The organism is Streptomyces sp. NPDC048523, assembly GCF_043199815.1.
Classification (GTDB): Bacteria; Actinomycetota; Actinomycetes; order Streptomycetales; family Streptomycetaceae; genus Streptomyces.
In genome coordinates this window covers 1-178,329 of record NZ_JBICWQ010000012.1, presented here as the reverse complement: position 1 = coordinate 178,329, position 178,329 = coordinate 1, and the positions used below count along the sequence as shown (strand labels likewise).

Annotated in this window: 159 protein-coding genes, 1 tRNA gene and 18 pseudogenes; 92 read left to right on the top strand and 86 right to left on the bottom strand. The window is 69.1% G+C overall.

Annotated elements, in window-relative coordinates:
- Positions 1-284, bottom strand: a pseudogene (locus ACGFWE_RS39555) (hypothetical protein); the annotation flags it as partial.
- A 431-nt stretch (positions 285-715) separates the two neighbouring features.
- Between ACGFWE_RS39555 and ACGFWE_RS39550 the strand changes: the two are divergent.
- The 5 genes from ACGFWE_RS39550 to ACGFWE_RS39530 all read left to right on the top strand — a co-directional run bounded on the left by ACGFWE_RS39550 (position 716) and on the right by ACGFWE_RS39530 (position 9,711).
- Positions 716-4,087 (top strand): ALF repeat-containing protein, encoded by a 3,372-nt coding sequence (locus ACGFWE_RS39550; RefSeq protein ID WP_352391464.1) that lies wholly within the window; start codon positions 716-718, stop codon positions 4,085-4,087.
- Between the two features lie 199 nt (positions 4,088-4,286).
- On the top strand, positions 4,287-6,170 hold the full coding sequence (locus ACGFWE_RS39545; protein ID WP_393605091.1) for a DNA/RNA non-specific endonuclease: 1,884 nt from the start codon (positions 4,287-4,289) through the stop codon (positions 6,168-6,170).
- Positions 6,171-6,201: 31 nt separating this feature from the next.
- Positions 6,202-7,248, top strand: coding sequence for a hypothetical protein (locus ACGFWE_RS39540; RefSeq protein ID WP_393605089.1), 1,047 nt, complete (start codon positions 6,202-6,204; stop codon positions 7,246-7,248).
- A 721-nt stretch (positions 7,249-7,969) separates the two neighbouring features.
- The gene (locus ACGFWE_RS39535; RefSeq protein WP_393605087.1) at positions 7,970-9,550 is read left to right on the top strand and encodes a hypothetical protein; all 1,581 of its coding nucleotides are present in this window, start codon (positions 7,970-7,972) and stop codon (positions 9,548-9,550) included.
- Positions 9,551-9,576: 26 nt separating this feature from the next.
- Positions 9,577-9,711: a hypothetical protein gene (locus tag ACGFWE_RS39530; protein ID WP_393605085.1), complete on the top strand. Its 135-nt coding sequence runs from the start codon at positions 9,577-9,579 to the stop codon at positions 9,709-9,711.
- Positions 9,712-9,950: 239 nt separating this feature from the next.
- Here the strand turns inward: ACGFWE_RS39530 and ACGFWE_RS39525 are convergent, their stop codons facing one another.
- The 3 genes from ACGFWE_RS39525 to ACGFWE_RS39515 form a co-directional block, all read right to left on the bottom strand.
- The gene (locus tag ACGFWE_RS39525) at positions 9,951-10,325 is read right to left on the bottom strand and encodes a hypothetical protein (protein WP_393605083.1); all 375 of its coding nucleotides are present in this window, start codon (positions 10,323-10,325) and stop codon (positions 9,951-9,953) included.
- Between the two features lie 113 nt (positions 10,326-10,438).
- Positions 10,439-11,500 (bottom strand): CU044_5270 family protein, encoded by a 1,062-nt coding sequence (locus ACGFWE_RS39520; protein WP_393605081.1) that lies wholly within the window; start codon positions 11,498-11,500, stop codon positions 10,439-10,441.
- A complete protein-coding gene (locus ACGFWE_RS39515) occupies positions 11,497-12,102 on the bottom strand; it encodes an RNA polymerase sigma factor (RefSeq protein ID WP_352391542.1) in 606 nt (201 codons plus the stop codon). Before ACGFWE_RS39515 ends, ACGFWE_RS39520 begins: the two co-directional genes overlap by 4 nt.
- A gap of 323 nt (positions 12,103-12,425) precedes the next feature.
- On the opposite strand from ACGFWE_RS39515, the gene ACGFWE_RS39510 reads away from it, so the two are divergent.
- Positions 12,426-14,096, top strand: coding sequence for a hypothetical protein (locus ACGFWE_RS39510; protein ID WP_393605079.1), 1,671 nt, complete (start codon positions 12,426-12,428; stop codon positions 14,094-14,096).
- A 210-nt stretch (positions 14,097-14,306) separates the two neighbouring features.
- On the opposite strand, the gene ACGFWE_RS39505 is transcribed toward ACGFWE_RS39510, so the two are convergent.
- The 3 genes and pseudogenes from ACGFWE_RS39505 to ACGFWE_RS39495 form a co-directional block, all read right to left on the bottom strand.
- A complete protein-coding gene (locus tag ACGFWE_RS39505; RefSeq protein ID WP_352391547.1) occupies positions 14,307-14,519 on the bottom strand; it encodes a hypothetical protein in 213 nt (70 codons plus the stop codon).
- A 123-nt stretch (positions 14,520-14,642) separates the two neighbouring features.
- Positions 14,643-14,792 (bottom strand): annotated as a pseudogene (locus ACGFWE_RS39500) (peptidase E); the annotation flags it as partial.
- 122 nt (positions 14,793-14,914) lie between these two features.
- Positions 14,915-15,151: a hypothetical protein gene (locus tag ACGFWE_RS39495; protein WP_352391456.1), complete on the bottom strand. Its 237-nt coding sequence runs from the start codon at positions 15,149-15,151 to the stop codon at positions 14,915-14,917.
- Between the two features lie 215 nt (positions 15,152-15,366).
- Here ACGFWE_RS39495 and ACGFWE_RS39490 point away from each other — a divergent pair, with 215 nt between their 5' ends.
- Positions 15,367-15,537, top strand: coding sequence for a DUF5670 family protein (locus ACGFWE_RS39490; RefSeq protein ID WP_030933194.1), 171 nt, complete (start codon positions 15,367-15,369; stop codon positions 15,535-15,537).
- Positions 15,538-16,007: 470 nt separating this feature from the next.
- Here ACGFWE_RS39490 and ACGFWE_RS39485 read toward each other — a convergent pair whose 3' ends face one another.
- The 5 genes and pseudogenes from ACGFWE_RS39485 to ACGFWE_RS39465 all read right to left on the bottom strand — a co-directional run.
- On the bottom strand, positions 16,008-16,436 hold the full coding sequence (locus tag ACGFWE_RS39485) for a MarR family winged helix-turn-helix transcriptional regulator (RefSeq protein WP_393605077.1): 429 nt from the start codon (positions 16,434-16,436) through the stop codon (positions 16,008-16,010).
- Complete coding sequence (locus ACGFWE_RS39480; protein WP_393605075.1) at positions 16,436-16,852, bottom strand: polyketide cyclase; 417 nt, start codon at positions 16,850-16,852, stop codon at positions 16,436-16,438. Before ACGFWE_RS39480 ends, ACGFWE_RS39485 begins: the two co-directional genes overlap by 1 nt.
- 326 nt (positions 16,853-17,178) lie before the next feature.
- Positions 17,179-17,772 carry an isochorismatase family protein gene (locus tag ACGFWE_RS39475; RefSeq protein WP_393605073.1) on the bottom strand — a complete coding sequence of 198 codons (594 nt, stop codon included), beginning with the start codon at positions 17,770-17,772 and terminating at the stop codon, positions 17,179-17,181.
- Between the two features lie 609 nt (positions 17,773-18,381).
- Entirely contained in the window at positions 18,382-18,951 is a 570-nt protein-coding gene (locus ACGFWE_RS39470) for a hypothetical protein (protein WP_393605071.1), read from the bottom strand.
- A gap of 324 nt (positions 18,952-19,275) precedes the next feature.
- Positions 19,276-19,421: pseudogene (locus ACGFWE_RS39465) on the bottom strand (IS5/IS1182 family transposase); the annotation flags it as partial.
- Positions 19,422-19,595: 174 nt separating this feature from the next.
- On the opposite strand from ACGFWE_RS39465, the gene ACGFWE_RS39460 reads away from it, so the two are divergent.
- The 3 genes and pseudogenes from ACGFWE_RS39460 to ACGFWE_RS39450 form a co-directional block, all read left to right on the top strand.
- Positions 19,596-20,396 (top strand): MerR family transcriptional regulator, encoded by an 801-nt coding sequence (locus tag ACGFWE_RS39460; protein WP_393605069.1) that lies wholly within the window; start codon positions 19,596-19,598, stop codon positions 20,394-20,396.
- The gene (locus tag ACGFWE_RS39455) at positions 20,393-21,607 is read left to right on the top strand and encodes a glycosyltransferase (protein WP_393605067.1); all 1,215 of its coding nucleotides are present in this window, start codon (positions 20,393-20,395) and stop codon (positions 21,605-21,607) included. The genes ACGFWE_RS39460 and ACGFWE_RS39455 overlap by 4 nt, the downstream gene beginning before the upstream one ends.
- Positions 21,608-21,751: 144 nt before the next feature.
- A pseudogene (locus ACGFWE_RS39450) lies at positions 21,752-21,844 on the top strand (IS5/IS1182 family transposase); the annotation flags it as partial.
- A gap of 104 nt (positions 21,845-21,948) precedes the next feature.
- Here the strand turns inward: ACGFWE_RS39450 and ACGFWE_RS39445 are convergent.
- Complete coding sequence (locus ACGFWE_RS39445; protein ID WP_352391449.1) at positions 21,949-22,185, bottom strand: hypothetical protein; 237 nt, start codon at positions 22,183-22,185, stop codon at positions 21,949-21,951.
- 222 nt (positions 22,186-22,407) lie between these two features.
- Between ACGFWE_RS39445 and ACGFWE_RS39440 the strand changes: the two genes are divergently transcribed.
- Entirely contained in the window at positions 22,408-22,611 is a 204-nt protein-coding gene (locus ACGFWE_RS39440; RefSeq protein ID WP_393605065.1) for a hypothetical protein, read from the top strand.
- On the opposite strand, the gene ACGFWE_RS39435 is transcribed toward ACGFWE_RS39440, so the two are convergent.
- Positions 22,580-22,768 carry a hypothetical protein gene (locus ACGFWE_RS39435; protein ID WP_352391448.1) on the bottom strand — a complete coding sequence of 63 codons (189 nt, stop codon included), beginning with the start codon at positions 22,766-22,768 and terminating at the stop codon, positions 22,580-22,582. The genes ACGFWE_RS39440 and ACGFWE_RS39435 overlap by 32 nt on opposite strands.
- A gap of 408 nt (positions 22,769-23,176) precedes the next feature.
- Positions 23,177-23,250: transfer RNA gene (locus tag ACGFWE_RS39430), tRNA-Thr, on the bottom strand.
- 281 nt (positions 23,251-23,531) lie between these two features.
- Between ACGFWE_RS39430 and ACGFWE_RS39425 the strand changes: the two genes are divergently transcribed.
- Positions 23,532-23,915, top strand: coding sequence for a WhiB family transcriptional regulator (locus ACGFWE_RS39425; RefSeq protein WP_352391447.1), 384 nt, complete (start codon positions 23,532-23,534; stop codon positions 23,913-23,915).
- Between the two features lie 195 nt (positions 23,916-24,110).
- On the top strand, positions 24,111-24,608 hold the full coding sequence (locus ACGFWE_RS39420; RefSeq protein ID WP_352391446.1) for a GNAT family N-acetyltransferase: 498 nt from the start codon (positions 24,111-24,113) through the stop codon (positions 24,606-24,608).
- A 4-nt stretch (positions 24,609-24,612) separates the two neighbouring features.
- On the opposite strand, the gene ACGFWE_RS39415 is transcribed toward ACGFWE_RS39420, so the two are convergent.
- Positions 24,613-25,487, bottom strand: a protein-coding gene (locus tag ACGFWE_RS39415) for an IS5 family transposase (RefSeq protein ID WP_393605062.1) whose coding sequence is annotated in 2 segments (ribosomal slippage) — positions 24,613-25,095 and positions 25,098-25,487 — 873 coding nt in all. Because the reading frame shifts where the segments join, the coding sequence is not laid out codon by codon here.
- Between the two features lie 680 nt (positions 25,488-26,167).
- Here ACGFWE_RS39415 and ACGFWE_RS39410 point away from each other — a divergent pair.
- Complete coding sequence (locus ACGFWE_RS39410) at positions 26,168-26,488, top strand: hypothetical protein (RefSeq protein ID WP_393605060.1); 321 nt, start codon at positions 26,168-26,170, stop codon at positions 26,486-26,488.
- A 221-nt stretch (positions 26,489-26,709) separates the two neighbouring features.
- Here ACGFWE_RS39410 and ACGFWE_RS39405 read toward each other — a convergent pair whose 3' ends face one another.
- Positions 26,710-27,141: a spore-associated protein gene (locus ACGFWE_RS39405; protein ID WP_393605058.1), complete on the bottom strand. Its 432-nt coding sequence runs from the start codon at positions 27,139-27,141 to the stop codon at positions 26,710-26,712.
- A 1,155-nt stretch (positions 27,142-28,296) separates the two neighbouring features.
- The gene (ligA, locus tag ACGFWE_RS39400) at positions 28,297-30,381 is read right to left on the bottom strand and encodes an NAD-dependent DNA ligase LigA (protein WP_393605056.1); all 2,085 of its coding nucleotides are present in this window, start codon (positions 30,379-30,381) and stop codon (positions 28,297-28,299) included.
- Positions 30,382-30,540: 159 nt separating this feature from the next.
- Between ligA and ACGFWE_RS39395 the strand changes: the two genes are divergently transcribed.
- Both ACGFWE_RS39395 and ACGFWE_RS39390 read left to right on the top strand, forming a co-directional pair.
- Positions 30,541-31,068 carry a hypothetical protein gene (locus ACGFWE_RS39395; RefSeq protein WP_393605054.1) on the top strand — a complete coding sequence of 176 codons (528 nt, stop codon included), beginning with the start codon at positions 30,541-30,543 and terminating at the stop codon, positions 31,066-31,068.
- A gap of 378 nt (positions 31,069-31,446) precedes the next feature.
- Positions 31,447-32,106 (top strand): hypothetical protein, encoded by a 660-nt coding sequence (locus ACGFWE_RS39390; protein ID WP_393605052.1) that lies wholly within the window; start codon positions 31,447-31,449, stop codon positions 32,104-32,106.
- Between the two features lie 42 nt (positions 32,107-32,148).
- On the opposite strand, the gene ACGFWE_RS39385 is transcribed toward ACGFWE_RS39390, so the two are convergent.
- Entirely contained in the window at positions 32,149-32,829 is a 681-nt protein-coding gene (locus ACGFWE_RS39385) for a polysaccharide lyase family 7 protein (RefSeq protein ID WP_352392216.1), read from the bottom strand.
- A gap of 620 nt (positions 32,830-33,449) precedes the next feature.
- Between ACGFWE_RS39385 and ACGFWE_RS39380 the strand changes: the two genes are divergently transcribed.
- The 6 genes from ACGFWE_RS39380 (at position 33,450) to ACGFWE_RS39355 (ending at position 38,542) form a co-directional block, all read left to right on the top strand.
- Positions 33,450-34,241 (top strand): ArsR/SmtB family transcription factor, encoded by a 792-nt coding sequence (locus ACGFWE_RS39380; protein ID WP_393605099.1) that lies wholly within the window; start codon positions 33,450-33,452, stop codon positions 34,239-34,241.
- A gap of 54 nt (positions 34,242-34,295) precedes the next feature.
- Positions 34,296-34,811, top strand: coding sequence for a hypothetical protein (locus ACGFWE_RS39375; RefSeq protein ID WP_393605050.1), 516 nt, complete (start codon positions 34,296-34,298; stop codon positions 34,809-34,811).
- A 407-nt stretch (positions 34,812-35,218) separates the two neighbouring features.
- Entirely contained in the window at positions 35,219-35,548 is a 330-nt protein-coding gene (locus ACGFWE_RS39370; RefSeq protein ID WP_393605048.1) for a deoxyxylulose-5-phosphate synthase, read from the top strand.
- A gap of 108 nt (positions 35,549-35,656) precedes the next feature.
- Positions 35,657-36,046 carry a VOC family protein gene (locus ACGFWE_RS39365; protein WP_393605046.1) on the top strand — a complete coding sequence of 130 codons (390 nt, stop codon included), beginning with the start codon at positions 35,657-35,659 and terminating at the stop codon, positions 36,044-36,046.
- 282 nt (positions 36,047-36,328) lie between these two features.
- Positions 36,329-37,114 (top strand): sulfite exporter TauE/SafE family protein, encoded by a 786-nt coding sequence (locus tag ACGFWE_RS39360; protein ID WP_393605044.1) that lies wholly within the window; start codon positions 36,329-36,331, stop codon positions 37,112-37,114.
- Between the two features lie 912 nt (positions 37,115-38,026).
- Positions 38,027-38,542 (top strand): putative immunity protein, encoded by a 516-nt coding sequence (locus tag ACGFWE_RS39355; protein ID WP_393605042.1) that lies wholly within the window; start codon positions 38,027-38,029, stop codon positions 38,540-38,542.
- A 216-nt stretch (positions 38,543-38,758) separates the two neighbouring features.
- Here the strand turns inward: ACGFWE_RS39355 and ACGFWE_RS39350 are convergent, their stop codons facing one another.
- Both ACGFWE_RS39350 and ACGFWE_RS39345 read right to left on the bottom strand, forming a co-directional pair.
- Positions 38,759-39,403, bottom strand: a complete 645-nt coding sequence (locus ACGFWE_RS39350) for an NADPH-dependent F420 reductase (RefSeq protein ID WP_393605040.1) — start codon at positions 39,401-39,403, stop codon at positions 38,759-38,761.
- A gap of 58 nt (positions 39,404-39,461) precedes the next feature.
- Positions 39,462-40,274 (bottom strand): inositol monophosphatase family protein, encoded by an 813-nt coding sequence (locus ACGFWE_RS39345; RefSeq protein ID WP_393605038.1) that lies wholly within the window; start codon positions 40,272-40,274, stop codon positions 39,462-39,464.
- A 126-nt stretch (positions 40,275-40,400) separates the two neighbouring features.
- Here ACGFWE_RS39345 and ACGFWE_RS39340 point away from each other — a divergent pair, with 126 nt between their 5' ends.
- Complete coding sequence (locus ACGFWE_RS39340) at positions 40,401-41,306, top strand: LysR family transcriptional regulator (protein ID WP_393605036.1); 906 nt, start codon at positions 40,401-40,403, stop codon at positions 41,304-41,306.
- Positions 41,307-41,575: 269 nt separating this feature from the next.
- On the opposite strand, the pseudogene ACGFWE_RS39335 reads toward ACGFWE_RS39340, so the two are convergent.
- From ACGFWE_RS39335 to ACGFWE_RS39305, 7 genes and pseudogenes are all read right to left on the bottom strand, one after another.
- Positions 41,576-42,714, bottom strand: a pseudogene (locus tag ACGFWE_RS39335) (ABC transporter substrate-binding protein).
- A 273-nt stretch (positions 42,715-42,987) separates the two neighbouring features.
- On the bottom strand, positions 42,988-43,368 hold the full coding sequence (locus ACGFWE_RS39330; RefSeq protein WP_352392206.1) for a nuclear transport factor 2 family protein: 381 nt from the start codon (positions 43,366-43,368) through the stop codon (positions 42,988-42,990).
- A 36-nt stretch (positions 43,369-43,404) separates the two neighbouring features.
- Positions 43,405-43,815, bottom strand: a complete 411-nt coding sequence (locus ACGFWE_RS39325) for a nuclear transport factor 2 family protein (protein ID WP_352392205.1) — start codon at positions 43,813-43,815, stop codon at positions 43,405-43,407.
- A gap of 2 nt (positions 43,816-43,817) precedes the next feature.
- Positions 43,818-44,624 (bottom strand): MBL fold metallo-hydrolase, encoded by an 807-nt coding sequence (locus ACGFWE_RS39320; RefSeq protein WP_352392204.1) that lies wholly within the window; start codon positions 44,622-44,624, stop codon positions 43,818-43,820.
- A 35-nt stretch (positions 44,625-44,659) separates the two neighbouring features.
- Complete coding sequence (locus ACGFWE_RS39315) at positions 44,660-45,271, bottom strand: DsbA family protein (protein WP_352392203.1); 612 nt, start codon at positions 45,269-45,271, stop codon at positions 44,660-44,662.
- A gap of 400 nt (positions 45,272-45,671) precedes the next feature.
- Complete coding sequence (locus tag ACGFWE_RS39310; RefSeq protein ID WP_393605033.1) at positions 45,672-47,726, bottom strand: RICIN domain-containing protein; 2,055 nt, start codon at positions 47,724-47,726, stop codon at positions 45,672-45,674.
- Between the two features lie 224 nt (positions 47,727-47,950).
- Positions 47,951-48,988, bottom strand: coding sequence for a LacI family DNA-binding transcriptional regulator (locus tag ACGFWE_RS39305; RefSeq protein ID WP_352392201.1), 1,038 nt, complete (start codon positions 48,986-48,988; stop codon positions 47,951-47,953).
- Positions 48,989-49,516: 528 nt separating this feature from the next.
- On the opposite strand from ACGFWE_RS39305, the gene ACGFWE_RS39300 reads away from it, so the two are divergent.
- The 5 genes from ACGFWE_RS39300 (at position 49,517) to ACGFWE_RS39280 (ending at position 55,999) form a co-directional block, all read left to right on the top strand.
- A complete protein-coding gene (locus ACGFWE_RS39300; protein WP_393605031.1) occupies positions 49,517-50,827 on the top strand; it encodes an ABC transporter substrate-binding protein in 1,311 nt (436 codons plus the stop codon).
- A gap of 37 nt (positions 50,828-50,864) precedes the next feature.
- Positions 50,865-51,845 carry a carbohydrate ABC transporter permease gene (locus ACGFWE_RS39295; protein WP_393605029.1) on the top strand — a complete coding sequence of 327 codons (981 nt, stop codon included), beginning with the start codon at positions 50,865-50,867 and terminating at the stop codon, positions 51,843-51,845.
- Entirely contained in the window at positions 51,842-52,726 is an 885-nt protein-coding gene (locus ACGFWE_RS39290) for a carbohydrate ABC transporter permease (protein WP_393605027.1), read from the top strand. Before ACGFWE_RS39295 ends, ACGFWE_RS39290 begins: the two co-directional genes overlap by 4 nt.
- Before the next feature lie 57 nt (positions 52,727-52,783).
- Entirely contained in the window at positions 52,784-54,799 is a 2,016-nt protein-coding gene (locus tag ACGFWE_RS39285; protein ID WP_393605025.1) for a beta-galactosidase, read from the top strand.
- 270 nt (positions 54,800-55,069) lie between these two features.
- Positions 55,070-55,999, top strand: coding sequence for a TetR/AcrR family transcriptional regulator (locus ACGFWE_RS39280; RefSeq protein WP_393605097.1), 930 nt, complete (start codon positions 55,070-55,072; stop codon positions 55,997-55,999).
- 159 nt (positions 56,000-56,158) lie between these two features.
- Here the strand turns inward: ACGFWE_RS39280 and ACGFWE_RS39275 are convergent, their stop codons facing one another.
- On the bottom strand, positions 56,159-56,725 hold the full coding sequence (locus ACGFWE_RS39275) for a cysteine hydrolase family protein (RefSeq protein WP_393605023.1): 567 nt from the start codon (positions 56,723-56,725) through the stop codon (positions 56,159-56,161).
- 234 nt (positions 56,726-56,959) lie between these two features.
- Positions 56,960-60,286: a BTAD domain-containing putative transcriptional regulator gene (locus ACGFWE_RS39270; protein WP_393605021.1), complete on the bottom strand. Its 3,327-nt coding sequence runs from the start codon at positions 60,284-60,286 to the stop codon at positions 56,960-56,962.
- A gap of 216 nt (positions 60,287-60,502) precedes the next feature.
- On the opposite strand from ACGFWE_RS39270, the gene ACGFWE_RS39265 reads away from it, so the two are divergent.
- Positions 60,503-60,892 carry a peptidoglycan-binding domain-containing protein gene (locus ACGFWE_RS39265; protein WP_352389573.1) on the top strand — a complete coding sequence of 130 codons (390 nt, stop codon included), beginning with the start codon at positions 60,503-60,505 and terminating at the stop codon, positions 60,890-60,892.
- A gap of 283 nt (positions 60,893-61,175) precedes the next feature.
- Here the strand turns inward: ACGFWE_RS39265 and ACGFWE_RS39260 are convergent, their stop codons facing one another.
- Both ACGFWE_RS39260 and ACGFWE_RS39255 read right to left on the bottom strand, forming a co-directional pair.
- The gene (locus tag ACGFWE_RS39260) at positions 61,176-62,270 is read right to left on the bottom strand and encodes a glutamate--cysteine ligase (RefSeq protein ID WP_352389574.1); all 1,095 of its coding nucleotides are present in this window, start codon (positions 62,268-62,270) and stop codon (positions 61,176-61,178) included.
- Positions 62,271-62,663: 393 nt separating this feature from the next.
- On the bottom strand, positions 62,664-63,104 hold the full coding sequence (locus ACGFWE_RS39255; protein ID WP_393605018.1) for a MarR family winged helix-turn-helix transcriptional regulator: 441 nt from the start codon (positions 63,102-63,104) through the stop codon (positions 62,664-62,666).
- Positions 63,105-63,213: 109 nt separating this feature from the next.
- Between ACGFWE_RS39255 and ACGFWE_RS39250 the strand changes: the two genes are divergently transcribed.
- From ACGFWE_RS39250 to ACGFWE_RS39225, 6 genes and pseudogenes are all read left to right on the top strand, one after another.
- Positions 63,214-64,311: a substrate-binding domain-containing protein gene (locus ACGFWE_RS39250; protein WP_352389576.1), complete on the top strand. Its 1,098-nt coding sequence runs from the start codon at positions 63,214-63,216 to the stop codon at positions 64,309-64,311.
- A 102-nt stretch (positions 64,312-64,413) separates the two neighbouring features.
- Complete coding sequence (locus ACGFWE_RS39245; protein ID WP_352389577.1) at positions 64,414-64,695, top strand: zinc ribbon domain-containing protein; 282 nt, start codon at positions 64,414-64,416, stop codon at positions 64,693-64,695.
- Between the two features lie 59 nt (positions 64,696-64,754).
- The gene (gene fmdA, locus ACGFWE_RS39240; protein WP_393605016.1) at positions 64,755-66,002 is read left to right on the top strand and encodes a formamidase; all 1,248 of its coding nucleotides are present in this window, start codon (positions 64,755-64,757) and stop codon (positions 66,000-66,002) included.
- A 29-nt stretch (positions 66,003-66,031) separates the two neighbouring features.
- On the top strand, positions 66,032-67,066 hold the full coding sequence (locus ACGFWE_RS39235; protein WP_352389579.1) for an alpha/beta fold hydrolase: 1,035 nt from the start codon (positions 66,032-66,034) through the stop codon (positions 67,064-67,066).
- A 2-nt stretch (positions 67,067-67,068) separates the two neighbouring features.
- Complete coding sequence (locus ACGFWE_RS39230) at positions 67,069-67,653, top strand: DUF1097 domain-containing protein (protein ID WP_352389580.1); 585 nt, start codon at positions 67,069-67,071, stop codon at positions 67,651-67,653.
- A gap of 193 nt (positions 67,654-67,846) precedes the next feature.
- Positions 67,847-68,727: pseudogene (locus ACGFWE_RS39225) on the top strand (MBL fold metallo-hydrolase).
- Here ACGFWE_RS39225 and ACGFWE_RS39220 read toward each other — a convergent pair.
- Positions 68,724-69,614 carry an NAD-dependent epimerase gene (locus ACGFWE_RS39220; RefSeq protein WP_393605013.1) on the bottom strand — a complete coding sequence of 297 codons (891 nt, stop codon included), beginning with the start codon at positions 69,612-69,614 and terminating at the stop codon, positions 68,724-68,726. The pseudogene ACGFWE_RS39225 and the gene ACGFWE_RS39220 overlap by 4 nt on opposite strands.
- Positions 69,615-69,685: 71 nt before the next feature.
- On the opposite strand from ACGFWE_RS39220, the gene ACGFWE_RS39215 reads away from it, so the two are divergent.
- A complete protein-coding gene (locus ACGFWE_RS39215; RefSeq protein ID WP_393605011.1) occupies positions 69,686-70,639 on the top strand; it encodes a GlxA family transcriptional regulator in 954 nt (317 codons plus the stop codon).
- An 82-nt stretch (positions 70,640-70,721) separates the two neighbouring features.
- Here ACGFWE_RS39215 and ACGFWE_RS39210 read toward each other — a convergent pair whose 3' ends face one another.
- From ACGFWE_RS39210 to ACGFWE_RS39195, 4 genes are all read right to left on the bottom strand, one after another.
- Entirely contained in the window at positions 70,722-71,546 is an 825-nt protein-coding gene (locus tag ACGFWE_RS39210; protein ID WP_393605009.1) for a hypothetical protein, read from the bottom strand.
- Between the two features lie 291 nt (positions 71,547-71,837).
- Positions 71,838-72,542 carry a DUF4232 domain-containing protein gene (locus ACGFWE_RS39205; RefSeq protein WP_352389585.1) on the bottom strand — a complete coding sequence of 235 codons (705 nt, stop codon included), beginning with the start codon at positions 72,540-72,542 and terminating at the stop codon, positions 71,838-71,840.
- 167 nt (positions 72,543-72,709) lie between these two features.
- Positions 72,710-72,928, bottom strand: a complete 219-nt coding sequence (locus ACGFWE_RS39200; RefSeq protein WP_352389586.1) for a hypothetical protein — start codon at positions 72,926-72,928, stop codon at positions 72,710-72,712.
- Between the two features lie 677 nt (positions 72,929-73,605).
- Positions 73,606-75,087: an MFS transporter gene (locus ACGFWE_RS39195; RefSeq protein ID WP_393605007.1), complete on the bottom strand. Its 1,482-nt coding sequence runs from the start codon at positions 75,085-75,087 to the stop codon at positions 73,606-73,608.
- Between the two features lie 145 nt (positions 75,088-75,232).
- Here ACGFWE_RS39195 and ACGFWE_RS39190 point away from each other — a divergent pair, with 145 nt between their 5' ends.
- From ACGFWE_RS39190 to ACGFWE_RS39175, 4 genes and pseudogenes are all read left to right on the top strand, one after another.
- Positions 75,233-75,862, top strand: coding sequence for a TetR/AcrR family transcriptional regulator (locus tag ACGFWE_RS39190; RefSeq protein WP_352389588.1), 630 nt, complete (start codon positions 75,233-75,235; stop codon positions 75,860-75,862).
- Positions 75,863-76,734: 872 nt separating this feature from the next.
- Positions 76,735-77,838 carry a ferritin-like protein gene (locus tag ACGFWE_RS39185; RefSeq protein ID WP_352389589.1) on the top strand — a complete coding sequence of 368 codons (1,104 nt, stop codon included), beginning with the start codon at positions 76,735-76,737 and terminating at the stop codon, positions 77,836-77,838.
- Positions 77,839-78,086: 248 nt separating this feature from the next.
- The gene (locus ACGFWE_RS39180) at positions 78,087-78,401 is read left to right on the top strand and encodes a hypothetical protein (protein WP_393605004.1); all 315 of its coding nucleotides are present in this window, start codon (positions 78,087-78,089) and stop codon (positions 78,399-78,401) included.
- Positions 78,402-78,554: 153 nt separating this feature from the next.
- A pseudogene (locus tag ACGFWE_RS39175) lies at positions 78,555-79,039 on the top strand (alpha/beta fold hydrolase); the annotation flags it as partial.
- Positions 79,040-79,177: 138 nt separating this feature from the next.
- Here ACGFWE_RS39175 and ACGFWE_RS39170 read toward each other — a convergent pair.
- Entirely contained in the window at positions 79,178-80,245 is a 1,068-nt protein-coding gene (locus tag ACGFWE_RS39170) for a GlxA family transcriptional regulator (protein WP_393605002.1), read from the bottom strand.
- Between the two features lie 594 nt (positions 80,246-80,839).
- Here ACGFWE_RS39170 and ACGFWE_RS39165 point away from each other — a divergent pair.
- From ACGFWE_RS39165 to ACGFWE_RS39145, 5 genes are all read left to right on the top strand, one after another.
- Positions 80,840-81,358, top strand: coding sequence for a DUF1097 domain-containing protein (locus ACGFWE_RS39165; RefSeq protein WP_393605095.1), 519 nt, complete (start codon positions 80,840-80,842; stop codon positions 81,356-81,358).
- A complete protein-coding gene (gene nthB / locus ACGFWE_RS39160; RefSeq protein WP_352389593.1) occupies positions 81,355-82,107 on the top strand; it encodes a nitrile hydratase subunit beta in 753 nt (250 codons plus the stop codon). The genes ACGFWE_RS39165 and nthB overlap by 4 nt, the downstream gene beginning before the upstream one ends.
- On the top strand, positions 82,104-82,727 hold the full coding sequence (gene nthA, locus ACGFWE_RS39155; protein ID WP_352389594.1) for a nitrile hydratase subunit alpha: 624 nt from the start codon (positions 82,104-82,106) through the stop codon (positions 82,725-82,727). The genes nthB and nthA overlap by 4 nt, the downstream gene beginning before the upstream one ends.
- Positions 82,728-82,758: 31 nt before the next feature.
- Positions 82,759-83,085 carry a nitrile hydratase accessory protein gene (locus ACGFWE_RS39150; protein WP_352389595.1) on the top strand — a complete coding sequence of 109 codons (327 nt, stop codon included), beginning with the start codon at positions 82,759-82,761 and terminating at the stop codon, positions 83,083-83,085.
- Between the two features lie 146 nt (positions 83,086-83,231).
- Entirely contained in the window at positions 83,232-84,329 is a 1,098-nt protein-coding gene (locus ACGFWE_RS39145) for a HoxN/HupN/NixA family nickel/cobalt transporter (RefSeq protein ID WP_393604999.1), read from the top strand.
- Between the two features lie 98 nt (positions 84,330-84,427).
- Here the strand turns inward: ACGFWE_RS39145 and ACGFWE_RS39140 are convergent, their stop codons facing one another.
- The 4 genes and pseudogenes from ACGFWE_RS39140 to ACGFWE_RS39125 all read right to left on the bottom strand — a co-directional run bounded on the left by ACGFWE_RS39140 (position 84,428) and on the right by ACGFWE_RS39125 (position 87,052).
- On the bottom strand, positions 84,428-85,630 hold the full coding sequence (locus ACGFWE_RS39140) for a glycoside hydrolase family 64 protein (protein ID WP_393604997.1): 1,203 nt from the start codon (positions 85,628-85,630) through the stop codon (positions 84,428-84,430).
- Between the two features lie 90 nt (positions 85,631-85,720).
- Positions 85,721-85,918, bottom strand: coding sequence for a hypothetical protein (locus ACGFWE_RS39135; RefSeq protein ID WP_352389882.1), 198 nt, complete (start codon positions 85,916-85,918; stop codon positions 85,721-85,723).
- A gap of 158 nt (positions 85,919-86,076) precedes the next feature.
- Positions 86,077-86,268: pseudogene (locus tag ACGFWE_RS39130) on the bottom strand (glycoside hydrolase family 76 protein); the annotation flags it as partial.
- 658 nt (positions 86,269-86,926) lie between these two features.
- On the bottom strand, positions 86,927-87,052 hold the full coding sequence (locus tag ACGFWE_RS39125) for a hypothetical protein (protein WP_393604995.1): 126 nt from the start codon (positions 87,050-87,052) through the stop codon (positions 86,927-86,929).
- Between the two features lie 256 nt (positions 87,053-87,308).
- On the opposite strand from ACGFWE_RS39125, the gene ACGFWE_RS39120 reads away from it, so the two are divergent.
- Both ACGFWE_RS39120 and ACGFWE_RS39115 read left to right on the top strand, forming a co-directional pair.
- Positions 87,309-88,040, top strand: coding sequence for a DUF6250 domain-containing protein (locus ACGFWE_RS39120; RefSeq protein ID WP_352389600.1), 732 nt, complete (start codon positions 87,309-87,311; stop codon positions 88,038-88,040).
- A gap of 1 nt (position 88,041) precedes the next feature.
- Positions 88,042-90,792, top strand: coding sequence for a Tat pathway signal sequence domain protein (locus ACGFWE_RS39115; RefSeq protein WP_393604993.1), 2,751 nt, complete (start codon positions 88,042-88,044; stop codon positions 90,790-90,792).
- Between the two features lie 38 nt (positions 90,793-90,830).
- Here the strand turns inward: ACGFWE_RS39115 and ACGFWE_RS39110 are convergent, their stop codons facing one another.
- The 4 genes and pseudogenes from ACGFWE_RS39110 to ACGFWE_RS39095 form a co-directional block, all read right to left on the bottom strand.
- Positions 90,831-91,436 (bottom strand): zinc-binding dehydrogenase, encoded by a 606-nt coding sequence (locus ACGFWE_RS39110; protein ID WP_393604991.1) that lies wholly within the window; start codon positions 91,434-91,436, stop codon positions 90,831-90,833.
- 32 nt (positions 91,437-91,468) lie between these two features.
- Positions 91,469-91,534, bottom strand: a pseudogene (locus tag ACGFWE_RS39105) (hypothetical protein); the annotation flags it as partial.
- Positions 91,535-91,963: 429 nt separating this feature from the next.
- Positions 91,964-93,088, bottom strand: a complete 1,125-nt coding sequence (locus tag ACGFWE_RS39100) for a hypothetical protein (RefSeq protein ID WP_393604989.1) — start codon at positions 93,086-93,088, stop codon at positions 91,964-91,966.
- 156 nt (positions 93,089-93,244) lie between these two features.
- Positions 93,245-93,414 (bottom strand): annotated as a pseudogene (locus ACGFWE_RS39095) (cupin); the annotation flags it as partial.
- Here ACGFWE_RS39095 and ACGFWE_RS39090 point away from each other — a divergent pair.
- Positions 93,414-93,995 (top strand): annotated as a pseudogene (locus tag ACGFWE_RS39090) (hypothetical protein); the annotation flags it as partial. The pseudogenes ACGFWE_RS39095 and ACGFWE_RS39090 overlap by 1 nt on opposite strands.
- Here ACGFWE_RS39090 and ACGFWE_RS39085 read toward each other — a convergent pair.
- The 3 genes and pseudogenes from ACGFWE_RS39085 to ACGFWE_RS39075 all read right to left on the bottom strand — a co-directional run.
- Positions 93,950-95,224, bottom strand: a complete 1,275-nt coding sequence (locus tag ACGFWE_RS39085) for a sulfite oxidase (RefSeq protein WP_393604987.1) — start codon at positions 95,222-95,224, stop codon at positions 93,950-93,952. The pseudogene ACGFWE_RS39090 and the gene ACGFWE_RS39085 overlap by 46 nt on opposite strands.
- Positions 95,225-95,534: 310 nt before the next feature.
- Entirely contained in the window at positions 95,535-95,885 is a 351-nt protein-coding gene (locus ACGFWE_RS39080; RefSeq protein ID WP_393604985.1) for an iron chaperone, read from the bottom strand.
- Between the two features lie 218 nt (positions 95,886-96,103).
- A pseudogene (locus tag ACGFWE_RS39075) lies at positions 96,104-96,438 on the bottom strand (saccharopine dehydrogenase); the annotation flags it as partial.
- A gap of 2 nt (positions 96,439-96,440) precedes the next feature.
- On the opposite strand from ACGFWE_RS39075, the pseudogene ACGFWE_RS39070 reads away from it, so the two are divergent.
- Positions 96,441-96,698 (top strand): annotated as a pseudogene (locus tag ACGFWE_RS39070) (helix-turn-helix domain-containing protein); the annotation flags it as partial.
- Between the two features lie 81 nt (positions 96,699-96,779).
- On the opposite strand, the gene ACGFWE_RS39065 reads toward ACGFWE_RS39070, so the two are convergent.
- Positions 96,780-98,849, bottom strand: a complete 2,070-nt coding sequence (locus ACGFWE_RS39065; protein ID WP_393604983.1) for a putative Ig domain-containing protein — start codon at positions 98,847-98,849, stop codon at positions 96,780-96,782.
- Between the two features lie 781 nt (positions 98,850-99,630).
- Between ACGFWE_RS39065 and ACGFWE_RS39060 the strand changes: the two are divergent.
- The 11 genes and pseudogenes from ACGFWE_RS39060 to ACGFWE_RS39010 all read left to right on the top strand — a co-directional run.
- Positions 99,631-99,750, top strand: a pseudogene (locus tag ACGFWE_RS39060) (IS110 family transposase); the annotation flags it as partial.
- Positions 99,751-99,908: 158 nt separating this feature from the next.
- On the top strand, positions 99,909-101,891 hold the full coding sequence (locus ACGFWE_RS39055) for an FAD/NAD(P)-binding protein (protein WP_393605093.1): 1,983 nt from the start codon (positions 99,909-99,911) through the stop codon (positions 101,889-101,891).
- On the top strand, positions 101,888-103,291 hold the full coding sequence (locus ACGFWE_RS39050; RefSeq protein ID WP_393604979.1) for a lyase family protein: 1,404 nt from the start codon (positions 101,888-101,890) through the stop codon (positions 103,289-103,291). Before ACGFWE_RS39055 ends, ACGFWE_RS39050 begins: the two co-directional genes overlap by 4 nt.
- A 337-nt stretch (positions 103,292-103,628) precedes the next feature.
- On the top strand, positions 103,629-104,906 hold the full coding sequence (locus tag ACGFWE_RS39045) for a KamA family radical SAM protein (RefSeq protein ID WP_393604977.1): 1,278 nt from the start codon (positions 103,629-103,631) through the stop codon (positions 104,904-104,906).
- Entirely contained in the window at positions 104,903-106,618 is a 1,716-nt protein-coding gene (locus tag ACGFWE_RS39040) for a class I adenylate-forming enzyme family protein (protein WP_393604975.1), read from the top strand. The genes ACGFWE_RS39045 and ACGFWE_RS39040 overlap by 4 nt, the downstream gene beginning before the upstream one ends.
- Before the next feature lie 43 nt (positions 106,619-106,661).
- On the top strand, positions 106,662-107,939 hold the full coding sequence (locus ACGFWE_RS39035) for an MFS transporter (RefSeq protein ID WP_393604973.1): 1,278 nt from the start codon (positions 106,662-106,664) through the stop codon (positions 107,937-107,939).
- Positions 107,940-107,953: 14 nt separating this feature from the next.
- Positions 107,954-109,465 carry an amino acid adenylation domain-containing protein gene (locus tag ACGFWE_RS39030; protein ID WP_352389612.1) on the top strand — a complete coding sequence of 504 codons (1,512 nt, stop codon included), beginning with the start codon at positions 107,954-107,956 and terminating at the stop codon, positions 109,463-109,465.
- Between the two features lie 25 nt (positions 109,466-109,490).
- Positions 109,491-109,730, top strand: a complete 240-nt coding sequence (locus tag ACGFWE_RS39025; RefSeq protein WP_352389613.1) for an acyl carrier protein — start codon at positions 109,491-109,493, stop codon at positions 109,728-109,730.
- Entirely contained in the window at positions 109,727-111,055 is a 1,329-nt protein-coding gene (locus ACGFWE_RS39020) for an FAD-dependent oxidoreductase (protein WP_352389614.1), read from the top strand. The genes ACGFWE_RS39025 and ACGFWE_RS39020 overlap by 4 nt, the downstream gene beginning before the upstream one ends.
- 33 nt (positions 111,056-111,088) lie before the next feature.
- Complete coding sequence (gene paaI, locus ACGFWE_RS39015; RefSeq protein ID WP_352389615.1) at positions 111,089-111,493, top strand: hydroxyphenylacetyl-CoA thioesterase PaaI; 405 nt, start codon at positions 111,089-111,091, stop codon at positions 111,491-111,493.
- 57 nt (positions 111,494-111,550) lie between these two features.
- Entirely contained in the window at positions 111,551-112,150 is a 600-nt protein-coding gene (locus tag ACGFWE_RS39010) for a TIGR03086 family metal-binding protein (RefSeq protein ID WP_393604970.1), read from the top strand.
- Positions 112,151-112,183: 33 nt separating this feature from the next.
- On the opposite strand, the gene ACGFWE_RS39005 is transcribed toward ACGFWE_RS39010, so the two are convergent.
- The 13 genes from ACGFWE_RS39005 to ACGFWE_RS38945 form a co-directional block, all read right to left on the bottom strand.
- Complete coding sequence (locus tag ACGFWE_RS39005; RefSeq protein WP_352389617.1) at positions 112,184-113,110, bottom strand: LysR family transcriptional regulator; 927 nt, start codon at positions 113,108-113,110, stop codon at positions 112,184-112,186.
- A gap of 8 nt (positions 113,111-113,118) precedes the next feature.
- A complete protein-coding gene (locus tag ACGFWE_RS39000) occupies positions 113,119-114,570 on the bottom strand; it encodes a PLP-dependent aminotransferase family protein (RefSeq protein WP_393604968.1) in 1,452 nt (483 codons plus the stop codon).
- Between the two features lie 117 nt (positions 114,571-114,687).
- Positions 114,688-115,455, bottom strand: coding sequence for a B3/4 domain-containing protein (locus ACGFWE_RS38995; RefSeq protein WP_393604966.1), 768 nt, complete (start codon positions 115,453-115,455; stop codon positions 114,688-114,690).
- A 61-nt stretch (positions 115,456-115,516) separates the two neighbouring features.
- Positions 115,517-115,774: an acyl carrier protein gene (locus ACGFWE_RS38990; protein WP_352389620.1), complete on the bottom strand. Its 258-nt coding sequence runs from the start codon at positions 115,772-115,774 to the stop codon at positions 115,517-115,519.
- Positions 115,775-115,800: 26 nt separating this feature from the next.
- Positions 115,801-117,447: an AMP-binding protein gene (locus tag ACGFWE_RS38985; RefSeq protein ID WP_352389621.1), complete on the bottom strand. Its 1,647-nt coding sequence runs from the start codon at positions 117,445-117,447 to the stop codon at positions 115,801-115,803.
- 64 nt (positions 117,448-117,511) lie between these two features.
- On the bottom strand, positions 117,512-118,723 hold the full coding sequence (locus ACGFWE_RS38980; protein ID WP_352389622.1) for an MFS transporter: 1,212 nt from the start codon (positions 118,721-118,723) through the stop codon (positions 117,512-117,514).
- Positions 118,720-119,943: an ATP-grasp domain-containing protein gene (locus ACGFWE_RS38975; RefSeq protein ID WP_352389623.1), complete on the bottom strand. Its 1,224-nt coding sequence runs from the start codon at positions 119,941-119,943 to the stop codon at positions 118,720-118,722. The genes ACGFWE_RS38980 and ACGFWE_RS38975 overlap by 4 nt, the downstream gene beginning before the upstream one ends.
- Before the next feature lie 22 nt (positions 119,944-119,965).
- Complete coding sequence (locus ACGFWE_RS38970) at positions 119,966-120,946, bottom strand: alpha/beta hydrolase (protein ID WP_393604963.1); 981 nt, start codon at positions 120,944-120,946, stop codon at positions 119,966-119,968.
- A 90-nt stretch (positions 120,947-121,036) separates the two neighbouring features.
- Positions 121,037-121,825, bottom strand: a complete 789-nt coding sequence (locus ACGFWE_RS38965; RefSeq protein WP_352389625.1) for a carbon-nitrogen family hydrolase — start codon at positions 121,823-121,825, stop codon at positions 121,037-121,039.
- 20 nt (positions 121,826-121,845) lie between these two features.
- Complete coding sequence (locus ACGFWE_RS38960) at positions 121,846-122,625, bottom strand: hypothetical protein (RefSeq protein WP_393604961.1); 780 nt, start codon at positions 122,623-122,625, stop codon at positions 121,846-121,848.
- Positions 122,626-122,650: 25 nt separating this feature from the next.
- Complete coding sequence (locus ACGFWE_RS38955; RefSeq protein WP_352389627.1) at positions 122,651-123,394, bottom strand: SDR family oxidoreductase; 744 nt, start codon at positions 123,392-123,394, stop codon at positions 122,651-122,653.
- A 5-nt stretch (positions 123,395-123,399) separates the two neighbouring features.
- Positions 123,400-124,734, bottom strand: coding sequence for a hypothetical protein (locus tag ACGFWE_RS38950; protein WP_352389628.1), 1,335 nt, complete (start codon positions 124,732-124,734; stop codon positions 123,400-123,402).
- Between the two features lie 28 nt (positions 124,735-124,762).
- Positions 124,763-125,797 carry a hypothetical protein gene (locus tag ACGFWE_RS38945; protein ID WP_393604958.1) on the bottom strand — a complete coding sequence of 345 codons (1,035 nt, stop codon included), beginning with the start codon at positions 125,795-125,797 and terminating at the stop codon, positions 124,763-124,765.
- Positions 125,798-126,184: 387 nt separating this feature from the next.
- On the opposite strand from ACGFWE_RS38945, the gene ACGFWE_RS38940 reads away from it, so the two are divergent.
- Positions 126,185-127,162 (top strand): alpha/beta hydrolase, encoded by a 978-nt coding sequence (locus tag ACGFWE_RS38940; protein WP_393604956.1) that lies wholly within the window; start codon positions 126,185-126,187, stop codon positions 127,160-127,162.
- A gap of 47 nt (positions 127,163-127,209) precedes the next feature.
- The gene (locus ACGFWE_RS38935; protein ID WP_393604954.1) at positions 127,210-128,535 is read left to right on the top strand and encodes a hypothetical protein; all 1,326 of its coding nucleotides are present in this window, start codon (positions 127,210-127,212) and stop codon (positions 128,533-128,535) included.
- A 262-nt stretch (positions 128,536-128,797) separates the two neighbouring features.
- On the opposite strand, the gene ACGFWE_RS38930 is transcribed toward ACGFWE_RS38935, so the two are convergent.
- The 4 genes from ACGFWE_RS38930 to ACGFWE_RS38915 all read right to left on the bottom strand — a co-directional run bounded on the left by ACGFWE_RS38930 (position 128,798) and on the right by ACGFWE_RS38915 (position 132,225).
- A complete protein-coding gene (locus tag ACGFWE_RS38930; RefSeq protein ID WP_393604953.1) occupies positions 128,798-129,370 on the bottom strand; it encodes a TetR family transcriptional regulator in 573 nt (190 codons plus the stop codon).
- A gap of 109 nt (positions 129,371-129,479) precedes the next feature.
- Positions 129,480-130,142 (bottom strand): HAD family hydrolase, encoded by a 663-nt coding sequence (locus tag ACGFWE_RS38925; RefSeq protein WP_393604951.1) that lies wholly within the window; start codon positions 130,140-130,142, stop codon positions 129,480-129,482.
- Positions 130,139-131,242, bottom strand: coding sequence for an oxidoreductase (locus ACGFWE_RS38920; RefSeq protein WP_393604949.1), 1,104 nt, complete (start codon positions 131,240-131,242; stop codon positions 130,139-130,141). Before ACGFWE_RS38920 ends, ACGFWE_RS38925 begins: the two co-directional genes overlap by 4 nt.
- A complete protein-coding gene (locus ACGFWE_RS38915) occupies positions 131,236-132,225 on the bottom strand; it encodes a ScbA/BarX family gamma-butyrolactone biosynthesis protein (protein WP_393604947.1) in 990 nt (329 codons plus the stop codon). The genes ACGFWE_RS38920 and ACGFWE_RS38915 overlap by 7 nt, the downstream gene beginning before the upstream one ends.
- Before the next feature lie 160 nt (positions 132,226-132,385).
- On the opposite strand from ACGFWE_RS38915, the gene ACGFWE_RS38910 reads away from it, so the two are divergent.
- The 7 genes from ACGFWE_RS38910 to ACGFWE_RS38880 all read left to right on the top strand — a co-directional run bounded on the left by ACGFWE_RS38910 (position 132,386) and on the right by ACGFWE_RS38880 (position 139,411).
- Positions 132,386-133,045, top strand: coding sequence for a ScbR family autoregulator-binding transcription factor (locus ACGFWE_RS38910; protein WP_352389636.1), 660 nt, complete (start codon positions 132,386-132,388; stop codon positions 133,043-133,045).
- A gap of 1,190 nt (positions 133,046-134,235) precedes the next feature.
- Positions 134,236-134,802 (top strand): MFS transporter, encoded by a 567-nt coding sequence (locus ACGFWE_RS38905; RefSeq protein WP_393604945.1) that lies wholly within the window; start codon positions 134,236-134,238, stop codon positions 134,800-134,802.
- Positions 134,803-134,965: 163 nt separating this feature from the next.
- A complete protein-coding gene (locus tag ACGFWE_RS38900) occupies positions 134,966-136,039 on the top strand; it encodes an MBL fold metallo-hydrolase (protein ID WP_393604943.1) in 1,074 nt (357 codons plus the stop codon).
- A gap of 131 nt (positions 136,040-136,170) precedes the next feature.
- Positions 136,171-137,670: an MFS transporter gene (locus ACGFWE_RS38895; RefSeq protein ID WP_393604941.1), complete on the top strand. Its 1,500-nt coding sequence runs from the start codon at positions 136,171-136,173 to the stop codon at positions 137,668-137,670.
- 116 nt (positions 137,671-137,786) lie between these two features.
- Positions 137,787-138,356: a TetR/AcrR family transcriptional regulator gene (locus ACGFWE_RS38890; RefSeq protein ID WP_352389647.1), complete on the top strand. Its 570-nt coding sequence runs from the start codon at positions 137,787-137,789 to the stop codon at positions 138,354-138,356.
- 129 nt (positions 138,357-138,485) lie between these two features.
- A complete protein-coding gene (locus ACGFWE_RS38885) occupies positions 138,486-138,749 on the top strand; it encodes a GlsB/YeaQ/YmgE family stress response membrane protein (RefSeq protein WP_352389648.1) in 264 nt (87 codons plus the stop codon).
- Positions 138,750-139,081: 332 nt separating this feature from the next.
- A complete protein-coding gene (locus ACGFWE_RS38880; protein ID WP_393604939.1) occupies positions 139,082-139,411 on the top strand; it encodes an ATP-binding protein in 330 nt (109 codons plus the stop codon).
- 256 nt (positions 139,412-139,667) lie between these two features.
- Here the strand turns inward: ACGFWE_RS38880 and ACGFWE_RS38875 are convergent, their stop codons facing one another.
- Positions 139,668-139,913, bottom strand: a complete 246-nt coding sequence (locus ACGFWE_RS38875; RefSeq protein ID WP_352389865.1) for a DUF5133 domain-containing protein — start codon at positions 139,911-139,913, stop codon at positions 139,668-139,670.
- A gap of 306 nt (positions 139,914-140,219) precedes the next feature.
- Between ACGFWE_RS38875 and ACGFWE_RS38870 the strand changes: the two genes are divergently transcribed.
- Positions 140,220-140,540 (top strand): hypothetical protein, encoded by a 321-nt coding sequence (locus tag ACGFWE_RS38870; RefSeq protein ID WP_393604937.1) that lies wholly within the window; start codon positions 140,220-140,222, stop codon positions 140,538-140,540.
- A 125-nt stretch (positions 140,541-140,665) separates the two neighbouring features.
- Here the strand turns inward: ACGFWE_RS38870 and ACGFWE_RS38865 are convergent, their stop codons facing one another.
- Both ACGFWE_RS38865 and ACGFWE_RS38860 read right to left on the bottom strand, forming a co-directional pair.
- On the bottom strand, positions 140,666-143,221 hold the full coding sequence (locus tag ACGFWE_RS38865) for a discoidin domain-containing protein (RefSeq protein WP_393604935.1): 2,556 nt from the start codon (positions 143,219-143,221) through the stop codon (positions 140,666-140,668).
- Positions 143,222-143,419: 198 nt separating this feature from the next.
- Complete coding sequence (locus ACGFWE_RS38860) at positions 143,420-144,442, bottom strand: NADP-dependent oxidoreductase (RefSeq protein ID WP_393604933.1); 1,023 nt, start codon at positions 144,440-144,442, stop codon at positions 143,420-143,422.
- 100 nt (positions 144,443-144,542) lie between these two features.
- On the opposite strand from ACGFWE_RS38860, the gene ACGFWE_RS38855 reads away from it, so the two are divergent.
- The gene (locus ACGFWE_RS38855; RefSeq protein ID WP_393604931.1) at positions 144,543-145,460 is read left to right on the top strand and encodes a LysR family transcriptional regulator; all 918 of its coding nucleotides are present in this window, start codon (positions 144,543-144,545) and stop codon (positions 145,458-145,460) included.
- 139 nt (positions 145,461-145,599) lie between these two features.
- Here the strand turns inward: ACGFWE_RS38855 and ACGFWE_RS38850 are convergent, their stop codons facing one another.
- Positions 145,600-146,520 carry an NADP-dependent oxidoreductase gene (locus tag ACGFWE_RS38850; RefSeq protein WP_352389652.1) on the bottom strand — a complete coding sequence of 307 codons (921 nt, stop codon included), beginning with the start codon at positions 146,518-146,520 and terminating at the stop codon, positions 145,600-145,602.
- A gap of 60 nt (positions 146,521-146,580) precedes the next feature.
- Positions 146,581-147,219 carry an HD domain-containing protein gene (locus tag ACGFWE_RS38845; protein WP_393604928.1) on the bottom strand — a complete coding sequence of 213 codons (639 nt, stop codon included), beginning with the start codon at positions 147,217-147,219 and terminating at the stop codon, positions 146,581-146,583.
- 135 nt (positions 147,220-147,354) lie between these two features.
- On the opposite strand from ACGFWE_RS38845, the gene ACGFWE_RS38840 reads away from it, so the two are divergent.
- The gene (locus ACGFWE_RS38840; protein WP_393604926.1) at positions 147,355-148,329 is read left to right on the top strand and encodes a GlxA family transcriptional regulator; all 975 of its coding nucleotides are present in this window, start codon (positions 147,355-147,357) and stop codon (positions 148,327-148,329) included.
- Positions 148,330-148,459: 130 nt separating this feature from the next.
- Here the strand turns inward: ACGFWE_RS38840 and ACGFWE_RS38835 are convergent, their stop codons facing one another.
- A complete protein-coding gene (locus tag ACGFWE_RS38835; RefSeq protein WP_393604924.1) occupies positions 148,460-149,152 on the bottom strand; it encodes a VOC family protein in 693 nt (230 codons plus the stop codon).
- Positions 149,153-149,294: 142 nt separating this feature from the next.
- Here ACGFWE_RS38835 and ACGFWE_RS38830 point away from each other — a divergent pair, with 142 nt between their 5' ends.
- The 3 genes from ACGFWE_RS38830 (at position 149,295) to ACGFWE_RS38820 (ending at position 152,371) form a co-directional block, all read left to right on the top strand.
- Positions 149,295-150,491: an MFS transporter gene (locus ACGFWE_RS38830; protein WP_393604922.1), complete on the top strand. Its 1,197-nt coding sequence runs from the start codon at positions 149,295-149,297 to the stop codon at positions 150,489-150,491.
- Positions 150,492-150,781: 290 nt separating this feature from the next.
- The gene (locus ACGFWE_RS38825; protein WP_393604920.1) at positions 150,782-151,429 is read left to right on the top strand and encodes an HAD family hydrolase; all 648 of its coding nucleotides are present in this window, start codon (positions 150,782-150,784) and stop codon (positions 151,427-151,429) included.
- Between the two features lie 42 nt (positions 151,430-151,471).
- Complete coding sequence (locus ACGFWE_RS38820; RefSeq protein ID WP_393604918.1) at positions 151,472-152,371, top strand: NAD-dependent protein deacetylase; 900 nt, start codon at positions 151,472-151,474, stop codon at positions 152,369-152,371.
- A gap of 119 nt (positions 152,372-152,490) precedes the next feature.
- On the opposite strand, the gene ACGFWE_RS38815 is transcribed toward ACGFWE_RS38820, so the two are convergent.
- Positions 152,491-152,874 carry an MmcQ/YjbR family DNA-binding protein gene (locus tag ACGFWE_RS38815; RefSeq protein ID WP_352389659.1) on the bottom strand — a complete coding sequence of 128 codons (384 nt, stop codon included), beginning with the start codon at positions 152,872-152,874 and terminating at the stop codon, positions 152,491-152,493.
- 614 nt (positions 152,875-153,488) lie between these two features.
- Here ACGFWE_RS38815 and ACGFWE_RS38810 point away from each other — a divergent pair.
- The 8 genes from ACGFWE_RS38810 (at position 153,489) to ACGFWE_RS38775 (ending at position 161,794) form a co-directional block, all read left to right on the top strand.
- Positions 153,489-154,259 (top strand): MBL fold metallo-hydrolase, encoded by a 771-nt coding sequence (locus ACGFWE_RS38810; protein WP_393604916.1) that lies wholly within the window; start codon positions 153,489-153,491, stop codon positions 154,257-154,259.
- A 168-nt stretch (positions 154,260-154,427) separates the two neighbouring features.
- The gene (locus ACGFWE_RS38805) at positions 154,428-155,657 is read left to right on the top strand and encodes a GNAT family N-acetyltransferase (protein ID WP_393604914.1); all 1,230 of its coding nucleotides are present in this window, start codon (positions 154,428-154,430) and stop codon (positions 155,655-155,657) included.
- Between the two features lie 133 nt (positions 155,658-155,790).
- A complete protein-coding gene (locus ACGFWE_RS38800) occupies positions 155,791-156,702 on the top strand; it encodes a LysR family transcriptional regulator (RefSeq protein WP_352389662.1) in 912 nt (303 codons plus the stop codon).
- A gap of 153 nt (positions 156,703-156,855) precedes the next feature.
- Positions 156,856-158,025, top strand: a complete 1,170-nt coding sequence (locus tag ACGFWE_RS38795) for a CaiB/BaiF CoA transferase family protein (RefSeq protein ID WP_393604912.1) — start codon at positions 156,856-156,858, stop codon at positions 158,023-158,025.
- A 47-nt stretch (positions 158,026-158,072) separates the two neighbouring features.
- Positions 158,073-158,849, top strand: a complete 777-nt coding sequence (locus ACGFWE_RS38790) for a crotonase/enoyl-CoA hydratase family protein (RefSeq protein ID WP_393604910.1) — start codon at positions 158,073-158,075, stop codon at positions 158,847-158,849.
- A gap of 5 nt (positions 158,850-158,854) precedes the next feature.
- A complete protein-coding gene (locus ACGFWE_RS38785) occupies positions 158,855-159,604 on the top strand; it encodes an acetoacetate decarboxylase (protein WP_352389665.1) in 750 nt (249 codons plus the stop codon).
- Positions 159,601-160,575 carry a 3-hydroxyacyl-CoA dehydrogenase NAD-binding domain-containing protein gene (locus ACGFWE_RS38780; RefSeq protein ID WP_393604908.1) on the top strand — a complete coding sequence of 325 codons (975 nt, stop codon included), beginning with the start codon at positions 159,601-159,603 and terminating at the stop codon, positions 160,573-160,575. Before ACGFWE_RS38785 ends, ACGFWE_RS38780 begins: the two co-directional genes overlap by 4 nt.
- Before the next feature lies 1 nt (position 160,576).
- Positions 160,577-161,794 carry an acyl-CoA dehydrogenase family protein gene (locus ACGFWE_RS38775; protein WP_393604906.1) on the top strand — a complete coding sequence of 406 codons (1,218 nt, stop codon included), beginning with the start codon at positions 160,577-160,579 and terminating at the stop codon, positions 161,792-161,794.
- Between the two features lie 57 nt (positions 161,795-161,851).
- On the opposite strand, the pseudogene ACGFWE_RS38770 reads toward ACGFWE_RS38775, so the two are convergent.
- Positions 161,852-162,136, bottom strand: a pseudogene (locus ACGFWE_RS38770) (M15 family metallopeptidase); the annotation flags it as partial.
- Positions 162,135-162,557: pseudogene (locus ACGFWE_RS38765) on the bottom strand (peptidoglycan bridge formation glycyltransferase FemA/FemB family protein); the annotation flags it as partial. The pseudogenes ACGFWE_RS38765 and ACGFWE_RS38770, both read right to left, overlap by 2 nt.
- Before the next feature lie 160 nt (positions 162,558-162,717).
- Here ACGFWE_RS38765 and ACGFWE_RS38760 point away from each other — a divergent pair.
- Complete coding sequence (locus ACGFWE_RS38760; RefSeq protein WP_393604904.1) at positions 162,718-163,545, top strand: MarR family transcriptional regulator; 828 nt, start codon at positions 162,718-162,720, stop codon at positions 163,543-163,545.
- A gap of 42 nt (positions 163,546-163,587) precedes the next feature.
- Here ACGFWE_RS38760 and ACGFWE_RS38755 read toward each other — a convergent pair whose 3' ends face one another.
- Both ACGFWE_RS38755 and ACGFWE_RS38750 read right to left on the bottom strand, forming a co-directional pair.
- On the bottom strand, positions 163,588-164,517 hold the full coding sequence (locus ACGFWE_RS38755; RefSeq protein ID WP_393604902.1) for an anti-sigma factor RsbA family regulatory protein: 930 nt from the start codon (positions 164,515-164,517) through the stop codon (positions 163,588-163,590).
- Complete coding sequence (locus ACGFWE_RS38750; protein WP_352389670.1) at positions 164,514-164,810, bottom strand: STAS domain-containing protein; 297 nt, start codon at positions 164,808-164,810, stop codon at positions 164,514-164,516. The genes ACGFWE_RS38755 and ACGFWE_RS38750 overlap by 4 nt, the downstream gene beginning before the upstream one ends.
- A gap of 420 nt (positions 164,811-165,230) precedes the next feature.
- Between ACGFWE_RS38750 and ACGFWE_RS38745 the strand changes: the two genes are divergently transcribed.
- Positions 165,231-165,584, top strand: a complete 354-nt coding sequence (locus ACGFWE_RS38745) for a VOC family protein (RefSeq protein ID WP_352389671.1) — start codon at positions 165,231-165,233, stop codon at positions 165,582-165,584.
- 250 nt (positions 165,585-165,834) lie between these two features.
- Positions 165,835-166,038 carry a cold-shock protein gene (locus tag ACGFWE_RS38740; RefSeq protein WP_007379522.1) on the top strand — a complete coding sequence of 68 codons (204 nt, stop codon included), beginning with the start codon at positions 165,835-165,837 and terminating at the stop codon, positions 166,036-166,038.
- Between the two features lie 485 nt (positions 166,039-166,523).
- Here ACGFWE_RS38740 and ACGFWE_RS38735 read toward each other — a convergent pair whose 3' ends face one another.
- A complete protein-coding gene (locus ACGFWE_RS38735; RefSeq protein ID WP_352389673.1) occupies positions 166,524-167,483 on the bottom strand; it encodes a LysR family transcriptional regulator in 960 nt (319 codons plus the stop codon).
- A 124-nt stretch (positions 167,484-167,607) separates the two neighbouring features.
- Here ACGFWE_RS38735 and ACGFWE_RS38730 point away from each other — a divergent pair, with 124 nt between their 5' ends.
- A complete protein-coding gene (locus ACGFWE_RS38730) occupies positions 167,608-168,618 on the top strand; it encodes a helix-turn-helix domain-containing protein (RefSeq protein WP_393604899.1) in 1,011 nt (336 codons plus the stop codon).
- 204 nt (positions 168,619-168,822) lie between these two features.
- Positions 168,823-169,035 (top strand): hypothetical protein, encoded by a 213-nt coding sequence (locus ACGFWE_RS38725; protein ID WP_393604897.1) that lies wholly within the window; start codon positions 168,823-168,825, stop codon positions 169,033-169,035.
- A 159-nt stretch (positions 169,036-169,194) separates the two neighbouring features.
- Here ACGFWE_RS38725 and ACGFWE_RS38720 read toward each other — a convergent pair whose 3' ends face one another.
- The gene (locus ACGFWE_RS38720; RefSeq protein WP_352389676.1) at positions 169,195-169,350 is read right to left on the bottom strand and encodes a DUF6131 family protein; all 156 of its coding nucleotides are present in this window, start codon (positions 169,348-169,350) and stop codon (positions 169,195-169,197) included.
- Between the two features lie 353 nt (positions 169,351-169,703).
- On the opposite strand from ACGFWE_RS38720, the gene ACGFWE_RS38715 reads away from it, so the two are divergent.
- On the top strand, positions 169,704-170,522 hold the full coding sequence (locus tag ACGFWE_RS38715) for an SAM-dependent methyltransferase (RefSeq protein WP_352389677.1): 819 nt from the start codon (positions 169,704-169,706) through the stop codon (positions 170,520-170,522).
- A gap of 15 nt (positions 170,523-170,537) precedes the next feature.
- On the top strand, positions 170,538-170,918 hold the full coding sequence (locus ACGFWE_RS38710) for a VOC family protein (RefSeq protein ID WP_352389678.1): 381 nt from the start codon (positions 170,538-170,540) through the stop codon (positions 170,916-170,918).
- A 107-nt stretch (positions 170,919-171,025) separates the two neighbouring features.
- Here the strand turns inward: ACGFWE_RS38710 and ACGFWE_RS38705 are convergent, their stop codons facing one another.
- Positions 171,026-171,925, bottom strand: a complete 900-nt coding sequence (locus tag ACGFWE_RS38705) for a hypothetical protein (RefSeq protein WP_393604894.1) — start codon at positions 171,923-171,925, stop codon at positions 171,026-171,028.
- Between the two features lie 714 nt (positions 171,926-172,639).
- A complete protein-coding gene (locus ACGFWE_RS38700; RefSeq protein ID WP_393604892.1) occupies positions 172,640-173,326 on the bottom strand; it encodes a TetR/AcrR family transcriptional regulator in 687 nt (228 codons plus the stop codon).
- Between the two features lie 148 nt (positions 173,327-173,474).
- Here ACGFWE_RS38700 and ACGFWE_RS38695 point away from each other — a divergent pair, with 148 nt between their 5' ends.
- Positions 173,475-174,338: an NAD(P)H-binding protein gene (locus ACGFWE_RS38695; RefSeq protein WP_393604890.1), complete on the top strand. Its 864-nt coding sequence runs from the start codon at positions 173,475-173,477 to the stop codon at positions 174,336-174,338.
- Positions 174,339-174,442: 104 nt separating this feature from the next.
- On the opposite strand, the gene ACGFWE_RS38690 is transcribed toward ACGFWE_RS38695, so the two are convergent.
- Together ACGFWE_RS38690 and ACGFWE_RS38685 are read right to left on the bottom strand one after the other, a co-directional pair.
- Complete coding sequence (locus ACGFWE_RS38690) at positions 174,443-174,895, bottom strand: peptidoglycan-binding domain-containing protein (RefSeq protein WP_352389682.1); 453 nt, start codon at positions 174,893-174,895, stop codon at positions 174,443-174,445.
- A 221-nt stretch (positions 174,896-175,116) separates the two neighbouring features.
- On the bottom strand, positions 175,117-175,809 hold the full coding sequence (locus ACGFWE_RS38685; RefSeq protein WP_393604888.1) for a TetR/AcrR family transcriptional regulator: 693 nt from the start codon (positions 175,807-175,809) through the stop codon (positions 175,117-175,119).
- Positions 175,810-175,862: 53 nt separating this feature from the next.
- Here ACGFWE_RS38685 and ACGFWE_RS38680 point away from each other — a divergent pair, with 53 nt between their 5' ends.
- Positions 175,863-176,984: an FAD-dependent oxidoreductase gene (locus tag ACGFWE_RS38680; protein WP_393604886.1), complete on the top strand. Its 1,122-nt coding sequence runs from the start codon at positions 175,863-175,865 to the stop codon at positions 176,982-176,984.
- 294 nt (positions 176,985-177,278) lie between these two features.
- Here ACGFWE_RS38680 and ACGFWE_RS38675 read toward each other — a convergent pair.
- Both ACGFWE_RS38675 and ACGFWE_RS38670 read right to left on the bottom strand, forming a co-directional pair.
- Positions 177,279-177,457, bottom strand: a pseudogene (locus ACGFWE_RS38675) (dihydrofolate reductase); the annotation flags it as partial.
- Positions 177,458-177,625: 168 nt separating this feature from the next.
- A pseudogene (locus ACGFWE_RS38670) lies at positions 177,626-178,329 on the bottom strand (glycosyltransferase family 2 protein); the annotation flags it as partial.

Genomic DNA, 178,329 nt, shown 5'->3' with positions numbered 1-178,329 from the left:
GCGTAACCGGGGGACTCCCCCGCGACCAGCGCGGCAGGGTTCGCCTCCTGCGACGCCCCGCCAGGGATGCTCGTGGCCGCCGTGATCCATGCCAGAGCGCCGACCGCGGCCGCGCCCAGCGCGCGCAGCGCAATCCGCCTGCGCCGCGGCTTAACGGACATTCTGCTGTATTGCTTCATTGCATCCCCAAGTTCGTCGTTGAAGGCCGGACGTTCGTCACCGGTCTCGATTTTTCGAGTGCCCAGGAATGCTTTATCGGCATCGCTCTGCCGGGTGCGTTCCAACTCCCCCGGGAAGAGATTCCCTTACGCCCCAAAGCCAGAAGCCCCCGCCCCGGTGATCACCATCCTCTTCATCATGCAAACACGAAGCCACCCCCAGGTCGAGCGCAAAAAACCACGCATACTGTGGCAATCCCCACGCTCCAGTCATGACCTCCGTCACACTTCATAAAGGTTGCACGAAGGCTTGTGAAGCTCCTGTAAAGAAGCTTCTGATGATCTATCAAGGTCCTTGCTGAAAGCACGCGTTGAAGAAGATGGCTACTTAATTGACCTCCCTGCGAGGACAGTTGATATGGTCCGGAGCTACAAGTACTCCCGACCGCACACCACTTCGCGTCCGTCGGCATTCCACCTTTTGGGCACACCGGAAACCGCCCTGCCGGTGCGATCCGGCACGTCCTGTCGCCAACTCACACGAGGACAACTCTCCGATGCAGACAATCTTCTGGAGCCGTCGACGCGTGCTCGGCGCGCTCGCCGCCTCCGCCGCCGTGGCCTCCGCACCCTTGACGCTCCTCCCCACGGCCGCCGCCGCTGCAGAAGGCGCGGCATCCGAACCGGTGCCGCTGCCGGACACCGAGCGCGCCAAGGTCGTCAGGGCGTGGCTGACCGGTGGCAAGGGCGTCAAGGCCGCCGCCGCCGCGGCCCTTTACGGGTCGGACGCCGACGTCCAGACCTTCCTCGCCGAGACGCTGCCGAGGCAGACCGTGGAGGACAACCGCGTCGCGATCGTCCGCAGCCTGGACCGTGCGGGCAAGGGCCTGCGAAGAGAGGCCGTCGCTGCTCTCGAGAGCGGCGACGCCGCGATCGCCGAGTTCCTGAAGAACGGCTTCAAACCGGCCATCCTCGAAGATCTCCGGGTCGCCACCACCACTGTGTCGACCACCGGCGACAGGGCGGTGGTGCGCAGCGCCAACACCGCTCTCGACGCCGCCACCGCACCGGCTCTCACCGCCTTCCTCACCGACAAGCAGTACGACGCACGTCTGGAGGACACCCGGGTCCAGGTCAGCGCCATGCTGGTGAACGGTGGCCCGGAAGTGCAGAAGTACGCGAGCCGTGCGCTCGAGGGGACCGCGGCCGATGTGGAGTGGTTCATGGAGACCGGGCAGCACATCGCGCGCGCCCGTGACCAGGAGTCGGCGACCATCGAGGAGCTGGTGGCCCTCGTCGAGCGGGAGGGCAAGCGCGCTCAGAAGGAGACCAACCTTGCCGTGGAGGCCTCGGCACGCGCCGAGACCGCCGCGGGGAAGGCCAAGGAGGCCGCCCAGAAGGCCGCCGCCGAGGCGTCCGCAGCCCAGAACGACGTGCAGAAGTCGGCGGCAGCGGCCCGGAAGGCTGCGAACGCGGCGAAGGGCGCGGCGGACGCCGCACGCAACGCCATCAACGCCTCCAATGCAGCGGTGAACGCATCACGCCGTGCCTCCTGGGCGGCCACCGGTGCCGCTCAGGCCGCCTCGAACGCGGGCAGCGCCGCGTCCCGTGCCTACCGGGCTGCGATAGCCGCCTCCAAGGACGCGAGCAAGACGCAGGAGGCCAAGGACGCCGCGGTCGCCGCCAAGAACGCCGCGGCCAAGGCCCGTAGTGCCGCCGCAGCTGCCGACAAGGCCGCCATCGCCGGCGATGCGGCCGCGTCCGCCGGCACGGCCGCCGCCTCCGCCGCACGCAATTCGGCCGCCGCCGCCACGGCCGCCGCCCAGGCCGCCGCCTCCGCAGGTGTCGCCCAGGCGGAGGCCGCCGAGGCCAAGCGCCAGGCCGCCATCGCCACCAGTGCAGCCAACCGTGCCACCAACGCTGCCTCCGCCGCCCAGGCGCTGGCCAGCGCCGCCGCCGCCGCGGCCCGCACCGCCCGCGACGCCGCCAATTCCGCCGCCGCCCACGCCGACAAGGCGGCAGCCGCCGCCGAGGAGGCCGTGAAGTACGCGGGCCAGGCCATTGACTACGCCAACAAGTCGACCGCGCACGCCGACGAGGCCGTGAAGGCCGCCAACGTCGCCACCAAGGCCGTCGCCGACGCCATCGAGGTGGAGAAGAACGCCCGCGCCGCCGAGGCCCAGACGCTGGAGCAGGACAAGCAGAAGGCGATCGAGGAAGCGCAGCTGCTCGCCTCCGCCGAGGCGAGCGATCTGTCCGACGTCCGCGACAAGCGCCTTCTCGCGGAGCGCACCGCCCAGGAGATCAAGGACCTCACCACCAGAGCTGAACAGGCCCTGTACTCCGGCGACATGGCACTCGCCGCGACCCTGGGGCGCAAGGCCGCGATCGGCCTGATCGAGTCCCGGGGCGCCTGGACCCGGCAGGCCGCCCAGCACGCCCTGGCAGGCTCCGACGACGACGTCTTCGCCTGGATCGACCTCGATCGGGCCCTCGCCCAGGGCCAGGACGACCGCGAGACCACCCTCCATGTGGCGACGATCGCCGCGCCGAAGATCGCCGAGGCCGCCCAGCTCGCTCTGGAGAGTTCCAGCTCCAAGGCCATCGGTGACTTCCTCACCATCGGCATCAAGAAAGCCTCCGACGAGGAGCTGCGCGTCGCGATCGGCAAGATCCTCAACGATGGCGCGGGCAGGGCCGTCACCAACGCCGCCAACAAGGCACTCGACGAGAACACCACCGAATCCCTCAACTACTTCTTCGACCACGACTACCCGCTGGCACAGGAGGAGGACGACCGGGTCCTCGCCGGAAAGCTCATCACCACCGGTGGCGCGTTCACCAAGGCCTACGCCGAGGTCGCCCTGGAGGGCCCGGCGTGGATGCTCCGCAACTTCATCCTCGTGGTCCAGTTCCGGACGGCCCAGCTCGACCACGACACCGCCACCCATGTCGCCGCGATCCGCGGTGCCATCGCCGCCGCCGCGAAGATCGCTCAGAAGGCGCAGGAGAACGCCGCGCGGGCGACCCAGGCCGCCTATCTGGCCCGTAACAACGCCGCCAAGGCTCAGGAGTGGGCGGACAAGGCGATCGCCTCCTCCAAGGCGGCTGACAACTACGCGGACGAGGCTCGCCGGAACGCGGACGCCGCCGACAAGTCGGCCGCCGACGCCCAGGCTTCCGCCAACACGGCGAAGGCGGCCGCCGCGACCGCCCGCGGCGCGGCCCGCTCGGCCAACTACTCGGCCAACAAGGCGATCGACTCGGCGCGCGCCGCCCTCAAGTCCTCCGCCGCCGCACAGAGTTCGGCCAACGCCGCCCGCGCCTCCATGCTTGAAGCGCAGGCGGACGCGAAGCAGGCCGCCGCCGCGTACTCCGCGGCCAAGCGGATCGCGGCCGAGAAGCACCGGGCCGAAGTGGCCGCCAAGGCCAAGGAAGCCGCAGAGAAGGCCCGGGCGGACCGCGAGGCCAAGCGTGATCCCGCCGCCAACGACCGGAACAACCAGGTCAACCCCAACGGCACCAATGACCCCGCCGACTCCGACGAGTGGTGGAACGACGCCCAGTTCTACGCGGACGCCGCCAACGTGGTCAGCGTCGGCGCCGGCCTCCTGGCCGCCGGCTGCACTCTCGCAGGATTCGTCTTCCCGCCGGCCTTCGCCGCAGCCGGCTTCTTCGCAGGTGTCTCCGTGGGCGCGAGCGCCATCAGCACTGTCTTCACCGGCATCGAGCACGGCTTCACGAGCAGCGATTTCTGGTGGTCCGCCGCAGGCACCGGCCTGAGCCTGGTCACCTACGGCCAGACCAAGTGGCTGGGTGCGCTGAAGCCGGCCAGCACTGCCGTGAAGCCCGTCGTGGGCAAGATCGCGGACGTTGTCGAGGACGGGGTCTCCTCCATCACCAGGGATCTCTTCGATCTGGTCGCCTGACGAGTGAGTCCCTCTCGTACGGCTCTGACGCGGTAGAGCGCAGGCCGCCCACCGCTGCCCCGGGGGGCACTTCATGTCCGGTGCCCCCCTTCCTCCATGCCACCAGGGCAAAGCAACAAGGAAGAGAGACCTGACAAACATGCACGAGAGACGCCCTCGAGGCGCATCCCGAATACGGGCGCGGTCGACCGTACTTGCCGTGCTTACCGCGGTGACGCTGGGACTCACCACGGCGGGTACGGCCACGGCACAGCAGACCGCGGACGAGAAGCCGCGGCACGCGGGGACGGTCGACCGGACGAACCAGACCACTGACACTCCGGCCCCCCTTAACGCCACCAGCGCCTTCCCCAAGCAGTCAGGGGAACACTGTGAGGCCACGAAGGCGGGGACGAAGGAGCGCCGGGCGGGCGCCGTCGAGGCGTGTGTGAGCACCAGTCCCGTCCCGGCCGCGCGAGCCAAGGCGAACCCGCAGAGCGTCGCCGCCACTTCGGCTGCCGTCGGCAGCTGCTCCATCACCAGCCCCGGCAACTACTCCTACGAGCGCTTCAGTTACTGCGTGACCGGGGTGAACGTCCTCTACATCCTGCGCGACAGCAAGGGCGCGGAGCTCGGGCGCGGCACCCTGGAGATCTCCACCAGCGCGTCACTGCCGGCGGCGGGTACGGCGTGGAGCGAGCACGTCACCGTGACGATGACCTCTGCGAGCGGCGAAGTCACCGCCCTCGACGCCAAGTTCCGCGCCTCCTGCGGAACCGGCTGCAGGGCGACGACGACCGCACCCTGGTACGAAAGCGGTGTGGTCCTGGGGAAGACCCTCGCCGGCGACGTCAAGTACTCCTCGGCCCCAGCGGTGGGCTCCGTCGCGGAGTTCCTCACGTCGTACAAGCTGTACGTGACCTCCCCGGGCGCCACGCCCGTCGACCCGAACGCCTCCTGGGACAACCCGCGCAAGATCCGCTGCGACAACGCGGTCGGCGGCACCTCGTCGGCCGGCTGTGTCATCCCTTCGATCATGCCCGTCGTACCGATGAGCGCGGAGGCCTCCGACGCGGGCGGCGCCGTGGCCGCCTACGCGTGGGCGCAGAAAAACCTCAACGGCGCCTGGGGGAAGAAGGGCAGCCCCCTGACCCGGTCGACGAGCGGCGTGGCCGACCGTACCGCCAGTACATGCGGCGGCTTCACGCCTGAGCCGGAGCTCGTCGACAACGACTCCTGCGGTGACTTCCCCTTCGGCGAGGCGAAGGAAGGCGGTGCCGCCGGCGCTCAGTGCGTCAAGGTGATCCCCAACCTCGGCAACGGCGAATGGGACAGCTATGTCCTGAACGACGCCCGTGCCGTGGACCCCGCCTCACCCTGCGTCCAGGCCCATGTCACGCCCGACGAGAAGCAGTTCGCCGCCGCGCAGCTCGCCGACGGCTTCAAGGACCAACGGGTCATCGACGCCGACCAGTTCGAGCTGACGTTCTCGTTGCCGGACACCGGCCCGCACGCCCGCTGCCTGGACACCACGCCGAACGGTTCACTTCCCAGCGGCGCCGGGTGGATCCTGAACACCACCGAACCGGTCCCCCACGTCAACAAGACGACCACCCCGCTGGGCCGGGCCGGAGCCAGGCCGACTCAGGCGCAGGCATGCCTGGACAGGACAGCTCCCGAGGGCACACCCGCACAGGGAGACATCCCGGGCTGGCAGGATGCGGAGATCTTCAGGAACGCGAACTCGCTCACCAACGGGCTGGCCCGCTGTCACCTGATTCCGAACATCACCGGCGGAAGGGGTATCCAGGTCAATCTCGTCCCCTGCTGGCAGTCGGGGATGAACACGGGTACGCCCAGCATGCGAACCTACGAGGCCAAGGCGCAGAAGGTCATCCAGAGCGACGTGTCCGCCTTCGGACCGGACGACGCGATCTTCTACCAGGTGACGCCCGTCTACAACGACGACACCAGCACGATCCCGGTGGGAGTCACGATGAACGCTAATATCGAACGGGCGGACGGGACGATCGAGGAGTTGTTTTCCAACGTCTATGTCACCAACACCCTGAAGAACACCGGGTTGTACAACCTCGGCAACTGATCACAGTCAGTTCGCGCCATCGGGAGCCAGCATGAGTTTCACCACCCCGTCGCGGCCGCTCGACGTGACCGCGCTCTTCCCTCAACTGGCCCCGCTGGCCCGCACGACGACCCGGCTGCATCCCCGCCCCGGGTCGCCCACGCCGTACGAAAGCTCCGTCGGCGGGCCGCTCCTCTGGCCCGCCGACGAGCCGTGGCCCCACTGCGAAGAGCCACACGACAGCGACGCGACAGACGAGATGCACTCTCCGGACGAAATCCGGCTTCTTCGTCGCATCCGTGCGGCAGCGGCCGAGCGCCGACTCCGCGACCCCCAGGCCCCCGCGGTCACGCCCGAGGAGCAGGAGATCGAGCAGCGGCTCCGGACGGGCCACCCGTGGTTCGACGGTCCGATTCCCATGATTCCCGTTGCCCAGCTCTACGCCCGTGACGTGCCCCTCCCGGGCAGCCCTCCCGGAGCCGATCTGCTCCAGGTCCTGTGGTGCCCCTGCGACCACTCGGAGTTCGCCCACCCCCGAACCGCCCTCCGCTGGCGTTCGTCCGCCTCCGTCACCGACGTCCTCGACGCCCCGCCCGAGCCGCCCGTGATCCAGTTCGACTGGTACCTCCCGCAGCCGTGCCTGCTGGCACCCGAGCAGGTCACCGAGTACCCCAGCCCCATGGAGCTGAGCAAGGAACTGCAGCAGCAGTTGGGCGACGTGAGTCGGTGGGAGGCAGCCGGATACGCGTGGGACGTCACCGGCGCGGAAACCCCGCAGGAGTTCTACTTCCGCAACCTGTGCCACGCCCCCGGGTGGAAGACCGGCGGCTGGACCCGCTGGGGCCTCACCGACCCTATGCCGCGCCCCTGCTCCGAGTGCGGCACCGAGACGATCCCGCTCCTCACCGTCGCGAGCAGGGAATGGGACCCCGGCAGCAAGAGCTGGATGCCCGAGGAGGAACGGACGAACCCGACTCCGCTCCCCGTCGGCACCCGGCCCGCGAACGTCACTCTGCTCAACATCGCCGACGCCTACGATCTGCAACTCCACGTCTGCCCGGTGTCCCCCGACCATCCGCACATCGAACTTGTTCAGTGAGCAGGCCCGATGCCCAGGCACCGGGACGGCAGCCTCATATCCTCCAGGCTTCGAGCTCGGCGAGTTCGGCGAGTTCGTCCTCGGTGTGTGGCTCTCAAAAGCCCACCTGTGCCCGGATGCCCCGAACACCTCACTGCTCGCGGGGCTTGAACCCGGTCGCACGCTCTCGCACGCCCGGCCCACCTCCGAACGGTCATATGCAGGCCGGATGCCCTCTAGCCGGAACGCGGCGCGCCATTGAACAACGCGTTCGAGCGCAACGGTTTGGGGCCAGGCCGAGTGGCGCGTCTACCCCGAGTCGGACGGCGGACCATGACCCCGATCTCGCCCAACGGATCATGGTCTCTTCGCGCTCGCCGTGCTGAGACCTCTCGGGCTGCTCGCGACCGGCCTCGCGGCACCGCGTTCCGGCGCGGCCGGTCGTTCCAGTCGTCCATCGGGACCACGACGATCGCCGGCCGGCAGGGCATCCAACAGCCACGTCCCGAACTGTCCACGGGCAAGCCGCTCAAGGTGACCGATCTCCAGATCGTCGGCGGCGCCTCAGCAAGGCGGTCACGATGCCGGCCTCCCATGTGCCGCGAACCCGATCCGTTCGACCTGTGCAAACGCGTCCCCCGGACGGTACGGATTCCCGGTGAACCTTCCCAGAGCGGAACCTGTCCGTCAGACAACGGCCGCTTGGGCGCAACCTTCCGGTGTTCTGACGTGTCCACACAGTGTGCTGACGATACGTAGAACTTGGCGGACAGCGGCAGCCGCCGCTGTCGCGACTGCCGCCCTCGCGGTCGCAACCCCGGCCGCGCACGCCGCCGGACCGACCCTCGTCCTGGACGCCCAGGAGAACTACTACCTCCCCACCGAGGGCGAGGGCCCGAACCTGGACCTCGGCATCACCGCCTCGGGCGGGGACGCCCATGACGTCTCGGTCACGGTCGACGCGTCGTCCCTCGCCGGAAAAGCGACGATGGTGGTCACGGGGGACTGCGTGGGCACCGGCACCCTGAAGGTGAGATGTGACGTGGGCCCGTTGTCGGGCAAGGAGTCGATCGACCCGTTCTTCCTGAAGCCCACCTCGGCCGCCAAGGCGGGCGACACCGGTGCCATCACCTACACCGCCACCGCCTCCGACGCGGCCGCCGTGACCGGGAAGACGGCCGTCCTGGTCGGCGGGCCGAAGCTCGTCAGCCGCCCCTACCCGGCGCTCAAAGACATCGCGCCCGGCGCCGTCTTCGAGCGCACCCCGGCCTTCGCCAACACCGGCGCAGCCCCCGCCGACAAGGGCGTCATGCTGCTGGTGCAGGACTCCGAAGGCGTCTCTCTCGCCCATGACCACTCCAACTGCCACTACTCGGACCGGCCCAGCGTCGGCGCCTGGTGCCGGTTCGACACCCCGGTCGCGCCCGGCGCGGCCTACGAAACCGACGCGCCGCTGCGCTACACCGCTGCCGCGGACACGATGTACGGCTACAACACCTACCTCGCGTGGCCGGTCGGCGGCACCGTGCCCGACTCCTTCGACCCGTCCGACTTCCCCGAGACGGGCACTGGCGCGCCGCTCGGCCTGAAGTCCGTCGCCTCCGGCTCCGGCTTCACCGGCTCCGGCTACGGCACCTTCGCCACCACCCAGCACGCCGACTACCAGGCGCTCGGCGACACGGTCGAGGGCAAGGTCGGCGACACGGTGAACATCACCGTGGGCGTGCGGAACAACGGGCCGGGCCGGATGGGCTTTCGGTGGACGGACGCCGACAACTCCGGCACCTTCGTGGTGACCCCGCCCGCCGGCACCACCATCACCGGCGCCCCCGGCCCCGGCGAGCAGGGCGACCCCGGGCCGCAGTGGAACTGCACACCGCAGAAGGCCGGAGCGAAGAGCTACACCTGCGACATCGGCAGTACGGACTTCAGGCCGGGCGACTTGGTGACCCAGGAGTTCACGGTACGGATCGACCGGGTCGTCCCCGACGCGCAGGGCAGCGTGAAAGCAGTGGAGAACCACGACTACCCCAACCATGACGACGACGCGGCGAACGACACCGCCGTGATCGCGGTGAAGGCCACCGGTTGGGCGACGTCCAGCCCGTCGCCCAGCACCTCCGCGTACCCGTCGGCCACGGCCACCGCGAGCCCGTCCGGCGCCGGGGCGGGAACCGGGACCGTGACGACGGCAGGCGGCGGGCTCGCCGCCACGGGCACGGACGGAGTCCTGCTGCGGGCGGCTACCGCCGTCCTGTTGGTGGCGGGCGGCGCGCTGGTGTTCCTGACGGCACGGAGGTCGCGGCCGCAGGCCGGCCGCTGACGCCACCGCCCCCACCTCCCAAGCTCATGACCACCGACAAGTCCACGTCTGACTTCGAGTTCGCCTCCTGTACCTACGACATCCTCCGGACCGGCCCGCCGGCCTCGTCGACCCGCTACCTCCAGGGCACGACCGGCGACCTGGACTTGAGGGCTCCATGATCCCGCTGTGTCCGCCCACCGACACGCGTTGCCGACCCAGCCCACCTGCCGGTCGTGATCAAGGGTCCGAGTGTTGGCAGATGTTCGTTTCCCGACGCTTCAGCCGCGGCGCCACCGTTCGATGCGCTTCTCCCGGGCCCGATCGTCCGTGGTCTCCAGGAAGCCGCGGTGGTTGATGAGCAGGTACACCTCGTCGGCCGATGCATGGGTGGTGTTGAGGATGAGGGGTTGGCCGGCGTTCAGCCGGCCGCCGAGGAAGCGGCCGTAGAGGTGGGTGAGCGGGTTTCGGCGGCGGTGATGTCCGCGCGGGTGAGGCTGAGATCGCCGTCGTCGGACCAGCCGGTGAGGACGAGCAGGTCGGAATGCAGCATGATGCGGCCGCGGCGCTGGAACAGAGTCCTTTGGCTGATGCCGGCGGCGAGCTTCGTCGCTGCTCGCTTCTCGCTCAACTCATGGGCGGTGGCGCCGATGTAGTCGGCCTCGGCGAGCGGTGTGCCGATGTCGTTGTCGACACCGGAGTGCGTGTTCCGAGCCAGTTGCCGGGTGTGCGGGAAGGGAGGCCAGTCGTCGCCGGGCGTGCCACTTCTGGCGAACGTCGTCCACGCGGCGATCATGCGTCGGGACAGGGGGGCTGCCCCACGTGCCCTCAACCCGAGGTCCCGCGCGGGCCACGGAGGCAGACGGTGCTGCGGCCTGCGCCGCAGCACCACCTCAGGGCGGCCGACGGTCAGCTTCGGCGCCCGGTCCGGCTCCGCTCCGCGTCAGTGGGCTGCCGGCCGGCTTCGTCGACGACGGCGTGCTCCAGCTCGGCGCTGCTGGACAGCAGGGTCCCGGCCTTTCCGTACGAGGCGTCCTTGGTCAGGTAGCTGCGGGAGCCCAGGAAGGCGAAGCTCTTCGCGTCGAAGACCCACTCGGTGCGGATGCCGTAGCGCGTGTCGTCCCGGGCGATGCCGAGACCCTTGCGGCCGATCGCGTCGCGGGCCCCCGGGGCCGGGGTGACGCCGGGGATCTTCGCGGCGGCCCGGTAGAGGGCGGCGGCCGTGCGGGGCGGCATCACCCCGCCGAGCATGGAGCCGATCTGCTCGAACACCGCCTGGTCGCGTTCCCGTCCATCGGCATGCGGGGTCTTGGTGTACAGGTAGGCCAAGAGCTTGTCGGGGTCGGTGGGCAGCGAGCCGAGCCAGCGGTAGGTGGGCCGGCTGATGCCGGCTGGTGTGCCGTTGGTGTCACCGAGGTCGGCGTTGATGGGCATCGTCTCACCGTCCTGACGGATCAGGCCCTGCTTGCGCAGGGGCCCCGGCTCCTGCGCGATCCACTGCTCACGATCCACCAACGGGCCGAGCACGGCCTTCCCACTGGTCAGGTCGGCCCCGCGGGTCTTCTCCCTGGTGTACACGAACTGGTCGTCGCGCACCGTGAGATCGGCGTGGGTCTCCGTGGCGGCGGAGATCCGGTCCAGCAGCGCGGCGGCGGGCTGCATGTCCGTGGCCGCGCGGTGCGACGCGGTCCCGGCGGGCGCCGCGTCACCGCGGCTCAGCGCGATCCCCGCGGTGACCGCGCAGGCCAGGGCCAGAGCGGTGGCGGGCGCCAGGACCGCGGGGCGCAGCAGTCGGCGGGCCGACCGTGTAGAGGCGATCTGGTCGTGGTCGATGTGGCGCATCAAAAGGTCCTTGTGACGAAGCTGCTGCTCGAGCGGAAGGTCCCAGTCGGCCGGGGTCGGCAGCAGGCGGGCGATCACCTCGCGGTCGCCGTGCGACTCCGGGGAAGCGCCGGTGGTGTGGTCGTTCATGTGAGCTCCTCCCGTACGGGCAGGGCCGCGATCGCGGCCGCACTTGTCATCTCTCCGCGAGCGGTGGGTTGTTCCAGGTCTTCTTCCGCCAGGTGCGCGAGTTTCTTGCGGGCACGCGAAAGGCGGGAGCGTACGGTTCCGACGGCGATGCCCAGCGCTTCGGCCGTCTGCTGGTTGTCCAGACCGGCCCAGACACACAGGGCCAGTACCTCCCGCTCCTGACGCCGCAGCCGTCCCAGCGCGGCCTGCACGGCACGCAGGTACCGTGCGTCATCGATACGCCCGATGGTCCTGGGCGCGAAGTCCTCCTCCACACGCGGCTGCGGCTGACGGGCCAGGAACAACTGCCGTCTGCGGACTCCCCGGCGAGCGTTGTCCGCCTTGTGGGTGGCGATACCCAGCAGCCAGGGCAGCAGGGAACCACCGTCCTCGTGTACTCGGGCGCGGGTCCGCCACGCGGTCAGGAACGTTTCGGACATGATCTCTTCGGCCGTCGACCAGTCGCCCGTCAAGCGCAGCCCATGGTTGTAGACGGCACGGGCGAACTGCTCGTACAGCAGGGCGAACGCCTCGCGCTCCCCCTCGCGCACACGGCGGCGCACATCGTTTTCTGAGTCCCTCACGACCACTTCTCTCCGCGACACGGCAGGAGTTCCTGTGGCCTGTGTCACCTACTGATGCGACCACAACGCCGTCCACAGGCCGGTACTCCCGGCCGCCCCAAGGTCACCCGGATCTTTGCCACGCAAGATCACTGAGGGTGTGGCATGACCGACTGTCAGTCGATCTCAAAGGACATCGACAACACCCGACGTCTGCATGCCGAAATCACACCACTACAGTTCTCGATCACCTGCCCCAGCAAGCGCGCCAGTCGAACTCGGCGCTCTCGCGGGCAGTCGACTTATTCCCTGGGGGGACAATCTTGAGACGCAACACCTTCCTGGCGGCTGCCACAGCGACCGCGCTCTCCGCCTCCCTGTTCACGGGCCTTTCCCCGGCCCACGCGGACGGCGCAGCCGGCGGTCCCGTCCTGTCCGACGCCGACGGCTGGTACCAGCCGGGCAAGCTCTTCGTGACGGCCCACTCCGACAGTCCGATCACTCGGATCACGGCCCACCTCTATCCGTTGGACGCGCCGGACGGGGCACCGGAAGCCGGATCGACCGAGGACTTCACCCAGTACGCGGGGCAGGATGCGCGTTCCGGAACGTGGCGGGCGCCCGTCCACCTGGACCAGCTCGGCGACTACCGCGTTACCGTCGACCTGCAGGACGCCTCCGGCGCCACCGTCACCGGTGCCCTCTCGCCCCACACCCTGCAGTACCGGACCATCGTCACCATCTCCGACCTGACCGCCACCCCGAGTGCGCCGGACTACCTCCACCAGAGCGTCTCCGTCAGCGGCACCGTCGAAGTCGCCGATCCACGCCGCCCCGACACACCCGCTGCAGCCGAGGACATCCCCGTGGCCGTCAACACCGGGCGCAGCCAGGTGAGCGCGACCGCCACTGCGGGCGGCCGCTTCACCACCGCCTTTGTACCCACCGAGCCGTCGTTCCAGTTGTCCGCCGCGGCTCGGGCCTCCGCCACCTATCCTGGGGCGATCGACCTGCTGACGGCCCCGCAGGACCTGCACACCACTCAGGCGCCGGTCCGCTTCTCGGCCAGCACCCACGCCCTGAATCTGAAGCAGGGCGCCACCGGAACCATCACCGGCCACGCCGAGATCCAGACCGCCTCCGGCTGGCAGCCGCTGCCGCACACGGACGTCACCCTCCAGGGCCTCGACGCCCACGGGAACGTCGTGGCCGGCGAGACCACCACCGACAGCCAGGGCGCCTACACGCTGCACGTCACCTCGGAGAACCCCGCGCCGAGCGCCGAACTGGTCGTCGGCACCGCCTACATGCCATTCCAGCAGGTCGCCACCCAGCCCTTCAGCCTGCATGTCGCATACACCACCCACCTCGGCGTGAGCTCCTCCCTCAACGACGACGCGTCCCTGCATGTCTCCGGGTACGTCTACTACGAAGATCCGCGCGCGAAGTGGCCCGCCAAACCCACTGTCACCCTGCAGTACTCCAAGGACGGAAAGAGCGGCTGGCGGGACACCACCACCATCCCCGTCCCCGTCCGCTACAACAAACCGCTCTTCGACGAGACCTTCGCGCGTTCCCTCACCACGCGGAACACCGACGCCTACTGGCGCGCCCGCTTCAACGGCAACCCCGACCTGGGCACCAGCACCACCAAGCCCGTCCATCTCTACCGCTACGCCACCCGCATCACCGGCTTCCGAGCCCATCCCGACCCGGTCCGCAAGTCACAACCGATCAGTTTCGGCGGCACCCTCCAGTACAAGAAGGGCACCACCTGGAAGCCGCTCAGCGGCGCCTCCCCCACTCTCTACTTCAAACCCCGCGGCTCCACCACTTACCACTACGTCTGCGAACTGGACAGTGACAAACATGGCCACCTCATCGGCATGGTGACCGCCGAAAAGGACGGCACCTGGGCTATCGCCCTCAACCGCGAGACCGGAGACCACTACCTCAGAAGCGCCCGGGTCACCGACTACGTCGACGTCCGATGAACCCCCACCAAGTGGCCGTAGGGCGGCTGGACTTCGCGGTGCTGGTGATGCCAAGGCGGCTGCGAGCGGCTCAGTCGCGGACCGGGGCTGTGCAAAGTCAGCAGCGGCCAGGCCGGCGAAGTCGTCGCCGTGTCACGTGTGCGAGGGGTGTGGGGGCGAGGCGCTGGCTTCCCTGTTGGCGTCTCGCGGAGGGTGAGCATGCTGCGTCGGCTACAGAGAGGGCAGTGGGCCGACGGGGTCGTCGATGCCGAGGACTTTTTCGACGTCCAGGCGCAGGCGGATGCGGCCGGCGCCTTCACCGTTGGCCGCAAGGTCACCCTCCAGTTCGTCGTCGAGACGGTCCAGAGCGGTCTCGGCTTCGTCGGCCAGGTCGCGGGTGAGGAGCCGGCGGGTGGTGGTGTCGCGGCGCTGGTAGCCGGCCATCGGGACTCGTCCTTCGGTGTGGGCTGACCGGTGCTCGACTCCGCAATCCCGCGTCCTGCGTTCACTGCGCGCGACCAAACGTCGGGCTGCCTGCGTGCGCCATGCAGGCCTTCCCCTCGTGGTCGGCGGCCACGCAGTCGCGCAGGGCACGTGGAGGTCCGTGGTGTCCCCGATGACGTCGGCGGAGTGTCCGGTGAGATCGCGGCTGAAGATCATGATGCTGCGTGCGAGCTGGTAGTGGCTGCCGCCCTCGACATGGATGACGCTTCCGTGAGGATGCTCAACCTTCGCTGCGAGAGGTCGACTCTTATGGCACACGACCTGCGGGCGGGTGCCCCAGAGGAGGAGTGGCCATCGGGGGCCTGCCTTCCTTGGACGGTGCGTGCCTGTCCGGGTCAACGCCGATGCTGCACGACGTAGGCGTAGGCGAACCCGTCGCCTGCGCGTGGCGCCCCCGTCCAGGTGCGGGTGGAGAAGGTGGGGAGCCTGCCTCGGGTCAGCGCGAAGCCGGCGTGCGTGTCCAGCTCCATGACTTCGCCATGAGCGCCTTCCTGGGCGCCGGTCTGGATGGCCGTGATGAGGGCGTGTACCTCAACCGGGCTCGCGCCCGCGGCATCGAGAAGCTCAGTCACACGCTGCTCGGCGTTCGCGGCCGTCTCGGCACCGCCGGCCGTACCCTGGCCCCTGGCTGCGTCCGCGCCGGCTGCGTTCAACTCGGTCCTCGGCGGTGAGGTGAACGCCGTGGAGAAACTGAGTCAAGTGCCCGCACGAGCAGTGGAGAAACCAGGGAAATCGACCGTGTGTTCTCGCATTGGCCGGGCACGAGGAGCGACGGAGGTTGATAACTATGGTTCCCCTGCTTCTCGTTCTTCTGCTGGCACTGATCCTCTTCGGCGCGGGCTTCGCGCTGAAGGCACTGTGGTGGATCGCCGTCATCGTCCTGGTCGTCTGGCTGCTCGGCTTCGTCATGCGCTCCGCGGACACAGGCGGCCGCAAGGGACGCTGGTATCGCTGGTAACCCCCCGCGCAGCAACATGCCTGTGGCTCCGGATGCATCCGGAGCCACAGGCATGTCCCGGATCGGGACATCCCACCGCGCAAACGGTGTAACGACCACCTTCCCGGGAACCGGGCCTCATAGCCGGGGCCCGGTGAAGCAGTGGAACCTGCGCCTCCAAACACCGGACCCCGGCCCCGAATCGGCCTGATCGCCGACCACTTCCTGGTGCGATCTTGCGCTGTCCGCTCTCAGGGTTCACCAGCCCTGGCCGAACTTGTGGTCCGGGTGCTCGGACCCCATGGCCGAGGTCGCGGTCGGGGAGACCATCAGGTTGTGTCGGCGGAGTTGCAGAAGCGGCACCTCACACGGCAGTAGTCCCTTCAGTGGCCCGCCTGGCTGTTCCTTTTGGGTCGGTGGGCCGGCCTGTTGCTGAGGCCACCGACCGGTGGGTTCGGATTCGGTGGCCTGCGGTTGTCGGTGAGGGTGTTTCAGGTTTCGGGATGGGCCAGGCGGCCGAGCAGGGCTACCGCGTCGTCGAGGGGCACCGGTTGGAAGAACCGTGCGTCGGCGCGCTCAACGGCGGCAACCGCGCGTGGGGCCAGCTCGGCGCCGGTGTCGGTGACGCGCAGTCGTTTGGCGCGGGTGTCGGCCGGGTCGACTTCACGCTCGATGAGTCCTTTGCGCTCCAGGACGCCCAGGACCTGGGAGGTCATCTTGACGTCGGTGCCGGCTTGGCGGGCGAGGGCCAGCTGGTTGGGATGCTCGCCCTGGGTGTTGAGCCACCAGGTGCAGGCGAGCAGTACGAACTGGACGTGGGTGAGATCGAGCGGGGCCAGGGCTGTGGCGATGTCGCGCTGCCAGCGCAATGTGGCGTGCCACAGCAGGAATCCGGGATTGTCGCCGGGGCTGAGGGGCATCAGCCCAGAGCCAGTGCGGCCAGCGAGGCCATGGTCTCGGGCCAGTCGGCGGTGATGCCCGGGCCGATCTGCGGGCCGGCCTCGTCTGCGCCGGTGCCGGTGATCTCCATCCGGTACACCACGCGGATCCGGTTCTGGTCGATCCGGTCGATCCGGTGTGTGGTGCGCAGCAGGAGGCCGTTGAAGCGGGCCTCGTCGACGAAGAGTTCGTCCTCGACCGCCTCGGAGATGCGCAGCAGTACCGGGTCGTCCCCGGGCGGCGTCATCGTGATCTGCGTGCCCGCCGCGAACGGGCCATCCATCTCGATCTTCTCGATCTCGGCGTTCCAGGTGCCCCAGTCCTCAACGTCGGCCCAGAGCCGCCAGATCGCCTCGGGGGTGGCGCTGGTCTCGATGCTGTGCTCGTACTCCCACATGAGTGGTCTCCTCCACCAGATGATCTGTCCATAGATTATCTGCGCGAAGACTATCTGTAAATGGTGCACGGCCCCCTCCCGCAGTGCCGCGATGGTGAAGGCGGGCCGGGTGCAGGCTGGTGCTCGGCGGCGTGGGTAGGTTGGTGGCCACCGACCCAGGTCGGCGCCGCCGGTGTCACTGATCCGACGGCGCCCGTACGTCGGAGAGCAGCCGGATGAGTCCGATACATCAGCTCACCAGGCGGGCTCCCGCGACCCTTCAACGAATCCCGGGAGCCCGCTCTCACGTCCTGCCTGTGCGCTTTGGGGACAGGGCCCTCCGGCCGCTACTGCGACATGGGCGCCTCACCGGAGACGGTCACGCCGGCCCGGCGGAAGTCCTCCAGAGTCGTCGCTGTGGTCTCCGGGGCGACGCCGACGGAGTAGTCCAGGAGCACGCGGGCGCGGAATCCGGCCTTGACGGCATCCAACGCGGTCGCGCGCACGCAGTGGTCGGTGGCGATGCCCACCACGTCGACCTCTTCCACCTCCCGCGAGCGCAGCCAGTCCGCCAGGGGTGTGCCATGTTCGTCGGCGCCCTCGAAACCGCTCTTGGAAGCACTGTGGGCTCCCTTGAAGAAGACGGCGTCCACCTTGCCGCCCGAGACCGTGGGGGCGAAGTTCGGGTGGAACTCGCCGCCCTCGCCTCCGGCCACGCAGTGGACGGGAAAGCTGTCCTTGAAGTCGGGATTTTCGGAGAAGTGGCGCCCCGGATCGATGTGGTGGTCCCGGGTGGCCACGACGTACTGATAGTCGGACCCGGCGCTGCGTGCCACCAGATCGGCGACAGCGGTCGCGATCCGCGCGCCGCCCCTGACCGGGACACTGCCTCCCTCGCAGAAGTCGTTCTGCACATCCACGACGATCAACCCTCGGCCCATGACACACACCTTTCAACGAAACGAATGAACAGGACAAACGACCATCGGCGAACAGCTTCAGTGCCTCGAGTTCGGCAGCGTCGCGGTCAGTCGCCGGCGCAGCTTGGTGGCCACCCACTCCCCCACGTACCGGCACTGCGCATCTGGTACCGGCGGCATCCACTCGGCCCGGTCCTGGACGGACTCTTGACGGTTCGTACGGGCCGTCACCGCGACCAGCGACGCCACGGCGCCCTGATCGTTGGCGTAGGCATCACGCGGGGCGCGGGCAAGCGGCAAAGTGCCAGGGAGCGACAGCCATCGCACGACGCACACCCCGACCCACCCGCTCCCCTGCACGACACACTGCGCCGCACACACCCGCCCAGCCGGCTCACCCCACCAGACCCCGGCCAGATGGGTCATGCAGCGGAAGCCACCTGGGGCTTGACGCATTTCGGCGCGGGCCGAGTGAACACCCTGCCCTCCGCCCGCTTGTGGGGGAGCCGTTTTCTCACCGCACGGCCGTGCCTCCTCTGCCGAAGCCGCAAACCCGCCCTGCTCCGTGAGGTCCAGGGCGGGTGCGGCATGAACCTTGACGGGTGCTGGATGAACGACGGCGGCGCCGGCTTACGCGCGGTGGAGTTTCCAGTCGCCGACGTTCTGGGCCCGGTTGTAGTAGGCGCTCGTGCACACGTCGTACAGGCCGCCGCCGGGTCCGCCTCCGTTCGTCTCCAGGAAGCCGCCGTTGTCGCCGTAGGTGTTCCACAGGTGGATCACGTCGCCGGGCCGGACATGCTGGTCACCGGGGCTGGACGCCTGGGCGAACAGGCGCCAGCGGCCGGTACCGGGGGCACGGTCCTGGTCCTTGGATGTCAGGACGTTGTACTTGGCGCCGCTGTTCTTCTGGTCGGCGGTCGCGTGCCCGTTGGTGTCGAGGTAGCCGCCGTCACCGCCGTAGAGGCTGCGCAGGTGGACCAGGTCACCGCTGACCACGTTGGCACCGACGGCTTTGCCAGTGGCGGAGAGGATCTGCCAGGTTCCGGTGCCCTCTGCCCGCGTGGGCGAATCCGCTGTCGACACCGCGTACTTCGCCCCTCCGTCGCTGCTGTGGCCGTTGGTGTCCAGGTAACCGCCCGCCCAGCCGTTGTAGCCATTCTGCAGGTGGATCTGATCGCCGAACTTCAGTTCGTTCGCCATGCTTCTCCCCTGGTCGACGGAAGGCATGCGGACGGCACCCGCCCCGATGGGCCAGGTCATCCCCCGCATCCATCCGAGTGTCACTTGCCTGCGGCAGGTGTCGACCTGCTGCGCGTGCCAAACCGCCCGGGAGAGGGGCACTGGAAGCGTGACTGCGGTTCACAAGCACCAGGGCGCACGGCGCGGCCTCTCAGACGAGCCTGCTGTCCGTGTCACAGGCGTGGCCGTCCGGGCCGTGCGGGTGAGTGACGTCCCCAGGCCTGGAAGTACACCCTGAGCGCCAACCCGATCACGGCGCTGTACCAGCAGATTCCCTGACGTTCTTCAGTGGTGCCGTTCCAGGGTGAGCACGGCTTTGGCCGTTGACGTCATGCGGTTTGGGCTGCAATGAGTGTGACGGAAGATCCGCCACGACTTGAGGCGGGCAACGCCGCCCCCGACCGGGCGCGGGCTCGGGCCAACGCCCAGTTCACGGCCTGCCGGGTGGGTGAGGCCGCAGTGCGGTGGCGATCCTTGAAGCTCAATGGGCCGTAGCTCGCGGACCGGTGAGTGTTCTCCCTCTTCACATCCGAGGGCCGGCGAGCGCGAGTTGACCCTCCCCTTACGTCAGGCTTGAGGCTGTGTACCGACGAAAGGGCAGGTGGATGAGCTACTCCGTGGGGCAGGTCTCGGCCTTCGCCGGGGTGACAGTGCGGACACTGCATCACTACGACAAGGCGGGGCTGCTCTCGCCCAGTGACCGCAGCCACGCCGGATACCGGCTCTACAGTGAGGCTGACCTTGTCCGTCTCCAGCAGATCCTCTTCTACCGTGAGCTCGGGTTCCCTCTCGACGAGATCGCCGCGATCTTCAAGGATCCGCAGGTGAACCCTTTGGAGCGGCTCCTGGCCCGGCAGCGGCAGTTGAGTGAGGAGATCGCAAGGCTGCAGCGGCTGGCCGAGGTGGCGGAACGGGCGATAGAGGTCCAGAAGACCGGGGTGTCTCTGACTCCTCAGGAACGCTTCGAGGTCTTCGGTGAGATCACCTTCGACCTGAGCTATGCCACCGAGGCAGAACTGAAGTGGGCGCACTCGGAGGGACAGCGCGAGGCGATGGCGCGCGCGGCTGCTCACACCAAAGAGGATTGGCGCCGGCTCATGGGCGAGGCTGCCGCCTGGCGCGCGGAGTTGCTCGCGGCCTTCGACGAGGGGGAGTTGAGCAACGGCGAGCGGGCCATGGACCTCGCCCAGGAGCACCGCTTGCACATCTCACGATGGTTCACCTCCTGCCCGCCCGACATGCACAGGCGCATCGCGGACGACTTCGTCGCCGACCCGCGCGCGTTCGCTCTGGTCATACCACCGTCGCAGCAACGCCCGGGCCTGGCCGCCTATACGCGCAAGGCGGTTCATGCCAACGCGGCCCGCCACGCAGGTGGCCGTACCGATTCCGAGGAGGACCAATGAGGATCCTGATCGCCGCGGCCGGATCGCGCGGTGATGTCGCGCCCTACACGGGGCTGGGCGCCGAACTGTGCCGGGCCGGATACGACGTCGCCCTCGCCACCACGGACACCTTCGCACCCCTCGTACGCGACGCGGGGCTGGAATTTCGCAGTCTCCCCGCCGACACACGGGCGCGTGGCGGCGTCACAGGCAAACGTGAACTCATGCGAACCGCTGCCGCGTTCATCACCGAACTGGGTCAGGGCTTCGCCGACGTGATGGACGACGGCACCGACTTGCTGCTGCTGTCGACCACCACGGCTCCGCTCGGCTGGCACCTCGCCGAGGCCACGGGCACACCGAGCCTCGGCGTGTACCTCCAACCCACCGCACCGACCGGCGACTTCCCGCCCGTCGTCACCGGCTCGCGCTCACTGGGCCGTCTCGCCAACCGAGCAACCGGACGCTTCGCACTGCGGATGGCCGACCGCGTCTACGAACAGGCCGTCGCAAAACTGCGCCACCGCCTCCAGTTGCCCCCGGCCTCACCTTCCGAGATGCGCCGACGACAGGAACAGGCGAACTGGCCCGTCTTGCACGGCTTCAGCACAGCCCTGGTGCCCCGTCCCTCCGACTGGCGCTCCGGCCTGGAGGTCGTGGGCAACTGGTGGCCCCATCACGATGCCGCCGCACGGCTGCCTGCCGATCTGGAGGACTTCCTGCGTGCCGGACCCCGGCCCGTCCTCATCGGCTTCGGGAGCATGGCGTCCGGCGACGGGGAACGGCTGGGCGAGATCGCTGTGCGAGCCCTGCGCCGCACCGGGCTGCGCGGCATCCTCCAAGCCGGCAGTGCCGCGCTCGCCGCCGACGGGGACGACGTGCTCACCATCGGGGACGTACCGCACGCCTTGCTGTTTCCACGGCTGGCTGCGGTGGTCCACCATGGCGGGGCCGGCACCTCGGCCGCCGCGTTGCGCGCTGGAGTGCCCGCGGTCACCGTACCGGTGACCGCGGACCAGCCGTTCTGGGCGGGGCGACTTGCCGCCATCGGCGCCGCCGCCGACCCGATCCCGTTCCGATCCCTCACCGCCGAACGGCTTGCCGGCTCACTTCACCAAGTAGTGAAGAAGCAGGCACACAGTCGAGCCGCAGCAAAGGCGGCGCAATATCTGGGGACCGAGAACGGAACGGGTCAGGCGCTCAAGACCATCCAGCAGTTGACCGATGGATGACACCAATCCGTTGCTCGACCTCGTCACTGCGCTTCTTCAGTCTGGGCACCGATCGAGTGACGGCTGAGGACGCGTAACAGGTGAGGCCTCCGGGCTGTTGATGGAGATGTCTGACGTCTCAACCAAGCAGCCCTGGAAGCTTCGTTGGTCCTCTGTCCTGCCGCACTCGACGTGCCGCATGCGCTCGTGGAGTGGGGCTCCATGCTCATCGTCACCCGCGAGGGAGACAGGCGCTGCACGGGATCGGCCATCACCCCACATCCAACCGCCACCACCCACCCCGGCCAACCTATGCGGTCACAGCACTGGCGCAACGCCCCAGCGTCGACCACTGCATCCTGCTACTCGGTGTAACGGACCGCCCTCTTCACATCGAGTTCCACTCCGGCCCGCATCGCGCCCTGCTCTTTCGCGTGCTCGGTGACCGCGGCCTGTACGTCGCGGGCGAGGTCGCGCCATGCCTGCCACGCGGTCTCGTAAGCGGGCGGGTCGCCTTGGCCACGCAGGGCCTGCACGGTGGCGTGCGCCTCGTCGGCGGCGCGTTGCTTGTCCAGGAGTTCTTCGAAGGTGTGTGTCACGTAGGGACTTTACGCCGTGCAGCACTGAGCCTCTCGCTGCGACCCGTACAGCAAGGGTCCGGGCTCTTTGACCAGCCGTGGATGGGGCAGCCGTGGCCTGACCGCCGCCGTGGTCAGGCCACGGCAGTGCCAGAGGCCGATTCGGTCATGTGGCAAAGCTGTCCCCGAGCTCACCGTTGTTCGAGTGCGAGACCCGAGCCGTTGACGGCATAGCAACGTGAGGTGTCTGGCAGAAACATCACGCTCATCGCCATCGGCTTCATCGGCACGCTGGTCGCCGCCTGCATCGGCTGCTACAAGTACCGCGAACGCAGCTACTTCCTGCTGCTACGCACAGCCGACGCCATCGACAAAGAGGCCAACCCCTTCACTCTCGGAGCGGCCCGTAGAAGGACTACGGCCCGGACCAGGAGCAGGAGGCCCTGAGGCCGTTCTCCCAGCGGGTGAAGACCGTCGCAACGAGCAGCGGCGCTACCAGCAGCAGCTGGACCCAGCCCTCCGACCAGGCCGCCCCCGGCCAACCGCTGACGGTCTGGACGCAGCCCGCGCGCCCGAACGCGTGCCGCCGATCTGCTCGCTGCACGCTCCTCACAGCACCGAGGGCCTGAGACTTACCAGATGCCTGGCAGCGTCACAGAGGACTGAGGCCCATGGCCAGCTTGCGTCCAGACAGCGTGCTTCGCCCCGCAGGGATCTTCCGCACCGCCCCGTTCCCGGGCGAGACGGCATCCTCACTGCTCAGCCGTCTCGCCCACCGGCACAGCCTGGGAGAAAAGCTCTGCGTCGTGCCGGCAGTGGCGCAACTACCCACCCCGGCAGGAGAACGGGGGCACGCGAGCCAACGCCGACATGCTGCCGAACGCGGCGGGACGGCGACTCTGTCCCGAATCCCAGAGGCGGGTGACATCGAAGGGTGATTTCGGCGGTGGGCCCGACGCGCCCGAGAAAGGCGTCGGCCTCTGCCGCTCACTGCGAGGAGGCCGAACTCCGGTAGCGGGGACAGGATTTGAACCTGCGACCTCTGGGTTACAAGCCCAGCGAGCTACTGAGCTGCTCCACCCCGCGTCGGTTGGCTCACCGTACAAGGCGTTCCGGGCCAAGTGCGGCCGCAGCAAGGCCAGTCGATGCTTCGGGGCTCGTTGAGCACGCCCCCAGAAAGCCCGAAGTCGCCGCGCCTCGCGATGCCCGGAAAGCGAGCGAGAGGTTCGTCGACGACATCCCCGCTTCGATCGCCGTTGTCGCCCCGGGCCCAATCTGTGGCAAGTCCGCGTCACTCGTGAGAGTTGGGCGCTCTTGCGCTGCTGAACACGCAGCACCGGACTCGCGTACTCTCACATGCCTGCCGCATGGCCGGGCGTAGCTGCCGGCGGAATCGGGGAGGGGACGGTGCCGAGGTGATAACGGATACGGACTGGGGCGACCGAGGGCTGTGCAAGAGCGTCGACCCGGAAGAACTGTTCGTCGAGGGAGCGGCGCAAAACCGGGCGAAGGCCGTGTGTACCGGCTGCCCCGTGCGCACCGAATGCCTGGCCTACGCCCTGGACCAGCGCATCGAGCACGGCATCTGGGGCGGCATGACCGAACGCGAGCGGCGGGCGCTCCTTCGCCGCCGACCGACCGTGACGTCGTGGTGGCGCCTCCTGCACACCGCCCGCGTGGAACATGAGCAGCAGACCGATGCCGCCGTCCCGGTCGAGGACGGCATCCGGGTATTGCACGAGGCGTGCTGACCGCACAGGCGAGCTTCATCACACCAGATCAGAGCCTTGTGGAATGGCCGATACGCGGACAGCTCCAGCAGGGTCGGAGGAATGTTCGGCAAGATCCGCCGTCACCTCCTCCGTCGCTTCTGCTCTAGGCCGTGTTGCGAAAGTGGATCAAGGGGCTCGTTCGGTGTCTGGTACGGGTCGTGTGATGCTGGCGCAATGACTGATCAACGCGAGGTTGTCATCGTCCACTGGCCAGGTCAGGGCCCTTCCGTGGATCGGTTGGCCGAGTTGCTGGCGGCCTACCATCTGCGGACGGAGGCAGAGAAGGGCGAGGCCGTTGTCGATGTGGACGGGTTGCCGGACCGCTACCGGGCAGAAATCTTGGACCCGCGGGCCGCGTTCGCCGACGATGTCGTGCTGATGGCTCTGAGCGGCGACACAGCCGTGGGCTGCCTGGTGGTGACCGCCCCCGTCGGCGGCCGGTCAGAGATCAAGAGGCTCTGGACAGACCCGGCATTCCGGAGTCGGGGCATCGCGTCCGGCCTGGTCGGCGCCGCGCTTGCGCATTCCGCGGAGAGCGGCGTCAGCACGGTACGGCTGTCGGTATGGAAGTGGCGGGCAGGTGCCATCGCCCTGTACGAGCGGCTCGGTTTCACCGTCGCCCAATCGTGGGAGGAACGGGATCAACTGGTGTGCATGGAGCGTGCCGTGTGAGGGGTCACAGCCACTCGTTAATGGTTGCGACCAGCACGGTTGCCTCGTATCGGACGGCGAGCTTGTCGTATCTCGTAGCCACAGCCCGGTGACGCTTGAGGCGATTGATGCCGCACTCCACCGCGTGGCGCTCTTTGTAGTCGGCCTTGTCGAACTTCGGCGGCCGACCGCCGCGCGAGCCGCGCTTCTTACGGTTGCGGACCTGGTCGGCCTTCTCCGGAATCGTGCAGCGGATGCCACGCCGGCGCAGGTAGGCGCGGTTCACGCGTGACCCGTACGCCTTGTCAGCGCGGACCTTGTCCGGCCGGGTGCGCGGCTGGCCCAGGCCGAGGCGAGGCACCCGGATGGCCTCCAGAACCGGCTGGAACTGCGGGCTGTCGTGCCGCTGGCCCGCCGTGACCAGCAGCGACAACGGCTTCTGTCCCTGCTCAACCGCCAAATGCAGCTTCGTGGTCAGCCCGCCGCGCGAGCGCCCCAGGCCATGGTCGTCGGGCTCGGTCTCGACGCCACCAGGAGGCTCCTTCTGCGCGGCCCCTTTTTACGGGCCCCGGCAGCATGCTGGTGGGCCCGCGCGATCGTGGAGTCCACGCTGACGTCCCAGGTGATCAGGCCCTTCGCGTCGGCCTCGGCCTGCAGCTGTACAAAGATCTGCTTCCAGGTGCCGTCCCGCTGCCAGCGCCGGAACAGGTCGTAGGCCCGGTCCCACGGCCCGTACCGCTCCGGCACGTCGCGCCACGGCGCACTGGCCCTGGTCCGCCACCGTATGCCGTCGATCAGCTGCCGCCGCGTCCACGTCTGGGGACGGCCTGGCTTCTTGCCCGTCGGCAACAACGGCTCCAGCCGGGCCCACTGGCCGTTCGTCAGATCTCCACGCCGCACGAGACGTGATCATCCACGGCCTTGATCCACTTTCGCAACACGGCCTAGTGCAACCGGCCGCCCAGGCGGGGTGAGTCTGTTGGATGTGCTCCGGTCTGGTCCATCGCGGCAACCGCGGTCTCCTGCTCGGGAACGATGCCGGACTTTCGGTCCGTACGGATCGGCCGCAGAGGAGACCTCGGGACAGCGGACACGGCGACGGCGGACGGCCGGGAGCGGGAACGGGAGCCTATGCGGTCAGCTCAACGCACCGCCTGGACCCGGGTCATCAGCCCATGCAAGCCAGCGGGCGCAGCAGCGTGGCCTGGTCCTCGCCGTCTCTCGGGTCATGCGGCGTTCCGTCCGGGCGGGTGCATTCGTCGGCGACGGCACTATCCCCCCTCTCTCCGCCGCCCGCAGCGCCATCAAAAACAACTGAACAACGGCGCTGCTGCAGGTCACCGGCATCGGCTGACCTGCAGTGAGGTCGTAGCCCCCGACCGGCCGGTGAGAGCAGCGCGGGGAGAAGAGGAGCACGAACGAGCCGCTGATCACGCGCAGCCAGCCTGCCGCGGTGTTGGTCGAAAAGACGATGAGCCGCCGATGACGCCGTCGGCGTGACATCGCCCCGCAGCCGCAACCGCACAAGCCCGCGCGGGCCTCTCCCACTGCACATCCACCCGCTACCGAAGGAGCCCGCCGTGACCATCACCTTTGAACCCCACACGCCGCAGACCTTCGTCGACCCCTACGCCGCCGACCCGGCACAGACCATCTGGCCTGCGGCTGCCGCGGCCTCCGCGGGGCAGGACATGGACGACCTGCTGCCGCCGCCCAACCCCGCCGAACGCCTCAACATCCTCATCACCCCCCGCGACCAGCGCCGCCTGGCCCTGCACGCCACACTGACCGTCGCCGGCATCCCGCCCCGGCCCGAAGACCGCGACGCCATCGACCAGCTCAGCGCCCTGCCCGCCAGCATCAACACCACCCTGCAGCGCTGGCTGCACCACCCGTGCTGAAGCGGACACACACGCGGGGGTGAGCGACAAGGCCGCACGCAGCAAGTCCAGCAGCCGGGTGCACTACCACCAGTTCGAGATCAGTGACGAGAACGGACCGACCGGCCCGGCCTCAAGTGCGGGCACAACGGACCGGTCCGGGTCCGCAGAAGAACGCAGCGCACCTGCGGATCTCGCTGGACCACCTCGGCTGTCCTGCGCAGAAGACCAAGTGGGACCGCTCAGTCGGACAGTGGTGTGCAGTGCACGTTGTTCGCTCCGCCGCTCTGGTCGGAGATCCGTCCCCCGTAGCTCACACAGTGCCCGGGGTGACCGATGTACACCGGACCGGCGTAGGTCGTGTAGAAACCGTCATCGAACTCGGGATCGGGGTCCTGGGCGTCCGTGACCATCGCCAGCATGGCCACGGCGGTGCCGGGACGGGCGCGCACGGTGACCACGCAGTCCCGTCCGGTGGAGGGGTTGTACGTCAGGTAGACCGTGCCCGCCGTACCGACCGGCGCCGAGTCGACCACCGTGTACCCCGTCCCGCAGACACCGTTGTACTTCGCCGGCGGCGCCGCCGCCCCTGCCTGCGGTGCGACGGCCCCCATGGCGCCGACCACGGCGGCCGTGACTGCTCCGACCGCTGCGGCACGCTGAATGATGTTCATGTGAATCCCCCGTTTCGTCGACTGCCCCAACAGCTTGTCGACTTCGAAGGGTTTGACCGTCGTCACCCGACCAGCGTTGTAGGCCACCCGCACCGGTTACCGAACCCGGACACGGAGCGAACGGGTCCGTGGCCGTGTCTCTCATCGGGACTGCCGCCCTCTGACGAGCGCAGTGGGCAGTGACGCGCCGAAGACGTGAACCCGGCTCGGGATGTCCCGTCGTGGCACGCGGGCCCGAGGACAGAGGGCCGGTGACCGTAGGCTACGGCGAAGCCCAGGCCGGCGTGGTCGCCGTAGCGGACGGCCATGCTGTCGGTGTCTCGGCGCTCGGCGTCGAGCCTGTCGATGAGTTCTTCGGCCTGTGGTCCGGTGGTGACTTGGACCGGAGCGGGGCCGGCTGCGGCGGCGAGGCGGGCCGCGAGCTGTTCGCCCGTCAGGCCGCGGGCGGACTTGATGCAGTAGTCGTGCCAGGAAATGTCCTCGTCGGCAATCCATGTGATCCCGCCGGAAACTCACTGCGTGTCTCCGTTCTCCGGCGTGGCACGGCCCGGGGCCGGTCCTGTGACCGGACCCGGGCCGCATCTGCGGTGCCAGTCACTATCCCGCTAACGGATGTCGCACTTGATCGTCGGCTTCGAGGCGTCGCACTGTCGAAGCCCGGCGACCTGACCAACTACGCGCCTGATCGACCAGCCGGAGCTGCTTGGCGAACGTGGGGAAGCGGCTCATCGAGGTGGAGTTGACCCAACCGGACATCGCGGACCTGCCGCATTTCGGACCACGTCGGCGCGGCCTTGCGCTAGGTGAACTCACCACAGGACGCCTCGTCGCCGGCTGAGATGTCGGTCACCGATGTGGTATCCGGGTGGCCGGGTTTGGCGGCCCAGCTGTCTGGGCCGATCTGTGCCGGTCGCTGGTATGAGAAGGCCCCGGCTGGACGGGGGAGCCAGCCGGGGCCGTGGCGTGCGGAGGGCGGTCGCCTCTCGGCGGGTTGCTCCATGGGGCTTCAGCCGGACGATCGTCCCCATGGGCGGAGGGTGAGGCCCGGGGACACTGTCCCCTCCGCCAGCCACATACAGACGAACGGACAACTGTTGTGCGGTGTTCCCGCTCGTTGCCCTGGCCGCGGTGAGCTGGGGCACAGCGGTCGTAGGTTCAGCTGGTGAAGTCGGCGACCAGGGCGGCGAATTCGTCCGGGTCGGCCAGGCGGATGCCGAGGGCTTCGGCCTTGGCGCGCTTGGATCCGGCGCCTTCCCCGGCCACGACCAGGGTGGTCTTTCGGGAGACACTGGAGGAGGAGCGGCCACCGGCGCGTTCGATGAGTTCGTTCATCTGGTTGCGGCTGAGATTCTCCAGCGCCCCGGTCATCGCGCCGGTGACCACAACCGTCATTCCGGCCAGCGGCCCGACCGCCGCATCCGTGCCGCCGGCAGCGGCGTCAGTGTCGCGGGCCGCGGGCGGTGCGGTTGCGCCGGGTTCGGTCATGTTCACCCCTGCCGCGGCGAGTTTGTCGATGAGCGGGGCGAGTTCGGCGAGTTCGGCGACGATCGAGGGTGCTTTTTCGGTGCCGATGCCCTCGACCTGCTGCATTGCGTCTGCGTCGGCTGATCGGATGTTGTCCATCGTGGCGAAGTGGCGGGCGATGCGGCGGGACATGGAGCGGCCGGTGCCACGGACCCCGAGCGCACACAGGACCCGCGACAGCGGCTGGTCCTTGGCCGCGGCGATCGCGGTGAGGAGGTTGTCCGTGCTGGTCGCGCCCATCCGTTCCAGTGCAAGGAGTTGGTCGCGGGTGAGGGTGAACAGGTCGGCGAGATCGGCCACCAGGCCGGCCTCGACGAGCTGCACGATGCGGGTGGCGCCCAGGCCTTCGATGTCGAGCTGGTCGCGGCCGGCCGCGTAGGACAGGGAAGCGACCAGGTGGCAGTTGCGGCCCTGCTCGCACCGCCAGCGTTCCTGGCTGGTGTCGATGGCGGAGCCGCACCGCGGGCACACCTCCGGGAACACGATCGGTTGCTCATCGCCGGTGCGCAGGTGGGCGACCGGTGCCTCGATGCGCGGGATGACATCACCGGCGCGGTGAACCATGACCTGGTCGCCCAGGCGCAGGTCTCGGCGGGTGATGTCGGCCGGGTTGTGCAGAGTGGCGTAGGTGATGGTGGCACCCTCGATCTCCACCGGCTCCAGGACGCCGCGCGGGGCGATGATCCCGGTGCGCCCCACGTTCCACTCCACGTCGATCAGGCGGGTGATCTTCTCCACGGCGGGCAGCTTGTAGGCGATCGCCCAGTGCGGAGCGCGCGAACCGGATCCTGCGGCCCGCTGGTCGGCGGCCGGATCGGCCTTGACGACGATGCCGTCGATACCGAACGGCAGCTCGGCGCGCAGCGCGGCGATCTCCCGCACGCGCTCCAGGACCTCCTCAACGGTGGCGGCGACGATTGCGGGGACCGCGGTGGTAGCGGTGGTGTTCACTCCCAGCTGCGTGCTCAGAGCCATGAGGTCGCTGTGGGCGAGCTCGCCCAGCCGTGCGGCGAGCACGGTGTCGGTGTCGGCCAGCGGCAGCAAGCCGTAGCCGAAGAACGTCATCGGCACCGTGTAGGCACGGTCCTTGGCCCGCAGGCTGCCCGCGGAAGCACCGCGCGGATTGGCGAACGGCTGCCCGCCGTGCGCGGTGCGCACCTCGTTGGCGTGCTCGAACTGGGCCCTCGTCATGAGGACTTCGCCGCGCACCTCCACGGTGACCGGCTCCGCCAGCGTGTGGGGCAGGCCCTCGAGGGTGCCGATCGCGTGCGAGACGTCCTCCCCGGCGATCCCGTCGCCGCGGGTGATCAGCCGGGTCAGCCGGCCCTGGCGGTATCGGGCCGCGATCGCGAGGCCGTCGAGCTTCGGCTCGACGCTGAAACGTTGAGCCTCGCGGCCGACCCGTCTGGCCAGCGAGGCCGTCCAGGCCGTGAACTCTTCGGGTGAGAACACGTTGTCCAGGCTCAGCATCGCCACCGTGTGCGCCACATCGCCCACCACCGCCCCGCCGGCGACTTTCCCGGTCGGCGAGTCGGGCAGCACCTGATCGGGATGGTCCGTCTCCCACGCGGCGATGCCGCGCACCAGCCGGTCGTAGGCATCGTCGTCCAGCGCCGACGTGCCGCCCCCGTAGTAGGCCGCCGACGCCTTCACCGCGTCCTCGACCGCCTGCGCGTAGGCGGCACTGTCCATGATCTCTGCAGCGGGTGTCGTCATGCCCGTCATCCTGCACGCCGCCACTGACAACGGTACCCGCGCAGTTCACAGGGCTTTTCTGCGCTTCGGCTTCGCCGCCGCAGGCGCTCGTCGCCCTCACCCGCAGCTGCCAGGACCCGGGATACACTGCCCCGCCCACTCCGACCGGAGGTCACCTCAGTGTTACTCGCACGGGTATTCGCCGTTGCCCCGCTGGCCCTGGTGATTCTCGCCCTGTCCGGCTGCTCCTCCTGGGGCTGCACCGACACGACAGCAGAGCGCGGCAAGGCCGGTGTCAGGGTGCAGGTCGTGAACACGCATGGGCAGCCTCTCGGCGTCACCGCCGCGGTCGTCGACTGGCGGCTTGAGCCCCACCCGCAGGTGCCCTCCGAAGGAGACCGGGTTCACTTCCGCTTCCGCTTCGACGGCGCCGACGAATATTCCGGCCCCGCAGTGGACGCCTGCGCGGTCGACGAGGAGCGTGTGGCGTTGGGGTGTCAGACGGTTTACTCGTCCCAGGCGTTCGGGCCGGCCGACGATCCCCGCACGGGCGACGACTGGCTCGCCGTCGAGCACCCTGAGCAGGTTGCCGGAATCTTGTTGATCCCCAACGACCAGTCCTACTACGGACGCACCTGTGAAAGGGACATCAAGGACGGTGGCGGGATGCATCCTCCGGAACCACCCAGCAGGGGGGAACAACTGTAGGGGGGTCAAGGCGGTTGAGCACGAGGCCTGGGCCTGCCGGCACTCCGGTGTCTGCGCTGGTTGTGTGCCCGCCGCCCCTGTGCCACCTTGCTGCGGCCGCTCCGGGTTCTCAGGATCGGCCATCGCATCGGCCATCGCACTGGTTTCTTGATCGCTCTGGGGCAGTCCCGGCCGGACAGAGTGGTCCGACAAGCCATGCGGCTTCCGCGCGAACCGCGCCTACCTGCGCAGACGTGGCACCAGCTGCACAACCCCGAAGACCACTGAAGGGGCACCGCGGTGCCAGCGAGATACGACAAACTGACTTTCCGTTACAAGGGGACCGTACTGGGCGCTGCCATCAACGAGTGGTTGTGGCCAACCGGAGCGGGGGCTGAGATGCTGCTCAAACTGGCCGGCTCCAGCTGTTCGGGCAAGACAACGCTCGCCTACTCCGTGGGCGAGCGTCTGGGGCGGCTCGCCGTGCACGACTTCGACGAGGTCGGCGTACCGGAAGGCGCCGATCGCCAGTGGCGCAACCGCATGACCGAGGTGTGGCTGCGTCGCGCGCTGGAGTACCAGGCCCGCGGAGTCGACCTCCTGCTGACCGGGCAGTCCCCGCTGGGAGAGATCCTGGCCAGCCCCTCCGCCCCGTTGCTGGATGGCATCGCGATCTGTCTGATCGACGTGTCCGACGAGGCCCGGCGCCGCAGGCTCACCAAGCGCGACGCGGACCGATGGGACGCCGCGGCGGTCGACGCCTTCCTCGGCTGGGCCGCCTGGCACCGCAAGCACGCTCAGGATCCCCGATACCGCCCCGACGCCATCATCGACGGCAGCTGGCCCCGCATGGCCTGGCACCGCTGGACCAGCTGGCCCGCCGACGATCGGCGATGGTGCACCCACTTGCTCGACACTTCGGACCAGACTGTCGCGGCATCCGTAGCTCAGGTCGAGCAGTGGGTGACCGAACAGCGCGACGCGCTCCGAACCGACAGTCTTCCCCTGTCGCGGGGCTGGCCAGACCGGACAACCGCTCCAGCCGACCACGACTCCTGATCCGCTTTCGCCACGGACCCCTGGTCGGCGGCGCGTGAGGGGTCACCGTGTCCAGTACTGGATGTTGCGGAAGCGGGCCTCGGCGCGGCCGGAACCGTGGTTGTAGACGCCGTTCTTGAAGTAGCGGGTGGCGGGGCCCCGGTCGTCGACGGTCAGGACGAGGGAGTCGTCGAAGTAGACCCTGACGGTGCCGGTCCCGGTCCTCGCCTCGTGGGCGATCTTCACGTTGAACCAGGTGTCGTACGCGCCCGTCTTGAGCACTGTGCCGTCGTAGCGGCGTACGGTGCCGCCGCTGGTCTCGTAGATGTTGAGCATGATGTCGGTGGCGGGAGTGCCCGAGGGGTGAACGCTGCGCAGGATCTGAACGAAGGACGCCCCGTCGGTTCCGGACGGGAGGTAGACGTCGGCGTCCCACATGCGGTCGCCCGTGGTGTAGTCGACCTTCCAGCGCATCTCGGTACGCGGGTCTGTGGAGCTGCCCTCCTGGAACGGCTGATCGGTGGCGTACACCCACATGCGGTCCACGCCACCGCTGTAGCTGTGCCGGTCGCTGAGGTCGAGGTTCCAGGGCTTCTGCCAGCTGTAGGTGAATGAGGTTTTGGTCCAGCCGTCGGTCGGGGAGACGGCGGACGCCGCTGCGGCAGGGGCGGCGGACGGCAGCGTGAGCGCGGCGCCGCCGGCCAGCAGACCGGCACCGGCCCGTAAGGCGGATCTCCTGTTCATGGCGTGTTCCTTTCCGGTGAAGTGCGAGTGCGGAGGTGAGGAGCGCGGGAAGCAGGCAACCTCAATACATCGGAGGAGTCAATGAGTTGGACCAGACTACCGTCGTGGCCTCAGGAGGCTCGTGCGCCTGCCGCTGGCGATAGACCCGATGAATGGGGAGATCACTTCGGTGTCGGCCTGTGGCACAGGCCGACACCGAAGTGACTGCTGGACCCCCGTCCGGCACCCCCTACGGTTCGCGTCGCCGACGGCCGGCACATCCCGTGCACGCACGTCCGGGCCGGAACCGCGCGTCAGCACGACGGCCGTTTCGTCCCGGCCGAGCGAGACCGATGCGACCGCGCCCTTTTCTCCCTTCCGCAGCCGCCCCCGAGTTCGTCCCGTTCGCCGATGACACCGTCGACGCCGTGTCCACAACGAGGCGCGCCCCAGCCCTACCGTGCACACGCACCCCATCGGGCCCGGCCACCCGACCGGTCGGCGCCGCCACGCCGAGGGGCAGGACCCGTACGACGCCGTTACCGGCTTCGGCGCGGCGCCCGGCTCGCTCGACCAGCCCCATCTTGACAATAGGCAGGTGAATACCTGCATAATAGAGCGTGAGCCTCGAAGCAACAGCCATGGACTCGGCGTTCAAGGCGCTGGCCGATCCCACCCGGCGGCTCCTGCTCGATCGGTTGCGCGAGCACAACGGCCAGACCCTGCGCGAACTGTGCGAGCGCCTCGACATGGCGCGCCAGTCGGTGACGCAGCACCTGGACATCCTCATGCGGGCCAACCTCGTCACCGTGGTACGGCGCGGCCGGGAGCGGCTGCACTACCTCAACCCGGCCCCGATCCACGAGATCGAGGAGCGCTGGATCTCCGGCTTCGACAAGCCCCGCCTGCAAGCGATCAGCGCCATCAAGCACCAGGCAGAGGAGTACGCCATGACCAACGCACCCACACCGGTGCCGGACTATGTATACGTCACCTACATCCGCGCCAGTGCGCAGCAGGTGTGGCACGCCCTGACCGACGCCGACCTGACGGCACGCTACTGGGGACACGCCAACGTCTCCGACTGGCAGCCGGGCTCGGCCTGGGAACACCGGCGGGCCGACGGGTCGGACAAGATCGACGTGGTGGGCCGTGTCCTGGAGGCCGAGCCCCCGACCCGGCTGGTCATCACCTTCGATGACGCCCCCGATGCCCAATCGCCGAGAGAGGCGTCGGTCGTCACCTTCCTCGTCGAACCCCACCAGGACATCGTCCGCCTCACCGTGACCCACGAGAACCTCCCCAACCAGGAGATGCTGGGCGGCATCTCGGCCGGCTGGCCGGCTGTGCTGGCGAACCTCAAGTCGATGCTGGAGACCGGCGAGGTCCTGCCACAGGCGCCCTGGGAAATGTCCCGCGCCGCCCACACGTGAGCCGCGCCCCTCCTCCCCTTCCTTCCCGTACGTCCGCACAAAGAGGTGCACGACATGCTGGACACCGCCCCACTCCAGGACGCCTACCGCGCCCTGCTCGACGCCGCCGCCACCGTGGCCAACGCCGACGGCCCCTGCCTCCACCCGCCGGACGGCGAGTGGAACGCCGACCAGATCCTCGCCCACGTCTCTCTCATCAGCGCAGCCACCATCGCCGCCGTCGCAGGTGTCGCAGCGGGGACCCAGACGACGTACGACAACCGGATCGCCCTCGACGCCTGGACCATCGAGCAAACCATCGCGCACGCCGGCGGCAACGCCGGGCTCCGCGACCGCATCAGCAACCAGGCAGCCGCCCTGTGCGCACTCACCGCAGCCACGGCGCTCAGCGACGCCGAGTTCAGCACCCTTGCTCCCACACGGCTCCTGTCCCACGACACCCTCCTGGTCGATCAGCCCATGCCGCTGCGCGACATCGTCACCGGCCTGGCCCAGACAGAACTGCCCGGCCACACCGAACAACTCCTCGCCCTTCTCCCCGACCGGAGCGCGGCCGAGACCGCGCGGTGACCAGGACACGGCGATTCCGGCTCCGGCTGGCCCCGGGAGTGCGGACCCGATAGGCGAGGCGGGCGAAGGCGCGGATGTAACGCGGCAAGGCCGAACCGGGTGGCGTCGGCCGGTTCGGCGGTCTCGAGCTCGTCTCCGAAGAGGGCGACAGCGCCCTCGGGGCGCTGCACCAGGGCACGTGAACCTGCCGTGCGGCGTGGTCGGAGTCAAGGCCGACGACGTGCCGGTTGAGCACAGGAGAGCTGCGCAACCCGATCGCCACGGCGACACGGGGCTTCGCCTCATCGCTGTGACTGAGCACCTCAGTTGGCCAGTTGGGATCCGGCAGCGCGCCAACACTCCTTGCTGGCCTCTCGGTCTGTTCAATTCGCTGGTCGGGCCCCAGGGCGACCTCTACCGTTGAGCCCATGGCTCATGCGAAGACCTCGTACGTCTGTCTCTCTTGCCGGGCCTCCTACAAGCAGCCCTACGACAGAACGCGACAGCGGGCCTGTCCCCGTTGTGCTCAGCCGCTGATCCACTCAGGTTCGGCGTTCGCCCCGCCCCGACGGCGGGATGCCGCGGCGTGGCGGACACTGACGGTGCTGCTGAACGCCGGCGTGGGGTTCCACAAGAGCTGCTGCGGCGGCCCTGGATACCGCCCCCGGACCCTGCGTGAGGTACGCGAACGGATGACGTACGCGCAGCGCAGCGGCGAGCCGATCGCGCTCGCGCTCGTCCGGCGGGACGTGGGGTGAGGGACGGGCTGGGGGCCGAACGCCGAACTGGCTGGCTGAATGCCTGTTGTCGTACCGAGTGGTTGGCCTTGCCGATCGAACGGCGCCTGGGTGGGTAGCGTTGTGCGCATGGCGGTGTTCGGAGCTGTTCAGGTGAACCTGTGGTGCGACGACGTGGAGCGCTGTGCAGCGTTCTTCCGCAGCCTTGGCATGCCGGAGAGGTTCCGCTTCCCGTCCGAGGGCGAGCCTCACCAGGTCGAGGTGGAGGCGGCAGGCGTCCGGATCGGGTTCAGCTCCGCTCGTGTGGGCGGCGAGCTTTTCGGCATCGCCACGGCGCCCGGGGAGAACACTGAAGTCGTGTTGTGGTGCGACGACGTCGACGGCGTGCATCAGACGGCGCTCGATGCAGGAGGCGAGCCACTGAAGAGTCCGACCGAGTCACCGGACGGACGTCTTCGATTTTCCTGGCTGCGTGATCCTGAGGGTCACCGCGTGAAGCTTGTGCAGGAACGCGGCTGAGCAGTTGTCGCTGCAGGGCCTCTTGGCAGCTCAAAGTTGCGCGCGCCGGACGCGATCCGCTACTCGGTTGGGCAACCCTCCTGCCCTGGGCCAAGACCCGGCTCGATCTCACGATCAAGATCGTCCACCGATCACCGAACGCACCCGGCTTCGTCGTGCTGCCCCGCCGCCTGACCGCGACCAATGCCAATCTCATCACCGTCACTCCGGCGAGGCGCTCTACGCTCCCTTCGGGGCACCAGTTGAGATCCGCCTCGTTGATCTGGGCACAGGGGGAATCGGGTGGAGTGGGGACTGGGAGCTGCCGGCCTCGTGGTCGGGCTGCTGATCGCCGTGGTGACCGCCCCGGTCGGGGTATCCGGAGCCGTATTCCTGCTGCCGGTGCAACTGAGCGTGTTCGCCGTTCCCAGCCCGGCCGTCACACCCACGAACCTCCTGTACAACGTCGTCGCAGGGCCCGGCGCCCTGCTGCGCTACCGGCGCGACGGAGCCCTGCGAGGGCCCCTGGTCCGCCGACTGGTGGCGGGCACGCTCCCCGGCGTGATTCTCGGCGCGGTCATCCGCGTCTTCGCCCTTCCCGGCCCACACGTCTTCCGGCTCCTGATCGCCGCCTTGATGCTGCCGCTCGGCATCTGGCTGATCACCCGGACACTTCGCCCCACACACCCGGATCGCCCGCGCCCCGAACCCGCGCCCCGGACAATCACCGGCCTCGCGCTCGTCGTCGGGGTCGTGGGCGGGATCTACGGCATCGGCGGCGGCTCCATCCTCGGTCCCATCCTGGTCGGCCGCGGCATCCCCGTCGCCAAGGTCGCCCCCGCCGCGCTCGCCGCCACCTTCGCCACCTCGGTCGTCGGGGCCTCCACCTACGCACTGCTGTCCCTGGCCAGGACCGGCAGCATCGCACCCGACTGGTTCCTCGGCCTGGCCTGCGGCTTCGGCGGGCTCATGGGCGGATACCTCGGCGCCCGCCTCCAACCCCGTCTGCCGGAGACCCTTCTCCAGCTACTGCTGGGCACCCTCGCCACCACGCTGGGCACCCTCTACGCCATCGATGGGCTCAGTTGAGCTCTGGGACAGGTCTCGCCGTACGCGGTAGGCCCGATCAGCACGTTGAACGGGCCTTGCCCCGCCCGCACAGCCGCTCACCGATTCATGCAGCGTGAAGGGCGCAAGAACGGGTGTCGACGAGGCCGTCGCCCGCACGTCCGGACGAAGTGGTCGGCGACTGAGTTCCCAAGCCCGAGTGAACGGGCCATGTCGAAGGCCAACCTGATCACCAATCAGAGGACGGCACCGTCCGGTGGCAGATGAAATCGGTTGCGGCGGGACCTGTGAGCCCGGAGAGGATACGTCTTCGTGGAGGTCGGCGGGTCGGGGCGGCGATGGACGTATGAGGCCATGCTCGCCGAACTGCCTGACCACGCGGGCAGTTCGGCGGAAGGCCCCCGCTATGAGCCGTCGGAGATCTCGGGGTGCTGCTCGCGCCGGGCCTGGTGCATCTGACCTTCGAGACCACGCTCCGCGAACGCAGGACCAGGCACAGTTCGAGCTCGCGCAAGACGGACCAAACCGCAGGCTGGCGCATGTACTACCGCCAGGCCACCCGCGTTCCGCCCGGAGTGGACTGAGACCACCGGCACACAACCGGGGCCCACACGCGGCGCGATGCTCATCAGGCCCACGGCGCGATGTGTCGTCCACGATGCAACCCACTCCCCCGCCGGCCGTGCGCACACGGTGCAGGGCGCCACCGCTTAGCGCCGCAGCGGCGCTCGGCCGGCCACCGCACCAATCCGCTCGTGACCGCGTCCGTGAGCGAGTGGCCGGCGACTGATGACTCGTCCCGTCCGGCCGGGAGACTGGTAGCCGAGCTTGGATCGACCGCCGGGTTTGCACCCTTCGCTTCGGGGCGTGCATGGTCGTGGGTGCGCGTACTTATGCGGGCGGGCGGATGCCAGGAGGAAGGAGTGCCGGCCGATGATCCTCCCGAAGGTCAGGGATCCTCGCTTCGTGACGATCCGCCGCGGCGGGATCCTCACTGATTCGGATCACCATCTCCTCGCCCTTTGGGCGGCGGACTGCGCGGAGCACGTCCTTGACCTCTTCGAGTCGGCTCAGCCTGAGGACCCACGACCGCGCCAGGCGATCGAGCATGCCCGCGCCTGGGTGCGTGGCGAGGTCAGGATGATGCAGGCCCGCGCGGCGGGCGGCCATGCCATGGGCGCGGCTCGAGACCTGCGTGGCGCGGCGCGGTATGCCGCGTATGCCGCCGGTCAGGCCGCAGTCGTCGCACATGTCGCCGCGCACGAGCTCGGTGCGGCTGCCTATGCGATCAAGGCCGTACGCGCTGCCGCGCCGGCAGGTGAGAGCGAGGCCGCAGGGCGACGCGAGTGCCAGTGGCAGCGCGACCAGCTCCCGCAGGCGATTCGCGAGCTCGTTCTGGACGACCAGCGGTTGCGGAACGACATTTGCTGGTTGGTGTTCGACTGCTGAGGCTGCTCCACCGGCGGCTTGTCGAAGGCGCGACACCCAGTCCCGTAGGTCGTGTGGCGGCACGGTCGCTGTCACCGCTGTGGCTCCTTCCGCTGTTGGTGATCGGGGGCGCGGCGGTGCTGTGCTGCGTGGCGCGCCCGGTGCCGCTGAGCCGTTGCCCGCCCGGTGCTGTCGGGCCCGGACGCGGCTCGGGCACGTCTCTTCCGGCGGGGCGGGTCAGCGGGCGAGGGAGACCGCGAAGGGGGTGAAGCCGTGGCGGCGCAGGACGTGGGGGACGACGAGGATCATGGCTTCTGTCGCGCGGGCGGTGGTGATGTCGCCGAGGTCTTCGATCCAGTCGGTCTGCCAGCCCAGGTCGCCCAGGAGGGCGGTGACGGTCTTCTTGGCCTGCTCGTCGTTTCCGGAGAGGTAGGCGGTGGGCGGGATGGTCAGTTCCCCGGGGGCGGTCATGACCGTGAACAGCATGGTGTTGAGGGTCTTGACGACGTGGGTGTCGGGCAGGGCGTTCTGGAGCTGTTCGGCCAGGCTGCTGCCCGGGTGGCACAGCTCACCGGGCAGACCGTCGTCGGCGTCGCGGGTGGCGTTGGAGACGTCGATGAGGATCTTGCCGGCGATTTCGGCCCGCAGGGAGGTGAGCCGTTCCAGGGTGGTGTCGCCGGGTGTGGCGTTGATGACGATGTCCGCGCTGCGAGCGGTGGTGGAGTGATCGGCGTAGCGGAACGTGGTGCCGTCAGCGGGCGGCGTGTCCCTGCCGTCGCCGTTCTTACGGCGTCCGACGGTGACGTCATGTCCCGCCGCGCTGAGGGTGCGGGCGAGGTTGGTGCCGACGCGGCCGGCGCCCAGGATTCCGATGCTGGTCATGGGGTCTTCCTGAAGGTCTGAGGTGAAAGGGTCAGGGTGGCTCTGAGGGCCAGGGGGGTCAGATCGAGGCGAGGACGTCGAGCGCGGCGGTGTGGATGTGGGGGGCTGCGGCCAGGAAGTCGCGGCTGGCCGCGTTCCAGGGCTTGCCGTCCAGGTCGGTGACGGTGCCTCCGGCCTCGGTGACCAGCAGGGCGCCGGCGACGAGGCCGGAGCGGACGTCGGAGAACTGCCAGAAGGCGTCCATGCGTCCGGCGGCGACGTGGATGAGCTGCAGCGTCGCCGGGACGGACACGCGCACGACGAGACCGGCGGTGAGCATGGCGGTGACCGATGCGCCGATGCGGCGGAAGGTGTCGGTGCTCTCGCCGGGCCGGGCCTGGCCGGTGCCGATCAGTGCGGCGCCCAGGTCGTTCTTCGCCGACACGGTCAGGGTCCGGCCGTTGAGGTGGGCGCCGCCGCCCGCGGTGGCGGTGTAGGTGTCGCCGGTCAGCGGGAGGTGGACGACCGTGAGGACCGGCTGGTTGTCGCGCACCAGGGTGGCGGTGACGCCCCAGTCCGGCATGCCGTGGACGTGGTTGATGTTGCCCTCGGCCGGGTCGACGACCCACCACTCGCCCGCCGGGAGCGCTCCGCCGGCCAGCTCGTCCTCCGCCCACTGCGACCCCGGCCTCGCCCGGAGCAGCGGCTCGCGCATCACGGCGAGGACCGCGTCGTCGTTAGCGTGGATCTCGCCGACGACCTCCTCCAGGCTCACGCCCCGGGCATGGGTCGTGTAGCGCTCCCGCAGGGTGACTCCGGCGTCCTCCACCACAGCGGTCACAGCGGACAGGAGCGTGGTGTCAAGGTCGAAAGGCATGGCTGTGCTGCTCATGGCGCACTCCTTGGATTCGGTGGACGCGGGGGTGTTTCCGGAAGCTGTTCTCCGCCCCGCATCTCGAAGGTAGGAGCTACGGCAGTTAACAACAAGTGCATGGTTATCACTCGTAAAGTGACTGCCATGCAACTGGATCTGAACCTGCTCACCGCCCTGGACGCACTCCTGGAGGAAGGAAGTGTCCAAGGTGCCGCGGCCCGCCTCCACGTCACCTCCCCGGCGATGAGCCGCTCCCTGAGCCGTATCCGCATGGCGACCGGTGACCAGATCCTGGTCCGCACCGGACGCCACATGACGCCCACCACCCGCGCCCTGGCCATGCGCACCCAGGTCCACGCCCTGGTACAGCAGGCCCATCACCTGCTGTCCGCTCAGGCGGAACTCGACCTGGCGACTCTGGAGCGGGTGTTCACCGTCCGCTGGCACGACGCCCTCGCCTCCACCTGCGGAACTGCCCTGATCGCCGCGGCGCACCGTCAGGCCCCCGGGGTGCAGGTACGGCTGACCGCCGAGCCCGGCGACGACACCCCTGAGTTGCGGCGCGGCGAGGTCGACCTCGCCTCCAGTGCCGGCCCGCCGTCCCTGCCCGACATCCGTCACCGCCTCGTCGGCCGCGACCGGCTCGTCCTCGCGGTCCGCCCGGGCCACGCCCTCACCGAACAGCCCGTGACCGCCGAGAGGTACGCGGCGGCCGATCACGTCATCGTCTCCCGGCGCGGAAGCCTCCACGACCGGATCGACGACGCGCTGACCGCACTCGGCCATGAGCGCCGCGTCGTCGCCTCCGCCCCCACCACGGCCACCGCACTGCAACTCGCCCGCGAGACCGACCTCGTGGTCACCCTCCCCGACGCGGCCACCCGTTCCGCCCGCCACCAGCTCGGCCTGACCACCCTGCCGCTGCCGCTCGACCTGCCCGACGTACCCCTTCACCTGCTCTGGCACCAACGCCACGACAACGACCCCGCCCACGTCTGGCTACGCGAAACAGCCACCCGAACCCTCCAGGCCCTGTTCACCCCGTCCTAGCTCGGCTCTGTCGGGGATCTTGGAGTTCGCCGCTGCGCCGGCATGATCAGCGGGCATGCTCGGGGCTGTTTCGAAGGCCCAGCAGTTGTCCCGTGTGCCGGGCGCCCGGTCTCTCGACCGTCAGACGCGTTCCGCCACAACGCACGTCTGCCGACAACAGACGCCCGCGTCGGCAAGGAGGTGTCAGTGCGGCGCAAGTCCTCTCCGACGGCAAGGCCGTCCCCCTGCTGGGAGGACGGCCGAGGGTCCAGATACTGCCGAAATGCCGATCAGGCTCCCGGGTGCAACCCGAGCCAACCCGGCGAAGGTTCGCCCTTGACCTCGCCGAAGTACAGGGCGAAGGTCTGCTTCCAGCGCTCGACGGCGGCGCGGTCGGCCATGAAGCGGGGGAAGCCGTCGAGGTTGCCGTTCGGGTACTGCCAGATGGGCTTCAGGCCCGCCGGCGGGGTGACGTCGGTGCGGACCGACCAGCCGTTGGTGGCGGCCTGCTGCTGTTCGACGGACAGCCGCCAGCTGAGGTAGAGCTTCGCAGCGGTCGGGTGCTTGGCCTGCTTCAGGATCGCGGCCCGCTGCCCCCAGGACATGAACGGCGTCGCCTCGTCGGGGAGCACCCACTTGACGGGCCCGGTCGCGAGGGCCGCACCGGAGCCACCGACGCCGATCGCCTTCTGCCCGCTCGTGACGGCGTCTCTCGGGGTGTAGCTGCCGCGGGCGAACTGCACGTCCTGGGCGGCCACTCGGGCCAGCCACTCCCAGCCGTACTTCTCCACGTACAGCGTGTAGAGGTAGAGGACCGCGTCGTCGTCGTGCGGGTAGGAAGAGGCTATTTGCCCCTTCCACTTCGCGTCGGCGAGGTCCAGTGGGCTGCGCGGTGCGTCCGAACCGACCGCCGCAGGACCGTACATGTAGCTGAAGGCACTCACCTGGACGGCGACCCAGGCGCCGTGCGGGTCCTTGAAGGGGGCGTACACCTTCGAGTAGCCGGCCGGCTTGTAGGCCAGCAGACGGCCCTGCTGCTTCCAGCGCACGAAGTCCTGCACGGTCTGCAGCTGTACGACGTCGGGCACGAGGGTGTCGGTGGCGAACTGGTTGTCCACGCGGACGTCGTGGAACTTGCTGTAGTCGACGACGACCGTCAGGTCGATGTCCGGGAAGCGACTCCTGAAGCCGCTTCGGAGGCCGTCCGCCTGCGAGGAGACGTCACCGCCTGCGTAGATGACGAGCTTGCCGCCCTCGGCGAGAGCCGCCTGGTAGAGCTCGTCGAGCGTCCTCGTCTCCTCGGCTCCTGCCGTTGAACCGGGGCCGGGGGACGCTGCGGCGGACGGGCGGTGGCGGCAAACGCGCCGAGGCCGAGGGCGGCGCCCGCTCCGGTGGCGAGCAGGTGGCGGCGACTGGGAAGGTCGGTCATGTGGGGGGGACCTTTCTGACTGAGAGGAAGAAGGGCGCTGGGGGGCATCGGCGGACCGGGACAGGTGCGGTGAGTACCGGAGGGGGTGACGAGTCCGTCGCCTGACCGGCATCAGCGGGGGCCCAGGTCGCGGGTCCGCCACCGCAGCTCCGGGTTGCTGCCGGTCAACTCCACGGCGCGGGAAGTTCCGCCGCGCAGTGGGCCGTTCCCGCGGCGGGCCGGAGATCCACGGGGCATCCGCACCCGATCCCGGCGCGGATGCCACCGCGGACCTCAGAACATGGTGTTGTCGTTGGCACTCTTCTCCGGGACCTCCTGGACCACGTCCCAGTGCTCGACGATCTTCCCGTCGACGACGCGCCAGAAGTCGGCGACGGCCATGCCGCGGTCGCCGGGCTTGAGGTGCAGGTTGCTGTGGGTGACCACCAGGTCCCCTTCGGCGACCGCGCGCTTGATGTCCAGGCGCAGGTCGGGAAACTGCCCGCGCAGCCAGTGGACGTAGCCGACGAACGCCTGCGGACTGTCCTGCGCCTCGGGGTTGTGCTGGATGTAGGTCTCACCGAGGTGGGCTTCGGCGGCCTGTTCCGGCTGGTAGTCGTTGAAGGCCTGCTCATAGAAGGCGATCACGAGCGCCTTGTTGTCGTCGGCGGACACGCTGTTCTCCTGCCCTGCGTATGGAACGGGAACGCGTCAGCCGGTCATGGCGTCGCGGACGAGGGCCGTGTCGACGAACTGCTCGAAACGCACGATGAGTCCGCCGCGTACGACGAAGTGGTGTGCGACCCGCACGTTGATCCGCTTGCCGGTGGCCTTGTTGGCCGCGGTGTAGCGGGCGAGGACGACGACGTTCTCGCCGTCGACGACGTAGGTGTCGTCGTGGGCGGTCCAGCCGTCCCAGTCCTTGCCGAGCTGTTCCATCACGTTCGACGTGACGCCGTCGGGGGTGCGGTAGGTGCCGGCCAGCGGGAAGCCGGCCATCTCGGTCCACTCCACGTCCGGGGCGAGGGTGGCGCGCAGGGCCGCCAGGTCTCCCGCGGCGGAAGCCAGGTACTGGCGCCGTACGACGTCGGCGGGGGCGGTGGAGGTGGCGAACTCGCTCATGGTCAGCCCCACTTCATTTCGCCCTTGGCGACCTTCGCACCGATCTGGGCGGCGATCAGCATGCCGTTGTCCGGGTAGCGGGCCACGAGCGCCTCCGTGAGCGCGGCACCGTCGGCCGCCTTGGCGAGTTCCTCCTCGAAGGCGAGCAGGTAGTCGCGGGTGGCGGTGATGGCGGAGGCGTCGGCGGGGGTGCCGGGCAGGCGGTGGCCGGGCACGACGAGCTGCGGGTCGAGGGCGGCCATCTCGTCGAGCAGGTCGATCCAGGCGGCGCGGGACTCCGGAGTGGCGGTGTCGGCGACCCAGACGTGCTCCTGCTGGAAGAGCAGGACCCCGCCGAGCAGGGCGCGGGACTCCGCCTGCCACAGGTAGTGACGGTCGGGCAGACCCGAGGAGCCGCCCTTGAGCTCGAAGCGGTGGCCTTCCAGGGTGAGGTCGCCGGTGAGCGGCTGGAGATCGACCAGGCGGGTGGGCAGGTTCGGGCCCAGCGCCGCCCATGCCTTGAGCTTGCCCTCGTAGGAGTGCTGGATGTGCTCGATGACGATCGGCGTGGCGACGAAGACGGCGTCGGGGAAGGCGTCGGCGATCACCTCGGCGCCGAAGTAGAAGTCGGGGTCGGCGTGGGAGACGAAGACGGTGGTGAGCTTCTTGCCCGAGTCGAGGATCTCGGCGGCCAGGCGGTGGCCGTCGGCGCGGGTGAAGGCGGCGTCCACCAGCAGGGCCTCCTGCTCGCCGGTGACGAGGGTGGCCGTCTTGTTCTTGCTGCCGGCGGGGAAGTCGAGGTCGAGGACCTTGAAGTCGAGGGCGCTCATGCTCGTAGCTCCTTGGGGGGTGGAGGATTGCGGGGTCAGTTGAGGCTTGCGAGACGCCGGTCCACCTCGTCGGCGGTGGCGTGTCCGCGGGCCAGGGGGACGGCGCGCTCGCCGTCGAGGGCGAGCAGGGTGGGGAAGCCGGTGACACCCAGTTCGGCGGTGCGGCGGAAGTCGGCGCGGGCCGCGCTCTGCGCCTCGGGCGCTTCGAAGGCGGCGACGACGGCATCCGGGTCGAGCCCGGCCGCCTGGGCGACCGTCCGGTAGGTGGCCGGGTCGGACAGGCTCAGGCCGTCGACGTAGAAGGCGTGCTGCAAGGCCGTGGCCAGCTCCGCCGCGCGGTCGGGAGCCACCTGACGCACGGCTGCGACGCCACGGGCGGCGGCCTCGGAGTCCATGACGAACGAGCCGTCGGCGATGAGCCGCTCGTAGGCCTCGCCGAACTCGGCAGCGGTCAGCTCCGTGATCTGGGCGTTGGCCCCCTGGACGTAGCCGAACTCACGGATCGGGACCCGGCGGTCGCCGGTGAACAGGCCGCCGGAGACGACCTCCACCGGCAGGTCGGGGTGGCGCGTGATGATTTCGCGCAGGGTCGCGGTGAATCCGTGCGACCAGCCGCAGTAGGCGTCGAAGATGTAGACGAGCTTCATCGAGGACCTCGGCAGAGAGGGGCGCCCGCCGATTGCGAGCGGTTCACCTGATCAAACAATACCTGACTCGTCAGATATTTCTGGACCCGTGTGATCCGGGGCACATGCGAGCACCCCATGCCATTAGATCTGCGCTACCGCCGGTCCGCAGGTCAGGGCAATCGAGGCGGCGGTACGTCCCGGGCTGTGGCCGAGGATGCGCAAATCCTCCCGGCAGCGCGCGTACGGCTGTGACTCTCCCCGCGCGTCATGAGATCAGCCGTCTCCATGCGATCCACCCAGCCGGGTGGCGCCGTCGGCGGTCAGGGCCTGCTCCTGCGCGACGGCCCGCGTGGGAAGCCCCCTGCCACTCGGTTGCGCATCGCGAGCCCGAGGTGACAGGAGGCCTTCGCCCCACCGTTCAGTTGATGCGGACGATCTTCCAGAGCTGGTCGTCGATGGTCAGGTCGTTCCACTGCACGACTGCCGCGCCGTTGGCGGTGGAGGACTGGGCGACGGCGGCGTTGAAACCGCTGCCGACGTTCTTGAGTTTGTAGTAGCCGTTGCCCGCGTCGGTGAGAGTCCATTTCTGCGAGTTCGCTGCGGACGGCGTGTTCTGGACGACGGCGGCTCCGGCAGCGGTGGAGCCGCTACGGATGTCCAGGTTCAGGTTGCTGTTGGCGTTCTTGATGGTCCAGGCTCCGCCGCCGGCGGACTGGAAGGTGTACAGCTGGCAGAAGCAGGCCGAGTTCTGCCACTGCTGGACTGCCGTGTTGGTGGCTGTCGAGCCCTGCGGGATGTCCAGGTACTTCCCGCTGTTCCTGTTGACGAGGACGTACTGCCCGGTGCCCAGCGCCGGCAGAGCGGTCTGGGTGACGTTCCAGCGCTGGCAGGCGCAGCTGGTGGCGCTCCACTGGCCGGCGGCAGTACCGGTGGCGGTGGAGGCGTTCGGGATCTCCAGGTACTTGCCGGTCACGCGGTTGGTGAGGCTGTAACCGCCGGCCGGGTTCGGGGCGACGGCCCACTCGTGGTCCAGGGTGCCGTTGTCGTCCCACTGGAGGATCTTGGCTCCGTCGGCGGTGGACTGGTTCTCCACGCCGAGGACCTTGCCGCTGGCGACGTTGAGGATCTTGAAGTAGCCGGAGCTCTGCTGCACGAAGCGCCACTGCTGGTCGGTGGCGTTGTCGGCGTTCTGCTGGGTGGCGTTCGTGCCGTTGGTGGCGGAGCCGCCCGCGATGCTCAGCTGGAGGTTGCTTCCCGCGTTCGACACGGTGTAGGTGGCACCGTCCGAGATGCCGCCGCCCAGGTCGATGGTGCTGTAGGTGACGGGGTTGGAGAGGTTGGGGCCGCCGCTGCCGCCGCTGAGCACGAGCAGGCTGTGGCCGTCGGACAGGGGCACCATGCCGCGGCTGTAGCCGCCGGCGACGTTGGAGCTGATGCGCGTCCAGGTGTTCGCTGCGCCGTTCTGGGTGTTCAGGAACAGGTCGCTGGTGCTGTAGGCGCTGACGACCAGCGTGCCGTTCGGACCGCCGGTGGGCAGCCACGTGATGTACGGCGTGCTGGTGGGTATCGTGCCGTCCGTCGCCTGCAGGGGAATGCCCGTGACGGAGTTGAAGGCCTCCGGGTCGGCGGAGATCTTGTAGTAGACGGCGAAGTTGCCCGAGGGCGAGCCGCCGTACTCGTACGTCATGACGTAGTTGCCGTTGGGCAGCTTCGCGACGGTGGGCATGCCCGGGCGCTGGCTGTAGGTGGGCATCGCCACGTCGTCCACGACCGGACCCCAGGTGTGCAGGTCGGTGGTGACCTGGTGCACGACCTTCTGGCCGTGGGCGGGGTCGCGCTGGTCGGAGTAGTAGACGATCAGCTTGCCGTTGGCGTAGAGGAAGAACGGCTCCCACACGGGGGTGTTGCCGTTCGTGTCGTACGCCTGGCCGCCGGTGGCGATGTTGCCGGCGAAGGTCCAGGTCTGTCCGCGGTCGGTGCTGGCGTAGACGTCGATCTTGATGGCCGAGCGGTCGGAGGGAACCGAGGCGCCGGCGGCCAGGATGGTCCCGGCAGGGAAGTCACCCACCGCCGCGGGCAGTTCGAACAGCTCGGGCTCCCAGCGCATGCCCCAGCCGTTCTGCGTGTCGGCGACCTCGGAGATCTTCGACCAGGAGTTGCCGTTGTCCGTACTGCGGTAGATCGGGAGGACCGGCGTGCCGGTGGTGTACTGCTCGAACGTCGCGAGGATGGTGCCGTTGGCGGAGCCGTTGTGCTGCATCCGCACCGCCCGCGGGTAGAGCGCCCCGGGCGAGGGCGCACCCGACGGCGGGGTGTACATCGTCTGCGAGGGACGCGCCAGGGCGTCTGCCCGGCCGGCGGGTACGACCATGGTCAGCACCGAGACGAGCAGGACGAAGGCCAGGGTGAAGAAGGAGACGGGGCGGGAACGCGGAGCGGCGCCGGGTCTGGCGCCTGTGCGGGCAAGGGACATTGCGGCTCCCAGGGGAAGGGGAAGGTGTGTTTCGGTGTCCGCCGGCTCGGAACGGCTCGGAGTGACGCGGCGGGGTTTGTTCGGCGCGTGGCCCGGGAACAGCCGGGCGCGGCACGCGGGCGCGGGGCGGGGCGGCGCGTGCGTGGCAAGCGCGGAGGGGCGGAGGTGGGCTGCCCCGGCGGCTGGGTGTGTGCCGGGGCAGTGACACGAGGGGGTGGGGCGGGTCAGAGGGAGGGCGGGGGCGCTGTCGAGCCGCGGACGACGAGTTCGACGGGTGGGTCGTTCGCAGGCGGGAGTTCGGTGTCAGGCTTCTCGATGGCGTGGAGGAGAAGCCGGATTCCTTCGCTCGACGCGGCCTCGAAAGGCTGACGGACGGTGGTCAGCGGTGGGGAGACGTAGGCGAACACGGGGTTGCCGTCGAAGCCGACGACGCTGACGTCTTCCGGCACCCGGCGACCGCTTTCCCGCAGGCCGTGGATCAGGCCGATCGCCATCTCGTCACCCGCGGCGAACACCGCGGTCACTAAACGGTCCGAGGCCAGCCCGAGGCCCGCGGCATACCCGGAGGCCGCCGACCAGTCACCGTTCAGAACGGGGGGTTCGTGCGCGCCCCGGTCCGCCAGCGCGGCCTGCCATCCCTCGATACGGTCCTTGGTGGCGTACCACCGCCGCGGCCCCGCGAGGTGATGGACGGTCGCATGCCCCAGGTCCAGCAGGTGTTCCGTGGCCGCGCGGGCCAGCTCGTGAGCGCCCACGCCGACGGTGAGTGTCCGGGTGGCGCTGAAGGCGGGCGGGGCTCCGACGAAGAGGACCGGCACGTCGACGCCGAGCGGGACTTCGCCCTCGACGACGGGTACGGAGACGACGATGCCGTCCACGCCCTGCTCCAGGAGTGATTCCAGCGCGGCGGCGATGCTTCGCGGGTCGCCGTCCGGGGTGTTGACCACGCGCAGCGCGTAGCCGGCGTCCCGTACGGCCTGTTCGATGCCCACGAGCAGGGAGGCGGTTCCGTACCCGGCGGTTGCCAGCGCGACCACACCGATGGACCGGGTACGGCCGGAGGCCAGTGCCCTGGCCGCGTGGTTCAGCCGGTAGCCCAGTTCCTCGGCGGCCGCCAGGACACGTCGGCGGGACTCCTCGGAGACGTACGGCTCGTTGTTGAGGACCCGGGAGACCGTCTTGCGTGAGACGCCGGCCAGCCTGGCCACGTCCTCACTACGCGGCGCGGAGGACCCCGCACCGCGCTCCAGCCCAGTTGTCATGGCGTCTCCCATGGCCGTGTGTTCTCCATCGAACGAGGTCAAATTACATGACCGCGCGGTCTGACCGCGCGGTCAATGTGTACGCATCCGGCCGGGGCACGTCAAGGGTCCGCGCAACGTCACTTACTTCCGGCGCCACGGGCATCGCGACCTGCGGGTCGGCGGAGCGAGACGTCCGAGCCGCCCAGGGAGGTGTGACCGCGATGCATTCGTGCAGGTAAATCGCCAGTTAGCGGGCCCGATGCGGATCGATGGCCGACCGTGTCAGCCCCGTCCGTCCGGCCCGACTGCCCGCGCATAGGGCTTGCGGCCGGAGCCGCCCCATCATGGATTGTCGGACGGAAAGTCTTGACAGCGAGTCCACACAGCGTTCACGCTTCCTGGCGTCCGACGATCGTGTTTGTTCGATCGTGTTGGATTCCGGCTCTCGACCGACCTTCACACGGTCCCTCGACGACCCGCCCTCCGTCATACCCCCGTCCGGCTGACGTGCCATACCGGGGTACCGCCAGCCCTGTAGGAGCCGAAATGCACCGTTCTTCCCCCGGTCAGCCCATGTCCGGAACCAGTCGCCGCACCATGCTCCGCGGACTCGGCGGAGCCGCGGTCCTGGGCGCCGGCCTCCCTCTGCTGAGTGCCTGCGCCGGCAGTTCCGCCTCGTCGGACACCAAGACCGTCACCGTCGGCTCCAACGCGTCCGACGCGGTCCCGAAGAAGGCGTACGGCGACGTCTACGCGGCCTTCACGAAGCAGTCCGGCATCAATGTGGCCATCAACACCAAGGACCACAACACCTTCCAGGAGCAGATCAACTCCTACCTCCAGGGCACGCCGGACGACGTGTTCCAGTGGTTCGCCGGCTACCGGATGCAGTTCTTCGCGGCCAAGGGGCTTGCCACTGCGATCGACGACGTGTGGAAGACGATCGGCGGCAACTTCCCTCCGGCGATGCACGACCTGAGCAAGGGTCAGGACGGCAAGTACTACCTGGTGCCGCTGACCACGTCGCCGTGGGCGGTCTTCTACCGCAAGAGCGTCTTCCAGAAGTACGGCTACGAGGTCCCGACCACGTGGGACGCGTACATCGCCCTGTGCAAGCAGATGAAGAAGGACGGCCTCGTCCCGATCGCATACGGCGACAAGGATGCCTGGCCGGCGATGGGCTCCTTCGACCAGATCAACTTCCGCCTCAACGGCTACGACTTCCACGTCGAGCTGATGGCGGGCAAGGCTTCGTGGACCGACGCGAAGGTCCGCAAGGTCTTCGACACGTGGGCCGAGACCCTCCCCTACCACCAGGAGGGCGCGGTGGGCCGTACCTGGCAGGACGCCGCCCAGACGCTGGTGGCGAAGAAGGCCGGCATGTATATGCTCGGCATGTTCGTGGCCCAGCAGTTCACCAACAAGGCGGACCTGGACGACCTCGACTTCTTCGCCTTCCCCGAGATCGACCCGGCGTACGGGCAGGACACCGTCGAGGCGCCGACCGACGGCGTCATGCTCAGCAAGAAGCCCAAGAACCACGCCGGTTCGGTCAAGCTGCTCGAATTCCTGGGCACGCCGCAGGCCGAGGAGACCTACCTGAAGGCCGACCCGAGCCTCATCGCCGCTTCCTCGAAGGCCGACACCTCCGCCTACAGCGCCCTTCAGAAGAAGGCGTACGAGATGATCAGCGGCGCGAAGCACCTCACGCAGTTCATGGACCGGGACAGCCGGCCGGACTTCACCTCGACGGTCATGCAGCCGGCGCTGCAGAAGTTCGTCCGCGACCCCAAGGGGATCGACAGTCTGCTGTCCTCGATCGAACGCCAGAAGAAGACGATCTTCGCGTCCGGCTGAGACCGACCCCCTTCTGAAGCGGATGAACACCACCACCATGAGCTCCGACACGAACATGAAGAGCCCGGAGGCGGCCGCCGTGCCGCCTTCGGGCCCCGCGCCGGTCAGCAAGCGGGTGCCGCGCGGGCACCGGCGGCTGCTGACCCGCCGTGACCGCATCACGCTCGGCTTCATGGCCGGCGTGCCCACGATCCTGCACGTGGCCCTGGTCTGGGTCACCGCACTCGCGTCGATCGCCCTGGCCTTCACGAGCTGGGACGGCATCGGCTTCGGCTCCATCAAGTGGGTCGGCCTGGACAACTTCAAGCAACTGTTCAGCGACAACCCGCAGTTCTGGCCCGCCGTCGAGCACAACGTCATCTGGTTCGTCGTGCTCATCCTGATCCCGACGCCGTTCGGCCTGTTCCTGGCCGTGCAGCTGGACAAGAACATCCGCTTCTCCCGGGTCTACCAGACGGCGTTCTTCCTGCCCGTCGTGGTCTCCCTCGCGGTCACCGGATTCGTGTGGCAGCTGGTCTACAACCCCGACACCGGGCTGATCAACAGCCTGATCGGGGCCAACAAGCCCGGCCACTACATCGACTGGATCGGCGATCCGCACCTGAACCTGTGGGCGGTGCTCATCGCCGCGTCCTGGCGGCACACCGGCTACATGATGATCCTGTACCTGGCCGGGCTCAAGGGCGTGGACCCCTCGCTGCGGGAGGCGTCCTCGCTGGACGGCGCGAACGAGTGGCAGACGTTCAAGAACGTCATCTTCCCGACCCTGCGCCCCACCAACACCGTCGTCCTGGTCGTCACCATCATCGAGGCGCTGCGCGCCTTCGACCTGGTCTTCGTCTTCAACAAGGGCGCCCAGGGCACCGAGCTGCTGTCGATCCTGATCACCAACAACATCATCGGTGAGTCCAGCCGGATCGGCTACGGCTCGGCGATCGCCGTGGTCCTGCTGGTCATCTCCCTCGCGGTCATCATTCCCTACCTGATCGCCACCTTCCGGAAGGAGCGGCAGGCATGAGCACCGCCCTGGTGACCAAGCAGCGCACCCCCGTCCGTCCCGCCCGCGTCCTGCTGCACACCTTCCTGGTCGTGACGGCCCTCGCCTGGCTCGCCCCTCTCCTGTGGGCCGCCTTCTCAGCGCTGAGGCCCTACTCCGAGACCAGCGAGAAGGGTTACGTGTCCTGGCCCGACAAACTGAGCCTCGACAACTTCACCAACGCGTTCGAGCAGTCCGACATGCTGCACTACTTCGGCAACACGCTGCTCATCGCGGTCCCGGCCGTGCTGGTCACCCTGCTGCTGTCGTCGATGGTCGCGTTCTACGTCAGCCGCTTCGACTTCCGCGTCAACCTGTTCCTGCTGCTGGTCTTCACCGCGGGCAACCTGCTGCCGCAGCAGGTCATCATCACCCCGCTGTACCGCATGTACCTGCTCATCGACCTGCCCGGCATCACGACGAGCGGCAAGCTCTACGACTCCGCCCTGGGCCTGGTCCTCATCCACGTGGCGTTCCAGTCCGGCTTCTGCGCCTTCGTGCTCGCCAACTACATGCGCTCACTCCCGCACGAGCTGACCGAGGCCGCCCTCGTGGACGGCGCCTCCGTCTGGCGGCTGTACTGGCAGATCGTGCTGCCGCTGTGCAAGCCCGCGATGGCGGCCCTTGCCACGTTGCTCTCCATCTGGATCTACAACGACTTCTTCTGGGCGCTGGTCCTGATCTCCACCGGCGACAACATGCCGATCACCTCGGCCCTGAACAACCTCTCCGGCCAGTACTTCACCGACCCCAACCTGGTAGCCGCAGGGGCCCTGCTCACCGCGATCCCCACCCTGATCGTCTACTTCGCGCTGCAGCGGCAATTCGTCAGCGGCCTCACGCTGGGCGCCAACAAGGGCTGACCCAGGCCCACTTGTTTCTCCCCCACCTCCCCTACACCCCACCCCGGAGCCCCCCCAGTGAGTACCGCACGCCGTCTTCGCATTCCTGGAATCGTCTACGGGGGTGACTACAACCCCGAGCAGTGGCCCGAGGAGGTATGGGCCGAGGACATGCGCCTCATGCGTGAGGCCGGGGTGACCATGGTCAGCGTCGGCATCTTCTCCTGGGCCCTGCTCGAACCGGCCGAGGGCGTCTACGACTTCGCCCGCATGGACAAGGTCCTCGACCTGCTCCAGGAGAACGGTATCGCCGCCGACCTGGCGACACCGTCGGCGGCTCCGCCGGCCTGGTTCTTCCACACGTACCCGGAAGCGCTGCCGGCCGACAGGGACGGCAGGAGACTGTCGTACGGCAGCCGCCAGACGTTCTGCCCCAGCAGCCCGGCCTACCGAAGAGCGGCGCTGCGGATCGCCGGTGCGCTCGCCGAGCGCTACGCCGACCACCCGGCCGTCGCCATGTGGCACGTGCACAACGAGTACGGCTGCCACAACGACGCCTGCTACTGCGACACCAGCGCCGCCGCCTTCCGCACCTGGCTGCGGGCCCGCTACGACGACGACCTGGACGCCCTCAACCACGCCTGGGGCACCACGTTCTGGAGCCAGTGGTACTACACGTGGGACCAGATCCTGCCGCCCCGCACCACCGCGGCTCCCCCGAACCCCACCCACCGGCTCGACTGGCGCCGCTTCTGTTCCGACGAACTGCTCTCCCTGTGCACCGCCGAGCGCGACGTACTGCGCCGGGCCGCTCCGGACACCCCCGCGACCACCAACTTCCTGGTCCTGCGCACCATCGACGCCCTCGACTACTGGCGCTGGGCACCGGAGCTGGACATTCTCTCCAACGACCACTACCTGCTGTCCGACGACCCGGAGGCCGAGGTCGACATCGCGCTTCACGGCGACCTGATGCGTTCGCTCGCGGGCGGACCGTGGTTCCTCATGGAGCACTCGACCGGCGCCGTCAACTGGCAGCCCGTCAACCGGGCCAAGGGGCCCGGAGAGATGCGCCGCAACGCCCTCGCGCATGTGGCACACGGTGCCGACGGCATCGCGTTCTTCCAGTGGCGGGCGGCGAAGGCGGGCGCCGAGCAGTGGCACTCGGCGATGCTGCCGCACGCCGGAACCGACAGCCAGATCTGGCGGGACGTCGTACAACTGGGCGCGGACCTGCGGGCGTTGGCCGAGGTACGGGACTCCACCAGCACGGCGCAGGTGGCGATCGTATGGGACTGGGAGGCCCGCTGGGCCCTGGAACTGCCCTCCCAGCCCAGCGGCGAACTGCGCTACCAGGACCTGGTACGGGACTGGTACACCCCCCTGTGGCGGGCAGGCGTCGCCGTCGACTTCGTACGCCCCGACGACCCCGAACTCGACCGCTACAAACTGGTTTTGGCACCCTCGCTGTACCTGGTCGCGGAGGCGGCCGCGGCGAACCTCGCCGGGTTCGCCGAGCGCGGGGGCACGCTGGCCGTCGGCTTCCACAGCGGCATGGTCGACGAGAACACCCATGTGTACCTGGGCGGTTACCCCGGAGCCTTCCGCGACGTCCTCGGCGTGGTCACCGACGAGCTCTTCCCCCTGCTGCCGGGTGAGACAACCGGTCTGACCGGCGACGTGGCGTCGGGCGCCACGGCCGACCTGTGGTCGGAACGCATCCGGCTCACCGGCGCACAGGCCGTCGCCTCCCACGCCGACGGCCCACTGGCCGGCCACCCCGCCGTCACTCGTCACCGGCACGGCGACGGCACCGCCTGGTATCTGGGCACCCACCCCGACCAGGACACGCTCGCCGCCCTGCTCGGCCGCATCCGTCAGGAGGCCGGCGTCACACCGGAACACGACGCACCCGCCGGGATCGAGGTCGTCCGGCGCCGCGGCGCGGAGGCCGACTACCTGTTCCTCATCGACCACACCGGCAAGGGCGCCGAAGCACCTGCCGAAGGCGTCGAAATCCTCACCGGCACACCGGTCACCGGAACCGTCACCGTCCCGCCGGGAGGCGTCGCCGTGGTCCGCGAGCCCCGCTGACCTGTCTGCCGACACCGCTGATCCGTGCGTCCCGGCCGTCAAGCGGTCTGGTGGCCGACGCAGTCGGAACCAGGGCACCGCGCCCTCTGTCTCGTCGGCCCCTCGCAGTGATGCCGGTGGCGTCCACGCGCATGTCGCTGCCGGGCCCGCCAGGAGCAGGCCGCTCGGAGTCCGCAGTCCCCCCGGATGTACGGAAGCCGTCCGACGGTCCCGGGCGTCGGCTTCACTTGATACTTCGTCACACCGCCGGGCCAGGGACCGGCCTTCGAGATCAGACGACAGAAAATCATCGACGTCGCGGCGGAGCTGTTCGCCCGGCAGGGGTACGCGGCGACCTCCGTCAACGACCTGGGCCGGGCGGTCGGACTGGCCAAGGGAGCCCTGTACTACTACATCGGCTCCAAGGAGAAGCTGCTCGTCGAGATCCAGTCACGGGTGATGGGCCCACTGCTGTCCCGGACCCGGCAGATCGCGGAGCTCGACACCGAACCCCTCCTGCGGCTGCGCCTGTTGTCGGAGTCCCTGCTGACGGTCATCTTCCGCAGGCTCGACCACATTCGGGTCTACGAGCACGACCACCGCAGCCTGAGCGGCCCGGAGTTGAAGACCTTGCTCGGTCAGCGTTCGGACTTCGAGGACTTGATCTCGGGGCTGCTCGCCGAGGCCGTCGACCAGGGGACGTTCCGCGAGCTCGCGCTGGGGCTGGCCACCCTGCAGTTCCTCAATCTCCACAACCACACGTACCAGTGGGTCAAGCGGGACGGACCGTGGGACGCGCCCTTCCTGTGTACTGCGCGACCCTGTTCCGCGGCTTCGGCGCGCCCGGTCACGCTCTGCCGAAGGTCGAGGAACAGGCCGAGGCATGCGGCGCGTCCCCGCTCAGGAGCGGAGACCGGCGCCGCAACACGCATCCGGGCCGAACATGTGTGCCGCGAAGTCCGCGGACCGGTGGCGGGCGGGCTGCGGATGGTGTCGCCGGCTACACCGGCTGTCGGGGAGGTCGCTCCCTCGTACCGTGCAGTGCGACTTGCGATCGTTGACCTACCCAAGTTCAGCGGCTGCCCGTCAAGGGGCCGCGCGCTGTTCTTCTGGCCCCCTGCAGGGCAGCCTCTCCCTGGAACTGGCAGGCCACTTCACCGGCATGGGCCTCGACCCGGCAGAACTGTACGAACACCGATCGTGGCAGCGGTCGGCTCCTGACTGCCGAGTCTCGTGAGTGCACGCGCCGGTCGCGGTCCGGGCCCGGGGCCTTCAGGTGGTGGTTCAGTTCCAAGTGGGCTTCGCTCTCGGCTATCAGCCACTCGTGCTCGGCGACCTCTTCAAGTCCGTCGTAGATGAAGACTTCCGAGGCGTGACGTATCACCCGAGCGGTGCGATGGCTTTGAGCCAGTCCTCTACGGTGACGACATCTGCCCACTGCGGGAACAGCTTTTCGGTGAGCATCCGGTGCACCTCGGGGTCGGTGTCGAGGCAGGCATCCGCCAGGACGGTGAGGCCGAAGTCCAGGTCGATGGCGTGCCACAACGTGGACAGCACTACGGCGCTGGTGGCGATGCCGGTCAGAACGAGGCTGTCGATGTCGCGGGCCCTGAGTACCAGGTCGAGGTCGCTGCCGGAGAAGGCACTCCCCCGCCTCTTGGTGACCACGACGTCGCCCTGCTGGGGCGCGATGTCGTCATGGATCTCGGTGCCAGGAGCCCCCTCGGTGAACAGCCCGGCCCGCACGACGTTCGTCATCACCCTGTTACGGGGGCTGACTTCCGGATCGCCCGGCCGTAATCCCATCACCACGTAGATCACGGAAATACCAGCTGCCCGGGCACCGTCGATCGCGCGGCGCAAGCGCGGCAGATATCCGGAGCCGTCGTCGGCGATGGCCACGACATCCCGTTGGACGTCCATCACGAGAAGTGCGCTGTTCGCCATGCGTGCCGTCCCTTCTCCGTGGAGAACAAGAGCAAGTCTGGTGGATCGCCCGGGCTGCGACAGCCGTTTCGGAGATCCTCATCAGCGTCAGGGCGGAGTTGCAGCAGACAGGACCTGCCGTCCTGTGTCGCGGGCGGACGCCGTTCTTCCCTCGGTGCCTGCCGCACCGGCCTTCGGTGCCTGCCACTTGGAGTGGACCCGTCGGCGCCGGATTCTCCGAAGTGGTCGCCAGGCTCACAGGACGCGCTCAAAGAGCACCTGCACGCGTGCTTCCTCCTCAAGGCCGGCGGCATGATCACCCAGCGCGGCCAGGGCACTCGCCGCGACAGCGCGGGCCGAAGCCTCGTAGAGCGGCATCTCGGCCTCGCCGAAGGCCACCGCCGCCGCATGCGCCGCCACCCTCGCCGCACCCGCATCACGCTGAGCCAAGGTCAACTCCGCCTGACCCAACAAGGCGAAAGCACTCACAGCCTCAGGCATGCCAGGGGTCACGGCACAGTGGGCGCGCTCCACCCATGCCTTCGCGGCGTCGATGTCGTCCCGGGCGAGTTCGGCCTGGGCGAGGGTACGAAACCACAGGGGCCGTTCCGACGCCTCGAAACGGGACAGTTCTGGGCCGCCTCCCCCGTCGAGCAGGGTATGGACGCACCCTGCGGGATCTCCGCACAGCAGCCTGGCCTGGGCGAGCAGTCCGACGAGCGCCACTGCCTGCGTCGACGGATCCCCGAGGTGTGCCGCGGCCGCTTCCTCGCAGATTTTGAGGGCTTCCGGAAAGCGTCCTCTCCACAGGGACACCGCGGCCTCCACCGCCATCGCCATCGCCCGTGGTTCGCTGGTGCCGAGCAGCAGGGCCGCCTCCAGGGCGTCATCGGCGTGCGAGGCCGCCTCATCGAGGTCACCCAGCCACAGGTGCGCGAACGCCGTCGCGATGAGCAGTTCGGTCAGTAGGTAGTTCTGGCCCGTGCGACGGGCCAGAACCAGCCCGCGGTCGAGGTGGCGCAGGGCCGCACGGTAGCGACGCTGAAGTATTTCCGTCCACCCGACCAGCATGAACGCGTCGAGATGGGTCAGGAGGTGCCGGTCCTCGCAGTCGTCGAGTACACGCAGCGCGGCATCGAGACAGCCGGCCGCCTCGATCGCCTCCCCGGTGCAGGTGTGGGCGAGGGCCAGCAGTGCCTGTACGCCCGCCACTTGCACGGCGTCACCGGCGCTCAGGGCGGAGTGCAGCGCGCCACGGCCGGAGGCGACCGCTGCGGCGAAGTGGCCGCCGCGCAGTTCGGCGGCGGCGATCTGGATGTCCAGTGAGGCCGTTTGCGCCGGTGTGAGCGCCGTGTTCCGCTCGAGTTCGCGGCGCAGAACGTCGATTGCCGCGTCGAACCTGCCCAGGAGCCGTTCCATCACGGCCAGCGAGACGACCGCCCGGGTCCGCTGCGGGTGCCGGCTCACGAGCGCGGACTCGGTGAGTTCGCGCAGCACGTCGCGGCTCTGGCGCAGGCGTCCGGCCGTTCCCAGCGCCGCCGCCTCCTTCATCTGCAACAGCGGTCGGCGCGGATCGTCGGCCGGGAGCAGCCGCAGCGTCTCGTGTGTCCAGTGAGCACTGGTCGCGGGGGAGCTGGCCCGCAGGTCGTCGGCGGCCTGGACCAGCAGTGCGATGGCCTGTTCGTCCCCTGCGTGCGCGGAGCGCACCACGTGCGGCGCCCGGACGACCGGTGGGGCGCCACGCCGGACGAGGCCGTCCGCGGCGCGGGCGTGCGCCGCGAGCCGCCAGCCCGCCCCCATGCCGTCGTACACGGCGCTGCGCACCAGAGGATGGCGGAACTCGAACTGCCGGGCGGCACCCAGGGGACGGACCAGATCACGGCGGGTCAGCTCGTCCAGGGCCGCCAGCACGTCGGCGTGCGCCACCTGGGCGACCACGGTGGTCATCTCCGTGTCGAACGGGTCGTCGAGGACGGCCGCCGCGTGCGCGACGAGAAGTGTCTCCGGCGGCAGGTCGGCCAGTTCGTCGAGGAGCGTGGCCCGCGCGGTGAGCGGCAACCGGTCATCCAGCAGTCCCCCGTCGCCCGCTCGGTGCAGCAGCGCCCGGACGTAGAACGGGTTGCCCGCGGTGGTGTCGAACAGCCGCCGGCACATCATCCGGCTGACCTGCGGACCGCACAGTTCGGCGACGGCCGACAGCGGCAGCGGCCCGAGCGCGAGCCTGGTCAGACGGCCTTCGGCGGCCGCCTTGGCCAATGCCGAGGCCAGCTTCGGCGGGGTCTGCCGGGGGCGGTGGGCGAGCACGAGAGTCACCGCTCCGCGCGGCGGATGCCGTACGAGGTACTCGATGAGTTCGACACTGCTCTCGTCGGCCCAGTGCACGTCGTCGAGGACCAAGGCCAGTCCGGAACCGGTGTGCGCCTCTTCCAGCATCGCGCGTACGGCCTTGTGCAGCCGGAAACGCTCGGCGGGCAGCGCGTCCCGCTCGGCCATCATGACCGACAACGCCTTGCGCGTGTCCCGCAGCGCGTCCAGAGCGTCGACGTCGTCCAGGGCGTCGAGGAAAGGACCGTACGGAATCTCTCTGATCTCCGCACCACGGCCGGCCAGCACCGGCACACCGCCCGCCTCCGCGAGCGCGCGGAACTCGGTGAGGAGTCCGGTCTTGCCGATGCCGGGCTCTCCGACGACTTCCAGCACCCGCGGGGCGCGCGGATCCCGGTGATCGAGCACGGTGCGCAGCACTGAGAGCTCTTCGTCGCGTCCCACCAGCGGCCGCCGACGCTCCACAAACGGGCGCTCCGCCGGCGCGGGAGCTGCATGCCGTACGTCAGTGGAGGCGGGCGCGAGCCGCGCGCCACCGGTGAGGATGTCCTCGTGGAGCCGTTGCAAGGCGGGCCCGGGATCCAGGCCGAGTTCTTCGGCCAGCTGCTGTCGGGTGCGACGGTAGACGTCAAGGGCTTGGGAGGAGCGGCCGCTGCGGTAGAGGGCGAGGACCAGTTGGCCGGCCAGTCGTTCGTCCAGCGGATGCGCTTCCAGCAGGGCGGAGAGCTCGCTCGCCACGCGCCGGTGCTGCCCCAGACGCAGCCGGACTTCGGCCGTGTCCAGCTGCGCGGCCAGGCGCTGCGCGTCGAGCAGATCGCGCTGTGTGTTGAACCACGGGGTATCCGCGCCCGTGAACGCCTCTCCCCGCCACAGCCCCAGCGCCGACTCCCACAACGCGACGGCCTGTTCGTCCGCGTACGTGTCGCGGGCGCGGTCCACCAGGCTGCGGAACTGGTGCACGTCCACGGCGCCCGCCGCCGTCACCAGCCGGTAGCCGCCCTGCTCCCGCACGATGTCCAGTCCGGGCGCGGCCAGGACCCGTCGCAGCCGGGACACGTACCCGTAGAGCGCCTCGCGGCCCCGCCTCGGTACGGCTTCGCCCCACACGCGGTCCAGCAGGGTGTCGGCCGGGACAACCAGGCCGGGATCGGTGAGCAGCGCCCCGAGCACCCTGCGCTGCCGGGCGTGCCCCAGGTCCATCGGCACGCCGTCCCACCACGCCTCGATGGTGCCCAGCACGGCGAACCGGACGGCCACTGTGCGCTCCCTCCCGCTGCGTTTTCGTGATCACCTGCTTACCCGCAGCTGATCAGCCGAGCCAGCCCGATTCAAGACTTTCCGAAGGTTCCCCGACGGGCGAAGCGACACGGTGGTCCACATGACGGCCCGTCCCGCGAAGTGCGGTACGGGGCGCCGAAAGAACGCCCGGGGCCAAGGCCGCGAGAGCCCATGCTCACCAAGAGGGAGACTCCTGTGATCATCACCCATGTCCGCCGCTTCACCACGACCGCCGCCCTGGCGTCGGTCCTGGCGCTCGGCGGAGTCGCCGTCACCACCGCGTCCGCGGAGGCCGCTCCCCTGGCCGGCCACACGGCGGCCGCCCAGGCGGCCGGCTTCTCCTGCGGCTTTGACGAGCGGACGACGCCGCCGACCATCTCCCGCGGGTCCAAGGGCGATACCGTCAGGGAGGCGCAGTGCCTGCTGATAAGCCTGGGCTTCGGCGTGGGCCCGCGCGGCGTCGACGGTGACTTCGGCGCGGACACCGAAAAGGGGGTCAAGGCCTTCCAGAAGAAGTACGGGGTCCCCGGTGGCGCTGACGGCGTCGTCGGCAAGAACACCTGGTACGGGCTGCGCAACTACTGACCGGTCCGCGCCGCGGAGCAGGACGTGAACGGGGGAGTCCTGCTCCGCGGCCTCGACGTTCGCGGCCGGTGTCTTTAGGCCGGTGAGGTGTCACGGCTCTCTTTGAGCGCCGAGGAGTTCGGGAGCACGTCGCGTGCCGGCTCGCTCAGCCCCTGGAAAGAGGTCGACGCGGAGGCGTTCAGGGACGCCGCGTGGGCCCCCGTACGACGCTCCCCGCACTTCCCCTCCGAGTCCCGCGCCGACGGCCGTCCAACAGCTGCTGACCGACCTCCGTACTGGTCGCTCACGGCGTGGTGCTCTCGCTGGTGATCAGGTCGAGGGCCGCCTCCGGACCGCCGGCGGCGAGGGCGGTCCGCTGCCGGTCCGCTCCGGTTCCGTGCTGCAGGAGCCGGTGGATCAAGCCCGTCACCTCCCGGGCGTCGCCTGCCGCATCGAGTGCGGGGGCGACATGGAGCAGGAGCTGGCACAGCACATCGCCGGCGCGGCGCCGACTGCCGCTCGGGTCGATCAAGGTGTCGCTCAGGCCATGACGGGCCGCGTGCCACATGCCGGCCTGCAGCAGTTCCGGGGCACAGTCCGGGGCAGGAGAGCCGGCGGTTGCCTCGGCCAGGGCGGTCTCCACAAGGGCCCGGGCGAGCCCGGCGAACATGACCGCGTCGTCCACACGCAGCTGCACGTCCAGACAGCGCACTTCGACCGTGGGGTATCGCTCCGACAGGCGGGCCTGCCAGTACAACTGGCCGGTGTCCGAGATCAGACCGCTCTCCAGCAGCTGGTGCACACGCCTGTCGTAGTCGGCCTCGTCCTGGAAGTAGGGAGGAACCCCGCTGACCGGCCAACGGCTGAAGATCACGGTGCGCCAGCTGGCGAAGCCGGTGTCGTGGCCGTCCCACAGCGGAGAGTTCGCCGACATCGCCGTCAGCGTCGGCAGCCAGGGCCGGATCCGGTTCAGGACCTGCACGCCCGCCGCACGGCTGGGTACCGCGACGTGCACATGCATGCCATTGATCAGCTGCTCCGCCACGAGTTGAGGTGCCTGGGCGAGCATGGCCCGGTAGCGAGCCTCGTCGGTGACCGCCACCGGATGGTCATCGCGCAGCGGCGGTGTCCCACACGCCGCGATGCGGCAGCCATGCGCCTCCGCGGCCGTCCCGACACCATGCCGCAGGCGCAGCAGGTGACCCGCGACCTCCTCGAGAGAGCCGCACACCGGGGTGGCCACCTCCACCTGCGCCTGCAGCAGCTCGCCCTGCAGCTCCTGATCGGCCACGAGAGGCTCCAGGCCGGCTGCCATGCGAACCTTGTCGGCCAGCGGTACCGGAAAGCCCCTGACGGGGTCAACCAGCACATATTCTTCTTCAACGCCGATCGTCGTCATCAAACGCCCTCTGCTCCGCTCACTGCCGCGCCGTGCCCGGCTCGCGATGCGCCTCACTGATCCCACCGCCGGGCTGACTCCGAGTGCCGCACCTGCGCCCTTCACAAACGCGACACAGGCCGGCAGGAGATGCGTGCATGCGGTGAACCCGGCACTCTGGCGTGATTCGGCTTTCGCCGCTCGCATACGGCCGCTCGGTGCCGTCGAGCCGATCGACCCGCACGTGCCGGCGCGGGCGTCGTGCTGCGCCCGGGCCGGCGCCTCACGGGTGAGCACATCGCTTTGAGCAGGTCGGAGGCCACAGGTGGCGAAGCAAAGGCCGAAGCAGCAGGTCACCACCTACTGCAGGCCCCCGGCAGTCGAAGTCACCGGCTCTACCCGGCAGGCGACTCCTCAGGACAGGCGTCGCGAGGCCCGCTGGAGCAATGCCCTCAGCAGGGCCGTCTCCTCCGCGCCGAGAGCGGACACGATGCCCTCCTGCTCCTCTTCGACCGCCGCCGTCCATCGGCTCAGCGCCTCGTTGCCCCGCTCGGAGGCGAAGACCAGCACGCGCCGCCGGTCCTGGTCGTCCACCCGGCGCAGCACGAGGTTCAGGGAGACCATGCGGTCGACGACCTTGGTCAGGGTGGGCGCGGACAGCAGCGCGAACTCGGCGATCTCGGTCATGGCACGGCCTTCGCCGTCACCCAGGAACGACAGCACCCGCCACTCCTCGAGCGTCCCGCCCTCGGCCTTCAGCGCCTCACCGAGCCGTAGGACGACGCTGCGCTCGACGAGGGTGAGCGCTCGCGCGAGGTCGAGTTCGGCTACGGCCGCCGGGGTGGTCGTGGTCATCGCCCTGCCAGAGTCGTCGTGATCTACGGGTGGAGTCATTCCACGATACAGTCCTTTCCTTATCGGCGTGAAATATTCTCGTAGCAAGCAATGGCTAGGGTGAGCGCCTATGATCGAGAAGGCGTCTGTCCGGCTCGGCGCCCCCGCGAACCGGGCCCGTGACGCACTGGATGTCGCCCTGGTGATACCTCTCCAGGGCCCGGCCGGCATCTTCGGCCCGTCCTGCGAGTGCTGCGCCCAGCTCGCGGCCGAGGAGGTCAACGCCGACTCGGGCGTGCTCGGCCGCGAGGTGCGCCTGGTGCTCGTCGACGGCGGCGCGCCGCCCGAGCAGGTGGCCACGGAGGTCGACGCCCTGATCTCCGGAGGCGTCGTCGACGCGGTGGCCGGCTGGCACATCTCCGCCGTCCGCGAGGTCGTCGCCCCGCGCATCGACGGCCGGGTGCCCTACGTCTACACAGCGCTGTACGAGGGCGGCGAGCGCTCCCCGGGCGTGTTCCTCACCGGCGAGACCCCGAACCGTCAACTGCGGCCCGCGCTGCGATGGTTCGCGAGCGAACTGGACATCCGCCGCTGGACGATCGTCGGCGACGACTACGTCTGGCCCCGCTCGTCGGCCCGCGCCGCCCACCGCTATCTGCGCGAACTGGGCGGCGAGGTCTGTGACGAGATGTATGTGCCGCTGGGCACCCAGGACTTCGGGCCGGTCCTCGCACGCGTGGCGGCAAGCGGCTGCGAGGCCGTGCTGATGCTGCTGATCGGACAGGACGCCGTCCTGTTCAACCGCGCCTTCACCGCGGCGGGGCTGGACCGCGACCTGATCCGGTTCAGTTCCCTTATCGAGGAGAACGTCCTGCTGGCCACCGGGGCGGAGAACACCCGGGGCCTGATGACCTCGGCCGGATACTTCGAGGACCTGCCGACCGCGGCCGGGCTCGACTTCGCCGCCGCCTACTTCCGCCGGTTCGGCCCCGGCGCGCCGGTGCTCAACAGCCTCGGCGAGTCGTGCTACGAGGGCGTGCGCATGCTCACCGAACTGCTGCGCCGGGCGGGCGACACGGATGTGCGGCGCATCCAGGCGACCGCCGAGGGACTGGAGTACGAGAGCCCTCGCGGCACGGTCCAGGTCCGTGACCGCCACCTCGAGCAGCGGGTTTTCCTCGCGGCGGCCGACGGGCTGCAGTGGGACGTGCTGCAGCAACTTCCCTGACCCGCGGGGAGTTCTTTTTTACCTGCGTGTAACACCCGTCCTCTGTCCAATTGCTTCGGAAGAAAATACTTTTTTCTCGAAGCTTTTGGAGGTTGATAGCCGATGGCCACATACCAGTACCGCTGTGCGGACTGCGGTCCCTTCGACGTGATCCGGCCGCTGGGCCGGGCTCTCGCCGAGGAGCCGTGCGGGAACTGCGCAGGTCCGGCCCGCCGGGTCTTCACCGCCCCGATGCTCGCCCGCACGTCCACTCCCCTGGCCCGTGCCCTGCACGCGCAAGAGGCCAGCGCCCATGAGCCGCGGGTCGTCACCGACGTACCCCCGGCCCGCCGCCGGCCGACCCGGTCGGCCGATCCCCGGCAGGCCGGGCTCCCCAAGCCCTGATCCCCCAGGCGCACCGCGAAGTTCCCGATCACGGAAGTACCGGATTACGGAGGCAGTCCATGCCCGAAGTCGTCTTCAGTGTCGACCAGGCCCTGTCCATGCGTGACCAGAAAGTGCCCGGCCACAACCGCTGGCACCCCGACATCCCGCCCGCCGTCACCGTCAAGCCCGGCACCGACTTCCGCATCGAGTGCCGCGACTGGACCGACAACCAGATCGGCAACAACGACTCCGCCAACGACGTCCGCGACGTCGACCTCACCCACGCGCACATGCTGAGCGGCCCCATAGCCGTGGAGGGCGCCGAACCCGGCGACCTGCTCGTCGTGGACATCCTCGACCTGGGCCCCGTACCGCAGGCGGAGGGCGAGGGCTCGGGTCAGGGCTGGGGCTACACCGGCGTCTTCGCCAAGGACAACGGCGGCGGCTTCCTCACCGACCGCTTCCCCGACTCGTACAAGGCCGTCTGGGACTTCCACGGCCAGCAGGCCACCTCCCGGCACATTCCCGGAGTCCGCTACACCGGGATCACCCACCCCGGCCTCTTCGGCACCGCGCCCTCCGCCGAACTACTGGCCCGCTGGAACGCCCGTGAGCAGGCCCTCATCGACACGGACCCGCACCGGGTGCCGGCCCTGGCGCTCCCGCCCCTCGCCGACAATGCCCTGGCCGGCACGGCGAGTGGCGAGGTCGGCAGGCGCATCGCCGCCGAGGGCGCCCGTACCGTCCCGGCCCGGGAGAACGGCGGCAACCACGACATCAAGAACTTCACCCGCGGCTCCCGGGTCTTCTACCCCGTCCTCGTCCCCGGCGCCCTGCTGTCCGGCGGTGACCTGCACTTCAGCCAGGGGGACGGCGAGATCACCTTCTGCGGCGCCATCGAGATGGGTGGCTTCATCGACCTGCACGTCGACCTGATCAAGGGCGGCATGGAGAAGTACGGCGTCACCACCAACCCGATCTTCATGCCGGGCAACGTCGCGCCGCAGTACACCGAGTTCATCTCGTTCGTCGGCATCTCCGTCGACCACGAGACCGACACCAACCACTACCTCGACGCGACGATGGCGTACAAGAACGCCTGCCTCAACGCCGTCGACTACCTCATGACCTTCGGCTACAGCGGCGAGCAGGCCTACCTCCTGCTCGGCTCCGCCCCGATCGAGGGCCGGATCAGCGGCGTCGTCGACATCCCGAACGCGTGCAGCACCCTCTACCTGCCCACGGCGATCTTCGACCTCGACATCCGGCCGAGTGCCGAGGGCCCGAGAAAGGCCGACCGCGGCCAGTGCGCCGTCACCTCCTGAACGACCCGTACGTCCCGAAAGGCAGCCCCATGAGCGACCATCTCACCTTCCAGCTGGGCGACTTCACCACCCAGCACGGCGCCACCCTGCGCGGCGCGCACCTCGCCTACACCACGTACGGCGAACTCAACGCCGACAAGTCCAACGCGATCGTCTACCCCACCTGGTACTCCGGCCGGCACTGGGACAACGAGTGGCTCATCGGCCCCGGCATGGCCCTCGACCCGGCCGAGTACTTCATCATCGTCCCCAACATGCTCGGCAACGGCCTGTCCACCTCACCGAGCAACACCCCGCCGCCGTACGACCGCGCCCGCTTCCCGCACATCACGGTGTACGACCAGATCGAGGCCCAGTACAAACTGGTCACCGAGGAGTTCGGCATCGAGAGACTCGCGCTCGTGACCGGCTGGTCGATGGGCGCCGGGCAGACCTTCCAGTGGGCCGTCAGCCACCCGGAGATGGTCGAGCGGATCGCCCCCTTCTGCGGCTCACCGCGCACCAGCGCCCACAACAAGGTCTTCCTGGAGGGCGTGAAGGCAGCGCTGACCGCCGACGCGGTCTTCGACGGCGGCTGGTACGACAAGGACAAATGGCCGACCACCGGACTGCGCGCGCTGGCCCGCGTGTACGCGGGGTGGGGCTTCTCTCAGGCGTTCTACTGGGAGAAGGAGTACGAGAAGCTCGGCTACACCTCCCTCGAGGACTTCCTGGTCGGCTTCTGGGAGGGCTTCTTCCTCGACGGCCGCGACCCCAACAACCTTCTGACCATGCTGTGGACCTGGCAGAACGGCGACGTCGGACTCACCCCCGGCTTCGGCGGGGACACCGAGGCCGCGCTGGGCTCCATCAGGGCGACCACGCTCGACATGCCCGCCGAGAAGGACCTCTACTTCCCGCCGGAGGACGAGGCGTGGGCCGTCAGTCACATACCGGGCGCCGAACTCCGGGTGATCCCGGGCATCTGGGGCCACTTCGCCGGCGGCGGCAGCAGCCCCGCGGACACCGCGTTCATCGACACGGGCATCAGAGAACTGCTCGCCAAGCCGGGCGGGTTGGCATAACCATGAGCAGAGTACGTACCGTCCGCAGCGGACGCATCAGACTGCCGCACGAGGTCAGCGCCTCGATCGTCGCCTTCGCCACGGTCCTCCTGCTCCTCAGCCCCCTCCACATGCCGACCTGGGCCATCTTCATCACCTGGGCCGGAACGTTCCTCCAGGGCGGCCCGAGCATCGCCAACGCCATCTCCATGATCACCGCCACCACGACAGGCGCGGGGTTCGCGGTGGCGGCCGTACTCCTCAACCGGGAGACGGGCACGATGTTCGGTACCGGGGAGCTCGCCCAGACCCTGGCCCTGGGCGTGGTGATCTTCTTCGTCAACGGCACCCTGCTGGCGACCGGCCGGCTGAAGCCGTTCGCTCTCATCCCGGGAATGTTCTTCGGCTTCGCGTCGACGTTCGCCACGTACTTCGGCGGATTCGGCTATGACGCGGGGAACCTGGGCGCCGCGTTCGTCAGCGCCGCCGCGATGTGCGCCCTGGGCCCGCTCTGCGCCGTCCTGGGACTGCGCCTGATGTTCGCGCCGCCCCCCGTTCCCGAACCGGAGCAGCACCTGGCCGAGGAGGTGGCGCCATCGCCCACTTAGGCACTGGGCCACCCTTCGCACTCCGCCTCAGACCGCCCCGGACGGCTCTCCCCCGAGCCGGCCGGGGCGCTTGCGTGCCATCGCGATTGCCGTTCGCGCATCGAGGCAACTCGGTCCCGTGACCCGCCGGGCCATTGGGCCACTCGGTACTGATCATGCCCGCCAGGGGTACTGCACGTGTCCGGAGGACATCATGGACGACCCCACTGACAACGCGGTCGATCTGCACTTCATCGGCAACGCGACCGTCCTGCTGCGCTACGGCGATCTCACCCTGCTCACCGACCCCAACTTCCTGCACCGCGGCCAGTACGCCTACCTCGGATACGGGCTGTTCAGCCGCCGTCTGACACAACCGGCCCTCGACATCGGCGACCTTCCCAGGCTGGACGCGGTCGTCCTGTCCCACCTGCACGGCGACCACTGGGACCGCCGGACCCGACGGCACCTGGACCACGCGGTTCCGGTACTGACCACACCGCATGCCGCACGCCGTCTCAGAACGCTGCACGGCTTCCGGCGTACGGCGGGACTGCGCACCTGGCAGGCCACACCCTCCGGCGCGGCACCGTACAGGTCCGCGTCACCGCGCTGCCCGGACGGCATGCCGGACACCCCCTGCTGCGCGGCATGCTGCCCCCGGTCATGGGCAGCATGCTCGAATTCGGCCCCGCGGGAGGCCTGCCTCGTCTGCGCCTGTACATCTCGGGCGACACCCTCGTGTACGACGGCCTGGACGAGATCGCCCGGCGTTTCCCGGCCGCCGACCTGGCTGTGCTGCACCTGGGCGGCACCCGCCTGCCCGGCGGCTTCGTGGTGACCATGGACGGCGCCCAGGGAGCAGAACTGGCCCGGCGCCTGGACCCCCGGCTGATCCTCCCCGTCCATTACCACGACTACACGGTGATGCGTTCCCCGCTCGACGCGTTCCTCGCCGAGGTCGAAGCCGCCGGACTCGGCGAACGACTCGTCCACTGCCGTCACGGGCAGCGCGCGCGGATAGCCGCCGCGCCGGCTGCCGTACCGAGGGTCTCCTCGCCCACCCGGTCGAGGCCGCCTGACGAGCCGCTCTAGATCACTTCCCGGAGCACGTCGTCCACCGGAGTGGCGCCCACGCCGAGGATCTTCTCGGTCTCGGAGTAGTCGACGACGAACGGGTGGCCCGGTTTGACGAGCACTTCGCGCATTTCCGCCCAGAACGGCTCGGTGAACGCGAGCAGCGTCAGATCGCGCTCGGTCATCTCTTCCATCCGCGGTTCCGGTGCCCCCGCGAGTTCGGCGAGTCGCGCGGCCAGTTCCCGCACCGACAGGGTCGAGGTGGGTACGTGCCAGGCCCGGCCGTACGCCTGCTCGTCGCGGCTCGCGGCGACCAGCGTGCGCGCGGTGTCGCCGATCGCCGAGTAACTGTGCGGCACGTCGAGTTCTTGCGGCACCAGGACCAGTCCGCCTTCCACGACTTGCCGCTGCACCATGAGACTGAACACCGACAAGGCGCCGGCGCCGTAGAACTGGGCGGCCCGCACCTCGGTGACCTTCGCCCCTGAGGCGGCGGCCTCCTCCCATATCCGCGCCCTGGTCCGCCCCTTGCGGCCGGTCGCGGCCAGGGGGAGGTCCGGCGTGATCGGCCCGCTCACCGGCCCGTACGCGTAGAGGTTTCCGAGCATCACGTACGCGACCCCGGTCCGCCTCACCGTGCTGAGGAGCGACGCCGACAAGGCCGGAAACCGCTCGGGCCAGAGGTGGTACGGCGGTGCGGCGGTGGTGAACAGCGTGTCCGCCCCCTCCGTCAGGGCGGTGAGCCGATCGGTGTCGGTCGCGTCCGCGGCGACCTTGTCGATGAGCGGGTGGTCGGGCCCGCCGCCGCTCCGGCTGATCATTCGCACCCGCTCGCCGTCCTCGGCCAGCAGCAGAGCGGTCTTCGACGCGGCGGCCCCGCGCCCCACGATCACATGAGATGTCATGCCGCCAACGCTGCCGGTCTGCGGCCTCCTAGGATAGTGGCCCGAATGCCACCCTTCCGGAGGTTCTGGCCATGCACCGCGTCACCTCGGTCATCGTGCCGCCCGTGTTGAGCTTCGACGTGTCGATCCCGCTCATGGTGTTCAACGGCGTCCCGGACTACGACGTGCGCATCTGCACCGCGCGGCCCGGACCGATGGCAACCGTCGGCGGCCCCGACATCGTGGTGCCGGACGATCTGCACGCGGTCGAGGGCGCCGACACGGTGATCGCCGTCGGCAGCGGCGGCGAGCAGGCTCCCACGGAGGTCCTCGACGCCCTACGGAAAGCCGCAGCCGCCGGCGCGCGGATCGCCTCCCTGTGCACGGGTGCTTTCGTACTGGCCCAGGCCGGCCTGCTCGACGGGCTCCGCGCCACGACCCACTGGGGGCTGGCCGGCGACCTCGCCACTCGCTTCCCGTCCGTCGATGTACAGTCCGACCTCCTCTTCGTCGAGGACGGCGGCATCTTCACCTCCGCGGGCGCAGCCGCCGCCATCGACCTGTGCCTGCATCTGGTCAGAATCGACTACGGCGCGGCGGTCGCCAACACGGCCGCGCGCCTGGCGGTCGTCCCTCCCGTACGGCCGGGCGGCCAGTCCCAGTTCATCGACACACCGCTACCGCCGGAGCGCGGCACCTCGCTCGCCCCCACACGCGTCTGGGCGCTCGAACACCTCGATCGCCCGCTCACCCTGACCGACCTGGCCGGTCACGCCAGGACGAGCGTGCGCACCCTCACCCGGCGCTTCCACGCGGAGACCGGGCTGAGCCCGCTGCAATGGTTGCTCCACCAGCGGATCGACCGGGCCAAAGAGTTGCTGGAGACCACCGCACTGCCCATGGACCAGGTAGCCCGGAAGAGCGGCCTGGGCAGCGCGGACTCCCTCCGCAAGCACATGGCCGACCGGGTCGGCCTCACCCCCACGGCCTATCGCGCCAGCTTCAACCGAGTGCCCACTGGGGCCTCCGGGGGAGATGCTGACTGAGCGTCATGAATTGACTGATCAGGCAGCCGGAGCGTCGGGGTGCAGAAGCGTTCCCTGCCGGGACGTTGGCCGGACTGTCCGGTCAGCCGCTCAGGATGCCGCCGACCTTGGTGACGGGGATCGTGTCCGCGGCCCGCGGAACCGTCACACGGACCGGCTCGCCGATGTCCGACAGGGCCATGGTCAGCGTCACCTGGGCACCGGACAGGTTGACGCTCATGCGGGCCTGCACCAGGCGCCCCCGGCCGTCGACCCACGCGTCCGCGAAGACCGGGAGGTCGCTGCCGAGGGCGTCGCGGACTTGCTCCGTCTTCGTGCGCACATCCGGGGCCATGCGCAACGTGACGGTCCGGTGGTCGAGGATGCCGCGGTAGCGCACTGTGCGCACCCCCTGGACGTTCTCCTCGCCGTGTCGGGAGATCTCGCGCATTGCGGCGATCTGCTGCAGGACGTGCTCCGGGTCGTTGAGCGGGGCCCGCAGCAGGTAGTGAGCCTGCGCCTTGTCCCGGGGCACAACCCCCCAGGCATCCTCGCCGATCTCCTGGGCGCCGCTACCGCTGATGTATATCTTGCCGTCCGCGAAGACCTGGTCGCTGTGGTCGATGGCGCCGCCGGGCAAGTCGACCGCGAGGTGGCCCCTGTCCTCGGCGAAGTCGAAGCCGCCGGTGATGGTGAGGCCGTACACCTGGCCCTCACCCTCCAGGTCGATCTCCTGGCGGAACCCGGCGCTGTCCTCACGGAGAGCCGCGACGGCCGCCCGTACGGCGGAGCGGGGGCCGGAGGACGAGGTGGAAGACGGTGACGCGGCCGCGGACTTGTCCCGGCTTCCGTCGTCGGCCGTGGAGCAACCGGCGCACAGCAGCGCGGCGGCAACGGTGGCAGCGGTGAGCACGAGAGGACGGCGCATGGGTTCTCCGAAGTTCTTGGGCGAGCACTCGGCCACTGCGGTACCGCCTCGCGCGAAGATCTTACGAAATTACGCACAACAGTGCGAACGAAATGCGGTTGGAGCGAGTCGGTTGCGGGCCAGACGTCCAGGACGGGCTGAAGCATGCCGCCCGCACCGCCGAACTGGATGCGCTCATCGAAGCCCGCCTGGGTGGCGCGGGCAGGGTGGACGCTCGGTGATGTGATCATCACGTCGGACCAGCCGACACCGCTGTCGCCGAACTGGCCCTGAGGGGCCGGTACGGAATCGTCAAGAAGGCCTGACCGCCGATACGGCGGTGACGGTCACGGTGTCGTCGCACTCGGCGAACTGCCCGTCGTCCAGGGCCACCTGATGCGCCCCGGACCCCGGCAGCCGCACGACCATCGTGGGATACACCACGGGCGCCGAACCGGACACGCAGTATCCGTCGGCCTCTCCCTGCACCTGAACAAACGTCAGCTCCACCCACGCCTTGCCGCCGGGGGCCACCTTCACCGGCGCCGCGGCTCCGGCCGGCTTGACGGTGAGCGGCACGTTCATCTCGGGAGAACCGTTCGCGGCGCCGGCCACCGTGGGGTGCCCCTCGAGGACACACGTCCGTCCGGACACGTTGGTGAACTCGACGACGGCCGCCCCGGTCCCCGTACCGGCCGGCCGCACGGATGCCTGACGGGCGGTCGCCTTCAGACCGGCCGCGGAACAGGTCGCCGCCGCACTGCTCGAAGCGGGTGCGGACGACGGGTGTGCGGAAGCGGTGGGCGCAGATGTCGCGGGCCGGGAAGCGGAGCCGCTCGGCTTCGGTGCGCCTGGCGTGGAGGAGGAAACCGCCGAGCTGACAGCCCCGGACGGAGTGACGCCGCCGTCTCCGCTGTCCGCACCGCCCCCGCCCGGCTGACATCCCGCCACCGCCAGCGCCGCAGAAGCCACGACGACCGCCACCGCCGAGCCGCGCATTCCGTTCACGTACCGCATGCTGTCCCCCGATTCGCAGTTCTGTGGAGCACGGCTGCTCGCCGCCCCGTCGAACCAGACAGAACCGTGGAGCCGGCAGTTCTCCTGCACGCCGACCTGTGACCCACCGGTGACGAAACCCGGCCACAACCACCGTGGAACGCCCCGGCAGAGCGAGCTCGGTTGTGCTACCGGCTGTGAGCGTTCTTGCGGAACAGCGGGCCCACGTCGGCGTGGCGGCCGGTGCGGATCGCGGCGTGGCGTTGTCCGGGTCCGAGGCCGTCGCGGGCGGCGACGGCGCCGGTGGCGTTCTCGGGGATCCGGTCGTTGGTGAGCCGTACGACGGCGAACTTGGCCGAGGCGACCGGTCCGCGCAGTCCCGCATGGGCCATGATCGAGCGCAGCACATCGAGCAGGGCGGCCTTGGCCGTAGTGCAAGGCCCAGTTGGTCGCCCGCGACTGTTCACAGGGCCTCACTCAGCCCGGTCAGCCGCTGCACGACCCGCGCCGGGACGTGTGAGCCGGGTCGGCCGGTGATGGGCCCTGCTCGATACTTCTCGCCGAGGGTCATCGCGACCCCTCCGGCGGTACCGGCCACCCTTCCCTTGCCACAGGGCGCGCCTGAACATGTGGTGGCGGGTACCCGTGGCCGCCGACCTCAGCCGCGGCACCCGGGCTGAACGGTCACACGGCGCCCTCGACAAGCGGCCCGCCGGCACCACATCTACGACCGTCCCGCGACCAGCACCGGCCTGTCGGACGGACTGCCGACACGACCGAACTGCTCGCGCTGGTCGTCGGCCGTCGAACAGCCCGGCGCCGACATTGCTCACCTCGCCCCCGCCTGAGCGACAAACGGGCGACCCTGCTCCGCCACAACGGGCTGATCACCGTCGGCGGCTCGGTCGACGAGCCGGTGCACCGGTTCTTCACCTACGAGGCCGCCGCCCAGGTGCAGTTGCTGGCCGCGGCGGCCGGCCGAGTCCGGCCCATGAGGCACGGGAGCAGGCGCTGGCGGCGCGCGACGGCTTCGGGGACCGGCACCTGGGCTGGTTCAGCTTCCAGTTGCGGGGCTCGGCGTCCGTCAACCCAGGGACCGTCCGGCCGGCTCCACCCGACCGGCGCGCCGTCGGGCGGCGAGGGCCACGACAGGTACGGAGAGCGCCGAGAGCGCCGCTATCACGACGATCACCCAGGTGCCCTGGTGGTATCCGGACAGCATCCGGGCGGGCTCGGCGGTGTCCTCGTCGCCCATGCGCACGGTGACCACGGCGAGCACCACGGCGGCGCCCACCTGGTACCCGGTCTGCAGGATGCCCGCGGCGAGCCCCTGTTCGGACTCGTCGACTCCGGAGGTGGCCTGCACGTTGGCGGCGGTGAAGGCGAACGGGAAGCCGATGCCGATGAGCAGCATGCTCGGCAGGACCGTCCACCAGTACGAGGAGTCCTCGCCGACGCGCAGGAAGAGCAGGAAGGCGACGGCGTACGCGGCCATGCCACCGAAGACCGGCCAGCGCAGGCCGGTGCGACCGAGCCAGTTCCCGGCGCGCGGCGCGAAGGTGAGGATCATCAGACCGATCGGCAGGAAGGCGAAGGCCATCTCCAGCGGGGACCAGCCCCGGTAGGACTGGAGGTAGAGACTCCCGACGAACTGGTAGCTCATGTAGGTGCCGAGGATCGCCGCGGCGATCAGGCCGGCGCCCACCAGCGACTTGTTGCGCAGCAGACCGAGGCGCAGCAGCGGCTGCGGGGCGCGCGACTCGATGACCGTGAAGGCGGCGAGCAGCAGCGTCGCGAGCGCGAGAACGCCGAGGGTGGCGCCGGAGAACCAGCCCTTGGTGGGTGCCTGCACGATGCCGTAGACCAGCAGCAGCATGGCGGCGGTGACGGTGACCGCGCCGGCGGCGTCGTAGTGGCGCTCGGTGCCGTCGTGCGCGGGGTCCTTGGGGACCAGGAGCAGGGCCCCGATCAGGGCCGCGACGGCGACGGGCACGGAAAGCATGAACGTCCAGCGCCAGCCGGCCTCGGTGAGGGCGCCACCGACCACCACGCCGATGGAGTACCCGACGGCACCGCAGGCGGTGTAGATGCCCACGGCCCGGTTGCGCTGCGGGCCCTCGGGGAAGTTGCCGACGATGATCGACAGGGCGGAGGGCGCGGTCAGTGCGGCGCCGATGCCCATCACCAGCCGGCCGGCGACCACCATGAACCCGCTGGTGGCCAGTCCCCCGGCCAGCGAGCCGACGGCGAGGACGGTGAGGCCGGCGAGGAAGACCCGCCGTTTGCCGAGCAGGTCGGACATCCGGCCGCCGAGCAGCAGGAAGCCGCCGAAGCCGAGGACGTAGGCGCTCACCACCCACTGTGCGGCGGACGTGCTCATGTCGAACTCGTCCTTGATCCGGGGGGTCGCGATGCCGACCATGATGTTGTCCAGCGCGTCCAGGGAGAACGCGCCGCACACCACCACGAGCATTGACCATTCCCGCAGCCCCCACCGAACGGCCGCCTCCGCGCCACCCTTGACGGGTGACGCGCCGTCCACCGGGGCATCGTCCGCGACAGTCATGAAACCGGTCTCCTTGCGTAGAGTCGGAGGGCAGGACGAAGCGGCCGCCCGTTTGCCGCTCCAGAGGACAGCGGCCGCGGCGACTTATGTACTAAGCTCTACATAAGAAGCTATCGAGCGGCCCCCGCGCCGTCAAGGAGGTCATGTGGCCCGCACCGGACGCCCCCGCGCCTTCGACCGTGACGCGGCCTTGCACACGGCCATGCTGGTCTTCTGGGAACGTGGTTACGCGACCACCTCGACCACCGACCTGAGCGCGGCCATGGGCATCAACCCACCGAGCCTGTATGCCGCGTTCAAGAACAAGGAACAGCTGTTCCGGGAGGCCATCGGGCTCTATGAGCGCACCGAGGCGGAGGCCTCCCGGCAGGCCATGGACCAGGCACCGACGGCGCGCGAAGCCGTCGCGGCGCTGCTGCACGAGAGCGTCGACCGGTTCACCACCGACGGCAAGCCGCGCGGCTGCATGATCGTGCTCGCCGCCACCAACTGCACCGCCGACCACGAGTCCGTACGGGACTTCGCGCTGCGCTGCCGTGCCCGCACCAAGACCACCATCCAGGCCCGCCTGGACGCCGCGGTGCGCAGCGGAGAGCTGACCGCGGACACGGACACTGACCGGATCGCCGCCTTCTACACCACCTTCCTCAACGGCCTGTCCCTCCAGGCCCGCGACGGGGCGGACCGCGCCCAGCTGCACGGCCTGGTGGACATGGCGATGACTGTGTGGAACACCCCCTCCGGCCCCCTCGTCGGCGCCGTGTCCGCGAGCTGAGGGGTCTCCTTCGCGTGGTGGTGGCACCCCGCCTGGGGACGAACTCGTCGGCCGCAACTTCGACTGCCCCAGGATCGGTGTCCCAACGTCACCTGCCCAACACCACCCCGGGCCCGTGGAACTCGCCCTCGACGTCAGGGGGCATCGCGGGCGAACCAACTACCCACTCAGTGACTGAACCCCCGCTGACGGATCGAGGTCAAAGGTAGGTCACGTCGCGCCGGGGACATGCAAGCTCGGGGGCAGGAGGCGCCGGGGCGTCTGAGACGCTGCGCACCCTGACCTCACCGCCGTGGTCACCGTCAACCACCTGGTGGCGATGGGCGCGCTCCGGGCCGCACGTCGGCTCGGCGTCCGGGTACCGGACAACTCCTCGCGGGCGATGGCAGGAGTTGACGACAAGACGGCCAAAGATGTCGCCCGTCCATGGACTCCTCCACCGGGTTCGGCGGCGGCGCGCTACGGGGTCGGCGGAGCCGGCACGAGACCTGTCACCTCATGTACGCCGAGGGGCGTGGCTCACGCACCCGGAGTTCAGCGAGGCGCTCTGATGCGCGCCTGGCCGCACACCACCTGAACCAGGGACCAAGCGAATCGCCCGCCAGATGCGCGGGTTTGCGCTACCCCGCCATGAGCCTTCGGGCTGCCCAGCGAGGCCGGGCTACTGGCTCGGCTGGGCTGCCTCCCGGGCTTTCATCGGATTGGTCTGACAGGGTGGCCGTGGCCCCACGTCTGCCCGTCACGCCTCTCATCTGCGGTGATGACTGCTAGCTTCGCCAGCTGATCTATGGTCCCGTACGCCTGCGGCGGAGGCAGGGCCACGACTCGAAGCGAGGAAGACTGGCGTGAGGGAAGATGCTGAGAGGCCGGCGATGGCTCCATTCAAGCGCAGGACGTTCCTGGCCACTGCCGCCGTGACGGCCGCGTCGGCCACCGCGACAGCCGCACCGGCGTCCGCCGTCGGTTCCCACGACGGACCGGCCGACCCGTGGCCTCTCGATTCCGTGGCGCGCCTGCTGGCCATGCCCGAGGCCGGTCGCGGCATCGACTGGCTCAGGTCGGCGCTACAGGTCGCCGTGGGGCTGGAACTGTCCACCATCCCGCCGTACCTGTGCGGCTGGTGGTCCATCAGGGACCGCGGCGCGGATGCCGCGCGACTGATCCGGCGCATCCTCGACGACGAGATGTACCACCTGGGCCTGGTGTGCAACCTGCTCGTCGCCGTGGGGGGCAGGCCCCGGATCAGGGCGGCGGCACCCGCCTACCCCGGCCCGCTGCCGGGTGGCGTACGCGCCGGCGTGACCGTGTATCTGTCGGGTTTGACCAGGTCCTACGTGCACGACGTGATGATGGCCGTCGAAGCCCCCGAGGAACCGCTCGCCCTCAGGGACAGCGCCCCGCCCACCATCGGCGCCTTCTACGGCGCCGTTCTGGAGTGCTTCATGACCGTGGCCCCGCAGTTGTCTGCCCGCGGGCAGCTGAACGCCCACATCGGGTCCGACGAACTGCGGCCGGTCGAGACCCTCCTGGACGTGGAGCGCTCCATCGACATCATCAGGGAGCAGGGCGAGGGCACGAGCAGCTCGCCGGCCGACTCCTTCGCCGACGACCACCCGGCCCACTACTACGCCTTCGGCGAGATCTACCACGGCCGGCAACTGCAACAGACCGACGCGGGCTGGACGTTCACCGGGGCGCCCGTCCCCTTCCCCGACACACGCCCCATGGCCCGGGTCCCGGCCGGCGGCTGGCCCCGCCCGTCGGCGCCCGTGCAGCAGCTCCTGCACCGGTTCGACACCACCTACACCACCCTGCTCGACTCCCTCGACGCCGCCTGGGGCGACGGCGGTCCCCGCTCCCTGGGTGCGGCCATCCACGCCATGCGCTCCCTGGAGGAGCCCGCCGTACGACTGATGGAGACCAAGATCCCCGGCACTCACAGCACATACGGCCCCCAGTTCCACGCCCTCCCCTGACGCCCCCCCCCCAGATGTCCGCCAGGCCACAGGAATGGCGGGCATCCCCGGCTCACCTCGTACGACCTGCGCGGCCAGGGCGATTCCAGTCCGCAGCGCGGCGAGCCGGAGTGGGCGGACCAGATCACCGTCCGGGACTCCGCGATGGCCCATCCGGAGCGGATCCTGGCTGAAGACACTCGACACCTCGGGTCTGGGCGCGCTGTACGACCAGCCAGGCCGTGGAGACGGCGGGACCGATCGGGTTCATGGGCCCTAAGCAGGACTTGCTCGGCATCCACACCGTGGAGTCCCTGCGGGCCGGGTTCGCGGTGTCGGTGAAGGCGCCGCTCGCCCCGGCCCTCATTGCGCAGGTACGGCAGCCGACCGTGACGTTCGTGGGCGGTGACCATTGCGGCTCCTGGGTCTACCCGCGGTACCGCGCGGCCGCGACGCCCTGGCCGGGAGCGGGCCGGCCGAGTGGACGGTGCAGCGGCCGGCTGCGTTCGCCACGAACTCCCGGCGAGGCGATCGGGCGGCGCCTGCGGATCGAGCGGATCGAGCGGATCGAGCCCCGGCAGTGACGGTCGGAGGGCCCTGCCCCGACTCGACGAGATCTTCCCCGGGCACCGGCCCGACGCCGCCCCCTACCGCCTCTCCCCCGAGCCAGGCGGGTCCGTGTCGTGGGCTGCTCGCATGTCACGGGGGCGGGTGGACATCGCGGATCACGCCAGGTGGGGACGACGGAGAACGTCGTCGGCCTCGTCTACATCGCGGCCTACGTCCCCGAGGAGGGCGAGAGCCTCGGTGAGCTGGGGGGCCGCTTCCCGCTCTCGCAGCTCGTCAGCAACCTCAAGGAGTGGACGTACCCGGTCGAGGGCGGGGAGAGGCCGTCGAGGTCACCATCCAGGCCGAGGCGTTCCCCGGCATCTTCGCCGCCGACGTGCCCGCCCCGGTCACCCAGGCGCTGGCCGTGTCCCAACGCCCGCTGGTCGCCTCGTCGTTCACCGCGCCGGCGTCGGCCGCCGCGTGGAAGACCAAGCCGTCCTGGGCCCTGGTGGCCGAAGCGGACCACGCGAGCAACCCGGAGGTGGAGCGCTTCGGCGCGAAGCGGGCCGGCGCGACGATCGTCGAGCTGGCGGGCGCCTCCCACGCGGTCGCCGTCTCCCGGCCCAAGGAGGTCGCCGCCCTGATCCGCGACGCGGTACGGGCGACGAGCTGACCGCTCTGCGGAGCGACAGCCGCGCGGAGGGCGTTCGGCGCCGTCCGCGCGGCTGCGTACGTGTTCAAGGATCGCGGACGCGCTTTCGGGGAGGCCGACGCCGTTGCTGGAGGGCGCGGGGGTGAGGACATCGCCGTATCAGTCATCCTCGTCGGGCTCCGTCTCCTGGCGGTCGATGCCGGTGGTCCGGAACCGGCTGCGGTAACCGCCCGGTGAGACTCCGAGGTTGCGGCGGAAGATCCGTCTCATCGTCTCCGGGGAGCCGAAGCCGGCACGCCGTGCGACGGACTCCTGACTCTCGTCGCCGCTCACCAGGAGAAGCTTGGCCGCCTCCAGCCGGGTCTGCTCCACGTAGCGGGCCGGCGTCATGCCCACCTCGTCGCGGAACATCCGCCCCAGGTGACGTTCGCTCACCGCCACGCGGGTGGCCATCGCGGCAGTCGAGTGGTCTGCCGCCGGATCGAGGACCACTGAGTCCAGGACCTGGCGCAGGCCGCGCGTGGTGGGGGCGCCCGCCTCGGACCAGACGCTGAACTGGGCCTGGCCACCTGGGCGTTGCAGGAAGACGACCATCCACCGGGCGACCCTGCGGGCGACGTCGGTGCCGTAGTCGTTCTCGACGATGGCCAGGGCCATGTCGGTGCCCGCGCTGATGCCGGCCCCGGTGACGTAGGGGCCGTCCTGGACGAAGAGGGCGTCCAGATCCACGTCGATACGGGGGTACTCCCGGGCGAGTCGCGCGCAGTGCGCCCAGTGGGTCGTCGCCCGGCGTCCGTCCAGCAGCCCGAGGGCGGCCAGCACGAAGGCCCCGGTACAGACGGAGGCGATCCGCGATGCCCGGGGCGCCAGTTCGCGGACCATCGCCAGCGCCTCGGGGACCGTGTCCGGGGTCAGCTCCTCCGGAATGTCGTGCGTGCCCGAGGCGAACGTGAAGTCGGCCGGCACACCGCCCGGCACCAGGAGGGTGTCGATGGAGTCGGGAGCGTCGGTCACGGCAATGTCCGCGCTCAGCCGGGTGAACGCGGTGGTCCCGACCGGTTGCCCCGTGGGCGAGATCAGCAGCACCCGGTAGCGGGCCCCGAAGTCGTTGGCCCGGGCGAAGATCTCCAGCGGCGCCGCCACGTCCTGCAGCGTCACCTTGTCGTACAGGACGAAGGCCATGGTCCGCTCGGCGCTGCGGTCCGCGGCCGCGATACTCCGGTTCATACTCCGACCTCCTCAGTGGAGCGAGGCTTGCCCTCGTGTCCGAAATCGTGGCTCGTGTGTCCGTTGCAGCCCTTGGCCCGTGACCCCTCCGGGCGGGAACGTAGGAGCCGAGCAAATCACCTGGCCGGGTATCCGGGTTCCCGGAAATACCGGGTGAGGAATACTAACCGCACGGAGACCTGATTGGTCCAGTGCTCATATTGACCTTGCAGCCTCCCATGGCCTCACCGACGGGCCTGGGCGGCTTTTTATGCGTTGCCACAGTAATGCCGCCGACGTCAATTGCGGACATCATTTATTCAGCCATCGTTAACTTGAGTGAAACACGATAGCCGGAACCTATTGATGTCTCACCGCACCGTAGCCGACACAATTGGCACCGACGTAATCCCGGTCGTCACGGGGCACCCTGCCAGGACATATTCGGCAGCAGAAGCCGAAGAAGCACGCCTGCTCACGTCAGAATCCTCGCAAACCTCTGCGGCATGGATTCCATTCTCTTCCGCCTCTCAGCGGACCAATTATCGCCTGCCCTTGTTCGGGCACGAATTCCGCCGGGCCGTGCGAACCCGGCGCCAGAGGAGTGGTTTGGCCATGCGCCAGCTAAATGCTTTGTCGATCAGCATCGGCGTACTCGGCGGAGTCGCCACGCTGCTGACCGCAACCGTCCTGACCGTTCCGGTCTGGGTCATCTTCATTGCCTGGGCCTCCTTCTTCATTCTCGGAGCCGGCACCGACGGCATGGCGAGGTCGATCGCCTCGAACCTGACCGGCATTGCCATCGCCTCGCTCACGCTGCTGGTCATCCACGCACTGGGCGGTGGCACCGCCGTCGCCGCCATCGCCGTGGGTGTCGGCAGCGCCGCCATGGTGCAGGCGTCGAAGATCCCCCTGCTCTCGAAACTCCCGGCCATCGTGTGGGGATTCGCCTCCACGGTCGGCACCGTGGCCGCCACCGGCCACGACATCACCACCGCGTCCATCAACAACCCGACGCTCGTCGCGGCACTGTCCATGGTCCTGGGCGCGGTGTTCGGCATCGCCTCGGAGTACTGGGGAGCCGCGATGACCGCCCGCACGGCCGCCGAGCCGGCCCCGGAAGGACATTCATGAAGCTTCAGCACCATCTCGGAGGGCTGGAAAACCTCGGCTCCGTCGCCTACGAGCCCCGTGTCTTCGTCGAGGAATGGGAGCAGCGCATCTTCGGCATCCACGTCGCGATGATGGGACTGAGCGCCCACCTCACCGACGCTGTGCCCCAGTACCCGATCGACGACGTTCCCACGGCCTTCTCCTCCGTGTGGACCTGGGCAGACCTGCGCAAGGGCGCCGAGGCGATGCACCCCTTCGCCTACTTCCAGTACCGCTACTACGAGAAGTGGCTCGGCGGCATCGGCGGGTTCTTCGTCTCCCAGGGCTACATCACCGAGGAGGAACTGGAGGCGAAGGCCGCGGAGTACCTCCAGGAGCCGGGACTCGGCCTGCCCGAGGGCGGGGACGAACGCATCGACGACCAGGTCATCCGCTACCTGCGCGAGGGCGACTCCCCCCGCCAGGGCCCGGCCGAGTCCCCGGCTTTCGCCGTCGGTGACCGGGTGACCGTCACGGACGTGCCGCCCACCGAGCACACCCGGCTGCCGGGCAACCTGCGCGGCCGCACCGGCACCGTGGAGCGCGTCTTCGAGGGCAACTACGGCTACTTCTGCTCCACCGGCCCCGACGGCATCGGAGAGCCGATGCCGGTCTACGCCGTCCGCTTCGAACCGACCGACCTCTGGGGAGAACTCGCCGAACCCGGGGCCGTGCTCTACGGCGAGCTCTACCAGGCCTACCTCACCCACGCGACGGAGGAACAGCAGTGACCGTGCAGTTCGGCTACCCCGAGGACCGCGAAGCCCGCAGCGCCGCCCGCGTGCGGGCGCTGGAAGCCCTGCTCATCGAGAAGGGCGTGATCACCGACGCCACCGTGGACAAGGTCCTCGGCTACTTCGAGACAGACATGACGCCGCTCAACGGAGCAAAGATCGTCGCCCGTGCCTGGACGGACCCGGAGTTCGCGGAACGACTCGTCAAGGACACACCGGCCGCCGTCGCGGAACTCGACCTCCCCATCGGCATGGACGGCGCCGAGGGCGAACACCTGCAGGCCGTGGCCAACGTCCCCGGCGTGCACAACCTGGTCATCTGCACCCTGTGCTCCTGTTTCCCCTGGCCCGTGCTCGGCCTCCCGCCGTACTGGTACAAGGACCCGACCTTCCGCGCCCGCGCGGCCCGGGAGCCCCGTGTGGTGCTCAAGGAGACCGGCCTGGATCTCGACCCCTCCGTCGAACTGCGGGTGTGGGACAGCAGCGGTCATTCCCGCTGGTTCGTCATTCCGCAGCGGCCCTCCGGGACCGACGGCATGAGCGAGGAGGAACTCGCCGCCCTGGTCACCACCGAAGCGATGATCGGCATCGCCGAGGTTCCCTCACCTGCCGCCTGAGCCGCACCCGGACACCACAGAAAGAGAATCCATGGAGGCCACCGCCACCACCACGCCCACCTCGCCCACCTCGCCCCTGCATGACACCTGCGTCACCGACATGAACGCGCCCACCTTCGACGCCGACTGGCAGCGCCGGGCGTTCGGCGTCGCCGTGGCCCTGTCCGAGTTCGGCCACTACCCGTGGGACGCGTTCCAGCAGCGGCTCATCGCCGCCATCGGCGCATGGGAGGCCACCGCCGCGACCGAGCAGGGCAGTTGGCAGTACTACGAGCACTGGCTCGCGGCGCTCGAAGGCGTACTGGTCGATCACGACCTGGTCGCGGACGACGAGATGCGTGCCCTCCTCGGGGCGTAACCCGCTCCAAGACCTCGCCCACCCAGGACGTCCGTAACTGCCCGTCCCCCGGGGCCGCACCCGCTCATGGCGCACGACCGGCGGGTGCGGCCCGCCCTCTCCCACTGTGACGGCACCGCGCGGTGCCCTCCGCCAAGGATGTGTGTGTGACCACAACGACCATCACCGCCGGCCGATGGACCCGCGCCGAACGGCTGCGCATCACGGGCATCGTCGGCGTCATCGCCGCCCTGCACGTCATCGGATGGAGCCTGTATCTCTTCTACGCCAGTGGCCCGGCCGGCGCGGGGGCCTTCGCCGGCGCCGGAACCCTCGCCTACACACTCGGCATGCGGCACGCCTTCGACGCCGACCACATCGCCGCCATCGACGACACCACCCGGCTGATGATGCAACGCGGACGCAGACCCGTCGGCGTGGGTTTCTTCTTCGCCATGGGCCACTCGACCGTGGTCCTCGCTCTCGCCTTCGTCGTCGCCCTCGCCGCGGGCGCCGCCGGCTCGGGCATCGACACCTTCCGCCACGTCGGCGGGCTGGTCTCGCAGATCGTGGCCATGGTGTTCCTGCTGCTCGTCGCCGTGCTCAACCTCATGGTGCTGGCCGGCATCGTCGGCTTGTGGCGACGTATGACCTCAGGCCGGCTGGACCTGGGTGAGCTCGATGAGCATCTGCTCAACCGCGGCCTGATGAACCGCATCCTCGGCCGCCGCGCCCGCGGACTGATCCGTTCGTCATGGCACATGTACCCGGTCGGCATTCTCTTCGGCCTCGGTCTTGAGACCGCCAGCGAGATCACCCTGCTCGCCCTGTCCGCCAGCGCCGCCGCCCACGGGTCCGGCCTGCCCCTCCTCGCCGTCCTCTCCCTCCCGCTGCTCTTCGCCGCGGGGATGAGCGCCTTCGACACCGCCGACAGCATGCTGATGACCCGCCTGTACTCGTGGGCGTACCGCAGCCCCGCCCGCAGGCTCTACTACAACATCGCCACGACCGGCATGACGGTGGCCGTGGCCGCCTTCATCGCCAGCGTCTACGTCGCAGGGCTCGTCGCCGACGCCACCAGGACCGGGACACTCGTCACCGCCTACGCCTCCCTGGCCGACCACTTCGAACTGCTCGGCTACATCGTGGTCGCCATCTTCGCGGCGTCCTGGCTCTGCGCCGCCGCCCTCTGGCGTTTCCGCGGACTCGCCGAGAAGTACGGCGACCGGCCGGGCAACGCTGACGACGTGGCCCGGCGATTCTGAGCCAGAAAGGCAGTTGTGCACCGACGTTGCCGCCACCTGGCACGGCAGGTGGCGGCAACGGCTTCTCCGTCGGCCCGGGAAGCCCCGGGATCCCGGGGTCAGTTGAAGGGGTCGAGGGTGATGTACGCCTGCTGCGGATTTCCGTCGTTCACCAGCGACTCGTGGTTGCCCACGTCGTCGAACGCGAAGGCGTACGCCTTGCCGTCGGCCATCTGCGCGTGGATCTTGCGGGCGTAGTGGTTGGTGACCACGTCCGTGTAGAAGCCGGAACTGCTGGTGTCGGGCTGGTTGGGGTTCGTCAGCAGCGTCGAGCGGTTGAAGCCTGCGCACAGGGTGCGGGAAATCGGGCCGCGTACCAGGTCGTTCGGTGCGTCCAGGAGCTTGTAGCAGCCGAAGATGCTGTCGGAGTCGGGCTTCTGGAAGGTCGTGACGACGGCGCCGGAGGCGTTGGTGAAGTTCATGACGTTGCCGGAGACCCGCCCGTAGTACTTGGTGTTCGGCTGATCACCGAAGGGCGTGACCGTCAGGGTCGAAGTGCTGTACTTCTGCCACACACGGTTGACGTAGTCGTCCATGACATTCGCCGGCAGCGCGCCCGCCTCGATGCCGTGTCCCGGCGCCAGGGCCCGCAGGACCGTGCCGTCGGAACGGGTCTGGATGAGGTTCGCCCAGCCGCCCGGCTGGCCGCGCAGCGCACTGAAGAAGCCGTTGTAGCCGCCGGGCTTCAGGTGGCCGGTGTTCCTCACCGTGCCGTCGCCGGCCTTCACGCCGACCGCGTACGGCGCGGAGAACATGTCGACCTGGGTGCTGTTGATCCACAGTCCGGAGTCGTTGAGGGTGTACTCGGTCCAGTTGAACAGGATGTTCCTGTTGGGGTCGGACGGGTTCTGCACCGCGGGCTGGACAAGTCCGCCGGTGGTCAGCTTGAAGACGAGCTTCTGGCCGTAGGAGAAGTACACCCGACCGGAGAACTTCGGCATCCGCAGCGTCATCGCCTGGCCGTTGGCCGGTCCTGCGATCGACGCGTCAGGCGCGTTTGTCGGCGGGTTGCCCCCGGCGGGCCAGGCGTGGAACGTGCCGTTCGCGTCGGCCCAGCCCTGCTGGCCGGTGGTGAGCAGGGTGCCGATGTTGTAGACGTAGACCTGGTCACCGCGCCCCGAGTTGTTGCTGACGGTCAGCGGGATGGTGCTGGGCACGGCGGCCTGGGCCTCGCTGCCGGGGCCCGTCACGGTGATACCCAGAGCGATGGCCAGGGCTGCCAGTACGGCGGCGAGCGTCCTTCGCGTCACTGAGATGGACACGTTCTCCTCCTTGTTCTTGGTGCGCAGAGGTGAAGGGAGAGGCTTCCTGGGCCGGCTCCAGGGCTGTGGCCCGCCGGTGAAAGGCGGGAGTCAGGAGGCGGCGTTCATCGGATCGAGGGCACTCTGCCGGCGGGCGGCGTCGGTCCTGTCCAGGGGGCCGTACCAGCGCAAGCCGTACTGGTCGAGCGCGTTGCGGTCGGACGCGTACGCCTGGGCGGCCTGCCTGCTGAGGTACGCCGTGTACGGGCGGTCGGACAGGACCGCGTTGAGCTTCGCCAGGCCGCGCACGTCGACACCCTTGGAAGAGGGACCGTCTGCACCGCAGTCTCCGCTCTCACAGGGTCCTTGAGGATGCCCGCCGAGGTGTGGAGCCTGCTGGAGGTGGTATTGGCGTCGGCGATCCGACGGGCGGCGGTGAGGACGGAGGAGTCGGCCGTGGCCTTGTACAACTCGGTCAGGCCGCCGACCAGTTGGCCCTGGTTGTACGACCGGACGGTGGCATTGGCGTTCTTGCACGTGCTCAAGCTGATTCCGTCGCCCACCGTCCCGTCGGAGTTGACCACGCCGGTGCCCTGGAACCAGGTCCAGTCCGCCTTCGCGCGCTGAAGACAGGTGGTGTCGCCCGGGACCTGAGCCAGGCCGACTGACTGACATCGTTATCAGGAAACCTGGCAGAAGTGCGGCGGACAACGATCGCTTGGCTTGCATGGAAGAACTCCCGAGGCTTGCCGAGCACTGCGGTGGGGGCACAGGGGCTGGTCCTTGAAAGCGTGTCGCAGACGCTAACCGGAAGCGGTGTACGCGTCAATGGTCTGGACCTTACGAGCGCGGCCTCGCATCGACGGCAGTCCGCAGGGGAACGGCGGGCGACATCACCGACGTTGTATCCGGCGATGCTCCGGCTGTTCTTCCCCAGGTACCGCGCGTCCGCCGTCCAGTCCGTGTGCCGCCCGAGGTCCCGGGCCCCGTCCACGAGGTCCTTCCGGGCGAACAACGCGTCGTGGCCCAGGACGCGCGCCGCGGCCGAACGGACTCCGCCCGCTCCCCCATGGATCAGAACTGTCTCGCCGTCGCGCAGCCGCCCCGCGTCCGCGGGCGCACCGCAGGCCGTCGGATACGCGCGTGACAGCCCCGCCGCGTGCACCAACGGGAGCCTGCCCTGCCCGCCTGCCGGACGGCGGGCGGTGACCCGCACGCCGACACCCCGGTCGTCTCGTCTCAGCCCCAGGCAAACGTCCTGGCCTCCTGTGATCCTGCTGGGGCAACAGGAACAGCGCGCCTCTGTCGGTCACGTCCTCAGAGCAGGTCCAGGGCGTCGAAGCCGTAGCTGGGGCTGAGGTAGCCCCCGCCGCCCGCCGAGCCGCTGGCGGCGTCGATGCGCAGGGTGTTGATGCCGGTCACCAACGGGCTGTCGTACGACATGCGGGCAACTCCTGTGGTGCGGGGGGATGTTGGGGAGGGGTGTCTGCCCCGAGCCTGCTTGTCCCGGCGGCTCCGCACGAAGATCGGGGAGCGGTGGCCATACAGATGTCATGCCGCGTCACATTCGGTCCCGACATCCGGGATTCGACAGCGAATTCGACTGATCGTGAACGCTTCTTTTCACTTCTGTGGCTTTTACTGATCGGAACGGTTGGCTTCCGTACGATCCTGGGCGTCCACAGAAAGGGATCTTCCGATGCGCTACACCTGGGCCGCCGTCGCGGTGAGCCTCGCGGTCGCGGTCACCACCGCCCTGTCCCCCGGCGCCGCCGCCGCACCGTCCGGTCAAAGCCCGTACCACCACCGCCAGTTGCTGGCGCGCGACGACTTCCGGCACGGCACCGGCCAGTGGCGGACCGAGCTGGAGCAGGGCGGCAGCGTCACGGCGAAGGGCGGCGTGCTGGACGTCGACGTGCCCGCCGGGGCGTCGGTGTGGTTCAAGCGGCCGTTCTCGGGCCGGTACGAGATCGACTTCACGGCGACCCCGGTCTCCGCGGGCGGCGCCAACGACCGGGTCAGCGACCTCAACTCGTTCTGGAACGCCAGGGATTCACGATCCCCCGGGGACCTGTTCGCCACGGCGCGCAGTGGCGCCCTGGCGGACTACGACCACCTCACCACGTATTACGCGGGCCTCGGCGCGAACTACAACACCACCACCCGGCTCCGCCGCTACGTCGGCGTCGCGGGCTCCCGGCCGCTGATCTACGACTACACCTCGCCGCTGCTCACCGCGAACGAGCCCAACCGCATCCGGCTGGTCTCCGACGGCAGGCACATCCAGTACTGGGACAACGGTGAGCTGGTCTTCGACTACACCGACCAGGATGCCTACACCAGCGGCTGGTTCGCCTTCCGCACGACCTGGAGCCACTTTCACGTCAGCGACTTCCGCGTCTGGCGGCTCGGGGGCGGTCACGGTGCCTGAGATGTCGCGCAGAGACGCTCTCAAGGCGGCGGCCGCGGCCGTCGTGGCCACCCAGCTCTCCTGGGCGCTCGCCGCCGACCCGGCCGCGGCAGCCCCGGCCGAGGCCGCCGCCGGCCCGGTGAAGCTCACCTGGCTGGAGGGCGGCACCCCTGCCGAGGCTCCCGGCACCACCTTCGGCGTGGCGTGGCCCAAGGGCGCGCTCCCCGCCGACCGTGCCTTCGCTCTCACCGCCGGTGACGGCACCGCCGTCCCCGTCCAGTCCTGGCCCACCGCCTACTGGCCCGACGGCAGCCTGAAGTGGACCGCCCACGCGGTCGGCGCCACCGCCGGGACCTCCGAGAGCTACACGCTGGCCCCGGGCACGCCCGCGAAAGCGGACACCGCGCTCACCGTGGACACCAAGGGGGGCACGATCGACGTCGACACCGGCGTCATCCAGGTCAGCATCGCCAAGGCCGGCGCGCACGACGTCGTACGGAGCATCAGACGCGGCAACACCGACATAGCGAAAAAGGCCGAACTGGTCGTCCTGCGCCAGCCGGAGATCGACGACGACTGCGAGGGCAGCGGTTCGAGCACCCGCTGGGAACGCTTCACCGGCCGCGTCGGCTCCGTCGCCGTCGAGCAGTCCGGCCCGGTGCGCGCCGTCATCCGCCTGGAGGGCAGACAGGAGCGCGGCAGCCGTTCCTGGCTGCCCTTCGTCATCCGGCTCTATCTGTACGCCGGGTCCGAGGCCATCCGTGTCGTCCACACCATCACGTACGACGGCGCACAAGAGCCCGGCAAGGCCGGCGGCGACTTCATCAAGGGCCTGGGCCTGCGCATCCGCGTCCCCCTCACCGACGAGCTCTACAACCGCCACGTCCGCCTCGCCGGCGCCGACGACGGATTCCTCACCGAGGCCGTCCAGGGCATCACCGGCCTGCGCCGCGACCCCGGCGCTGCCGTGCGCACCGCGCAGGTCAAGGGCGAGAAGCTGCCGGACATCTCCACCTGGGACACCCGGGTCTCCTCCGCGCTGCAGTACGTCCCGGCCTGGGGTGACTACAGCCTCGCCCAGCTCTCGGCCGACGGTTTCACCGTCCGCAAGCGGACCAAGGCCGGTCACGGCTGGATCCACACCACCGGCGGCACCCGTGCCCCCGGCTTCGGCTACGTCGGCGGGGTCAGCGGCGGACTCTCCTTCGGCCTGCGGGACTTCTGGCAGAAGCACCCCGCCCAGCTCGACATCAAGAACGCCGCCTCCGCCGAGGCGACCGTCACCCTCTGGCTCTGGTCGCCCGAGGCCCAGCCGCTCGACCTGCGCTTCTACCACGACGGCCTCGGCCAGGACACCTACGAGGAGCAGACCGCCGGACTGGGCATCACCTACGAGGACTACGAACCCGGCTTCGGCACCCCGTACGGCATCGCCCGCACCTCCGAGCTCTACCTCTGGGCCAATGCCGCCACCCCCACGGCCGGCACCCTGGTCGCCCAGAAGGACGCGCTGACCACCCCGCCGCAGCTGGTCGCCGGCCCCGAGACCCTGCACAAGGCAGGCGTCTTCGCCGGGCTCTGGTCGCCCGTGGACCGCTCGACCTCCGCCAGGAAGACCATCGAGGACCGCCTTGACCTGCTCTTCACCTACTACCGGGACCAGCGCGAACAGCGCCGCTGGTACGGCTTCCTGGACTACGGCGACGTCCAGCACACCTACGACCCCGACCGCCACACCTGGTGCTACGACGTCGGCGGCTACGCCTGGGACAACTCCGAACTCTCCACCGACCTGTGGCTCTGGCTGGCCTACCTGCGCTCCGGACGGGCCGACATCTACCGCTTCGCCGAGGCCATGACCCGCCACACCGGCGAGGTCGACGTCTACCACCTCGGCAAGTGGGCCGGTCTGGGCACCCGGCACGGGGTCCAGCACTTCGGCGACAGCGCCAAACAGGTCCGTATCTCGACGCCCGTCTACCGCCGCCTCTTCTACTACCTCACCGCCGACGAGCGCACCGGCGACCTGATGCACGCTCAAGTGGACGCCGACGAGACGTTCCTTCGCCTGGATCCCCAGCGCAAGGTCCGCACCGACGGCTACGTCCCCGGGGACCGGCACGCCCTGTCCATCGGCTTCGGCACCGACTGGAGCGGGCTCGGCTGGGCCTGGTGGACGGAGTGGGAGCGGCGCGGCCCCCAGTGGCGTACGGCGAGGAAGAAGCTGTTGGCGAGCGCCTCGACCATCGCGGCACAGCCCAACGGCTTCGTCCAGGGCAGCGGCCTGTACGACCTCGACACGGGCGCCTTCGCCGTCCAGAGCAAGCCCGTGATCGACGTCTCCCACCTCTCCGCGAGCTTCGGCCTGCCCGAGCTGGCCGCCGAACTGATCGACGCCGTCGACGAGAAGGACATCCCCGGCTTCCGGGCCGCCTGGCTGGACTACTGCCGTTACTTCAACGCCACCACGGCCGAGAAGACCGCCCGTTACGGCGCGGGCTTCAAGGTCAGCCTGGTGCAGGGGCACTCCCGCCTGGACGCGTACGCGGCGAAACTGACCGGCGAGGACGCGCTGGCGGCGCGGGCCTGGCGCAACTTCACCGCGAGCGACGGCTACCCGGACGCGAGCACCCCGTGGGCGACCACGAAGATCGACGGGCCCACCGTACTCAACGCCGGGACCGACGCCACCTGGGTCAGCAGCAACTCCACGGCCCTGTACGGTCTCGCGGCCATCCAGGACCTGGCCCTGGTCGGTGACGCACTGAGTTGAGGAGCCCGGGGCCCGCGCCGCGGTTCATCGGCGCGGCCTCACGGCGTGAGGACGACCTTCTCGCAGTGGTCCTTCTTGTTCTTGAACAGGTCGTAGCCGGCGGGGGCCTCGGTCAGGGGCAGCCGGTGGGTGATGACCCTGGTGGGGTCGATCCTGCCCTCTTCGATCAGGCCCAGCAGCGGCTTCATGTACTTCTGCACGTGGCACTGCCCGGTGCGCAGGGTCAGGGACCGGTTCATCCAGGCACCCGCCGGGAACTTGTCGATCAGCCCGCCGTAGACGCCGATGACCGACACGACGCCGCCGCTCCGGCAGGACAGGATGGCCTGGCGCAGGGCGTGCGGCCGGTCGGTCTCCGAGCGGACCGCCTGCTTCGCGCGGTCGTAGAGGTGGACGTGGGAGGCACCGTGGGTGGCTTCCAGGCCGACCGCGTCGATGCACTTGTCGGGGCCCCGGCCGCCGGTGAGTTCCAGCAACGCCGACCGTACGTCGGTGTCCTCGAAGTCGATCGTCGTGTAGCCCTCGGCGGCGGCCATGTCGAGGCGGTAGGTCTCCTTGTCGATCGCGATGACCTTCTCCGCGCCCAGGACCCGGGCGCTGTCCATCGCGAACTGGCCGACCGGACCGGCGCCCCAGACGGCCACGACGTCACCCTCCCGCAGGCGATGTTGAAGGGCAGGACCACGTACTCGCCGACCTGGACCTTGCGGACGGCCGGACCGGCCTCCACGACCTCGCCCATGTTCTCGTGTCCCAGGGTGGGGCCGGACTCGAACGAGGTGCGGCTCTCCTACATGTGCAGGTCCGAACCGCAGATGTCGGCCTCGGGTCCGGTACGTCCTTCACCGTGACCGTTCGGGGACCTTCATATACCGCCGCTTTCATGATGACTTCCCTCGGTGCTGTGGCATGAGCCCAGCACGGCGGTGATGGAGACCGCGCACAGAGCTTGTTCCCGGAAGTCGCTTCGCCGGGGAAGTTCCATGGCTCCGGCACGCCTCGGCGGACAGCCGCCACCGGCCCCCCAGACGGAGATTCGGCGTTCCGGCGGCGCGCCCATCGGGTCCCCGTCGGCCCCCGGCGCCAAACAAGCCACTCACCGACCGGTCAGCGCATTCTCCGGACCCGGACGACCACCGGCCGACGACACATCTCCGACGCAGGTCGTCGGCTAGTCACCGTCGTTGTCCCGCAGCGCGCTGCGACGTTCCTGTTCGCGCTTGGAGTAGGCGGCTGCCCGGATCGCCTCGTCGCTCTCCAGGCCCGATCCCAGCGCGCCGCCCACCGTGGCGATCGAAGCGACGAACCAGGACAACGTCCAGTACTCCGTGGCATGCAGCGGGGTGCGTGTCAGGGAAAGGAACACGCGGTCGTTGAGGACGAAAAGCGCCCACACCAAGTTGATGGCCATCAAACCCGCGTAGCAGACGAGCACTCCGATGCCCACGGTCACGACCGTCGAGGCGTTGTAGAGAGCCGTCCTCTTCCTCGCCTCCGGCGAATCCCCTGCCGCTCGATGCCACAGCTGCGCGTCCACGATCAGCCAGCCGATCATGAGCGCGAGAGACCCGACCATGGCGATCACCAGGCGTGGTGCGCTCAGGGACGCGGCCAGGCTCCAGACGGTGGAGTTCACGGTGGCGACGGCTCCCGTGGCGAGTGCGGCCGCCAGGGCTTTCGACAAGCCCGGCGCCAACCGCCACGGCCGGTTGGCGCGGACCATACCGGCGAGCACCCTGAGGTAACCGCGCGGGCCGCCGGCGACGTACCGCAGATCGGCGGGCTCCTCCTCACCGACCGGGCCCGCGTGGACAGGCGCGAGACGACCGGCGAAGGACCCCAGCGGCGGATGACTTCGAGGAGCTCCCTCGGCCCCGGTGGCGGTCTGCGGGCCCGCCAGACGGAGCACGGTTTCCTCCACGGCCCGCCGGGCCCTCGTCTGTAGACGCAAGCCCCCGAGTGGAGGAAGGGACAGCAACGCCAAGCAGTGTTCGTGACTCAGATCCACCACGACCTTGTGCCCGTGCGAGTGCAGCGGCAGATCGGTGAGGGCCACGACGATGTCCCAGTCCTCCGCTCTTTGGCGGTCCATGATCCGGCGCATCAGGGTGGCAGGGTCCTCGGTTCCTGCGGTGAAGGGCTCGCTGACCACCTCGACGTCGAACCGTCGCCCCTGACCACACTTGACGGCCAGCCGGTCAGGGAGTGTCCGGGCCATGCGCTGCGCCATCTCCGTCGGCGCATCCGGATCCGCCAGAAGAACCACGACCGTAACGCCCTGGGACGACACCAGCATGACTCCCTCTCGTCAGCTGCCTCCGCCGATCGCACGTGCCCACGGGGCCCCCGAGGCGGCGTCGGCGCCACCTGCCACGCTAGCCCCGTCGGCGGGTTCAGGCGGCACGACGCCACAGTCGAGGACCGGGAGGGCCCACTTCTCAGGACTCCCCCGGCTCACCAAGATCGCCTCCTGTGTGCTGCGCGCGATCACCACCACGGCCTCCTCGGCCGGGTCCGGGTTCTCCTCGCGGTGCGGCACGAACGGGGGGGTGAAGAGATGTAGTCCCCGGGGGAGGTGCGTAGGCGTACCTCCCACCGGCTCGGGCCCGCGTCGTCGCGGAATCGCACGGAACCTGCTCGGCGGCTGCCAGGGCGGTACCGGGCCGTCCTCGCCGCGTCCGGACGCGCGGAGTTGGGGCGGCGGCTTCCTGTTCCTGAGCCGGCGCGACCAAGTCGCCGTGGAGGCCGGCCTCGCGGACGAACTGGGCATCGAGCGTTGAGCGTTGGTGATCGGCGGTTCCATGGCGGCCGGTATCAGGTCGAGTCGTATCTCGACCAACACGCCGCCAAGTTGGTGCGCCGCTTCGACGCCGGCAGCTATGTCACCCTCTCCGAGAATGAACAGCCACGACGTCGGCCGCGACCGCGGTGGCACGCGGGCCGCGCTGCGCCGGGTGACCGGGCGGACCCTCGTCGCCGGAGTCGACTCCGACCGCCTCTATCCACCGTCCCAGCAGGCCGAGTTGGCGGCCGGCATTCCCGGAGCGGACCGCCTGCGCCTGATCGGGTCGCCCTACGGCCACGACGGCTTCCTGATCGAGACGGAGCAGGTCGCCTCGCTCGTGCGCGAACTGCTCGACCAGCGCTCAGCGAGTCGTCACACCACGCTCACCGGATGCCGTACCACCGCGTCGAACAGGTAGCCCTGCGTGTTGGGCACGGCGACGTCCGGCTGGGTGCGGCCGGACGTGTCCGTGGCACGGGCCAGCAGGTCGGTGGCGCCGCGTTCTTCGGGCCGCCAGCTGAGGGACCAGCGGGTCCAGGTGCCGGCGCGGGGCCGGTCGTGCAGCCGGGCAGGGCGCCAGTTCGCCCCGCCGTCGGTACTGACGTCCACCCGGGCGACGGCACCCGCGCCGGACCACGACCGCCCGTGCAGTACGTGCACCCGGCCTGCCGGGAACGTGGCCCCGACGGCCAGTTCGAAGGCGCTCTTCGTCGCCTGCCGGGTGAGCGGCGCGCTGCCGCCCTCCGGGTGGGCCGGACCGAACAGCCGGTAGAAGGTGGTGTTCCAGGGGGAGAACAGCGGCTGCGCGGACACCTCGATGTCACCGACCCACTTGATCGACGCGATCCCCACCCAGGAGGGCACCAGCACCCGCACCGGATACCCGTGGTCGTACGGAAGCCGTTCACCGTTCATCTCGTAGGCGAGCAGTACGTCGTCCAGCGCCTTGGCCAGCGGCAGCGGGCGGCGTACCCGCCCCAGGCTCTCGCCGCCGCTGACGTACTCGGCGTCCAGGCCGCGCGGCTGCACGTCCACGGCATGGGGCAGGAGGCCGGCCCGGCGCAGCACGTCGGAGAGGCGTACCCCGCGCCAGTGCGCGGCCCCGATCGCGCCCAGCGTCCAGGCCGTGCCGGTGACGGTCTCGCCCTGCTGCGTCGTGTAGTAGGAGCGGCCGTTGCCGGCGCACTCGACGAAGGCGGTCCGGGAAACAGCCGGCAGCGCGCGCAGATCGTCGTACCCGAACTCCACCGGCCGGTCCTCACCCGGGGTGCCGCGCAGCCCGCTCCCCCACAACCGCAGCCGCCAGTCGTCCGCGTCCAGGACCGGGGTGGCCGTGTGGTTGCGGACGAAGAACTTCTCGTTGGGGGTGTTGCGGCCGGTTCCCCGCAACGCCTCCCAGCGGGTCTCGGCGTTGGTGCCGCGCTCGATGAACCACTCGGGCGGCAGCGGCTTGACGATCCCGGCGACGGCGGCGCGGGCAGAGCGGGGGCTCACGAGTGCGGTCCCGGCGGCGGTGGCGGCGAGCAGGGTGAGCAGCCGGCGGCGGGTGACCCCGTCGGCCTTGGCCTCACCAGCGAGCCACTGACGCAGCCTTCGGCGGTCGTAGTCGGTTTCGAGGCGGTGACCGGGCGGGGTGGGAACAGACATGGCGGGTCCTCGTCATGGGGGCGATGGAACACGGCAGGGGGCGGCAAGGGGCAGGGCCCGGACATCCAGCAGTCCCACGGCAGCCAGACCCAACTGACTTTTCCCGCAAGGTGGTTGACAGAGCCGCTGGCAGAGAACGGGGAGGCGCGCGATCAGCCGCTCGTCCGACACAGCGCGGCGGCGACCCGGACGAGGTCCACGGCGCGGCGGCGAGTCAGAGGCTCCGGCGACGGCATGGCGAGATCGAAACACGCGGGGCTGAGGGTGTCAACGGAACGTTCGCAGGCAGCCCGGGGCAGCCTTCGCCTGATCAGGTGCTCCCGCCTGCCAGCGCAGCGCGAATGAGATCGCCCAACTCGTCGTCGGTCACGTCCGCCGCATCCTGCGGACGTAGCCGGACGGTCCCCTTCCCGCTGACGAGGTTCGGATGGCGGGAGGTGAAGTCCGCGCCCCGGTCCTTGTCCCACCCGTAGACCGAGACCCCGTGCCGCCACACCCCGACATGGAGCTTTCGGCTGCCAACCCGGTAGGTCGGCATCCCATAGGACAGTACGAGGCTCGCCTCGGGAAACGCCGCCAGGATCAGCCGGTGCAGCCGGTCGAACAGGGGGCGGAGCTCGGGTGCGATCCCGTCGACGTAGGTCTGCACTTCAGCGTCCATACGACTCATTCTGCGCGGGGGGAGTCGCCGTGTCCGCACTGGTCCGGGGCGATCACCCGCCATTCAGGGCCGAGGGCGCTGGCCAGGGTGGCGAACGACGCGACCGTCGATGGTCAGGGCGGCACGGGTGGGCATGGCGGTCATCGCGGTGATACTCCGTGGGTCCGAGGCGCGGACAGCAGGTTCTCGGCGAGGTCGACGTCCGAGGCGCCTGTTCTTCAGGCGAGCTGCTTCTGTGGGCCCCGGGCGAGGGTGATGTGCGGGGCGAGCGCGCGCAGGAAGTCCGGGGCGTCGAAGATCTCTCCGGCGGAGGCGACGCCGGTGGTCCGGATGCGGCCGGTCAGGACGCGTTCGAGGGCCTCGGCGACCAGGGGGGCGGTGACGGCGTAGATGTCCTGGCCGCCGGCCGTGGCCCGGCGTTCGGCGCCGCCCGCGCGTACGACGGCGTCGACGAGGAAGGTCGGTCCGAGCGCCCGGTCTTGTCGGTGGCGGTCGGGGCCGGTGTGTCGGGAGCGGCGATGTCGCGGACCGCCTCGGCGGTCATGTAGGTGGTCGAAGGACCTGGCCCGCCGGGCCCGTATGAGTTCACGCCACCTCGCTCGGCACTTCAGGACTCTCACCGGCACCACGCCACTGCAGTGGCTCCACACCCAGCGCATCCGCCATGCCCAGGAGCTGCTGGAGACCACCGACGCCATCGTGGACACCATCGCCGCGGCCACCGGCATGGGCACCGCCACCACCCTGCGCCGCCACTTCCACCGCAGCGTCGGGGTCCCACCCGACACCTGTCGCCGCACCTTCCGGCCCTGACCAAGGCACACCGATAGGACGACGGGTGTCCCGCACGCGGACGGTCTCCGCGTGCGGGATCGGGTGTTCCCCTCGGGTGGGTCAGCTGGTCGTCAGGGCGGTGTCGTCCACGACGAAGCTGGTCTGGAGGGAGGAGTCCTCCACTCCGTTGAACTTCAGGGTGACGGTGGAGCCGGCGTACGAGGACAGGTCGAAGGACTTCTGGGCGTACCCGGAGGCCTTGTTGAGGTTGGAGTAGGTGGCCAGGGTCGTCGAGCCCGCGGTGACCGTCAGCTTGTCGTAGGCGCTGCTGGTCGAGGTCTCCGCGGTGTCGATGTGCAGGTAGAAGGTGAAGGTGGCTTTGCAGCCGCTCGGCACGGTCACCGACTGGGAGAGCGTGTCGGTGTGCGCGGAGCCGTAGCCGTCCAGCCAGGCGTAGTAGGAACCGGCGTGTGCCGCCTCGCTGGTGGAGTTGGTGATGACCCCGCTGGCGGCGGTCCAGGTGGTGTTGCCCGACTCGAAGCCGGCGTTGCCGAGCAGCTGGGTCGAGGTGCAGGTGCCGCTGCCGGAGCCGACGGTCCAGGTGAAGGAGGTCGAGCCGGAGGCGCCGGTGGAGTCCTTCGCGGTGACGGTGACCTGGTAGGTGCCCGCGGTGGACGCAGTTCCCGTGATCTTGCCGGTCGAGCTGCTGATGGACAGGCCGGTCGGCAGCCCGGAGGCGCTGTAGGTGAGGGTCGCGCCCGCGCTGTCGCTCGCGCTGATCTGCAGGCTGACCGAGCCGCCGGTCGTCGTCGACTGGCTGCCCGGGTTGGTGACGGTCACCGTGTTGCCGGAGGTGGTGCCGGAGGCGAAGGCGGTGGTGCCGTTGGGGGTGCCCCAGCCGGTCGGGCCGTCGTAGCCGGTGGTCGCGGTGCAGAAGTACGAGGTGGAGCAGGAGCCGTTGTTGCCGCTGGTCACGTCGTACAGGTTGGAGGTGTGGGAGTAGGGGTACTTCGCCGGGTAGTCGCTGGAGCCCGGGGTGCCCGCGAGGGCGTACACGCCCGCGATGATCGGCGACGAGGCGCTGGTGCCGCCGTAGACCGCCCAGCCGGAGCCGCCGTAGGTGTCGTACACGGCCACACCGGTCGCGGGGTCGGCGACCGCGGAGACGTCGGCCTCCATCCGCTTCGTGCAGCCGGTGTCTGTCTGCCAGCTCGGCTTGGGGTCGTAGGCGGAGCAGCCGGAGCCGGTGCCCTCGGTGGAGCTGGTCTTCCACACGGACTCGGTCCAGCCGCGGGAGTTGGAGGACGTGGACAGGGCGGTGCCGCCGACTGCGGTCACGTACTGGGAGGTTGCCGGGTACTCGGCACCGTAGGCGGAGTCACCGGAGGAGACGGTGATCGCGACACCCGGGTGCTTGAAGTACGAGGTGTCCTCGCTGGTCTGGGAGGAGGCTTCGTCGCCGCCCCAGCTGTTGGAGACGAACTTGGCGCCGAGCGAGACGGCCTCGTTCTCGGCTATGCCGAGGTCGGAGTCGTTGGCGGAGGTGGCCTCGACGAGGATGATGTTGCAGTTCGGGCAGACGGCGCTGACCATGTCGATGTCGAGGGCTTCCTCGCCGGCCCAGCCGCTGTCGTTGGTGGGCAGCGAGGTGGTCGAGCCGGTCTGGCTGACCTGCTTGAAGCAGCCGTTGGCTTTGGTGCAGGCGGACAGACCGTAGGTGGAGCGGTAAGTGGCGAGGTCCGATTCGGCGTTGGGGTCGTTGTAGGCGTCGACCACGGCGACCGTCAGGCCGCTGCCGCCGGTGGTGGGCAGGTTGTAGGCGCTGTGCAGGTTGGCCGGGGAGAGGCCGGAGGGGGCCGCGGCGGCGAGCGCCGAGGCGAGGCGCTGCTTGATGTCGGTGCGGCGCTGGGCGAAGCAGGACGCGTGGCCCGGCTCGGCGGTGGCGCACAGGTGGGTGGTGGGTACCTTCTGGCCGGCCTTGCCGGTGGAGTGGAAGGTCTGACGCGCGGGGGCGGTCAGCGCTTTGCTGTTCTGCGTGACCTTGGTGGTGTGCGGGTGGGCCGCGGTGGGCTGGGCGCCGGCCGTGGGTGCCGCGACGAGTCCGGCGACGGTGAGTGCGAGGACCGGGAAGGAGATGGCGAGGAGTCTTCGCAGACTCCGTCTCCGCTTGCTCAGACGTGACTCACGCATGGGGTTCTGCCTCCGTTGACGTGGGGATGCGCACTGGATTGGCAGGCCCGTGACGCGCGTAGCGGCGGCGAAACCGCGCAGCCATGAGCATGACATTCGACTGACCCGTGATGCCTGATGTACGTGACATGACAGGGTGCGAGAGGAACGTAGATCGGACCGCGGGCGAACCGGCAGTGGCGCAGGGAATTCTTTGCTCCGCCATGGCGGAGATTGCCCACTTCATTGGAGGTGAGTGGGGCGGGCTTGGCGCGGAGCAGAGGAAGACCGAAGCCGGCCGGGCCCGGAGGCTGATCCTGCAGCGTCTCGACGGCCTCTTCTCTGACAGCTCATCCCGACTGTCGTGCCCGTCGCTTCGTTGCGGCCCTGCTGCCGGATCTCGGTCAGGAGCGCCCGCAGTCGGCGGGGCGTGGCCGGGGCCGCCGGGCGATCCGGGTGTAGTTGATCACCGTTTCGGCACCGAGAGGCGTTCGAGGAAGGGCACCTCGTCGGACGTGGCGCCGTCAGTTTGCGCCCCATACCGACACCAGGTCCTCGAGTCCCTGCTGCGAAGGAACACGCACGGCCGCTCAGCCTCCCATGACGCGCAGGAACGACCCACCGACAGCAGATGCGGCGGGGCGCCGAACGACCTGTCACCCATCACGAGACGAGGCCCGGAACCAGCCCCGACACCGAACCGATCCACCGGGCACTGCGCAATCCGGCAAGGTACGGGAGGACAGTAGGGATCGCGCACCTTGCTGGTCACCGTCGGCGATGGCTCCAGCTTTTTTCCCCCGGCGCACACGCACCAAGAGGCGGCAACCGGCAGCTCAAACCCGCGGTGTTCCCGTCCGCGTTCGCAGCCCTACACGATCCCGCCTACAGGCACCCCCAGGGCAGACTCACCGCCGTCGGTTGTCGGCGCCGGATGACAGCTCGACGCCATCCCTACCTGCATTCCGGCCTTCCGCCATGGATCACTGGGAGCACGGCAAAGTGGTCCGTTGAGGCATGAGAACCCGACCTATCGTGATCACACGCCTTCCGGAACTCTGTAGGTAGGAGTACCTCTTGCTGCCCAATAGGTCCCTGTCCATCTGCCTCGTCGGAGTCGGCCCGCGCGGGTTGGCGGTGTTGGAAAGAATATGTGCCAACGCGCGTCAGATGAAATCGCTTCAAGGCGTCCACATTTATCTTGTCGACCCATGGCCCGCGGGAGCGGGTGCCGTATGGCGCACCGACCAGCCCCACGAACTCCTCATGAATACCGTGGCTTCCCAGATCACCGTTTTCACCGATGAGAGCGTCTCGATCGAAGGGCCCATCGAGAAGGGGCCCAGCCTGTACGAGTGGGTGCAGGAACTGCGCGCCGAAGGAATACGGGACGAAGAGGCGTGGAATGAGGAAGCCCTGGCGGAGGTACGGCGTTTGGGTCCCGACGACTATCCGTCGCGCGCCTTCTTCGGTCAGTACCTGTGCCACATGTTCGCACGTGTCTGCCTTGCCGCTCCCTCTCAGGTCGAGATCACCACGCACTACTCCCGTGCGGTGGCCCTGAAGGGTGGGAGCGACAGCGTGCCTGAGCAGACTGTGCTGCTGGAGAACGGCCGGTCGATCGAGGGACTGGACGCCGTGATCCTCTCGCAGGGCCACGTGGGTGTCGACGCCCACAGCAAGGAACAGACTCTGGCCGAGCAGGCGCAGAAGCTCGGTCTGGCCTATCTCCCGCCCAGCAGCCCGGCCGATGTCGACCTCGAATTCATCAGGCCGGGCGAGAATGTACTGGTACGGGGACTGGGTCTGAACTTCTTCGATCTCATGACCTTGCTCACCGTGGGGCGCGGCGGCACGTTCGTGCGCCGTGACGGGGAACTGACCTACGAGCCCTCAGGGCTGGAGCCCCGCCTCTGCGCGACCTCCCGACGCGGTATTCCCTATCACGCGAGAGGCGCGAACGAGAAGGGTGCCCACGGACGGTACTTTCCGCGCCTGCTCACCGCCGATTACATAGCGCGGTTGCGTCGGCGCGCCGAGGACGGCGATCGCGTCTATTTCGGCATCGACCTGTGGCCGCTGATCTCCCGCGAGGTCGAGAGCGTGTACTACGCGCTCCTCCTGGACAATCTCGGCCGGCGCGCCGATCGCAGGATGTTCACCGAGCTGTACATCGCCGCCGAACGGGAGGACCACAGGAACGAGATCCTTGATGCCTTCGACATTCCGGCGGAGCACCGATGGGACTGGGAACGGCTCGCCCGTCCCTACCTGGGAAGGACGTTCGCGGATCGCGACGAGTTCCACGACTGGCTGCTCACGTACCTGCGGCGGGACGTCCGACAGGCGCAGGTCGGGAACGTGAGCGATCCGGTGAAGGCTGCCCTCGACGTCCTGCGCGACGTCAGGAACGAGGTCCGGATCGCGGTCGACCACGGCGGTCTCGACGGGAACTCCCACCGCGACGAGCTGGACAGCTGGTACACGCCGCTCAACGCGTTCCTCTCCATCGGGCCACCCGCCTTCCGCATCGAGCAGATGATCGCGCTGGTCAAGGCCGGGGTGCTGCAAGTGACGGGCCCCGGGGCCGAGATCCGGGTGGACGCCGACGAACCGTCCTTCGTCTGCACCTCGAACGAGATACCGGCGCCGGACGTCCGGGCGAGGGTACTCATCGAAGCCCGGCTGCCCGAACCCGATGTCCGCCGCACAGCGGACCCGTTGATGCGTCAGCTGGTGAAGGACGGCCAGATAACGCCCTTCAAGATCGAGGGCGCCTGCGGAACCGTATACGAAACGGGTGGCATCACCGTAACTCCGCGCCCCTGCCGCCTGGTTGACAGGCAGGGCGTCCCCCATCCGCGCCGTTACGCACATGGCGTGCCGACCGAGGGCCCGCACTGGGTGACCGCGGCCGCGGCGCGCCCCGGCGTCGACTCGGTCAGCCTGGGGGACGCCGACGCCATCGCCCGCGCCGTGCTGGCGCTGTCCCCGGCCGGGCTGAGTACCGGATCCACTACCTCGGAGAGCACCGAATCGACCACCTCGGAGGTGAGGTCATGACCCTCCTCCCTGACGCGCAGACGGATACAGGCCTCCTCTCCCCGGTCCGCGCCGGCACACCCGTCGAAGCGGCAGTCGGCGACGTCGCCTGGGTGCAGGCGATGCTGGACGCCGAAGCGGCACTGGTCCGGGCACAGGCGACTCTCGGCACGGTGCCGTCGGACCACGCGGCGGCGATCACCGCGGCCGCCCGAGCGGAGCACTTCGACGTAAGGGCTCTGGCGCTGGAGTCGCGGGAGACGGCCAACCCCGTGGTCGGGCTGGTGCGTTCGCTGACCCGCCTGGTCTCGGCGAGCCACCCGGAGGCCGCCGATTATGTGCACCGCGGCTCCACGAGCCAGGACATCTTCGACACGGGCGCCATGCTGGTCTCGGCACAGGCCCTGCGTCTCATCCGTGACTGCCTCGCACACGCGACGCGGGCATTGGAAACGCTCGCCCTGGACCACCGCGACACGGTGATGGCCGGGCGGACGCTGGCCCTTCAGGCGGTGCCCACCACCTTCGGCCTCAAGGTGGCAGGCTGGCGACAACTGCTCCTGGACGCGGACACCCGGCTCGCCCGCGTCTTGAACGGCGGACTGTACGTCTCGCTCGGCGGAGCCGGAGGAACGCTCGCCGGGTACCTGGAGTACGCGGCGATCGACGGGGCCCCGGACGCGAGTACGCCGGGAGGCTACGGCGACCGGCTGCTGGATGCCTTCGCCACGGAGACCGGGCTGGCTCGTCCCCCGCTCCCCTGGCACAGCCTGCGGACGCCTCTGGCCGATCTCGCGGCCGCGCTCGCCTTCACGGCCGGGGCACTGGGCAAGCTGGCCGTCGACGTGCAGACGCTGGTCCGCACCGAGATCGGCGAGGTGGCTGAACCGGCCCGGGAAGGGCGGGGAGCGTCCTCCGCCATGCCGCACAAGAGGAACCCGGTGCTGGCGACACTGATCCGGAGCGCGGCACTCCAGGTACCCGTCATCTCCGCCGGACTGACCCAGTGTCTGATCTCGGAGGACGAGCGTTCCGGTGGCGCATGGCACGCGGAGTGGCAGCTGCTCCGCGAGGCCCTGCGGCTGACCGGGGGGGCCGCGTACACGGCCGTCGAACTCGCCGAGGGGCTCATCGTCCACGCGGACCGCATGGCGGCGAACCTCCGGCTGACCGGCAGTCAGATCGTGTCCGAGCGGATCTCCGCCCGCCTGGCTCCGCGGCTCGGCAAGGAAGCCGCCAAACAGCTCCTCACCGAGGCCTCGTCCCGGGCCGCACGCACCAGCACCCCACTGGCCGACGTGCTCGCCGAACTCCCCGTCGTCGCCGAGGTGTTCAGCCGCGCACAGATCGACGCGCTGTGCGATCCCGCCGAGTACACGGGCGCCGCCGCGGAATTGGTCGACCGTGCTCTGAAGCAGTAACGGCCGTCGCAGGACGAACCTTTCCCGTCTCACCTGCAACGATGCGCCTCCCGCATCGGACGATGCGGATTCCGTGCTTGATCACCCAATGGCGTCCGGCAACAATCGGAAAGCGGCAGGAAATCCGGCTGAAACTCCAGGCGAGTCGGATCGCACTTGCGATTCGAGACTCCTTGTGTACACCTTCCGCCTGTATCTCATTGGGGGAAACATGTCTCGCCAGCCTTATGCCTACCGGCGCCAGGAACTGATCGAACCCGACTGGCGTCGCGTCCCGGCATGGCGCGAAGTGACCCAGGAACAATGGCGCGATCCGCAGTGGCAGCGGACGCATTGCGTGAAGAATCCCCGCCAGCTCAGAGCGTTGTACGGCGATCTGCTCTCCGAGGACTTCTACCGCGACCTCGAGCGGGACCAGGCGGAGCGGGCGACGATGTCGCTGCTGCTACCCCCGTACGTACTCAACATGATGGTGCCGCTGAGCGCGGTGACCACCGAGGCCTTCTACGCCGACCCGGTACGGCGGCACATGCTCCCGGTCTTCTCCGACCGCGCCACCGAATGGCCGTCCCACCCGTTCGCCTCCCGGGACTCCCTGCACGAGGCCGAGATGTGGGTCGCCGAAGGCCTCACACACCGTTATCCGACGAAGGTGCTCGCCGAGCTGGTTTCCACCTGCCCCCAGTACTGCGGCCACTGCACGCGCATGGATCTGGTGGGAAACTCCACGCCGCAGGTGCCGAAACTCAAATTCTCGGTGAAACAGGCCGACCGCCACGAGGCAATGCTCGAATATCTGCGCAACTCATCCGGTGTGCGCGATGTCGTGGTGTCCGGAGGGGATATCGCCAACGTCCCCTGGACCCGCCTTGAATCCTTTGTCCTGGACCTTCTCGAACTCGACAACATACGCGACATCCGGCTGGCGTCGAAGGCGCTCATGGACCTTCCGCAGCACTGGCTCACCGACGAGGCGCGGGGGACCATGAGCCGGCTCGCCGAGACGGCCCGCAAGCGCGGGGTGAGCCTGGCGGTGCACACCCATGTCAACAGCGCCCAGCAGGTGACCCCGCTCAACGCCGAGGCGGCCCAGTCGCTCTTCGACGTGGGGGTACGCGACGTCCGCAACCAGGGCGTACTGATGCGTGGGGTGAACGACTCCCAGGAGGCGCTGCTCGACCTGTGCTTCGCGTTGCTCGACGGCGCCGGGATCATGCCGTACTACTTCTACCTCTGCGACATGATCCCCAATGCCGAACACTGGCGCGTCGCACTGTGGGAGGCCCAGGAGCTGCAGCAGGCGATCATGGGCTATCTGCCGGGGTTCGCGACGCCGCGGCTGGTGTGCGACGTGCCGTTCGTCGGCAAGCGCTGGGTCCATCAGGTTGACCACTACAACCGCGACCGCGGCATCTCGTACTGGACCAAGAACTACTTCACGTCGATCGAGCACGACGATCCGTACGCGCTCGCCAAGACCTACGAGTACTACGACCCGATCCAGACGCTGAGCGCCGAAGGACAGGAGTGGTGGCGCCACCACGACACCACCCCCGAGCAGCCCGTCGCGGCGAAGATCCCCTCCACAACTCTCACCCGCGGGGAGACAGAGTGAGTGTCAGCAGCCCCATCGCACCGTTGTCGGTACGCGAGAAGTTCATGACCGAGCCCGACCTGGGAGCGGGGAACTTCCTTCAGTACGCGCTGGAGAACAATCCCAACCTCGATGCTCCCCTGGTCTACGACCACCGTCTCGACGAGCGCGGACACGTCGCCCTGCGCGGATACAGCCTGCGTGAACTCGCCTCCATACGGGACCGGTTCGCCCGCTGGTACTGGGCCAACGGGGTGCGTCCGGGCGAGCCGGTGGCGCTCTACATCTCCGAGGGACTGCAGCCGATCCTGCACTTCCTGGCGCTCACCTCGCTGGGCGCGATCCCGACCCTGGTCAACGACGCGATGCCGATCCCGACGGCGCGACGCTACCTCGACCACGTCGGCGTCATCGGTGTGGTGGCCGACGACCCGCGCCTGATCGCCGCCACCTACCGCCCGGGACAGCCGCGGCCCAGGTTCATCGTGCCCAGTTCCGAGATCCGCGCGCACGACCCGGAGTCCGGCAGCCTGCCCCCGGTGTACCCGTACCGTCACGCCCCCGACGACGTGGTCGCTCTCATCCACTCCTCCGGCACCACGGGAACGCCCAAGTCCACGCAGGTCGCGCACCGGCAGTTCTGGGTCGGCAAGGAATCCCGGATGGTCCGCTTCCCCGCGGAGCCCTACGACCGGCTGCTGTCGTTGATGCCCCACACGCACGCCGGCGGCCTCAGCTACCTGCTGACCACGATCCTGCTCGGGCTGCCCACACTGACCATGGGCAGCTGGCGGCGCAGTGCCGTGGAACCGGTGATGGAGGCGTTCCAGCCGACCATGGTCGCCTCGTTCCCGCGCACCTTCGTCGAACTCGCCGAGGGTGAGCTGCCGGTGCGGGCGGCCGCGAAGGTGCACACCTGGTTCAACACCGGGGACGGAGCCCACTACGGGCACATCCGCCGCCTGGTGCAGTTGGGTGAGCGGCCCAGTGGCCTCATCCAGCCGTGGCTGCTGCCCCCGGGCGCCGCCGAGGACACCGTCCTGCCCGGGTCGCGGTTCATCGACGGGCTCGGCTCGTCGGAAATGGGCATGGCACTGTTCGGCCAGGTCACCACACCCGAGTCGGAACGCGACGACCGCTGTGTCGGACTGCCGGTCGAGGTGGTCGAGAAGGCGGCCGTCCTGGACGACGAGGGCGACGAGGTGCCCGACGGCACGGTGGGCTACCTGGGCGTCAGGACGCCGACGCGCACCCCCGGGTACTGGAACGACGCGGCGCTGACCAAGAGCTTCGAACTGGCCGGCTACTGGCTGACCGGGGACGTGGCGATCCGCAAGCCCGACGGCCGCTTCTACCACCTGGACCGCACCGCGGATGTCATCCAGACCGCCGAGGGCCCGGTGTACAGCCTGCCCCTGGAAGAGGTGCTGATCGCCGACTGCGCCGAACTGGTCCACGACTGCGCGGTGATCGCGGTGCCGGGCCCCGCCGGAGGCGGCCACCTGCCCATCGCCGTGCTGCGTCTGCAGGCCGACAGCCCGACGCGGGACACCAAGGAACTCCTCGACGCGGTCAACCAGCGCCTTGCGGCCGCCGAACTCCCGCTCCTGTCAGCGGTGTTCGTGGCCGACCGCGAGGAGGACTATCCGACGGGGCCGACCGGCAAGGTCCTCAAGCGTGAGCTCCGTACCCGTCACGCCACCGCCCTGACCGACGACGCCCCGGCCGCCTGACCTGTCACAGCCGCACCGCAGAGGAGAACCCCCCGGGGAACCAATGAGCCGAACGTATCAACTCCCCGTGCTGCCAAGAGGGCTGTCGTTCTGGCTGATCGCCGTGATCCAGTGCCTGCTGCTCTTCGCGTCCAGCGCCCCCTCACCGCTGTACGTGGTCTACCAGGCCGACTGGAAGTTTTCCTCCATCACCCTCACCGCGGTCTTCGCGATGTACGCGATCGCCCTGCTCGCGGCACTGCTCGTGGTGGGCGGGCTCTCCGACTACGTGGGACGCCGGGCGGTCCTCGGGACGTCCCTGCTCGTCGAGCTGGTCAGCATGGCGCTGTTCATCCGTGCCGACAGCGTCGGCCTGCTGCTGGCCGCACGGGCCGCCCAGGGGCTCGCGACCGGCGCGGCCACCGGAGCGACCAGCGCGGCCCTGCTCGACCTGCAGCCCGCTCATCGGCCCCGGCTCGGACCGATGGTCAACAGTCTGGCTCCGATCAGCGGCCTGGCCCTCGGCGCCCTGGGCGCCGGGCTGCTCGTCGAGTACGCACCTGCGCCCAGGACGCTGGTGTACGCACTCCTGCTGGCGGTGTTCGTGGTCGCGACCATCGTCGTCCCACTGCTGCCGGAGACGTCGCCGCGCCGCCCCGATGTCGCCGCGTCGCTGATACCGCGCATCTCGGTGCCATGCCATGCGCGTGGGCTGTTCATCATCGTGGCGCCCTGCCTGTTCGCGGTCTGGTCGGTCGGCGGGTTGTACATGTCGCTCGGCCCTTCCATCGCCGCGCACACCCTGGGTCTCACCAACCACCTCGTGGGCGGCCTGGTCATCTTCACCCTGACCGGAGCCGGGGCACTCGGTTCCCTGCTGCGGCGCAACAGTCCGCCCCGCGCCACCATGATCCTCGGCTTCGTCGCGTTCTTCGTCGGCGTCGGCACCACTTTGTGGGCGCTGTCCATCCCTTCGACACCGCTGTTCTTCGTCGCCGCCGTCATCGCCGGCTACGGGTTCGGCACCGGCTTCCTCGGGGCCTTCCAGACGATCGCGCCACTGGCCTCCCCGGACGAGCGCGCCGAACTCATGGCCGCCATGTACGTGGTGTGCTACCTCGGCTTCAGCCTGCCCGCGCTCGCCGCCGGACTGTCCGTGGAACGGTTCGGGCTGTCCTCGACGACCACGGTCTACGGAACGTCCGTCATGGTCCTCGCCGTGCTGGCCTGCGCCGGGCTGACCGTCCAGGGACGCAGGCAGGCCCGCGCTCGGCAGCCGGAGCCGGCCGCACGGCCCGAGTCCGCCTCGACGCCCCCGGCTGTCGACGCCGATCACCACTGACCCCGGGAGACCAGATGCACGCCACCATCCCGGACGCCGCCCAGGACGTCCTCCAGCTTTTCGAGCGCACCGCCGCGCGGCATCCCGACGCGACCGCCGTCATCGACAGGTCCGGCCCGTGCACGTACGCCCGACTCCACAGCCGGGTACGGCGCGTGGCTGCGGCGCTCGGCCCGCGCCCCGGCACGGTCGGCGTACTCACCGACCGCTCCGCGGACACGGTGGCGGCGCTCCTCGGTGTCCTCGCCGTCGGCGGTACCTACTGCCCCATCGACCCTGCCTTCACCGTCGAACGCAAGGCGGTCCTGGCCGAGACGGCGCGCCTGAGCCGCGTGATCGCCACCCGGCCGGATCCGGAGCCCTTCGGTCCGCCGATCCTCGGCCCCGATCCGTCCGGCTTCCCCGAAGTGCCGTTCGCCGCCGACGACACCGGGTCGGGCCCGCCTTGGAGGCCGGAGGACCCCGCCTATGTGCTCTTCACCTCCGGGTCCACCGGCAGGCCCAAGCCGGTGGTCACCCCCCGCGCGGCGATCGCCGCCGCCGTCGACTCGCTGGCTGAGGTGCTCGGCATCCGGTCCGACGACCGGGTGCTGCAGTTCGCCTCGCTGAACTGGGACACGTCGTTCGAGGAGATACTGCCGACGCTCACCCGCGGCGCGACCCTGGTGTTCGACGACGACGCCTACGCGGGTTCCATACCCCGGCTCCTGCGCCTGATCGACCGGCTCGCCCTCAGCGTGCTCGATCTGCCCACCGCCTTCTGGCACGAGCTGGTCCATCACCTGGCGGAGGCCGGGAGCACGGCGCTGCCGGAGAGCCTGCGTACGGTCGTCATCGGCGGCGAGGCGGCCAATCCGGTCCGGCTCGACAACTGGCGCGCCCTGCCCGGTGCCGACCGGATCCGCCTCGTCAACACCTATGGGTGCACGGAGACCACTCTGGTCACACACGCCGCGGATCTGCACGGTCCACGCTCGAGGTCACGCACGGGCGCCCCCGCCCCGATCGGCCATGCCCTGCCGCACGTCAGCGCGTTGATCGACCACAACGGTGAACTCCTCATCGGTGGACCCTCGTTGGCACTCGGCTATCTCGATCTGCCCGAGGTCACCGCGGAGCGGTTCCCGACCCTCGCGGCCGGCCGCTTCTTCCGCACCGGCGACCTGGTACGGCGCTCCGCCGACGGCGAGTTGCATCACGAGGGGCGGCTCGACGACCAGCTCAAGGTCCGGGGCATCCGAGTGGATCCGGCCGAGGTGGAGGCCCAGCTCTGCGCGCACCCGGGTGTCGCGTCCGCCGCCGCCACGGGTGTCGCGACGGGCGACCACACCACGGTGATCGCATACGTGACGCCGGCCCCGCACAGCGACGGGACCGACCTCGTGGCCACGCTCCGTTCCCATCTACGCCGACACAGCGCGAGCCATCTGCGGCCGAACCGCATCATCGTCGTGCCGGAGCTCGTCCACACCGCGAGCGGCAAGATCGACCGCCGCCGCACCCACCAGCGGTACACCAGCAGTTGAACAGCGACATCCGAGGGGAACACACATGCCCGCCGCCGAGCCTGCCGTACTCGATCACGTGATCACGATCTACCGCCGCGTACTGGAGGAGGACACGGTCCACCCCGACTCCGACTTCTTCGACCTGGGCGGGGACTCCCTGCTCGCCACCCGAGTGATCAGCGCCGTCGCCCGCGACCTGGGGGTCGAGCTGAACATCGTGGACTTCATCGATGCCGCCACGCCCCGGGGTGTGGTCGAACTGATTGCGAGCGTGACCGCGTGAGCGTCCTCATCGTCGGAGCCGGCCTGGCCGGGCTGACCGCCGCGGCCGAACTCTCCGCCGCCGGGCATGAAGTGACGGTCCTGGAAGCCCGCGACCGGGTGGGCGGTCGCACCCATGGCATCGAGGTGGCGCCGGGGCAGTGGGCCGACGCGGGTGCGGCCTATCTCGGTGCGCGCCACACCGAGCTGATGGCGCTCATCTCCCGGCTCGGCCTGTCGACCACACCCACCACCACCGACGGCCGGAGCAGGTTCTCCCTCGGCGGCGCCGGCCTGCGCAGTACCGAGGGCCGGTTCCCGCCCCTGAGCGCGGTCGCCCTGGGTGAGCTGTTCGACCTGCTGGACGACGTGACGCGCTCGGTCCGGGTGGACGCCCCGTGGCTCACCCCGAACGCCGAGTACCTGGACGGCATCAGCGCCGCGGACTGGGTCGCGGAGCACGTCGCACACGAGGATGTGCGGCTGTTCTTCCCGCTGTTCCTGGGCGAGATGATGGCTGCCGACCCTGCCGATGTCTCCGTTCTGCACATGGCTTTCTACCTGCGCTCGGGGGGTGGGATCCGCTATCTCAACGCGTTCGCGGGCGGCGCGCAGGAGGACCGGGTCGACGGTGGCGCCCATCAGCTGACCGAGTTGCTCGCGGCCAAACTGGGCGACCGGGTCCGTCTGGCCGAGCCGGTGCGCGTGGTCGAGGACACCGGTGCCGGAGTGCGCGTGCACACCGACCAGGGCGTCCACGAGGGGGACTCCGTGGTCGTCGCGGTGCCGCCGCTGCTCGCGGACGCCATCGAGTACCGTCCGGGCCTGCCCTTCCGCCGCTCCGGTGAGTCCACCGTTCCGGGCTGCGCGGTCAAGGTGCATCTGATCTACGAGCGTCCGTTCTGGCGCGATCACGGGCTCTCGGGCTGGTCGGTGAACTCGGACGGTCCGCTGCTCTCCACGGTGGACGACTCACCTCCGGGGGCCGGTGTCGGCATTCTGACCGGTTTCGTCACCGGGAAGGAGGCCAAGGAGTTCGCCGCCCTGGACCCGGGCAGCCAGTGGGAGGCGGCCGCGTCCCAGGCTCGGCGGCTCTTCCCCGAGCTGCCGGAGCCGATCGGCCACCACGTCACCGACTGGATCAACGACGAGTACAGCCGCGGCTGTTACGCGGCACTCTTCGGCCCCGGCGACTGGGTCTCCTTCGGCCCCCGGCTGGCCGCGCCGCACGGTCGTATCCACTGGGCCGGCACGGAGACCAGCACCGAGTTCTTCGGCCTCATGGAAGGTGCGATCCGGTCGGGCCGGCGCGCCGCGGACGAGATCCTGGGGACCCGGAAGGGCTGAGGCCCTGCCGACTCGCGAGAGAGGGCTTCGCAGATGGACGAGACCGCACAGAGCCGCGCGGACGCCATGTACCGCTCGGACCGGACCTGTCAGGATCTCGGCATCACCATCGACGACGTCGCCGAGGGCCGGGCCACCGCCCGTCTGCGGATCGCGCCCACGATGGTGAACGGCCACGGCACGGCACACGGCGGCTACCTGTTCCTGCTGGCCGACGTGGCCTTCGCCTACGCCTGCAACACCCGTGGAGCGACCACTGTGGCCCAGTCCGCCCAGGTCACGTTCCTGCGCCCGGCGTCGGTCGGTGACGACCTGCTCGCCGAGGCGGTCGAGCGCTCCCGGTTCGGCCAGAGCGGTATCTACGACGTCACCGTCCGCCGCGCCGACGGGAAGGTGATCGCCGAATTCCGGGGGCAGAGCCGCTCGTTGCCCAGGTGACCCGTTCACGGCCCCCCGGGGGCCCACTCCAAGAAGTCCCCTACGAAGATGAGTGCCATGAGTGCAAAGACCGACATCCGCCCCTTCGACCGTCGCGCGCTGGAGGTCACAGAGAAGATCGTCGATCAGGTCGAGCCCAGGCATCTGAGCCTGCCGACTCCTTGTGCCGACTGGTCGCTGCGGCAGCTCCTCGCCCATATGGCCGGCCAGAACCACGGCTTCGCGGCGGCCGCCGACGGGGAGGTGACCGACGCCACCGTCTGGGCGGACCGCGATCTCGGCAGCGACCCGGGGCAGACCTTCCGCGACTCGTCGCAGCGGGTCACCGCCGCGTTCGCCCGCGATGGGGTCCTGGACGGCGAGTTCTGGCTGCCCGAGGTGCGCGGTGGACAGATGTTCCCGGCACGCACCGCCATCGGCTTCCATTTCGTCGACTACGTCGTGCACGGCTGGGACGTAGCGGCATCCCTGGGGGTGCCCATCAGCTTTGACGACGAGATCCTCGAAGCCGTCCTGCCGTATGCGGCCGAAGTGCCTGACGGGCCGAACCGCCTGGTTCCGGGCGCGTCCTTCCGGCCCGGCCTGCCTGCGCGCGACGACAGCCTGCTCGGTCGCGTCCTGGCCACACTGGGCCGTTCGGCGAGCTGGCCCAACTGATCCTGGTCCGTCTCGACGCGGACGCGGGTCGGCTCAATGACTGTGTGCCGCCCCCGCCCGCGTCAAGGCGGCTTCCTCGGTCAGTCGGCGCCCGCAGGCGGCCAGTGCGCGGACCAGCCTGTTCTCCTCGACGGAGCGCCAGATCAAGGCCATGTGCACGTCCGGCAGCCCGGTCAGCGGTACGAAGACGGTGTCCGGCCGCGCGTGATAGCGCGCGGCCGACTCGGTCAGTGGGGCCACGCCCTGCCCCGCTGCCACCAGCGTGAGGATCTCCTGGAACGTCCGTACGTCCTGACCGCGCTGCCGACCGGGACGGGACGGTGATTCCCACGGCATCCGAGGATCTTCCCGATGGGCGGAGCCCGGGCCGACCGGCCGGAAGACAGTCTCCTCGGCGATGTCCGCCGGGCTGACCGAGTCGCGGATCGCCAGCGGGTGATCGAGTGGGACGGCGAGCACCCGCGACTCCTTGCCGATCAGCGGGCCGACCGTCATATCCGCGTCATGCACCGGCAACTGGGCGATCAGCATGTCCGTCTGCCCCTGTCGCAGCAGATCCAGAGCGTCGTCGCACGGCACCTCGCGCAGGACGACCCTGCATTCCGGCAGCGCTTCCCGTGCCGCCCGCATCAGTTTTGTGGCGTACACCCCGCCGGCGGTGGCGACGAACCCGAGCCTGACCGTGCCTTCGGCTCCGTCGGCGCGCGTCACCACGTCCTCATAGGCGTCCGTCATCTGCTCGTACAGCGGACGCAGCCGATCTATCAACTCCGAACCCAGTGAGGTCAGTTGGACCGTGCGGCTGGTCCGCTCGAAAAGCCGGCCACCGACCTTCCGCTCCATCTCGCTCACCGTACGGCTGACCCGCGACTGCGACATGTACAGTTCGCGGGCCGTCCGCCCGAAGTGCAGCTGCTCGCTGAGAGCCAATAGGCACTTGATCTCGCGAAGTTCGAGCACGTCAGCTCCTACCTGAAATGACGGTCTAGGACTCGGGCCAGCGCATTCAACGTCTCGGCATAGGCATGGCGGGGTGGGGTGGCATATCCGATGACCAGTCCCGGCGGGTGCCCGCCCGGCGACCCCCAGTAGCTGCCGAGCCCGGCGAGTGCGAGGGACTCCGCCCGGGCGGCCTGGAGCACCTCCCGTTCGGCCGGCCCGTCCGGCGACCAGAGGATCGACGCATGGAGGCCCCTGTTCTCGCTCATGAGCCAGGCCGCGGGCGCAACCGCGGCCAGGACCTCCCCGAGCTGTTCACGGCGCATGCGGTACTGGTCACGGCAGTTGCGTATGTGCTGGTCGTAGGCCCCCGACAGCAGCAGGTCCGCCACGATCATCTGGGTGAGCGCCGTGGAGTGATGGTCGGCCACGCGCTTGGCATTCGTGATCCGTTCCACCCAGTCCGGCGGCACGACGAGCCAGGCCAGACGGATTCCCGGAGCCAGGGTCTTGCTCGTGGTGCCGGCGTAGATCACCCGGTGCGGTGCCGCCGCCTGCAGCGCACCGACCTTCTGCGGGCCGTACTGGAACTCGCCGTCGTAGTCGTCCTCGACGATCACCGCGTCGGCCGCCTCCGCCCAGGAGACCAGGGCCTTGCGGCGTTCGGCGGACAGCGGGACGCCCAAGGGGTACTGATGGATCGGGGTCACGACCGCGGCCCGGCCTCTCAGCCCTTCGGGACGCAGTCCGTCGGCGTCCACCTCGACAGCGTGCGTGTTCAGACCGGCCAGTCGGACGACGTCCCGGAAGTGGGGGTAACCGGGGTCCTCGACCGACATCGCGTCCACCCCGTTCTCGGCCAGGACGGACGCGATCAGGCCGAGCGCCTGAGTGAATCCGTGGCAGATGACGATCCGGTCCGGGTGTGTGACGACACCGCGGCTGCGGCCGAGATAGTCGGCAAGGGCCCATCGCAGCTCGGGCCGCCCTCTTGGATCTCCGTAGCCCAAGGCCTCGGCAGGAGTCGTTTGCAACACTCTCTGCGTCGCCTTGACCCAGGCCGTACGGGGAAAGAGCGTCATGTCCGGCGCGCCCGGCCTGAAGTCGTACCGCCACGGGTTTCGCTCACGGACCGGCTCGGGCTTGTGGCGCGGCGGCTTCGCCATCGAGGGGAGGACACGGGTCCCCGATCCCCGCGCCGTCTCCAGGTAGCCCTCGGCGATGAGGTGGTGGTACGCGCTGACCACGGTCCCGCGGGCGACTCCCAGATCGGTCGCGGCGCTGCGGGTGGAGGGCAGGCGGGTGCCCGGCAGCAGCCGGCCGGCCTCGATCGCCCGGCGCAGGGCTGCGGCGAGCTGGTCGCTACGGCCGCGCCGGGAGTGCAGATCCAGATCGAGATGCAGGTCAGGGGTGCGGGTACGCGGATGGGTACCCGCCGTGTGGCCCGTCTGCCGGGGTTCGGTGTACGTCATGTCGGTCATGGTTGTTCTCCTCCATCCACTCGGCCCTGTCCCAACAGCTGTGGTCCCGCCCGTCTCGCTGACACGGACGGACGAGACCACGGGAAAGAGCCATCGGGCGGTTCGGGCCGGTGCGGGTCAGGAGGTGGGCTCCCAGACGAGCCGCAGTGGCTCGGCCGGGTCGATCTCATGGAGGCTGACCCGTTCACAGTGCGGTGCCACGCGTTCGGCCAGTTCGGCACGCGCCTTCAACAGAGTCCCGGCGGAGATGACCGGGGACACTCCCTCCAGGAGCAGCACGGCGTCCCGGGTGGCCGCGGTGACCTTGGTGACATCGGAGTCACGGTGATTCCAGTGCCGGGTCATCACTTGTGAGCCGTCGGCGTAGATCACCTCGCCTTCCAGGGGCCTCTCGGTCTTGTCCGGCTCGCCGAGCGGGACGTAGACGTCGTCGGGCCGGGACCTGCGCAGTTCGATGCCGGTGCGGAACGCCGCGAGGTCGAATCCACCGGTCGGCAGCAGGTGGCTGAGGGACACGAGGTTGCAGGTGTCCACGAGGGAGGACACCCGAGGCAGGCGCCCGGACCTTTGCAGACGGCGGCTGAGCGCGTCGATGCTCGGCCGAGCCCGTCGAGGGTTCGTACCGAAACTTCGCAGCAGATCGTGCCAGACAGAGATGGCGGCCTCGTCCTCGGTGGGCAGGTGACGGCGGCCTTCGCGCACGTCTGCCTCGAGCGCGGTCAGTGCCTCTTCCGTGTCGGGCCAGGGCTCGTTGTTCTTGATGCCCTGGGCGAGCAGAAAGACCGTGCGGCACTCGGGATAGGACGCCGAGATCTCCGGCGACATGCTGACGATGAGCTCGCGGGACCGGGGGTCGGTGCGTTCCGCGTCGTACGACTGAGTCATGGGGATGTTCCTGAGGGAGGTCAGGGGGTGAGCAAGGGCGGACAGGGGCGGGACGACGCGCTCAGGCCTCGGCCCGTCGCTTGGCTATCGCCCGCGCGATGCCGGTGACGGTGAGGTCGTCGAGAATGTCCTCCGCCTCCAGATAGACGTCGAATTCGTCCTCGACCTGGGTGAGGAGGGAGATCAGGAGCAGGGAGTCGCCCCCCAGGTCCGGGAAGGCGACATCGTGCGGCACGTCGTCGATCTTCAAAAGCGCGCCCCACAGACCTGCCACGGAGGCCCTGATGCTGTCGGTTTCCAGAATCGGCTGATGGGTCATGTCGTCCTGCCTATCGCTCAGGTTCATTACACGAGTGGTACGAGTCGGTCGACGGTCGCTGTGCGTACGGCTTCCCTGTTGACCTTCAGATTGCGGTTGAGGAGGGGGCTGTCGGAAGCGAGCGGGCCCGGCAGCAACGCCAGACGGCGCACGTCCTGAGTCCGCCCGAGCTTTGTGTTGAGCTGGTCGATCCTGGCCCGCAGGGACTTCCCGGCTGTCTCCTCGTCGCCCTGGAACCAGGCGATCGCCGCCATCCCCTCCTGCTCCAGCGAGTACAGGCAGACCTGGGTGACGCCCTGGGCACGCCCCAGCTCCTCCTCCAGGTCCTCCAGTTGCAGCTTCGCCCCGCCCCTGGTGATGATCAGGTTCTTCTTCCGTCCCCGCAGGACGAGATGGCCGTCCTCGTCGAACATGCCGAGGTCACCCGTGGCGATGGTGTTGTGGCCGCGGAACACCTGCGCGACGCTCTCGGCCGGCTCCCCCTCGTAACCGACGCACAGATGCCAGTCGTGCTGGACGGTGACCTCACCGTCCTCGGTGAGGGAGACGGTCCCGGGGTACACCTCACGGCCGACGGAGCCCACCTTGTTGGCCCCGCGGCGATTCCAGGTCAGGAAACCGATCTCGGTCATGCCGTAGATCTGGTAGAGCTCGAACCCGGTCTCGGCGAAGAATTCCAGCATTCCGTCGCGTACGGGTGCGGATCCGACGAGCATCAGCCGCATTGATCCCCCGTACATGTCGTGGAGTTCACGGAACACCTCGCGACGCCGCGCTCTTCGCTCCTCCTCCGTCGGCAACACGGCCGCCGAAGCGGCGGCCGCCTCCCACTCCAGGCGGCGCTCCGCATCCATGGCGCGGTAGCGGTTCTCGACGAATTCATAGAAGCTCGGCGGCCCGAGCAGAATGGTCGGCCGGGTCACCTGCAGGGCGTCTACGAAGTGCCCGACCGTGGTGAGGACGACATCGCAGTCATTGCGGATCGCCAGGTAACACAAGTACCGCTGCTGGAAGGTGGAGAGTGGGAGGGCGATCATGATGCGGTCGTCGGACCGGAAGGGATACGCCTCGGTGTGCGCCTCGATCAGCGCCTGCACCCCCGGCCAGGCCAGGAGCAGGCACTTGACGCGGCCGGCCGTGCCGGAGGAGAACGCGAGCGTGAACACCTCGGCCTCCCCCGCGGGCAGCCGCTCTCCTTGCGGCCTGGGGGCAGGGTCCAGTGGCCGGACGGTGAGCGGCTGCGTCAGCACTGTCTCCAGAGCGCCGACGGACGCGTCGTCAGCGGCGGTACGCCCTTCCTTGCCGGCGAACACAGCGGACAGGCCGTACTGCCGCGCGATGTCGGCGTTGTCCCGTCCTTTGAAGTCGGGAACCGGCAGCGCGACCGGCACGGCACCCAGGCCGAGCAGCGCCAGGTCAAGTGCCAGCCATTCGTACGAGTTGTGGCCACGAACGCCGATCCGCATGCCGGGGCGGATCCCGCCGGCGCGGAGCCGCTCCGTCAGCGCCACCACATCGCCGAGTACCTCGGGCCAGCTCCGGAACCTTGTCCCACCTCGTTGAAAGAGGTGCACTCCGCCGGTTCGGGCGCGGCGCAGCCAGTCGACAAGGATCCCGGGAGTCTGCGGGATCGCTGCCGACTCCTTCTGGTCAGCGGTTGGTTGTGCGTCCATCAGCTGGAACTGCTCTCCTTGAGGGGCTGAATGCCCTGCCATGTGATGCTCCGAGAGGGGTGACTCAACCGGGCTTGCGCGCAGTCCTGCCGACCGCGACGAATCCGAGGACGGCCAGTGCACCCACACCCGCGCAGCACAGCCACAGCAGCCGGGTGTCCGTGCTGTACAGAAACGTGCCTGCCGCCGGCCCCAGGCCGAACGCCACGGCCTGAACGGTGGACAGATATCCCTGGTACCGCCCGATCCGGCCGGGAGGCGAGAGAGACGCCGCGGCACTGCTGACCACCGGCGAGAAGAGCATCTCGCCGACGGTCCAGATCACGACCCCGATCGCGACGGCCACATAGGGCCCGGCGCTGCCGGACACCACGATGCCCACGGTCATCAGGGCCGACCCGGCCGCCGCCGGAATCCACCAGGCCACCTTCCGGGTCAGTCCGCTCAACGGCATTTCACAGAGGATCACCAGGGCGCCATTGAGCGTGAGGAGGTAGGCGTAGAAGTCGGCACCGTGCCCCTGTGCGACGGAGAGTGCGACGGTCGAGTTGTACTGCACGTACACGGCGGTGACGGCGACGATCGAGACGTAGAAGGCCACCATGCGCAGGGGAATGCCCTTGCCGGCCTCGTCGTTCCGCGGCCGCTCCATACCCACGGAGCGCGTCGACGGCAGGCCCACCATCAACAGCAGGCTGAACAGGGCGTACATGCAGCAGCTGATGAGGAACAGCGGGCGGATGCTGTCCTTGGCGACGGTGGCGGCGATCAACGGCCCCAGCGTGGACCCGAGATTGAGAGCGAGCCGGAAGAACGCGAAGATGGGCACCCTGTCCCGCTCTTCCGTGTGGTCGACGAGGAGCGCGGAAGCCGCCGGCAGGTACGCCTGCGCGAAGAGCGCCGCTGCGAACACTCCGACCAGCGCCACGGTCTTGTTGGGAGACAGGGCGATCACCCCGAGGCTGCCTGAGGCGAGCAGGGTCGACCCGACCAGCGAGGTCTTCCTGGACAGCCGGTCGGAAACCCAACCGCCCAACAAGGAGCCCAGCGGGGTGGCGATGCCGACAGCGAGCAGAATGACCGGCATCTCCCGCGGCGTGAAGCCGAGTTGCTTGAGGAAGAGGACGAGGAAGGTGGCGAAGAAGGAACCGGCCCGATTGAGGAAAACGCCGGTGACCAGTACCCAGACCGGTCGCGGCGCATGGCGCACGATCGCAACGATCGAGCGCGGCTTGTCCTTGGTCGAGTCGACGTCCATCTCTTGATCAGCACTCATACGACGCTCAGCGACTCGCCTTCGATCAGGACGTCGGCCTCCACGGCACGCCGCCGCAGCAGGCACTCCTCCCGGTCCGCACCGCTCATCACGGCGAAGCCGACCCTGGAGAGGAAACCGTTCGGTGGCAGGCGGACCTCGGTACCGGCCGGAAGGAACGTGACGAACCGGTCGAGTCCCGGGTACTCACTGTCCTTACGGGCCAGCCGTACCTGATCGACCCTCATGTCATGTGCGGGATAGAGCATGCTGATACAGGCCACGCCCGAGCGGCTGGCGGACAGCTCCGGCTGCCGGCCGACCGCGATGTCCGCCGACGCCCCGGCGAGATCGGTGCCCTGGGCGAGCGCGCCGAGGTGGGGAATCAGACCTCCGCCGAGGCGGACGTTGATCTCGATGATGCGTGGCCCATGCACCGTCAGACGGAATTCGGTGTGCGTGACCAGGCTGTCGAGCCCGGCGGCCTTGTGGGCCTCGCAGACCAAGGAGAGCGCCTCGTCCAGCCCGGGATGGGGCGCCGGGGGCACGATATGGCCCAACTCCTCGAAGTACGGGGCGAAGCCGACGGTCTTCTCGGCGACGACGACCGGGGTCGTGACGCCCTGCCAGGTGGCGCAGTCGACACTGAACTCGGGCCCGTCGAGGTACTCCTCGATGAGGACGCCGGGGACGCTCGAGGTCGTTCCGTCGGAAGCGGATGCCTCGGCAGCAACGGTGAACGCGTCGACGAGCTGCTGCTCGTCGTCCACCCGGACCACACCGATGCTTCCGCCGAGGGCGCGCGGTTTGAGCACGACCGGGTACCCGATGTCGGCGGCGGCGCTGCGGGCGGCTTCGACGTCGTGGGCGACAGCGAACCGGACGGCGCCGAGCCCCGCCTCCATGAGACAGGCGCGCAGGGCGCTCTTGTCCTTGCACCTGCGCACGGCGTCCGGGTCCGGGTGAGGTACTCCGAGCGCTCGCCCGAGCTCGGCGGTCGACTCGACCAGCGCCTCGTCGTAGGTGAGCACGCCATCCGGAGCCTCGGCGCGAGCCACCGCGAGGAGCTTTTCCGAATCATTCAGGTCTACATGGTGAAATCCCTTGACGTAGGGCTGCTGCCAGGTGATCTCACGTCCTTCGACCAGAATGACGTCGACGCGCTCGCTTATCGCTTCGAGTGCGTATTCCCGAAACGGCTGTCCGCCACTGCCGATCAGCAGAAGCCTTTTCCTGTTCATGAAACCCACCTCATGTTGAAGGTCATACGACGTTCACGTCCGCGGCTCGCGCCAGCACGAAGCACTGTTCGTCCAAGGCCCTTTTGCCGATACGGGATTGCGGAGCCGCGGCATCGAACCCGTGGAACGTCCCTGGGAAGTGATGCAGCTGTACCGAGACTCCCGCCGCCAGGAGGCGGCGCCCGAAGTCGATGCCCTCGTCACGGAGCGGATCGAACTCGATCGTCATCACATAGGCGGACGGCAGCCTCGACAGGTCACCGGCCTCGCCCGGGGCCGCGTACGCGGACACGTTCTCCGGTGCGTCCGTGCCGAGGTAATGGCGCCACATGTGGACGTTGTTCCGTGCGTGCCAGCCCGGTGTGGCGTCGAACTCCTTCATCGACCGGGTGTGCATCACGTGGTCGACAACCGGATACAGCAGCAACTGGTGGGCGACAGCGGGCCCGTCGAGGTCACGTGCGGCCAGACAGACCGCTGCCGTCAGAGCACCGCCCGCGCTCGTCCCGCCCACGATGATCCGGCCGGTGTCGACGCCCAGTTCATCGGCGTTCGCGGCGACCCACACCAGAGCGTCGTAGCTGTCCTCGAAGGCGCACGGGAAGGGATGCTCGGGAGCGAGCCGATAGTCGACCGAGACCACCGTGACACCGGTACGCCGCGTGTACTCACGGCAGCGGGCGTCCTCTGTGTCGAGGTTTCCGGTGACGAACCCGCCGCCGTGGAAGAACAGCAGACAAGGCGCCGGCTCCTGGCCACCGCGACGGGCATAGACGCGCACGGGAATGTCCGGAGATCCCACACGCGCCGGAATCTCCCGGTCCACGACCTCGAGGTCGTCGCCGTCCTCAGGGGCGTTCCGGCTGCGCAGGGCGCGCGAGATCCGGTATGCGCGACGCAGCGCCTCACGCGATTCCTGGGGACGGCTGTAGTCGAGATCGGGTTGCAGCTCGGCGACACGGACGAGCTCGGGGTCGAGGCCGTGGGGCACGACAATGGACACAGATATTCCTCGGCGACAGCAGCTGATGTGATCGGAAAGTCGTGGGCAGGGTGGTGGTTCATGTCCGGGCGTTGTTTCGGCGGGCGATCCCTAGTCACCTCCCACCGCGAGGCGGCGGTCGGCGAAGGCGGGGAATTCCGCACGCGCGCGTGCCACCTGGGCACGGTCGAACTCGGCTGCCAGGGCGGTGGCCTCCGTTCCGGCTTCGGCGACCACCCGCCCCCAGGGGTCGATCGCCATGCTGTGGCCCCCGAGTTCGATCCCGTCCTGCCGTCCGGCGGCGTTGCACGCCACCACCCATGCCTGGTTCTCCAGAGCGCGGGCCTGCAGCAACAGCCGCCAGTGGTCGATCCGGGAGGCCGGCCAGGCTGCGGCGACGACGAAGATCTCGGTGCCGTCCTGTGCCAGCACCCGGAAGAATTCCGGGAATCGCAGGTCGTAGCAGGTGGCCGGACCGATGCGGCCGAATGCCGTGTCCTTGGCAAGCACGGCGTCGCCGGGAGACAGGAGTTCCATCTCCCGCGACTGATGCCCGAACAGATGGAACTTGCGGTAGGCGGACAGCAGGCTCCCGTCGGGTCCGAACGTGAGACTGGTGTTGTACAGCCGTCCTCCCGGACCGCGCTCGACGACGCTCCCGGCGTGCAGGTGCACGCCGGTCGCCCGCGCCGTCTCGCTCAGTGTCCGTACGAGGGGGCCGTCGAGCGGTTCGGCGGTCTGGTCGTAGGCTTCGAACCGGAAGTAGCCCGTGGCCCACAGTTCCGGCAGAACCACGAGATCCGCCTCGCCGTGCGAGGACACTTGGTCGCACATGTGGGCCACCCGTCGCTCCATGGGCTGCCGGTGGTCCACCGCGGCCTGAACCAGAACTGCTCGCATGTTCTTCTCTGGCCTCGAGGTCAACGCATCCGGGCGGTGACGAGAAAAGCGTCCAACGGCCCGAGCGCGCCGCGGAACATGGCGTCGAGTTTGGGGTTGCCCGTGGAAGGCAGCTCCCCGTACAGCTCGTCCAGGGTGTCGTAGGCGTTGCGCAGCGTCAGTGTCCCCGGCTCGAGAATGGCGCTCTGGCCGAGCCACATCGCCAGGTCCCGGCCGCAGTGCGCGACGCCTTCGGGCAGCGGTGTGTCCGGGGCGGGAAAGACGGTGCCGCCGTCGGTCAGGCCCTGCATGAGGCGATAGAAGATGGGGCTCTCCGTACGTGCCGTCAGATAGACGGGCACCTCCGCGGGGCATTGCGGAAGGGCGTTCTTGACAATCCGCTGCCGCATCAACTCCCGCATGACGCCCTTGGACTGACGGTGCGGAACCATTCCGGTGGAGTCCAGGTAGATGATCACGTGCTCGTCGAAGCGGAGCACATGATGCCCGGTCCAGCCGACGAAGGCCCCTTCTCCGTCACCGATGAGCACGAACTCGGCCAGCCGCTCCAGGTAGCCCTCCTTGCTCCGCTGCGCCCAGTACGGCGTCATGTCAGCGCCGAACGACCGGGTGGTGACAGGGATCAAGGCGTCGTAGATGCGGTAGTGAGTGGAGCGGTTGAGGGCTTCCTTCGGGTCCTTCAGCACATAGGCGGTGAGCTCTCCGCCGAGATCGATGGTCTCGCAGCGCTGGACGGCAGATCCGAGCACCTGATCGATCCGCGGCAGTTCTTTCACGTCGGCGGGGGCGACAGTCATCATGGTTCCTCTTGGTTGCGACGATGGGTCAGGCGAATGCGGTGCCGTGTGCCGACGCGGTACCGCCGGCCAGTTCGCCACCGTCGACGATCAGCTGCTGGCCGGTGATGAAACGAGCCTCGTCCGAGGCGAGATAGAAGAACGCCGACGCGACCTCCGCGGGGTCCGCATGCCGGTTCGCCGGGACCTTCGCGTTGACCTCGGCGAGCATCTCGTCCGTGTACTCGGCCCGCTGCATCGGCGTCATCACGTAGCCGGGGCTGACGCAGGCCGTGCGCACGTGCGGCGAGAGTTCCAGAGCGACACTGCGGCACAGCGCCAGCACCGCCGCCTTCGAAGCGTTGTAGTCGGCGTAGTACGGGTATCCGACCGAGGCATTGGTGGAGGCAGTGGCCAGAAGGACACCGCGGCGCGCCTCGATCATGTGACGCGCCGCGGCCTGCCACAGCGCCACCACTCCCATGACGTTGATGTCCATCAGCCGTCTGATGTCCTTCTCCGTCATGTCCACGAAGGTGCGGCGCAGACTGATGCCGGCGTTGGCGACGACCACGTCGATGGAGCCGGTCTCCTCGGCGACACGGTCCACGGTGGCGCGGACGGCGTCCCAGTCGGTGACGTCGGTCTCGATCCAGCGGCCCACCGCGTCTTCGGCGGACGGCTTGCTGAGATCCAGGTTGATCACATGGTCACCGGCGGCGTCGAAGCGCCGGGCCGTGGCGAGACCGATACCGGACGAGGCACCGGAGATGACGACTGTGCGAGGGTTCATGTTCCTTAACCGAAGATGTAGGTGAGGTCGGTGGGCAGGCGGTCGAAGAGCTGGGCCAGTGAGTCGCGGGACTTCTCACCCTCGGCCAACGCGGCGCGCAGGCGGGCGATCCCGGCCGGGTCGGCGTCCCACAGCACGCTGTGCAGCACCCTCACCAGATCCGTGAGGGCCTCGCGGGCGGCTCCGATGAAGTCGTCCGTGCGCGGGAAGTCCAGTTCCGGCGCGTGGGCCCGGATCCATCCCAGGGTGAGTACGGCCGCCGCGCTGTCCGCGAAGTGGTCATAGCGCCGGGACAGATAGCGAAGAAGCTCCGCGGTGAACGCGGTACCCAGTTCCTTCTGCGGGCCCAACGCGTCCGCCGTCAGCAGTCCGAGGACGTCGGCGTACGCCTCCTCCAGCGCCATGCGCTCGAAGTAGCTGACGTCCGCCGGGGCCTCGCCCGCGCCGGCAACGGACGTACGGCGCCAGAAGTGCCCCAGGTCGTGGCAACGGAACCAGCGCAGCGACATGCGCAGCACGTCGTCGAGCCGGACCTCGCTCGTCCTGCCCTGCACGTCCTGGAGCAGCGGCAGTGAGCAACGGCGCATCCGCTCCCGGTGCACATTCGCGAAGACCAAGGTGAACTCCGGTCCCAGCACCGTGGATTCGGCCACCTCGAGCGGGAAGAAGTGCGCGAAGTTCTTGTGCCCCGCAACCGACTCCCCTCCTGCCAGCAGCAGATCCATGATGTGCATGGTGGGACGGAGTTCCTGAACGGACTTCACTCGCCCGCCCAGGATCCGGGCCGCCTCCTCCTGGACGCGGCCGATCCGGTCGTTGACCGCGTCCACCTCGGTCTGCAACTGGGGCGACGGGACGCTGATCAGCAGGCCGATGGGGGCGGTGACATCGCGCATCGCCCAGGTGGCGATGGGCCCGCAGTACAACCAGGGTTCGTTCGGAGCCGGCTCCCGAAGCGTGAGCTGTTTCCACTCGCGGGTGTCGGCGTAGACGGCCAGCCGCTCGGCCGCGAGCCGTGCCTGCTCCGCGGCCGCGCGACCGGACTCGGCCTGCTCCTCCGACGCGAACTGCGTCAGCGCTTCGGCCGCGTCGCGCAGTTTGGCGGCGATGTCGGCGTGCCGCTCGTCCACGTCGGTCACGGCGGGGACATCCGAGGCGGTGGTGCTGTCGAGTATGAGCTTGGCCCGTACCAGGTGCTTCCAGGTTTTCGGGAAGTGCCTGCTCAACCCGGCGAATTCGGGGTCGAGTCGGCTGGATGCGACGACGGGCTCTTCTCGATGCCAGAAGGGGAACTGGTAGATGGTCTGGCGGAGCGGGATGTCAAGGCTGCCCCTGCGCACGTGCGGGTTTCCTTTGCGATAGTCGTCGTCAGCGAGCACTGGCCTGACCCACAGCAGCGGCGGCCGAGGAAGACACAGGGCTCCCGACAGGCTCGGTGATCTGCTTCTCCTCGACGACGTTCGTGACGATCGGGATCAGCGAGGCGGACCACTTCTTGCGGGCGGCCAGGAACGCGAAGACGTGTCCGAGGTACTGAACGGTGAACCACAGCGGCAGGAAGGCGGCGAAGGACGGTACCTGCCCGGTGTCGACCCAACCGATGACGGCCCAGGTGACCACACCGGTGGCCGCGTTGAGGGCGACCGTGGTCGACAGATCCGTCTGCTGCTGCCCCCAGTCGTCGGCCCTGGGCTTCAGGACGGCCCCCAGCAGGAGACCGGTGAGGATGGCTCCCAGGAGGCCGGCGCCCCCGGCTTGGAGCATGTCCATCGGGGTGACGGCCCTGGGCCCGATGAGGGCGTAGTACAGGACACCGAGCGCCAGACCCACGATGAGGCCGGGCAGGTGCATGGACGGCTTCCGCCAGTGCTGCGGTGCCGCCATCTCCAGGTCCCGGGCGCCCTTGGGGTTGCGGTAGACGGGCGGGAATATCAGGCCGGTGAGGTCGAGGTACGGCCGGTAGGCATCTCCCGCGAGGGCGATGAGGCGCTTGTCGTAGAGGATGCTTCCGATCACGTTGTAGACGTTCACGACCACGGCGAGAACCAGCAGGTCCGATGTCATGACGGGCAGGCAGAAGAACATGCCGAAGAAAGCCGTGTGCACCGGGAACCGGATCCAGCGCCGGCTGCCGATCTTCCAGCTGATGAGCTTCGGGCCCTGAGCCCGCGCGGCCTGGGCGACCAGAGTGGTGGAGCCGAAAGCCAGGCCGCAGTCGTACTCGAACAGGTGCAGCTGCCAGTACCACAGCCACGAGGCGATACCGAGCGTGTACATGATGGCCATGGACACGCCGGAGAGATGCCACAGCACGTCATCCGTGTGCTGCCACAGGGCGGCCGCCGCGAGGATGTAAACGACATTCGCCAGGGATTCGACGGAACGCCAGGCAAGTGCTTCCATGCCTGTCTTTGCCTTGACCACTCGTTTGACACGCAGCGTGGCAAGACTGGAGTGCTGAACTCCGAATCCCACCACAAGAAGCGCGTCCACCAGTAGTTTTCCGGATGATTGCACGTCTCATCCACTCCTGAAGTTTTTAATCTTTCCCGAAGTCAGCGCCTCGCTGTGGCCGCTCACGATCAAGAAAGTAACCGCGCCGTTACCATGGAGTCAACGGATCCCGGAGAAATAAAATTCGAAGTATATTTCCTCCGGACCCCGGGCCGCTATAAGACATCCAGGGAAAGCAGCAGATTCGGATATTTTGCCCTAAACGGCTCCAGTGCATCTGCCGTACACCTGAAATCCCTTGCCGCACTCGACGACAGTATGTGTACAGTCCCCGATGTGAACTCAACGGACAGCGTTTCAGGCCTTCTTGACAGAGAGTTGGTCGAGGCTGAGTCTCGCCAGCCCTTTGTCTCGTTCATCGATCCGCTCAAGGCGCGCCGTAACTTCAGACGGGCGGTCTCGCTCTCTCGCGCGCTCCGCGGCCCCTGTTCCGACGAGAGGGACGTCGAAGTCGAGGACACCGCGTTCACAGCACCCGACGATGGCCGAAAAATCCCTGTCCGGATCTATACTCCTCTCGGCAAAAATCAGCCGACGCCGCTTCCCGTCCTGCTCTATATGCACGGCGGTGCCTTTGTGGCCGGAGACCTCGACACAGAGCACGACCGCTGCGTGACGCTGTCCCGGAACGCCGAGGTCGTCGTCGTGTCCGTGGATTACCGACGCCCGCCGGAGCACCCGTTCCCAGCCGCCCTGGACGACTGTTACGCCGTGCTGTGCCAGGTTTCCCAGGACGCCGGGAACCCTCGCTGGGACGGCGACCGGATCGCCGTCGGCGGCAGCAGCGCGGGGGGCAACCTCGCCGCAGGACTCGCGCTCATGGCCCGGGACCGCTCGGGCCCTCGTATCTCTCTGCAGCTTCTCCTCTACCCGGCCCTGGACGACCGGCTGACGTCACGGTCGCTCCGGCTGTTCCCGCGGGCTTCCGGTTGGAACGTCGAAGACAGTCCTCGGATGTGGCGCCACTACACAGGGGGCGTGACGCAGCCGCACCAGTACGCGGCGCCGGCACGGTGCGACGACTTCCGCCATGTGGCTCCCGCATACATGCTGGTCGCCGAGGTGGACGCGTTGCGCGACGAAGGGATCGACTACGCGTGTCGCATGATGCGCGACGGCGTGCCGGTCGAACTGCACTGTTTCGCCCGCGCCTTCCATGGATTCGACCTGGCGGCTCCGCACGCGGCGCTCACCAGGCACGCCATGGCTGACCAGATCGCAGCCCTCGCAGCCGCCTTCGCCCGGCCGAGCTGAACTGCCCTCCACGTCCGTATCAAGGGTTGGAATCAATGAACACGGTCATGTCTCCTGCGGCCCGGGCACACGACATCAGCCGAGAACTCCCCGTTGGACGAGCGCGCCACCAGCCGGTCTTCTGGCACCATGCCGAGCCTCGTCTCCAGATCGCACAGCTCGACCCGGCACACGCCCGGCTCCGTTTTCACTTCCCGCGCACCTGGAAGCGTCTGCTCCGCGTACAGGCGCTGCTGAACGCCGTGACGGTGCTCGATCTGCCGGTCACGGTGCTCACGGACCAGCAGTACTTCGACCAGGCCGCTCCCCTCCTGCGTACCGTCGGACAGGAGCTGTCCCGGATCGCCGATGAGGAACAGAACGCCTCGGTCCGTCTCGCCGCCGACCAGCTGTCCTCGTACACGGAGTCGGGCCGCTGGCCCTTCGCCGACCCCGCCCCCGCCGACGCGCCGGGCGAGCCCTGGATCTACGTCGGCCCGGCACCGGCCGTCTTCAGCACCACAGGCGAGGCGCTGTCCGAAAGGCACCTACGGCTCCCTCTGTGCCTGATGGTCGCAGCGCCCCATGACGAACTGCAGGCCGAGCTGGCTCACGCCCGCGCCCGGCTCGGTACGCTCCGGCACGCGGCTGCGAGCATCCTCGACGAAGATGTCGCCGCTTTCGGGCAGCACGATCCGGACATCGCTGTCGCCGATCTGCTCCTGGCGGGAGGAGTGATGCTCTCCGGCCACGGGGATCTGCTGCCGCCGCTGCCCCCTCGTCCGGTGACAGTCTTCGCCAACGTACGACGTCACTGGCTGCGGCAGGCTCTCGCCTCGGCACCGGAGCAGGCCCCCGATGACATCGAGGTGTCTCTCAGGCGGTCACTGCGGCGCTCCGTGGGGCACCTCGCCGCCCATCAGTGGCGGCGGACCGCCCTGCCCGGCGACAGTGAACCCGCTCCGGGTCTCAAGAGTTTCGAGTACCACGGATTCGAGGAGGCGTACGCCTCCCTGATCAGCGTGCTGGCGGCGACGCACTGCGCCACGGCCTCCGAATCATCCGAACCATTGCGTGACTTCGTCGCGGAGCTGCTCCCCTACGCCGGACTCCCCCACCAGGCCGCCGCCGACACGGTCGCGGCCCTGCTCATACTCGGCCGTCTGCAGCAGAGCAGTTCCACCCGGCGCTCCCCGCTCAACCTGCAATCGGTGGTCGCCGCCCGTCCCGCCTTCGAAGCCCTCGTCCGTTACCTCCATGCGGCACTGTGGGGAGGCGACATGTTCTCGCTGGCCCAGGTGCGTGGCGCCTTCGCGGCCGGAGTGCAGTACCAGTCCCGGCTGACGGCGCAGTCACCGGAGCCGCCCGTGGAACTCGGCTGGACCTTCGGCTGAACCGTGCCGCGGGGCCACTTGTTCGTCTCGAGTTCCGGAGGCCGCGTCGCCAGGGAGCGCCGCCCAACAGCTCGGCCACGAAGGCGGGTTGGAGGCAACCGGCGTCGGGGTGAGCCCGACGAGGACGGCGGCGAACTGCTTCACCACCCCGCCGTCGTCGTACACCACTTCCGCTCAGGGCACCCTCGAGGTCGAGGTTGCCGCCGCCCGTGTCGGATGCCGAGTTCGGGCACCGTCGAAGAGTCGGCGCGACGCCGAAGCCTCACGCGCCGGTCGAGGTGATCATCTGCCACAGCGCCTCGAGTCGGACGCGGCCCGCGTTGCTCGGGGCACCGGCGTCCAGGCCTGCGAAGACAGCGGCGACGACGAGCCCCGAGAGTGTGCCGGGCTCCACGGCGGAGGTGAGCGCGCCGGCCTGCTGCGCCTGGCAGACCAGTTCGGAGATCCGCAGCTCCACACCTCGCCGAAGACTCACACTTTCGTCACCCGTCGACATTCGCACATCGGCGGCAAGCCGGAGCGCGGCCCGGAACGCCTCGTCGACATCACTCAGTTGGGCTGCCCGCCCGGCGAGCTGTCGGAGCGCACAAGCGGGTTCGAGGGAAGACGAGGCGAGCACGGTGAGTGTGTCGCGCCAGATCCGCCACCCTTCCTCCAACACCGCCGTGGCCAGCTCCTGCTTCGAGCCGAAGTGGCCGTACAGGGCGCCTTTGGTCATGCCGATGGACTCCACCATCGCGTCCAGCCGGGCACCGGAGTAACCGTGGGCTGAGAACTCCACGGCCGCTGTGGCAAGAAGCCGCTTTCGCGTCCGCACGGACCGTTCCTGGATCATCCGCTACCCCCATAGGAATGTGTACACGCCACACAGATAACATACCCTCCCGAAGGTATGTTACGAACTCAAGTGTGTGCCTGTGGACACCTGCCACAGGCACACACCCTCAGGACGGGGCCCGCTGCCGACGCGGACCCGGACGGGCGGGCAGGCGTCGCCAGCCGGCGCTCCTCACCTGTTCGCCCAGTACGGGGTCACCCCCGACGACCACAGGAGTACCGACCAGGCTCAGCAAGGGAAGATCGCTGCTGTCGTCCCCGTACGCGAAACAGCCCCGAGCGTCGACTCCTCTGTCCCGCAACAGGGTGGTGACGGCGCTCTGCTTGGCGGGGCCGATCATCGGCTGCCGCACCTCGCCCGTGAGCACACCCTGGGAGTCCACGATCTGCTCTGTGGCGAGGATCCCGTCCGCACCGACGTCCTGTGCGACAGGGGCCAGCAGGACCGGCGACGAACCCGACACCAGAAGGACGTCACGGCCGGCCTGTCGATGACCGTCCAGTTCCTGGAGGGTGTCCATCAGAAAGGACGTGTCTCCCTGCCGGTACTCCGCGTACCAGTCCCACGCCGCCTGCTCCAGGGCCACCGAGGAAACACCGGCGAACAGCCTGAAGTACTCGCGGTTCAATTGGGCCCGGTCGGCTCCAGAGGTCCTGGGCTGCGCCGCCTGGAACGACTGTCGGCGCATCCAGAACTTCCAGAAGCTCAGCATGCTCTTCTCTGCGAGGAGGGTCTCGTCCACGTCGAAGAAGGCGATGCCCTTCGTCATGCCGCCCTCGCCTCCGATGTCGCAGGCTTCGGGCCGGACAGCGCCACCTCGGCGTACCGGGCGGCCGCCGTCTCGAAACTGAGGGCGCCGTGGGCCCGTGCCGCCGCGATGTCCCGCCAGCGACGCTGCTGCGGGTCACCCTCGGCGAGGGCGCGCGCGCCGAGACCACGCAGCAACTGGTCGGCGGCGTCACCGCACCATTCCACCGCCAGGGTGACGTCGCGCTGGTTCTCGGCAGTGAGCAACGGGGTCACCTCGGCATGGTCCGAACGCCAGGCGGCTTGTTCCAGCAGCAGTTGGGCCGCTCCGATCTGCGCGGAGGAGCGGGCCAGGAGCCGGCCGGTGGACGCCGGCACGTCCCGGCCCGCCAAGTCGTCCTGCCACGCGCGCACCATGCCGCGGGCGGCGCCGAGCACCGGGCCGGCGAAGATCAACGCGGCCACCAGCCCGTAGGGAACGGTGTGGCACCGTGCCGCGTCCGGACGAGGACGAGCCAAATCACCCACGGTGCAGGTCAGATGGCCGGACACGAGCACGTCGGCCTCGACCGTGTTGGTGCCGGTACCTCGCAGACCGATCGGACGCCAGGTGTCCCGCACCGTGACATCGGCACGGGGGACGGCGAAGATCCGGTGTTCCACCGCGCCGCCGTCCCCGGGGGTCGAGGAGGCCAGCAGGACCCAGGTGGCGTGGTCCACCCCGCTGGCCATGCGCCAAGTTCCGGTCAGATGCCAGGAACTGCCCGCACGTCGGGCCGTTCCCTGGGGCGGGACGACGGAGGCCGCGATGCGGACGTCGGGAGAGGCGCCCCAGAGTTCTTCCTGCCCCTGCTCCGGGAGATAGGACGACAGGCGTCCGTGTGCCGCGTAGAGAGCGGCGCACCAGGCGGTGGAGGCACAGGTCTCGGCCAGTTGGGCGGTCGTCTCCAGAAGCCGGGTGAAGCTCCCTGCCGTACCACCTCGGCGAGCGGGCACGAAGTGACGCGCGAACCCGGCTGCCGTCACCGCCTCCGCCAGCCGGTCGGTGAGCCGGTACCGCGTGTCGAGCAGTTCACGGTCCTCTTCAGCTGCCCACAGGACCGGGGTGAGGTCTCTCAGCATGCGGCGCCCGCCCGGCGGTTGCGCTGGAGCGGCACCGTGGACCGCGGGACGGCCAGCCGCGCGGTGGCGAGAACACGGTCGTATTGACGCGCGGTGGCGAGGAACTCACCGCTGTCGGCATCCGCGGCGATGGTGATGACGACGAGGTGCCCGAGTTCACCGAACGCGTCGAACGACATGTTCATCGCCCGCAGATCCAGCGGCTCGAGAGGTTCCTTCGGTTCGGCGTTCTGCCGCGAGCTGACATGTACGGCTTGCCGGAACGCCTCCGCCAGAACCATGCCCGGCACGTGGTCCGACGCGTGATCGAACAGCGCCGGATGACTCGTGTCCATGCGCAGCAGCCAGCTGTCCGCCTGCTGGGTGGGGCCGGTGGCGAGCACGGACGCGCTCTCCTCCCGTCGTCCGACCGAGGCCGCGGGTAACGCCTCCAGGACGTCTCCTGTCTCCTCGCCCCCCTTGAGAACCGGACCCCGGGAACGTACGACGCCGTACTGCGTCGGGGACAGCGCGTCCCAGCTCATCTCCGCACAGCCCACCTCGCGTCCACCGACACGGATCACCGTGCGGGCGGACAGACGGAAGCGGCGCGGATTGGTGCCCGCGCGACGGACCGAGGTGTCGAACACCACCGGTGAGCCGCGGTCGGCGAGTGGCTCGGCGAGTTCGAACTCGAATCCGTGCAGGACGAAGGCGTGGTCGGTGGGAACGCGGTAATAGCGGTGCGAGAGGTGAATACCTATCTGCCTGAACGTTTCTACAACTACAAGTGAATCCCGCACACCGCCCGCTTCGGCGCGGTAAAGCAGGTGATCGTCAGGCCAGCGCGCGGTGACCTCGAAACGGTCTTCGGCCACCTGCTCCGCCGCCGCCACGAACACTTCCCGATCGGCCGTCTTGTGCACCATGCCGCGCGGCACGTGCGCCCCCTGTAACGATCCCGACCTCATCGACATTTCTGACTTCGGCGCTGCATGTTGCATCAACGCACACCCTCCCCAGAGCTTCCTGCTCGAATGCCATGTGCACGAGCAATCATGATCACTCGGATTCGACCGAAGAAATATACCTTGGCGAAGGTATGCTGTCATCGGTCGTCCGGAAGCTGGACGGCGCTCAGGAGCGAGGCGGGATGAGAGCGGCATGACGGCGACACAAGGGCAATCCATCACGAACAACCAGGCCAGGGCCGCGGATTCGCGCGTGGCACGCGGCCCCGAACCACGTCAGGACCGCGCGGTGCGCACCCGGGCCCACATCCTGGAAGCTGCGGCCTCGTTGTTCGCCGAGCGCGGAGCCCCGGCGACCTCCATGGCGGATGTGGCCGTGCGCGTGCGCATGACCAAGGGGGCCGTGTACTTCCACTTCCCCAACAAGGAGTCCCTGATCGTCGCCGTCGTGGAGGCACACTACGAGCGGTGGCCCGTCCTCCTCGACGAGGTGAGGGCCTTGGGGCTCGGCCCGATGGACACCCTGGAAGAACTGCTCGGCAGGACTGCGGTGTTGTTCCGCGACGATCCCGTGGTCCAGGGCGGCGCGCGGCTTCAGATGGAGCAGCCCGTCGCCGAGGGCATCCTGCCGGAGCCGTACACGGGATGGATCGAGCGTTTGACAGCAATCCTCGATCAGGCACAGGCGGCCGGCGAACTCCGCCCGGGAATCGTGCCGTTGGAGGCCGCGCGGGCATTGGTGTCGGCCTTCTTCGGTACCCAGCACATCACTGCCCGGCTGGGCCACAGAGCCGAGCTGGTCGACCGCTGGGCGCAAGTGCGAGGCCTGCTCTTCCAGGCCCTCAAAGCCTGACCGCCCGCGCACGCCGACTCCTCGAACATTCCGCTTCGCGAAAGCGTGAACCAACCCACCCCTTTGCTGCATCCGAGCTGCTCACTCCTGCCCAAAAGCAGCCTTCCATTTCCCATGCGTGAATCATCCCTTGCCCTATCGGGCACCAGCGCTCCACGCGTGGCAGGCCAGGCGATCAGTCCCGCCCTCGCCGTCTTCAGCACATCTCGAATTCACTGATCCAACCATCCTGGTTTACGCGGCTTGGAATGACTCAAGGCTGTCATGGAAAGGCTGAGCCAAGAGCCTGGCTATCGTTTCGCCCTGTTTTTGTTCCACGGCTCCCGGAGTGTGCTGGTCCTGCTCCTCCCGTGGTGAACGCCCCGGCCCGGGGCCAGGTCCGCGCGATCCGCAGGCGGGCACGTGCCCCCTGGGCCCCCGGCCCGTCCGCGCGAGCGGCTTCCCAACCCGGCTGCTTGGCTCTCGATGATGCGCGCGAAGCCTTCGTCCCCATGGCCCGCGTTGATCTGGCGTTGCAAAAGCCCGTTCGACGGTGCAGTCCCCGCCGGCCCGGCACCGACAACGCACCATCCCCGGCCAACGGCCGACACTGTGAGACCGGGACACATTGGTCAGAGATGTCAGGAGTCAGGCCCGGACCCGGGAGGCACTCCCCCATCCTCCCGCACGCCACAGCGACCCCACCTCAGAACCGGCGTGGCCTCTTGTCCCGGAGTCAGAGCCGATCCTCAGTGGGTGGCCCCACGGCGGCTCCTTCGCGCCGGACACCCCGACATGCCGACCCACGCAGGGCGGGCCGGCCCTCGGGGCGGTGAATCGGCGGCGTCAGCCCAGCCCGTCGGCGCCCACCTGTACGGCCGACTCGTCGAGCAGGGAGTCGGTGACGGGCTGCGGATTGCCGTTCAGGTCCAGGACGGGGGTAGCCTCCTCGTACCAGGACTTGATGACGGCGTTGCCCCAGAAGTCGCGGCGGCGGTCGTCCTTGACGTTCCAGCGGTAGGTCTCGTGGTCGGGGTCGCCGGTGTAGTAGTCGGAGGTGTAGATCTCGACGCGGTGGCCGTCGGGGTCACGGAGGTAGAGGTAGAAGGCGTTGGAGACGCCGTGCCGGCCGGGGCCGCGTTCGATGTGGTGCTCCTTGCGGAGCGAACCGAAGAGGTCCGCCGCGCGCAGGACCGAACGCCGTCGGCTACATGACCACCGGTGGCTACGTCCAGGCCTACTCGGTGAACCACCTCGACATGGACCCGACGACGATCCTGATCTGTGTCATGGTCGCCGCGGTGGGCTGGCTGGCCAGCACCCTGGCGGGCGGCCGGCTGTCCGACCGGATCGGCCGCCTGCGCGTGTACCGCATCGGCTTCGCCATCCAACTCGCCTGGATGTTCCCGTTCTTCGCGCTGCTCAACACGGCGAACGCCGCCCTCGTCGTCCTAGCGCTCGTCCTCTACAGCATCGGCCTCGGTCTCACCTACGGCCCGCAGGCCGCACTGTTCTCGGAGATGTACCCCACGGCCGTCCGGTACAGCGGCGCGGCCCTGTCGTACGCCATCGGAGCCGTCCTCGGCGGCGCCTTCGCCCCCATGATCGCCGAGGCCCTGCAGTCCGGCACCGGCACCGTGTACTCCGTCGGCGTCTACCTCGCGTCGGTCACCGCGGTCGGGCTCGCCGTCACCTTCTTCCTGAAAGACCGCAAGGGCGTCCCTCTCAGCGACGCGGAGACCGGCCAGGAGGAGGACCGGACGGCCGTGACCGCGTGAGAACCCGCCGACCGGCCGGAAAGACCTCAACCGGGCTCCGACGACTGGCCGCCACAGGCAGCACGAACGCACCTCACCTTTCGTGTCCCCCGGCCCGCAGGAGCGGGACAACTGCCCTCTTGTCGCACCCCACACCGACCCCGCCCCCCAAGGAGCCGTCCCCATGAACGTCCCACAGGCCGACACCACCCGCGAAGCACCCTCCGGGGACCACCGCGCCACGGCCCTCACGCGGCGCCGCTTCTGGCAGCTCGGCGCCGCCGCAGTCACCGCCGGTGCGGCGTCGCTGCCGGCCGGGCGCGCTGCCTACGCCGCGACCGCCAAGAGCGCACAGGACTACTTCGACAAGGCCACCGCACTGGCCGGAGACGACCCGGTCCTCAAGAGCATCGTCAACGCCCTCACCGCCGGCTACGCCCCTCCCCGGCCGCCCGCTCCGGCGCCGCTGCGGATATTCGACAACGTCGGGGTGGTGAGCGTCGGTTTCGTGTCCGCCACGGCGATCCTCACCTCACGCGGGATCATCCTCATCGACGCTCTGAACAACCCGGACGAGGCCGAGCAGATCCTCGTCCCGGGTCTGCGCGAGCTGGGAGCCGACCCGTCGACGATCAAGTACGTCGTCGTCACCCACGCCCACGGCGACCACTTCGGCGGTGCCCAGTACCTGGCCGACCGGTACGGGGCTCGCGTCCTGATGGCGCCGGCCGACTGGGATCTCCTCGCCTCCACCGCTCCGGCCGATGCGCCCACCCGGGACCTGGACATCGCCGACGGCCAGAGGCTGCGCCTGGGAGACACCACGGTCACGCTCCATCACACCCCGGGCCACACACCCGGCACGGTCTCGCCGATCTTCCCGGCCCGCCGGCAGCACCGCACGCACACCGCGATGACCTGGGGCGGGACCAACCCGCCCACGGCCACCGCGAGCAAGGAGACCTACCTCTCCTCCACCCTCACCTTCGCCTCCCGGATGCGGCGGGCCGGGGTCGACGTCGAACTGAGCAACCACGCTTTCGCCGACTACGGCCTGGAGCGCCTGGAAGAGTTGCGCGCCGCGCCCGACGGCCGCGACAACCCCTTTGTCATCGGCACCTCCGGGGCACAGCGATTCATGAAGGTCATGGAGAACATGCTGCGCGGCCGCATCGCCCTGGACCGGGAGGCGGCCTCCGGCACCTCTGCGGCGTCGGCAGCGACGACCGAAGCCGGTACGGCGGGCTGCGGCTGCTGACAGGCGTAGGCCGGTCGTCGACGCCGAGACCATCTGTTCATTTGCGCTGAGGAAACCGATCTGTTTTCCTATGGGGAAACCGATCGGTTTCCGAACGGTTTTCACACTTCGACCAGCGCCAAGGGGCAGACATGACTTCCACGCTCGATCACGGGGCGTCCGCCACCGGGAAACCAGACTCGGGCCGCCGCGGCTCACATGCCGTGCGCTGGTGGGTGCTCGTCGTGCTGGGCGTGGCACAGCTGATGGTCACGCTCGACGCGACCGTCGTGAACATCGCGCTGCCCGCGGCGCAGCACGACCTCGGGTTCAGCGACGGCAGCCGGCAGTGGGTCATCACGGGGTACGCCCTGGCGTTCGGCAGCCTGCTGCTGCTCGGAGGCCGACTCGGTGACCTGTTCGGCCGACGTACCACCTTCGTGACCGGCCTGATCGGCTTCGCGGGCGCATCCGTGGTCGGCGGCGCGGCCGGCAGCTTCGAAATCCTCGTCGGGGCACGTGTGGCCCAAGGTCTCTTCGCCGCGCTGCTCGCACCCGCGGCGCTCTCGCTGCTCAGCGTGACGTTCACCCAGCCCGGCGAGAGGGCGAAGGCCTTCGGCATCTTCAGTGCGCTGTCCGGTGCGGGCGCCGCGGTCGGACTGCTGCTCGGCGGCATGCTCACCGAGTGGGCGTCGTGGCGCTGGGTGATGTACGTGAACGTCGTCTTCGCGGGCATAGCGCTCGTCGGTGCGCTGCTCTGGCTGGCCAGGCCTGTGGTCACCGAGCGGCCCAAGACAGACGTGCCGGGCACCATCGCGGTGAGCGCCGCACTGTTCGGCATCGTCTACGGGTTCGCGCACGTCGAATCCACCAGCTGGACCGACCCGGTCGCCCTCGGCTCCATGATCAGCGGCGTGGTGCTGCTCGCGGTGTTCGCATGGCTGGAGCTCAGGGTCGCGCATCCGCTGCTGCCCCTGCGAGTCGTGCTGGACCGGACCCGGGGCGGTTCGTTCCTGGCCGTGTTCGTCATGGGCATGGGAATGTTCTCGATCTTCCTGTTCCTGACCTACTACCTGGAGGCCGGCATCGGCTACTCACCGATCGAGGCCGGCCTGTCCTTCCTGCCGATGGTCGCGGGCATCGTCGCCTCGTCGACCACGGTGCCGTCACTGGTACTGCCCAGGGTCGGCCCGAAGGCCGTGGTCACCGTCAGCTTCCTGGTCGCCGCGACGGGTATGGCCCTGCTGACCCGGCTCACGCTGAACAGCGCCTACGCCGCCAACATCATGCCGGGCATGATCCTGCTGGGCCTCGGCATCGGCGGGGTGATGACCACCGCGTTCCAGGGTGCGACCGCAGGCGTGCACCACGAGGACGCGGGCGTCGCCTCGGCACTGATCAACACCAGCCAGCAGGTGGGTGGTTCGATCAGCACGGCACTGCTGACCACCGTCGCCTCATCGGCTGCGACCGACTACCTGTCCTCGCACAAGCCCGGCGCGCTGACCGTGGCTCAGGCCGGAGTCGAGAGCTACACGGCCACCCTGGCGTGGGGCGCCGGGATCTTCGTGGTCGGTGCGGTGCTCACGGCGTTCCTGATGCCGAATGCGGCCCTGCAGCCGTCGGAGGGCGAACCCGTCATCGCCCATTGACGCGCGGACCGTTCGCAAGGCTGGGCGACGGCCCTTTGGGGCTGTCGCCGAGCCGCCGTCAACACCAGGGAAACCGATCGGTTTCACATTCGGTCGAATCGAGTTACCCTCACACCATGAGCACCGAAGTGAAGACCGGCCCCCGGGAGCGGTTGCTGGAGGCGGCGGCCACGCTCACCTACCGAGACGGCGTCGGCATCGGTATCGACGCGCTGTGCAAGGCGGCGGGGGTGTCCAAGCGCTCCATGTACCAGCTGTTCGAGAGCAAGGACGAACTGCTGTCGGCGAGCCTGGAGGAACGCGCTTCCGCCTTCATCGCGACACTCCTGCCCGAGGCGGGCGACGGCCGCTCACCTCGCGCGCGGACTCTGCACGTCTTCGAACAGGTGGAACGGCAGGCAGGGGCACCGGAGTTCCGAGGATGCAGGTACCTGTCCGCCCAGATCGAACTCAAGGACCGGAGCCACCCCGCGAGCCAAGTGGCCCACCGAGTCAAGGGCCAACTGACAGCCTTCTTCCGGGCGGAGGCCGAACAGGGCGGAGCCGCCGATCCCGACCTGCTGGCCCGACAGCTCAGCCTGGTCTTCGACGGCGCCAGCGCCCGCGCGGGAATCGGAGCCGACGGCCTCACCGGCCTCATCACCCCCACGGTGACCACCCTGCTCGATGCGGCGGACGTGCGCTGACAATCCGCTCACGCCGCACCTATAGAACGCGAAGTTCTTTATCTGTCTCATACATTGGGCAGAGTGGTCTCGGACCGAACGGGCACTCGCATGTCACCAACGACTGAACCGAGGAGTGGCAGACCGCCCATGGAGATCTCAGGCATCATCAGCGCGATCGTCATCGGCATCGTGATCGGTGTCCTCGGCCGACTCGTCGTCCCCGGACGCCAGCACATCGGCGTCCTCTGGACGATCCTGATCGGCATCATCGCCGCGTTCATCGGCGCCGCCATCGCCGCCGGCCTCGGTGTCGCCGACACCAACGGCGTCGACTGGATCGAGTGGCTCATCCAGATCGCCCTCGCCGCCGTCGGCGTAGCGGCCCTCAGCAAGGTGAAGGTCCGTCACTGACCGCAGCCCGAAGTGCGTCCCGGCGCCACCGGTTCACAGCACCCGACGCGGTCCCGGCAGCCGGCGCGGGCCCGCCACAGGAAGAAGGACACCGGTAACGACGAGCACGCACACGACCGCCCAGGCGCCGGCCGCGGACAGCCGCGGCCGGCGCAGGCATGAGCGCAGCTCGCGCACGGTAGCCGTTGGGGCTGCTCGTTGGTGGTGACTGTGATGGTGTTTCGGGGGTAGGCGGTCGGGGCAATGAGCGGCGCTTCGGACGTGAGGCGGACTGTATGGACCTGCCTGGGCAAGATCGGGGGCAGCAGCCGCTTGCGGACCGTCGGGTGGAGATGTCCGCCGCATTCGAGGGCAGCGATGAGGAGATCGGCGAGGCCCGCTCTGTGGCCCGGGCTTTCCTGACGGACCTGCGCGAAGATCATGCCCTGCCGGTGTCGGACCGAGCGATGGGCATGGTGGAGCTCGTGGTGAGCGAGCTCGTGACCAACGCGCGGAAGTACGCCCCGGGCCCCTTCCTGCTGACCTTGGAACTCACCGGAGAGGCCGTCGCGGTCGCGGTGTGGGACACCGAGCCACAGCTGCCCGTGATCCTGGCCAGAGACCCTCAGCGGGTGGGACGGCACGGTCTGGAAGTCGTCACGGCCGTCAGCCGGAGCTTCTAGGTCCACCGTGAGCCGGTGGGCAAGCGGGTGGTCGCGGCGGTCACGTGGTGTGACGATCCAGTCGGCGACCTGGCCGACCATCGGGTGGTGCTGTCTTCACCGGGCGAGGTCCAAGGAGGTGAAGAAGTCCCTGGGTCCTTGCTCGGGCCGGATCGGACGGCGGGTGCTGAATGAGCCGTTCGTCGACATGGTCACTGCCGCTGCCTGCGCACGCGGCAGTGACCTGACCCACCAGCAGGGCAAAGAGTCGTCACTCCTACGCGGCCAGCGTCTCATCCTCCTTGAAGACGCCTGCACGGCTCCTGCTGTACTGCTCCAGCAGGGCATCGGCCGCGCGCAGAGCCTGCTCGGCGGTGCGGGCGCCGGTCATCACGCACAGCGTGTAAGTGGAGTCCTCAAGAGCACGGCTGGTGCGGCCGGTGGGAAGCACGTCATGTTCGATACGGGCCTGAGCGAACCGGGCCAGTACAGCACGCAGTTCCTTCTCCGCCGGAATGATCACAGTCATACCTTCCCCTCAAACCCCTCTCGCAGGGCGGCCGGCCGCACCGCGAGCACCTGTCTGCATCCGAGCTCTGACACCCACGGCTCACCACCGGGCACGTCAGGCAGGCCTCAAGTGCCCCGCACCCGGATGTCCATGCCACCGTGCTCCGATCCAATTCCGGTGACCCGTGGCTGTGGGCTGTCGCTTGGATGTCGAAGAAGGCTTCCTCTTATGGAGGGAGGCCGTGCCTGTCACGTCCAGCCGGGCGTTACGGGACTACCTATGTGATGTCACCTTCAACAACACCTAGGGGCAATGGCCATGCGGACCAAGGCAGCGCTCATATCCCCGGCAGCCCTGCTGCTGACACTTGCCGCCTGTTCGGACGGATCAGGGGACTCCGGCAGTCCGGCGGACAGTGCCACAACGTCCTCCTCGACGGCCACCACTGCTCCTCCGGCCGACGCCGAGGCGATCCGCGCCTGTATCGCGGGCGTCGACGCGCTCTACGCCGGGTCGCCGACGCCCCCGTCGGTCTCCGAATACGGCTTCGCCTACCGGAGCGCCGTGGCGGCGATCGCTAAAGCTGGGGAAGACTTTTACAACGAAAACGACGGACTTCCCTCCGACTGGCCTTCGTGAGCGATCTCCAGCTGGGCCTGGCCAGGGCGGGAAAGCCCGGTAGGACAGTGCTGGGACCGTGAGCGCGGTCCCAGCACGTCGGGTCGGTGTCCTGGTCGGTGGCGGTCCCGCTCACCCGCCGCAGGTCACGGGAACTGGGTGATCTTGGATGGGACGGTGTCGGTGCCGGAGGTGGGCGCACCGGTGTCGTTGACGACGTGGGCGTACTGTCCCTTGCCGCCCAGGGAGATCACCTGGATGCTGTGCAGCTTGATGCCGGGCTTGACCGGCACCTGGAAGCCGTGACGCTGCACGATGGAGGGGTCCGAGGTGTAGTTGCAGTAGCTGCCCAGACCCCAGGCCTCGTGGACGTCGACCGTGTCGGCGACCTTGTAGGCGGCGTAGCCGACGATGCCGTCGTGGGTGATGGCGGCGGCGTTGGGGGCGTCGTAGGCCTTCTCGTTCTGGTAGAAGATCGTGCGGCCCCGTTCGCCGTTCCACAGCACGTCGTATTTGTTGAAGTGCTCGACGAACAGGCCGGTGGTGAGGACGTCATCGCCGTTCACCACGAGGCCGTAGTCGGCCCGGTTGGTGTCCCACCCGACACCCTGGCCGTGGTCGGCGCGCCAGATCCAGGTGTGGTCGACGACGACGTCGTCGCTGTTGACCACTACGGAGTTGGTCGCGAGGCCGGGGCCCGCGCCGCCGATGCGGATGAACACGTCCTGCATGGTGGTCGGGTTCGCGGAATGGTCCGCGGCCGCGCCGGCGGGTCCGATCTGGAGCAGCGTGTCGGACCGGGTCGCGCCGGCGTCGATGAGGAATCCGGCGAGCCGGACGCCGTCGACATCCGCGACGTGCATGGCGTCGATGCCGCCGTCGGGGACGAGCGTGGCCAGGCCCAGCCCGAGCACCACGGTGTCGGACCGGGTGACGTTGATCGGCTGGTCGAGGTGATAGACACCGGGGGTGAAGAGCAGGTTGAGCCCCTGGGCCAGTGCGGTGTTGATGATGGCGGCCGTCGCGCCGGGCTTGACGACGTAGAACTGGCTGAGCGGGAGCGAGGTCCCGGCATTGGCGGGCCAGGACACCCCGCGGGCGTTGGCGCGCTTGGCGGGGACGAAGACCTTGTAGTCGTTGCCGTCGAGGTAGAGGAACGGCTTCTCGCGGGAGACCGGAGTCGTGTCCAGCGTGGTGTACGGGCCGGTGTCGAAGTTGGTCGCCGGGGCCCCCTGGACACCGGAGAACGTCATGTTCCACACACCGTTGGTCCAGCCGCCGACCGAGCTGTCACGGGTGTACCACTGCTGCTGCGAGTACGGGCCGACGGTGCCGTCGATCTTGGAGTCGGCGATGTAGCCCCCGGAGGCCCAGCCGTAACCGTTGGGTGCCAGGTTGAGGCCGCCCTTGACGTGGATACGTCGGAAGGGCGCGGCCTGGGCGACGGCCCAGCGGTCGGTGCCGTTGGACGGAGTGATCGCGAGATTCTCCGCCGAGCGCCAGAAGTTCTGCGTCGCGTTGCCGTTGAACCAGCCCGCGTCCACGGTGATGTCGCCGTTGATCTGGGTGTCGTCGGGGTTCAGTCCGAGACCTGAGATCGAGGTGTAGAAGCCGAGTTGGGCGTTGATGCCGTTGTAGGTGCCCGGCTTGAGGAGGAACTGGTAGCGCCCGGAGCCGAACTGCGCGGACTCCTGCTGGGTGAAGACCTGGTCGAACTTCTGCTGGAGGTTGGGCGTGGAGGGGTCGACGACGATCACGTTCGGGCCGAGGTCACCGCCGCCCTGGACCGGGCCTCCGGTGCCGCCGGACGTGGTGTGGACGGCGACTTCCCAGAGCGAGTAGCCGTACGCCGTGCCGCGGGCCGTTCCGAGAACGCGGACGTAGCGGCCCGTGCCGTTCACGTCGTAGGAGGCACGGCCTCCGGTCGCGCCGGCGACGGTCTTGAGGGTGCTCCAGTTCTGACCGTCGGCGGAAGCCTGGAGCTGGAAGTCTTTGCCGTACGCGGCTTCCCAGTTCAGGTCGATCCCGCAGATGTCCTGGGACGAGCCCAGGTCGACGCGCAGCCATTGCGGGTCAGTGGCCTGACTGGACCAGCGAGTGGAATCGTTGCCGTCGAATGCCGCGGACGCGGGGGTGCCGGCGTTCTCCGTCGAGGACGCCGAAGCGGTCTTGTTCTGCGCCGTGTTGGCGGTCGAGCAGTTGCCGGGCTGGGTGGTGCCAGGGGTCCCGAAGACCTGGAACTCCCAGAGCGAGTAACCCCATGGGGTGGCCCGGTGGATGCCCTGCATACGGACGTAGCGGCCCTGGCCCGAGACGGTGAGGGTGTCGGTGCCGCCGTCCCCTCCGGTGACGGTCCGAAGGTCGGTCCAGGATCCGGAACCGCCGTCCGGCGAGACCTGGATCTTGTAGTCCGCGGCGAAGGCCGCTTCCCAGGTGAGGACGACCTGGTTGATCGAGGCCGTGGCCCCCAGGTCGACCTGGAGCCACTGGTCGTCGGCCGCGGCCGAGGACCAGCGGGTGCCCGTGTCACCGTCAACTGCGGCGGCGGCAGGGGTACCTGCGTTCTCCGTCGAGGACGACGCGGCCGTCCTGCCCTGCGACAGATTGGCGTCGGCCGCGAGGGCCGGAGGTGGTGCGACGACGGGAAGGGCGATCAGCGCCACCGTACTGGCTAGCGCGACACCGAGAGATCTGAGACCCATGCCAAGTCTCCCCTGCGGGTGGATGAAGGGTGGTCACGAGAGGCCACCCAGTACTTAGTTCAGACCTTGATTTAAATGTTGACTTGAGTGGTTCGGCAACCCCTGTGACATCAGATTCCGTGCAACTTGTGCACGCCGACGCCCCCTTGACGCGGCGGCAGCCTTCAGTGGGTGACGCCAAGGAGCGTCGAGCCGCTATCAGTGTGCGGATGGGACCTGCGCGCGGTCCCGCACGATGATCTTGCCGGTGTTCTGGCCGCTCAGCATTCTCAGGAACGCGTCCACGATGTGCTCGAACCCGTCAACAACCGTCTCGTCCGGAGCGAGTCGGCCGCTCTGCAGATGCGGCACGGCGAACTGGTACAACTCATCTTGCAGATCTCGGTAGTTGCTGACCAAGAAGCCCTCCATGCGGAGGCTCTTCTCGACGATGTCCGCGTAGTTGAAGCGCGGCGGCGGCGCGTCGGGGGTGTTGTACTGGCTGATCGTGCCGATGCGGACGACGCGCCCGAACTCGCGCAACGCTCCCACCGCTGCGGCCAGTTGCTCACCGCCGACGTTGTCGACGAACAGGTCGATGCCGTCCGGTGCGGCCTTGCCGAGCAGTTCGGCGGCCGGCCCGTCGTGGTAGTTGAAGGCAGCGTCATACCCGACCTCCCGCGTGAGATGGTCGGCCTTCGCGGCCGAGCCCGCGCTGCCTACGAGCCGTCCGGCGCCGAGCAGCCGGGCGAACCGCCCGGTCGCAGTGCCGACCCCGCCCGCGGCGGCCGACACGAAAAGGTCCTCGCCCTCCCGGAGCCGGGCGATCCGGGTCAGTCCCACGTAGGCGGTCAGGCCCGTGCCGCCGAGGATGCTCAGGTATGCGGTCAGGGGCACCCCGTCGAAGCGGGGCAGCCGACGGATTTCCTCGGGGGTGACCACCGCGTGCGTGCGCCAGCCCTGCCGGTGGAACACGATCTCACCCTCGGCCAGCCGAGGTGTGCGTGAGGCGACGATCCGCCCGATGGTACGGCCCTCCAGCGGGGCGTCGAGCGCGAAGCCGCCGGGCACGTCGTCCATCAACTCGCGGTGATAGGGGTCGACGGACCAATAGAGGTTTTCCACGAGCGCGCTGCCCGCTGCGGGATCGGGAAGCTGTGACTCGACGAAGGTGAAGTGCTCGGCGGCGGGAAAGCCATGGGGGCGGGCGGTCTGGTGCACGGTGAGGGCGATCTCGTTCATGACCGGACCGTAAGGAAGGAATACCCCTGGTGGGCAGCCGGTTGGGCTCATGCGACACCCCGTTCCATGAGCAGTTCTCATACGTTGAGGTGAGCGCCCCGTGGCCCGCGCGACCGACTCCGATCTCGCCCCGCACGAACTGCGCGTCCTGCTGGCGGTCGCGGCCACCGGCGGCTTCTCGGCCGCGGCCAGGACACTCGGTCTGACTCAGTCCGCGGTCTCCCACTCGGTTCGCGGCAGCGAGCGCAAGATCGGTGCCGTGCTCTTCGAACGGGGCCGCACCGGCGCCCGCCCCACCCCTGCCGGAGAGAAGGCCGTGGCACACGCCCGCCGCATCCTGCGCCTGCTGGACGTCCTGACCGCTGAGGCACGCAGTGCGGCTCGGTCCGACGTGGCGGAGGGGCCGCTGCGGATCGCGGCCTTCCGCAGTGCGGCTCTCCACCTGCTGCCGGCCGTCCTTCAGCGGCTGCGCACCCGGCATCCCGGGATCGAGCCGCGGGTGCGGATCGTACGGGAGGTGGGGCGCGGAACCGCGGGCGAAGTGGCCGACGGAAAAGCCGACATAGGCATCGCCACACTGGGTGGGTCCGCCCCGATGGCCCCGGGACTGGTCGCGAGCGGACTCTTCGAGGATCCGTACGCTCTGGTCCACGCGGCGCACCACGTCGCCCCACGCTCGCTGCCGTTGGTCGACTGGGCCGAGAACTGCGGCTCGTACACCCGCGACTGGTGGGCTGCACAGGACTGGATCCCGACGGCGACCGTCGAGGCCGAGGACGACGGAGCGGTACTCTCCCTGGTGAGCGGAGGCCACGGAATGGCGATCATGCCTGCGCTCTCCCTGGTCGGAGCACCGAACTCGGTCACGGTCACCGACCTCGGCCCCGAGCGTCCGACTCGCCAGGTCGGCTATGTCACCACCGCCGAACTGGCCAGATCCGCGGTCGTGCGCGCCTTGGTGCGAGAACTGCGGACCACGGTTCCCCGGGGGGTACGGCTTCTCAACGTCGCGGCCTGAGCAGGTCGGTGACCGGTAGCGTTGACAGCTTGGCATGACCGACAGGCCCGCACACCTCTGTCTTGCGCAGGCCGTGGGGAAGGACGGCTTTGGCCGCAGTGGCCGTCGATCCGTCTACGACACCATCGCCCCCTCCCCCTCAGTCCTCGGCGACGCGAATGATCGTGCGGCCGGGCACGCGCTGTCGTGAGGTGAAGGCGGCGGGTGCCTCGGTCAGCGGCCGCACCGCGCCGACGCGTACCCGCAGCCGGCCGTCCCGCAGACGCCGGGCAAGGTCGGCGAGGCGGGCGCGGTCGGGTTCGACCACGAAGAAGACGGTTCGGCCGTCGGACGGGCGCACCGCGGGTGGGTGAGCGATGCTGACGAGCGTGCCGCCCGGTCGCACGAGGGCGGCCGAGCGGTTGAGGACGTCGCCGCCGATGACGTCGAACACGACGTCGACCTGACCTGTGTCCTCCCACCGGTCGGTTTCCAGATCGAGGAACATGTGTGCGCCCAGGTCGAGGACGGTGTCGCGGTCGACCGAGCGGCCCGTGCCGACGACGCGGGCGCCCGCTTCGTGAGCGAGCTGGACGGCGATCGAGCCGACGCCGCCGGCTGCACCGTGGATCAGGACGGTCTGGCCGGTGGTGAGACGGGCGTGGTCGAACAGGCCCTGCCAGGCGGTCAGTCCGGAGATCGGCAGTGCCGCGGCCACCGTGTGGTCGACATCGGCGGGGAGCGGGGCGAGGTTACGGGCTTCCACGGCGACGTACTCGGCGAGCGAGCCGTTGCGGGTCCAGTCGGCCAGTCCGAAGACTCGTTGGCCGACGGTGAGACCGGTCGTTCCGTATCCGAGTTCCGTCACCACCCCCGAGACCTCGTGGCCGGGCACGCTCGGGGTGCGGTCACGACCGGCGCGGTCGGTCCAGGTTGCGGGCCAGTCGAGCTCGCCTCGGGTGAAGCCCGCGGCGTGCACCCGCAGGATGACGTCGTTCTCGGCCGCGTGGGGATGGGGAAGTTCTTCCAGGGTCAGCCCTGCGATCCCGGCCTCGCGGTCCCGGACAGTTATGGCTCGCACAAGTATTCCTTTCAGACCATGTCGATCGGCACCATCGGCTCGACCATGGCTGCCGCCCGGTCACCGCGGCCAGGGAGCATCGAGGATGCGCTCCACCATGGACGTACGGCGATATCCGGGAACGAAGTGTTCCAGGACGTCCGCATTGACGGTTCCGTAGGTCGTGTCCGGGCGGCCTTTGAGGCCGTCGACGAATACCTGCAGGAATTCCCTCTTGAAATCGCCGCGCGGATGAGCGGCGATGATCTCGTCCGTCCGGTCACGTTCCAGCTCGTCCAGCTCCCAGCCGATCGCATCGGTCAGGACGCCGTAGTTCGTGGCGGCGACCTCGGGGTCCATTCGGCCCGGAATCCCCGGTGTGGTGTGCAGGGCGATCGCCCTCCAGACCACCTCGGCGGAGCTTTGGGAGAACCCGCGTTCCAGCAGGAAATTCTGCGCATGGTCGGCGCCGTCCAGTTCGAAACGCTGTTGCGTCTCGGAGAAAGGGATCACCAGACCCGCGTCGTGGAACATCGCCGAGATGTAGAGCAGCTCGGGATCGGGCCGCAGGTCCCTGACATGTGCGTGGAGGGAACCGAAGAGGAAAACACGCCGAGAGTGATGGAAGATCAGCGGATTCGTCCTCTCCCGGAGAAACTCCGTGGCCTCCGCGACAGCCGAGGTCCCGGGTATTTCCACTCCTGCGATGATGTCGGTCATGATGTCCGCGCTTTCCCATGCGATGTACGACGAGTGGACGGTGCGCCCGTTGTCCACACTGCCGACCGCGGGCCCCTCGGCGCTGCCCCGGTCCGGCCATCAACCCCTCGAATCCGGTCATTCCAGGGTGGGCCCGTGAAGTCCGACCCGCATCGTGTGGCGATCCTCGTCTACGACGGGGTCAAGCTGCTGGACGTCGCCGGACCGGCCGAGGTGTTCGGGGAGGCGAACCTGCTCGGTGCCGACTACCGGACAACCCTCCTGTCGGCGACGGGCGCCGACGTCACCTCCTCGATCGGCATGCGAATCGCCGTCGACGGCAGCGCCGCCACGCAGAGGGACCCCGACACACTCCTGGTGCCGGGTGGGGACATCTACCCCAGGACTCCGGTCACGCGCGACCTGGCCGAAGCGACCGGGAGCCTGGCAGCCCGTGCCGGCCGTGTCGCCTCGGTGTGCTCCGGTGCCTTCGTCCTCGGCGCGACGGGTCTTCTGGACGGCAGGCGAGCGACCACCCACTGGAAGATCGCCGGCGAACTCGCCACCCGATACCCGAAGGCCCGCGTCGAGCCCGACGCCATCTATGTGCGCGACGGCACGATGTACACATCGGCGGGCGTCACCGCGGGCATCGACCTCGCCCTCGCACTCGTCGAGGAGGACCACGGCCCTGACATCAGCCGGGAGGTGGCCCGCTCCCTGGTGGTCTACCTGCAGCGAGCGGGCGGCCAATCACAGTTCTCCGCATCCCTGCAAGGACCACCGCCCCGGTCGCCCGCCCTGCGCAGGGTCGTCGACCTGGTCACCGCGGATCCCGCCGACGACTACTCCCTGGCCGCACTCGCACGACGGCTCAACGTCAGTACGCGCCACCTCACCAGGCTCTTCAGGGAAGAACTGGGCACCTCGCCCACCCGGTACGTCGAGTCGATCCGCTTCGACATCGCGAAATCGCTGCTTGACCAGGGGCACACCGCCACACAGGCGGCGTCCATGGCAGGCTTCCCGAGTTACGAGAGCCTGCGCCGCGTCTTCGTGAGGGAGTTGTCGATCAGCCCCGCCGCCTACCAGCGCCGGTTCGCGACCGCCCGCCGCGACCTGGCCGAGTAGCGTCCCGGCGGCAGCGGCAGCGACGGGGCAGTGGTGTGGGGACGCGTGCGTCTGCGTTCTGCGTTCGGTCGTACGAGGGCTCGCTCAATCGGTACGGCACGCTTGCCCTCGATGTCCTGCATCACTGTCTTCAGCCGTCGCGACCCTGCCATGTGGTGACGCAGACTTCGTTCCCCTCCAGGTCGGCCAGTACCCGGAAAGCGGGGGCACGGGTCGCGGACACAAGCCGCCCTCCGGCCGCCAGTGCGGCCTCGATCCGCCGGGGTGCCTCGTCATGCGGAACACAGATGTCGAAGTGGATGCGATTGCGCTGTGGGCGCGCCCGGTCCATCTGCTGGAACCAGATGGCAGGGCCTTGCCCGACCGGGTCGATCAGCGGATCCTCCGGTCCCTCGGCACCCGCCTCATCCGTATAGCCCAGCACCGACTTCCAGAACGGCCGAATCCCCGCGATGTTCAGTGCATCGATCGCGATCTCGAGAACCTGGACGGATCGTGGTGCCCCCGTTGCGATTTCGGGCTCTGTCAGAAAACCGGAGCTGTCAGCCGTGGCGGAGATCTGACGCGCGAGTTCGACATCCCGGGCGGTAATCGCTGCGTGGTGCAACGACTGCAGAGTGAAGACGACCCGATCGGGGCGGGCATCGACCCGAAGGTGCCGATCGGCGTCGTCGCCGCACACCGCGACAGCGTCCGCCGCCAAGCCCATCGCCTGAGCCAGCGATCCGACCCGGACCGACGTTTGCAAAGTGCCCAGCAAGAAGCGCCACCCGTAGTCCTGGACCGCCTCTGATGCGTCCTGCCGACTCAGTATCTGCTCCATGGCGGCATCCTTGCAGCCTCGTCACCGGCGTGGTCCGGCTCCCCTTCACCTGCACCCAGCAGTTATGTACATTTGTACAAAATCGATGGTTGGGGGCCCGTCGCCTGCAGGCCCATTCTCCCGAGCCCCGCGGAGCCTCCTCTTGACCGACCCCGCCGTGCGCCGGCGCCGCCGAGCCCTGTACCTCTTTTTCTTCCTCCCGGGTATCGCCATGTCCTCCTGGGTCACGCGCACCCCCGACGTACGGGACCAACTGGGCGCATCCACCGCGGAGATGGGGCTGATCCTGTTCGGCCTGTCCGTGGGATCGATGATCGGCATCCTGTGTTCCGGCCGCTTCGTGGAACGCTTGGGCACCCGGCCCATGATCGTGCTCGGCACCGCCCTGATCATCTCGGCCACGATCGTCATCGGCGTCGGCAGCGCCGTTCCGTCGGCTGCGCTGGTCACTGCCGGGCTCTTCCTGTTCGGCGCAGGCATGGGGTCGGGCGAGGTGGCGATCAACGTGGACGGCGCCGACGTCGAGCGCATCACCGGCACACCGGTTCTGCCCACACTGCACGGCTGTTTCAGCCTGGGCACAGTGGTCGGTGGCCTGGCCGGGATGACCGCCACGGCCGCGGGGATTCCCGTCCCATGGCACCTCGCCGTGGTCACACTCGTCGCCGCAGGGATGCTGATCCACGCCTCACGCGCGCTGCCGACCGGTGTCGGTCTGAGCACCCGGCATCGGTCCCACGGGCAGGCCGAGCGCTCCGGACCGCAGGTCTGGAAGGACCGCAAACTGCTCCTCATCGGCGCCATCGTGCTGGCCATGGCCCTGGCCGAAGGAGCGGCCAACGACTGGCTGCCGCTGCTCATGGTGGACGGCCATGGCCTGGACGCGGCCGTCGGCTCACTCGTCTTCGTCGGGTTCGCCGCCGCGATGACAGTGGGGCGCTTCTGCGGCACGTTCTTCCTCGTCCGTTTCGGGCGTGCCACCGTCCTGCGCGCGAGCGCCCTCTCCGGTGCCCTCGGGCTCGTTCTCGTGATCTTCTCCGACAACGTGGCCGTCGCGGCAACCTCCGTTGTCTTCTGGGGACTTGGCGCCTCGCTCGGCTTCCCGGTGGCCCTGTCCGCGGCCGGCGACTCGGGGCCCGACCAGACCGCCCGCGTCTCCCTGGTCGCCATCATCGGCTACATCGCCTTCCTTGTCGGGCCGCCGGCCCTCGGCTTCCTGGGCGACCACTACGGGCTGCGTACGGCCATGATCGCGGTCCTGGTTTTCGTCGCCTCGGCCATCTTCATCGCCCCCGCCGCCGACACCCGCGACCGAGCCCCTGCCACGCTGGACGTGTGACGCCGCCGTGGCGCCGGCCGGCGCGGGACCGGCAGGAGCCTGCGGCGGACTGGCGCGCGTGTCGGGTGGCTTCACGAGCCGATCTCCCGCCCGAGAGCTGCTGGCGCACGGTGCCGTGATGCGTCAGCGTCATCAGCTCAACGGGACGTAGGCAGCACTACGCCGTTCCGTCCCGTAGCGCGAGTTACTCGCTCTCCCGGCAGCGCGGACCGTGACCGACCGACCCCACAGCAGCCGGAGCGGGACAGGCCTGTACCGGTCGCTCAACGCGGCAAGTAGGGTCCCTCATCGTGAGACTCGCGATCTTCGATCTGGACGGCACCTTGGTCGACCGCACCGGCGCCTTCGCCGATGCCGTCACCTCCCTGAGCCAGGACCACGGCTACGGCCCGGAGGTCGAACAGTGGCTGCTGACCGAGCTGGCCGACCACGCCGAGCGCGGTGACTTCGACCGGCTGCGCGCCGCCTTCCCCGTCAGCGAGAGCGCCGACCATCTGTGGCGCGTCTACATCGACCGTATGGCGGCGTCCATCCACTGCCGCCCTGCCGTTCTGCGCAGCCTGGAGCGTCTCAAGGAGGCCGGCTGGAGCGTCGGGGTCGCCACGAACGGCTCCAGCGACATCCAGCGGGCCAAGATCCAAGCCACCGGCCTCTCCGACCTGATCGACGGGATCGCCGCGTCCGGCGACATCGACATCCGCAAACCCGACCCACGACTTTTCGAACTCGCGGCCGCACGGTGCGGTACGCAGCTCACTCCCGGGGACTGGATGACCGGCGACAATCCCGAGACCGACATCGCCGGCGGCCACGATGCGGGGCTGCGCACCATATGGGTCACCGGCCGCCCCTGGCCCGACGGACTGGTGACGCCGCACCACACGGTCGATGACGTTGTCGAAGCCATCGGTTACCTGCTCGACCAGGACTCGGCATAGCCCAGGAGGGCTGACAGGGGCCGGTTTCGTACCCTGGCAGGCATGCGGACCCGTCCCACGCTTCACTGGACCCCTCCCCCGGACCTGCCTCCGGGCACCACCGACCTCGAGCCGGTGGTGGACGCGCTGCGCGCCGGCAGTGTGCTGGTGCTCACCGGGGCGGGCATCTCCACGGAGTCGGGCATCCCCGCCTACCGGGGCGAGGGCGGGAGCCTGAGTCGGCACACGCCGATGACGTACCAGGACTTCACCGGCGGCGCGCACGCACGGCGAAGATACTGGGCACGCAGCCATCTCGGGTGGCGTACCTTCGGCCGCGCCCGTCCCAATGCCGGGCACCAGGCCGTCGCCACGTTCGCCCGGCACGGTCTGCTCTCGGGTGTGATCACCCAGAACGTCGACGGTCTGCACCAGGCCGCCGGCGCGGAGGGGGTCGTGGAACTGCACGGAAGCCTGGCGAGGGTTCGGTGCCTGGCCTGCGACGCCATCACCTCGCGCCGTGATCTCGCCGTACGGCTGGAAGCGGCCAATACCGCATTCGAGCCGGTGGCCGCTGGAGTCAACCCCGACGGTGACGCCGACCTCTCCGACGAACAGGTCGCCGGCTTCCGCGTCCTGCCCTGCGCGGACTGCGGCGGCATCCTCAAGCCCGACGTGGTGTTCTTCGGTGAGACCGTGCCCGCGCAACGGATCGAGCACTGCCGTCAGTTGGTCCGTGCGGCGCGCACACTGCTGGTTCTGGGCTCGTCTCTCACGGTGATGTCCGGTCTCAGGTTCGTCCGCCAAGCCGCTCAGGAGGACAAACGGGTCCTCATCATCAACCGGGACCCCACCCGCGGCGACCAACTCGCCCACACCCGCGTCGGCCTCCCGCTGGGCCCCGCCCTGTCCTCGGTCGCAGACGCGCTGAACCTGCCCGCGGAGGAACAGACGGCCCCCTGACCGGTCCGTGACAGCGTTCGGACCCCAGGGCTCGCTGCACCCCAGGACGGACGCCCGTTGGTCGGGCCGTAGTCCGGCTTCGCCTTGAGGGCGACGACGAGTTCGTCGCGGTCGTCGGGTCAGCCACTACGGCCGTACGTGTGCGGGTCCACGGGCTGCTGGGACTTGGGGAGCTGAGCAACCACGAGACGGTACGACTCGGTCACGAGCTCCTTGAGCAGTGCCTCGTCGATGTCCTCCCCGCCCTCCAGCGTGATCCAGTGCTTCTTGTTCATGTGATAGCCGGGGGTGATGTCCCCGTTCTCCTCGCGCAGGGCCTTGGCCTCGCCCGGGTCCGACTTGAGGATCACGACGGGGCGGCCGGGCACCTCGGTCATCAACATGAAGACCTTGCCACGAACCTTGTAGACCTCCCAGTCCGGGCCGAAGGGATGCTCCAAGCCGCTCCCCGGCAGTTCCTCGGTGTGGGCGGCCGCGGTCTTGAGCAGCGTTGTTCCGTCCATGGGGGATGAACTCCTTCATTCGTGCGTTCGTGCATTCGTGTGTGCGCGGGTGTCCTCCCGTCCTGATCCTGTCCTCAAGGTCGACCATCCCGTCCGTAGACTGCGGACAGATGATGGTCACCAGGCGACACTCGCGGCACGCCGTACGGCCTGGAAGTGACGACAGTCGAGGAATTCTCCGTCCACCACGACGACTGGCCCTGGAACCCACCCGTACGTCACGCCCGGTCAGTGGTCGTGGGTACGTGCCGGGCATGTGCAGTGCTGGCGCGATTTCCCTACCGCACGAGGGCCGTTCATCCTCTTCGAACCGGAGGTGCTCCGGCCCGACACCGCCCACCTCCCGGCTCCGCTCACCTCCCCGGACGCCCCCGCCGTCCTGACCCCGCATCCCGACGACGTGCCCTGGCCGGAGCCCCTGCTGCTCCGCCTCGCCCACGCTCCGGAACCGACTCCTCAGCCAGCACCGGAAGCCACCTCACCTACGAACGCTTCCTGGACGAGAGGTCATCGACCACGCCCGGATCACCACGCCTCACCCCGGCACCTGCGATGAGTTCGGCCGCGAATCACAGTCTCAGCACTGTGACCGACCGATGGGAAGGGGAGTGGAGATGGACAAGCTGAATGAGGTGGCCGACGGCGTCTGGGTCCGGCAGAGCGAATGGGTCTGGAGCAACTCGGTCGTGGTGCGCGGAGACGACGGGCTGATCATCATCGATCCCGGCATCAACGGCTCCGAGCTGGACCAGCTCGCCGATGCCGTGGACCGACTCGGTATCCCCGTGATCGCAGGATTCTGCACCCACCCGCACTGGGACCACCTGCTCTGGCATCACCGATTCGGCGACGTGCCGCGTTACGCCACCCCCGCCGCCGTCCACCTGGCCGGTGTGGCCCGCGAGCGGGCCCAGGCGATGGCGGCGGAGAGCGCGTCCGGCATCCCCCTCGAGCTGATCGGGCTTCTCACCCCGCTGCCCGGGGACGGCGGACCCGTGCCGGGTGAGGTCATCGAGCATCAGGCGCACGCCGTCGGCCACGCCGCGCTCCTCCTCGCCGACCGGGGCGTCCTGATCGCCGGCGACATGCTCTCCGACGTCCTGATCCCGCTCCTCGACATCCGTCAGGACGATCAGGTGAACGCCTACGAGGCGGCACTCGACCGGCTGGACGAGGCCGCCGGGCACGTCGGTGTCCTGGTCCCCGGCCATGGCGCCGTCGCCGAGGGCCCCCAGGTGGCGGCTCGTCTCGCCGCGGATCGTGCCTACATCGACGCGCTCCGGCGCGGGGAGGAACCGGTCGACGCGCGTCTGGGACCGCATGCGGACTGGCTCTACGTCCCGCACCGGTCGAACCTGGAGCAGGTACGAGGAGCTGGGCGATAGGCGCGTGGTGATGGCTCAGGGCCCCGGACCGTTTCCCGTTGCAGGTCAACTGTGCCGTGAACGGCCGCTGGTTGCGGCGTAATTCGTTTGACCTGAACCCGGGTCGACGATGCACTGTGGCCAGCCGCCACCAGTCGTGGTGCCGGTATCGAGGAGGCAGCGCCAGCGATGGAGATACGTCCCACGACCGACAAGGATCTCGACGTCTTCGTCGACACGGTCCACGCCGCGTTCGGGCGCTTCCCGGAAACCCCGGTCGAAGGCGGCGGGCTCTGGTGGTCGGCGCTCGAGATGGACCGCTGTCTGCTCGCGCTGACGGACGGGCGGCCCGTCGGCACCGCGGCCACGTACCCCTTCGAGCTCACCCTGCCCGGTGAAACCCTCGTCCGGGCCCCCGGGGTGACCGCCGTCGGCGTCCTGCCCTCCCACCGACGTCAGGGCGTGCTCGGCGCGATGATGCGGCATCAGCTCGCCGAGCTGCGGGCCGACGGGCAGTTCCTCTCCGTGCTGCTGGCCTCCGAGGCCTCGATCTACGGCAGGTTCGGTTACGGACCGGCGACCTACACGCAGCGGCTCACCGTGCAGCGCCACCGGGCCGCCCTCGCTCTCCCCCGGGCACACGGAACGGCCGACGCACCGGTGACCGGTCCTGACAACGGCTCGGTCGAGGTGCTGCGTCGTGCCGAGTGCGGCGAGATCCTGGAAGACGTCTACGACCGGTACCGCCGCGCCCAGCCCGGTGCGCTGTCCCGGCCGCACCGCTGGTGGGCCCTGCGCGCGGGGCAGCCGCCGATCTCGCCGGCGCCGCGTTACGTCGCCGTTCACCGTGACGTCGACGGCGTACCGGACGGGTACGCCAGCTACTCCATCGACGACTCCCGGACCTTGACCGTGGACGAGACCATCACCGCTGACGACGCCGTCTTCACGGCCCTGGCCCGGTTCGTGCTCGGCCACGACCTGGTCTCCCAGGTCGTGTTCCACCACGTCCCGCCCCAGCATCCGCTGCGCCTGCAGCTCGCGGACTACCGTGCCGGCCAGGTGAGCGGCGACATGGACTGGCTCTGGGTACGGCTGCTGGACGTCCCGCGTGCGCTGACCGCGCGCGGCTGGTTCACGGACGGCGAGCTCGTCCTCGATGTCGAGGATCCCTTCCTCGGCGAGCACGGCCGCTATCTGCTGACCGTCCGGGACGGCAAGGCCGAGTGCGTCCCGACGGACCGGGAGCCCGACCTGTCCCTGGACGTGAGGGACCTGGGCTCGGTGTACCTCGGCGGCACCGCCCCGAGCACGCTCGTGCGCGCCGGACACATCCGGGCCCACCACCCGGACGCGGCCAGCGTCGCTGACGCCCTCTTCCGCGCCGACCGCCCCCCGCACTGCCTGCACTGGTTCTGACCACGCCCTAGCGACCCCGGGCCACCCCGGCCACCCCGGCCACCCCGGCCACCCTGCCCGAGTCTCCGACCCCACTCACGGCTCGGCCAAGGCCTTGATCACAGCCACCGGTCGGCCCTTTACCGTGGGCACCGTGGAACTCCTGCATCTGCGTTACTTCGTCGCTGTCGCCCAGGAACTGAACTTCTCCGTGGCGGCCCGCAAGCTGCACATGGCGGCCTCCCCGCTGAGCAGACGGATCAAGGATCTCGAGAACGAACTCGGACACCGCCTGTTCGACCGCGACACCCACCATGTGACGCTCACTCAGGCTGGCAGCGCCCTGCTGCCGATCGCGCGGGGCGTGCTGGAGCAGGTGGACTCCATCCAGTGGCGCCTCGCCGAGACGGCCCGGCCGCGGCGGGCGACCCTGCTGCTGGGTGTGCCCAGCGGCATCCATCCGGATCTGCGGGAGCGGATGGACGCCCTGGCCGAGCGGGTCCGCGACCGGTTCGAGATCAAGCGCTGGCCGGGTGGCACGGACCGGCTCGTCGACGCCGTATGCGACGGCAGACTCGCGTTGACCCTGGCCCGCCTCCCCGCAGGTGGCGATCCCGCGCTGGAGCTGCTGCCGGTGATGTCGGAACGGCTCGGCGCGGTCGTCCCCAAGGACCGGTTCGCCGGGCGCGAGTCCGTCGCCCTGACGGAACTGGCCGATCTCGCCTACGTCGTCTCCCCGGCGGCCGTCACCAACGCGTACTTCCGGGGACTCGACCAGCAGCTGTCCGAACTCGGCATCAAGAAACGCATCGAAATCAACAGTGCCGCATTCGAAGGAATTTCCGAGATAGTGTCCAGCGGGCTCGCCTTCTCCATTTCCATGCTGGACCCCAGAAGCCCCGTCCAGAATTACCACCTGGACAATGTCACCATTCTCCCGTTCTCCGATTTCCATCCCCGAATGGAGACCGGGCTGATCTGGCGCAAGGACCGAGCACAGGGCGGCGACCTGGAACAAGTCGTAGCGGCGGCCCGCGAGGTGTTCACCGAACCGCTCCACTCATAATCACCGGGAAACCTTCACAAAAGGCGGTATGACCACTGCGGTCATACCGCCTTTCCTTATTCGGTCATTCCCCGAGCTTTCTTCTCCGACACCTTTCGCTGTAACTTAGTTTCTAGATACACGGAAGCACGGAAGAAGGAGTGAAGGAAAGCCATGACGGACCTCGCAGACACCGTCACCGGGCCCCTGGAGGGCATCCGCGTGATCGACCTGTCGACCGTGGTGATGGGTCCCTACGCCGCCCAGATCCTCGGGGACCTCGGCGCCGACGTGATCAAGATCGAGTCGCCCGCCGACACGGTCCGCGTCGGCCACTACCGCACCACACCGGGCATGACCCCGCTGAACCTCAACGTCAACCGCAACAAGCGCAGTGTGTCCCTCAACCTCAAGGACGACACCGACCGTGAGCGGGCACTCGAGCTGATCGACACGGCGGACGTGCTGATCACCAACATGCGTCCCGGCGCGCTGCACCGCCTGGGCCTGTCCTACGACGACATCGCCGCCCGCAACCCCCGCCTGGTCTACGCGCACGCCCAAGGGTTCCGCAGCGACTCCGACCGGGCCGGCAACGCCGCGTACGACGAGACCGTGCAGGCCGCCTCCGGCCTCGTCGACATCGCCGACCGGGCGCTCGGCGAGCCCGTCTACCTGCCGACCATCATCGGCGACAAGGTCTCCTCGCTGACCATCGCCTACAGCGTCCTCGCCGCCCTGTTGCACCGCGACCGCACCGGCCGGGGCCAGCGGGTCGAGATCCCGATGACGGACACGCTGATCGCGTTCAACCTGGTCGAGCACCTGGCGGGTCACACCCACGTGCCCGAGACGGGCCCCACCGGCTTCCCGCTGTCGATGCTCAAGGGCCACAAGGCGGTGCGCACCAGGGACGGCCTGGCCTGCGTCATGCCGTACAACCCGCAGAACTACCGGGACTTCCTCACCGCCGCCGGGCGCCCGGACCTCGCCGAGGACCCGCGCGTCAACGGGGAGGCCATCGACAGCGCCGACCACGAGGACCTGGCCGCGCTCCTGGAGACCTGCGCCCCGGCGCTGACCACCGAGGAGTGGGCGGAGGTGTGCGCCAAGCACAGCATCCCGATGGCCCCGGTGCTGGAACTGGAGCGCGCCCACGAGGACCCGTACGTCCGCGACGGCCATCTGCTGGACAGCGTCGAGCACCCGACCGAGGGCACGGTCCGCACCATCGGCATCCCGGTGCGGTTCTCCGCCACCCCCGGTTCGATCCGCCGGCTGGCGCCGGTCGCGGGCCAGGACACCGAGGACGTCCTCGCCGAACTCGACGCCGCCACCCGCTGACCGACAGCCGTCAGCCGTCAGCCGTCAGCCGTCACAGGAGAACCAGCATGAGCACCCCCACAGCCACCGTCGTCCGCACCGAACGCATCGACTCCACCCTGCTGATCACCCTCGACCGTCCCGAGGCCCGCAACGCCGTGAACGCCGCGGTCGCCTCCGCCCTGGCCGACGCACTCGACGCACTGGAGGCCGACCCCGCCCTGCGGGCCGGCGTCCTGACCGGCGAGGGCGGCACGTTCAGCGCCGGCATGGACCTCAAGGCCGCGCTGCGCGGCGAGTCACCCGAGGTCGAGGGCCGAGGGTTCGGCGGCCTGACCGAGGCCGAGCCCACCAAGCCGCTGATCGCAGCCGTCGAGGGCTTCGCCATGGGCGGCGGCTTCGAACTGGCCCTGGCCTGCGATCTGATCGTCACGGCCGAGGACGCCCGGTTCGGCCTGCCCGAGGTCAAGCGCGGTCTGATCGCCGCGGGCGGCGGCGTGATCCGCCTGCCCAAGCGCATCCCGCACCACCTCGCGATGGAGTTGCTGCTGACCGGTGAGCCGATCGACGGCCGCCGCGCCGGCGACCTGGGCCTGGCCAACCGGGTCACCGCCCAGGGGCAGGCCGTCGCCGAGGCTCTCCGCCTGGCCGAACGCCTCGCGGAGAACGCCCCGTTGGCCCTCTCGGCCGTCAAGCGTGTGGTCCGTGCCGCCGACGGCGCCCCCGACACCGAGGCGTTCGCCTTCCAGCGCACGCAGATGAAGCCCCTGATGGCCTCGGACGACGTACGCGAGGGCATGACCGCCTTCGCCGAGCGTCGCGCCCCCCGCTGGACGGGGCGGTGACGGCCATGCGTGCACAGGAAGTACGACAGCACCTGACCACTCCGCTCACCAGCCCGGCGTTCGCGCCCGTGGTCCCCCGGTTCACCGACCGCGAGTACCTCAACATCGTCTACCGCACCGACCCCGACGCGCTGCGGGCCGTCGTCCCCGAACCGCTGCGCGTCGAGGAGCCGTTGGTCCGGTTCGAGGTCATGAAGATGGGCGATGTCAGCGGTTACGGCCCCTACACCGAGGCAGGGCAGGCGATCCCCGTCAGCTTCGAGGGCGAGCAGGGCGAGTACCTGCACGCGATGTACCTGGACAACTTCCCGGCCACCGCCTCCGGCCGCGAGGTCGCCGCCTACCCGAAGGTCATGGGCTCCCCGTCGCTGTACGTCGACTGCGGCGCGGTCGTCGGCACCCTCGACCACGGCACCTTGCGGGTCGCCACCGCCACCATGGGCTACAAGCACCACGAGCTGGACCGACGCGAGGCCGAAGCTCAGATCGCCGTACCGACGTTCATGCTCAAGACGATCCCCGGCTACGACGGCCTGCCGCGCGTGCAGGAACTGGTCCGCACCCGCATCACCGACCTCACCGTCAAGGGCGCCTGGACCGGCCCCGCCCGGCTCCAGCTCTTCCAGCACGTGCTCGCCCCGCTGGCGGACCTGCCGGTGCTGGAGGTCGTCGCCGCGAGCCACATCCTCACCGACCTGACGCTGTCGGGCGTCGAGCCGGTCCACGACTACCTGAAGGGAGGCGCTTCCTCATGACCCGCCCCTTCCGCACGGCCGCCGTCATCGGCGCCGGAACCATCGGACTGTCCTGGACGGCGCTGTTCGCGGCGTACGGCCTGACCGTCCGCGTGAGCGACCCACGCGAGGACCTCGCCGAGGCCGTCGCCGACTCCCTGGCGCAGTACGCCCCGCACCTGGCCGCCCGCGGCCTGGACGTGACCGGCCTCGCCGACCGGGTGCACATCGCGGCCAGCGTGACCGACGCGGTCCGGGACGTTGACGTCGTCCAGGAGAACGGTCCGGAGCGTGTCGAGTTCAAGAAGGACCTGTTCGCCACGCTGGCCCGTGAGGCGCCCGCCCACGCGCTGCTACTCAGCTCCTCGTCCGCGATCCCGGCGACCGCGTTCACGGGCGAGCTGGCGGACGAGGACGCCGCGCGCGTCCTGATCGGCCACCCGTTCAACCCGCCGCACCTGGTCCCGCTGGTCGAGGTCGTCCCCGGCGAACGCACCGGCGAGGACGCCGTACAGACCGCGTCGCACTTCTACGCCTCGGTCGGGCGCACCCCGGTCGTCGAGCGCAAGGAGATCCCCGGCTTCGTCGGCAACCGCCTGCAGAACGCGCTCAGCCGCGAGGCGGTGTACCTCGTCGAGCAGGGCGTGGTGACTCCCGAGGACCTCGACAAGGTCGTGACCAACTCCCTGGGCCTGCGCTGGGCCACGGTCGGCCCGTTCCTCGGCTCACACCTGGGCGGCGGCCCCGGCGGCTACCGGCACCTCGTGGAACACATCGGCGCCTCCATGCAGGACATGGGGGACGGCCTCGGCCGCCCCACGCAGACGCCCAACCAGCGGGAACGGCTCATCGAAGCCGTGGAGAAGGCCTACGGCTCCGCCACGTACGCGGAACTCGCCGAGACGCGCGACCGCAAGCAACTGGCCGTCCTTGACGCGCTGGACAGCGCCAGCCGGATCACCGGGACGACCGCCTCGAAGGAGGAGCACTGAGATGACCACCACCACCCGGCCCACCACCCCCGGCCCCGTCGCCGACGAACTGACCGCCGACTTCTACCACTACGAGTCGCTGCTCCCGGACGAGGAGCGCAAGATCCTCCTCAGCGCCCGCTCCCTCATGCGCGACCAGGTCAAGCCGCTCGTGAACGACAACTGGGCCAAGGGCGAGTTCCCCAAAAAGCTCATCGGCCTGTTCCGCGACAGCGGCCTCGCCGGACTGCCCTATGAGGGCTACGGCGAGCACAAGCCCGCCGCGAGCAACCTCCTGACCGGCATGCTCGCCATGGAGATGAGCCGTACCGACGCCTCGGTCGCCACCTTCTTCGGCGTCCACAACGGGCTGGCCATGTACTCCGTCCACTCCGGCGGCGACCAGGAGCAGCGTGACCGCTGGCTGCCGGCGATGGCCGCGATGGACAAGATCGGCGCGTTCGCGATGACCGAGCCCCTCGGCGGCTCCGACGTCGCGGGCGGCATGCGCACCACCGCCCGGCGCGAGGGCGACACCTGGGTCCTGAACGGTGCCAAGAAGTGGATCGGCAACGCCACCTTCGCCGACTACGTCGTGGTGTGGGCGCGGGACGAGGACGACAACCACGTCAAGGGCTTCGTCGTCGAGAAGGGCACACCCGGCTTCGACCCGGTGAAGATCCGGAACAAGCTCGCCTTCCGTATCGTCGAGAACGCCGAGATCACCCTGACCGACGTCCGCGTCCCGGAAGCCAACCGCCTGCAGAACATCAACTCCTTCCGCGACGTCGCCGAGATCCTGCGCGCGACCCGCGCCGGGGTGGCCTGGCAGGCGCTCGGTGTCATGACCGGCGCCTACGAACTGGCCCTCGACTACGCCCGGGAACGGCAGCAGTTCGGCCGTCCCATCGGCGGCTTCCAGCTCGTGCAGGACCTCCTGGTCAAGAGCCTCGGCAACATCACCGCGTCCTGGGGCATGCTGGTGCAGCTCGCCCGGTTGCAGGACGCCGGCATCTTCCGCGACGAACACTCCTCCCTGGCCAAGGCGTTCGTCACCTCGCGGATGCGGGAGGTCGTCGGCTGGAGCCGGGAGATCTTCGGCGGCAACGGCATCCTCCTGGACCACGACATCCCCCGGTTCTTCGCCGACGCCGAGGCGATCTACTCCTTCGAGGGCACCCGCGAGATGAACACGCTGATCGTGGGCAAGTCGATCACCGGCCAGAGCGCCTTCGTGTGAGGAGTGACCCGTCGGATCGGGCCCCGGGGCAGAACGCCCCGGGGCTCTCGCCGATCTCTACGCGACAGGAAAGTCGAAGTAGGTGTCCGGATAAGGCTCGTCCTTCAGCGTGTAATGCCACCATTCGCACGCGTACGCGCTGAAGCCGCAGTCCTCCATGACGGAACGCAGGTGTTCACGATTTCGTGCTTCGGCCCGCTCGATTCCCGTTGCCCCATGGTGGGAGCGGGAATCCATCAGGTCATGGCCACCGCCCATGGGAGCGAGTTCACCGGTCTCCAGCTGATACAGCGTCACGTCGACGGTACTGCCCCGGCTGTGGCCCGACTTGGTGGCCACGTGTGTGCGTGCGCACCGGCGGGCCGAGCCGGATCGCGAACGCCCCGTGTGCCTTGAGACAGGCCGCCAGCGGGTCGAGCCACGCGTTGATCTCACCGGTCCAGTCGATGACCGGGCCCTCGGGCAGATAGGCCAGTGTGAAGCGCTCGAGCCGCGGGACCGGGCGGTGCAGGACGAGCCCGGCACCAACCAGTTGCCGGCCGTCGTACCAGCCGAGGGACTCGCCGCGCCACTCGGTCTTGACGCGGGCCCACGCCGGGGTCTGCAGGAAGCTGACCGACGGCTGTGCCCGCACGAACGCCGAGTGCTCGGCGGCGCTGATCGGCCCGACGCTCAGGCTCCCGCCTGCGGCCTCGCGGTTGGGCCTGACTCCACTCACTGGTCGGCCATCCGGTCCGCCATCCGCTGATTCGCTGTAGGACATCCCGCCATCCAAGGCAGCGCGGTGTTGCGGGTCCGTATGCGGTTTTCGATACGCCGAGGACATGCTTGAGTCCGTGCGTGCAGGGGGATCGGTCCGACCCCGGTCGTGGGCCTCGGTCCGTACCGGTCCACGGGACCGTGAGCGCAGGCATGATGTGGCAATGACTCACAGCGCCCGCCACATGTTCGAGCTTCTGGAGCCGATCTGCCTGGTCACCTTCTTCGCCGACGAGTGCAACGAGGAGCTGGCCGCGCTCGGCCACCGCACCTACTGGGACGGCTACTTCGCCAGCCGTGCCGCGCCGCTGGGGCGGGTGCCGGCGCAGGTCGTGCACGCGGCGTTCTACAGCTTCGCCGACGGAGAGGCAGCGCGGCACATCCCGAGCGCGTGGGAGGAGATCCCGCCGGAGGCATCCGTCGCGGCGCGGGAGCGGGGCAGCGCGGCCTCCTTGCGACGGATCCTCGGCGCCGAACTGGCCGGCTCCCCGGGCCTGGCGCGCGCCGCCGACCTGACCACCAAAGCCGCGACGAGCGCGCCCATGGAAGGCCGCGTGATGTACGCGGGGATGCGCACCCTCACGGTACCGGGCGACCCGGTCACCCGGCTGTGGCATTCGGCGACCATGCTGCGCGAGCACCGCGGTGACGGACATGTCGCCGCCCTTGTCGGAGCGCGCATCGGCGGCACGGAGGCCCACATCCTCTCCGCGCTGGACATGGGCATCCACCCCCCGGAGTCCTTCGGGCGCGTCCAGCACCTGCCGAAGGAACGGCTGGCCACGGTCATGGACGGGCTGCGCGAACGCGGGCTCGTCGACACCGACGGCCGCTTCACCGACGCCGGCCGCGAGACCAAGCAACGCATCGAAGCCCTCACCGACGAGCTCGCCGCCCCGCCGTACGAGGCCCTGTCCCCCGCCGAGCTCGACGAGCTGGTCGCCGAGCTCGAACCCATCACCGCGACACTGGTGGCCGCCGGGTCGCAGTGACGAGCGGCGACCGGCGGGGCGAGGAGCACCCGGCGGAACGGATCAGTGCTGACTGATGTAGCAGCGAACGGTCGTTCCATCGGGGGTGGTGTGGATGCGTACGAGGTCGGCGAGGGTGTGCACGAGCAACAGACCCCGGCCGCCGAGCTTGTCCTGTGCGGGTGGGCGACGGCCGGCCAGCGGATCGTTCAGGTGCCCCTTGTCCCGTACCTCGCACACCACATGGCCGTCTTCGGCCCACACCCGCAGAGTGCCGTAACCCCCGCCGTGCACCACGCTGTTGGTGGTCAGCTCGGCCACGATCAGGGCCACGTCCTCCAGACGGACGCCCGAAAGGTTCAACCTCGCAGCCCGTTCGACCGCGAACTGCCGGACTGCCGGCAGTTCGCCGGCCCGGAAGTCGAGTTCCTCGCCCGTCGCCGACCGCTCCAGGGGCTGGTTGTAGCGTGCGACCACGTGCTCGGGCGCGTAGGCGGTGCTGGGCCGCTCCCTGCCGCCGGAGATGATCACGGGATGGGTCGCGTGGGCGTCGGTGAGTGCCTGCTCGTCGAGGCGGTCGGCGTCGTAGGGGCACAGGATGGTGACGTCCCGCCCTTGGAATGCCGGGTTGATCAGTGCCTCGTGCTGGACGCAGGCCGGGTACTCCACCGTGCTGCGGCCGGCCCAGATCGGCTCGCCGATGATCCGCACCCGCTGGTGGCGATGGGAGTCCGCGAAGGCGCGCAGCACCCTGGGGATGATCCGTCCCGGGTTGCGCCCCGCCTCGGTCATGTCGAGGAACTTCACCTGGGCGACGTCCTCACCCAGGGCCCTCTTGAGGAGGGCGAGGTTCGCCCCGGGCACGGCCACCGCCACCGGCTCCCCGGCCTTCAGACCGTCGCGGATGAAAGGCACCGTGCCGTGCAGGTACTCCTTCTCGCCCTGGTAGAACAAAGCGGGATGAACAAACGGTTCGGTGCTGGGCTCCATCATCGCCCCATCACCTCGACAGTGAGCAGGTCCGGCCAGAACAAGTCCAGTACGCGCTGCAGGGTGGCAGGCGGCTCTTCGAGCACGATGCGTCGCCCCCGTGGAAGGCCCTGGGCGGTCATCGCGAGGGCGGAGACGCCGGCGACATCGACGAAGGTAACGGCGGAAAGTTCCAAGTGGCACGTCTCTTCGTCGCTCCGGGCAAGGCGGTGCAGCGTCTGTTCCCAGGCCGGGCGAGTGAGCAGACTGACCTCGCCGACCGCCTGCCAGCCCGGCCGGTCCGTCAGCGGCAGCACGCGCAGGGCTCCCGCCGGCTGGGCCGACGAAGCCGACGGCGCGTCCGCCTCCCCTGAACTGTCCACGCCGTCACCCCTGTTTGCCCGCGTCTTGCTTCCCAGTATCTCCCACCGGTGGAGTGTAAACGGCGACAGCAGGGGAGGCCGCGTCCGGTCAGGGGGTGCGGGGCGCGCGTACCTCGTTCCAGGCAGATCGAGGGGGCGATGCCGAGGGTGCGGGCGAGGTCGCGGTCGGTCTGCCGCGCATCGCGCTGCAGGTACCGGACGACACTGCGACAGGTCTTCCGCACGGCCCGGACCCACGGGACCACACCGGCCGACGCGGCCAGGGAACTCGCCCAGCAGCGCGTCCGCCAGGACGGGAAGCCCGAAATGCCGATCTTTCGCCCGACGATGACAACGAACAGGAGAGCTGACGACATGACGAACCGCTGGGTCGGAGTGACCATCGACTGCCTCGACGTGGATCGGACCGCGGGCTTCTGGAGCGCACTGCTGGACCGCCCGCCAGTGCCGTCCCGGCCCGGCTGGGTCTACCTCGGCCGCCCGGGCGACCCGCAGCCCCGGCTCACCTTCCAGCCAGTGACCGAGCCGAAGCACGACAAGGTACGCCTGCACCTCGATGTCGCGGTCGACGACATCGACCAGGGCATCGCGCAGGTCATCGCCCTCGGGGGCCGGTTCACCGGGGAGCGCCACGACTACGACGAAGGTGTGGTCGTCGTGATGACCGATCCCGAAGAGCACGAATTCTGCCTGGTCCAGTACTACTGACCCGTCACAGTCAGGTTCAGCGATCATGGACCAGCGGCGGCTCGCTCAGCTGATGGCGAGTCCCGCGCCGTGTCGGTGGCGGCCGCCACTTCTCGGGTGTAGCGTCATGATTCAGCAGTCGTGGTTCCGAAGTCCTGTTCGCCCGTGATCGCCGTCACGGGCGTTCTTGCGTGTCAGCGCCTCTCCGGACCAGGGCGATCACCTCCGGGCGCGCAGGTCGCGGGCCCGGTTTCCCTCGAAGGAGACGGTTATGGCCAAGGGCACTGTCAAGTGGTTCAACAGCGAAAAGGGCTTCGGCTTCATCGAGCAGGAGGGCGGCGGCCCCGACGTCTTCGCCCACTACTCGAACATCGCCGCCCAGGGTTTCCGTGAGCTGCAGGAAGGCCAGAAGGTCGAGTTCGACGTGACCCAGGGCCAGAAGGGCCCGCAGGCGGAGAACATCCGTCCCGCCTGATTTAGCTGCTGCGGCAAGGCCCGGCGTCCCGGACTCCGGGATGTCGGCCTTGCCGCCCGCAGCGATCGTCAGCAGGCCGGGGGCTTGCCGACGTCGCACCGGACACGACCATCAGCTACGCCGTCACGCGATTGTGCATGCGCCCCGCGTCCTCGGCCGCCGTCAGTCCGGTTCCGAACAGAAGTCCGACGCCGATCGCCGCCCTCATCGGGCCGAGCGGGGCGAGGATCTGCCGGACCAGGCCGTGACGAGCATCGGCAGGACCAGCCACCAGCGGCGCCCGGCACGGCGACGCCACTCGCGCGCAGCCATCCCCACCGCCGCGGGACGATCCAAGCGCCCGCGAAGCAGTCCACCTTGGCGAACCGCACCTGCACCGCGGGCACGCGTTCGACGCCGCGCGCTTGCAGAAAACGCGGCGCCAGCTCGTCCGGTCGTGCCGTGATCCTCATGCCCTGCGCTGTCGCTCCGGTGGACCCGCCCCTTCAGTCGTCGGACGCGGAGTCGCGGACCGGGCTGTCGGTCTTCCGGAGGGTCTCGCGGGCCGCCTCACGTAAGGCGGAGACGGACGGTTCGTCGCGGTTGTCGGGAAGCCAGGCGAGTTCGGACGTCGAGAGGCCCAGCTCCGGGCAGTCGACGTAGGTGATGCCGGCGCGCGGGTACAGACGCCGGGCCGCGGCGGGCAGGAAGGTGATGGCACTGCCCTGAGTGACCGCAAGGACCATGGCCTCGGTGTCTCTGACGACAGGCCCGAAGCGGACCCTGGTGCCGTCGGGGCGGGGATTGACCGTCAGGTGGTTCCACCACGAGCGGGGCACTTCCGGCGGCATGTCGACGACCCTGCGATCGGCGAGGTCGCCGAGTGTGAGAGTGTCCCGGTCGGCGAGCGGGTCGTCGTCGGACAGACAGACCACGCGTGTCTCGGACGCCAGGTGCAGGGACTGGATCCCGCCGGGCAGGGGACCGCGGAGGAAGGCGGCGTCGACCTCCCCGCTGAGCAGGGTGCTGAACATGTCGACGAAGGTCAGGTTGCGGACCTCGATCTCCAGGTCGGGGTGGTGACCGCGGAGGCGGGCGAGGGCGGCCTGCGCGTAGGGCATGGCGGCCTCGGCCCCGAGGCTGCCGATCCTCAGGAGCCCACGCGCCGTGCCGGCATGCCGGTCGGCCGTCTGTCGCAGTCGGGTCATGGCGGCCACCACGGTCCTGGCTTCCTCGGCGATGGACTGGCCGACCGCGGTGAGCCGCACGTTCCGGCTGCCACGCTCGACGAGTACGACGCCGAGCCGCTGTTCCAGAGACCTGATCTGCTGGCTGAAGGCGGGCTGAGAGACGTAGACCCGCGCCGCCGCGCGCCCGAAGTGAAGCTCCTGGGACAGGATCAGAAAGAGTCGGAGTTGGTGGAGGCTAGGTTCTCGCCTACGACTGGATCCGCCACCGGCACTCATAGCTGAAAGGTTATCGACAAGGCGGTCATCCTCTTCTCGCGCTCATCTTTCCCCTCCGGGCCCACTCCATCAGGATCGATGGGCGACGGCGGTTGTGCCCGCAGCGCCTTTCTCGAGGAGTCACTTGCTTCGTATCCACTTCGGCTGGCGCGATCTGGAGAACATCCGGGTCGCTCAACAGCCCGACCCTCTGTGGGAGTTGATGTGCGCAATCTGCCGTCTCCAGACGCGTCAGGGGGTCGTGGAGTTCGGGCACTGGCGTCGGGAGGCAGGTCAGCGGCTGGCGCGAGACCGTCGGGCCTCCCATGCACTGGGCACCCTGCGCACCGTCATCCCGGCCTCCGGCTACATCCCCGACTTCCTGACGCCCCCGGTCACCGGCGAGTGCCTGGACGCGGGGCTCGAAAGGCTACGGGCCACGCCCCGTGACCGATTGGCCGCGGAACTGAGCCGCTTCGCCGGCTCGCGACCGGTACCGAGCTGGATGCACGGCCCCCATGAACGGCCCGGTTCCTCGCTCAAGCTGGTCTCCGACGCCCTGCGGGCCTCGTTCCGGGCGCTGCTGGAACCCTACTGGCGGCATGTCCGTTCGGCCGTGGGTGACGACGTGTCGGTCCGCACCCGCGCGGTCGTGGACGGAGGCACCGCCGGCCTCCTTGAGGGCCTGCGCCCCTTCGCCCGGTGGAACCCGCCGTATCTGGACGTCGACTATCCCGTCGACCGGGAGCTGCGGCTGGAGGGGCGGGGGCTGATGCTCGTACCGTCGTACTTCTGCTGGGGCAGGCCCACGGCGCTTGCCGATCCCGGTCTCGATCCCGTTCTCGTCTACCCCGTCAGGAAGCAGCCGCTCGACCTCGCCCGTGCCGGCGAGGAACGGCTGGAGCGACTGCTCGGCCGCACCAGGAGTGCGGTTCTCGTCGACGTGGCGGGCCATTCCACACGGACGACCACCGAGGTGGCACAGGCCCTCGAACTCGCACCGGCCAGCGCGAGTTACCAGATAGGTGTCCTGCGCGGGGCGGGACTCGTAGTCAGCAGGCGCGACGGCAAGCACGTCGAGCACACGGCGACGTCGCTGGCACTCAACCTGCTCGCCGGCACGGGGACGACGTTTCGAAGGGGATCGAAAACATAGCGGCTCGTACGGGTGCGTGGCACTGTCTTCGCAACCGTTGAACTACGGGGGGATCCACATGGGGCGTGCCGTGAAGGCCGCGCTGATCGCACTGGTGGTGCTCGGCTGCTGCTCCGTCCTGGCTGCAGGGTCGACACCGGCTCAGCGGGTGACGATCACGGCGCGCTAGCGGGTGGAAACAAGAGCAGTCTCAAGGGGGAACACATGAACCTGCGCAAGCGTGTGATCACCGTGGTGTTCCTGGCAGCGACCGCCCTGGGTGCCCTTGGTGCGCCTGCCATGGCGGTGCCGATGCCGTGGGAAACCAGCAAGGTCCCGGCGATCCCAGCAGTCCCAGCCGTCACGGCAGTCCCGGTCGCCACAGGCGGACACATCGGCACCGTCACCGTCCGGTGCGGGCCTCCCTGCTATCAGTAGGCGCTGCTCGTACACCAAACCCCCTGATGCCCGGGCGGCCGGCCCGGGCATCAGGGGGTTTGCGCCTTGGCCGGCCCAGCCGCCGAGGCTGTTCAGCTGAGAAAGCCTTTCTTTTGACAGGCAGGCCTTGAGTCAGACGCCGTTCGAGGTCAGACCCGGTCACCAGTAGTGACGTCGGCCGGCGACCGCGTGCCCCATGGACCCCAGGACCCAGAAAACGGCACCCAGAACAGCGAGGATGATGCCGAGGGTCCACAGGATCGATATGCCGGTGAGGAAACCGACGACAAGCAGGATGATGCCGAGGGCGATCATGACGTTCCTCCTGGTGTTGGCTGACGTGTTACCTCCCGAATGCCCCGAAGCGGCAACATCACCCCACCCCCGGTAACCGAGAAGTCGGCAAGCGCCGTGCCGGCCGGACCGCCGTCGCACTACGCCCTGTGATGGCGCACGCCGGCAGCTTGTCCGGCGCGGACCCGGGCCGCCGAGCTCTCCACCCGGCCACGTCGAGCCGCACGTGCCGCGGCACATCGCCCCGGATCACCACGACCGCGCGCACGCCCACCGTTCCCACATGGCAGGAAAACCTGGCCGCCCGGACGGGAGTCGGTCCAGGATCCGAAAACCGTGGTCAGCAGGGGCCGTTGCAGGGAAAAATGGTCGGCATGACGTACGAAGGCTCCTCCATCGACCCGTCCAGGCCCAGCATCGCCCGTGTCTACGACTACCTGCTGGGTGGCAAGGACAACTACGCCGTGGACCGAGAGATCGGCGACGTGTTCAAACGGGACCTGCCCGGCTCGGTGGCCATCGCCTTCGCCAACCGCGCGGCCCTGACCCGCGCGGTCGGGGAGATCGTGAGAAACACCGGCATCCGGCAGTTCATCGACCTGGGCAGCGGCCTGCCCACCGCCGACAACGTCCACCAGGTCGCGCAGCGGCACGACCCCGACACCCGGGTCGTCTACGTCGACATCGACCCCCAGGTCCTGGTCCACGGCCGTGCGCTGCTGGAGAAGGACGACCGGACCCGGGTCGTCGCGGTCGACGTACGCGACCCCGAGGCCATCCGCACGCACCCCGACACCCGGGACATGATCGACTTCACCCGGCCCGTCGCTGTCATGTTCAGCGCCATCCTCCATCACGTCAACGACGACGAGGACCCGGCGGGCATCGTCCGTTACTGGCGCGAGAGCGTGCCGTCCGGGAGCTATTTCTTCGTCAGCCACTTCCGTTCCGGCAACAACCCGGAGACGCAGGAGGCCGAGAAGGTCCTGCAGCAGACGTTCGGCCGCGGCCGGTGGCGCACCGACGCGGAGATCGCCTCCCTCCTCGACGGCCTGGAGATCCTCGACCCCGGTATCGTCCCGGCGCCCCTGTGGCGTCCGGACCAGACCGAGACCCCCTGGAACAACAGCGGAGAACGGCAACTCACGGTCTGGGAACACCTCATCGCCGCCGCCCTCGCCCGCAAACCCTGAGGGAAGGTCCTGTACGTGCACAGGAGTCGTGTATACGCGGTCATCATCGACACGCCCGAAGCCGAGGCCGCCCGGGCGGCAGAGTTCTGGTCGGCGGCTCTCGGCGTCGTCGCCAAGCCGTTTCCGCCGGCACCGCAGTTCACCACGCTCCATGAGGCTCTGCCGGGACTGATCACCTCCGTGCAGGCCGTCGACGACACGCCCCGGATGCACCTGGACATCGAGACCGACGACGTCGAGGCGGAAACCGCGCGCCTGATCGGCCTGGGTGCGGAGCAGATCTCACAGTGGCTGGAGTGTCACGTGCTTCGCGTACCCGGTGGGCATCTGGTCTGCGTGGTGCCCGTGGACAGTGATCCCGAGGTCTTCCAGGCGCAGGCCACTGTCTGGCCGTAGCGTCGTTACGGCTGACGATCGGTGGTGCCTTCAGCCACACCGCCCGGCTGGGCGGTGTGGCTGCGGCTTCCTGGCCGGCTGACTGGCTGTGCGTTGTGACGCGAGGGTCAGACCCGGGTGAGGCGGACCGCCACCGTCTCGCTGACCGTCAACGGCCGGTCGTAGTCCGGGTCCGTCGCCGTCGCGCGGCCCTCGACCTCGACGTCGCCCTTCTGGAAGGGGACCGAGCCGGTGGGTACGGCCGTACCGGTCCAGGCGACCGGGGCGCCCGGGGTGCAGGACACCGACGTGGAGAAGGAACCACGGATGAGGTCCCGCTTCTTCACCTGCGTGACGTCGCCCGCCACGGTCACCTGTACCGGCTTGTTGCAGCTCACCGTGCCGTTGAAGGTGGCCTTGCCGTTGAGGGAGCTCGCGGTGCCGTTCAGGGCGATGTCGAGGTCGAGGCCGAGTTCGGCCGGCGGGGCCGGGTTCTCGATGTGGATCTCGCCGCGCGCGGCCGGGGTGCCTCCCTCGCAGTGCTGCACGAAGTCGGCGTCGAGCTTCTTCACATAGCCCTGGGGGCCGAACTCCACCGCGGAGATGGTGAAGGTGCCGGTGAGCTGGTTGCAGCCACGGCCGTTGCCGCTGAGCGACAGGCCCGGCTCGGTCGCGTCGTTGAACGGGTAGCGGGTGGCTCCCGTGTACGTCCCGGGCGTCAGCGTCTTGCCCGTCGGCGCCGCGAGGTCCAGGTACCACCAGTCGCCGTTCGCTCCGTCGACGGAGACGGAGACCACCCTGTTGTCAGTGTTGCCGGAGACGTTCATGCGGTCCTGGGACGCCGTCGTGTAGGCGTAGGACTGGCCGCCGCTGATGTAGTCGCCCTCGTCGCCGCTGAAGCTGAAGGAGCCCTGGGCGACCGGCAGGGCGTGCGCTTCGGTGCCGGAGAGCAGGCCGGTGGTGCCGGTGGCCATGGCCAGCGCCAGCCCGAGGGTGGCGGCGGCACGGGCCAGGACGCGTCTGGGCATGGTGAGATTCAAGGATGTTCCCCCTGTCTGGTCACGTGATTCCGGTTCGCCGACGTGATGCTTCCGCGCACGGATTCGCACACAAGTCCGCATAATGTGGTCGGCGAGGTGAGTCTGCCAATCAGAGGGCTGTACGACAACTGCGTTTCAGGTGTGATGAGTTGATGTTTCAGCCAACCCCTGGTGTCGGCGTCGTGCGCTCGGATCCCGGTCTCAGGGCGCGATTCCCACGCCGCCGATCCGGCTCCACGTTCGCTCCTGCGCGGCGGTCATGGCGGGCTCGGCTGTGGCGGGGACGTCCGTTTCGGAGCCCGGCATGTAGGGCTGCGCCGGCTTCACGGACGCCGGAACATCCGTCTCCGAGCCCGGAGCGGGTGTCTCCGGGACGTGTAGTGCTTGCCGGTGGAAGTGGACTTCGCCGGAGAGGCTGCGCGCGCCTTCTGCGCATCGGCGGGGGCGTCCGACGAGGTGGATGCGGCGCGGGCTGTGACTGCTCCGCCGAGGGCCGGCACGGCGCCCGCAGCTGTGGCGACCGGCGCGGCACGAACGCGGCCCGGACGGAGGCCGCGGAGAGCAGCATGACGGACTGACATGCCGGTCTTCGCATCAGGGATCGTAGAGGTCTGGTGGCGGGCCGTCCGTCACGGGAGGGGACCGGGGCCTGTTGGGGGCAACTGCCGCCCGGTCGGCACCAGTTCGTCGCGTGGTGTCGGATCAGCGTTGCAGCCATTCATCGAGCAGCGCGGCCTCAGCTTTGGTGAGACTGGGCAGCTCGGGCAGGAGAGTACGGAAGGCCGCAACGACAGCCGCCGGGTCCTGGGTGGGAACAGCGGTTTCATCGGCGAGGATGGCGCGGGCGATCGCGTCGAAGGCGGCGTCGGCCAGGTGCGGGTCGCTTTGCTCCGGCGGCAGGGTCAGCAAGGTGTGGACGGTTCCGGTGCCCGCCGAGCGAATGAGGTTGACGGCGCGTTCCTCGCTCACCCGGAGCCGTCCGGCGGCGGCGACCCTGTGCACACGCTCGGCCAGGATCCGCACTCCCTTGGCCTGGGCCGGGGTGTCGCGTGCCCGGGCCGGGTCGAACAAAAGGCCGTAGACATACGGGTTGGCCAGGCCGAAGCCGATCTGCGTGTTCCATCCCGCGCGGAGGTCTTCCAGGGGGTCGTCCGAGGGCGCGACAGTCTGCTTGCTCGCCACGTGTTCGGCGAAGACATGCTCAGCGGCCGCATCCAGCAAGGCGTCCTTGTCCTGGAACAGGCGGTAGAGAGCGGGAGGCTGCAGCCCGGCGTCCTGGGCGACGCGCCGCGTGGTCACAGCGGTCGGCCCCTGCTCGCGCAGCAGGCTCGCCGCAGCCTTCACGATGCGGTCCCGGGTGATGTCTCGCCGCTGCGCGTTCGATGCCATGGAGCCGATGGTATCGCCCATGCGTGACAGGCGATGTTATCGGTGATATCGCAGCCTTACGCTGAACAGCTACCTACTGATTCCAACGATAGTATCAGTGATACCGTTTATTCGTCCCGCTGGAAGCATCGTTGGATGGGAAGCCACCATGCTGATCGTCACAGGAGCCACCGGCCGACTCGGGGCGCTGATCGTCACCCGCCTTCTGGAACGGGTGCCGGCCGACAGGATCGGCGTCAGCGTGCGCGACGTGAGCAAGGCCGCCCACCTCGCCGAGCGCGGCGTCCGAGTCCGGGCGGGAGACTTCACCGGACCCGGCACTCTCAAGCACGCGTTCGAGGACGCCGAGCGCGTCTTGATCATCTCCGCGGCGATACGAGGCGACCGGGCCTTGCCCGCCAACATCGCCGCCATCGACGCAGCGCGGGAATCGGGCGCCCAGCGCATCCTGTACACCAGCCACCAGGCCGCGTCCCCCACCTCTCTCTTCCCGCCGCAGAAGGTCCACGCGGCCACGGAGGAGCATCTCCAACGGCAGGGAGTCCCGTACACCGCTCTCCGCAACGGGTTCTACGGCTCCACCTTGGGCTTGTACGTCGGCGCAGCGCTCAAAACCGGCAGGCTGGCCTTGCCGCAGGATGGCCCGGTGTCCTGGACGGCCCACGAGGACCTGGCGGAAGCCGCGGCCTCCGCGCTGGCCGACGACGGTGCGCTCGAAGGAATCACGCCGCCGCTGACAGCACCCCACACGCTGGACTTCGCCGACGTCGCCGAGATCCTCAGCCGCATCACCGGCCGGACCATCACCCGAGTCGTCATGGACGACGACGAGTGGACATCCGCGGCGGTCGCCGAGGGGATGCCCCGGCCGGCTGCCGAGTTCTCTCTGACGATGTTCGCGGCTTCACGCAATGGCGAGTTCAACGCCACCGATCCCACGCTGGAAGCCACCATCGGTCGCCCCGCGAAGACCGTCCACGAGATGTTGGAAGCCGTCATACGCAGCCAGTAGACCGAAAGCCCCTGCATTGCGGCCGGCCCTGACCGGTCACGTTCCGGGCTGGTCGATCAGGGAATTCCCCGATGGACCAGCCCGACGCGATATGCGGGATCGACTCAGCAGCCGGTGGCGTTGTAATTCCAGAACGCCGCCCTGGTCTGGGGTCCGGCGATTCCGTCGGGAGTTCCGGCGTTTTCTCCGACGGCGTTCAGGAACTTCTGCAGCGCCGTGATGGTGTTGGATCCGACGACCCCGTCGACGGTGCCGGCGTTGTAGCCCCAGGCGTTGAGCATCCTCTGTGCGGCCTTCCAGCTGTTGGTGCCCAGCTGGCCGTCCTCGGTACCGGCGTTGAAGCCCCAGGCGTTCAGGCAGTTCTGCCAGTTCTTGGCCCGGGCCGTGTTCAGACCGAGGTTGTTCACCGCGAGGATCGAGGCACGCGGGCTGCTGACCGCAGACTTGGTGGCGTGCTGGGGAGCCGCCACGCTCGCACTGGCCCCCGCAAGTCCTCCGGCGGCCATGCCGACGACGGCGCTCGCGACAACAAGTGCCCTGGTCAGAGAAGTTCGCATGAGTTCCTCTTTCCGATCGACAATGAATGCGCTGACGCGACAGCTCGTACGGGCCGCCTGCGCCGCCGCAAGCGTGCCAGGGTCGGGCGCCCAAATCTCGTGAAAATGCGCTCCACTTTTTCGTATGACCAGCTTCAGGCCATATTTCAGTCACCTGCGCAGAAGACTCCGTCAGAAAGAGTCCAGCTGAATTCCGGCCAACGTCCACGTGCAGCAAAGGGTTATACCGACGGCGTGGTGAGTTTGGTGGCCACGGCGTCGAGGACCCAGTCCAGGCCGGTTGCGAAGGATGTCTCGGCGTCCACGTCGGTGCCGTCGTACACAGCCTTGGCCAGCGCCGGGAAGCGGCCGGTGGCCAACATGCTCGCCACGCGCGGGCCGTGGGCGCGCTGCCAGTCACGCTTGGACAGGCCTGTGGCGCGCTCGGCCCGCAGGTTCGCGATCTCGCGCCTGATCGCGCCGATGAAGTAGGCGCTGACGGTCTCCACGGCGCGCATGACGGTGTCGACATCAGCGAGGCCGTCGAGGGCGGCCAGCGTGGCCTCGGTCACGGCGAGGCCGTTCGGGCCCAGGGCCGGGCGACCGCCGAGCAGGTCGGCCAGCCATTCATGACGGAGAGCCGCCTGCCTGGTGCGATGGGCGAGGACGCGCAGCGCCTCCCGCCAGTCACCGGGCTGCTCCTCAGGGAGAATCTCGGCCTGGACCTCGTCCACCATGAGGTCGAACAGCTCCTCCTTGGTGGAGATGTATCGGTACAGCCGCATCGGGCCGGCATCCAGGCGGGCCGCGACCTTGCGCAACGACACGGCCTCCAGCCCGCCCTCGTCGGCCAGCGCAATGGCGGCGGCGACGATCCGCTCTCGGTCGAGCGGCACAGGGCGAGGCAGCGGCTCCGGCCGGTCCCACACAGTCATGCTCTCACCGTACCGTTGCGATGCACCGTACACGACCAATACAGTGTATCGGCATGAGACATCGCATCGCAGTGGTCGGAAGCGGCCCTGCCGGCCTGACCTTCGCTCGCGTCCTGCACCGCCTCGACCATCCCGTCACCGTCCTCGAACGCGACCCCTCCCCCGACGCCCGCCCCCCGGGCGGCACATTGGACCTGCATGAGGGGCTGGGTCAGCTTGCGCTGGACAAGGCGGGGTTGCTGGCGGAGTTCCAGGCGCTGTCTCGTCCCGAGGGGCAGGCCATGCGCATCCTGGACACGGACGGGGCCGTCCTGCGCGACTGGCGGCCCCGCCCCGATGACCTGGCCAATCCCGAGATCGACCGCGGGCAATTGCGTGACCTGCTGCTCGGCCCTCTCGACGTCCGGTGGGGCCTGGGCGTGACGCAGGTGGTGCCGGGGACTCGGGAGGGCGTACGAGTCGATTTCGCGGACGGACGACAGGAGACGTTCGACCTCGTGGTCGGCGCGGACGGTGCCTGGTCCCGGGTCCGCCCGGCGGTCTCGCCGGTGACACCCCACTACACCGGCATCACGTCGATTGAGACCTCCCTTGACGACGTCGACAACCGCCACCCTGACCTCGCCCGGCTGATCGGTGACGGTTCCCTGTCCGTGTACGGCGTGAACCGAAGCCTCACCGCTCAGCGCAACAGCGGCGGCCACGTCAAGGTGTACGCCAAGTTCCGCGCACCGCTGGACTGGCACACGAACCTGGACCTGGACGATGTCGAGGCCGCGCGATCGAGCCTGCCGCCATTGTTCGACGGCTGGGCCGCCCCCGTCCTCGACCTGCTCCGCCACGGCACCGCTTTCGTCCACCGCCCCATCCACGTCCTGCCCGTGTCCCACACCTGGACCCATGTGCCCGGGGTGACGCTCCTGGGCGACGCCGCGCACCTGATGCCCCCGTTGGGGGTGGGCGCCAACCTCGCGATGCTGGAAGGAGCCGAACTCGCCGAATCCATCGCCGCCGCCGGATCTGGAGACCTGGACGAGGCCGTCCGCGCCTTCGAGGAACACATGTGGGCTCGGGCCGGCAGGTGGGCGAAGATCACGGCTGCCGGTCTGGAACGCCTGGTGAGCCCGGACCCCGCCGAAGCCGTCGCCCTCTTCGACCAGGTCCAGCCGTCCTGACCGCCCGGCACGAGAGCAGCAACAGAGCCTGTCCAGGTGCGGATCACAGTGGCGGCCTCCTCAAGGACCAGCAGCTGTGCCCCGGGGATCTCGCGCGCCGGCGCCTCGCCGTTGCCTACGGGGAAGAACCGGTTGCGGCGGCCATGGACGACGAGCGTGGGGACCCCGAACCAGACCCATCTGGTTGGCCGTCTGGACTGAGGGAGCGGTGCCGGGCGTGCGGTCCCCAGATGCGTGCGGCGGTTGCGCGCGGCGGCGCGGCGACTCTCGCCGACGCGCTCGGCCGGGGACCTGTACCGCGCGGTTGCCCCCGGCCCGTCCGACGTGCAGGACCCGGCGATCGACGGGGCGTCGGAGAGCGTCCATGTGCTCGGGGCCTCGCCACCGGTGCCCAGCCCGTTGTCCGGGCCGACGGCGGGTCCGGTGACGAAGCCGTCGAGCGAGAGCGAGAGATCAGCGATGAACCGAGTCATGCCAGGGCAGACCCGAGCCGCCGACGACACTCATCCCTCACGTCCCTGTGCATTGCACAGCCACCCTGCCGGCACCGGACAACGCGAACGTCGCCCGGTGCCGGCACTGGTGAGGAGATATCGGAGCGAGGGCCGGACAGCCTGCTCTCCTCCCCCCTTCGCCTCTTCTCAGACGCCGCTCCAGGGATCCGCCCTGCGCGCCAGCTTCTTCGCCCGGCGCCGTACGTCCGGGGGCAGGCGGTGGAGGACCGTGCGTGCTGCCCGGCGCAGGGGCGGGGCCGATGTGGTGCGCAGGTAGAGGCGGTGCGGGAGTGTGGCCTGGCCCGGTGGGCGGACGGAGAGGCGGAGTTGGCCGGCCGCCCCGGCCCAGGCCGGGATCACCAGGTGGGGCGGGTTTCCGACCCTGACCGAGCCGAAGCCGACACCGAGGCCCGCGCCGAGACCGAGGTCCGGAGCGGCACCGCGCGTGGCGTCGTCGCTGCGTGTCACCCTCGCCCTGCGGCCCACGCCGAGGAGTTGGGCGCTCGCCCACACCACATGGGTGCCGGTTTCCATCGCCCGGCCGCCGGCCAGGGTGAGGGGGTCGATGGCCGTCTCCCCGGTGACCACGACGCGGTGGCGGCCACCGCCGAGCGGTTGGGTGCACGGGATCAGATCGGCATCGGGGAACCACCACATGTTCCGGGCCGTGTCGTGGACCAGGAGTTCACCGTAGGCGTGGCCGAGCGGGTGCGGGGCCTCCCAGCCCTCGGCTCCCTTGATGCCGTCCAACAGGTCGGGGTCGAGGAGCATACGGCCGTAGCGCTCGACGAGGACGAGGGGTTCACCATTGGCGTGGCGCATGCCGATCGTCGTGGTGACGTGGAGTTTCC

Coding starts and splice junctions, on each gene's coding strand:
- ACGFWE_RS39550 (WP_352391464.1), top strand. CDS start 716: ATGCAGACAATCTTCTGGAGCCGTCGACGCGTGCTCGGCGCGCTCGCC.
- ACGFWE_RS39540 (WP_393605089.1), top strand. CDS start 6,202: ATGAGTTTCACCACCCCGTCGCGGCCGCTCGACGTGACCGCGCTCTTC.
- ACGFWE_RS39530 (WP_393605085.1), top strand. CDS start 9,577: ATGACCACCGACAAGTCCACGTCTGACTTCGAGTTCGCCTCCTGTACC.
- ACGFWE_RS39525 (WP_393605083.1), bottom strand. CDS start 10,325: ATGATCGCCGCGTGGACGACGTTCGCCAGAAGTGGCACGCCCGGCGAC.
- ACGFWE_RS39520 (WP_393605081.1), bottom strand. CDS start 11,500: ATGAACGACCACACCACCGGCGCTTCCCCGGAGTCGCACGGCGACCGC.
- ACGFWE_RS39505 (WP_352391547.1), bottom strand. CDS start 14,519: ATGGCCGGCTACCAGCGCCGCGACACCACCACCCGCCGGCTCCTCACC.
- ACGFWE_RS39490 (WP_030933194.1), top strand. CDS start 15,367: ATGGTTCCCCTGCTTCTCGTTCTTCTGCTGGCACTGATCCTCTTCGGC.
- ACGFWE_RS39485 (WP_393605077.1), bottom strand. CDS start 16,436: ATGCCCCTCAGCCCCGGCGACAATCCCGGATTCCTGCTGTGGCACGCC.
- ACGFWE_RS39480 (WP_393605075.1), bottom strand. CDS start 16,852: ATGTGGGAGTACGAGCACAGCATCGAGACCAGCGCCACCCCCGAGGCG.
- ACGFWE_RS39475 (WP_393605073.1), bottom strand. CDS start 17,772: ATGGGCCGAGGGTTGATCGTCGTGGATGTGCAGAACGACTTCTGCGAG.
- ACGFWE_RS39470 (WP_393605071.1), bottom strand. CDS start 18,951: ATGGCGAACGAACTGAAGTTCGGCGATCAGATCCACCTGCAGAATGGC.
- ACGFWE_RS39460 (WP_393605069.1), top strand. CDS start 19,596: ATGAGCTACTCCGTGGGGCAGGTCTCGGCCTTCGCCGGGGTGACAGTG.
- ACGFWE_RS39455 (WP_393605067.1), top strand. CDS start 20,393: ATGAGGATCCTGATCGCCGCGGCCGGATCGCGCGGTGATGTCGCGCCC.
- ACGFWE_RS39425 (WP_352391447.1), top strand. CDS start 23,532: ATGGCCGGGCGTAGCTGCCGGCGGAATCGGGGAGGGGACGGTGCCGAG.
- ACGFWE_RS39420 (WP_352391446.1), top strand. CDS start 24,111: ATGACTGATCAACGCGAGGTTGTCATCGTCCACTGGCCAGGTCAGGGC.
- ACGFWE_RS39405 (WP_393605058.1), bottom strand. CDS start 27,141: ATGAACATCATTCAGCGTGCCGCAGCGGTCGGAGCAGTCACGGCCGCC.
- ligA (WP_393605056.1), bottom strand. CDS start 30,381: ATGACGACACCCGCTGCAGAGATCATGGACAGTGCCGCCTACGCGCAG.
- ACGFWE_RS39390 (WP_393605052.1), top strand. CDS start 31,447: ATGCTGCTCAAACTGGCCGGCTCCAGCTGTTCGGGCAAGACAACGCTC.
- ACGFWE_RS39385 (WP_352392216.1), bottom strand. CDS start 32,829: ATGAACAGGAGATCCGCCTTACGGGCCGGTGCCGGTCTGCTGGCCGGC.
- ACGFWE_RS39380 (WP_393605099.1), top strand. CDS start 33,450: ATGGACTCGGCGTTCAAGGCGCTGGCCGATCCCACCCGGCGGCTCCTG.
- ACGFWE_RS39375 (WP_393605050.1), top strand. CDS start 34,296: ATGCTGGACACCGCCCCACTCCAGGACGCCTACCGCGCCCTGCTCGAC.
- ACGFWE_RS39370 (WP_393605048.1), top strand. CDS start 35,219: ATGGCTCATGCGAAGACCTCGTACGTCTGTCTCTCTTGCCGGGCCTCC.
- ACGFWE_RS39365 (WP_393605046.1), top strand. CDS start 35,657: ATGGCGGTGTTCGGAGCTGTTCAGGTGAACCTGTGGTGCGACGACGTG.
- ACGFWE_RS39355 (WP_393605042.1), top strand. CDS start 38,027: ATGATCCTCCCGAAGGTCAGGGATCCTCGCTTCGTGACGATCCGCCGC.
- ACGFWE_RS39350 (WP_393605040.1), bottom strand. CDS start 39,403: ATGACCAGCATCGGAATCCTGGGCGCCGGCCGCGTCGGCACCAACCTC.
- ACGFWE_RS39345 (WP_393605038.1), bottom strand. CDS start 40,274: ATGAGCAGCACAGCCATGCCTTTCGACCTTGACACCACGCTCCTGTCC.
- ACGFWE_RS39340 (WP_393605036.1), top strand. CDS start 40,401: ATGCAACTGGATCTGAACCTGCTCACCGCCCTGGACGCACTCCTGGAG.
- ACGFWE_RS39325 (WP_352392205.1), bottom strand. CDS start 43,815: ATGAGCGAGTTCGCCACCTCCACCGCCCCCGCCGACGTCGTACGGCGC.
- ACGFWE_RS39320 (WP_352392204.1), bottom strand. CDS start 44,624: ATGAGCGCCCTCGACTTCAAGGTCCTCGACCTCGACTTCCCCGCCGGC.
- ACGFWE_RS39315 (WP_352392203.1), bottom strand. CDS start 45,271: ATGAAGCTCGTCTACATCTTCGACGCCTACTGCGGCTGGTCGCACGGA.
- ACGFWE_RS39310 (WP_393605033.1), bottom strand. CDS start 47,726: ATGTCCCTTGCCCGCACAGGCGCCAGACCCGGCGCCGCTCCGCGTTCC.
- ACGFWE_RS39305 (WP_352392201.1), bottom strand. CDS start 48,988: ATGACAACTGGGCTGGAGCGCGGTGCGGGGTCCTCCGCGCCGCGTAGT.
- ACGFWE_RS39300 (WP_393605031.1), top strand. CDS start 49,517: ATGCACCGTTCTTCCCCCGGTCAGCCCATGTCCGGAACCAGTCGCCGC.
- ACGFWE_RS39295 (WP_393605029.1), top strand. CDS start 50,865: ATGAGCTCCGACACGAACATGAAGAGCCCGGAGGCGGCCGCCGTGCCG.
- ACGFWE_RS39290 (WP_393605027.1), top strand. CDS start 51,842: ATGAGCACCGCCCTGGTGACCAAGCAGCGCACCCCCGTCCGTCCCGCC.
- ACGFWE_RS39275 (WP_393605023.1), bottom strand. CDS start 56,725: ATGGCGAACAGCGCACTTCTCGTGATGGACGTCCAACGGGATGTCGTG.
- ACGFWE_RS39260 (WP_352389574.1), bottom strand. CDS start 62,270: ATGACGACGATCGGCGTTGAAGAAGAATATGTGCTGGTTGACCCCGTC.
- ACGFWE_RS39255 (WP_393605018.1), bottom strand. CDS start 63,104: ATGACCACGACCACCCCGGCGGCCGTAGCCGAACTCGACCTCGCGCGA.
- ACGFWE_RS39250 (WP_352389576.1), top strand. CDS start 63,214: ATGATCGAGAAGGCGTCTGTCCGGCTCGGCGCCCCCGCGAACCGGGCC.
- ACGFWE_RS39245 (WP_352389577.1), top strand. CDS start 64,414: ATGGCCACATACCAGTACCGCTGTGCGGACTGCGGTCCCTTCGACGTG.
- fmdA (WP_393605016.1), top strand. CDS start 64,755: ATGCCCGAAGTCGTCTTCAGTGTCGACCAGGCCCTGTCCATGCGTGAC.
- ACGFWE_RS39235 (WP_352389579.1), top strand. CDS start 66,032: ATGAGCGACCATCTCACCTTCCAGCTGGGCGACTTCACCACCCAGCAC.
- ACGFWE_RS39230 (WP_352389580.1), top strand. CDS start 67,069: ATGAGCAGAGTACGTACCGTCCGCAGCGGACGCATCAGACTGCCGCAC.
- ACGFWE_RS39220 (WP_393605013.1), bottom strand. CDS start 69,614: ATGACATCTCATGTGATCGTGGGGCGCGGGGCCGCCGCGTCGAAGACC.
- ACGFWE_RS39215 (WP_393605011.1), top strand. CDS start 69,686: ATGCACCGCGTCACCTCGGTCATCGTGCCGCCCGTGTTGAGCTTCGAC.
- ACGFWE_RS39210 (WP_393605009.1), bottom strand. CDS start 71,546: ATGCGCCGTCCTCTCGTGCTCACCGCTGCCACCGTTGCCGCCGCGCTG.
- ACGFWE_RS39205 (WP_352389585.1), bottom strand. CDS start 72,542: ATGCGGTACGTGAACGGAATGCGCGGCTCGGCGGTGGCGGTCGTCGTG.
- ACGFWE_RS39195 (WP_393605007.1), bottom strand. CDS start 75,087: ATGACTGTCGCGGACGATGCCCCGGTGGACGGCGCGTCACCCGTCAAG.
- ACGFWE_RS39185 (WP_352389589.1), top strand. CDS start 76,735: ATGGCTCCATTCAAGCGCAGGACGTTCCTGGCCACTGCCGCCGTGACG.
- ACGFWE_RS39180 (WP_393605004.1), top strand. CDS start 78,087: ATGGGCCCTAAGCAGGACTTGCTCGGCATCCACACCGTGGAGTCCCTG.
- ACGFWE_RS39170 (WP_393605002.1), bottom strand. CDS start 80,245: ATGAACCGGAGTATCGCGGCCGCGGACCGCAGCGCCGAGCGGACCATG.
- ACGFWE_RS39165 (WP_393605095.1), top strand. CDS start 80,840: ATGCGCCAGCTAAATGCTTTGTCGATCAGCATCGGCGTACTCGGCGGA.
- nthB (WP_352389593.1), top strand. CDS start 81,355: ATGAAGCTTCAGCACCATCTCGGAGGGCTGGAAAACCTCGGCTCCGTC.
- ACGFWE_RS39150 (WP_352389595.1), top strand. CDS start 82,759: ATGGAGGCCACCGCCACCACCACGCCCACCTCGCCCACCTCGCCCCTG.
- ACGFWE_RS39125 (WP_393604995.1), bottom strand. CDS start 87,052: ATGTCGTACGACAGCCCGTTGGTGACCGGCATCAACACCCTGCGCATC.
- ACGFWE_RS39120 (WP_352389600.1), top strand. CDS start 87,309: ATGCGCTACACCTGGGCCGCCGTCGCGGTGAGCCTCGCGGTCGCGGTC.
- ACGFWE_RS39115 (WP_393604993.1), top strand. CDS start 88,042: ATGTCGCGCAGAGACGCTCTCAAGGCGGCGGCCGCGGCCGTCGTGGCC.
- ACGFWE_RS39100 (WP_393604989.1), bottom strand. CDS start 93,088: ATGCTGGTGTCGTCCCAGGGCGTTACGGTCGTGGTTCTTCTGGCGGAT.
- ACGFWE_RS39085 (WP_393604987.1), bottom strand. CDS start 95,224: ATGTCTGTTCCCACCCCGCCCGGTCACCGCCTCGAAACCGACTACGAC.
- ACGFWE_RS39080 (WP_393604985.1), bottom strand. CDS start 95,885: ATGGACGCTGAAGTGCAGACCTACGTCGACGGGATCGCACCCGAGCTC.
- ACGFWE_RS39065 (WP_393604983.1), bottom strand. CDS start 98,849: ATGCGTGAGTCACGTCTGAGCAAGCGGAGACGGAGTCTGCGAAGACTC.
- ACGFWE_RS39050 (WP_393604979.1), top strand. CDS start 101,888: ATGACCCTCCTCCCTGACGCGCAGACGGATACAGGCCTCCTCTCCCCG.
- ACGFWE_RS39035 (WP_393604973.1), top strand. CDS start 106,662: ATGAGCCGAACGTATCAACTCCCCGTGCTGCCAAGAGGGCTGTCGTTC.
- ACGFWE_RS39030 (WP_352389612.1), top strand. CDS start 107,954: ATGCACGCCACCATCCCGGACGCCGCCCAGGACGTCCTCCAGCTTTTC.
- ACGFWE_RS39025 (WP_352389613.1), top strand. CDS start 109,491: ATGCCCGCCGCCGAGCCTGCCGTACTCGATCACGTGATCACGATCTAC.
- paaI (WP_352389615.1), top strand. CDS start 111,089: ATGGACGAGACCGCACAGAGCCGCGCGGACGCCATGTACCGCTCGGAC.
- ACGFWE_RS39010 (WP_393604970.1), top strand. CDS start 111,551: ATGAGTGCAAAGACCGACATCCGCCCCTTCGACCGTCGCGCGCTGGAG.
- ACGFWE_RS39000 (WP_393604968.1), bottom strand. CDS start 114,570: ATGACCGACATGACGTACACCGAACCCCGGCAGACGGGCCACACGGCG.
- ACGFWE_RS38995 (WP_393604966.1), bottom strand. CDS start 115,455: ATGACTCAGTCGTACGACGCGGAACGCACCGACCCCCGGTCCCGCGAG.
- ACGFWE_RS38990 (WP_352389620.1), bottom strand. CDS start 115,774: ATGACCCATCAGCCGATTCTGGAAACCGACAGCATCAGGGCCTCCGTG.
- ACGFWE_RS38985 (WP_352389621.1), bottom strand. CDS start 117,447: ATGGACGCACAACCAACCGCTGACCAGAAGGAGTCGGCAGCGATCCCG.
- ACGFWE_RS38980 (WP_352389622.1), bottom strand. CDS start 118,723: ATGAGTGCTGATCAAGAGATGGACGTCGACTCGACCAAGGACAAGCCG.
- ACGFWE_RS38975 (WP_352389623.1), bottom strand. CDS start 119,943: ATGAACAGGAAAAGGCTTCTGCTGATCGGCAGTGGCGGACAGCCGTTT.
- ACGFWE_RS38965 (WP_352389625.1), bottom strand. CDS start 121,825: ATGCGAGCAGTTCTGGTTCAGGCCGCGGTGGACCACCGGCAGCCCATG.
- ACGFWE_RS38960 (WP_393604961.1), bottom strand. CDS start 122,625: ATGATGACTGTCGCCCCCGCCGACGTGAAAGAACTGCCGCGGATCGAT.
- ACGFWE_RS38955 (WP_352389627.1), bottom strand. CDS start 123,394: ATGAACCCTCGCACAGTCGTCATCTCCGGTGCCTCGTCCGGTATCGGT.
- ACGFWE_RS38945 (WP_393604958.1), bottom strand. CDS start 125,797: ATGGAAGCACTTGCCTGGCGTTCCGTCGAATCCCTGGCGAATGTCGTT.
- ACGFWE_RS38935 (WP_393604954.1), top strand. CDS start 127,210: ATGTCTCCTGCGGCCCGGGCACACGACATCAGCCGAGAACTCCCCGTT.
- ACGFWE_RS38930 (WP_393604953.1), bottom strand. CDS start 129,370: ATGATCCAGGAACGGTCCGTGCGGACGCGAAAGCGGCTTCTTGCCACA.
- ACGFWE_RS38925 (WP_393604951.1), bottom strand. CDS start 130,142: ATGACGAAGGGCATCGCCTTCTTCGACGTGGACGAGACCCTCCTCGCA.
- ACGFWE_RS38920 (WP_393604949.1), bottom strand. CDS start 131,242: ATGCTGAGAGACCTCACCCCGGTCCTGTGGGCAGCTGAAGAGGACCGT.
- ACGFWE_RS38915 (WP_393604947.1), bottom strand. CDS start 132,225: ATGCAACATGCAGCGCCGAAGTCAGAAATGTCGATGAGGTCGGGATCG.
- ACGFWE_RS38910 (WP_352389636.1), top strand. CDS start 132,386: ATGACGGCGACACAAGGGCAATCCATCACGAACAACCAGGCCAGGGCC.
- ACGFWE_RS38905 (WP_393604945.1), top strand. CDS start 134,236: ATGACCACCGGTGGCTACGTCCAGGCCTACTCGGTGAACCACCTCGAC.
- ACGFWE_RS38900 (WP_393604943.1), top strand. CDS start 134,966: ATGAACGTCCCACAGGCCGACACCACCCGCGAAGCACCCTCCGGGGAC.
- ACGFWE_RS38895 (WP_393604941.1), top strand. CDS start 136,171: ATGACTTCCACGCTCGATCACGGGGCGTCCGCCACCGGGAAACCAGAC.
- ACGFWE_RS38890 (WP_352389647.1), top strand. CDS start 137,787: ATGAGCACCGAAGTGAAGACCGGCCCCCGGGAGCGGTTGCTGGAGGCG.
- ACGFWE_RS38885 (WP_352389648.1), top strand. CDS start 138,486: ATGGAGATCTCAGGCATCATCAGCGCGATCGTCATCGGCATCGTGATC.
- ACGFWE_RS38880 (WP_393604939.1), top strand. CDS start 139,082: ATGTCCGCCGCATTCGAGGGCAGCGATGAGGAGATCGGCGAGGCCCGC.
- ACGFWE_RS38870 (WP_393604937.1), top strand. CDS start 140,220: ATGCGGACCAAGGCAGCGCTCATATCCCCGGCAGCCCTGCTGCTGACA.
- ACGFWE_RS38865 (WP_393604935.1), bottom strand. CDS start 143,221: ATGGGTCTCAGATCTCTCGGTGTCGCGCTAGCCAGTACGGTGGCGCTG.
- ACGFWE_RS38860 (WP_393604933.1), bottom strand. CDS start 144,442: ATGAACGAGATCGCCCTCACCGTGCACCAGACCGCCCGCCCCCATGGC.
- ACGFWE_RS38845 (WP_393604928.1), bottom strand. CDS start 147,219: ATGACCGACATCATCGCAGGAGTGGAAATACCCGGGACCTCGGCTGTC.
- ACGFWE_RS38835 (WP_393604924.1), bottom strand. CDS start 149,152: ATGGAGCAGATACTGAGTCGGCAGGACGCATCAGAGGCGGTCCAGGAC.
- ACGFWE_RS38820 (WP_393604918.1), top strand. CDS start 151,472: ATGCGGACCCGTCCCACGCTTCACTGGACCCCTCCCCCGGACCTGCCT.
- ACGFWE_RS38815 (WP_352389659.1), bottom strand. CDS start 152,874: ATGGACGGAACAACGCTGCTCAAGACCGCGGCCGCCCACACCGAGGAA.
- ACGFWE_RS38810 (WP_393604916.1), top strand. CDS start 153,489: ATGGACAAGCTGAATGAGGTGGCCGACGGCGTCTGGGTCCGGCAGAGC.
- ACGFWE_RS38805 (WP_393604914.1), top strand. CDS start 154,428: ATGGAGATACGTCCCACGACCGACAAGGATCTCGACGTCTTCGTCGAC.
- ACGFWE_RS38795 (WP_393604912.1), top strand. CDS start 156,856: ATGACGGACCTCGCAGACACCGTCACCGGGCCCCTGGAGGGCATCCGC.
- ACGFWE_RS38790 (WP_393604910.1), top strand. CDS start 158,073: ATGAGCACCCCCACAGCCACCGTCGTCCGCACCGAACGCATCGACTCC.
- ACGFWE_RS38785 (WP_352389665.1), top strand. CDS start 158,855: ATGCGTGCACAGGAAGTACGACAGCACCTGACCACTCCGCTCACCAGC.
- ACGFWE_RS38780 (WP_393604908.1), top strand. CDS start 159,601: ATGACCCGCCCCTTCCGCACGGCCGCCGTCATCGGCGCCGGAACCATC.
- ACGFWE_RS38775 (WP_393604906.1), top strand. CDS start 160,577: ATGACCACCACCACCCGGCCCACCACCCCCGGCCCCGTCGCCGACGAA.
- ACGFWE_RS38760 (WP_393604904.1), top strand. CDS start 162,718: ATGACTCACAGCGCCCGCCACATGTTCGAGCTTCTGGAGCCGATCTGC.
- ACGFWE_RS38755 (WP_393604902.1), bottom strand. CDS start 164,517: ATGATGGAGCCCAGCACCGAACCGTTTGTTCATCCCGCTTTGTTCTAC.
- ACGFWE_RS38745 (WP_352389671.1), top strand. CDS start 165,231: ATGACGAACCGCTGGGTCGGAGTGACCATCGACTGCCTCGACGTGGAT.
- ACGFWE_RS38740 (WP_007379522.1), top strand. CDS start 165,835: ATGGCCAAGGGCACTGTCAAGTGGTTCAACAGCGAAAAGGGCTTCGGC.
- ACGFWE_RS38735 (WP_352389673.1), bottom strand. CDS start 167,483: ATGAGTGCCGGTGGCGGATCCAGTCGTAGGCGAGAACCTAGCCTCCAC.
- ACGFWE_RS38725 (WP_393604897.1), top strand. CDS start 168,823: ATGAACCTGCGCAAGCGTGTGATCACCGTGGTGTTCCTGGCAGCGACC.
- ACGFWE_RS38720 (WP_352389676.1), bottom strand. CDS start 169,350: ATGATCGCCCTCGGCATCATCCTGCTTGTCGTCGGTTTCCTCACCGGC.
- ACGFWE_RS38715 (WP_352389677.1), top strand. CDS start 169,704: ATGACGTACGAAGGCTCCTCCATCGACCCGTCCAGGCCCAGCATCGCC.
- ACGFWE_RS38705 (WP_393604894.1), bottom strand. CDS start 171,925: ATGCCCAGACGCGTCCTGGCCCGTGCCGCCGCCACCCTCGGGCTGGCG.
- ACGFWE_RS38700 (WP_393604892.1), bottom strand. CDS start 173,326: ATGGCATCGAACGCGCAGCGGCGAGACATCACCCGGGACCGCATCGTG.
- ACGFWE_RS38695 (WP_393604890.1), top strand. CDS start 173,475: ATGCTGATCGTCACAGGAGCCACCGGCCGACTCGGGGCGCTGATCGTC.
- ACGFWE_RS38690 (WP_352389682.1), bottom strand. CDS start 174,895: ATGCGAACTTCTCTGACCAGGGCACTTGTTGTCGCGAGCGCCGTCGTC.
- ACGFWE_RS38685 (WP_393604888.1), bottom strand. CDS start 175,809: ATGACTGTGTGGGACCGGCCGGAGCCGCTGCCTCGCCCTGTGCCGCTC.
- ACGFWE_RS38680 (WP_393604886.1), top strand. CDS start 175,863: ATGAGACATCGCATCGCAGTGGTCGGAAGCGGCCCTGCCGGCCTGACC.